Here is a 230,686-nt window from a genome sequence, read left to right on the forward strand (position 1 = left end):
GTTGATAGGCCAGATGTGGAAGCCCGGTAACGGGTGGAGCTGACTGGTACTAATAGGCCGAGGGCTTGTCCTCAGTTGCTCGCGTCCACTGTGTTAGTTCTGAAGTAACGAACTGTGCCATTACCGGTTCGATATCTTCATAGTGTTTCGGTGGTCATAGCGTTAGGGAAACGCCCGGTTACATTCCGAACCCGGAAGCTAAGCCTTTCAGCGCCGATGGTACTGCAGGGGGGACCCTGTGGGAGAGTAGGACGCCGCCGAACAATCATTCAACGCTGGTCCCTGAACTTCGGTTCGGGGACCAGCGTTTTTTTGTGCCCTGACACTTGGTGTTCACGTTGGAGGGCCAGCATCCCGAGGTATGGGGACGATCGGAATGCTGAAGTCCGTAGGGGTCGGCGTCGGAGACGAAGTCGTCGTGCCGGCCTACGGGAACGCCGAAGTGGCCGAGGCAGTGCTGGCCCTTGGGGCCGTGCCGGTGTTCGCCGACATCGACGGAGCCACGTACTGCCTCGACGCGGCCGCCGTGGACGCGGCTGTCACGACGCGTACGGCCGCCGTGGTCGTGGTGCCCCGCTTCGGGTACGTGGCCGGCGTCGAGCCGGTGCGCGAGCTCGGGCGACGGCGGGGCCTCGCGGTGGTCGAACACCCGGAAGCCGAGGCCTTCGAGCCCGGCGCGCTTGCTCAACGGCAGGTGCACGCCGCGTTCTTGACCAGGCGGCTCACCGGGGTGCGGACCCCGGAAGGGTGCGCGGGGCACTCGTACGCGCAGTACGTCGTGAGGGTGCCCGGCAACGGGCGGCCGGACCGGGACGCGTTCGCGCGCGCCGTGCGGCGCAAGGGGGTGGACTGCCAGGTGCCGGTGAAGACGCCCGTGCACCGGCTGCCGGCGTTCCAGCGGGCGGTCTGTCTGCCGGAGACCGAGCGTGCCGCCGACGAAACCCTCGCGCTGCCCGTCGGCGGTCCGCTGTCGCGCCGCGACCTGCAACGCGTGGTGGCTGCCTGCAACGCGCTCGGTGGATTGCTGCAACCCGCCTTTTAGGACGTGCGTTTGAGGTGTGGTGCGCAGGCGCCGCCGTGTCGGACCTGGTCGGGGCAGCAGCGGGTTCGGAGCACGGCTGATGTTCGGGTAGGATCTCTCTCGTTGCCGCAGGGCAGCACAGGCCCCAATAGCTCAGTCGGTAGAGCGTCTCCATGGTAAGGAGAAGGTCTACGGTTCGATTCCGTATTGGGGCTCCACACACGAAAGGCCCCCGCCGGTTGGCGGGGGCCTTTCGCGTACTCCCGTATGTCACACGGGCAGATGGGGCATCGGTACGCGCATGGCGAGGATGGCCATGTCGTCGGAGGCCGGTTCGGCTGCGAAGCGTTCCACGGCGCGCAGGATGCGGGCGGCGACCGCGCCGGCCGTCAGGCCGGTGCAGGTGGCCAGGACGTCGGCCAGGCCGTCGTCGCCGAGCATGCGGGAGCCCTCGCGGCGCTCGGTCACGCCGTCGGTGACGCACAGCAGTACGTCGCCGGGGTCGAGGGTGACGGTCTGTTCGTACAGCTCCAGGTCCTCCATGACGCCGAGCAGCGGCTGGGGCTCGGCCGCCGGTTCGACGGAGCCGTCCGGGCGCAGGCGCAGCGGGAGCGGGTGGCCGGCGCAGACGACCTTCAGGACGGCGCTGCCGTCCTCCTGGGGCCAGAGCTCGCCGTACAGCAGGGTCAGGAAGCGGCTGCGGGCGCCCTCGTCGAGGATCGCCGCGTTGAGGCGCTCCAGGACGGCGGGGCCGCCGAAGCCCTCGCGGGCGAGGAGGCGCAGGGCGTGGCGGGCGAGGCCGGTGACGGCGGCGGCCTCGGGGCCCGTGCCGCAGACGTCGCCGATGGCGAAGCCGTACGCGCCGTCGCGGATGGGGAACAGGTCGTAGAAGTCGCCGCCGACCTCGTTGCCCTCGCCCGCCGCCCGGTAGATGACCTCCACCTCGACGTTGGGGACGTGCGGGAGCTCCGGGGGGAGCAGGCTGCGCTGGAGGGACTGGCTGATGGCCATGCGCTCCGAGTACAGGCGCGAGTTGTCCAGGGCGAGCGCGGCGCGGCGGGAGAGGTCTTCGGCGAGTTCGAGGATCTCCTGGCGGAAGTGGTCGTCGGTCGGCTTGCCGAGGGTCAGCATGCCGATGACGCGGTTGCGGGCGACCAGGGGGAGGACGACGGTCTCGCCGCCGACCGCCGCGGCGGTGGCCAGGGTGGTGCCGATGCCCGAGCCGATGTGGGGCGTGGAGCCGAGGCCGAGGCTGCGCATGGAGGTGCGGAGCGCCGCCTGGTGCGCGGCTTCGGTGGGGGCGTTCCAGACGCGCGCGCCGGGGGCCGGGACGGGCTCCGGGGGGTCGATCTTGGAGAGGAGCGCCTTGAGGCCGTCGATGCGCTCCTCGTCCTCGTGGAGGACGAAGGAGAGGTACGGCTCCGAGGACTGGTCGGCGATGGTGTAGACGGCGCACCAGGTGGCCAGGGTGGGGACCGTCATCTGTGCCATCAGGGCCAGGGTCTGGTCGCGGTCGAGCGTACCGGCGAGGAGGTCGGAGGCCTCGACGAGGAAGGACAGCGAGCCGCGGCGCAGGCGTTCCAGTTCGCCGAGGCGGGCGGATTCGACGGCGAGCGCGATGCGGTCGGCGGCGAACTGGAGACGCAGGGCCTCCTCGTTCGAGTAGCGCCCGGGGGCTTCGGCGGCCACTCCGAGGGAGCCGGTGAGGCGGCCCTCGACCTTGAGGGGGACGGTGACGACGGAGCGCATGCCGGTGCCGTTGAGGAGCGGTACGGCTCCCGGGACGGCGGTGAGGTCGTCGTGGACGGCGGGCATGCGGGCGGAGCCGTAGCGGCCGGTGCCGGCCTCCACGGGGACGCGGGCGAAGCGCTGGCGGGCGGAGGGGAGGCCGGTGGTGGCCCGTACCTCCAGCTCGGTCTCGTCGTCGGTGGCGAGGAGGAGGAAGGCGGAGTCGGCGTCCAGCATGTCGCGGGAGCGTTCGACGGTCCGCTGGAGGAGTCCGTCGAGGTCGTCGGGGGCGGGGGAGCCGATGAAGACCTCGAAGGGGTCCGTGGTGCGGCCCTCGGAGAGCGAGCCCTTGGCGGTGTCGCTGGGGGTGCGCTGCGGGGACTGGAGGACCGCGCGCTCGAAGTCGCGCACCAGCAGGCAGATGGTCGAGGGCTCGCCCGCGGTGTCCCGTACGCGCAGGTGGGAGGCGTAGACGGGGACGGTACGGCCGTCGGCGGCGCGGACGCCGTAGCTGCCTTCCCAGCGGGAGAGCCGGAGGGCGTCCGCGATGCCGGTGGCGATGCCGGGGGTGTGCGGCCAGGCGGCGAAGTCGGTGAGCTGCTTGCCGGTGACCTGGTCGGCGGCGTATCCGAAGAGGTCCTCGGCGTCCTCGTTCCAGGCGCTGATGGCGCCGGAGCGGTCGATCTGGACGACGGCGACGCGGATGCGGCCGTCGGCGACGGGGAGGTGCTCGACGGGCAGGACCGGGCCGGCCGAGCGGATGCCGACCGGGCGCTCGGGGAGGTCGAGCTGGAACCAGACGTGTTTGCGGGTGGGGGCGTAGTCGACGCCCCAGCGGGAGGCCAGGGCGGCGCACAGCAGCAGACCGCGGCCGCCTTCGCGCTCCGGGCTGCCGAAGGACTGGGCCGTGCCCTGGAGCGGAACATCCCGTTCGGGGTAGCGGTCGCCGACCTCGACGCGGACGCCGTCGTCCGTACGCAGGCACAGCACGTCGGCGGTGGTGCCGGCGTGCACGACCGCGTTGGTGACGAGCTCGCTGGTGAGGACGACGGCGTCGTCCACGATGTCGGTGTAGCCCCAGCCCTGGAGTGTGTCCCTGACAAAGGCGCGGGCGGTCGCGACGGACCGTCCCACGGGGTCGAAGCTGGCAGCCGCCCGCGCGGTGATCACAGAACTCCTCGTACGCGTCTCGACGCCCGGCTCTGCCATGATCGGCCCGCCCCTCCGGTGCCCGGTGGTGGATCTCGCGTCACCGCCCCCGCCGGGCGGACCGGGGCGGCTGGACAGCCGGAAGCCAGGTTACTTACCTTCCATGTCCGAGCGGATGCCGGTCACCAGTGTTTCCGCCCCCGGAGTCCGGGGAGGGGTGTGCGAAGCTGCCGAACTGTTATGGCCTGGTTCGGCCATGGTGAAACACTGGGAAGGCTTCGGGCGACGCCCGATGAGTACGGTCGACCCCTGCGGGAGGGACACGGTGGAGTCTGGCGCAGCCGCGCGGAGCACCAGCACGCGCGCAAAAGGCGGACGGTCCCGGAACAATGGGACAACCGAAGTGGATACAGCGGCCCTGAACAGGCTGCTGCAGGCCCTGGTGACGATGCGGGACGGCAACTTCCGTAAACGCCTGACGGTGTCGGGCGACGGGGTGATGGCCGAGATCGCCGCTGTCTTCAACGAGGTGGCCGACCGGAATCTGCACCTGACCGGTGAGATCGCCCGGGTTCGCCGCATGGTCGGACGTGAGGGGAAGCTGGCCGAGCGGCTGGAGACCGGGGCCTGCGAGGGCTCCTGGGCCACCGCGATCGACGCCTCCAACGCCCTCGTCGACGACCTGGTACGGCCGGTCTCCGAGGTCGGGCGGGTGCTGTCCGCGGTGGCGGACGGTGACCTGGACCAGCGGATGGAGCTGCGGTCGCAGGGTGCCGAGGGCACCGAGGCCGGGCATCCGCTGCGGGGCGAGTTCCTGAAGGTCGGCCGTACGGTCAACAACCTGGTCGACCAGTTGTCGGCGTTCACGGACGAGGTGACGCGGGTCGCCCTCGAAGTGGGCACCGAAGGAAAACTGGGTGGTCAGGCGCAGGTCCGCGGCATGTCGGGTTCGTGGAAGGACCTGACGGATTCCGTGAACACCATGGCGTACCGGCTGACCGCCCAGGTGCGTGACATCGCTCTCGTCACGACGGCGGTCGCCAAGGGCGACCTGTCGCGCAAGGTCACCGTCCACGTGGCCGGCGAGATGCTCCAGCTGAAGAACACCGTCAACACGATGGTCGACCAGCTGTCGTCCTTCTCCTCCGAGGTGACCCGCGTCGCGCGCGAGGTCGGTACGGAGGGCGAGCTGGGCGGGCAGGCGCAGGTGCCCGGGGTGGCCGGCGTGTGGAAGGACCTGACGGACTCCGTCAACCTGATGGCGGGGAACCTGACCGCCCAGGTCCGCGGCATCGCGGAGGTCACCACGGCGGTCGCCAACGGTGACCTGTCGCGGAAGGTCACGGTGAGCGCGCGCGGCGAGGTGGCGCAGCTCGCCGAGACGATCAACCAGATGACCGAGACGCTGCGTACGTTCGCCGACGAGGTGACCCGCGTGGCGAGCGAGGTCGGCGGTGAGGGCCTGCTGGGCGGGCAGGCGCAGGTGCCGGGCGCGGCGGGCACGTGGAAGGACCTGACGGACTCCGTCAACACGGTCTTCCGCAACCTCACGACGCAGGTGCGCGACATCGCCCAGGTCACGACGGCGGTGGCCAACGGTGACATGACGCAGAAGGTCACCGTCGACGTCGCCGGCGAGATGCTGGAGCTGAAGAACACCGTCAACACGATGGTGGACCAGCTCCAGTCCTTCGGTTCCGAAGTGACGCGAGTGGCGCGCGAGGTCGGCGTAGAGGGTCTGCTCGGCGGACAGGCGCAGGTGCCGGGCGCGGCGGGCACGTGGAAGGACCTGACAGACTCCGTCAACACGGCGTTCCGGAACCTGACCGGGCAGGTCCGCAACATCGCGCAGGTCACCACGGCGGTCGCCAACGGCGATCTGTCGCAGAAGGTCACGGTGGACGTCTCCGGCGAGATGCTGGAGCTCAAGAACACCGTGAACACGATGGTGGACCAGCTGTCGTCGTTCGCCGACCAGGTCACGCGGATGGCGCGTGACGTGGGTACGGAGGGCCGGCTCGGCGGTCAGGCGCGGGTGGACGGCGTCAGCGGCACGTGGAAGGAACTGACGGACTCCGTCAACTTCATGGCGGGCAATCTGACGTCGCAGGTGCGCCAGATCGCCCAGGTGACGACGGCGGTGGCCCGCGGTGACCTGTCGCAGAAGATCGACGTGGACGCGCGCGGCGAGATCCTGGAGCTGAAGAACACCATCAACACGATGGTCGACCAGCTCTCGTCCTTCGCCGACCAGGTCACCCGGGTCGCCCGCGAGGTGGGTACGGACGGACGGCTCGGCGGCCAGGCGCAGGTGCCCGGTGTGGCCGGTGTGTGGCGCGACCTGACCGACTCGGTGAACGGCATGGCCGGCAACCTCACCGCGCAGGTGCGCAACATCGCGCAGGTCGCGACGGCGGTGGCGCGCGGTGACCTGTCGCAGAAGATCGACGTGGACGCGCGCGGCGAGATCCTGGAGCTGAAGAACACCCTCAACACGATGGTGGACCAGCTGTCGAACTTCGCCGAGCAGGTGACCCGGGTGGCCCGCGAGGTGGGCACCGAGGGCATGCTGGGCGGCCAGGCCGAGGTGCAGGGTGTCAGCGGCACGTGGAAGGACCTCACCCAGTCCGTCAACTCCATGGCCAACAACCTGACCTCGCAGGTGCGCAACATCGCCGAGGTCACGACGGCGGTCGCCGAGGGCGACCTCTCGAAGAAGATCACCGTCGATGCCAAGGGCGAGATCCTGGCGCTGGTGACCACCGTGAACACGATGGTGGACCAGCTGTCGTCGTTCGCCGACGAGGTGACCCGGGTGGCCCGTGAGGTGGGTACGGAGGGCATCCTCGGCGGCCAGGCGCGCGTGCGCGGTGTGACCGGCATCTGGAAGGACCTCAGCGACAACGTCAACCTGATGGCCAACAACCTGACGTCCCAGGTGCGGAACATCTCGCAGGTCTCCGCGGCCGTCGCCAACGGCGACCTGACGAAGAAGGTGACGGTCGAGGCGCGCGGCGAGGTCGCGCAGCTCGCCGACACCGTCAACACCATGGTGACGACGCTGTCGTCGTTCGCCGACGAGGTCACGCGTGTGGCCCGTGAGGTGGGTACGGAGGGCGAGCTGGGCGGCCAGGCGCGCGTCCCCGGGGTCTCCGGCACGTGGAAGGACCTCACCGAGTCGGTGAACTCGATGGCGTCCAACCTGACCGGCCAGGTCCGTCAGATCGCGATGGTGACCACGGCGATCGCCAAGGGCGACCTGACCAAGAAGATCGACATCGACGCCCGGGGCGAGATCCTGGAGCTAAAGACGACCATCAACACGATGGTCGACCAGCTCTCGTCGTTCGCGGACCAGGTGACCCGGGTGGCCCGTGAGGTGGGTACGGAGGGCATCCTCGGCGGCCAGGCGCGCGTACGGGACGTGGACGGCACCTGGCGCGACCTCACGGAGTCCGTGAACGAGATGGCCGGGAACCTGACCCGGCAGGTGCGCGCGATCGCGGCCGTGGCCACCGCGGTGACCCGCGGCGACCTCAACCTCAAGATCGACGTGGATGCCGCGGGCGAGATCCAGGACTTGCAGGACAACATCAACACGATGATCGCGAACCTGCGCGACACCACCCTGGCCAACAAGGAGCAGGACTGGCTCAAGGGCAACCTGGCCCGTATCTCGGGCCTGATGCAGGGCCGCCGCGATCTGGACGACGTGGCCTCCCTGATCATGAGCGAGCTGACGCCGGTCGTCTCCGCGCAGCACGGCGCCTTCTTCCTGGCCCTGACGACGCGCGGCACGGCCGAGGTCGGCGCGGACGAGGACAGCCCGTACGAGCTGCGCATGCGCGGCAGTTACGGCTACTCGGCCGGCTCCATGCCGACGTCCTTCAAGCCGGGCGAGACGCTCATCGGCACCGCGGCCGAGGAGAAGCGCACGATCCTGGTGGACAACGTGCCGCCGGGCTACCTCAAGATCTCCTCCGGCCTCGGTGAGGCTCCGCCCGCGCACGTGATCGTGCTGCCGGTGCTCTTCGAGGGGAAGGTCCTCGGGGTGATCGAGCTGGCGTCCTTCCAGCCCTTCACCCAGATCCAGAAGGACTTCCTCAACCAGATCGCCGAGATGATCGCGACGAGCGTCAACACCATCAGCGTCAACACCAAGACCGAGGTGCTGCTGGAGCAGTCGCAGGAGCTGACCGAGCAGCTGCGGGTGCGGTCGGCGGAGCTGGAGAACCGGCAGAAGGCGCTCCAGGAGTCGAACGCCGAGCTGGAGGAGAAGGCCGAACTGCTGGCCCAGCAGAACCGCGACATCGAGGTGAAGAACACCGAGATCGAGGAGGCCCGGCAGGTTCTGGAGGAGCGCGCCGAGCAGCTCGCGGTCTCGATGCGCTACAAGTCCGAGTTCCTGGCGAACATGTCGCACGAGCTGCGCACGCCCCTCAACTCGCTGCTGATCCTGGCGAAGCTGCTCGCCGACAACGCGGAGGGCAATCTCTCCCCGAAGCAGGTGGAGTTCGCGGAGACGATCCACGGGGCCGGTTCCGACCTGCTCCAGCTCATCAACGACATCCTCGACCTGTCGAAGGTCGAGGCGGGCAAGATGGACGTCAGTCCGACGCGGATCGCGCTGGTGCAGCTCGTCGACTACGTGGAGGCGACCTTCCGGCCGCTCACCGCCGAGAAGGGCCTGGACTTCTCCGTACGGGTCTCCCCGGAGCTGCCCGCGACCCTGCACACCGACGAGCAGCGGCTGCTCCAGGTCCTGCGCAACCTGCTGTCGAACGCGGTCAAGTTCACCGACAGCGGGGCGGTCGAGCTGGTCATCCGGCCGGCCAAGGCCGACGTGCCCAACGCCATCCGTGAGCAGCTGCTGGAGGCCGGTTCACTGCGGGACGTGGACGCCGACCTGATCGCCTTCTCGGTGACCGACACCGGCATCGGGATCGCGGCCAGCAAGATGCGGGTGATCTTCGAGGCGTTCAAGCAGGCGGACGGGACGACCAGCAGGAAGTACGGAGGCACCGGCCTCGGCCTGTCCATCAGCCGGGAGATCGCGCGGCTGCTGGGCGGCGAGATCCACGCGGCGAGCGAGCCGGGCCGCGGGTCTACGTTCACGCTCTACCTGCCGCTGCACCCGAGCGAACTGCCGCCGCAGGGCTACCCGCAGCTCACCCCGGGGGCCATGGACCCGCTGCGCGGAGGCGGCGGCGCCGCGGACGGCGAGCGGGCGGCGGACGGCGCGCAGCATGCCGACCCGGACCGGCTGCCGTCCGACCCGCAGAGCGGTCCGTCGGGGCTGTTCCGGCGGCGTCGCCGGGCGGTGGGCGGCGGTGAGCGGCGGACGGCGCTGCCGGGGCAGGCGGCCGGTCAGCCGGGCGTGCCCGACGAGGCCGGCCGGTCGTCGGACGCCGCGGAGCCGCAGGAAGCCGCACCGTCGTGGGGCTCGGGAGGACACGAGGCGCCGGCGCCCCAGCCGCGTCGCGGGATCATGTTCTCCCAGGAGAAGGTGCTGATCGTCGACGACGACATCCGCAACGTCTTCGCGCTCACCAGCGTGCTGGAGCAGCACGGCCTGTCCGTGCTGTACGCGGAGAACGGCCGGGAGGGCATCGAAGTGCTGGAGCAGCACGACGATGTGACGGTGGTGCTGATGGACATCATGATGCCGGAGATGGACGGCTACGCGACGACGACGGCGATCCGCAGGATGCCGCAGTTCGCGGGGCTTCCGATCATCGCGCTGACCGCGAAGGCGATGAAGGGCGACCGGGAGAAGGCCATCGAGTCCGGAGCGTCCGACTACGTCACGAAGCCGGTCGATCCCGACCACCTGCTCTCCGTCATGGATCAGTGGATGCGGGGAGAGGGATCGTAGGCTGTACGAAAGCGACAGGTCGCTGACTGACTGTGGCCGAAGGCGTGTGAGCGCGGGAGATCCGGGGAACCTTCTGGTCTCCCGCCGCGTTTCCGCTACGTGCACAGTGACATCGCGGTGACAGGGTGTGGCGACAGGCGGGGTGCGGCTACCATGACCGGCACAAGGACGGGCGACGCAAGAGAGTCGTCCCCTGGGGCGGCGCCCGGTGCACTGCCGGGGCGAGGAGGGCGGGCCATGGTGCAGAAGGCCAAGATCCTCCTGGTCGATGACCGGCCGGAGAATCTGTTGGCGCTGGAGGCCATCCTCTCTGCGCTGGATCAGACACTGGTACGGGCATCGTCAGGGGAGGAAGCGCTCAAAGCGCTGCTGACGGACGATTTCGCAGTCATCCTGCTGGACGTTCAAATGCCGGGAATGGACGGTTTCGAAACCGCCGCGCACATCAAGCGGCGGGAGCGGACCCGGGACATTCCGATCATCTTCCTCACCGCGATCAACCACGGCCCGCACCACACCTTCCGGGGGTACGCGGCCGGCGCGGTGGACTACATCTCGAAGCCGTTCGATCCGTGGGTGCTGCGGGCGAAGGTCTCGGTCTTCGTCGAGCTGTACATGAAGAACTGCCAACTGCGGGAGCAGGCGGCGCTGCTGCGCCTCCAGCTCGAAGGCGGCGGCCAGACGGGCGGTGCGGGCGAGACGAAGGAGCCCGCCGGGCTGCTCGCCGAACTCTCCGCGCGGCTCGCCGCCGTTGAGGAGCAGGCCGAGGCGCTGTCGAAGCAGCTGGACGACGAGTCCGCGGACGCCGCGGCCGTGGCCACGGCCGCTCACCTGGAGCGCAAGCTCACGGGTCTGCGCCGGGCGCTCGACGCGCTCGAACCGGGGACCAGCGGCGCGGCGCCCCCTTTCCCGTCGCAGCACTGAGCGTCGCAGCGCCTGAGCTTCGTCGTACTGAGCCGTCCGGCTGGATGACGCGGCTGCGAACGACGTCGGACTGAGCGCGCGCTGCTTCAATACCGTGCCGCACAGGCCGCGCCGCGCCGAGTTCTGTGCCGTAGTGCGCTGAACGTCGGGGCGACCGGGCACGGCGGGGCCGGATGTGGACACCCGGCGGGCGCACCGGCCGCACCGCGGCGGCCCGGTGAGGCCGCGTCAGTTTTCCGCCGCGCTGGTCACGACACGAACGGGTGAAGCGGTGGGCACACGTGTCCGTCGCGTCCCGCACCGGTAACCTCACCACCATGGCCTCACGTACGTCCGGCAAGGGTTCCCAGGGCACGGCGGGCGCCGCGAAGCCGCGCGCCGGGCGTACCGCCGGCGCCGCGAAGAAAGCGGCGCCCGCCAAGAAGTCCGCCGTCGCGGCGAGGAAGGCCGCGCCGGCGAAAAGGGCGCCGGTGAAGAAGGCGCCCGCCAAGAAGGCCGCGGCCAGGCCCGCAGCCAAGGCGGCGCCGTCGCCCACCGGCGGCGTGTACCGGCTCGTGTGCGCCCTCTGGCTGGGCCTCGCGCACGGCGTCGGCGCGATGTTCCGCGGCATAGGGCGCGGCGCGAAGGGGCTCGACCCGGCCCACCGCAAGGACGGCGTCGCGCTGCTGCTGCTCGGTCTCGCGCTGATCGTCGCCGCCGGTACGTGGGCGCAGCTGCGCGGGCCGGTCGGCGACCTCGTCGAGATGCTGGTGACCGGCGCCTTCGGACGGCTGGACCTGCTGGTGCCGATACTGCTGGGCGTCGTCGCCGTACGGCTCATCCTGCACCCCGAGAGGCCCGAGGCCAACGGCCGGATCGTCATCGGGCTCTCCGCCCTGGTCGTCGGCATTCTCGGGCAGGTCCACGTCGCCTGCGGAGCGCCCGCCCGCGGCGACGGCATCGAGGGCCTACAGGACGCCGGCGGACTGATCGGCTGGGCGGCCGCCACGCCGATGATCTTCACCATGGGCAGCGTTCTCGCCGTACCGCTTCTGCTGCTGCTCACCGTCTTCGGCCTGCTCGTCGTCACCGCCACCCCGGTCAACGCCGTCCCCGAGCGCCTGCGCCAGCTCGGCATCATGCTCGGCATCCTCGCCGCGCCGCCCGGGTACTACGACGAGTCCGAGGACGACGAACGGTACGACGAGCAGTGGCGCGAGGCGCTGCCCGCCGGCGCGCGCCGCGCGCCCGCACGCCGAGCCCCGGCGTCCTCCGAGTACGACGCGGAGCTCGCGGAGGAAGAGGCGCTCACCCGGCGCCGCCGCCCCCGCAGGGCCGCCCCCCAGCCGGCGTCCGCGTCGCGCGCGATGGACGCCGTCGACGTGGCCGCGGCCGCCGCCGCCGCGCTGGACGGCGCCGTACTGAACGGGCTGCCGCCGTCGGCGCTCGTGGCCGATCTGACGCAGGGCGTCTCCACCGAGCGTCCGGCGGGTGTGCCGTCGGCGCGCGAGAGCGCCGGGAAGGTGGAACGCACACCTGTGCCCGCGCCGGCGTCCGGGTCGAGGTCCGGGTCCGGGCAGGGGGCGGGGGCCGGCTCGGGAGCGGGGTCCGGGGCGAAGGTGGCGGACCTGACCAAGGCGCAGCCCGAGGTGTCCCAGCCGCTGCCGCCCCGCGCCGAGCAGCTCCAGCTCGCCGGGGACATCACGTACTCCCTGCCCTCGCTCGACCTGCTGGAGCGCGGCGGTCCCGGCAAGACGCGCAGCGCCGCCAACGACGCCGTGGTCGCCTCACTGACCACCGTGTTCACGGAGTTCAAGGTCGACGCGGCCGTCACCGGTTTCACCCGGGGGCCGACGGTCACGCGGTACGAGGTGGAACTGGGACCGGCCGTCAAGGTCGAGCGGATCACCGCGCTCGCCAAGAACATCGCGTACGCCGTCGCCAGCCCCGACGTACGCATCATCAGCCCCATCCCCGGCAAGTCCGCCGTCGGCATCGAGATTCCCAACACCGACCGCGAGATGGTCAACCTCGGCGACGTGCTGCGCCTCGCGGACGCGGCCGAGGACGACCATCCGATGCTCGTCGCGCTCGGCAAGGACGTCGAGGGCGGCTACGTGATGGCCAACCTCGCGAAGATGCCGCACGTCCTGGTCGCGGGCGCCACGGGATCGGGCAAGTCGTCCTGCATCAACTGCCTCATCACCTCGGTCATGGTCCGGGCGACCCCCGAGGACGTACGGATGGTGCTGGTCGACCCCAAGCGGGTCGAGCTCACGGCGTACGAGGGCATCCCGCACCTGATCACGCCGATCATCACCAACCCCAAGCGGGCCGCCGAGGCGCTCCAGTGGGTCGTGCGCGAGATGGACCTGCGGTACGACGACCTGGCCGCGTACGGCTACCGGCACATCGACGACTTCAACCAGGCGGTGCGCACCGGCAAGGTGAAGCCGCCGGAGGGCAGCGAGCGGGAGCTCTCTCCGTACCCGTACCTGCTGGTCATCGTCGACGAGCTGGCGGACCTCATGATGGTCGCGCCGCGCGACGTGGAGGACTCCATCGTCCGCATCACCCAGTTGGCCCGCGCCGCCGGCATTCATCTGGTGCTCGCCACCCAGCGGCCTTCCGTGGACGTCGTCACCGGTCTGATCAAGGCGAATGTGCCCTCGCGGCTCGCGTTCGCCACCTCCTCGCTCGCGGACAGCCGGGTCATCCTCGACCAGCCGGGCGCGGAGAAGCTGATCGGCAAGGGCGACGGCCTGTTCCTGCCGATGGGGGCGAACAAGCCGACCCGTATGCAGGGCGCGTTCGTCACCGAGGACGAGGTCACGGCGATCGTCCAGCACTGCAAGGACCAGATGGCGCCGGTCTTCCGCGAGGACGTCGTGGCGGGGACGGCGAAGAAGAAGGAGATCGACGAGGACATCGGTGACGACCTGGACCTGCTGTGCCAGGCGGCCGAACTCGTCGTGTCCACCCAGTTCGGCTCCACCTCGATGCTCCAGCGCAAACTGCGTGTCGGCTTCGCCAAGGCGGGCAGGCTGATGGATCTGATGGAGTCGCGGAACATCGTGGGGCCGAGTGAGGGATCCAAGGCGCGCGATGTACTCGTCAAACCAGACGAATTGGATGAAATGCTCGCTATGATCCGAGGAGATTCTCACCCGTAAGAAGTCGGTGAGCAACCGTTTCCCCGGTTCGTACGTCCAGTTGAGGGGAGGGGGAGGCAGATGGTGTCACCATCGGGCTGTCAGGCGATTCTGATGGCGTACAAACTCCACCCTCCCGGTTGCCCCATGCTTTCGTACCCCCCCTAGACTGAACATCCAGCAGGTGGCTCACGCTCGAAAGGCGCCCCCGTGTCCATCGGCAACTCTCCCGAAGACGACCGGCCTTCCCTCGAAGACGACCGGCCCTCGATCGGACGCGCTCTCCAGCAGGCCCGTGTGGACGCGGGTCTGACGGTCGACGAGGTCAGTGGCTCGACCCGGGTGCGCATCCCCATCGTGCACGCGATCGAGCAGGACGACTACAGCCGTTGTGGCGGCGACGTGTACGCGCGCGGCCACATCCGAACCCTCGCCCGCGCCGTCGGCCTCGATCCGGACGTCCTGGTCGCCCAGTACGACGACGAGCACGGCGGACGCCCCGCGCCCACGCCCGCGGCGCCGCTCTTCGAGGCGGAACGTATCCGTCCGGAGGCCCGCCGCCCCAACTGGACCGCGGCCATGGTCGCCGCGATCGTCGCCGTGGTCGGCTTCGTCGGCTTCACGGCGTTCAACGGGAGCGACGGCAGCGGCGGCTCCCGGGACGTCGCGGGCTCCACGCCCGCCACGACCAAGCCGGCCAAGCCCGCACCGACCAAGCCCGCCGACCCCAAGCCCGACCCGTCGGACAGCGCCATCGCGGCCGTCCCGCAGGACCAGGTCACGGTCGCCCTGACCGCCAAGGACCGCAAGAGCTGGATCTCGGCGAAGGACCACAACGGCCGGCTGCTCTTCGACGGCCTGCTGCTCAAGGGCGAGTCCAAGACCTTCACCGACAAGGAGAAGATCGAGCTCGTGCTGGGCGACGCCGGCGCGATGCAGCTGTTCGTGAACGGCAAGGAGGTCGGTGACGAGTTCCAGGCCGGACAGGTCCAGCGGCTGACGTACACGAAGGGCGACCCCGAGGTCGGCTGACCTCGTGACTTCCGGCCCCGGGGCAGGGCCGGAAGGCCCCGGAGCCGGGGCGCCGGGCGCCGGGCAACCCTGGCGGCGGGGGCGCGCGCCGGGACAAAGTAGTCTTGAGTCCATGCCCGAACGCCGCACCGTCGCCCTTGTCACTCTTGGCTGCGCCCGTAACGAGGTGGACTCGGAGGAGCTGGCAGGCCGCTTGGCAGCGGACGGCTGGCAGCTCGTCGAGGACGCCTCGGACGCGGACGTCGCCGTCGTCAACACCTGCGGATTCGTCGAAGCCGCCAAGAAGGACTCCGTCGACGCCCTGCTCGAAGCCAACGATCTCAAGGATCACGGCAAGACCCAGGCGGTCGTCGCCGTGGGCTGTATGGCCGAGCGGTACGGCAAGGAACTCCAGGAAGCGCTGCCCGAGGCCGACGGCGTACTCGGATTCGACGACTACGCCGACATCTCCGACCGCCTCCAGACCATCCTCAACGGCGGCATCCACGCCTCCCACACCCCGCGCGACCGGCGCAAGCTGCTGCCCATCAGCCCCGCCGAGCGGCAGGACGCCGACGTGGCGCTCCCCGGACACGCCCAGGACACGCCCCCCGAGGACCTGCCCGAGGGCCTCGCGCCGGCCTCCGGTCCGCGCGCGCCGCTGCGGCAGCGCCTGGGGACCAGCCCCGTCGCCTCCGTGAAGCTGGCGTCCGGGTGCGACCGCAGGTGCTCCTTCTGCGCCATCCCGTCGTTCCGCGGTTCGTTCATCTCGCGGCGCCCGTCCGACGTACTGGGTGAGACGCGCTGGCTGGCCGAGCAGGGCGTCAAGGAGATCATGCTGGTCTCCGAGAACAACACGTCGTACGGCAAGGACCTCGGCGACATCCGGCTCCTGGAGACGCTGCTGCCCGAGCTGGCCGAGGTCGACGGCATCGAGCGCGTCCGGGTCAGCTACCTGCAGCCCGCGGAGATGCGGCCGGGGCTGATCGACGTCCTGACGTCCACGCCGAAGATCGCGCCCTACTTCGACCTGTCCTTCCAGCACTCGTCGGCCGGCGTGCTGCGCTCGATGCGGCGTTTCGGGGACACCGACCGCTTCCTGGAGCTGCTGGACACGATCCGCACCAAGGCCCCGCAGGCCGGTGTGCGGTCCAACTTCATCGTCGGCTTCCCCGGCGAGAGCGAGGCGGACCTCGGCGAGCTGGAGCGTTTCCTCACCGGTGCCCGACTGGACGCGATCGGCGTCTTCGGGTACTCCGACGAGGAGGGCACCGAGGCCGTCACGTACGACAACAAGCTGGACGCCGACGTCATCGCCGAGCGTCTTGAGCACATCTCGCGCCTCGCGGACGAGCTGACCACCCAGCGGGCCGAGGAGCGTCTCGGCGAGACGGTCGAGGTGCTGGTCGAGTCGGTGGACGGCGACGAGGGCGCGGTGGGCCGTGCGGCGCACCAGGCGCCCGAGACGGACGGCCAGGTGCTGTTCACGTCGGCCGAGGGACTGTCCGTGGGGCGTATGGTCGCCGCGAAGGTGATCGCGACCGAGGGCGTGGACCTGGTGGCCGAGTACAGCGAGCTGCTGGGAGGCGGCCCCCAGACCCCCGACGAGGAGGCAGGCAGATGACCGGAGTCCCGGCATCCGCTGCCGGTGGAACCGGCGCGAAGCCGGCGCCCGGCGGCAAGCTGGGCGCTGCGGCCGTCAACCAGGCCAGCCTGTGGAACATCGCCAACATCCTGACCATGATGCGGCTGGTCCTGGTGCCCGGCTTCGTCATGCTGATGCTCCAGGACGGCGGGTACGACCCCGCCTGGCGCGCCTGGGCGTGGGCCGCCTTCGCCGTCGCGATGATCACCGACATCTTCGACGGACATCTGGCGCGCACGTACAACCTGGTCACCGACTTCGGCAAGATCGCCGACCCGATCGCCGACAAGGCGATCATGGGTGCCGCGCTGATCTGCCTCTCGGCGCTCGGGGACCTGCCGTGGTGGGTGACGGGCGTCATCCTCTTCCGGGAGCTGGGCATCACGGTGCTGCGCTTCTGGGTGATCAGGCACGGAGTCATTCCGGCCAGTCGCGGCGGCAAGATGAAGACGCTGATGCAGGGCGTGGCGGTCGGGATGTACGTGCTCGCGCTGACCGGGCCCCTGGCGACGCTGCGGTTCTGGGTCATGGCGGCCGCGGTCGTGCTGACGGTCGCGACCGGGCTCGACTACGTGCGGCAGGCGGTCGTGCTGCGGCGGGCCGGGATCGCGGCGGAGTCGTCACGGTGACGGGCGGGGCCGTGGAAGGCGCGAGGGGCGCCGCTGAGGCCCTGGGGCCGGCGGGGGGCCTGAGAGGTGCCGGTGGTTCCGGCGAGGTGCTCGAGACGCCGCAGGGCGTCGCTGGTACGGCCGAGGTGGCGTCGCGGGGTGTGAGCGGTGTGGCCGAGGTGGCGTCGGGTGCGAGTGGTGCCGCCGAGATGGCTTCGCGTACGAGTGCTGCCGCCGAGGTGCTGGCGTTGCTGGCGGAGCGGGGAGAGACCCTCGCCGTCGCCGAATCGCTCACCGGTGGACTCGTGGCCGCGGAGCTGACCTCCGTACCCGGTGCGTCCCGGGTCTTCCGCGGAGGCGTCACGGCGTACGCGACGGAGCTGAAGCGGGACGTCCTCGGGGTCGACGCGGCACTGCTGGAGCAGCGCGGGGCCGTGGATCCGGAGGTCGCGCGGCAGATGGCGGCCGGGGTGCGACGGGCGCTCGGAGCGGGCTGGGGCATCGCGACCACCGGCGTCGCGGGGCCGGACGCCCAGGACGGCCAACCCGTCGGGACGGTTTTCGTGGCGGTCTGCGGGCCGGACGGAACCGGGAAAGTGGCCCGGTTGAGGTTGAACGGGGGCCGGGCGGTAATCCGTATGGAGAGTGTGCGGAGCGTACTGACCCTGCTCTCCGGCGAACTGATCGAGAATGCGCGGGCACAGGATACGGAACAGAACGGGGGGAATTGATGTTTGCAGCCCTGAGTGAACACGACATCGCTCCCCGCACGGCCGCAGCGCGAGGCGGTACGGTGGGGCGTGAAGGATGCGGCTACGCGGTCCGAGGAGGGAGCCACCGATGATTCTGCTCCGTCGCCTGCTTGGTGACGTGCTGCGTCGGCAGCGCCAGCGCCAGGGCCGTACTCTGCGCGAAGTCTCCTCGTCCGCCCGAGTCTCACTCGGCTATCTTTCCGAGGTGGAGCGGGGGCAGAAGGAGGCTTCCTCCGAACTGCTCTCCGCTATCTGCGACGCGCTCGATGTACGGATGTCCGAGCTCATGCGCGAAGTGAGTGATGAGTTGTCGCTGGCTGAGCTGGCGGAGTCGGCTGCGAGCGAGCCGGTGCGTCCACCGGTGCGCCCGATGCTCAATTCCGTTTCGGTGACGTCGGTGGCAGGTGTGCCACCGGAGCGGGTGACGATCAAGGCACCCGCGGAAGCGGTGGACGTGGTCGCCGCCTGACCGTGGTGACCACTGCGGCCGCGGTGTACGCGGTCTGAGGCTTTGCGAGAGCCCCGGTGGGTCCTGAGGGACCGCCGGGGCTCGTTCACGTTCCCATGTGACCGTTTTGGGGCGTTTGTGCCATGGTGGTGAGACTGTGCCGGGTCGGGTCGGCGAGGCGCACGGGGTTGCTTGCGTCTGCTTGCGCTCCGGTCTCGCGATCGTCCCGGTTCCCCGGTTCTCTGAGGAGGAAAACGGATGTCTGTCGTGAAGAGCACCCTGCCCGAGGCGGACCTCAAGGTGGTGGGCGAGGCCCTGCAAGGCGCACTCGTGGACCTTGTGGACCTGTCGCTGGTCGCCAAGCAGGTGCACTGGAACGTGGTCGGGCCGCGCTTCCGGTCCGTGCACCTTCAGCTCGACGAGGTGGTCGGCACGGCGAGGCTGCACTCCGACTCCGTCGCGGAGCGGGCGTCCGCGCTGGGCGTCAATCCGGACGGGCGGTCGGCGAGCGTGGCGCGGGCGACGGCGATCCGGGAGGTGCCGTCGGGGTGGATCAAGGACGTGGACGCCGTCCGGATCCTGGTCGACGCCCTCGGGGTCGTCGTCGGGCGGATGCGGGAGCGGATCGAGGCCACGGCCGATCCGGATCCGGTGAGCCAGGACATCATCATCGGGCTGACGGCGGACCTCGAGAAGCATGCGTGGATGTTCCAGGCCGAGAGCGAGTAGGCGCGGACGGCGGGGGCGCGAGGCGCGGGCGCGTGCGGTGGCCGGTGCGGGCGGGTGCGCCGGGGCGTGCTTCCGGTGCGCCCTCCCGCCCTGTGCGGGGGCCCGTCTAGCGTCGGTCGGAGGAGGCAGCCATGGCGTGGCGTGACTTCCGGGGACGCCGGGCGGTCCTGGTGGCCGCGCTGGTGCTCGGCGCGGTGTGGTGGTGCGCCGTGCTGCGCCTGATGCTGGTGCCGGAGCGGACGGGGGTGGTGGAGGGCGCGGTGGCGGCGGGCGGCTGGGGGCTGAGCCTGCTGCCGGTCCACGCGGTGTCGCCGGCCGCGGCCGGCGTGGACGCGCGGCGTCGGCGTGGGAACCGGCGGACGCCGGGGTTGGGGGCGCACACCGCCTCCGGGCTCGCGCGGGCGCTTGGACGTGGGGGCGTCCGGGCGCTACGACGGGGGGTCGCGGGGGCGCGGCGGCGGTGTGGCCGGGGGAGGAGGCGCGGCGGGTAGGGGGCCGGGTCGCGTCTCTGCCGGGGGTGGGGCCTTGCTCTGTGGGGACGGAGCCGGCTCTGGGCCATGCCTCTTGTCCCGGGGGTGTGTGGGTTCACGGGGGCTGGTTCGCCGCGGGGGGAATGTGGGCGGGCTGGGTTCCGGAGTGCGCCGGCGCTCGGGGGCGAAGCCGCGCCTGAAGGAGGTCGGTGCGCCGACGGTGGGGGGGTGAAGGGGCCTACCAGGGCATCAGTACGCCGCCGTTCGGGCGTAGGATCTGGCCGGTCGTGAAGGCTGAGGCGTCGGATGCCAGGTGGAGCACGGTGTGTGCGATGTCCTCGGGCTCGCCCACGCGGCCCAGCGGTGACGCGCCGGCCATGGCGGCCTCGGTCCGGTGCTGGAGCGTCGCGTCGTGGCGGTCGGTCATGGGTGTCCGGATCCAGCCGGGCGCCACGGCGTTCACACGGATGGAGTGCGGGCCCAGCTCGGTGGCGAGCGTCCTCGTGAGCTGCACGACGGCCGCCTTGGCGGCGCTGTAGCAGAGCAGGCCGGCGTGGGCCGCGTCCACCGCGCCCGACGCCATGGTGATGATGCTGCCGGGGCGCCCGGCCGCGACCATGGCGCGGGCCACTTCCTGGCAGGCGTGGAGAACGCCCTTGAAGTTGATCGCCAGGACGCGGTCGAGGTCCTCGTCGAGGGTCTCCAGGACGGTGCTGTGGTGCATGACTCCGGCCACGGCCGCGAGGATGTCGACGCGGCCGGCCGTCGCGACGGCCTCCGCGAGGCGGACCCGGTCGGTGACGTCGAGGACGTGCGGGTGGGCCGCGCCGCCCGCCTCGGCGATCCGGGCGGTGGTCTCGTCAAGGCCGCTCCGGTCACGGTCCGCGCAGTGGACGGTGGCGCCGGCTTCGGCCAGCAGGAGCGCGCTCGCCCGGCCGATGCCGCTCGCGGCGCCGGTGACGAGTGCGGTGCGGCCGGTGAGGTCGTACGCCGTGAGGGGCATGCGGGGACCGTACGACCGAATCTGACGGTCCGTCAACTGGTGTGGGCGGGGTGACCTCGGTCAGGGCGTCGGGCCCGACTGGCAGCGAGGACACCAGTAGGTGGGGCGGAGGCGGCCGGCCTCGCCCTGTTCGGCGTGTCGGATCGTGGCGCCGCAGCGCAGGCAGGGGCGGCCGGCGCGGCCGTACACGTACATGAGGGGGGAGGGGGCGCGTTCGCGCAGTGTGGTGCGGCGGCGGGGGCGGTCGCGGTTGGCCTCCAGGAGGCGCTTGGCGGCGGCGACCAGGCGCTCGGGGGCGGGGAGTTCGCCGACGGGCAGCCAGGGGGTGACGCGGGCGAAGAAGCACAGCTCGCACTTGTAGACGTTTCCGATGCCCGCGAGATTGCGCTGGTCGAGGAGTGCTTCGCCGAGGGGACGGTCCGGGGCGGCCAGGAGCCGGCGGAGGGCTTCGTCGAGGTCCCAGTCCGGACCGAGGAGGTCCGGACCGAGGTGGCCCACGGCCTCGGCCTCGTCCTGGGTGCGCAGGAGTTCGAGCACCGGGAGGCGGTAGCCCACGGCGGTGCGCTCGTCGGTGCCGAGGATGGCGCGGATCTGGTGGTCGGGGCCGCCGCGCCACCGCTCCCCGGCGGCGTAGACCTTCCACGCGCCCTCCATGCCGAGGTGGGAGTGGAGCGTGAGGCCGCCCTCGACGCGGGTGAGGAGGTGCTTGCCGCGGGGGGTGACGTCCACAACGGTGCGGTCGGTCAGGTCGGACGTGGCGAAACGGGGCACGCGGAGGTCGGACCGGGTGAGCCGGTGCCCGGCCAGGGCGGTGTGCAGGCGCCGGGCGGCCTGCCAGACGGTGTCTCCTTCGGGCATGGGTCCATGATGCGGTGGACGGGCGCGGGGTGCGTTGTCACGGGCGCCGCCCGCGTCGGGGGAGTGGGGTGGGGCGGCGTCAGGGGCGCAGGCGGAGCCCTCGTGGCGTCGGGTGGAAACCTGCCGCTTCCAGGGTCTTGCCCAGGGGCGAGGTCAGGGCGGGAACGCCGTTGGTGCGCTCCACCGTGACCGTGCCCAGCGCACCCTGCCGCGCCGCCGCGGCCAGGGCTTCGGCCGCCGCGGTGAGGCGGGGGTCCGACGCCGACGGGTCGTCCGGGCTGGTGGGCCACCCCAGCAGCGTCTTGCCGCCGCGCTCCATGTAGAGCGCCAGCTCTCCGTCGACGAGGACGACCAGGGCTCCGGCCTTGCGTCCCGGTTTGTGGCCGGCGTCGGACGGGGGATCCGGCCAGGGCAGGGCCGCGCCGTACGCGTTGGCCGGGTCGGCGGCCGCCAGGACCACCGCCCGGTGCGGGGAGTCGCCCTCCGCACGCTCGCGCGCGGTGGCCGCGGCGCGCAGACGGTCGACCGCGCCGTCCATCGCGAACTGGGCGGCTCCCAGCCCTTCCACGACGTAACCCCGCCGTGCCTGGCCGCTGTCCTCGAACGCGGCGAGGATGCGGTACGTCGCCGAGAAGCCGCCCTCGACCCCTTCGGCGGCGACCGCGCCGCGTGTCACCACGCCGTGCCGGTCGAGCAGGGTACGGGCGAGCGCGTGGGCGCGGTGGGTGGGATCCGGTTCGTGGGCGGGGAGCAGGGACCAGCGGCCGGAGACCGTGGGCGGGCCGGTGCGGGAGGCGGTCCGGGACGCCGCGCCGAGGGTGCCGTAACGGCCGCGCGGGACCGTGCGTTTCGCGCGGTGGGCGGTGGACCCCGCCGTACGGCCCGAACCCAGGAGCGAGCGCAGCGGTGCGAGGGTGTCGTTGGTCAGGCGGCCGGACCAGGCGAGGTCCCACAGGGTGTCGGCCAGTTGGGGATCGGTGCAGTCGGGGTGGGTCGTGGCGCGGACCTGGTCGGCGATCTGGCGGAAGAACAGGCCGTACCCCCCGGAGAGCGTGGTGAGGACCGACTCGTGCAGCGCGGTGAGTTCGAGCGGGTGCGGCTGCGGGAGCAGCAGGGGCGCGGCGTCGGCGAGGTAGAGGGACACCCAGCCGTCCTTGCCCGGCAGGGCGCCCGAGCCCGCCCAAACGATCTCCCCGGTGGTGGTGAGCTCGTCGAGCATCGCGGGCGAGTACCCCGCGACGCGGGACGGGAGAACCAGCTTCTCCAGCGCGGACGCGGGAACAGACGCGCCCTGCAACTGCTCGACGGCGCGCACCAGTCCGTCGATGCCCCGCAGGCTGCTGCCGCCCAGGTGCTGCCACTGGGGGAGGAACGTGGCGAGCGCGGCGGGCGGGACAGGTTCCAGTTCCTGGCGCAGGGCCGCGAGGGACCGGCGCCGCAGCCGGCGCAGCACCGTCGCGTCGCACCACTCCTGACCGATGCCGGCGGGGTGGAACTCGCCTTGGACGACCCGGCCGCTCGCGGTGAGGCGTTGCAGGGCGCCGTCCGTGACGGCCGCCCCCAGGCCGAACCGGGCGGCGGCCGCGGCCGACGTGAACGGCCCGTGCGTACGGGCGAAACGGGCGAGGATGTCGCCGAGCGGGTCCTTGACGGGCTCCGTGAACGCTTCCGGCACGCCGACGGGCAGCGCGGTGCCCAGCGCGTCGCGCAGCCGGCCCGCGTCCTCGACCGCCGCCCAGTGGTCGGCGCCCCCGATGCGGACCCGGATGGCCCGGCGGGCGGTCGACAGCGCCTCGGCCCACCCCGGTTCGGCGCCCCGCGCCGCCAGCTCCGCGTCCGTGAGCGGGCCCAGCACTCGCAGGAGATCGGCGACCCCCTCGCTGTCCTTGACCCTGCGGTCCTCGGTCAGCCACTGCAGTTCCCGCTCCAGCTCGCTCAGGACCTCCGCGTCGAGCAGCTCGCGCAGCTCCGCCTGACCGAGCAGCTCCGCCAGCAGCCGGGAGTCGAGGGAGAGCGCGGCGGCGCGCCGTTCGGCGAGGGGCGAGTCGCCCTCGTACAGGAACTGGGCGACGTACCCGAACAGGAGCGAGCGGGCGAACGGGGACGGCTCCGGCGTGGTGACCTCGACGAGCCGGACGCGGCGGGACTCGATGTCCCCCATCAGCTCGGTGAGGCCCGGTACGTCGAAGACGTCCTGGAGGCACTCCCGCACGGCTTCCAGCACGATCGGGAAGGAGCCGAACTCGGAAGCCACCTGGAGCAGCTGGGACGCGCGCTGGCGCTGCTGCCACAGCGGGGTGCGCTTGCCGGGGCTGCGGCGCGGCAGCAGGAGAGCGCGGGCGGCGCACTCGCGGAACCGGGCGGCGAACAGCGCGGAACCGCCGACCTGGTCGGTGACGATCTGATTGATCTCGCCCTTGTCGAACGCGACGTCGGCGGCGCCCAGCGGTGCCTGGTCGCTGTCGAACTCGGTGCTCTGCCGGGCCGGCTCCTCGTCGAGGAGGTCCAGGCCCATCAGGTCGGCGTCGGGCAGGCGCAGCACGATGCCGTCGTCGGCGTGCATGACCTGGGCGTCCATGCCGTACCGCTCCGTCAGGCGGGTGCCGAGCGCCAGCGCCCAGGGGGCGTGGACCTGGGCGCCGAACGGGGAATGGACGACGACGCGCCAGTCGCCCAGCTCGTCGCGGAACCGCTCCACGACGATGGTGCGGTCGTCCGGCACGTGACCGGCGGCGCGGCGCTGCTCGTCGAGGTACGACAGCACGTTCTCGGCGGCCCAGGCGTCCAGACCGGCCGCGGTCAGCCGCAGCCGGGCGTCGTCGGGGGCGAGGGAGCCCACCTCGCGGACGAACGCGCCCAGGGCCCGGCCCAGTTCCAGGGGCCGGCCCAGCTGGTCGCCCTTCCAGAACGGCAGCCGTCCCGGCACGCCGGGGGCGGGAGAGACCAGCACGCGGTCGCGTGTGATGTCCTCGATGCGCCACGAGGTGGTGCCCAGGGTGAAGACATCGCCCACCCGGGACTCGTAGACCATCTCCTCGTCCAGCTCGCCCACCCGGCCGCCGCCCCGCTTCGGGTCGGCGCCGGCCAGGAAGACGCCGAAGAGCCCCCGGTCGGGAATGGTGCCGCCGGAGGTCACCGCGAGGCGCTGCGCCCCCGGGCGGCCCGTGACCGTACCGGCGATACGGTCCCAGACGACGCGCGGACGCAGCTCGGCGAAGGCGTCGGACGGGTAGCGGCCCGCGAGCATGTCGAGCACCGCGGTGAAGGCGGATTCGGGGAGCGAGGCGAACGGGGCCGCCCGGCGGACCACGGCCAGCAGGTCGTCCGCCTGCCAGGTGTCGAGCGCCACCATGGCGACGAGCTGCTGCGCCAGTACGTCGAGCGGGTTGGCGGGTACGCGCAGCGCCTCGATGGAGCCGCTGCGCATGCGCTCGGTGACGACGGCCGACTGGACCAGGTCGCCCCGGTACTTCGGGAAGACCACACCGGTCGAGACCGCGCCGACCTGGTGCCCCGCCCGGCCGACCCGCTGGAGGCCGGAGGCGACGGACGGCGGCGACTCGACCTGGACGACGAGGTCCACCGCTCCCATGTCGATGCCCAGCTCCAGGCTTGAGGTGGCGACGACGGCGGGCAGCCGGCCCGCCTTGAGGTCCTCCTCGACCTGTGCGCGCTGCTCCTTGGAGACCGAACCGTGGTGCGCCCGGGCCAGCAGCGGCGGGGCTCCCTTGGCCGCGCCCGCCTCGGCCATGATCTCGGCGGGGGAGTGGTCCTCCGGGAGGGGTTCGCCGGTGGCCCGCTCGTACGCGATCTCGTTGAGCCGGTTGCACAGGCGCTCGGCGAGCCGGCGGGAGTTCACGAAGACGATCGTCGAGCGGTGGGCCTGCACGAGGTCGGCGATGCGCTCCTCGACGTGCGGCCAGATCGACGGCTTGTCGCCCGCGTCGTCACCCTTGGCGGGGGCGCCGCCCAGTTCGCCCAGATCCTCCACGGGGACGACCACCGACAGGTCGAACTCCTTGCCCGACGGCGGCTGGACGATCACGGCCTGCCGCTGCGGGGACAGGAAGCGGGCGACCTCGTCCACCGGCCGGACCGTCGCCGAGAGACCGATACGGCGGGCGGGCCGCGGCAGCAGCTCGTCGAGCCTCTCCAGGGAAACGGCGAGGTGCGCGCCGCGCTTGGTCCCGGCGACGGCGTGCACCTCGTCCAGGATCACCGTCTCGATCCCCGCCAGGGCGTCCCGGGCGGCCGACGTGAGCATCAGGAACAGCGACTCGGGTGTGGTGATGAGGATGTCCGGCGGCTTCGTCGCCAGCGACCGCCGCTCGGCGGCGGGAGTGTCGCCCGAGCGGATGCCGACGCGCACGTCCGGCTCGGACAGGCCCAAGCGTACGGCCTCCTGGCGGATGCCGGTGAGCGGGCTGCGGAGGTTGCGCTCGACGTCGACCGCGAGGGCTTTGAGCGGCGACACGTACAGCACGCGGCACCGCTTCTTCGGGTCCGCGGGCGGCGGCTCGGACGCCAGACCGTCGAGGGCGGCGAGGAAAGCGGCCAGCGTCTTGCCCGACCCGGTCGGGGCCACGACCAGCACGTCCGAACCCTCGGAGATGGCCTGCCAGGCGCCTTCCTGCGCGGCGGTGGGCGCGCTGAAGGCCCCGGCGAACCAGCCGCGGGTCGCGGGCGAGAACGAGTCGAGCGCAGTCCTGGACATGTCCCCCATCGTGCACCCGACCACTGACAACGGGTGTCCAGGACATGGACGCGCAGGTCAGCGGCGCGCGGACGGGCGCAGAATGGCTGTATGGCCACGACGGAGCCACGCGATGCCGACGAGTGGGCGCGCCACTGGCAGTACCCGGGCGTCCCCGGACTCGACCTGCTGCGGGCTCGCTACGTACGCCACTCCTTCGCCCGGCACAGCCACGAGGGCTTCGTCCTCGGCGCGGTCTTCCGGGGCATCGAGGACGTCGTGATGCCGGAGGGGACGATCAGGGCCCGCCCCGGCACCGTCGTCATGATCAACCCGGAGGTGCCGCACTCCGCGCACGCCGGCGTGCCCGAGGGATGGTCGTACGCCACCCTCTACCCCTCCGCGGAAGTGGTCGCCGGCATCGCCGACGAGACGACGAACCTGCGCGGGACGCCCGGCTTCGCCGAGACCATCGTCGAGGACGCCCGCACCGCCCGGCTCATCCGCGCCGTGCACAGGGCGGCCGAGGAGGGCAACGCCCTCGCCGCCGACAGCCTGCTCCGCATCGCCGTCGCCGGACTGCTGCGCCGGCACGGCCGCACGCTGCCCTCCCGTACGCCGACCGCGGCCGGCGCCCGCACGGCGGCCCTCGCCAGGAGCCTCCTGGAGGAGCGCATGGCACAGCCGCCTTCCCTGGAACAGCTCGCGCACGAACTCGGGACCGGCCCGTTCGCCCTCCTGCGCGCCTTCAAGGCGGCGTACGGCATGCCGCCCCACACCTGGCTCACCAACGCCCGCGTGCGCAGCGCCCGGCGGCTCCTGGAGGACGGCACCGCCCCCGCCGTCGCGGCCGTCACCGTCGGCTTCAGCGACCAGCCGCATCTGAACCGGCACTTCACCCGCATCGTCGGGGTGCCGCCCGGCGCCTACCAGCGGGAACGCGCAAGAACGTACAAGACCGGCCGCCGCGGTCCGTCGTAGTGTCCCGGCGTGACAGAGCAGACGACACCCCCAGCGATACGCACAGCACCCCCGGCACCACCCGAGGACAGGCCGGACAGCGCCGTCGTCCGCGACGCCCTCGGGGTGGGCGTCGCCGTCGGGCTCTCCGGCTTCGCGTTCGGCGTCACCTCGGCGGGATCCGGCCTCAGCCTGCTCCAGACCTGCGCGCTCAGCCTCCTCGTGTTCACCGGGGCCTCGCAGTTCGCCCTCGTGGGAGCACTCGCGGCCGGCGGCAATCCGTTCACCGCCGCGGCGGGCGCCTTCTTCCTCGGGGTACGCAACGCCTTCTACGGGCTGCGGCTCTCCCAGCTGCTGGCACTGCCCCGCTTCGTACGCCCCTTCGCCGCCCACTGGGTGATCGACGAGACCACGGCCGTCACGCTCGCCCAGCCCTCGCGCCACAGCGCCCGGCTCGGCTTCACCGTCACGGGGCTGTCCCTGTACGTGCTGTGGAACCTCACCACCCTCGTCGGCGCACTGGGCGCCGAGGCCATCGGTGACACCGACGCGTGGGGCCTCGACGCGGCGAGCCCCGCCGTCTTCCTCGCCCTGCTCGCCCCCATGCTCCGTACCGGAACGGAACGCGCCGTCGCGGGCGTCGCGGTGCTGCTGGCCCTCGGATTCCTGCCCGTACTCCCCGCGGGCGTGCCGGTGCTCGTCGCCGCACTCGCCGCACCGGCGCTGCTCTGCGTACAGGGCCTGCGGGCCCGCCGCACCACGAAGGAGGACGCCCGATGAGCGTCTGGATCGCGATCGGCGCCACCGCCGCCGGCTGCTACCTGGTCAAACTGCTCGGGCTGCTCGTCCCGGCGGGCGCCCTGGAACGCCCGATCGTGAAGCGCCTGGCCGCCCTGCTTCCGGTGGCCCTGCTGGCCGCTCTCACCGCCCAGCAGACCTTCAGCACCGGTCAGGAACTCGTACTGGACGCCCGGGGCGCGGGACTCGCGGCGGCGGCGCTCGCACTCGTCCTGCGCGCCCCCTTCCTCGTCGTGGTCGGTGCCGCCGTGGCCGTCACGGCCGGCGTACGAGCCCTCGGCGGCTGACGGCCACGGAGCGCGCGGGGAGAACGTGCGCCCCCGGTGTGCCACCTCCGGCACCGGGCGGCGCCCCGCAGGCGTCAGCCGATAGCGCGCCCGTACGCCCGCAGCGTCAGGAGCGCGTCGATCGTCACGCCCGGACGCGCCTCCAGGGCCGTCCCCGGCGCCCACTCACGCCACCGGATCGGCCAGCCCCCGTCCTCCCGCTGCGCGGCGGCGAGGAAGTCCAGCGAGCGGGCCATCTCCTCGTCGGTGAACCAGCCACGGGCGAGAGACCCCGGCGTACGGGCGTAGTCGTACGCGAAGTGGTGCTCGCCCGGCGCGTACCCGTCGGCGACCGGCTGCTCCCCGGACCGCTCCGGATCCAGCACCACGAGCCCCTGGTCGCGCACCAGCCGGCCGAGCCGGTCCGCGGCCGCCCGCGCCCGCGCCCGGTCGGGCACGCCGTCCAGGAAGGCGAGCGCCGCCTGGATCTCGTACGGATGCGACTTCTCCAGCGCCTCGACCGCGGACCAGCAGAAGTCGGTGGCCCTGAACAGCCACGCGTGCCACACCTCGTTGCGGTGCAGCACCCCCACCACCGGGCCCGTCGCCAGGAGATCGCTCGGAGGGTCGTCGACGACCGGAACGAACGGCGCGGCCGGATAACCGCGCAGCGAAGGGTGCACCGCGGGCAGCGCCCCCTCCTTCGTCGACACCTCGGACAGATAGCGGCACAACCGCTCCACCCGCGGCCCCTCGCAGCGGCCGATCGAATCGAGGACGCGCAGCGCGTGCGCGACGTGCAGCGGCTGGCTCACGGGACCGCGCAGATCGGGTTCCAGGGCGTAGCCGTAACCACCGTCCTCTCCCTGATAGGGGGCGAGGGCCGCTTCGACCGCGGCACCCTCGCCGTCCATGAAGTGGTAGGCGAACCGCCGCTGTTCGAGGACACGGGCGGTCAGCCAGACGAAGTACTCGGCGCGTGCAAGGGGGGATGCCCCAAATCCAGCCATGGAACGACCGTAGGGCGGAAAGCGCTGTCGGCAAGCTCTGCGGGCCGGGCTGCACTCTCAGGGGCGCGATACTGGGGTCATGCGGTTGACGATTTTCTGGGAGCGGATGGCGGACCACTTCGGCGAGGCGTACGCCGACTCCTTCGCCCGCGACCACGTGATGGCCGAACTCGGCGGCCGTACGGTCCATCAGGCGCTCGACGCCGGCTGGGAGGCCAAGGACGTCTGGCGAGCAGTCTGCGCCGCGATGGACGTCCCCGCGGACAAGCGCTGACGTGCGGGGCGCACAGGGGGAGCGGCCGGAGGGCGCGCGCATGGGACACACTGGCTCCGTGGCACCCACCGACCAGCCCGCCGGGCACGAGAACCCGCCGACCGCACCACCGCCCGCGCCCCCGGGGACGGCGGGACCCAACAACGGCGGTCCGGCCCGCATGCCCCGGTGGCTGCCGCGCGCCATGGTGCTCGCGCTGGCGCTCTACGCGTGCTTCCAACTGGGCAACTGGGCGTTCCACCAGCTCGTCGGCCTGCTGCTCAACATCCTGATCGCGTTCTTCCTCGCCCTCGCCATCGAACCCGCCGTCGGCCGGATGGCGGCCCGCGGCATGCGGCGCGGCCTCGCCACCTTCCTCGTCTTCATCGCGGTGCTGGCCTTCGGCGTCGGCTTCGTCGTCCTGCTCGGCTCGATGCTGGCCGGTCAGATCATCGAGATGGTCGAGGACTTCCCCAAGTACCTCGACCAAGTGATCAACTGGAGCAACCGGACGTTCCACACGGAGCTCTCCCGCGTCGAGGTCCAGGACAGCGTCCTCAACTCCGACTGGCTGCGCAGGTACGTGCAGAACAGCGCGACCGGTGTCCTCGACGTGTCGGCGACCGTCCTCGGCGGCCTGTTCAAGCTGCTGACGATCTTCCTGTTCTCGTTCTACTTCGCCGCCGACGGGCCCCGGCTGCGGCGCGCCCTGTGCTCCGTACTGCCGCCCGCCCGGCAGGCGGAGGTGCTGCGTGCCTGGGAGATCGCCGTCGACAAGACCGGCGGCTACATCTACTCGCGCGGCCTGATGGCACTCATCTCGGGCGTCGCGCACTACATCCTGCTGCTGATCCTCGACGTCCCGTACGCGCCCGCCCTCGCGGTGTGGGTGGGCCTCATCTCGCAGTTCATCCCGACGATCGGCACCTACCTGGCGGGCGCGCTGCCGATGCTGATCGCCTTCACCGTCAACCCCTGGTACGCGCTGTGGGTGCTCGGGTTCGTCGTCGTCTACCAGCAGTTCGAGAACTACGTGCTGCAACCCAAGCTGACCTCGAAGACCGTCGACATCCACCCGGCGGTCGCGTTCGGCTCGGTCGTCGCGGGCACCGCGCTCATGGGAGCCATCGGCGCACTGATCGCGATCCCGGCCGTCGCGACGCTTCAGGCCTTCCTCGGGGCGTACGTGAAGCGGTACGCCGTGACGGACGACCCGCGCGTGCACGGACGGCGCCCGCGGCGGCGCGGAGTCTCGGCCCTGGTGCGCCTGCGGCGCGCGCTGCGCGACGGTCGCCGGCAGGGGGCGGGCACGGACGGGGCGCCGGACCGGGCGCCGGGCCGGTCTCCGTCCTCGGACGACGACGACGCCTGACCGGTCCCACCACGCCCGCCACCATGGGCGTGGTGCGCTTGACAGCAAAATCGAACATCCATTCTGATGGGGTTCTGGCCGTGGTGCTGCGGAGGGTTATCCACAGGTCAGGACGACGCCGGGGCGCATTGTCAGTGGCACGAGATAGCGTCTTTGACGTGAAGCGATCGACTCAAGCAAATCGGGTGGAACCCATGGCAGCAGGCACCGACCGCGAGAAGGCGCTCGACGCCGCGCTCGCGCAGATTGAACGGCAATTCGGCAAGGGCGCGGTCATGCGCCTCGGCGACCGGCCGAACGACCCCATCGAGGTCATCTCCACCGGGTCGACCGCCTTGGACATCGCCCTCGGCGTCGGCGGGCTGCCGCGTGGCCGCGTGGTGGAGGTGTACGGACCGGAGTCCTCCGGCAAGACGACGCTGACGCTGCACGCCGTGGCCAACGCGCAGAAGGCCGGCGGCACCGTCGCGTTCGTGGACGCGGAGCACGCCCTCGACCCCGAGTACGCCAAGGCGCTCGGCGTGGACACGGACAACCTGATCCTCTCCCAGCCGGACACCGGCGAGCAGGCGCTCGAAATCGTGGACATGCTGGTCCGCTCCGGCGCCATCGACCTGATCGTCATCGACTCCGTGGCGGCGCTCGTGCCGCGGGCGGAGATCGAGGGTGAGATGGGCGACTCGCACGTCGGTCTCCAGGCCCGGCTGATGAGCCAGGCGCTGCGCAAGATCACTGGTGCGCTGCACCAGTCCGGTACCACGGCGATCTTCATCAACCAGCTCCGCGAGAAGATCGGTGTGATGTTCGGCTCGCCGGAGACCACGACCGGTGGCCGGGCGCTGAAGTTCTACGCCTCGGTGCGACTGGACATCCGGCGCATCGAAACCCTGAAGGACGGCACCGACGCGGTCGGCAACCGCACCCGCGTGAAGATCGTCAAGAACAAGGTCGCGCCGCCCTTCAAGCAGGCCGAGTTCGACATCCTCTACGGCCAGGGCATCAGCCGCGAGGGCGGTCTGATCGACATGGGCGTGGAGCACGGCTTCGTCCGCAAGGCGGGCGCCTGGTACACGTACGAGGGCGATCAGCTCGGCCAGGGCAAGGAGAACGCCCGCAACTTCCTGAAGGACAACCCCGATCTCGCCGACGAGATCGAGAAGAAGATCAAGGAGAAGCTGGGCGTCGGCGTCAGGCCGGCGGCTCCGGGCGCCGAGCCCGGCGCGGACGCGGCGGGCGGCACCCCCGCGGCCGCCGACGCGAAGGCGGTTCCGGCTCCGGCGACCAAGGCGGCCAAGACGGCCAAGCCCGCGGCAGCCAAGAGCTAGACCGTGACCCGGAGGACGGACTGGCCGGGAGACGCGAGCGACGGCATGGAGCCCGAGGACCGTGCAGGCTCCGACCCGTCGAGGGCCGGGAAGGGGCTGCCGCCTCAGGATCCGGCTGAGCAGGCGCGGGCGATCTGCCTGCGCCTGCTCACCGGGACCGCCCGCACCCGCAAGCAGCTCGCGGACGCGCTCCGGAAGCGGGGCATCCCCGACGAGGTGTCGGACGAGGTGCTGTCCCGCTTCGAGGAGGTCGGGCTCATCGACGACGCGGCCTTCGCGGACGCATGGGTGGAGTCCCGCCATCACGGGCGGGGCCTCGCCCGGCGGGCACTCGCCCGCGAGCTGCGCAACAAGGGCGTCGCACCCACGCTCATCGACGACGCCATGGGGCAGCTCGACTCCGACCAGGAGGAGGAGCGGGCCCGCGAGCTGGTGGCCCGCAAGCTCCGCTCCACCCGCGGCCTGGAGCGCGACCGCCGGCTGCGCCGCCTCGCCGGCATGCTGGCCCGCAAGGGCTACCCCGAGGGCATGGCCCTGCGGGTGGTCAGGCGCGCGATCGAAGAAGAGGGCGAAGACACCGACGGCCTGGACTACGATCCCCTCTGAGCCGCAACGGCGGACCGCCCCCGTCCCGCGCCGACGCCGTGCGCTCGCAGCGCGGACGTACACGGTGAGACGCGTACGGCGGCGAGGCGCGCGGCGGTGTGTGTCCGGGCGTCGGCGGCGGGTGCCGGCGCTGGGGCTCAGGGAACTCAGGGCCCGGCGGCCGGGACACGCCCACTCGCCCCGCACCACGGGCGGGGTCCCGTATGCCGAGGTCGGCACCCCGCGCAGCCCCGCACCACACGGCGGCCCAGCCTCCCCCGCGGCCCGCACCACACCTGGGTCCCGCACTCGGTGCCCGTGCTGGTGGTGGTCGATGCCCGGGGCCCGGGATTTGCGCGGCGGGCCCCCGCCACAGCCCCGCTCCTACAACTCCACTGGCAGTCCCGCCGCGCGCCATGCCTGGAAACCGCCGTCCAGGTCTGTCGCCCGGTGCAGGCCCAACTGGCGCAGCGAAGCGGCGGCGAGACTCGACGCGTACCCCTCGTTGCAGATCACCACGACCCGCAGATCATGACCGGTGGCCTCCGCGGCCCGGTGGCTGCCCTGCGGATCGAGCCGCCACTCCAGCTCGTTGCGCTCCACCACGAGCGCCCCCGGGATCAACCCGTCCCGCTCGCGCAGCGCGGCGTACCGGATGTCCACCAGCAGCGCCCCGGAGGCGGCGGCGTCGTACGCCTCCCGCGGCCCGACCCGGTCGAGCCCTTCGCGTACCCGCTCCAGCAGTTCGTCGATGCCGATGTGTTCGCTGCTCACACCCACTCCTCGGGACGCTCGACGTGCTCCAGACGCAGCACCGCGCCGGTGCGGCTGTAGCGCCGCATCATCGGCAGCGGAGGGTAGTACGCGTGCACCGAGACGGCGTGCTCGTGCGGCGACTCGTTCAGCACCTGGTGCACGTGGTGTGCCCCGAAGGCGCGGCCCCGACCGGGCGTCAGCTCCCGTTCCCGGTCGACCCCGTCGGCCAGTTCGAGGGTCTTCCAGCCCTCGGTGGGGAGGCGTGCCGCCAGCGACTCCTCGCGCAGGGCGCCCGCAGCGGCGGCGAAGGCGCCGTGCGAGCCGCCGTGGTCGTGCCAGCCGGTGCCGGTGCCCGGCGGCCAGCCGATCAGCCACGCCTCGCTGCCGCCGGGCCCGTCCAGCCGTACCCAGGTACGGCCTTCGGGATCGAGCGGGAGGGACGCCACCAGGGAAGCGTCGGCGGCGGTACGGCGCACGAACGCGAGCAGTTCCGCGGCAGAGGGCGCGGCAGGGCGCGCGGCGTCGCGGGGAACGCTTTCGGGCACGCCGGAGGAACGTACGGAAAGAGACACAGAGGACCGTCCTGAGAAGTTCGCGAAAACGCGCGGCGGCCGGAAACACGGCACGGCACAGCGCGTGAGAGGGAAGAGCGAATCAGCAGGACGGGCGACACACGCAGCCCGCATAGCGGACGAGGTCCATATGGACCCTCCGCCACAGGCGCACATCGGTGTCGGTCACGCTCCGGAGTACACCACGCACGCCCGCAGTGGTCAATTGATGTCCGCCGTACGGTCGCTGAGGCCGGCCCGAGCGGTCCCCTCCTCGCCGTCGGGTCCTTCGGAGGAGGCGGACTCCACCGCGTCGTCCGCTGCACCGGAGCGCTGCGGACCCGGCCCGGCCTGCGCCGACGCGGGCGGACCGCCGCGCGCCGCGTCGGCCGCCGCGTAGAGATCGGCCGGCCGTACGCCCTGGAACGCCGCCACCAGATGCCCGTCGGGCCGCACCAGCAGAACGGTGTGCGCCGACGCCCCCGGGTAGCCCTCCGTGACCAGCAGCTCGGCCCGCACCGGCAGCGCCGTCACCGCCGCGGCCAGCCGCGGCATCACACCCGCCGTCATCCAGTGCCGCCGGTCCCACACGCCGGTCCCCGGCGCGACCAGGACCACCAGCTGCCGCCCCCGCCCCAGCCGCTCCCGCAGCCGTACCACCGAACCGTCGGGCGCCGTCACCCGTACGTCGGCGACCGGCCCGCCCAGGGGCGTGCCGACCAGCGTCTGCGCCTCGCTCTCGGGGGGCGCGAGCGGGGAGTGCGTGTACGCGGGCGGCGCTCCCAGCGCCCCGCGCCCCAGGTGCGCGTCCGCGAGCAGGGTGTCGTGCCCCCGGGCCGTACCGGGCAGGTACGTCCGCAGCCCGTTGCCGCGCAGAATCGGCAGAGCCTGGTCGGCGGCGCGCAGACGCGCGGCGACGGCCGTGCGCCGCTCGGCCTGGTAGCTGTCCAGCAACGTCTGCGACGCCCCCAGATGCCATGCCTGCGCCAGTTTCCAGGCCAGGTTGTCGACGTCCCGCAGCCCCTCGTCCAGCCCCTGCGTCCCCAGCGCCCCGAGCAGGTGGGCGGCGTCCCCGGCGAGGAACGCCCGTCCCACCCGCCACTTGCGCGCCAGCCGGTGGTGCAGGGTGTAGACGCCGGTGTCGATCAGCTCGTACGGCGGCGTCCCGCCGCACCACCCGGCCAGCGTGTCCCGCACCCGCCCGAGCAGCGCCTCCGGCGTGACCAGTTCACCGCGCGGCGGCAGCAGCCAGTCGAGCCGCCACACCCCGTCCCGCAGCGGACGGGCGGTCACTTCCTGCCCGCCCGTGCGCCAGGGCGGCATGCGGTGCAGCAGTGCCTCCCCGTCCCAGGGCAGTTCCGTGCGCAGCGCGGCGACGGCGTGCCTCTCGACCGCCGTACGCCCGGGAAAGCGGATGTCGAGGAGCTTGCGCACCGTAGACCTCGCCCCGTCGCACCCGACCAGGAAGCTGCCCCGCCACCAGGTGGCCCCGGGCTCCCGGGTGTGCGCGGTGACGCCGTCGTCGTCCAGCTCCACGGTGTCCAGGCGCCCGTGCGGCACCACGTGCACGAGCTCGTGCGCGGTGACGGCGTCGCGCAGCCCGCGCGTCAGGTCGTGCTGCGGCAGGTGTGTGGGAGACGGCAGGTCGCCCTCGTCACCGAAACGAATCTCCCGTACGTCCTGGTTGCGCCGCATCGACCGCCACCCGGTCCAGCGCGTGCCCTCGTCACGGACCGTCGTACATCCGAGCCGCTCGACGAGCTCCGCCGTGTCGGCCCGCAGGAGGGCCGTCCGCGCCGTACGCGGCTCGTCCTTGCCCGGCCCCTCGTCGAGCACGACGGAGGGCACGCCGTGGCCGGCGAGCGCCAGCGAGAGGGCCAGCCCGACAGGACCGGCCCCAACGACGATCACCGGGTCCACGGCGCGTCCCCTCCGGTCCGTACGGACATGCGGGAAGTGGCAGGTGGAACCCGGTGCACGATCACAGAACGTATGCAACCCACTGCGGGTGCCTGCGTCAAGTGACAGAGGCGGCGGCGCGGTGGCCGCCGCCTCACATTTCGTCAGTTCTGCGCTTGACCTCAGCCTTTCGGCCCTGCGGGCTCCCCAGGAGTGGAGAGTGCGTCGCCCGCGTCCGCGCCGACTGTGGCGCCGGTGGACTTCTTGCCACGCCGCAGGCGTGCTTCCAGCCAGCCGGCGAAAGTGGTCAGCGCGTAGTTGATGGCGATGTAGATCAGCGCGACGACGATGAAGGACGCGAAGATGTTGCCGTTGTAACCGCTCATCGTGCTGATGGTCGACATCAGTTCGGCGTAGGTCAGCACCGCGCCGCCCAGTGCGGTGTCCTTCACGATCACGACGAGCTGGCTGACGATCGCCGGCAGCATCGCGGTGACCGACTGCGGCAGCAGCACGGACCGCATGGTCTGGCCCTTGCGCAGACCGATGGCCATGGCTGCCTCGGACTGTCCCTTGGGAAGCGACAGGATGCCGGCGCGGACGATCTCGGCGAGAACCGAGGCGTTGTAGAGGACCAGGCCCGTGACCACGGCGTAGAGCGGCCGGTTCTCGGAGCTGATGCCACTGAATCCGGCGTACACCGCATTGGCGAACAGCATCAGGATCAGCACGGGAATCGCGCGGAAGAACTCCACGATCGTGCTTGCCACACCCCTGACCAGCTTGTGGTCGGAGAGGCGCGCGATGCCCAGGATCGCGCCGAGGGGCAGCGCGATGACCATGGCAAGCGCCGCGGCGAGGAGCGTGTTCTCGAGGCCCGGCCAGATGTACGTCGTCCACGTACGTCCGTCGGTGAAGGGCTGCCACTTCTCCCAGTCGAGCTGGTCCTTCTCGGCCAGGCTGCCGATCACCCACCACAGCACCAGAGCGGCGAGGGCGAGGAACAGGGCCGAGTACAGGACGTTCCGCCGCTTGGCGCGCGGTCCCTGGGCGTCGTACAGAAGGGAGCTCATCGCTTCACCGCCACCTTCTTGCTCACCCAGCCGAGGAGCAGGCCGGTCGGGAGGGTGAGGCAGACGAATCCGAACGCGAAGACAGCGCCGATCAGAAGGGTCTGTGCCTCGTTCTCGATCATGCCCTTCATCAGGAAGGCCGCCTCCGCGACACCGATGGCCGCGGCCACGGTCGTGTTCTTCGTCAACGCGATCAGTACGTTGGCGAGTGGCGCCACCACCGCGCGGAAGGCCTGCGGCAGGATGATGAGTGTCAGTACCTGGCTGAAGCGCAGTCCCAGCGCGCGTGCCGCCTCGGCCTGGCCGACGGGCACCGTGTTGATGCCGGACCGCAGCGCCTCGCAGACGAAGGCGGACGTGTAGGCCACCAGCCCCAGCACGGCGAGGCGGAAGTTGATGCTGTCGAACGCTTCGGCGCCGAGGGTGACGCCCATCGTCTGGTTGAGGCCCAGCGAGGTGAAGACGATGATGATGGTCAGGGGAATGTTCCGCACGAAGTTCACGTACGCGGAGCCGAAACCACGCATCAGGGGGATCGGGCCGACTCGCATGCCTGCGAGCACGGTTCCCCATATGAGGGAGCCGAGGGCCGAGAGGACGGTGAGTTGCACCGTCGCCCAGAAGGCCCCCAAGAGGTCATAACCTTCAAGAAAGTCGAACACGATCTCCCGCGCTTCCGCGTGTGTGGAGGGCGCGGCGCGCCGCCCCCCGGGGCGGCGCGCCGATCAGTCCCTGCTTCACTTGACGATGTTGCCGATCTTCGGGGCGGGCTCGTTCTGGTAGCCGGCGGGGCCGAAGTTGGCCTTGACGGCCTTGTCCCAGGACTTGTCCTCGACCATCTTGGTCAGGGCGTCGTTGATCTTCTTCTTGAGGTCGGCGTCGCCCTTCTTGAGGCCGATGCCGTAGTTCTCGTTGGTCATCTTCAGACCGGCGAGCTTGAACTTGCCCTGGAAGTTCTTCTGCGCGGCGTAACCGGCGAGGATCGAGTCGTCGGTCGTCAGCGCGTCGATCGCCTTGCTCTGCAGGCCGTTGAGGCACTGCGAGTACGTGGTGTACTGCTGCAGCTGGGCCTTCGGAGCGAGCTTGTCCTTGACGTTCTGCGCCGACGTGGAGCCGGTCACCGAGCACAGCTTCTTCTTGTTCAGGTCAGCGGCGGACTTGATGGAGTCGTCGTCGGACCGGACGAGGATGTCCTGGTGGGCGAGCAGGTACGGGCCGGCGAAGTCGACCTTCTCGGCGCGCTCGTCGTTGATCGAGTAGGAGGCCGCGATGAACTTCACGTCGCCGCGGGAGATCATGAGCTCGCGGTCGGCGCTCTTCGCTTCCTTCCACTCGATGTCTTCCGGCTTGTAGCCGAGTTCCTTCGCGATGTAGGTGGCGACGTCGACGTCGAAGCCGACGTACTTGCCGTCCGGCGTCTTCTGGCCGATGCCCGGCTGGTCGAACTTGATGCCGATGGTGATCTTCTTGTCACCGGCGCCCTTGTCGTCCTTCTCGCCGGAGCCACAGGCGGTCGCGGTGAGGGAGAGCGCGAGTACGACGGCGGCCGCCGCAGAGACCTTACGAACCTGCATGGTGAACATCCTTTGTGTCAGCAGAAGAGAGATGGACGCGTGGGTACTACCCCGCGTCAGTGGTGAAGGATCTTCGACAGGAAGTCCTTGGCCCGGTCGCTGCGCGGATTGCTGAAGAACTGGTCGGGCGTGGCCTCTTCGACGATCTTGCCGTCCGCCATGAAGACGACGCGGTTGGCGGCCGAGCGGGCGAAGCCCATCTCGTGGGTGACGACCACCATCGTCATCCCGTCCCGCGCCAGCTGCTGCATGGCCTCCAGCACCTCGTTGATCATCTCCGGGTCGAGCGCCGAAGTGGGCTCGTCGAACAGCATGACCTTGGGGTCCATCGCCAACGCCCGCGCGATCGCGACGCGTTGCTGCTGACCGCCGGAGAGCTGCGCCGGGTACTTGTCCGCCTGCGAGCCGACGCCCACCCGGTCCAGCAGCTCGCGCGCCTTCTTCTCGGCCGCGGCCTTGCCGGTCTTGCGGACCTTGATCTGGCCCAGCGTGACGTTCTCCAGCACCGTCTTGTGCGCGAAGAGGTTGAACGACTGGAAGACCATGCCGACGTCGGCACGCAGCCGTGCGAGCTCCTTGCCCTCCTGGGGCAGCGGCTTGCCGTCGATCGTGATCGCACCGGAGTCGATCGTCTCCAGGCGGTTGATGGTGCGGCACAGCGTGGACTTTCCGGACCCGGAGGGCCCGATGACGACCACGACCTCGCCACGGGCGATGGTCAGGTCGATGTCCTGGAGCACATGCAGCGCGCCGAAGTGCTTGTTGACGTTGCTCAGAACGACCAGGTCGTCGGCTGCGGGGGCAGCGTCATCGGCGGCCTTGGTCACTGAAACTCCGCTCATCGGCTTCTTGCTCCGTCCTCCTCGGTTGGGGAGGACCCTAGCCAGGCGTTACGACCAGCGTCATCACATCTGAGCGGAAATTGAGCATAACGATCCGGCTTCAACCGGACACTCCGCGTGAACAGGACCACGGGCGGGGATACCGGCTCCATAACGGAACAAGCCCGTGACGGGAAGGCCCTTGACTGGAACGTGACGCATCGGCGTTTATGCCCTGAGGACAATTGCGCGCGAGACCTGTTCGCAGAGCGTTCACCGGAGGACCGGAGGGGGAGGTGCCATGAGACTGCTGCTCGTCGAGGACGACGACCACGTCGCGGCGGCGCTTTCCGCCGTCCTCCTGCGCCACGGCTTCCAGGTCGTCCACGCCCGCAACGGCGAAGAGGCGATCCAGGCGCTCCTGCCGGCCGAGAAGGAGCCCTTCGGCGTCGTGCTGCTCGACCTCGGGCTGCCCGACCAGGACGGCTACGAGGTGTGCGGCAAGATCCGCAAGCGGAGCGACACCCCGGTCATCATGGTGACCGCCCGCGCCGACGTGCGCTCGCGCATCCACGGCCTGAACCTCGGGGCCGACGACTACGTCGTGAAGCCGTACGACACCGGTGAGCTGCTCGCCCGGATCCACGCGGTGGCCCGGCGCAAGGCCACCGGCGACCCGTCGCCGGCGCCCGGGGACGACATCGCGCTGCGGCTCGGCGGCGTACGCATCGAACTGCCCACCCGCCGCGTGAGCGTCGGCGGCAGCGAAGTCCAGCTCACCCGCAAGGAGTTCGACCTGCTCGCGCTCCTCGCGCAGCGGCCCGGCGTGGTCTTCCGCCGGGAGCAGATCATCAGCGAGGTCTGGCGCACGAGCTGGGAGGGCACCGGCCGCACCCTCGAGGTGCACGTGGCCTCCCTGCGCTCGAAGCTGCGCATGCCCGCGCTCATCGAGACCGTGCGCGGAGTCGGCTACCGGCTCGTCGCACCGGCCGCGTCCGTACAGGGCCCGTAGTCCCACGTGCGCACCCGTCTCCTCCCGCTCCTCATCGTCCTGCTCGCGGGCATCCTCCTCGCGCTGGGCTTCCCCCTCGCGATGAGCGTCGCCGCCGCGCAGCAGCAGCGGGTGGTCGTCGACCGCATCGACGACACGGCCCGCTTCGCGGCGCTCGCCCAGTTCGTCACCGAACGCACCGAGAGCGGTCAGGACGAACGCCGCAGGACCCTGGAGACCGAACTCGCCAGCTACCAGGCCGTGTACGGGATCAAGGCCGGCGTCTTCTACCGCGACAAGTGGGCGATGGCGAGCGCACCCGAGGGCTGGGCCGTTCCCGAGAGCGGTGAGGGACTCGAAGCCTTCGAGGAAGCGCTCTACAAGCGCCGCAGCCACGATCCGCCGCAGGTCTGGCCCTGGCAGGAGGGCCGGATCGTCGTCGCCTCTCCCGTCGTACGGGACGGTGACGTCGTCGCCGTCGTGGTGACCGATTCACCGACCGGACAGATGCGTTCGCGGATCCTGCGGGGCTGGCTGCTGATCGCGGCGGGCGAGTCCGCGGCGATGCTGGTGGCGGTGGGCGCCGCCTTCCGTCTGACCGGCTGGGTGCTGAGGCCCGTACGCATCCTGGACGCGGCCACCCACGACATCGCGACGGGGCTCATGAACTCACGGGTCGCCGTCGCCGGGGGGCCGCCCGAACTCCGGCGTCTCGCGCGCTCGTTCAACGAGATGGCGGACAACGTCGAGGAAGTGCTCGAACAGCAGCGCGCCTTCGTCGCCGACGCCTCGCACCAGCTGCGCAACCCCCTGGCCGCCCTCCTCCTGCGCATCGAACTCCTCTCCCTCGAACTCCCCGAGGGCAACGAGGAGATCGCCTCCGTACGGACCGAGGGCAAGCGCCTCGCCCAGGTCCTCGACAGCCTGCTGGGGCTGGCGCTGGCCGAGCAGGCCACCACGCACCTCCAGCTCATCGACATCGGAGAGCTGGTCACCGAGCGGGTCGCCGCCTGGCGCCCGCTGGCGGACGACCGGGGCGTGCACCTCACCCGGGAGGGCCCCGAGGCCGTGACCGCCTGGGGCGACGCCGTGGCGATCTCCAGCGCCCTTGACGCGGTGATCGACAACGCCCTGAAGTTCACTCCGGGCGGCGAGGACGTCACCGTCACGGTCGTGCCGGACGGCGAGTCCTGCACGATCACGGTCGCCGACGGCGGCCCCGGTCTGACCGACGACGAACTGGACCGCGTCGGGGACCGCTTCTGGCGCAGCACACGCCACCAGAACGTCACCGGTTCGGGTCTCGGCCTGTCCATCTCGCGGGCCCTGCTCCTCGCGGGCGGCGGCGCGATGTCGTACGCCCGCAACGAGCCCCACGGGCTGTGCGTGACCCTCAGGGTCCCGCGCAGCGGGCCTACGGCTTGACCGACTGGTAGTACCGGCGCGCGCCCTCATGCAGCTCCAGCGGAGCCGTGTAGATGGCGGTCCGCAGATCCACGAGCTGCGCCGCGTGCACCGTCCTGCCGATGCGGTCCCGGCTCCCTATGACCGTACGGGTGAGCCCCTCGGTCAGCCGGGTGTCCGCCGCGTCGGTCGTCACCAGCAGGTTGGCGACCGCCACCGTCGGCACGGCCTCCCCGTCCTGCGCGTCCTTGTACGCGTCGGCGGGCATCACGGCGGACCGGTAGTGGCGCGACGGGCCGGGCTCCGCGTGCAGCTCGTCCACCAGGTCGCCCAGCGGCACGAGGCGGATGTCGAAACGCTGCGAGAGGTTCCTGACCGCGGCGGTCGGCAGGCCGCCGGACCAGAAGAAGGCGTCGATCGTGCCCTTCTCCAGCCGCTCGGGCATGGTGTCGATGCCGATGGACACCGGAGTGATGTCCTCCTCGGGATCGAGCCCCGCGGCCTCCAGGAGCTTGTTCGCGACCAGCCGTACGCCGGAGCCCTCCTGCCCGACGGCCACCCGCTTGTTCCGCAGACCGGCCGCCGAGCGCACCGGGGAACGCTTCGGCACGACGAGCTGCACGTAGTCGTCGTACAGCCGCGCGCACCCGCGCAGCCGGTACCCGCCGGGCAGACCGTCCCGGTAGTACTGGGCCACGGCGTCGGCGGTGGCGATGGCGAAGTCGGCCTCGCCGTTCACCAGGCGCGCCAGGTTCTGCCGCGAGCCCTCGCTGGCCCGCAGGTCCATGGCGACGCCGGGCAGGTCGCGGGCGACCGCCTCGTCCAGAAGCTCGCCGTAGCGCTGGTACACGCCCGTCGTCACGCCCGTACTGAACGTGACCCTCCCGCGCGGCGAGGACTCCCCGAGGGGCAGGAGCCACCACAGCAGCAGTCCGGTCACCACGAGTGCGGCGAGGGACCCCTGGAGGGCGCGGCGGCGGCTGAAGCGGGGGAGGGCCTGGAGCATGCGCGCGATCCTGCCAGTTCACTCCCCTCGGAGACCAGTGGGTGCCCGGGCCCGTACCCTGGTGTACGAGATGAGCGAGAAGACATACGAGGTGCGCACTTACGGGTGCCAGATGAACGTCCACGACTCCGAGCGGCTCTCGGGCCTCCTGGAGGGCGCGGGATACGTGCGTGCGCCGGAGGGCGCCGACGGTGACGCCGACGTCGTCGTGTTCAACACCTGCGCGGTGCGGGAGAACGCCGACAACAAGCTGTACGGCAACCTCGGCAGGCTCGCCCCCATGAAGACGAAGCGGCCGGGCATGCAGATCGCCGTGGGCGGCTGCCTGGCGCAGAAGGACCGCGACACCATCGTCAAGAAGGCCCCCTGGGTCGACGTGGTCTTCGGCACGCACAACATCGGCAAGCTGCCGGTGCTGCTGGAGCGCGCCCGCGTCCAGGAAGAGGCGCAGGTCGAGATCGCGGAGTCGCTGGAGGCGTTCCCCTCCACGCTGCCGACGCGGCGCGAGAGCGCGTACGCCGCGTGGGTGTCCATCTCCGTCGGATGCAACAACACCTGCACCTTCTGCATCGTCCCGGCGCTGCGCGGCAAGGAGAAGGACCGCAGGACCGGCGACATCCTCGCCGAGATCGAGGCGCTGGTCGCCGAGGGCGTCTCCGAGATCACCCTGCTCGGTCAGAACGTCAACGCGTACGGCTCCGACATCGGCGACCGCGAGGCGTTCTCCAAGCTGCTGCGGGCCTGCGGGAAGATCGAGGGCCTGGAGCGCGTGCGGTTCACCTCGCCGCACCCGCGCGACTTCACGGACGACGTGATCGCCGCCATGGCCGAGACGCCGAACGTCATGCCGCAGCTCCACATGCCGCTCCAGTCCGGCTCGGACACGGTGCTCAAGGCGATGCGCCGCTCGTACCGCCAGGAGCGCTTCCTCGGCATCATCGAGAAGGTGCGCGCCGCGATGCCGCACGCCGCCATCTCCACCGACATCATCGTGGGCTTCCCCGGCGAGACCGAGGAGGACTTCGAGCAGACCATGCACACGGTCCGCGAGGCGCGCTTCGCCCAGGCCTTCACCTTCCAGTACTCCAAGCGCCCGGGAACGCCGGCCGCCACCATGGAGGACCAGATCCCCAAGGAGGTCGTCCAGGAGCGCTACATGCGCCTGGTCGCCCTCCAGGAGGAGATCTCCTGGGAGGAGAACAAGAAGCAGGTCGGCCGGACCGTGGACGTCATGGTCGCCGAGGGCGAGGGCCGCAAGGACGGCGCCACCCACCGCCTCTCCGGCCGCGCCCCCGACAACCGTCTCGTCCACTTCACCAAGCCGGACGAGGACGTCCGTCCCGGTGACGTGGTGACGGTCGAGATCACCTACGCGGCGCCGCACCACCTGCTGGCCGAGGGCCCCTCCAAGGCCGTACGCCGCACCCGCTCGGGCGACGCCTGGGAGAAGCGCAACGCGGAGCCGAAGCAGGGCGCCGGCGTCCTCCTGGGGCTGCCGAAGATCGGCGTACCGGAGCCGCTGCCGGCGGCCACGGGCGGCTGCTCCGTCCAGTGACCGGCGGGCCGCCGCCCAGCGGTGCGGCGCGGGCGGCGTACTAGGCTTCCGCGCATGCTTGTCGCCGCCGCCGTGTGCCCCTGTCCGCCGCTCCTGGTCCCCGAGGTCGCCTCGGGGGCCGCACCGGAACTCGACGCCGCCCGGGACGCGTGCGCGGACGCCGTGGGCGTGCTCGCGGCCTCCCGGCCCGACCTGCTGGTCGTGGTCGGCGCGGCCGGGCAGGACGGCACCGGAACGCACCACCAGGGCGCCACGGGCAGCTTCCGGGGGTTCGGGGTGGACTTCGAGACGTACCTCGGAGCGGACGCCCCGCCGCGCCCGGGTGTCCCCGTGAGCGCTCTTCCCCCGTCCCTCGCGGTGGGCGCCTGGCTGCTCTCCCGTGCGCGCTGGGCGGACGCCCGCGTGGAGGGGCTGCACGTAGGCGAAGAGCTGCCCGCCGAACTGTGCGCGCAGGAGGGCCGCGGACTCGCCGCCCGGGCGGACCGTGTCGCCCTCCTCGTGCTCGGCGACGGCAGCGCCTGCCGGACGCTCAAGGCGCCCGGCTATCTGGACGAGCGGGCCGAGGGCTTCGACGCGGCGGCGGCCCGCGCGCTGGGCGCGGCCGACACGGCCGCGCTGTCGGCCCTGGACGCCCGTCTGGCGTCCGAACTCAAGGCGGCCGGGCGAGCGCCCTGGCAGGTCCTCGCGGGCGCGGCGGAAGGCGCCGGACTCGGCGGGCAGCTGCTGTACGAGGACGCGCCCTACGGCGTCGGCTACTTCGTCGCCGTCTGGTCCTGACCACGACAGCCGTCCCGGGCCCGATCAAGACGTTCGAACGGACGCGCGCCGCCTGCCTCGACACCGGGAACGGACAGCGCGGGCACGGGGACGGCCGTGGAGCGAGGAGCGCTCCACGGCCGTCCACCGTTACTGCTGCCGATCACAAGGCCGACCGTCACACCGCCGGAGGGGGAGGCGGCGGCGCAGTGCCGGTGCCTCTCGTTCCACCGGGCCCCTCGTCCTTGTGCGCGAGGCGGTCCAGGGCGTGCTTGGCCTTGCCCGTGCCCGACTCGATCCGGTTGCTGTACTTGCCCTTGGTCTTGCTGTCGACCGCCTTGGCGGCCTTGTCCAGACCGTGCTCGATCTTGCCCTCGTGCTGTTGCGCGTAGTGCGAGACGCCGTCCTTCGCATGAGCAAGCTTCGCCTTCAACGAATCCAGGAAGCCCATGGATCACCTTCGCTCGTCGGGAACTACTGGCGGGCGCTTTCTCCGGCCCCGTTGTCCGCCGCCTCGTCCGCGGACTGCTGCTTCGGGATCTCCACGTTGTCCGCCGCGGTGGTGCCGGAAGCCTCGGCGGCCTCCTCGGCCCCGCCCTCCGACTCCTCCGCCGCTGTCTCCTCCGGGGTGTCGGCCGTCGGAGTGGCGGCCTTCGCCTCCTCGGTTGACGCCTCAGCGGCCCCCTTGGACTTGCGGCTAAACCGTGCAAAAACGCCCATATCTGCTCCATACCTTACTCGTGTGGGCGAAATCCCGCGCCCGTCCGGAGCGTCTCGTCGCACCGCCCGGGGGCGCCGGTCCGTAAACCGGCGGCCGGAACCTCGCAACAGGCAACGACCCCGGACGCGTGCCGTCACGTAACTCGTTCGGGGAGGGGGTGCGGAGTTTGCGAGACTGTGCGAGTGAGAACAGCAGCCCCCGCACCGCGGGTCATCGCCGTTGTCGGCCCCACGGCAGCCGGAAAGTCCGATCTGGGCGTCGCCCTCGCCCGGCATTTCGGCGGGGAGGTCGTCAACGCCGACTCCATGCAGCTCTACCGGGGGATGGACATCGGCACCGCCAAGCTGACGCCCGAGGAGCGCGGCGGCGTCCCGCACCACCTCCTCGACATCTGGGACGTGACCGAGGCGGCGAGCGTCGCCGAGTACCAGCGGCTCGCCCGGGCCGAGATCGACCGGCTGCTCGCCGAGGGGCGTACGCCCGTCCTCGTCGGCGGCTCCGGCCTCTACGTGCGGGGCGCCGTCGACGCCCTGGAGTTCCCCGGCACCGACCCGGCCGTACGGGCCCGCCTCGAAGAGGAACTGGAGCTGCGGGGCCCCGGCGCCCTGCACGCGCGGCTCGCCGCCGCCGACCCCGACGCGGGGCGCGCGATCCTGCCCAGCAACGGCCGGCGCATCGTCCGCGCCCTCGAAGTGATCGAAATCACCGGCAAGCCGTTCACGGCCAATCTGCCGGGCCACGACTCCGTGTACGACACCGTCCAGATCGGGGTCGACGTGGCCCGTCCCGAACTCGACGAGCGCATCGCCGTACGGGTCGACCGGATGTGGGAGGCGGGACTCGTGGACGAGGTGCGGGCCCTGGAGGCGCGCGGGCTCAGGGAGGGCCGTACGGCGGCCCGCGCACTGGGGTACCAGCAGGTGCTGGCCGCGCTGGCGGGGGAGTGCACCGAGGAGGAGGCGCGCGCCGAGACCGTGCGCGCCACCAAGCGCTTCGCGCGCCGCCAGGACTCGTGGTTCCGCCGCGACCCCCGCGTGCACTGGCTGAGCGGCGCGGCCGGGGACCGGGCGGAACTCCCGCATCGGGCTCTGGCGTTGGTCGAACGAGCGGTTACAGCCTGATCACGTGATGGCATCGGGACGCTCCGCCCGTCATTCCCGTGCCCGGGCCCGTGCCATCATCAAGCTTCGATCGACCAGTGAGTCCAAGTTGGGAGGGCGCGTGGCGATGGAAGCCGGCCCTCGTGACTCGACGCAGGACGAACCGGACCGGTTGAGCCCCGACGGGCCCGACCAGCAGGACGGGACCTCCGCGGCCGCCACGGGCCCCGAGGTCGAGGTCGAGCTGCGCCCGCAGCCGCGCCTGCGGATCTGGCAGCTCGCGCCGATCGTGGGACTCGCCGCGATGGGGTCCCTGATGTTCGCCTTCCCCCTGGCCTTCGAGTTCGGCGACGGCGGTGCGGTCGTCGCCATGCTGGGACTGCTGATCAGCTGCTGCGCCGCGGGTTGGGGCATGATGGCCGCCCGCCGCGTGGGCCACACCTGGCCGGGCCTGCCGTCCAGGGAGTCCGGCAGACGCCCCGACTGGCGGATGATCGCGCTGTACGTCGTCGTGGGCGCCGGAATCGTCGCGCTGGCCGTCTGGCGCGTGGCCCGCCTCCGCTGACCCGCTGTCGTACCCGGCCCGTACGATGGACGCCGTGAGCACCTCGCAGATCGCCTTCCTCAAGGGCCACGGGACCGAGAACGACTTCGTGATCGTCCCCGACCCGGACAACGCCGTGGACCTGCCCCCCTCCCTCGTCGCGCGACTGTGCGACCGCAGGGCCGGCATCGGCGGCGACGGCGTACTGCACGTCGTACGGTCCGCCGCGCATCCCGAGGCGCGTCCGATGGCCGGCGAGGCCGAGTGGTTCATGGACTACCGCAACGGCGACGGCTCCGTCGCGGAGATGTGCGGCAACGGTGTCCGCGTCTTCGCCCGCTACCTCCAGCACGCCGGCCTCGTGGGCGAGGGCGACCTGGCCGTCGCCACCCGCGGCGGCGTCAAGCACGTGCACATCGCCAAGCCGGGGGCCGACGGCGACCTCGGCGACATCACCGTCTCCATGGGCCGGGCCGTCCTCCCCGAGGGCGACGTGACGGTCTCCGTGGGCGCCCGCGCGTGGCCCGCCCGCAACGTGAACATGGGCAACCCGCACGCCGTCGCCTTCGTCGACGACCTGGACCACGCCGGCGATCTCTACACGGCCCCGCCGTTCAGCCCCGCCGCCGCCTACCCCGAAGGCGTCAACGTCGAGTTCGTCGTCGACCGCGGTCCGCGCCACGTCGCGATGCGCGTGCACGAGCGCGGCTCGGGTGAGACCCGTTCCTGCGGCACGGGCGCGTGCGCCGTGGCCGTGGCCGCGGCCCGCAGGGACGGCGCCGACCCCGCGGTCACCGGTGAGCCCGTGTCGTACGCCGTGGACCTTCCCGGGGGGCGTCTGGTGATCACCGAGCGCCCCGACGGCGCCGTCGAGATGACCGGACCCGCCGTGATCGTCGCCGAGGGCGTCGTCGACCCGGACCGGCTCGCCGGGGCCCGTTAGCACCACGGCCGCACGGCCGTGCGGCCGGCAGGAAACGGGCATCGCGCACAGCTTCGCTCGAATGGGTGATCTGGTTCACGCTGAGCGAGAGCGGGACTGCGGGGCGTGGTGGGCTCGGTAGCATCAAGCACCGGCCCGGACGAGGGTCCACCCGTCCACCGCCGGTCGAGCTGCCGGAGGTGCCCATGAGTGCAGAGGCCGCCAACCCAGGCGCCACCAGTCGCAGGCGCGGGCGCCCCAGGCTCGATCTCCGCAGGATCGGCAGGGTCGCCGTCCTCGGTCCCACGTCGCGCGACCGGCTGCCCGACGCGATCGGCCACGTCGCGGACGCCCACCGGGCCCACCACCCCGACGCCGACCTGAGCATCCTCCACCGGGCGTACGTACTGGCCGAGTCGTCGCACCGCGGGCAGACGCGCAAGAGCGGCGAGCCGTACATCACGCACCCCCTCGCCGTGACGCTCATCCTTGCCGAACTCGGCGCCGAGACCACCACGTTGACCGCGGCGCTTCTGCACGACACCGTCGAGGACACCGACCTGACGCTCGAACAGGTGCGGACGGGGTTCGGCGAAGAGGTGTGCTTCCTCGTCGACGGCGTGACGAAACTGGAGAAGGTCGACTACGGCGCGGCCGCCGAACCCGAGACGTTCCGCAAGATGCTCGTCGCCACCGGCAACGACGTGCGGGTCATGTCGATCAAACTCGCCGACCGGCTGCACAACATGCGCACCCTCACCGTGATGCGCCCCGAGAAGCAGGCCCGCATCGCCCGCGTCACCCGTGACGTGCTGATCCCCCTCGCCGAACGGCTCGGCGTACAGGCCCTCAAGACCGAACTGGAGGACCTCGTCTTCGCCATCCTCCACCCGGAGGAGTACGAGCGCACGCGCGCCCTCATCGCGGCGGAGGCCGGTGCGGGCGATCCCCTGCGCGTCATCGCGGAGGACGTGCGGAAGGTGCTGCGGGAAGCGGGCCTGACCGCCGAAGTCCTCGTCCGGCCACGCCACTTCGTCTCCGTCCACCGGGTCAGGCTGAAACGCGGCGAGCTGCGCGGCACGGACTTCGGACGGCTCCTGGTGCTCGTCGCGGAGGACGCCGACTGCTACGGAGTACTGGGGGAGCTGCACACGTGTTTCACCCCGGTCGTCTCCGAGTTCAAGGACTTCATCGCGGCGCCCAAGTTCAACCTCTACCAGTCGCTGCACACGGCCGTCGCGGGACCGGACGGCGAAGTGGCCGAAATCCTCATCCGTACGCACCAGATGCACAAAGTGGCCGAGGCGGGGGTGGTGGCCCTGGGCAACCCGTACGCGCCGACCGACGACGCCGAGACGGCCGACGACGGTGAGCGCGCCGACCCCACCAGGCCCGGCTGGCTCTCCCGGCTGCTGGCCTGGCAGGAGTCCACACCGGACCCCGATACGTTCTGGACGTCGCTGCGGGCCGACCTCGCCGAGGACCGCGAGATCACCGTGTTCCGCTCGGACGGCGGCACGCTGGGCCTGCCTGCCGGGGCGAGCTGTGTGGACGCCGCGTACGCGCAGCACGGCGAGGCGGCGCACCGGTGCATCGGCGCACGCGTGAACGGCCGCCTGGCGACGCTCAGCACGGTGCTGAACGACGGCGACACCGTGCAGCCGCTCCTCGCCCACGACATCGGCTCGGGCCCCCTGCCCGAGTGGCTCGACCACGCCCGCACCCCCGCCGCGCGGATCGCCATCACCGGCTGGCTCTCCACCCATCCGCAGACCGAGGCGCCCACCGCGCCCGGGACCGCCGGCAGGCCGCCGGAGCCCCGGCCCGCGGGGGGCCCGGCAGACCCCGGCGCCCCGGCGGGCCGCGTCCCCGGCAACGCCGTCGTGGACCTGCCGGACGCGGTCGTGCGGCTCGCCGGCTGCTGTACGCCCGTACCGCCCGACGCCGTCACCGGCTTCGCCGTGCGCGGTGGCGTCGTCACCGTGCACCGCGAGGTGTGCCCCGCCGTGGGGCGGATGCGGGCGCGCGGCAGGGAACCGGTGGGCGTGCGCTGGCTGGCGACGGGCGGCTGCCGGGTCACCCTGGTCGCCGAGTCGTTCGGCCGCCCGCGGCTCCTGGCCGACCTCACGGAGGCCATCGCCACCGCGGGCGCGGCGGTCGTCTCGGCCACCGTCGAGCCGCCGAGCGAACAGCGCGTACGCCACACGTACACCCTGGAGCTCCCCGACGCCGCGGGCCTGCCCGCGCTGATGCGCGCCATGCGGCAGGTGCCCGGCGTGTACGACGTGAGCCGCGCCCAGCGCCCGGCCACGGCCTGAGCGGCCCGCGCAGCGGCCGGACACCGGACACGGGGCACCGGGCGCCCGGACTGCGACCGCCCGGACGCTCGCCGCGCCGACACAGGGCGCCTCGGCCCGCCGCCTGATCGAACGCGCCGCTCTTTCGAGTGGGAACGTCGCGTGCCGTCGCGGCGGCCGTGCCGGGCGCTGATAGCGGTAGGCCATGCTGATCACCTCCCGGCGCCTGCGTGCCGCCCTGCTGGCCGCCGCCTCGGCCACCCTCGTCGCCGCGACCGTGCCCGCCCCTGCACCACCGGTGGCACTCGGCATCGGCGATCCGCTCTTCCCGCACCTGGGCAACCCCGGCTACGACGTGCGCGCGTACGACATCTCCTTCACGTACGCGGGCAGCAACACCAAGCCACTGGACGCCGTCACGAAGATCGACGCGGTCGCCACGGAGCGGCTGGACCGCGTCAACCTCGACTTCTCGCGCGGCACGGTCGCCTCGGTCGAGGTGAACGGTGAGCGGGCGGCGTACGAGACGGTGGGCGAGGACCTGATCGTCACGCCGGACACCCCCGTGCACGAAGGGTGGCCGCTGCGCGTCACCGTGCGGCACACCAGCGACCCCGCCCCCGAGGAGGGCGCCGACGGCGGCTGGGTCCGCACCCGCGACGGCCTCGCCATGGCGAACCAGGCCGACGCGGCCCACCGGGTGTTCCCGTGCAACGACCACCCCGCCGACAAGGCCCTCTTCACGTTCCGCGTCACCGCGCCGGAGGGCCTGACGGCGGTCGCCAACGGACTGCCCGTCGGAGCGACCGAGAAGGCGGCGGGCGGCACCACCTGGACGTACCGGACCAGCCACCCCATGGCGACCGAACTCGCCCAGGTCTCGGTCGGCCGGTCGACCGTCGTGCGCAGGAACGGGCCGAACGGCCTTCCCGTGCGCGACGTCGTGCCCACCGCCGACCGGACGCGGCTCGAACCGTGGCTCAAGAAGACGCCCGGGCAGATCGAGTGGATGGAGCGGCAGATCGGCCGCTACCCGCTGGAGGCGTACGGGCTGCTGATCGCCGACGTGGAGACGGGCTTCGAGCTGGAGACCCAGACGCTCTCGCTGTTCGAGCGGTCGCTGTTCACCCGTACCGACCTGCCCGCCTGGTACGTCGACTCGATCATGGTCCATGAGCTGGCCCACCAGTGGTTCGGCAACAGCGTCTCGCCGCGCTCCTGGTCCGACCTGTGGCTCAACGAGGGCCACGCCACCTGGTACGAGGCTCGGTACGCGGAGGATCACGCCAAGCGTCCGCTGGAGGCGCGGATGCGGGCGGCCTACGTCCAGTCCGACGCGTGGCGCGCCCAGGGCGGCCCGCCCGCCGCGCCGCACAGCCCCGCGCCCGGGAAGAAGATCAGCCTCTTCCGGCCGGTCGTCTACGACGGCAGCGCCCTGGTCCTGTACGCGCTGCGGCAGGAGATCGGCAAGGAGGCCTTCGGGGAGCTTCAGCGCCGCTGGGTCGCCGACCACCGCGACACCAGCGCGACGACCGGCGACTTCACCCGCCTCGCGTCGGAGATCGCCGGCCGGGACCTGACCGGGTTCTTCAAGGAGTGGCTGTACGGGAAGAAGACGCCGGCGATGCCGGGGCACCCGGACTGGCGCACCGAGGCCGCGAAGGCGCCGGCCAAGGCGGCGGGCAGGGCACCGGCCAAGGAGGCGGGGGCCGGTACCGCCGGGCGCTAGCGCCCGGCGGCGCGGCGGAAGGGTACGAGGAGGCGGAAAGCGGGCACAAAACCGAGTGACGGCCCGGTGCTCGGCGTGCCACTATCAACCGGGCCGGCGGCGCGGCCGGGACCTCCGCACAGCCCGGGGAATCTTCCGGCCACGTCACGCGTTGTCACCGGCGTAACCTGATTTCTTTCGACGTAAGGATCCAATGACCTCCTCTTCTTCCGCTTCCAAGGACGCACAGAGCTTCACGGAGAACGTGACCGAGAGCCTTCGGGCCGATGCCCTGATGGAAGAGGACGTCGCCTGGAGCTACGAAGTCGACGGGGAGCGGGACGGCGACCAGTTCGAGCGCTCCGACCGTGCCGCGCTGCGACGCGTGGCCGGCCTCTCCACCGAGCTCGAAGACGTAACCGAGGTCGAGTACCGGCAGCTGCGCCTGGAGCGCGTGGTGCTGGTCGGTGTCTGGACCTCCGGCACCGTGCGCGACGCCGAGAACTCGCTGGCGGAGCTGGCTGCACTCGCGGAGACCGCGGGCGCGCTGGTGCTCGACGGCGTGGTGCAGCGCCGTGACAAGCCCGACCCGGCCACGTACATCGGCTCGGGCAAGGCGATCGAGCTGCGGGACATCGTGATCGAGACCGGGGCCGACACCGTCGTCTGCGACGGTGAGCTCAGCCCGGGCCAGCTCATCCACCTCGAGGACGTCGTCAAGGTGAAGGTGGTCGACCGGACCGCCCTGATCCTCGACATCTTCGCCCAGCACGCCAAGTCCCGCGAGGGCAAGGCGCAGGTCGCGCTCGCGCAGATGCAGTACATGCTGCCGCGGCTGCGCGGCTGGGGTCAGTCGCTGTCCCGGCAGATGGGCGGCGCCGGCGCCGGCGGTGGCGGCGGTATGGCCACCCGCGGTCCCGGTGAGACCAAGATCGAGACCGACCGGCGTCGGATCCGCGAGAAGATGGCGAAGATGCGCCGGGAGATCGCGGAGATGAAGACCGGCCGCGACATCAAGCGCCAGGAGCGCAAGCGCAACAAGGTGCCCTCGGTCGCCATCGCGGGATACACCAACGCCGGAAAGTCCTCGCTGCTCAACCGCCTCACGGGCGCGGGCGTGCTGGTGGAGAACGCGCTGTTCGCCACCCTCGACCCGACCGTGCGCCGGGCCGAGACGCCGACCGGCCGCGTCTACACGCTCGCCGACACCGTCGGGTTCGTACGGCACCTGCCGCACCACCTCGTCGAGGCGTTCCGCTCCACGATGGAGGAGGTCGGCGACTCCGACCTGATCCTGCACGTGGTGGACGGTTCGCACCCGGCGCCGGAGGAGCAGCTGGCAGCCGTACGGGAAGTCATCCGCGACGTCGGCGCGGTGGACGTGCCCGAGATCGTAGTGATCAACAAGGCGGACGCCGCGGACCCGGTCGTGCTCCAGCGGCTCCTGCGCATCGAGCGTCACGCGATCGCGGTGTCGGCCCGTACGGGCGCGGGCATGGCGGAGCTGCTGGCGCTGATCGACTCCGAGCTGCCCAGGCCCGAGGTCGAGATCGAGGCCCTCGTGCCGTACACGCACGGCGGTCTGATCTCGCGGGCGCACGCCGAGGGCGAGGTCATCTCCGAAGAGCACACCGGGGACGGCACGCTGATCAAGGTGCGGGTGCACGAGGAGCTGGCGTCCGACCTGGCGCCGTACGTGCCGGTCGCGCGCTGACGCGCCACTGCCGAGCCGCACCACGAACACAGCAGGACCGAAGGCCGTCCCCCGTACAGCGGGGGGCGGCCTTCGGGCTTCCGGAGGCCGGGCGGCGGAACGGCGAAGGGCCCCCGGCGCGTACGCCGGGGGCCCCGAGCGGCAGTCGCCTGCCGGACGGCTTCGTTACTTGTCGGCGAACTTCCCGCTGACCGCGTCGAAGATGTCCTTGGCCTCCTCGCCCAGGCGCGGACCGGCCAGCCACCCGGCCGTCACCGGACCGATCGAGGTGTTGGAGACCAGCGCGGGCTTGCCGTCGCGGCCGGTGGCCGCCCAGCCGCCGCCGGACGAACCGCCGGTCATGGTGCAGCCGATGCGGTACATCGTCGGGTCACCGACCTTGATGGACAGGCGCCCCGGCTTGTCCGCGCACTGGAACTGCTTCTGGCCGTCGAACGGCGGAGCGGCCGGGTAGCCGGTCGCCGTCATGCTCGCGATGTCCGGCGTGGCAGGCGCGTCGAACTCCACCGGGAGCGCCGAACCGACCGTCTCCTCCAGCGACTTGCCGCTGCCCTTCTCCGGAGTGACGTGCAGGACCGCGAAGTCGTACGGAGCGCCCTCGCCACCGGTCGGGCCGCCCTCGGCGATCCACTGCGAGGACGTCTGCGCCCAGTCGCCCCACCACACGCCGTGCGGGGTGACCTCGTTCTTCGGAGCGCTGCCCAGTTCCGCGGTCGACCTGCCGGTGTCGTTGTACGACGGGACGAAGGCGATGTTGCGGTACCAGCCGCCCTTCTTGCCGGCGTGCACGCAGTGGCCGGCCGTCCACACCATGTTCGACTTGCCGGGGTGCGCCGGGTCCTTGACGACGGTCGCGGAGCAGACCATCGAACCCTCGGGCCCGTCGAAGAAGAGCTTCCCGGACGCGGGCGTGCTCGCGGAGTACGGCGTCTTCACCGGCTGGGCCTGGACGGGCGCGGGCGTCGGGTCCGTGACGCCCTCGTCGCCGGAGATGTCGTTGTCCACCGGCCGGTCGGGCTCCTCGGCGTCCCGCATGCGGTCCGCGTCCCAGAGGTCCTCGATGATCGGGTTGATGTAGTCCTCGGCCTCGCGGAGCCAGTCGTCCCTGCTCCAGTCCTTCCAGGCGCCGCCCTTCCACTTGTCCAGGTCGACGCCGTGCTCCTTGAGACGGTCCTTCAGGTCCTCCGGAATGACGATCTTGCCGTCCCCGCCGCCGGTGACCTGGCCGGCGGGGGCGCTCGGCTCACCGCCCGCGTTGTCCTCGGTCGGCCCGCAGGCCGTGGCGGTCAGGGCGAGGGCGGCGGCGAGGCCGACAGCCGCGAGCACGGGGGAGGTTCGGCGACGCGCGCTCCTCCCGCCACGTGCTGCGCTGGTCGGGCGAATGGGTCGCATGTATGGATCCCCCTGGGACTTCGACATCTTCTTCAACGAACTCTGTGAACTCTGCGCGCATCGCGCATCCCGGCGAGCGGAGCACCGGGCCGGAGCGCGGGCACCACTATGCCGGTGCCGATGGGGACGGCACGCGGCAGGGGCACGGTTCCCCCGACGTAAGGATCTTCTTATTGCCCGTGATCCCCGGGCGCCACCGTCGTTGGTACGTACGGGGGACGCAGGGTCGGTGCCGGGTCCGGACGGGCACGGACATACAGACCAGTGCGTGCGAAGGCAGGCTTCACCGCGGGAGGACCAACAGACGTGGCCGTGACCGAACCAGCCGCTGCGGTGCTGACCGCCGCTCAGGACGGAATCCTGCGGCGCCAGTCGCTGCGTGAGTCCTCCGCCCGTACGTACGCGCGGTCGCTGCCGATCGTGCCCGTACGCGCGCGCGGACTGACGATCGAAGGGGCGGACGGGCGGCGCTATCTCGACTGCCTCTCGGGCGCCGGGACGCTGGCCCTGGGTCACAACCATCCCGTGGTCCTCGAAGCGGTCAGGAAGGTCCTCGACTCGGGTGCGCCGCTCCACGTGCTGGACCTCGCGACGCCCGTCAAGGACGCGTTCATCACGGAGCTGTTCGAGACGCTGCCGCGCGGGCTCGCCGACAACGCGCGGGTGCAGTTCTGCGGTCCGGCGGGCACGGACGCGGTCGAGGCCGCGCTCAAACTGGTGCGCACCGCCACCGGCCGCAGCGGGCTGCTGTCCTTCACCGGGGCGTACCACGGCATGACGTCGGGCGCGCTCGAAGCCTCCGGCGGCGCCCAGGACGTACGGGTGACGCGCCTGCCCTACCCGTACGACTACCGGTGCCCCTTCGGCGTGGGCGGGGAACGGGGCGCCGAACTCTCCGCCCGCTGGACCGAGAACCTCCTGGACGACCCCAAGAGCGGAGTGACCGCCCCGGCCGGGATGATCCTGGAACCCGTCCAGGGCGAGGGCGGCGTCATCCCCGCGCCGGACGAGTGGATGCGCCGGATGCGCCAGGTCACGGCCGACCGCTCCATTCCGCTGATCGCCGACGAGGTGCAGACCGGCGTCGGCAGGACCGGCGCCTTCTGGGCCGTCGAGCACAGCGGCATCGTGCCCGACGTGATGGTCATGTCCAAGGCGATCGGCGGCAGCCTCCCGCTGGCCGTGGTGGTCTACCGGGCGGACCTCGACGCCTGGGAGCCGGGCGCGCACGCCGGTACGTTCCGCGGCAACCAGCTCGCCATGGCGGCGGGCGCCGCCACCCTGGCGTACGTACGGGAGAACCGCCTCGCGGAGCGGGCCGCCGTGCTCGGCGCCCGTATGACGGGCCGGCTGCAAGGGCTGGCCGCCGACCATCCCTGCATCGGGAACGTACGGGGCCGGGGACTGATGATCGGCGTCGAACTCGTGGACCCCGAGGCCGGCCCCGACGAGGGCCCTACGTCCTCGGGCGTCCCCCCGGCGGCGCCCGCTCTGGCCGCCGCCGTCCAGCGGGAATGCCTGGAGCGCGGGCTCATCGTCGAGCTCGGCGGACGCCACTCCTCCGTCGTCCGACTGCTGCCTCCCCTCACCCTCACCGACGAACAGGCCACGGCGGTCCTCGACCGCTTGGCCGACGCCCTCTCGGCCGCCGAGCGCTCCCCGTACCACCGGCAACAGACCGGGCTTTCGAACTGACCCCGGACCTCGTCCCAAGGAAGACCCCCGTGAACCCCACCCCCGCACCCGATGCGTCCGAGGCCGACGACCGTCCCACCCCGCACGACCGGACACAGGGCTCCGCGCACGGCCGCCTCGTGATCGACGAGGCGAAGGTGCCCCGGCAGAAGGGCAGCCCCCACGGGGAGCAGCTCGGGCCCGTCCCGGGCGGACGCCCGCAGACGGCGGGCACGGCCCCGGCCGCCGCCGAGGACCTGCTCGACCACCCCGACCCGCACACGGCCGCGGAGGCGGCGGCCGTGGAGAACCTGCTGCGGTGCTGGATCAGGGAGAACGACCTCGTCCGGCCCCACGGCCCGACCCTCCGCATCCCGCTCGACGCCAGCGGGACCGCGCTGCTCGTCCCCGTCCGCTACTGGTCGGCCACCGGCTGGCACCGCTTCGGCATGCCGGCCCTGGAAGGCGGCCCGCAGGGAGCGCCGCCCGCCGACGCCGTCACGGTCGCGGCACTCCTCGGCCGCGAGGCGGGGCAGCGCGAAGGAGCGGACCTGGTGGGCAGGGTGGCCGACTCCGTGCGGCGCACCGCCCGCTTCATCGCCGAGCGGCGCGCGCACCCCGGTCCGGCCCCGGCCGCGGACCTGTTCCTCAGCGCGGAACAGTCGCTCCTCCTCGGGCACCCCCTGCACCCCACGCCCAAGAGCCGCGAGGGGCTCTCCGAGGCGGAAGCGCTGCGGTACTCGCCGGAGCTGCACGGCTCCTTCCCGCTCCACTGGATGGCGGTCGACCGGTCCGTACTGGCCGGGGACTCCGCGTGGACCGAACGCGGCCGCGCCGTGCCCGTCGAACAGCTCGTCGCCCGCCTCGCCGGGACGCTCCGACTCCCGGACCGTACGGTCCCGCTGCCGCTGCACCCGTGGCAGGCCCGTGAGCTCACGCACCGGCCCGCCGTCGCGGCGCTCCTGGAGCGGGGACTGCTCCACGACCTCGGCCCGCACGGCGAGCCGTGGCACCCCACCTCCTCCGTCCGTACGGTGCACCGCCCCGGTGCGCCCGTCATGCTCAAGCTCTCGCTCGGCGTACGCATCACCAACTCCCGCCGGGAGAACCTCCGCAAGGAACTCCACCGCGGTGTCGAGGTCCACCGGCTGCTGCGCGCCGGGCTCGCCGAGGAATGGCAGGCCGCCCACCCCGGCTTCGACATCGTGCGCGACCCGGCCTGGCTCGCCGTGGACACGCTGGACGGCGAACCGGTGCCCGGCCTCGACGCCCTCCTGCGGCACAACCCGTTCGGCCCCGGCGACGACGCCGTCTGCCTGGCCGGCCTCACCGCCCCGCGCCCCTTGCCGGGCCGTAGCGGCATGCACTCCCGCCTGGCGGACGTCGTCGCCCGCCTCGCCGCCCGGACCGGCCGCCCCACCGGAGCCGTCGCCGCCGAGTGGTTCCTGCGCTACCTCGACCACGTCGTACGCCCGGTGCTCTGGCTCGACGGCACGGCCGGGGTCGCGCTCGAAGCCCACCAGCAGAACACCCTGGTACTCCTCGACCCCGACGGCTGGCCCGTCGGCGGCCGGTACCGCGACAACCAGGGCTACTACTTCCGTGCGTCCCACCGCGCCGCACTCGAACGCCGCCTCCCCGGCATCGGCGCCACCAGCGACACCTTCGTCCCCGACGCCGTCACGGACGAACGCTTCGCGTACTACCTCGGCATCAACAACGTCTTCGGCCTCATCGGCGCGTTCGGCGCCCAGCGCCTCGCCGACGAGCGCGTCCTGATCGCCGCGTTCCGCCAGTTCCTGGGCAAGAGCGCCGCGCTCGGCTCCCCTCTGCCCGCACAGCTCCTGGAGAATCCCAGCCTCCGCTGCAAGGCCAATCTGCTCACCCGGCTGCACGGCCTCGACGAGCTCGAAGGACCCGTCGACACGCAGTCCGTCTACGTCACCATCGCCAACCCCCTTCGCACCTGAAGGAACACGCCCACCCGAACTGCTGAGAGGAGCGTCGCCGTGCCTCCCACCGATGCGAGCACCGATGCAGGAACCCACTCCGGTCCCCGCGCCGGATCGAGCACCGAGGACACCCTCGACCTGCGTCTGACCGACGAGCTGGTCGCGCTGTTCGGTGACGACGTGCCGGCGGCCGCACCCGGGCCCGCCGCCGGCGGCCTCCTCGACGCCCCCGCCGAATGGGGACCCGTCACCACCGGCGCCGGTCCGTTCCAGCTCGTTCCCGTACGCCTGGAACGGGACCTGGCGCTCATCAGCCGGTGGATGAACGATCCGGCCGTCGCCGCCTTCTGGGAGCTGGCGGGGCCCGAAGAGGTCACCGCGGCCCACCTGCGCCCCCAGCTCGAAGGCGACGGCCGCAGCGCACCCTGCCTCGGCGTCCTGGCCGGCGTCCCCATGAGCTACTGGGAGATCTACCGCGCCGACCTCGACCCGCTGGCCCGCCACTATCCGGCCCGCCCGCACGACACCGGTGTCCACCTCCTCGTCGGCGGCGTGGCCGACCGCGGCCGCGGCCTCGGCACTACGCTCCTGAGGGCCGTCGCCGACCTCGTGTTCGACCACCGCCCCTCCTGCGCCCGGGTCGTCGCCGAACCCGACCTGCGCAACACCCCTTCCGTCTCCGCCTTCCTCGCGGCCGGGTTCCGCTTCTCCGCCGAACTCGACCTCCCCGACAAGCGAGCCGCGCTCATGGTCCGCGACCGCGCCCTGCGCAACCAGCTGTGAACCACCCGCTCCTTCTCATACACCGCTCGCCCGAATGGGTTCCACCCCGAGGAGTCCCCGTGCCGAAGCCCGCCGTCGCCCATGACTTCGAGGGCTCGCGCCCGCTGCTCGCCCCGCCCGAACTGAGGCCGGGCGCCTGGGAGCCGGCAGCCCGCCGCCTCCTCGCCAAGATGCTCGGCGAGTTCGCGTACGAGGAGATCGTCGCGCCGGTCCGGCAGCCCGGGAGCGACCGTCACACCCTCCTTCTCGACGACGGCGCGGTACTCACCTTCCGGGCGGCACGCGGCGCCTACGACAGCTGGCGGGTGGACCCGGACTCCATTGAGATCCGCGAGTCCGACGCCGACACCCCGGCCGGGACGGGCGGCGCGGACACCGGAGGCCGCACCTTCGGCGACCCCCTGGCCTTCCTGCTCCGCGCCCGCTGGCTCCTCGCGCTCGACGGCGCCACCCTCGGCCACCTCATCCGCGAGCTGACCGCCACCCTGGCCGCCGACGCGCGCCTCGACCACACCGCCGTGCCCGCCGCGCGCCTCGCCGACCTCGGGTACGCGGAGCTCGAAGGCCACCAGACCGGCCACCCCTGGCTCGTGCTCAACAAGGGCCGCCTCGGCTTCTCCGCCACGGACACCGCCCGCTGGGCGCCCGAAGCCCGTACGCCCGCCACGCTGCCCTGGATCGCCGTCAGCACGGAGCTGGCCGGCTACCGCGGAGTGCCGTTACTCGCCACCCCCGAGCGCCTCTACGCACGCGAACTCGACGCCGCGACGCGTGAGGCGTTCGCCACCGCCCTCCGTGCCCGTGGACTCGACCCCGACCGGTACCTCTACCTGCCCGTCCACCCGTGGCAGTGGGACGAAGTGGTCCTGCCGCTCTTCGCGCCCGCCGTCGCCCAGGGCGCCATCGTGCCGCTGCCGACCGACGGCGACGTACGGCTGCCCCAGCAGTCCATCCGCACGTTCCTGAATCTGAGCCGCCCCGACCGGCACACGGTCAAGCTGCCGCTCGCCGTCCTGAACACGCTCGTCTGGCGCGGCCTGCCCACCGAGCGCACGCTGGCGGCGCCGGCCGTCACCGCCTGGGTGCAAGGACTCCAGGCCGCCGACCCCTTCCTGCGGGACGACTGCGGAGTGATCCTCCTCGGGGAGGTCGCCTCCGTCACCGTCGAACACCCCCTGTACGACGGCCTTCCCGAAGTCCCGTACCAGTACAAGGAGCTGCTCGGCGCGATCTGGCGCGAGCCGCTCACCGGCCGGCTGGCCCCGGGCGAGCGCGCCCGTACGCTCGCGTCCCTGCTCCACACGGACCCTGCGGGACGCGCCTTCACCGCGGAGCTCGTCGCCCGCTCGGGCCTCCCGCCCACCGTCTGGCTCACGCGTCTGTTCAGCGCGATGCTGCCCCCGCTGCTGCACTTCCTGTACCGCTACGGCACGGTCTTCTCCCCGCACGGCGAGAACGCCATCGTCGTCTTCGACGAGCACGATGTGCCGGTGCGCCTGGCGATCAAGGACTTCGTCGACGACGTGAACGTCAGCGCGCAGCCGCTGCCCGAGCACGACTCCATGCCCGACGACGTGCGCGAGGTGCTGCTGACCGAGCCACCCGCGTTCCTCACGCAATTCATCCACTCCGGTCTGTTCATCGGCGTATTCCGCTATCTGGCGCCCCTGTGCGAAGAACAACTGGGCGTTCCCGAGAACGACTTCTGGTCACTCGTACGAGCAGAAATCCTGCGGCACCAGGCCCGCTTTCCCGAGCTCAAGGAGCGCTTCGAAATCTTCGACCTGCTCACTCCGCGGATCGAGCGGCTGTGTCTCAACCGCAATCGGCTGCACCTCGACGGCTACCGCGACCGGCCCGACCGCCCGCACGCCGCCGTGCACGGGACGGTGCCGAACCCGCTGCACCCGGCCTGACGCGGTGGCCGGTGCGACCCGGGTTGTCAGTGGTGCCCCGTAGGCTGGACGGGCTATGACGAAGCCCTCACTCCCCGAGCTCCTCCACGCCGCCGTCACCGCCGTCGGCGGCACGGAGCGGCCCGGCCAGGTCGCCATGACCGAGGCCGTGGCCGGAGCCATCGACGACAATGCCCACCTGCTCGTCCAGGCCGGCACCGGCACCGGAAAGTCGCTGGGCTACCTGGTGCCGGCCCTGGCCCACGGCGAGCGTGTCGTCGTGGCGACGGCGACCCTGGCTCTCCAGCGCCAGCTCGTGGAGCGTGATCTTCCGCGTACGGTCGAGGCGCTGCATCCGCTGCTGCGCCGGCGCCCCGAGTTCGCCATGCTCAAGGGGCGGTCGAACTACCTCTGCCTGCACCGGCTCCACGAGGGCGTGCCGCAGGAGGAGGAGGACGGCCTCTTCGACCAGTTCGAAGCCGCCGCCCCGACCAGCAAGCTCGGTCAGGACCTCCTGCGCATGCGGGACTGGGCCGACGAGACCGAGACGGGCGACCGCGACGACCTCACCCCCGGGGTGTCCGACCGGGCCTGGGGCCAGGTCTCCGTCTCCTCCCGCGAGTGCCTCGGAGCGTCGAAGTGCGCGTACGGGGCGGAATGCTTCGCCGAGGCGGCCCGGGAGCGCGCCAAGCTGGCCGACGTCGTGGTGACCAACCACGCCCTGCTCGCCATCGACGCCATCGAGGGCGCGCCGGTGCTCCCGCAGCACGAGGTGCTGATCGTCGACGAGGCGCACGAGCTCGTGTCCCGGGTGACCGGGGTGGCGACCGGCGAACTCAGCCCCGGTCAGGTCAACCGGGCGGTGCGCCGCGCGGCCAAGCTGGTGAACGAGAAGGCCGCCGACGCCCTCCAGACGGCCGCGGAGTCCTTCGAGCGGCTCATGGAGCTGGCGCTGCCCGGGCGCCTGGAGGAGATCCCCGAGGATCTCGGGTACGCCCTGATGTCGCTGCGGGACGCCGCCCGCACCGTCATCTCCGCCATCGGGTCGACCCGCGACAAGTCCGTCCAGGACGAGGACGCGGTGCGCAAGCAGGCGCTCGCGGCCGTCGAGAGCGTCCACGCCGTCGCGGAGCGCATCGCTAACGGTTCCGAGTACGACGTCGTCTGGTTCGAGCGGCACGAGCGCTACGGCGCCTCCCTGCGCGTCGCCCCGCTCTCGGTGTCGGGGCTCCTGCGGGAGAAGCTCTTCAGCGAGCGGTCGGTCGTCCTGACCTCCGCCACGCTCAAGCTCGGCGGCGACTTCAACGGGGTCGGGGCGTCGCTCGGCCTGTCGCCGGAGGGCACCGAGGGGGAGGACGTCCCGGTCTGGAAGGGGCTGGACGTCGGCTCGCCCTTCGACTACCCCAAGCAGGGCATCCTCTACGTCGCCCGCCACCTGGCCACCCCCGGCCGCGAGGGCTCGCGGGGCGACATGATGGACGAGCTGGCCGAATTGGTCGAGGCGGCGGGGGGCCGCACGCTCGGGCTCTTCTCGTCCATGCGGGCGGCGAAGGCGGCGGCGGAGGAGCTGCGCGGCAGGCTCGACACGCCGATCCTGCTCCAGGGCGAGGAGACGCTCGGAGAGCTGATCAAGTCGTTCGCCGCGGACCCGAAGACGTGCCTGTTCGGGACGCTGTCGCTGTGGCAGGGCGTGGACGTGCCGGGGCCGAGCTGCCAGCTCGTCGTCATGGACCGCATTCCGTTCCCCCGGCCGGACGATCCGCTGATGAGCGCCCGGCAGAAGGCCGTCGAGGAGGCCGGCGGCAACGGCTTCATGGCCGTGGCGGCCACCCATGCGGCCCTGCTGATGGCTCAGGGCGCGGGACGGCTCGTACGGGCCTCGGGGGACCGCGGCGTCGTCGCCGTACTGGATCCGAGGCTGGCGAACGCCCGGTACGGGAGCTACCTGCGGGCGTCGCTGCCGGACTTCTGGTACACCACGGACCGTAACCAGGTCCGCCGCTCCCTCTCCGCGATCGACGCGGCGGCCGCAGCCGCCGGGAAGTAGCCGCAGGCGCAGCAGTCGGCACAGCGGGCAACCGGCACGGGAAGCAGTCGGCACGGCGGGCCGTTCGGGGCGCCGCCGTGCACGGGCTCGTCCGGTGCCGTACGCACACGAACAAACGGGCCCCCGGAACCGGCGCAGTGGGTTCCGGGGGCCCGGTCCTTGACCGGCGGGGTGTCACACCCGTCGCAGCACTGCCACGACCTTGCCGAGAATCGTCGCCTCGTCGCCGGGGATCGGCTGGTAGGCGGCGTTGTGCGGGAGCAGCCACACGTGCCCGTCCTCGCGCTTGAACCGCTTCACCGTGGCCTCGCCGTCCAGCATCGCGGCCACGATGTCGCCGTTCTCGGCGACCGGCTGGCGGCGTACCGTCACCCAGTCGCCGTCACAGATCGCCGCTTCGATCATCGAGTCGCCGACGACCTTGAGGACGAAGAGCTCACCGTCGCCCACGAGCTGCCGGGGGAGCGGGAAGACGTCCTCCACCGACTCCTCGGCGAGGATGGGGCCACCGGCCGCGATCCGGCCGACCAGGGGGACGTACGACGCGGCGGGCTTGCCGGCCGTGTCGGTGGGCTGGGTGCTCGGCTGGTCCGTACCCCGCACCTCGTACGCCCGGGGGCGATGCGGGTCGCGGCGCAGGAAGCCCTTGCGCTCCAGGGCCATCAGCTGGTGGGCCACGGAAGAGGTGCTGGAGAGGCCCACCGCCTGACCGATCTCGCGCATGGACGGCGGGTATCCTCGCCGTTGCACCGAGTCCCTGATGACCTCGATGACCCGCCGTTGCCGATCAGTGAGGCCGGAACTGTCCGCCCGGATTCCTGGAGGTCGGCCGGGCAGCGAGCGTGAGGGCTTGGGGCCCTCCGGATGTGTGGCTGCTTCGTTCATGGCATGCACCGGCTCGAGTCGGCTCTGGGATCGGTCCTGGGCAGTGATGGTGGCACTGTCGGCGGTGGTGGTCACGTCGGCCCCTCTCGCGATGGTCTCTCTCCCTGGTTTGCACAACGGTAGTTGCTTTCGAAAGGTTGCGCCAAACACACGTTCGAGTGAAAAAGCGCAGAATGCCTTTCTCGAACGCGCGACGGGGTGTATGAGAGGGCCTTTCGGCCGAATGGCAATTCGGGCCATTACGGTAACCTTCGCGGCCGGGCCGAAGGCGGGTGGGGGGCTGTCAGCGTGTCGGCCGGGCGGTGGGTGCACGGCGTGAGCGGCCGTGGACGTCGCGACACGCGCGAAGTGCGAAAAAAGCACCAGACCCTAGATCTAGTAGTCGCATGGCTACAGCTGCCCACAAGTTGTGGTCCAAGTGGGTCCCCCGGTCCGCCGGACCCCTCCCATCACCTATGCTGGTGACCGCTTCGAAGGGCCCCCGGTGGGGCTGCCGAGGCTATTCAGTCGTGCTGTGAGGGAGGGTTCGGATCATGCACTGCCCCTTCTGCAGGCACCCCGACAGTCGCGTCGTCGACAGTCGCACCACGGACGACGGAACGTCGATTCGCAGGCGCCGTCAGTGCCCCGACTGCTCCCGTCGTTTCACGACGGTCGAGACCGCCTCGCTGATGGTGATCAAGCGCAGCGGTGTGACCGAACCGTTCAGCCGTACCAAGGTCATCTCCGGCGTGCGCAAGGCGTGCCAGGGGCGGCCGGTCACCGAGGACGCCCTCGCCAAGCTCGGCCAGCGGGTCGAGGAGGCGGTGCGCGCCACCGGGAGCGCCGAGCTGACCACCCATGACGTGGGGCTGGCCATACTCGGCCCACTGCGGGAACTCGACCTCGTCGCGTACCTGCGCTTCGCGTCCGTGTACCGGGCGTTCGACTCGCTAGAGGACTTCGAGGCCGCCATCGCGGAGCTCCGCGAGGAGCGGCCACCTGTGAACGATTGCGATTGCGGGCCCGGCGCGACCCCCGAGGTCCCCGTGCCCGCCGCTGCCGCCGACTGACCGACGGCGGCTGACCAGACCCGTCCCGGCGCCTCTTCGCGGCGTCCGGGACAGCAGACACACAACGTGCCCTGGGAAGAACTGGGCGCGTAAGAGCGTTTTTGTACGTATATGGGAGGCGGCATGACAGAGACGGCGAGCGGCGCGGCACGAGGTTCCCGTACCAAGGGAGCGAAGTCCGGCAAGGGCCTGCGCATCGAGCGCATCCACACCACGCCCGGCGTGCATCCGTACGACGAGGTCGTCTGGGAGCGTCGTGACGTCGTCATGACCAACTGGCGCGACGGCTCGGTCAACTTCGAGCAGCGTGGCGTCGAGTTCCCCGACTTCTGGTCGGTGAACGCGGTCAACATCGTCACCAGCAAGTACTTCCGCGGGGCTGTCGGTACGCCTCAGCGCGAGACCGGTCTGCGCCAGCTGATCGACCGGATCGTGAAGACGTACCGGAAGGCCGGTGAGGACTACAACTACTTCGCCTCTCCCGCCGACGCCGAGATCTTCGAGCACGAGCTCGCCTACGCCCTCCTGCACCAGATCTTCAGCTTCAACTCGCCGGTCTGGTTCAACGTCGGCACGCCCCAGCCGCAGCAGGTCTCCGCCTGCTTCATCCTGGCCGTCGACGACTCCATGGAGTCGATCCTCGACTGGTACAAGGAAGAGGGCATGATCTTCAAGGGCGGCTCCGGCGCCGGCCTGAACCTCTCCCGGATCCGCTCCTCCAAGGAGCTGCTCTCCTCCGGCGGCAACGCCTCCGGCCCGGTCTCCTTCATGCGGGGCGCCGACGCCTCCGCAGGAACGATCAAGTCGGGCGGCGCCACGCGGCGCGCGGCCAAGATGGTCGTCCTCGACGTCGACCACCCCGACATCGAGGACTTCATCGAGACCAAGGTCAAGGAGGAGGAGAAGATCCGCGCCCTGCGTGACGCGGGCTTCGACATGGACCTGGGCGGCGACGACATCACGTCCGTCCAGTACCAGAACGCCAACAACTCGGTGCGCGTGAACGACGAGTTCATGAACGCGGTCGAGACGGGCGGCAAGTTCGGCCTGCGCGCCCGCATGACGGGCGAGGTCATCGAGGAGGTCGACGCCAAGTCGCTCTTCCGCAAGATGGCCGAGGCCGCCTGGGCCTGCGCCGACCCCGGCATCCAGTACGACGACACCATCAACAACTGGCACACCTGCCCCGAGTCCGGCCGGATCACCGCGTCGAACCCGTGCAGCGAGTACATGCACCTGGACAACACCTCGTGCAACCTGGCCTCGCTGAACCTGATGAAGTTCCTCAAGGACGACGGCAAGGGCAACCAGTCCTTCGAGTCCGAGCGGTTCGCCAAGGTCGTCGAGCTGGTCATCACCGCGATGGACATCTCCATCTGCTTCGCGGACTTCCCGACGCAGAAGATCGGCGAGAACACCCGCGCCTTCCGTCAGCTGGGCATCGGCTACGCCAACCTGGGCGCCCTGCTCATGGCGACCGGTCACGCGTACGACAGCGACGGCGGCCGTTCGCTCGCCGGCGCCATCACCTCGCTGATGACGGGCACGTCGTACCGGCGCTCCGCCGAGCTGGCCGCGGTCGTCGGCCCGTACGACGGCTACGCCCGCAACGCCGAGCCCCACAAGCGCGTCATGAAGCAGCACTCCGACGCCAACGCCGTCGCCCCGCGCGTCGACGACCTCGACTCGCCGATCTGGGCCGCCGCCACGGAGGCCTGGCAGGACGTCCTGCGCCTCGGCGAGAAGAACGGCTTCCGCAACGCGCAGGCCTCGGTCATCGCGCCCACCGGCACCATCGGTCTCGCGATGTCCTGCGACACCACCGGCCTTGAGCCCGACCTCGCGCTGGTCAAGTTCAAGAAGCTGGTCGGCGGCGGCTCGATGCAGATCGTCAACGGCACCGTGCCGCAGGCGCTGCGTCGGATGGGCTACCAGGAGGAGCAGATCGAGGCGATCGTCGCCCACATCGCCGAGCACGGCAATGTGATCGACGCGCCCGGCCTGAAGACCGAGCACTACGAGGTCTTCGACTGCGCGATGGGCGAGCGTTCCATCTCCGCGATGGGCCACGTCCGCATGATGGCGGCCATCCAGCCGTGGATCTCCGGCGCGCTCTCCAAGACGGTGAACCTGCCGGAGACGGCCACCGTGGAGGACGTCGAAGAGGTCTACTTCGAGGCGTGGAAGATGGGCGTCAAGGCGCTCGCGATCTACCGTGACAACTGCAAGGTCGGCCAGCCCCTCTCCGCCAAGACCAAGGACGTCAAGGCCGAGGTCACGGAGAAGACCGAGGAGACGATCCGCGCCGCGGTCGAGAAGGTCGTCGAGTACCGCCCGGTGCGCAAGCGCCTCCCCAAGGGCCGCCCGGGGATCACCACCTCCTTCACCGTGGGTGGCGCCGAGGGCTACATGACCGCCAACTCCTACCCGGACGACGGTCTCGGTGAGGTCTTCCTGAAGATGTCCAAGCAGGGTTCGACCCTCGCGGGCATGATGGACGCCTTCTCGATCGCCGTCTCGGTCGGTCTGCAGTACGGCGTGCCGCTGGAGACGTACGTCTCGAAGTTCACGAACATGCGCTTCGAGCCGGCCGGCATGACGGACGACCCGGACGTGCGGATGGCGCAGTCGATCGTCGACTACATCTTCCGCCGTCTGGCGCTGGACTTCCTGCCCTTCGAGACCCGCTCGGCGCTCGGCATCCACTCCGCCGAGGAGCGTCAGCGTCACCTGGAGACCGGTTCGTACGAGCCGTCCATGGACGACGACGACGTCGACGTCGAGGGTCTGGCCCAGTCCGCGCCGCGCCAGACGGAGGCGCCGAAGCCGGTGGCCGCCGCCCCCAAGGCGGAGGCCGTGCCGGAGCAGAAGCAGGCGCCGCACACCTCGGCGGAACTCGTCGAGATGCAGCTCGGCATCAGCGCGGACGCGCCGCTGTGCTTCTCCTGCGGTACGAAGATGCAGCGCGCGGGCAGCTGCTACATCTGCGAGGGCTGCGGCTCGACCAGCGGTTGCAGCTGATCCGAGGCAGCATCCTGATGTGAACGCACGGCTGTGAACGCACGGCTCAGGGCGGTGGCGGCGGGTTTCCCGGCGCCACCGCCCTCGGCGTCCGTGGGGCCCGGTCGGCCGGCCGGTCCTCGGTGTTCGGCCGGCCGGTCCGCGCGCCCGGCCGTCGGTCAGGCTGCTCCCATGGTGGCGACGAAGGTGTTCGGATCGGTGTCGAAACCACGCACCGACCGGCGGAAGTCCCAGCCTCCCGAGGTGTTCCTCGTGAATTCCGCGATGGTGGCGGCGGTCGAGGCGGACACGTCGGCGAAACCGTCCTCCGCGAGCACGGTGTACCCCTCGCGGATGCGAAACCCCGCATTCCCTATGGCGCCGAACGCCGTCCTGCCGCCGCCCTGTTGGATCGCGACGCCCACCACCACCCGGGCGTACGCCGGTGCCAGCCGGCCCAGCTCCAGCGTCATGGCCTCGTCGAAGCCGAAGCCCTGGCCGTCCCGGCTGTCCCTGTTGAGGGTGATGGTGCCGTCCGGCGAACGGCTGTCGAAGTGCACGATGTAAGCGGGGCTGCCGTGCGGGTCCTCGACGGTGTACGTCGCAGCGATGAGGTCGAGGTCGTGCGCCGGTTCCCCCATGGGACTGGGGTCCCACCTCAGCGTCACTTCGACCTTGCCGACCCCTTTGTTGAGACTGCCCACCGGTCTTCCCCTCCCTCGGGGCCCCGCCGGATCCCACCGGCGATGGCCACGCGACTGTGCACCTGGCACCAGGCTAGCCCCGAGCACCGACAACTGGCCTCGCGCCGAGGCCCGTTCGGCGCGGCTCCGCCGGGGGCAAGTGCCGCGCGGACGTGACGGGGCGCGCGTTCCTGGCCGTACGATGGCGCGGTGCTGGTCAAGTGGATTCGCTGCACAGTGATCGACCGTCGGGGCTTTGAGCGGGGGCAGCGGAAGTGGGCGGGGCTGCTGGGGGAACCGGGATTCCGGGGGCAGGGCGGCGGCTGGAGCCGTGAGCGGCCGGGGGTGGCGCACATCTTCTCCTTCTGGGAGAGCCGTGCGTTCTACGACTCGTTCATGGCCCGCTCGCACGACCGGCTCGCCGCCGCCCAGTCGGGTACGTACAAGAACGTCCAGGTCGGACTCTTCGACTACCGCTTCGACATCAAGACGGGCTTCGAACCGCGCTTCACGGACGCCGACGTCGTGCGGGTCGCGCACTGCACGGTGCGCGAGGGCCGGGTGGAGCACTTCGCGCTGATGCAGGAGAAGGTCTGGAATCCCGCGATGGCGGGGTCGCCCGGCATGCTGCGGGGGCTGTTCGGCGAGGCGCCCGGCAACGAGTTCCTGGTGCTGTCGATGTGGCAGTCCGCCGCCGAGCACGGGAAGTACCGCGCCGAGCGGGTGGAGCGCCTGTCGCTGCGGGCGCAGACCGACGCCGACGTGGCGGGACTCTCGGGCGCCGTCGTACAACTGGATCCGGCCTGGACGGTGTGAGCGTGGATCCGGCCTGGACGGTGTGAGCGCACGCGCGGGCGGGGCGGGCGCCGGTCGCTTGCTGCGCCGGCGTCCCGACGGGCGGATACGCTGGAGGAAGGTGGGGCGGCTGCCCGGCTGAGCCGCATCCGATCTCACGCTTTAGGGTTTCGGCATGGCACGACCGCGGCGCATCGTCCTCGTCCGGCACGGGGAGTCGGAGGGCAACGCCGACGACTCGGTGTACGAGCGTGAGCCCGACCACGCGCTGAGACTCACCGCGACCGGGCTGCGCCAGGCACAGGAGACCGGCGAACGGCTGCGCGAGCTCTTCGGCGACGAGCGGATCAGCGCCTACGTCTCGCCGTACCGCCGCACGCACGAGACCTTCGCCGCCTTCGGACTCGACCCGGAGCGGGTGCGGGTCCGGGAGGAGCCGCGGCTGCGCGAGCAGGACTGGGGGAACTGGCAGGACCGCGACGACGTACGGCTGCAGAAGGCGTACCGGGACGCGTACGGGCACTTCTTCTACCGCTTCGCGCAGGGCGAGTCCGGCGCCGACGTGTACGACCGCGTCGGGGCCTTCCTGGAAAGTCTCTTCCGCAGCTTCGAGGCGCCCGACCACCCGCCCAACGTGCTGATCGTCACCCACGGCCTCACCATGCGGCTGTTCTGCATGCGCTGGTTCCACTGGACGGTGGCGGATTTCGAGTCTCTGCGCAATCCGCGCAACGGCGAAACGCGGTCGCTGGTGCTGGGGGAGGACGGCCGATACGCCCTCGACCGGCCGTTCGAGCGCTGGCGGGCTCCCGAGCCGTACGGCTGTCCGGATAGAGTGGCCGAGCGATGACCGCTGACTCCTTCACCGTCCGGCGCTTCGAACGCGCCGTGGCCAGCCTGCGTGGGCTGTGCCTGGGAGACGCCCTGGGCTCCCAGTTCTTCGTTCCCGTGAACTATCCGCTGCTCAAGAGCCGCGAGCTGCCGCCCGCTCCGTGGCAGTGGACCGACGACACCGAGATGGCGTGCTCGGTCCTGGCCGTGCTCGCCGAACACGGCCGTATCGACCAGGACGCGCTCGCCCGCTCCTTCGCGGAGCACCACGACTTCGACCGGGGCTACGGTCCCGCCGTCAACCGGATGCTCCGGCTGATCAGGGAGGGCGCCGACTGGCGCGAACTCGCGGCGGCGCTGTTCAAGGGGCAGGGCTCCTGGGGCAACGGCGCGGCGATGCGCATCGCGCCGCTCGGGGCCTGGTACGCGGACGACCCCGAGCAGGCCACTCATCAGGCCGAGATCTCGGCGTACGTCACACATCAGCACCGTGAGGCGGTCGTGGGCGCGATGGCCGTCGCCGCCGCCGCCGCGCTGGCCGCCGCTCCCGGCGGGCCGCCGACGCCGACCGAACTGCTCGACGGGGTGATCGCGCTCGTTCCCCGCAGCGCCGTGGGGGCCGGCCTCCGCCGCGCCCGGGACATGCTCGACTACGGCGACGCGGGGACGGTGGCCGCGGTGCTGGGTTGCGGACGGCGTACGAGCGCCCACGACACCGTGCCGTTCGCCCTGTGGTCGGCCGCCCGGTCGCTGGGCGACTACGAGCAGGGTTTCTGGGTCACCGCGCAGGTGGGCGGCGACGTGGACACGACCTGCGCCATCTTCGGCGGTGTCGTCGGCGCGGGGAAGGCCGGAGCGCCGCCGGCCGCCTGGCTGGAGCGGACCGAGGAGCTGCCGGAATGGGTTCCGGCCCAGGCGCTCTGACGCGGCGGTCCTTCCGGTGCCTTCGCCGGATTCGCCGGTTCCGTGACTGTCACGGTCCTGCCACAGCCCCCTTCTCCCACCGCCGTAACCGGCCTCCGGAGCTAGTCTGACGGGCCACGCCGCCCTGTTGATCATGTCGGGCGTGCGCTCACACGACACCGGGCTCCGGCCGCGGCACCCTGCCGTCCTTCCCCGCCCGGTCGGGAGGGGGTCCCGTGTCCGATACGCCGTCCGATACGCCAGCAACGCCATCCGCCTCGTCGACGCCGCCGTCCACGCTGCCCGAGCAGTTCGACCCGTCGACCTCGACCGAGCCGTCCGAGCCGTCTGAACCGTCCGGGCAGGCCGACGTCGGCAGCGCTGCGCAACCCGCACCGCAGGGCCCGGCCCCCGCTGCTCCCGCCGCCATGTCGTACCGGGAGCAGCACAGCAGGGCGACGCAGCCCCAGCGGTACCAGCCCTGGCCGCCGCCCCCGCCCGCCCCGCGACAGCCGCCGGGCCCGCCGAAGTGGGTGACCGACGTACGGCCCGAGGCTCCGGCCGCGATCCGCCCCGCCACGTTCGTGGCCGCCCTGGTCACCGCCCTGCTGAGCACACTGCTGCTCGGCGAGGGCCTGGGGCCGAACCTGCTGGTCGTAGCCGTGCCGGCCGCGGTCGCCGCGTACTTCGCCGCCCGTGCGGCGGGCCGCCGCCTCCGGCCCTGGACGCTCGTCTGGGCGCTCGGCGGTCTGGCTCTGCTGGTGATTCCGGCGCTGCGCGACGCGGGGTGGCCGACGTTCCTCGCGGTCAGCTCGGCGCTGGCGCTCGGATCGCTCGCGCTGCACGGCAGCCGGACCTGGGCCGGCGTCCTGGCCGGCTCGCTGGGCATCTTCGGTTCGCTCGGCTCCGGTCCGGCGTGGGCCTGGCGCGGGCTGCGGGAGCGGGCGGAGGCGTCCCGGGGCCGCTGGGCGCCCGTGGTGCGTACGACGCTGGTCGCCGTCGTACTGCTCGTCGTCTTCGGCACGCTCTTCGCCTCCGCGGACGCCGCGTTCGCGGATCTGCTCGGCGGTCTGACGCCCGACGTCTCCGTGGCCGACGGCCCCTGGCGCGCGTTCCTCTTCGCGCTCGGCCTCCTGGGGGCCCTCGCCGCCGCCCGCACCGCCGCCGCGCCGAAGCGGTGGGACCGGCTCGAGATACGCCCGGGGCGTGCGCGAGGCCGTACGGAATGGGCTCTTCCGCTGGTCGTGCTCAATCTCCTGTTCGCCGCCTTCATCGCGGTCCAGCTCGCCGTGCTGTTCGGCGGCTACGACAAGGTGCTCAGCGAGACCGGGCTGACGTACGCCGAGTACGCGCGTCAGGGTTTCTGGCAGTTGCTCTGGGCCACCCTGCTGGTCCTCCTGGTCATCGCCCTCGCTCTGCGCTGGGCTCCGCGCGGCGAGGCACGCGACCGCACCCTGGTGCGGTCGGTGCTCGGCACGCTGTGCGTACTGACGCTGGTCGTCGTCGCCTCCGCACTGCGCCGGATGGACCTGTACGTCGACGCGTACGGCCTGACCAGGCTGCGCGTCTCGGTGGCCGCGGTCGAACTGTGGCTGGGCCTGGTGATCGTACTGATCATGGCGGCAGGGGTGCTGGGAGCCCGCTGGCTGCCGCGCGCGGTCGCCGCGAGCGCGGCGGCGGCCGTGCTCGCCTTCGGCCTGCTCTCGCCGGACGGGCTGGTCGCCGAGCAGAACGTGGCGCGCTCCCGTACCAGCGAAAAGCTCGACGTGCACTACTTCCAGGACCTGTCCGCGGACGCCGTACCGGCCCTGGACACGTTGCCGGAGCCGCAGCGTTCCTGTGCGCTGGTGGGCATCGCGGAGCGGCTGGACGGGGAGGACGAGCCCTGGTTCGCGACGAGCCTCGGTGTGGCGCGGGCGCGTGACATTCTCGCGGCGCGCCCGCTGGAGGTCGACGAGGCCGAGTGCCGCAGGCTCGGCACGTACGGCAGCGAGCGCTGGCTGTACGACGAGTACTGACCGGGACGGGCGGACGGCGGAGCCGCGTGTCCGCCGCCCCCGCCGGGACCGGCTCGGCGGACAGGCGGGCCGCAGCCGGACCTGTCCGCAGGCGGGGCGGAGCCGGAACGCGGCTCCGCCCCTCTGCTGATCCGTACGCGCCGGCTGCCTCAGACCGCTCCGGGGCCCGCCGCGCCCGCCGTCCCGTTCAGTGCCTCCAGGTCGCTCTTGCGCACCCGGATGACGAACAGCGAGACGACCACGGCGAGCGCCACCAGGCCGACGCCCGCCCAGAAGGCCGTCGCGATGCCCTCGGCCAGGACCTGGTGGCCCCAGGGGGCCGGCAGTTCGTGCGTCCTGGCGAAAGCTTCCTGCTGGGCCGGGGCCGCCTCGGCGAGGAACGACGGCATCTGCCGCTCGGCCTCGTCACGGCCGGCGGTGCCGAAGACCGTCATGAGAATCGACAGCCCCAGGGAACCACCCACCATCTGCGTGGCGTTGAGCAGACTGGAAGCCGCTCCCGAATCCTGCTGGGCCACACCCGACACCGCTGTGAGGGTCGCCGTGACGAAGACCAGACCCATGCCGAAACCGAACAGCAGCATCGGACCGAGCACGCCGCCCAGGTACGAACTCGCCGGATCGATGGCGGTCAGCCAGGCCATGCCCGATCCGCTGAGCACCGCGCCCGCGACCAGGAACGGCTTGGGGCCGAGCACCGGGAGCAGCTTCGAGGAGAGACCCGCACCGATCACGATCATGACGGTCACCGGCAGGAACGCCAGGCCTGCGGAGATCGGGCTGTACCCCAGTACGTTCTGCACGAACAGGACGATGAAGAAGAACATGCCGAACATCGCCGCGCCGAGGCTCATCATGATCGCGTACGTGCCCGAGCGGTTGCGGTCGGCGAACATCCGCAGCGGGGTGATCGGTTCGGGCACCCGCCGTTCGTTGAACACGAACGCGATCAGCAGGACGACGGCCACGCCGAACGAGCCCAGCGTGAGTCCGTCCCGCCATCCGTCGTCCGCCGCGCGGATGAACCCGTACACGAGCGCCGCCATGCCCACGGTCGAGGTGAGCGCGCCCATGAGGTCGAAGCGGCCGGAATGCCGCTCCGACTCGTTGATGAACACCGGGGACAGAACCGCGATGAGCACGCCGATCGGCAGATTGACGTAGAACACCCAGCGCCAGTCGAGCCATTCGGTGAGCATGCCGCCGGCCAGCAGCCCGATCGCGGCGCCGCTGGCCGAGACGGCGGCGAAGATGCCGAACGCCCGGTTGCGCTCGGGGCCTTCGCGGAACGTCGTGGTGATCAGGGCGAGCGCGGTCGGCGAGGCGATGGCGCCGCCCACGCCCTGGAGCGCCCGAGCGGCGAGCATCTGCCACGGTTCCTGCGCGATGCCGCACACCAGAGAGGCGAAGGTGAAGAGCAGGACGCCGAGGACGAACACGCGCCTGCGGCCGAGGATGTCCCCCGCCCGGCCGCCGAGCAGCAGCAGCCCGCCGAACGTCAGGGTGTAGGCGTTGACCACCCAGGACAGGTCGGTCGTGCTGAACGAGAGGGCGGTCTGGATGTCCGGAAGCGCGATGTTCACAATCGTGCTGTCGAGTACCACCATGAGCTGGAGAGCCGCTATGACGGTGAGCGCGATCCCTGGACGGCCCTGACGGCGGGCGGCACCCGGCCGGTGCGCTGTCGCCAACGGAGAGGTGGTCACTGTGTCCCCCCACAAGTGAATTAGTGAACGGGTGCGTTCACTGTCATGCAAACGGTAGGGATTCCCCCTCAGTGAACGCAAGCGTTCACTGAGCCCTTGTCCTCAACGGAGAGTAAAAGATGGCCACTTCGCGCTGGACCGCCGCCGCTGCCGAGGTGCAGCCGGTCTCACTGCGCCGCCGCGGACTCGTACTGGAGCGGGCGATCCTCGACTCCGCCCTGGAGCAGTTGAGTACGGTCGGCTGGAACGCGCTCACCATGGAGGGCGTCGCGGCGGGCGCGCAGACCGGCAAGGCCGCGATCTACCGGCGCTGGCCGTCGAAGGAGGACCTCGTCGCGGACGCCCTGCGGTCCGCGCTGCCGGTACTCGACCAGGTTCCGGACGGGGGCAGCATCCGTGAAGATCTCTACGAGCTCTGCCGGCAGGTCCGCGGAGCGATGTTCTCCACGTCGGGCTCCGCGCTGCGCTCGGTCATTCACGAATGCGACAGCGAGCTCGCCGAGCGGTTCCACGGAGTGATCGTCCGACAAGTGATCGAACCCTCGAACCGGCTCTTCCGTGAGGCCGTACGCCGGGGTGTCGAGCGGGGTGACGTCCGCCCCGACGCGACGAGCGACCTGCTCTTCGATGTCGTCCCGGGACTCTTGATGTACCGCTCGAAGGTGTGCGGCAGCGAATGGCCGGACGAGGAGATCGCCGAGATGGTCGACCGGATCATGGTGCCGCTGCTGCGCCCGACGGGCGGCTGAGCGCGGGGAGCGGGCCCGGGGTGTCGCGGGCGTCCCCCGGCGGCGTAACCTGGCAGGCGCCATGCCGTACGAACCACCCACTCACACCGTCGAGCGCTCACTGCGCGCCACCACCGGGGCCAAGATCATCGCTGGTGTCGACGAAGTCGGGCGCGGAGCATGGGCCGGACCCGTCACCGTGTGCGCGGCCGTCACCGGCCTGCGCCGCCCACCCGACGGCCTCACCGACTCCAAGCTGATCAGCCCGAAGCGCCGTACCGAGCTCGCCGCGGTCCTGGAGAAGTGGGTCACCGCGCACGCCGTCGGCCATTCCTCTCCCGAGGAGATCGACGCGCTCGGCATGACCGCCGCGCTGCGGCTCGCCGCCGTACGGGCCCTGGAGGCGTTGCCGGTGCGGCCGGACGCCGTGATCCTCGACGGCAAGCACGACTACCTCGGGCAGCCGTGGAAGGTCCGTACGGTGATCAAGGGCGACCAGTCCTGCATCGCGGTGGCGGCCGCCTCAGTGATCGCCAAGGTGCGGCGGGACGCGATGATGGCCGAACTGGAGCACGGGTCCGAGGAGTTGGCCCCCTATGCTTTCTCGGCCAACGCGGGATATCCCTCGCCCGTGCACAAGGCGGCACTGGCGGAGCGCGGGCCCTCCCCGTACCACCGGCTCTCCTGGATCTACCTCGACGCGCTGCCCCAGTGGGCGCATCTCAAGAAGACCCGGATCTCGGCGGAGGCCGCCGCTCTGGAAAGCGGGGGCCAACTCGGCTTCGATTTCTGATCGCACGCATGTACCCACCCGCTGCTGCGTTCAGCGGTGACATTTGATAGACATCCACTCATGCCTCTCTCCCCCGAGGAGCCTCAGATTCACGAGAGCGCCCAGGGTCCCCGCGTCACTCCGGCCACCGGCCGTCCCGCGACGACCCCCCGTCCCGTACCCGGTCCGCGCACCGCGGCCACGCCGCGTCCCGGACGTCCCGTACCCGGTCCCGGCCCGGTCCGTCCCGCGCCCGCCGCTCAGCGGTCGCACACGCCCGGTGGCCGGTCCCCGTCCCCGCGGCCGGAGAGCCGTCCCGGGCCGCAGATCCAGCTGATCCCCGCCCCGGCGGGCGGTGCGCTCGACGCCGCCGACGAGGCGGTCGACGTGCTGCTCGACGCGGGCCGCGCGCCGGGCGACATCCTGGTGCTCACCACGGGCGAGCAGCACCCGTGGGCGGCCCACGAGCTGTCCTTCGGCGAAGCGTCCTACTGGGCGCAGCAGGACGCCCGTGACGACGTCTTCTACGCGAACGCCGCCGCCGTGGAGCGGGCCGTCGCCCGGCCCGTGGTCGTCGTCGCGGTCAACGGCGAGGCGGGCGACGGCGACGACGCCGTGAACCGTGCGCTGCCGGTGGCCAAGGCGCGCGCGGGCACGCTGCTGATCGTGTGCGGCGACCCGCAGCGGGTCAACTCCGCGCTGGGCGCGGGCGTCTGAGCCGCACCGGCTGAGCGCGACGTCGCGTGACGTCGTGCGACCGCGTACCGGGCGTACGTTCCGTGCGCCCGCCCTCGCGTGCCGCGCCGGACGCGAGGAGCGTGCGGTACGGACGGGAAGTGCGTGGCTGCGCGGCGCTCGTCAGCGGGCCGCCACCCGCCGCAGTGCTTCCGCCGCCCCGCCGCCCGAGCGCGGTGGGGGCGGCTCGGCCTCGGCGGCGGCTTCCGCCAGGCCGGACGGACGTGAATCGGTGCTCGGGCGACGGCCGCCACGGCCTTCGCCCAGCACCTGCCATCCGCCGCGTGTCAGCGTGATGTACGCGCCGCAGCGCAGCCCGTGTAGTGTGCAAGCGTCCCGCAGCCCCCACATCCAGGCCCCGTCCTCCTCCGTCCACCGCTCGTCCCCGTCGCGGCAGTAGAGCAGCACCGCGGTCCGTACGGGCGTGCGGCGGCGCAGGTCGTGCGGGACGACCCGGCGCAGGTGCGCGAGCAGGGCGTTGCGGAACTCCCAACCGTCGGCAGGCACCGAGCGCCGCGCGAACGAGGCGCTGGCGGTGAGCCGCTCCTCGGAGTCGAGGACGGCGACGACCGCCGTGCCCGGCTGCGGGTGATGCCGTGCGTGCAGTCCGCTGACGACTTCGCGCGGATTGCGCAGCAGCGGGATGCCGGCGGCTGCCCACTCGGACGGTTCGAGCATCCGGCCGAGACGGCTGGCCGCGTCGGCCGACGCCGGGTGCAACGAGCCGGTGGACGGAGCGAATCCGAAGGTCACGGTCCTCCCTTCGCATACGCGCCCACAATGCGGGCAGGGTTGTCGGGCGCACCGCGGCACAGCCCATCCGGTCCGCGGGCGCGCCGTGCGGGGAGCGTTCCAATTCTCGCTGCCCCGCGGGGTGTGCGGCAACGAGCAATTGGCGCCGCCGACTGAAATCCACTGGTATGACGTGGATATCCCTGCCCAGTCCGGCCCCTCGCGATGCCTCCCGTCCCGTCCGAACGGCGCGGACCAGGGGAAACACTGCTCTTCACCGCTCTGTACCCGGTTCTGTTCTCGGCCCCCGTGCACCTGCTTCGGCACGTCCACGGATCGAGTTGTCGGCTCCTCGGTCTGCCGCCGTCCTCACAGCCCGGCCGCCCGCAGGAAAGCTGCCGACCCGGCCGCCAGGCCCGCAGCGGATCAGCTCTGCACAGCCAGCACGAGCGGCAGCACCTCCTGCGCGCCCGCGCGGCGCAGCAGGCGCGCCGCCACCGCCAACGTCCAGCCCGTTTCGGTGAAGTCGTCCACCACGAGCACCGGGCCACCGCTTTCCGCCAGTGCCGAAGCCAGGTGCGGCGGCACGGTGAAGGCGCCCTCCAGCGCGCGCAGGCGCTGCGCGCTGTTGCTGCGGTGCGGGGAGACGGCATCGGCCTCCGGCGTGTACTCCAGCGAGCCCAGCAGCGGCATCCTGCCGACTTCGGCGATCCTGGCGCCGAGTGTGCCGATCAGCTCCGGTCTGGTCCGCGAGGCCACGGTGACCACGCCCACCGGTCGGGCGGGAGCCTCCGGATCACCCGAGGCCCAACCGCCCGGCCCCCTGGCCCAGTCGGCCAGCACGCCCACGACCGCCTGTGCCACGGCGTCCGGCACCGGCCCGTCAGAGGCGCCGGGAGACAGCATGGGACGCAGCCGGTTGCCCCAGCCGATGTCCGACAGTCTGCCCAGCGCACGTCCGGGCAGGGCCTGTTCGCCGGCGGGGATGCGGCCCTTGCGGTCGATGCCGACCGCCGCGAGCCCGGTCGGCCACATCCGGCGCGGCTCCACCTCGACGCCCGCGCGGCTCAGTTCGCCGCGTGCGGTGTCGAGCGCCTGCGGGGACAGGTCGGCGGTGAAACGGGGCTTGGTGCAGTTGTCGCAGCGGCCGCACGGGGCGGCGCCCTCGTCGTCCAACTGGCGTTGCAGGAACTCCATCCGGCAGCCGGCCGTCGTGGCGTAGTCCCGCATGGCCTGCTGCTCGGCCTCCCGCTGCCGCGCCACCCAGGCGTACCGCTCGGCGTCGTACGTCCAGGGGCGGCCCGTGGCGGTCCAGCCGCCCTTGACCCGCTTGACCGCGCCGTCGACGTCGAGGACCTTGAGCATCATCTCCAGACGGGAGCGGCGCAGCTCCACCAGAGGTTCCAGCGCGGGCAGCGACAGCGGCTTCTCGGCGCGGGCCAGCACGTCCAGGGTGCGCCGGACCAGTTCCTCGGGCGGGAAGGCGACGGAGGCGAAGTACTGCCAGATCGCCTCGTCCTCCTTGCCCGGCAGCAGCAGCACCTCGGCGTGGTCGACGGCGCGGCCGGCGCGGCCCACCTGCTGGTAGTAGGCGATGGGGGAGGAGGGGGAGCCGAGGTGGACGACGAAGCCGAGGTCGGGTTTGTCGAAGCCCATACCGAGGGCGGAGGTGGCGACGAGGGCCTTGACCCGGTTGGCGAGCAGATCCTCCTCGGCCTGCTGCCGTTCGGCGTTCTCGGTCTTGCCCGTGTACGAGGCGACGGTGTGCCCGCGCTGGCGCAGGAAAGCGGTGACCTCCTCGGCCGCGGCCACGGTCAGGGTGTAGATGATCCCGGACCCCGGAAGGTCGCCGAGGTGGTCGGCGAGCCAGGCCAGCCGGTGAGCGGCGTCGGGCAGGCGCAGCACACCGAGGCTGAGGCTGTCCCGGTTGAGCGGCCCGCGCAGCACCAGGGCGTCCGAGCCGCCGCCCGTGCCCAGTTGCTCCGCCACATCGGCGGTGACGCGCGCGTTCGCCGTGGCCGTGGTGGCGAGGACCGGCACGTCGGGCGGCAGGTCGGCCAGCATGGTGCGCAGCCGGCGGTAGTCGGGACGGAAGTCGTGCCCCCAGTCGGAGATGCAGTGCGCCTCGTCCACCACCAGGAGCCCGGTGGCGGCGGACAGTTTGGGCAACACCTCGTCGCGGAAGTCAGGGTTGTTGAGCCGCTCGGGGCTCACCAGCAGCACATCCACCTCACCAGCGGCGACCTCGGCCTGGACCGTCTCCCACTCCTCGGTGTTGGAGGAGTTGATGGTCCGGGCGCGGATGCCGGCGCGGGCCGCGGCCTCGACCTGGTTGCGCATCAGGGCGAGAAGAGGCGAGACGATCACGGTGGGCCCCGCTCCACGCTGCCGCAGCAGCGCGGTCGCCACGAAGTAGACCGCGGACTTGCCCCAGCCCGTCCGCTGGACGACCAGCGCTCTGCGCTTGTCCGCGACGAGGGCTTCGATGGCCAGCCATTGGTCCTCGCGCAGCCGGGCGCCGCCGGTGGGGTCGCCGACGAGGCGGGCGAGTACGGAATCGGCCGAGGACCTGAGGTCTGCGTTGGTCATGCCCCCATGCAACCTGATGCCTCGGACATTGTGCGAATGCGGCTTCCGGCCTGTGGATAAAGTTATCCACAGGGTTGGCGGAGTCGGCGGTGTCTGCGGGACCGTCGAGCCATGAACAAGCACCACGAACCCACAGGCCCCTCGGACGGCGACCAGATCACCCTCCGCGGCCCCGCGGAACTCGCAGACGCCCTCCCGTACCTCATGGGCTTCCATCCGACCGACAGCGTCGTGATGGTCGCGCTGCACGGAAACCGGGGCCGCTTCGGCGGGCGGCTCAGGCTCGGCATCCCCCGATCCCCGAGGGAATGGCCGTTCGTCTCGGACCAGCTCGCCGACTGCCTGGTCACCGGCAGCGAGCGGCGCAGCGGCCGCCCCGACGGCATCGTCGTCTTCCTCTGCCAGGACCCCACCGGCGAGGAGTCCGGACGCCAGGTCATGGAGCGGCTGCGCCCCTTGGCGCAGCGGCTGCGCACCGCGTGCGGCGCTCTCGACGTGCCCGTGTTCGAGGCGCTGTGCATCTCGGACGGCCGGTACTGGTCCTACTGCTGCCCCGACGAGCGCTGCTGCCCGCCGGAGGGCAACGTACTGGCCATGCCCGGCACCTCGGTCATGGCAGCGGCCGCCGCCTACGCGGGGATCCAGGTTCGCGGATCGCTGCGGGAGATGGAGGCGAGGCTCACGCCGCGCCGGCCCGCCGACCGCGAGCAGGTACGGGCGCTGGACGCCGCAGGGCTCGCACTGGTGCCCCGCATCCTCGGCGGGGTCGAGCGTGAGGAGGTCGGCGCCGAAACCCTGGCGCTGGCCAGGCGGCTCATGAAGCGCCTCGGTGAGAACCGCCCGGGGCCGGTGAACCGGCCCGACGCGGATGCCGGGGACGACGCGCTCATCTCCGACGACGAGGCCGCGGCCGTCATTCTCGGACTGCAGGACCGGGAGATCAGGGACCGGGCCGCGGAATGGATGGAAGGTCCCGACGCCGAGCCCGCGCTGCGGCTCTGGCGGGCGCTCGCCCGGCGGTGCGCCGGGGCGTACGAGACGCACGCCGCCGCCCCGCTGACGCTCGCGGGATGGGTGGCCTGGTCGAGCGGTGACGAACCAGAGGCCAGGGTCGCCCTCGGCCGCGCGCTGCGGTCCGACCCCGAGTACACCTTCGCTCAGCTCCTCCACCAGGCGTGCAACGAGGGCATGGACCCCGAAGCTCTGCGGCGCTGCCTGCGCGCCGAGCGCGCCGAGCGCGAACAACCCCGCTCGCGCGTCGTGCGGACGCGGCCGACGACGCGTTCCCTGCGGCCCCGCGCGGCCGCCAAGCAGAGCACACCGCCCGCCAGGACGCGCCCCGGGACGGCTGCGGCGCGGGGGCGCACGCGCCGGCGGGACGAACAGCGGGGGAGGAGCGAGCGATGACGGCCGTGACCCGCATGCCGACGCGAACGTTCACACGTGTGGCGGTACCGCGAACGCCCCGCGCCCCTTCCGGGGCGACTGTCACGAGCGCAGAGGAGGCACCGTATGACCCTCACCGCACCGTCCCCGGCCGCAGGGGCGCGAACGCTCCCGGGAGGCGGCCTGCCCCCCGCCGAGCTGCCCTCGGTCCACGCCCTGCTGATCTGCGCGGACCTGCCGGGGCTCGTGCTGTCCGCCGAGAGCGGGCAGCTGACCGGCGGCGGACTGGAGGGTTTCTACCAGTCGGGGCGCCGGCTGCTCTCCCGTTGCCACCTGCGGGTCGCCGGGCGTGAACCGGTCCCCGTCCAGGGGAGGCTGCTCTCGGCAGGCCGCGCCCGTTTCGTCGGCGTCGTACGGACGCCCGGCGGCGGCGGACCGGACCCCGAGGTCGTCGTGGAGCGGCTGCGGGACGCCGGGGGCACGGAGCGGATCGTCCTGCGCAGCTCGGCGGCCCGTCCCCTGCGGGTGGGGGTCGAGATCAGACTGGGCACCGATCTGGCCGACCTCGGCGCCGTCGCGGCCGGCCGTCCCGGGCGCGAGCTGCCCGCCGGCGTCCACGCCTCGGGTCTGCGCTGGGCGGCGGCGGGAGCCGAGTCGGTCGTCACCGCGGACCCGCCGCCGCAGGACGCGATCGCCTCCGCCGGCCTGTTGCGCTGGGACATCGAGCTGCTGCCCGGTGCCTCGCGCGCGGTCGTCCTGCGGATCCGTACGGACCGGCGTGTCCGGCCGCCGGCGCGGACCGGGACGGACCCGTTCTCCGAGGCGACGGCGGAAGGAGACGATCCGCGCGTGCGGGAGCTGTTGCGGACCAGCCTCGACGATCTGCGCGCCCTGCTCGTGCGCGACTCCCGCGACCCGGCGGACACCTACCTGGCGGCGGGGGTGCCCTGGCGCTGCGGGCTGGCGCCGGCCGAGGCGCTGTGGGCAGCGCGCATGGCGCTGCCCCTCGGCACCCGGCTCGCCGCGTCCACGCTGCGTACTCTCGCCCGGACACAGATGACGGGCGCCGGGCCCGAACACGGCAGGCTTCCCGGGCCCCTCAGGGACGCCGGACCGCATCTGCCGCCCGGTTGCACGGGCGTGGAGGCGACGCTGGCCTTCCCCGTCGTCCTCGCGGAGGCACGGCGGTGGGGGCTGGCGGAGCAGGACCTGGAAGAGCTGCTGCCGGCCGCCGAGCGCTGTCTGCTCTGGCTGCGCAGAGCCGCAGACGACGACGGCTGCCTGCCGGAACCGTGGCCCGGTGGGCCACGGCGCGGCGAGACCCAGGCCCACGCCCATCGCGCGGCCGTACTCGGCGCCGACCTGCTGGCCGAGTGCGGCAGGCCGGGCGCCGAAGGGTGGCGCGAGTGGGCGGCCATGCTGCGTCGTACGTTCCGGGGAAGTTTCTGGATCGACGACCGGGCGGGCGGCCGGCCGGCGGCGGCCCGCACCGCCGACGGACGGCTCCTCCCGCACCTCGGCGGCGGGACCGCCCACCTCCTGGACACGGGCCTGCTCGGCGGGGGCGGACAGGCACCTGGCCTGCTGGACAAGGTGCAGACCGAGCAGGTGGCCAGGCTGCTGGGCGGGCCGGCCATGGACTCGGGCTGGGGACTGCGCAGTCTCGGCTCCAGGGAGCCCGGCCACAACCCCTTCGGCCATCGCGGCGGAGCGGTGCGCGTCCATGAGACGGCCGTCGCGGTCGCGGGCCTGGCAGCGGCCGGGTACGAGCACGAGGCGACCGCCCTGTTGCGCGGGGCGCTCGACGCGGCCGGAGCGTTCGGCAGCCGGCTGCCGGAGATGTACGCCGGAGAGCAGCGCACCGCCGGCAGCCTGCCCGTGCCGCACCCGGCCGCCTGTCGGCCGGCGGCCGTGGCCGCCGCGGCCGGCGTCCACCTGCTCACCGCCCTCGCGGGCATCCGTCCCGACGTCCCGGCGGGCACGGTGGCGCTGTTCCCGATGCGCGGCGCACCGGTGGGGGCCGTGCAATTCTCGGGCCTGCGCGTGGCGGGGGAGCCCTTCGGCGTTCGGATCAGCAGGCTCGGACTCGGCATGATCGAGGAAGCCGCCGACGCACTCCAGTTGGGAGGCTGAGGCGTGGACGGCGACGGGAGCCGCACGGCGGCCGCTTCAGGGAGCGGCTCCACGAAGAGGACTGTTTATCGTCAGGAAGACGACTATGATCACGGCATGTCGCCCTACGACCCATCGGCTTTCCCTCCCTTCGCAGTCACCGTGGATCTGGTCGTACTCACCGTGCGCCGGCACGCGCTCTGCGCGTTGGTCGTACGCCGTGGCGAGCAGCCCTACCAGGGCCGCTGGGCGCTGCCCGGAGGCTTCGTACGGTCGGAGGAGGACCTCGGGGCGGCGGCGGCACGCGAACTCGCCGAGGAGACGGGTCTGTGCGCGCACGACCCCGGTGCCCCGTCGATCGGGAACGGGGCCCACCTCGAACAGCTCGCCACGTACGGAGACCCGAAACGCGATCCGCGCATGCGCGTGGTGAGCGTGGCCTACCTGGTGCTCGCGCCGGACCTGCCCGCCCCGCGGGCGGGCGGCGACGCGCACAGCGCGCGCTGGGCGCCGGTCGAGGCCCTGCTCGGCCAGGAGGGCGAGTACAACCGTGACGAGGAGCCTCCGGCGCCGCTCGCGTTCGACCACGCCCAGATCCTCGCGGACGGCGTGGAGCGCGCCCGCTCCAAGATCGAGTACTCGTCGCTGGCGACCGCCTTCTGCCCGCCGGAGTTCACGGTCGGTGAGCTGCGACGGGTGTACGAGGCCGTCTGGGGCGTCGCCCTGGACCCCCGCAACTTCCACCGCAAGGTCACCGGCACCCCGGGATTCCTCGTCCCTTCGGGCGGGACCACGACCCGGCAGGGCGGCAGGCCCGCGCAGTTGTTCCGGGCGGGCGGGGCGACGCTGCTCAACCCGCCGATGCTGCGCCCCGAGGTCTGAAGCCGCAGGGCCGAACGGGGGATCGCGAGGGGTCGAAACGGCCCGGCATCAGACCTGTCGCGCCAACGCGCCCCGCGTTGCATAAAAAGTCCGATATGTCGAGTTATCTTGCTGCGGTACCGCCCAGCCGCCGAGCGGTCTCCCCATTCCGCGAGAGAAGCGATGCTCCAGGCCATCGGACTCACCAGCGCCCCCCGCCGAGAACTCCCGCCCGCAGTCGACGACCTCACCTTCGAGGCGCGGCCGGGGCACGTCACGGCCCTCCTCGGCGCCCCCGGGTCCGGCAAGACCACGGCGCTCAGGCTGATGCTCGACCTGGCCCCCGGGCGCGGCGTCACGTACTTCAGGGGCCGCCCCCTCCACCGGATCGCCCACCCCGCACGTGAGGTCGGGGCACTCCTCGGCGACGTCCCGGGCCACCCGGCGCGTACCGTCCGCGGCCAGCTCCGCATGCTCTGCGCCGCGGCGGGCGTGCCCGCCTCCCGCGCCGACGACATGCTCGACCTCGTCGGTCTGGCCGCCCTCGCCGACGAGCGCCTGAGCATGCTCTCGCTCGGCATGGACCGCCGGCTCGGCCTGGCCTCCGCCCTGTTGGGAGACCCGCACACACTCCTCCTCGACCAGCCCGCCGCGGGTCTTTCGCCGCGCGAGCACAGCTGGCTGTTCGGGCTGCTGCGCGGCCACGCCGCCCAGGGCGGGACGGTGCTCTGCACGACGAGCGACCCCAGGGAGGCCGCCCGTACCGCCGACCGGGTCGTCACCATCGACGGCGGCCGGCTCGTCGCGGACCAGGAGGCCGCCGAGTTCGCCAGAACGCGGCTTCGCCCGCGCGTCGTGGTCAGCACGCCGCACGCCGCCCGTCTCGGCGCCCTCGTCACCCGCGAGGCCCGCGCCGCGAGGCGTTCCGTCGAAGTCGTCACCGAGGGCGGCACCCGCCTGTCCGTGTACGGCAGCGACTGCGCCCGGATCGGGGAGACCGCCTTCCGGCACGGCATCCCGGTACACAGGCTGGCCGACGAGACCCGCGACACCGGGCCGCCGCCCACCGGGGAGCGGGAGCCCGCTCCCGCCGGTGCCCGGAGTGCGGAAGGCGCCGGGACCCGGGCGCGCGCGACGCTCCCGCCGCCTCTGCCCCTGCGCCCGGCCCGCAGTCCGCTGCGCCCGCTGCGCTACGAACTGCACCGCCTCCTCGGCACCCGCACGAGCCTCCGGGTCGTCGCCGCCGCCGTGGCCGCCTCCGTGACGATCTCCGTACTGCTGGCCCGTGTCGGCAGCACCCCGCTGTCTGCCCTGCTCGCCGCCTGGCCGGACATCCTGCCCCTGCCGCCCGCCGCGCTCGCCGCGGGACTGCTCGGCGCCATGGCCTTCGGCGAGGAGTTCCGGTATCCCGCCCTGGCCGCCGCGCGGGGCACCGTTCCCCGCCGCGTCGGGCTGCTCCTCGCCAAGCTGGCCGTGTCCGCCGCCATGGCGCTGCTCCTCGCCCTGCTCGTCGTGGTGGTCGACGCGCAGGCCCTGCGGCTGGTGTACGGCGAGGACTTGCTGCGCGTACCGGACAAATGGGCTGCCATGGCCGTCAGTTGGTCCGGTCTGACCGTCGGCTGTGCGTGGGCCGGGCTGCTGGGCGCGGCCGTCTTCCGTGCCACGGCCGCCGGAGTGGCCGCGGTGCTGGCCGTACCGGTGCTGGTGGCGCCGGTCGCACAGCGGGTGGTGGTGGGGCCGTCCTTGCATTCGGTGGCCGGACTCCCGGGCCGGCTGCGCGAGGTGGCGTGGCTGCGATGGCCGCACGAGGTCGACGGGTGGGTCGTGACCGCGATGAAGGTCGCGGCCCAACCGGTGGGAGCGGCCCTTGCGTTGTCGCTGTGCGCCCTGCTTTGCGCATATCTGATCACCGGCTTTCGCCGCAGGGCACATTGGTGACGACTCGCTCGGCGAAAGCTGACACCCGCTCACAACTTCCCTGGGTACGCCCGTTTCTTTCCGATAAGTCGTCAATTGCGGGGCGGGCGGCGATCACCCTTTCGTGTGCTTTTCACCAAAGACCTCAAGGGTCGTGGAAGTCCCGCCGACAAAGGATCCGTGAGTACCCTTGCGCACACCATGATGACCGCCTCCCGCCCCGCCGATTCCGGCCTCGCCGGGCCGGGTGAACTCGATCGCTACCCCTACGCGGAGGTGCCGGGCGCCGACCGCGTCGGCGTCCCCTCCTGGGAAGGGGCCGACACGGACCTGGGCCGGATGGGCCGCCGCTCGGCGGGCAGCCGGGGCCGCGGGCTCCACGGCCAACTCGTCCAGCAGCTCGGGCAGATGATCGTCTCCGGCGATCTCGGCGCCGACCGTCCGCTCGTCCCCGAGGAGATCGGCCAGCGCTTCGAGGTCTCCCGCACCGTCGTCCGCGAATCCCTGCGCGTGCTCGAGGCCAAGGGCCTCGTCAGCGCCCGCCCCAACGTCGGCACCCGGGTCCGCCCGGTCAGCGACTGGAACCTGCTGGACCCCGACATCATCGAGTGGCGGGCGTTCGGTCCGCAGCGCGACGACCAGCGCCGCGAACTGGGCGAGCTGCGGTGGATGATCGAGCCGCTCGCCGCCCGTCTCGCGGCCGGCCACGGACGCGAGGACCTCCAGCAGCGGCTCGGCGACATGGTCGAGATCATGGGCCACGCCCTCACGCAGGGCGACTCCCTGACGTTCTCCCGCGCCGACGCCGAGTTCCACTCCCTGCTCATCCAGCTCGCCGGCAACCGCATGCTGGAGCACCTCTCCGGCATCGTGTCCGCCGCCCTCCAGGTGTCCGGCGGCCCGATCACGGGCTGTGACCGCCCGACCGAGGCGGCGCTCGTCCACCACTCCCGCACCGTCGACGCGCTCGCCGCGGGCGACGCTCCGGCGGCCGAGGCCGCCATGCGCCAACTGCTCACCGTCCACCCGGAAGTGGAGCGTGTGGTGCCGGCGCCGCGCGAGCACTGACCGCGGACCACGGCCAGGGTGTGCGCCATGCGGCCCGGCTGCGCTGACGAACCTCGTGTCGCCGGATCCCCTGGGGGTCCGGCGACACGATTGTGGGCCCATGTCCCTTCTGTTCTTCCGATTTCACACGGGGTGTGACTCGGGCCACGAAGATTGGGCGTAACACTGTGCGGAACTGTGCGATGACCTAAGAGGTGACAGCCGAAGAGGGAATACAGCCGTCGAAACCGGCGCTGTAGCCAGTCCGAGGTTCAACCTGCGCCGTCGGTACATCCCCAGCCGATGTCGTCGGCCGTGGCCCGCACTCAGGGCGAGGCGGTCGGAAGCCGTTCCCATCGTTCCGAGAGGTTGTTCGTGTCGGCCAGCACATCCCGTACGCTCCCGCCGGAGATCGCCGAGTCCGAGTCTGTGATGGCGCTCATCGAGCGGGGAAAGGCTGATGGGCAGATCGCGGGCGATGACGTGCGCCAGGCATTCTTGGCCGACCAGATCCCGGCGGCCCAGTGGAAGAACGTACTGCGCAGCCTGAACCAGATCCTCGAGGAAGAGGGTGTGACGCTGATGGTCACCGCCGCGGAGTCGCCCAAGCGCCCCCGCAAGAGCGTCGCGGCGAAGAGCCCGGCCAAGCGCACCGCCACGAAGTCCGTCGCGGCGACCGCGGCGCAGCCGGCCACCGCCACGACCGTCGCGGCGACCTCCGCTCCTGCGGCGGAGACCGTGGACGCGGTGGCCGACGACGAGGTGAGCGCCCCGGAGCCGGTGAAGAAGGCCGCGGCGAAGAAGACGGCGGCCAAGAAGACCGTCGCGAAGAAGACCGCGGCGAAGAAGACGGCGGCCAAGAAGACCTCCGCCAAGAAGGACGCCGGCGAGGCCGACGGAGAGGACTCCGCCGAGGAGACCCCCCTCAAGGCGGGCGCCGACGAGGAGGAAGAGGGCGGGGAGAAGGGGTTCGTGCTCTCCGACGAGGACGAGGACGACGCGCCCGCGCAGCAGGTCGCCGTCGCCGGCGCCACCGCCGACCCCGTCAAGGACTACCTCAAGCAGATCGGCAAGGTTCCCCTCCTCAACGCCGAGCAGGAGGTGGAGCTCGCCAAGCGCATCGAGGCGGGCCTGTTCGCCGAGGACAAACTGGCCAACAGCGACAAGCTCGCGCCGAAGCTCAAGCGCGAGCTGGAGATCATCGCCGAGGACGGCCGCCGCGCCAAGAACCACCTGCTGGAGGCCAACCTCCGCCTCGTCGTCTCGCTGGCCAAGCGCTACACCGGCCGCGGCATGCTGTTCCTGGACCTGATCCAGGAGGGCAACCTGGGTCTGATCCGCGCGGTCGAGAAGTTCGACTACACCAAGGGCTACAAGTTCTCCACGTACGCCACCTGGTGGATCCGCCAGGCGATCACCCGCGCGATGGCCGACCAGGCCCGCACCATCCGCATCCCGGTGCACATGGTCGAGGTCATCAACAAGCTGGCCCGCGTCCAGCGCCAGATGCTCCAGGACCTGGGCCGCGAGCCCACCCCGGAGGAGCTGGCCAAGGAACTCGACATGACCCCCGAGAAGGTCATCGAGGTCCAGAAGTACGGCCGCGAGCCCATCTCGCTGCACACCCCGCTCGGCGAGGACGGCGACAGCGAGTTCGGTGACCTCATCGAGGACTCCGAGGCGGTCGTCCCGGCCGACGCCGTCTCCTTCACGCTGCTCCAGGAGCAGCTGCACTCGGTGCTCGACACCCTGTCCGAGCGCGAGGCCGGTGTCGTGTCCATGCGCTTCGGGCTCACCGACGGTCAGCCGAAGACGCTGGACGAGATCGGCAAGGTCTACGGCGTGACGCGTGAGCGCATCCGCCAGATCGAGTCGAAGACGATGTCCAAGCTCCGCCACCCGTCGCGCTCGCAGGTGCTGCGCGACTACCTCGACTAGTCCGCTTCCCGGCCAGGGCACTCTGGTCGTCACCGCTCGGGCCGTGGCCCGGGGTCCCTCGTACGGGGCCCCGGGCCGCGGCCTTTCGCGGGTGCGGCGCGCAGGCGTCCGGCCGAGGCTGGTGCTGCCATAGCTCCACCGAGCCAGGAGGCCGTATGCGTCGCTCTTTCGCCGGATCACTGACAGGGGCGCTGGCCCTGACGGCCATGGCCGTCGCGGCGCCACAGGCATCGGGAGGCGCCGCCGCCCCGGACGGTGTGGTGATCGGGGGCCAGCCGGTGCAGATCTCGCAGTCGCCGTGGGTGGTGGCCCTCTCCAGCCGTGACCGGTTCGGAGGTACGCGAGCGGGTCAATTCTGCGGGGGAGTGCTGGTGGCGCCCGCCAAAGTGCTGACGGCGGCACACTGCGTGAGTTCGGACGTGCTGGGCGTACCGCTCGGCCAGGTGCGGGATCTGCGGGTCATCGCGGGCCGCAACACGCTCAAGGGCGCGGGCGGCAAGGAGATCGCCGTGAGCGGCGTCCAGGTGAACCCGTCCTACGACGCCAAGACGAACGCCGGTGACTTCGCCCTGCTGACGCTTCTGGACCCGCTGCCCGCCGCGGACGTCATCAAGGCCGCGGGGCCGGGCAGCGCGGCGTACACGGCCGGCACCCGAGCCGTGGTCTACGGCTGGGGCGACACGTCGGGCACCGGGTCGTACACCGACGAGCTGCGGGCCGCCCCGGTCAAGGTGATGGACGACAGCGCCTGCGAGCGGGCCTACCCGGGCCGCGCGGAAGGCACCTACCGCCCGGACACCATGCTGTGCGCCGGGGACGAGAACGGGGGGCACGACGCCTGCCAGGGGGACAGTGGCGGGCCCCTGGTGGCCGACGGCCGGCTGATCGGCCTGGTCTCCTGGGGGAGCGGCTGCGGCAGGGCGGAGAGCCCCGGCGTGTACGCGCGCCTGTCGGCGGCCCCTGAAACCTGGGCGGCAAGGGACTGATTACGCTTGCAGCGTACAAGTACGGGCGGCCTTCCCTGATCTCTCAGGGGAGGCCGCCCGTCGGCCGGTCCGGGGACCGGCCCTCGGCTCGTCGTGGTTGCGAGGTGTCAGCGTTCCTCGTCTTCCGGGGACGGCGGCACGGGGGTCAGCCGGTCGGTCTCGTCCTGTATTTCAGCGGCGATCTTCTTGAGTTCCGGCTCGAACTTGCGACCGTGGTGGGCGCAGAAGAGCAGTTCGCCGCCGCTGGCCAGGACGACGCGCAGGTAAGCCTGGGCGCCGCATCGGTCGCATCGGTCAGCGGCCGTCAGGGGGCTCGCGGGGGTCAGAACAGTAGTCACGTCGCCTCTTCTCTAGCTCGACGAGCTGTCGTACCAGGGTCAACATCCAACCAGGCCGAAAACGTTCCCGCTCGTGGCTTTTCCTTGAAAATTCTTCCGAGGTGGCTGTCTGTTGCCGGTTAGCGGCGAAGGAGCCGTATTGCGTCGCTCTACGGTTTCGCGTCGATTAATGGGTGTCTGCCCTCCCGGCTGGCTTGCCGGGTTGTTCATGAGGACGTGCCCGGAGCCTAAATGGTTCATGCCTCGAAGGGAACGTGATGTCCACGTCACTCCAACGAGGGATCGAACGTGCATGCGACTCTGGACTAGCATGAGTTTTCCCCCGGGTGGTGTTACATCGGCTCTACCAGGCCTCGGTACCCTCTGACCGGCGACCCACGCCGGGCCCGTACCCCATCGGGACACATTTGAAATTCAGCGAGGAGCGAACCGCGTGACCGCCGAAACGTCCGTGCCGTCCACTGCGCTTCTGACCGGTGCAGAGCGTGATGGCAGCAACTACACCGCGCGGCACCTTCTCGTCCTGGAGGGCCTGGAGGCCGTCCGCAAGCGACCTGGCATGTACATCGGGTCCACGGACAGCCGCGGCCTCATGCACTGCCTGTGGGAGATCATCGACAACTCCGTCGACGAGGCCCTCGGCGGCTACTGCGACCACATCGAGGTCGTCCTCCACGAGGACGGCTCCGTCGAGGTCCGGGACAACGGCCGGGGCATCCCGGTCGACGTCGAGCCCAAGACGGGCCTGTCCGGCGTCGAGGTCGTGATGACCAAGCTGCACGCCGGCGGAAAGTTCGGCGGCGGCTCGTACGCGGCCTCCGGCGGCCTGCACGGCGTCGGCGCGTCCGTCGTGAACGCCCTGTCCGCCCGCCTGGACGTCGAGGTCGACCGCAACAGCGCGACGCACGCCATCAGCTTCCGGCGCGGTGTCCCCGGCATGTTCACCGAGTCCGGCCCCGACGCCCCCTTCGACCCGGCCAACGGGCTGCGCAAGGGCAAGCGGGTCCCCAAGACGCGCACCGGCACGCGCGTGCGCTACTGGGCCGACCACCAGATCTTCCTCAAGGACGCCAAGCTCAGCCTGGAGACGCTGTACCAGCGCGCCCGCCAGACGGCCTTCCTCGTCCCCGGCCTGACCATCGTCGTCCGTGACGAGCGCGCCACGGACGGTGAGGGCAAGACCGAGGAGGTCTTCCGCTTCGACGGCGGCATCAGCGAGTTCTGCGAGTACCTCGCGCAGGACAAGCCCATCTGCGACGTGCTGCGGCTCAGCGGGCAGGGCACCTTCAAGGAGACCGTGCCCGTTCTCGACGACCGCGGTCACATGACGGCGACCGAGGTCACCCGTGAGCTGGGCGTGGACATCGCGCTGCGCTGGGGGACGGGCTACGACACCACCGTCCGGTCCTTCGTCAACATCATCGCCACCCCCAAGGGCGGCACCCACATCTCCGGTTTCGAGCGCTCCCTCACCAAAACGGTCAACGAGGCCCTGCGGTCGGCCAAGCTGCTGCGCGTCGCCGAGGACGACGTCGTCAAGGACGACGCGATGGAGGGCCTCACGGCGGTCGTCACGGTCCGTCTCGCGGAGCCGCAGTTCGAGGGCCAGACGAAGGAGGTGCTCGGCACGTCGGCGGCCGCGCGCATCGTCGGCAACGTCGTCGCCAAGGAGCTGAAGACGTTCCTGACCTCCACCCGGCGCGACGCGAAGCAGCAGGCGCGCTCGGTGATGGAGAAGGTCGTCGCCGCCGCCCGGACGCGTATCGCGGCCCGCCAGCACAAGGAGGCGCAGCGCCGCAAGACCGCGCTGGAGTCCTCCTCGCTGCCGGCGAAGCTCGCCGACTGCCGCAGCGACGACGTGGAGCGCAGCGAGCTCTTCATCGTCGAGGGAGACTCCGCGCTGGGTACGGCGAAGCTCGCCCGGAACTCCGAGTTCCAGGCGCTGCTGCCCATTCGCGGCAAGATCCTCAACGTGCAGAAGTCGTCCGTCTCGGACATGCTCAAGAACGCCGAGTGCGGCGCCATCATCCAGGTCATAGGAGCGGGGTCCGGGCGGACCTTCGACATCGACGCCGCCCGCTACGGAAAGATCGTCCTCCTCGTCGACGCCGATGTCGACGGCGCGCACATCCGCTGTCTGCTGCTGACGCTCTTCCAGCGCTACATGCGGCCGATGGTGGAGGCGGGACGCGTCTTCGCGGCCGTGCCGCCGCTGCACCGCATCGAGCTGATCCAGCCCAAGAAGGGCCAGGACAAGTACGTCTACACGTACTCGGACAACGAGCTGCGCCAGACGCTGCTGGAGTACCAGCGCAAGAACGTGCGCTACAAGGACTCCATCCAGCGCTACAAGGGCCTCGGCGAGATGGACGCCGATCAGCTGGCGGAGACCACGATGGACCCCCGGCACCGCACGCTCCGCCGTATCAACATCGGTGACCTGGAGTCCTCCGAGCAGGTCTTCGACCTCCTGATGGGCAACGAGGTCGCGCCCCGCAAGGAGTTCATCACCAGCTCGGCCGCCACCCTGGACCGCTCGCGCATCGACGCCTGAGCCCGGCCGCCCCACCGCACCCCACTCCGCGCGGTCCACCCCTACGGGTGGGCCGCGCGGTGTTTCATCTCCCCACATCCACACCCGCCTTCACTTCCCTTCACCTGAAGGGGTGAAGTGCGCGGATGAAGAGTCCGGGATCTTCCTGATCTGTCCATCCTTGGGCACGCGGACGACGCGTCCGCGGACGAAGGAGAGCTGATCGGTGGAGAAGCAGGAAGGGCGCGAGGCCGCAGCCGTGCGGTTCGACGATCCCTGGTACGACGCGCTCGCCTCCGGCTGGGGCGAGCTCGACGGTACGGGCGCACCCGCGCCGGCCACGCCGCCCGCGGGCCCCGGGCCCGGCCCCAGCGCCGCGCAGATCTACCTGGAGGTGCAGCGCAGCGCCGCTTTCCGGGAAGTACGCGGCCGCTACCGGCGGTTCGTCGTCCCCGCCACCCTCGCCTTCTTCTCCTGGTACGTCCTGTACGTCGTCGCGGCGACCACCGCCCACGACCTGATGGCCCGCCCCGTCGCCGGCGCGGTGAACGTCGCGATGGTCGCGGGACTCGGGCAGTTCCTCACCACCTTCCTGCTGACCTGGGCGTACGCGCGTCACGCCCGGCTGCGCAGGGACCGGGCGGCCCTCGACCTCCGCTGGGACACGCAGGAACTGACCCGGGGGATCAGGGGGGCCGAGCGGTGACCGGCGACCACCAGACACTCGCGCTGCTGCTGTTCTGCGCCTTCGTCGCGGCGACGCTGGCGATCACGACGTGGGTCAGCCGCAACCGGCGTGGTTCCGCCGAGGAGTTCTACGCGGGCGGAAGGCTGTTCTCACCCATGGAGAACGGTTTCGCCATCGCCGGCGACTACATGTCCGCCGCCTCCTTCCTCGGCATCTCCGGCCTGATCGCCCTCTTCGGGTACGACGGGATGCTGTACTCCGTCGGGTTCCTCGTCGCCTGGCTCGTCGTGCTGCTCCTCGTCGCCGAACTCGTGCGCAACTGCGGACGGTTCACCCTCGCCGACGTCGTCGCCGCGCGGATGCGCGAGCGGCCCGTGCGCATCGCGGCGGGAACTTCCTCGGTCACCGTGTCCGTTCTCTATCTGGTGGCGCAGATGGTGGGGGCGGGCAGCCTGGTCGCGCTGCTGCTGGGCGGGAGCAGCGAGGCGGCGCGCTCCTGGACGGTCATCGGCGTGGGCGCGCTGATGGTGATCTACGTGTCGTTGGGAGGGATGAGGGCCACCACCTGGATCCAGATCGTCAAGGCGGTGCTGCTGATGGCGGGTACGGTCGCGCTCACCGTGCTCGTACTGGTGCGCTTCCACGGCGACTTCAACCAGTTGCTGCTCTCCGCCGCCGAGCGCAGCGGTCATGGCAAGGACTTCCTGTCGCCCGGTCTGCGGTACGGCGGGGACTGGACCGCGCGCTTCGACTTCATCAGCCTCGGGCTGGCGCTCGTCCTCGGCACGGCCGGTCTGCCGCACATCCTGTCCCGCTTCTACACCGTGCCGACCGCCCGCGCCGCCCGCCGCTCGGTCGTCTGGTCGATCGGCCTCATCGGCAGCTTCTACCTGATGACGATCGTGCTCGGCTTCGGCGCGGCGGCGGTGGTCGGCACCGACGAGGTGCGCGCGTCCAACGCGGCGGGCAACACGGCGGTTCCACTGCTCGCGCTCGACCTGGGCGGCGGCGCGGGCTCCACCGGAGGAACGGTTCTCTTCGCTGTCGTCGCGGCCATCGCGTTCGCCACCATCCTCGCGGTCGTCGCCGGCATCACCCTGGCGTCCTCCGCCTCCGTCGCCCACGACCTGTACGCCTCGCTCAGGCGGCGCCACGCCAAGCAGTACAGCGAGGTCGCGGTGGCCCGCCTCGCGGCGGCCGGGATCGGGGCGGTGGCCATCGCCCTGGGGCTCCTCGCCCGCGACCTGAACGTCGCGTTCCTGGTCGGCCTGGCGTTCGCGGTCGCCGCGTCCGCCAATCTTCCGGTGCTGCTGTACTCGCTGTTCTGGCGGAACTTCACCACGCGCGGCGCGGTCTGGTCGGTGTACGGCGGCCTGATCCCGGCCGTCCTGCTCGTCCTGCTCTCGCCTGTCGTCTCGGGCAGCCCCGAAGCGCTGTTCCCCGGCGCCGACTTCCAGGTCTTCCCGTTGCAGAACCCGGGACTCGTCTCCATCCCGCTGGGCTTCCTCGCCGGCTGGGCGGGCACTGTGCTGTCGGCCGAACCGCCGGACGAGGCCAGGCACGCCGAGACGGAGGTGCGCGCGCTCACCGGCGCTGGCGCGGTCTGACCGCTGCGGGCGCGGTCCGACCGGCGGGATCTGTCCGGCGCGGGCGGGCCGCGGCCGGGGCAGGGGATCCGGCCGGCACGGGCCGACGGCGGTCCAACGGCCGGTCCAGCGGCGAACGGCGGCCCGGTACAACGGCCCACGGCGCGGGGCCTTATTACGGGCCCACGCCCGGCCGCGGCCCAACGGCGACCGGCGGCCGGTCCAACGGCCCATAGCGCGGGGTTTCTCACCGGCCCGCGCCTATGGAACGCCCGGCCGGACCCCGCCGCTTCCCCGGAGCCCTCTCAGCCGCCGCTCGCCGTCCACGCGTAGCGGTGCTCCGGGCGGCCCGTCTCGCCGTACTTGAGGCTGAGGCGTACCCGCCCCGACCGCTCCAGCAGCTTCAGGTAGCGCTGCGCGGTCTGCCGGCTGATGCCCGCGCGTTCCGCGATCTCCTGGGCGGACAGCGGTCCTCCGGCGGCCAGCAGCACCTGCCGGACCAGCTCGGCGGTGGTCGGTGAATGCCCTTTCGGCAGGTCGGGCGAACCGGGCACGGAGAGCGCGCCGAAGATGCGGTCCACCTCGGCCTGTTCGGCCTCGCCGCCCCCGTCGAGGGTCCTGCGCAGCGCGGCGTACGCGTCGAGCTTCGTGCGCAGCCCCGCGAAGTTGAAGGGTTTGACCAGGTACTGGAGGGCTCCCTGCCGCATCGCGGCCTGCACGGTCCCGATGTCGCGCGCCGCCGTCACCATGATCACGTCGGTCTGGAGACCGAGCGTCCGCAGCTCCTGGACGAGCGCCAGCCCGTTCTTGTCCGGCAGGTAGTGGTCCAGGAGCACCAGGTCGACGTGGTGCGCGCGCAGCTGCTCCAGGGCTTCGCCGGCACTGTGCGCGCGGCCGACGACCCGGAAGCCCTCGACCTTGGCGACGTACGCGGCGTTGATCTCCGCCACGCGCACGTCGTCGTCCACCACGAGTACGTCGATCATCTCGCCTCTCCCGCCCCGTCCGGCCCCGCCGCCACCCGTTCACCGCCGCCGCCCGTACCGCCGTCAGCGCCGTCACCGCCGACGGCCCCGTCCGGCCCGGCCTCCGTCAGCGCGTCCGTCAGCGCCTCCGGGAGTACGACGGTGAACTCGGCGCCGCCCCGCGAGCCCGCGCCGACGCGGGCGCTGCCGCCCTGCCGCTCCGCGAGCCGGCGCACCATCGCCAGGCCGAGACCGCGCTTGCCGTGGGCCGGCAGCTCCTTGGTCGACCACCCCTCCGTGAAGATCAGCTCGTGCTGCTCCGCCGGAACACCGGGCCCGCTGTCGGTCACCCGCAGGACGACCGTGCGCCCCCGGGCCCGCAGCTCGACCTCGACGACGGCGTCCTGGGAGCCGGCCGACGCGTCCAGGGCGTTGTCCACCAGGTTGCCCACGACGGTGACCAGCCCGCGCGGGTCCACCAGCCGGTCGGGCAGCAGCGTCGCCCCGGAGAGCCGCAGCGCGACCCCCCGCTCGGCGGCGACCGTGGCCTTGCCGACCAGCAGCGCCGCGAGCATCGGGTCGTGGATCTTCTCGGTGATCTGCTCGGCGGTGGCGCGGTGCACCCCGGCGACCTCGGTCACGAACCGCACCGCCTCCTCGTGCATGCCCAGCTCCAGCAGCCCCAGGAGCGTGTGCATCCGGTTGGCGTGCTCGTGGTCCTGGGCGCGCAGGGCGTCGATCAGACCGCGCGTCGAGTCGAGCTCGCGGCCGAGCCGCTCCAGCTCGGTGCGGTCGCGCAGGGTGGCCACCGCGCCGCCGTCGTCCGTGGGCATCCGGTTGGTGACGAGGACGCGGTGCCCGCGTACGGTCAGCAGGTCGTCGCCGGTCACCCGGCCCGCCAGCACGTCCGCCGTACGCCCCTGGCCCAGCACCTCGTCGAGCGGCCGTCCGGTGGCCTCCGTCCCCAGTCCGAGCAGGCGCTGGGCCTCGTCGTTCATCAGCCGGATCCGGCCCCGGGCGTCCAGGGCGACCACGCCCTCCCGGATGCCGTGCAGCATCGCCTCGCGTTCCGCGAGCAGCGCGGAGATGTCGGAGAACGCCAGGTCGTGGGTCTGCCGCTGAAGTCTCCGGGAGATGAGGTACGCCGCGACCGCGCCCACGGCGAGCGCCCCGCCCGCGTACGCCAGCAGTCCCGGGATGGCCGCGAGCAGCCGGGCGCGGACGCTGTCATACTCGATGCCGACCGACACCGCGCCGACGATCTCGCCGTCCGCGTCGCGCAGCGGGACCTTGCCCCGGGCGGACCGGCCGAGTGTCCCCTCGTCGATCTCCATCACCTCACGGCCCGCGAGGGCCTCGCTCGGGTCGGTGGAGACGATCCTGCCGATCTGACGGGGGTCGGTGTGGGACCAGCGGACGCCTCGATCGTCCATGATCACGACGTACTCGGCGCCCGTGGAGCGCCGGATGCGCTCCGCCTCGGTCTGCGCGGGGCCCGCGGCGGCGGGACGCGACCCGGTCACGGCGTCGGCGAGCTGCGGCCGGGCGGCGGTGGTCTGAGCGATGGCGAGGGCGCGCCGCATCGCCTCCTGGTCGAGCTGAGCGCTGAGCGGGGCCAGGAAGAGGCCGGTGGCGAGCACGGTGACCCCGGTGGCGATCGCCAGCTGCATCAGGAGGACCTGCGAGAACACGCGCTGGGGCCAGCCCAGACGCAGGCGTCTGCCGGAGGTGGTCGGTGCGGCGCTCATGTCTACGAACGGTAGAGCGCCGGGCGGGGCTTTCCGAAATCCCACGCTGCGCCCGGTGGGCCCCGGGGCCGCCCCTATCCTGGGCAGCCCGTCGCCGCACCACGAGAAAGGCCCCCGGTGAGCAAGAAGCAGATCCCGGTCATCGTCCTCGCGGGCTTCCTGGGTTCCGGCAAGACCACCTTGCTCAACCACCTGCTCGCCCGCAGCCGGGGCACCAGGATCGGCGCGATCGTCAACGACTTCGGGGCCATCGAGATCGACGCCATGGCGGTCGCCGGGCAGCTCGGGGACTCCACCGTCTCCCTCGGGAACGGGTGCCTGTGCTGCGCCGTCGACGCCGGCGAGCTGGACGAGTACCTGGACCGGCTGACCCGGCCGGCCGCCCGGCTCGACGTCATCGTCATCGAGGCGAGCGGGCTCGCCGAGCCGCAGGAACTGGTGCGGATGATCCTCGCCAGCGAGAACGAGCGGATCGTGTACGGAGGGCTCGCGGAGGTCGTCGACGCCTTCGAGTTCGACGCGACGCGCGAGCGCCACCCCGAGCTGGACCGGCATCTCGCCGTCGCCGACCTCGTCGTGCTCAACAAGACGGACCGGGTCGGAGAGGAACGGCTCGAAGCCGTCCTCGACACCGTACGGAGTCTCAGCGGCGGCACGGCCGTCGTCAGGGCGTCGTACGGGCGGATCGACCCGCGGCTCCTCTTCGACCCGGCGGCGCGGCCGGACGCCGAGGAGAAGGCGCGGCAGCTCTCCTTCGACGACCTGCGAGGCGACGAGGACGCGCACGACCGCCACGACGACCACCTCCACGCGGCGTACGAGACCGTGTCCTTCACCTCCGGCGTGCCCATGGACCCGCGCCGGCTGATGGGGTTCCTCGACGCCAGGCCGGAGGGGCTGTACCGGATCAAGGGGTACGTCGACTTCGGCGCGGCCGACCCGCGCAACCGGTACGGCGTGCACGCGGTCGGCCGGTTCCTGCGCTTCTACCCCGAGCCGTGGGGGAGGGACGAACCGAGGGCGACGCAGCTCGTGCTCATCGGGTCCGGGACCGGCACCGAGGCGCTCGGCAAGGAACTCGCGGCCTGCCGCGCGGACGGGACGCCGGAGGGGCCGGGCCCCGAGGAGGCACTGGACGTACCGCAGGACGCCTCCTCCGCCGCCTACGAGCGGAGCATGTGGGGCGTCCTGCGGTACGTGCGCGGCGAGGGCTAGACCGGGCCCGCCAGGGCCGCCACCGGCGTCGCCAGCGGCGTGCCGGAGCCGTCGCGGCGCGGGTCGGGCTCCGGCAGCTCCACCGGAGCCCCGTTCTTCGCCGCCGCCCGCGCCGGGGCCGTGCCCGCCCAGGCGAGGAGCAGCGCGTCCTCGCCCTTGAGGAACCGCTGGCAGCGCACGCCGCCCGTGGCCCGGCCCTTGCGCGGGTACTGGTCGAACGGCGTCAGCTTCGCGGACGTCTCCGTGTCGCCGAGCAGCGTGCCCGCCGTACCGGCCACCGTGAAGACCACGGCGTCCGCCGCCGGGTCGACCGCGGTGAAGGAGATCACCTTGGCGCCCTCCGCCAGCTTGATGCCCGCCATGCCGCCCGCGGCCCGGCCCTGCGGCCGGACCTGCCCCGCCGGGTAGCGCAGCAGCTGGGCGTCGTCGGTGATGAAGACCAGGTCCTCCTCGCCGGTGCGCAGCTCGGCCCCGCCGACGATCCGGTCCCCCTCCTTGAGGGAGATGACCTCCAGCTCGTCCTTGTTGCCGGGGTAGTCGGGGACCACCCGCTTGACGACGCCCTGCTCCGTGCCCAGCGCCAGCCCGGGCGAGGACTCGTCGAGCGTGGTGAGGCAGATCAGCGTCTCGTCCGGCCCCAGGGTCAGGAACTCCGTGACCGGCGCCCCGCCCGAGAGGTTGGGCGCGGAGGCCGTGTCGGGGAGCTGGGGCAGGTCGATCACCGAGATGCGCAGCAGGCGGCCGAACGAGGTCACCGCCCCCACGTCGCCGCGCGCCGTCGCGGGCACCGCCGAGACGATCACGTCGTGCTTGGTGCGCCGGGCGTCGTCCAGGGCGAGCGGCTCGCCGTTGGCCGTACGGGCCAGCAGGCCGGTCGAGGACAGGAGCACCCGGCACGGGTCGTCCGCGACCTCCAGCGGCACCGCGGCGACCGGCGAACTCCCGGACTCCAGCAGCACGGTGCGCCGGTCGGTGCCGAACTTCTTCGCCACCGCGGCCAGTTCCGCCGAGACGAGCTTGCGCAGCTCGGTGTCGGACTCCAGGATCGCGGTCAGCTCGTCGATCTCGGCGGTCAGCCGGTCGCGCTCGGCCTCCAGCTCGATCTTGTCGAACCTGGTGAGCCGGCGCAGCGGCGTGTCCAGGATGTACTGGGTCTGGATGTCGCTCAGCGAGAACCGCTCGATCAGCCGCTCCTTGGCCTGCGCCGAATTGTCGCTGGAGCGGATGAGGCGGATGACCTCGTCGATGTCGAGCAGCGCGACGAGCAGGCCGAGGACCAGGTGCAGCCGGTCCCGCCGCTTGGTGCGGCGGAACTCGCTGCGGCGGCGTACGACCTCGAAGCGGTGGTCGAGGTAGACCTCGAGCAGCTCCTTGAGGCCGAGGGTCAGGGGCTGCCCGTCGACCAGCGCCACGTTGTTGATGCCGAAGGTCTCCTCCATCGGCGTCAGCTTGTAGAGCTGCTCCAGCACGGCCTCCGGCACGAAGCCGTTCTTGATCTCGATGACCAGGCGCAGCCCGTGCGAACGGTCCGTGAGGTCCTTGACGTCGGCGATGCCCTGGAGCTTCTTCGCCGAGACCAGGTCCTTGATCTTGGCGATCACCTTCTCCGGACCGACGGTGAAGGGCAGTTCGGTGACGACCAGGCCCTTGCGGCGCGCCGTCACGTTCTCCACGGTGGCCGTCGAACGGATCTTGAAGGTGCCGCGCCCGTTCTCGTACGCGTCCTTGATCCCGCCGAGGCCGACGATACGGCCGCCGGTCGGCAGGTCGGGCCCGGGCACGAAGCGCATCAGCGTCTCGAGATCGGCGCCCGGGTGCTTGATCAGGTGACGGGCCGCGGCGACGACCTCGCCCAGGTTGTGCGGCGGCATGTTCGTCGCCATGCCGACGGCGATGCCGGAGGCGCCGTTGACCAGCAGGTTCGGGTACGCCGCGGGCAGCGCGACGGGCTCGCGCTCCTGACCGTCGTAGTTCGGGTTGAAGTCGACCGTGTCCTCGTCGATCGACTCGGTCATCAGCGACGTGGCGTCGGCCATCCGGCATTCCGTGTACCGCATGGCGGCCGGCGGGTCGTCGTTGCCGAGGGAACCGAAGTTGCCGTGCCCGTCGACGAGCGGCAGGCGCATCGAGAAGGGCTGCGCCATCCGTACGAGCGCGTCGTAGATCGAGGCGTCGCCGTGGGGGTGCAGCTTGCCCATCACCTCCCCGACGACGCGGGCGCACTTCACATAGCCGCGATCGGGTCGCAGCCCCATCTCGTTCATCTGGTAGACGATGCGTCGGTGCACCGGCTTCATGCCGTCGCGGGCGTCGGGCAGCGCTCGCGAGTAGATCACCGAGTACGCGTACTCGAGGAAGGAGCCCTGCATCTCGTCGACGACGTCGACATCGAGGATCTTCTCCTCGAACGCATCGTCCGGCGGCGGGGTCTTCGTGCTGCGGCGGGCCATCGCGGCTGCGGCTCCTTCGCGGTTCTGTGGGGCGAGTTCTTGCGTGTGATGCCGACCATTGTGGACCGGCGCACTGACAACGCCGACCTCGACCCGTCCGTAGCGCCTCCCCGGGCGTTCCCTGAGGGCGTACACCGGCCGGGAACTTCGCCAGGTGTCCGCGAGCTTGCATACAGTGGCAGGACTTCTCCATATCGCGATCGAAGGGACGTACATGCCCATGGGTCACACGGCCACAGCGCAGGCCGGTTCCGGCGGCCTGACAGCGACTGAGCACCGGCTGGCCAACGGTCTGCGCGTGGTGCTCTCCGAGGACCACCTGACCCCGGTCGCCGCGGTCTGCCTCTGGTACGACGTCGGTTCGCGCCACGAGGTCAAGGGCCGTACCGGCCTTGCTCACCTTTTCGAGCACCTGATGTTCCAGGGCTCGGCGCAGGTCAAGGGCAACGGCCACTTCGAGCTGGTGCAGGGTGCGGGCGGTTCGCTCAACGGCACGACCAGCTTCGAGCGCACGAACTACTTCGAGACGATGCCCGCCCACCAGCTGGAACTGGCCCTGTGGCTCGAAGCCGACCGGATGGGCTCGCTGCTCACCGCGCTCGACGAGGAGTCGATGGAGAACCAGCGCGACGTCGTCAAGAACGAGCGCCGCCAGCGGTACGACAACGTGCCGTACGGCACCGCGTTCGAGCGGCTGACCGCGCTGTCGTACCCCGAGGGCCACCCGTACCACCACACGCCGATCGGCTCGATGGCCGACCTGGACGCGGCGACCCTGGAGGACGCGCGCGCCTTCTTCCGTACGTACTACGCGCCCAACAACGCGGTGATCTCGGTCGTCGGTGACATCGACCCGGAGCGGACGCTCGCCTGGATCGAGAAGTACTTCGGCTCCATCCCGTCCCACGACGGCAAGCAGCCGCCGCGCGACGGATCGCTGCCCGACATCATCGGCGAGGAGCTGCGCGAGGAGATCCACGAGGAGGTCCCGGCGCGCGCCCTGATGGCCGCCTACCGGCTGCCGCACGACGGCACCCGCGAGGCCGACGCCGCCGACCTGGCGCTCACCGTCCTCGGCGGCGGCGAGTCCTCCCGGCTGCACAACCGCCTGGTGCGCCGCGACCGTACGGCCGTCGCGGCCGGCTTCGGGCTGCTGCGCCTGTCCGGCGCGCCCTCGCTCGGCTGGCTCGACGTCAAGACGTCGGCCGGCGTCGAGGTGCCCGACATCGAGCGCGCCGTCGACGAGGAGCTGGCCCGCTTCGCCGCCGAGGGCCCCACGCCGGAGGAGATGGAGCGCGCGCAGGCCCAGTTGGAGCGCGAGTGGCTGGACCGGCTGGGCACGGTCGCCGGCCGCGCGGACGAACTGTGCCGGTACGCCGTCCTGTTCGGCGACCCGCAGCTCGCCCTGACCGCCGTCCAGCGCGTCCTGGACATCACGGCCGAGGAGGTCCGGGCCGCCGCCGGGGCCCGCCTGCGCCCGGACAACCGCGCCGTCCTGGTGTACGAGCCGACGCACGCAGGGGACACGGCGGACGCCGAAGCCGACGACACCGCAGACGCCGCCGGTGCGACCGGTGCGCAGGAAGGGGCGGACAAGTGACCGACGCCGCAGCCGTGAGCATGGAGTTCCACCCGCAGCCGCAGGCCGGCACCCCCACGCCGTGGGCCTTCCCCGCCCCCGAGCGCGGCAGCCTCCCCAACGGCCTGACCGTGCTGCGCTGCCACCGCCCCGGGCAGCAGGTCGTGGCCGTCGAGATCTTCCTCGCCGCCCCGCTGGAGGCCGAGCCGGAGGGCCTGGACGGCGTCGCGACGATCATGGCGCGCGCCCTGTCGGAGGGCACCGACAGGCACTCCGCCGAGGAGTTCGCCGCCGAGCTGGAGCGCTGCGGCGCCACGCTCGACGCGTTCGCCGACCATCCGGGCGTACGGGTCTCCCTGGAGGTCCCCGTCTCCCGGCTGCCGAAGGCGCTCGGCCTGCTCGCCGACGCGCTGCGCGCCCCCGCCTTCGCGGACGGAGAGGTCGAGCGCCTGGTCGCCAACCGGCTCGACGAGATCCCGCACGAGACGGCCAACCCGTCGCGCCGCGCCGCCAAGCAGCTCTCCAAGGAGCTCTTCCCGGCCACCTCGCGCATGTCGCGGCCGCGCCAGGGCACCGAGGAGACGGTGGGGCGCATCGACGCCGCCGCCGTGAAGGGCTTCTACGCCGCGCACGTGCGCCCCGCGACCGCCACCGCCGTGATCGTCGGCGACCTGGAGGGCACCGACCTGGACGCGATCCTGGCGGACACCCTGGGCGCGTGGAAGGGCGACCACGCCGAGCCCCGTCCCGTGCCGCCGGTGGTCGCCGACGACACCGGCCGGGTGGTCATCGTGGACCGCCCCGGCGCGGTCCAGACGCAGCTGCTGATCGGCCGCATCGGCCCCGACCGGCACGACCGTGTCTGGCCGGCGCAGGTACTCGGCACGTACTGCCTGGGCGGCACGCTCACCTCCCGCCTGGACCGCGTCCTGCGCGAGGAGAAGGGCTACACGTACGGCGTCCGCGCCTTCGGGCAGGTGCTGCGCTCCGCCCCGGACGGGTCGGGCGCCTCGATGCTGGCGATCAGCGGCTCGGTGGACACGGAGTCCACAGGACCGGCGCTCGAAGACCTCTGGAAGGTGCTGCGGACCCTCGCGGCCGAGGGCCTCACCGACGCCGAGCGGGACGTCGCGGTACAGAACCTCGTGGGGGTCGCGCCGCTCAAGTACGAGACGGCGGCGGCCGTCGCGGGCACGCTCGCCGACCAGGTCGAGCAGCACCTGCCCGACGACTTCCAGGCGCAGCTCTACACCCGTCTCGCGGAGACGGGCACCGTGGAGGCGACCGCCGCGGTCGTCAGCGCCTTCCCGGAGGACCACCTGGTCACGGTCCTCGTCGGCGACGCCTCGCGGATCGAGGAGCCCGTCAGGGCGCTCGGCATCGGCGAGGTGAAGGTCGTCAGCGGCTGACCGGCCCGGACCGAGGAGGTCAGCGGCTGAACCCGGGCACGGTGGTCAGCGGCTGACCGGCTCGAACGGTCTGCTCAACCCGCCCTGAAACGGGACAAAGAAGGACCCCGGCATCCGAGAGGCCGCCGGGGGTCCTTCTGTTATGTCCGGTTTGTTGCGGAGGTTGCCTGTCTGGCCTGTGGGGTGCGTTACAAAACGCCGTGTCTGTTTGGTGATTAAAAGATGTCCCGTTTAGCGTCTGTCCGGCTGTCCGTCAGCAGTGAGCCGCATCCGCGGCACCGGGCAGCCATCGCCGAGTCCCCGTCAGGCGCGAGCCTGGGGAGCCGGGGACCCACGCAGTCCCTGGGGTGAATCGGACGTCCTCCGCGATCGCGGAGGGGTCCGTAGGAGACCTTCCTGCTCCGAACCCGTCAGCTAACCCGGTAGGCGAGAAGGAAGGAAAGGACCAGCCACTCCATGGCGTTCACCCGTGCCACCGGGAAGCACCGTCGTCCGAGCCGCCTGACGCGCAAGAGCGCGAGCATGGCCGGCGTCGCCGCCCTCGCGACCACCGGCGTCATCGGAGGTCTGGCCTCTCCGGCCCTCGCCGCCGACGGCGACGCGGCCCAGGCCGTCCAGGACACCGGCCTGACCCAGGCCATCGTCATCGGCGACTCCCTCGCCGACCAGATCGCCGCCCAGGCCGACCAGCAGAAGCGTGCCGCCGTCAAGGCGGAGGCCGCGCGCAAGGCCGAGGCCGAGCGGAAGGCCGAGGCGAAGCGCAAGGCCGAGGCGAGAGCCAAGGCCGAGGCCGAGGCGCGGGCCAAGAAGGAGCGCGAGGAGCGCGCGGCCAAGGAGCGCGCCGCCCGCGAGGCCGAGCGCAAGCGCCTGAACGCCTACACCCTCCCGATCGCCGGCTCCGTCGTGACCACCGGCTACAAGTCCGGCGGCAACCTCTGGTCCTCCGGCAGCCACTCCGGCGTCGACTTCCGCGCCGCGTCCGGCAGTTCCGTCGTCGCCGTCGGCGCGGGCACCGTCGTCGAGGCCGGCTGGGGCGGCGCGTACGGCAACAACATCGTGATCCGGATGAACGACGGCACGTACACGCAGTACGGCCACCTCTCGTCCCTCGGCGTCTCCGTCGGCCAGGCCGTCACCTCCGGCCAGCAGATCGGCCTCTCGGGCTCGACCGGCAACTCGACGGGACCCCACCTGCACTTCGAGGCCCGTACGTCCCCCGAGTACGGCTCCGACATGGACCCGGTCGCGTACCTGCGCGCCCACGGCGTGAGCGTCTGACGCCCCGGTCCACCCCGTTCGTACGCAAGGCCCCGGCTTCCCCGCCGGGGCCTTGTCGCGTGTCCAAAAGCCGTCCCTTTGTTCCGGCGCCCGTCGGAAAACGCGGAATGCTGCAATAGAGTCACCGAAAAGGCGTCGGTCGACCGCGTTTCGCGGGGATCAAAGGCGGAGGTTCGGTCATGCGCATTCCCGCGCAATCGGTATGCACGGCAATTCGTGACGACATCGTTTCCGGCGTGTTCCCGCGCGGCGCCAGGCTCACCGAAGAGCTCCTCGCCCGCCGATACGGCGTCTCGCGCGTCCCGGTGCGCGAGGCGCTGCGCACGCTGGAGTCGGAGGGGTTCGTCACCACCCGCCGGCACGCCGGCGCCTGCGTGGCCGAGCCCACCGAGCAGGAGGCCGCCGACCTCCTGGAGGTACGGACGCTCCTCGAACCGCTGGGCGCCGCCCGCGCCGCCCAGCGGCGCACCGAGGCCCATCTCAAGGTGCTCCGCGGCCTCGTCAGACTCGGCCAGGAGCGGGCCCGCAGGGGCGAGGGCGAGGATCTGCGCGCGCTGGGCGGCTGGTTCCACGAGACGCTCGCCCAGGCGTCGGGCAGCCCCGGCCTGACGGCCCTGCTGACCCAGCTCAGACACAAGATCGCCTGGATGTACGCCGTCGAGCAGCCCGCCCGCCCCGCGGAGTCGTGGGCCGAACACGGGGCCATCGTCGACGCCGTGGCGCGCGGCGACGCGGAACGGGCCCGCGCGCTGACGGCGCTGCACGCCGAACGCGCGGTGGCCTCGCACCGGTTGCGGCGCAGCGGGCGAGGGCGCGAAGGCGTGAGGACTTCGCAACATCCCGTAAACACGGTGAGCGGCCGCCTTTAACAGTGGCGCCGTATACAAAAAGAAGCGCGAATTCAGGGGTGTATTTCTGCTGCCCGAATTCGGCGGCGTACGGCCGCGCTCACCACGCGAAGAAGCCGCGGCCCCGAATTCGAGGTGCCGCGGCTTCTTGGCGGGAATGCGCCCGTCCGAGTGGTCAGACGGTCTCGGGCAGCTCGTCGAGGCCCTCGGAGACCAGCTTCGCCAGGCGGTCGAGAGCGGCGTCGGAGCCCTCGGCCTCGGACGTCAGCACGATCTCCTCGCCGCCCTGCGCGCCGAGGCCGAGCACCGCGAGCATGGAGGCGGCGTTGACCGGGTTGCCGTCGGCCTTGGCGATCGTCACGGGGACACCCGAGGCGGTCGCCGCGCGGACGAAGATGGAGGCGGGCCGGGCGTGCAGGCCCTCGGCCCAGCCGACGGTGACACGGCGCTCAACCATGGTGTTGCCCTTCATGTTCTAACGGTTGTCTAGACCAGTCTCTCACGGGTGGCGGAGCGGCCGTGCCCCCGCCCCCGGCCGGCCCGCGTCGCGGCCTCAGCCTGCCTTGCCCCGCGCCGCCCCGCGACCCGTAGGCTTTCGCCATGCAGCCCTCGCCGGAGCAGGCCTCGCAGGACCACACGGGACACCACGCGTACCCGGCCCACTGGGAAGCCGACGTGGTGCTGCGCGACGGGGGCACGGCGCGGGTCCGCCCCATCGCCCCGGACGACGCGGAGCGCCTGGTCAGCTTCTACGAGCAGGTGTCGGACGAATCGAAGTACTACCGCTTCTTCGCCCCGTACCCCCGCCTCTCCGCCAAGGACGTCCACCGTTTCACCCACCACGACTACGTGGACCGGGTGGGACTGGCGGCCACGGTCGGCGGCGAGTTCATCGCCACCGTCCGCTACGACCGGATCAACGCGCAGGGACGCCCCTCCTCCGGCCCCGACGCCGACCTCGCCGAGGTCGCCTTCCTCGTCCAGGACGCGCACCAGGGGCGCGGGGTCGCCTCCGCCCTGCTGGAGCACATCGGCGCGGTCGCGCGCGAACGCGGCATCCGGCGCTTCGTCGCGGAGGTGCTGCCCGCCAACACCAAGATGATCAAGGTCTTCACCGACGCGGGCTACACCCAGAAGCGCAGCTTCGAGGACGGCGTCGTCCACCTCGAATTCGACCTGGAGCCGACCGACCGCTCCGTCGCCGTGCAGCGCGCCCGCGAGCACCGCGCGGAGTCCCGCTCCGTGCAGCGCCTCCTCGGCCCCGGCTCGGTCGCCGTCGTCGGCGCGGGCCGCGCGCCGGGCGGAGTGGGGCGTACCGTCCTGCGCAATCTCCTCGCCGCCGGGTTCACCGGGCGGACGTACGCCGTGAACCGGGCCTTCCCCGAGGACCTCACCGCGCTCGACGGCGTGCCCGCGCACCGCTCCGTCGCCGCGATCGGCGAGGCCGTCGACCTCGCGATCGTCGCCGTACCGGCCGAACGGGTGCCGGAGGTCGTCGCCGACTGCGGCGAGAGCGGCGTGCAGGGCCTGGTCGTCCTCTCCGCCGGTTACGCCGAGAGCGGCGCCGGGGGACGGGAGCGCCAGCGGGAGCTCGTACGGCAGGCGCGCTCGTACGGCATGCGCATCATCGGCCCGAACGCCTTCGGGATCATCAACACGTCGGACGCCGTACGCCTCAACGCCTCCCTCGCGCCGGAGCCGCCCGCGCGCGGCCGCATCGGCCTGTTCACGCAGTCCGGCGCGATCGGCATCGCGCTGCTCTCGGGTCTGTACCGGCGCGGCGCCGGGCTGTCCTCGTTCATCTCGTCCGGCAACCGGGCGGACGTGTCGGGCAACGACTTCCTCCAGTACTGGTACGACGATCCCGACACCGACGTCGTCCTCCTCTACCTGGAGTCGATCGGCAACCCGCGCAAGTTCACCCGCCTCGCCCGGCGCACGGCGGCGGAGAAGCCGGTCGTCGTGGTGAAGGGCGCGCGCCACAGCGGCAGCACGCCGCCGGGGCACGCGGTGCCCGCCACACGCATCCCCGACGCGACGGTCTCCGCCCTGCTGCGGCAGGCGGGCGTCATCCGCGTCGACACGGTCACCGAGCTCGTCGACGCGGGGCTGCTGCTGGCCGGCCAGCCGCTGCCGGCGGGGCCGCGGGTCGCGATCCTCGGCAACTCGGAGTCCCTCGGCCTCCTGACGTACGACGCCTGCCTGGCCGAGGGCCTGCGCCCGCTGCCGCCGCTCGACCTGACGACGGCCGCGACACCGGCGGACTTCCGAGCGGCGCTTGCCGGGGCGCTGGCGGACGGGACGTCCGACGCGGTGGTGGTCACGGCGATCCCGTGGGTCGGCGAGAACGGAGCGACCGAGTCCGGTGACGGCGAGGTGCTCGCGGCGGCGCTGCGCGAGGCGGCGGCGACGGGGCCGGCGAAGCCGGTGGCGGTCGTGCACGTGGAGATGGGCGCTCTGGCCGACGCCCTCGCCGCGGCGGCCGGCACGGCCCGCCCCGCGCCCCCGGCGGGGAACCCCGGCCGGGGCCCCGGGGCGAAGGGCGCCGCCGGGACCCGCCCGTCCCCGGACCGGGACGCCGCTCCGCCGGAGCCGCCGCTTCCGTCCGGTGAGCGGGGCCGGGGCGCACCGGCGGCGCAGGAGCCGCCCGCCGGCCGGGACGCGGCCCGGGGGAGTGCCGCCACCGACCGGCCGTACCCGGGCCCTCCGGCGCCTGACGACGGAAGCCCCGATTCCACCGGAGGCGTCACCGCTGCCGGCGACGGGTACGGCGGCGAACCCATGGGGTCCCACCCGCCCCAGTCCTCGCAGCAGTCCCAGCCCCACCCGTCCCACCCGCCGCAGCCCTCCCACCCGTCGCCCCCCGACACCCGCCGCATCCCCGCCTACCCCGCCGCCGAGCGAGCCGTGCGCGCGCTGGCCGAGGCGGTCAAGTACGCCCAGTGGCGGCGCCACGCCGCCGAGCCCGGCCGGGTGCCCGAGTACGACGACATCGACGAGTCCGGGGCTGCCGCCCAGATCGGCGCGCTGCTGGGCCCGGGCGCCGACCCGCGTGGCATGCCGCTGGCCGGGGACGCCGCCGGCGAGCTCCTCGGGCGGTACGGCATCGACGTACGGCCGACCCTGCCCGCGCCGCACCCCGACGCCGCCGTGGCCGCCGCCGCCCGGCTCGGTTACCCCGTCGCCCTCAAGACCACCGCCCCGCACCTGCGCCACCGCCCCGACCTCGGCGCCGTACGCCTCGACCTGGCGGACGAGGCGGAACTGCGCCGGTCCTACCGCGAGTTGACGGACGCCCTGGGCAGGTCGGAGGAGCTACAGCTCGTCGTCCAGGCCATGGCCCCCCGCGGCGTCGACACCGTCGTCAGGGCGTCCATCGACGCCGCCGCGGGCGCGGTCCTCTCCTTCGGGCTCGCCGGAGCCGCCTCGGAGCTGCTCGGCGACGTCGCCCACCGGCTCGTCCCGGCCACCGACCGGGACGCCGCTGAACTCATCAGATCGGTGCGGACCGCTCCGCTCCTCTTCGGCTGGCGCGGCTCGGACCCGGTGGACACCGCGGCGCTCGAAGAGCTCCTGCTGCGCGTGTCACGCCTCGTCGACGATCACCCGGAAGTGGTCGGAATCGCCCTGGAACCCGTGGTCGTCGCCCCGCACGGCCTGTCCGTCCTCGGCGCGACCGTGCGTCTCGCGCCCCCGCCCGCCCGCGACGACCTCGGCCCCCGCCGCCTGCCCAGCTACTGACCCCGGCATCGCGGCCCCCGGCGCCCCGTAGGATGGAGGACATGGCGAAGACCGGTACGACGACCCAGGGGCTGCGCGCGGCGATCGAGCGCAGCGGCTACTACCCGGCCCTCGTGGCCGAAGCGGTGGAGGCCGCTGTAGGCGGCGAGCCGGTCGCCTCCTACCTGGTGCACCAGGAGACGACGTTCGACTCCAACGAGGTGCGCCGGCACGTCACGGTCCTCGTCCTCACCGGCAACCGCTTCATCGTCAGCCACACCGACGAGCAGGCCGCCGACACCACCTCGCCGGCGCCGTACGCCACCACCTCCACCGAGTCGGTCAAGCTCGACCGGATCTCCTCCGTCGTGGTCAGCCGCGTCGTCGCCAACCCGGAGAAGTACGTTCCGGGCACCCTGCCGCGCGAGGTCGTCCTGACCATCGGCTGGGGCGCCGTGTCCCGCATCGACCTGGAGCCGGCCGCCTGCGGCGACCCGAACTGCGAGGCCGACCACGGCTACACCGGCAACACCACCGCCGACGACCTGAGCCTGCGCGTCAGTGAGGCCGGCGACGGTCCGGACACCGTGCGCCAGACGCTGGCGTTCGCCCAGGCGCTCTCCGAAGCGACCGCCGCGGCCGCCCGCTGATGGCGCAGCCCGCCTGGTCCGACCCGGTTCCGCTCGACCTGGACACCGCCCCCGTCCCCGAGTACGGCGCCGGTTCGCTCGCCGACCTCCTGCCGACCCTGGCGGCGGGCATGGAGGTTCCCGGTACGACCGCCACGATCCCCGAGCTCACGCCCGCCGACCGGAACTGCGTGTTCCTGATCGACGGTCTCGGCTGGGAGCAGATCAAGGCGCACCCGGAGGAGGCCCCGTACCTCCACTCCCTGCTCGGCAGCTCGCGCGGCGGCACGGGCCGCCCGCTCACGGCGGGTTTCCCCGCCACCACCGCGACCTCCCTCGCCTCGGTCGGCACCGGCCTGCCGCCCGGCGCGCACGGCCTGCCCGGCTACACCGTCCGCGACCCCGCCACCGGCGCGCTGATGAACCAGCTGCGCTGGAAGCCGTGGACCGACCCGCACGTCTGGCAGCCGTACCCCACGGTCTTCCAGCTCGCCGACGCCGCGGGCGTGCACACCGCGCAGGTGTCCTCGCCCGATTTCCAGCACACCCCGCTGACGAAGATCGCCCTGAGCGGCGGCACCTTCCGCGGCAGGCTCACCGGCGAGGACCGGATGGACCTGGCCGCCGCCGAACTGGCCGCCGGTGACCGCTCGCTCGTCTACACGTACTACAGCGAGGTCGACGGCAAGGGCCACCGCTTCGGCATCGACTCGGACGCCTGGCGCGGCCAGCTGATGTACGTCGACCGGCTCGCCCAGCGCCTCGCGGAGCAGCTCCCGCCCCGCTCGGCGCTGTATGTCACCGCCGACCACGGCATGATCGACATCCCCTTCGACGAGGAGTCGCGCATCGACTTCGACGAGGACTGGGAGCTGGGCGCCGGTGTCGCCCTGCTGGGCGGCGAGGGCCGGGCCCGGCACGTGTACGCCGTCCCGGGAGCCGAGAACGACGTGCTCACCGTCTGGCGCGAGGTGCTCGGCGAGCAGTTCTGGGTGGCGGGCCGGGACGAGGCGATCGAGGCCGGCTGGTTCGGTCCGGCGGTCGACGAGCGGGTGTACGGACGCATCGGCGACGTCGTCGCGGCGGCTCACGACGACGTCGTGGTCGTCGCGTCACGCCGCGAGCCGCACGAGTCAGCGATGGTGGGCATGCACGGTTCCATGACGGCCGCCGAGCAGCTCGTCCCGCTCATCGAAGTCCGCTCGTAACCTCCGCATCCCCCGCGTCCCGCGCACAGACCCGAAAGGCCCGCAACCCCTCATGCCCGAGCTGGTGTTCTTCTCCGGAACGATGGACTGCGGAAAGAGCACCCTTGCTCTGCAGATCGGTCACAACCGGTCGGCAAGGGGGCTCCAGGGCCTGATCTTCACGCGGGACGACCGGGCGGGGAAGGGGAAGCTGTCCTCCCGGCTCGGCCTGGTGACGGAGGCGGTCGAGGCGGGGCCGGGCATGGACCTGTACGCCTACGTCGTGGCCGAGCTGGAGCAGGGCGGCAGGATCGACTACCTGATCGTCGACGAGGCGCAGTTCCTCGCGCCGGAGCAGATCGACCAACTGGCCCGCGTGGTCGACGACCTGGGCATGGACGTCTACGCCTTCGGCATCACCACCGACTTCCGCACCAGGCTGTTCCCCGGCTCCCAGCGCCTGATCGAACTGGCGGACCGGATAGAGGCGCTCCAGGTCGAGGCGATGTGCTGGTGCGGGGCGCGCGCCACGCACAACGCCCGCACCGTGGGCGGCGAGATGGTGGTCGAGGGCGAACAGGTCGTCGTCGGCGACGTGAACCGCCCGGCCGCGGAGGTCGGCTACGAAGTGCTGTGCCGACAGCACCACCGCAAGCGCATGACCGGTGCCACGGCCGGGGCAGCCGCGCTGTCCCCCGACGTACTGCCGGTCCCCTCCGCCTGACGCCGGCTGCGGCGAGGGGGGCGCCGGGCAGCGGCCACCGCGTCCGTCCGCCACCACCGGGGCCGTACCCGGACCCCGGGTACGGCCGTCGCGTGCCTCGGGTGCGAGGTGGCGGCCGCTCCCGTAGCGACGACGCGGCGCAGGGACACCCTGTCCTCCCGCACCGCCTCCGTCAGCCGGTCGCCGTCGTCACGAGCGTGAACACCGCGCCCTCCGGGTCCGACACGCACGCCGCCCGGCCCGTGGCGGCGTCGTGGGGCGGTCGCAGCACGTGCCCGCCCAGTTCCGTCAGCAGTTGGACGGACCCGTCGGTGTCCGTCACCTCGAAGTACGTCATCCAGTGCGCGCCGCGGTCGCGCGGCAGGGCCTGGCCCACGCCCCGTACGGAGGCGACGGGCCGGCCGTCGAGACGCAGCGTCAGCCGGTCGAACTCGGCCGAGGCCCCCGCCTCCACGTCGTGGCCGAACACCGCCGAGTAGAACTTGCCGACGGTCGCCGTCTCACGGGTCATCAGCTCGTTCCAGACCGGCGTGCCGTGGGCGCCGGCGATCGCCGTGCCGAGATGGGCCGCGGCCTGCCACACACCGAAGACCGCGCCCCCCGGATCGGACGCGATCGCCATCCGGCCGGCGTCCCCCGCGTCGAGCGGCCCGACCCCGACCGTGCCGCCGTGGCTCCGGATCGACTCGGCCGTGACACCGGCGTCCTCGCTGGCGAAGTACGGCGTCCAGGCGATGGGCAGATGCCGGTCGGGCGGCAGTTGTCCGATGCCCGCGATCTCCCGGCCGTCGATCAGCGCCCGCACGTACGGGCCGAGCTGCTGCGGTCCCGGCCGGAACTCCCAGCCGAACAGGGCTCCGTAGAATTCCTGCGTGGTGGCCAGGCCGTGCACCATCAGACTCACCCAGCAGGGCGCACCGGGCGTCCGCCGCCGGGTCGCTGCCTCGGTCATCGTCACTCTCTCCTCGGACCATCGTGGTGGTCGTGCGGGAACGGGCGCCCGGTGCCGAAGCCGTGAAGGGGCGCGCCCGTGCAGATGCTTGCACCACCTGTCGTGCCGCGCGTCCCGGCCGCGCCGCTTTCTCTGGGTTCCCGTGGGAGAATGCCCGTTTTGGCATCCCCCATCCCGTTTCGGCTCCTTGGCCGTACGGTGTCGGTCGCACTGGGGGCTGCGCAAGGATGGCACCTATGAATGCCATCATCACCGCAGCCGAACTCACCGGCGAGCTGGCCGGAGACCGTCCGCCGGTACTCCTCGACGTCCGCTACCAGTTGGGCGGACCGCACGGCCGCCCCGCGTACGAGGAGGGGCACATCCCCGGGGCCGTCTTCGTCGACCTCGAAGCGGAACTCGCCGATCCGCCCGGTGCGCGAGGCCGCCACCCGCTCCCCGGTGTCGAGGAGTTCGGTGCGGTCATGCGCCGCGCGGGCGTGCGCCACGACACCCCCGTCGTCGTGTACGACGGCGGCCAGGGCTGGGCCGCGGCGCGGGCCTGGTGGATGCTGCGCTGGACGGGCCACCCCGACGTACGGGTCCTGGACGGCGGCCTCGCCCTCTGGACCGGCCCGGTCGAGACGGAGGTCCCGGTTCCGGCGACCGGCGACTTCAAGCCAGTCCCCGGAGCCGTGCCGCTCCTGGACGCCGACGGCGCCGCCGAACTGGCCCGTACCGGTCTGCTGCTCGACGCCCGGGCGGGTGAACGGTACCGGGGCGAGGTGGAGCCGATCGACCGCGTGGCCGGCCACATCCCGGGCGCGGTCTCGGCCCCGACCACGGAGAACGTCGGCCCGGACGGCCGCCTGCTCCCGGCCTCCGAACTGGCCGCCCGCTTCACGTCTCTCGGCGCCGGGGGGGACCGCCCGGTCGGCGTCTACTGCGGGTCCGGCGTCTCGGCCGCCCAGGAGGTCCTGGCCTTGGAAGTCGCGGGAATCCCGGCGGCGCTGTACGTCGGCTCGTGGTCGGAGTGGTCCGCCGACGCGTCCCGCCCGGTGGCCACCGGAGCCGAGCCCCGGTAGAGCCGGCGGACCGGGAAAAGCCGGTAATCGGGGTAACTCCGCATGCCTGGGGGCCCGTACGCGATTCGTACGGGCCCCTTCGCTCAAGGCGTCTAGTCCTGCTTCTTGCGACGCGTGCCGAACACGATCTCGTCCCAGCTCGGTACGGCCGCCCGCCGTCCGGGACGCACCCCGTCGGCCTCCGCCTGCCGGTCCGTCGTACCGGTGAGCCGGTCGCGGTGCCCGGCGACGGCACGCGGCATGAGCACATCGGCGTACGCCGCGCCCGCTCCGGAGGCCGCGGACGCCGCGGGCTCCTCCGCCTCCGGCTCCTGTGCCGCGTCGGGCTCGGTCGGCGGCTCGGGCGGCGGGGCGGCGCGCTCCGGCACCACCATGTCGCCCCGGAAGCTCGGTACTGCCTCCAGCAGGCTGGTCAGCGAATCCCGTTCGCCCGGGCCGCCTTCGTCCGCGTCGGCGGAGGGCGCGGCGGGCCGTTCCTGCTGCCGGTCGAGCGAGCGGTCGAGGGGCCGGTCCCTGGGCAGCCGCGCGATCCTGGGCACGAACGGGAAGCTCGGCTCCGGCGCGGCGGCCGTGTCGTCCGTCTCGCCGATCAGCGCGCGCGCCTCGTCGTCCACGGCCTGCACGAGCCGCCGGGGCGGGTCGTACGTCCAGCTCGCGGAATGCGGCTCGCCCGCCACGCGGTAGACCAGCAGGACTTCCCAGGTGCCGTCGTCACGCCGCCAGGAGTCCCACAGGACCGTTTCCTTGTCGGCTCCGCGCAGCAACAGCCGCTCCTGCACCGCCTCGCCGAGCTGCGGCCCGGTCCCGGTGTTCTCCCCGGGGCGGCGTACCGGCGTCTTGCGCGCGCGCTCGGCCATGAAGGCGCGCTCGGCGAGCACCGGTCCCTCGAAGCGGCGTACGCGGTCCACGGGGATGCCGGCGTGCTGGGCGACCTCCTCCGCGGAGGCACCGGCTCGTATACGCGCCTGGATGTCGCGAGGCCGGAGGTGGCTCTCCACCTCGATCTCGATCTGGCCGAGGCGGGCGCGGTCGTTGCGCACCGCGGCACGCAGCCGCTCATCGATCGGAAGCGTGTACTCCGTGCTGTCAGCAGCCTTCAGCACCAGTCGTGTGCCGTCATTGGAGACGGCCACGACACGCAGTTCGGGCATGGGAACCTCCCGGGTGGTGCCTGCCGACGTCACGTGCGTCGCTGCTTCCGCTAGTCGAGTGTGGCCTGCCCGGGTGCAGCCTGCCACAACCTTGCCCCGTTGCCCGGCGTGTCGGGCATCAGCCCGGGATCGCCGTTATGGCACGGTTACCGTTTCGCCACTCATGGTGACCGCCTCGTCACCGTGAGCAGCGGGCGCCCGCGGTGGAGGCCGGACCCAGGGCTCGCCACAGTACTCCATTCGGGCCATCGGGGTGGACCGGCGCGCCACCGAAGTTCTCGTGCGGTACGGGAGTTGATGTTCCCTCCCTGCCGCCACAACCCCTCTCAAGTGGCCTCCTTCACAGAATTCCCCTAAACGGAACTATCTACTTCGCCCAAATGTCCCTTCCTGGTGCGGGGTGAAACAGATGGGCCAGATGGGTGAGATGGGTATTCAGAGGCTGAGCACGGACGGGACGCCCGGGGCCGAGAGGGAGGAGCCGAAGAATCCGCGACTCGACCTGAGTGTGGCTCAGGTCGCGGGCAGCGCGGTCGCCGCGGTCGTGGGGGCCGTACTGGCGTCCAAGCTCGGCGTGTACGGGACGATCGTCGGCGCCGGAGTGGTCAGCGTCGTCGCGACCAGCGGCGGCACGCTCTTCCAGCACCTCTTCCGGCGCACCGGGGAACAGCTCCGCGAGGTCACCGTCCACGCCAGGCCGAAGGGCCGTCAGGTCCCGGCGCGTGGGCCGGGAGGCGAGGGCGGGTGGACGAGGGTGCCGCCCACCGTCGCAGTCCCGGCCGTCCCGACCGACGGACGGTTCAACGACCCCACCACGCACGGCACGCGGGTCCGGGGCTGGAAGCGGTCCCTGGTCGCGGCCCTGGTCGTCTTCGTCGTGGCGATGGGGGGCATCACGGCGTACGAGCTGGTGTCGGGCGGTGACCTCAGCGGCGGCCGGGGGAGCACGGTGGGCAACGTCCTGCGCGGCGGCGAACAGCACCGCGGGAAGACCCCGCCGTCGCCGTCGCCGTCCGAGCGGTCTCCCGGCGTTCCGCCGGCCTCCGGCACCGAGGCCCCCGGCCGGGACTCCGGCGCCACCGGTACGGAGGGGGGAGGCGCCGGCGCCTCGCCGGACACCGCTTTCCCGGCGCCCCCGGATCCCGCGACGACGCCGCCCGCGACGCCGGACGGCGGGGCGAGCCGTTCCCCGGCCTCGCCCCCCACGCCCACGCCTTCGGCCGGTGCCGGTGACGACACGGCCGGTGACGCGGACGGGGGCGCCACGGACGACGGCACGGCAGACGGCGACGCCCCGGACGGTGACCCGTCCCCGTAGAAGACGGCGCCACGTTCTGTAGACGACGGCGCCCCGTTCTGTAGACGACGGCGCTCCGTTCCGCGGCAGGGGGCGCCCCGTTCCCGTGAATGGGCCGGGCGGCCGTCCCGGCCCGCTAGTCGCCCAGGACCCGGCGCAGGTAGTCGTTGGCGAAGAGGCGCTGCGGGTCGAGGCGGTCGCGCAGCGCCGTGAACTCGGCGAAACGCGGGTACGCCCCGGCCAGGTACTCCGCGTCGCGCGTGTGCACCTTCCCCCAGTGCGGCCGTCCGCCGTGCGCCGTCATGATGCGCTCGACCGCGGTGAAGTACGCCTGGTACGGCGTCCCCCGGTAGAGGTGCACCGCGATGTACGCCGTGTCCCGGCCGGACGCCGTGGAGAGCGTGATGTCGTCCGCCGGGGCCGTGCGTACCTCCACCGGGAAGCTGACGCGCAGGGGCGAGCGTTCGATGAGCGCCTTCACCTCGCGCAGCGCCGCGACGGCCGCCTCGCGCGGAACGGCGTACTCCATCTCCATGAAGCGCACCCGGCGCGGACTGGTGAACACCTTGTAGGGGATGTCCGTGTACGTACGGGCGGAGAGCGCGCGGCTGGAGACCTTGGCGATCGCGGGAACGGCCGCGGGGAAGACGCGCCCCACCGAACAGGCCACCTGGAAGACGCCGTTGGACAGCAGCTCGTCCTCCACCCAGGCGCTGACGCGGCCGGGCGGGGCGGCGGGGCCCGCGCTGCGGTTGTTGCGCTTGGTGTTGCAGTTGCCCGTGTGCGGGAACCAGTAGAACTCGAAGTGCTCGTTCTCGGCGTACAGCTCGTCGAACTCGGCCGTGACCCGGTCGAACGGCATCGGCTCCTCGCGCGCCGTCAGCAGGAAGATCGGCTCCACGGCGAAGGTGATGGCCGTGACGACGCCCAGCGCGCCGAGCCCCACCCGGGCCGCGGCGAAGATCTCCCGCTCTTCGGCGGTCCCCTCGTCCGAGCAGGTGAGCAGTGAACCGTCCGCCAGGACGAGTTCCATGGCGCGGATCTGCGCGGCCGTCGCGGCCGAGTCGCGCCCCGTGCCGTGCGTTCCGGTGCTGGTCGCGCCGGCGACCGTCTGCTCCATGATGTCGCCCATGTTGGTGAGCGACAGGCCCTCCCTGGCGAGCGCCACGTTCAGACGCCGGAGCGGAGTGCCCGCCTCCACGGTCACGGTCCCGGCCTGGCGGTCGATCGCGCGAATGCCGGTCAGCAGATCGGGGCGTATCAGCACGCCGTCGGTCGCGGCGACCGCGGTGAAGGAGTGGCCGGTGCCGGCCGGCTTGACCTTGAGGCCGTCCTCGGCCGCCCTCCGCACGGCCTCGGCCAGCTCCTCGGCCGAGGCGGGGGTCACCTCCCGCGCCGGGCGGGCGGTGACGTTCCCCGCCCAGTTACGCCACGTGCTCGCTGTCCTGGACGCCGTCCTCGATGTGCCGGCCATCAGTCCCGTGCCCTCCCCGCGTCGGTGCCGGCGTGCGCAGCCGGCGATACCCAAGGAACGCCACGAGGGCCGCGAGAACTCCCGACGCGACGGGCACCGCGTACCCCGCGTCCGCTCCCGCCGCGTCGACCACCCAGCCTGCGGCCGAGGAACCGAGAGCGACGCCGACGGCGAGCCCGGTCCCTGTCCAGGTCATGCCCTCGGTCAGTTTGGTGCGCGGTACGTGCTGCTCGATGAGAGCCATGGTGGTCACCATCGTGGGTGCGATGGAAAGGCCCGCGACAAAGAGCGCCACGGCCAGCAACGGCAAGTTCCCGGCCAGTAGGAGGGGGATCATACTCACGGCCATCGCGCAGACGCCCACCAGCCACCGCGTGGACGCCCGCCCCTTGAGATGGAGCAGGCCGAAGACCGCTCCCGCGAGGCACGAGCCGAGCGCGTACACGGCGAGCACCAGGCTGGCCGCCGCCTTGTGGCCCTGCTCCTCGGCGAACGCGACCGTCACCACGTCGATCGACCCGAAGATCGCGCCGACGGCCACGAAGGTGGCCACCAGCACCTGGAGGCCGCGCGAGGCCAGCGCGGAGCCCCCGGTGTGCTCGTCGCGCGGATGCGGGACGGGCTCGGTGGCGCGCTGGGCGGTCAGCCAGAAGACGCCCACCGTGAGGAAGACGGCGGCCAGCAGCGGACCGGCTTCCGGGAACCACGCGGTCGACAGTCCGATGGAGATGATCGGGCCGAAGATGAAGCAGACCTCGTCGGCGATGGACTCCCAGGAGTACGCCGTGTGGAGCTCGCGCGGGGAGCCCCGGTAGATCTCGGCCCAGCGCGCGCGGACCATCGAGCCGACGCTCGGGACGCACCCGGCGCCCGCCGCGAAGACGAACAGCGTCCAGTCGGGCGCGCCCTGCTGGGCGCAGAGGAGCAGCCCCGTGACGGCGGCCACCGCCACCAGCGTGGCCGGACGCAGGACGCGGCGCTGCCCGTACCGGTCGACGTAACGCGATATCTGCGGCCCCATGACCGCGGCCGCCATGGCGAGCGTGGCCGAGAGGGCTCCCGCCAGCCCGTACCGGCCGGTGAGCTCGGAGATCATGGTGACGATGCCGATGCCCATCATGGAGATCGGTATCCGGCCGAAGAAACCGGCAACGGAGAACGCCTTGGTGCCTGGGGTGGCGAAGATCGCGCGGTACGGACTGGGCAAGGGACGCTCCGGTAAGGCGTATAGGTGGAACTTGCATCTTACGGTCGCTCCGACGCGCGCCGCACGGCGGTTTCACCGCCGCCGCGCGCGAGTGGCAGGATCGTTCCCATGCCCGATCAGCGCGATCCAGCCCCTTACGACGCCCTGCTGCTTCTCTCCTTCGGCGGCCCCGAAGGCCCGGACGACGTGGTCCCGTTCCTGGAGAACGTCACCCGTGGCCGCGGCATCCCCAAGGAGCGCCTCAAGGAGGTGGGGCAGCACTACTTCCTCTTCGGCGGCGTCAGCCCGATCAACGAGCAGAACCGCGCGCTCCTCGACGCCCTGCGCAAGGACTTCGCCGAGCACGGTCTGGACGGACTGCCGGTCTACTGGGGCAACCGCAACTGGGCTCCGTACCTCGTCGACACCCTGCGCGAGATGGCCGCGGACGGCCGCCGCCGTATCGCCGTGCTCGCCACGAGCGCGTACGCCTCGTACTCCGGCTGCCGCCAGTACCGCGAGAACCTCGCCGAGGCCCTCGCCACGCTGGAGGCCCAGGGGATCGAGCCGCCGCGCATCGACAAGCTGCGGCACTACTTCAACCACCCGGGTTTCGTACGCCCCATGGTCGACGGGGTCCTCAAGTCCCTGGGCGAGCTGGACGAGGGCGTACGGGCCGGGGCGCACCTCGCCTTCACGACCCACTCCATCCCCACGGCCGCAGCGGACGCCTCCGGGCCGGTGGAGGAGCACGGCGACGGCGGCGCATACGTCGCCGAGCACCTGGACGTCGCCCGGCTGGTCGCGGAGGCGGTACGGGAGGAGACCGGCGTCGCGCACCCCTGGCAGCTCGTCTACCAGTCGCGCAGCGGGGCCCCGCACACCCCGTGGCTGGAACCGGACATCTGCGACCACCTGGAGGAGCGGCACGCCGCGGGCGTGCCCGCCGTCGTGATGGTGCCGATCGGCTTCGTGTCGGACCACATGGAGGTCCTGTACGACCTGGACACCGAGGCCACCGCGAAGGCCGCTGAACTCGGCCTGCCGGTCCGCCGCTCCGCGACCGTGGGCGCCGACCCGCGCTTCGCCGCCGCCGTGCGCGAGCTGCTCCTCGAGCGGGCCGCCGCCGAGCGGGGGTTCGTCGTGGAGCGGTGCGCGCTGGGGGCGCTGGGCGCGAGCCACGACGTGTGCCCGGTCGGGTGCTGCCCGGCCAGGTCGCCCAAGCCCGCGGCCGCGGGCGCCGACAGCCCGTACGCCTGAACCGAGGAGAGCCGTGACCGACCCCCTTGCGACCGAACTGCTCGACATCGCCCTTCGGGCCGCGCGGCGGGCCGGAGCGCTGCTGCGGGACGGGCGGCCGGCCGATCTCGGCGTGGCCGCCACCAAGTCCAGCCCCATCGACGTCGTCACCGAGATGGACCTCGCGGCCGAGAAGCTGATCACCGGCTTCCTCGCCGACCACCGGCCCGACGACGGGGTCCTCGGCGAGGAGGGCGCGAGCACTGAGGGCACCAGCGGTGTCCGGTGGGTGGTCGACCCGCTCGACGGCACGGTGAACTACCTGTACGGACTCCCGACTTGGGCCGTGTCCATCGCGGCCGAGGTGGACGGCGAGACGGTGGTGGGGGTCGTGGCGGCGCCGATGCGCGGCGAGACGTACCACGCGGTACGGGGCGGCGGCGCGTACGCCGGCGCCACGGCGCTCAAGGCGCGGCCCGCGCCGCCGCTCGACCAGGCACTGGTCTCCACCGGCTTCAACTACGTCACGACGGTGCGCCGCCACCAGGCGGACGTGGCGCAGCGGCTGATCCCGCTGCTGCGGGACATCCGGCGCGGCGGGTCGGCGGCGATCGACCTGTGCGACGTGGCCGCCGGCCGTCTTGACGGGTACTACGAGCGCGGGCTCAGCCCCTGGGACTACGCCGCGGGGGCCCTGATCGCCCGGGAGGCGGGCGCGCTGACCGGTGGGCGGCCCGGTGAGCGCCCCTCGGGCGAACTCACGGTCGCGGCATCACCCGGCGTCTTCGAGCCGCTCCAGGCCCTTCTGGAGGACTTCGGCGCCTGGCACGACTGAACTGCTCCGACGCGGCCCGCCGCACGGCAGCGAGGGCCCCGGCGCCTGCCCGGCGCCGGGGCCCTCGTGACGTGCTTCAACGTGCTCCGAACGGACGGGCGGGGCAGGTCACGCGCTCGCGGCGGTCACCTGTACGCCGTGTTCCGCGGCGAGGCGGTGCAGGTCCTCGAGCTCCGCCTGCTCCACCTCCGCCAGGAAGTCGTCGCCCGTCTCACGAGCCGTCGTGAGGTCGGATTCCGTGGCCTTTATGCGCTGCAGCAGGCCTGCGGTGAAAGCGTCCATGGGTTGCGCCCCCTCGTCATGGGTCGGCGGCACGGGGGTGTGCCGGGGGTGGGGTGGGGTCGATCACGTGGCGTGCCGAATACGGGGCGTGATCGCGGGTGTGCAGTCGTCCTCCCCGCAGCCCGCCTCAGGAAAACCTCAACTCGCCCGGGAATCATGGAAATCCCCCCTCACGGCCGTCCGCCGGGTCTTTCCGGCCCTACCGCCTTACCGCCGGTTTATGGCCGAAAGGGGCAGGATGGCAGCACACATCGATCGGACACACCTGCCCGCGTGGGCAGTCGGCGGAAGGATTTACGACGTGCGCGTACTCGTCGTCGAGGACGAGCAGCTGCTCGCCGATGCGGTGGCCACCGGACTGCGCCGGGAGGCCATGGCCGTCGACGTCGTGTACGACGGAGCGGCCGCCCTGGAACGCATCGGGGTGAACGACTACGACGTCGTCGTGCTCGACCGGGACCTCCCGCTGGTGCACGGGGACGACGTCTGCCGCAAGATCGTCGAGCTGGGCATGCCCACCCGCGTCCTGATGCTCACCGCCTCCGGCGACGTCAGCGACCGCGTGGAGGGCCTGGAGATCGGCGCCGACGACTACCTGCCGAAGCCGTTCGCCTTCAGCGAGCTGACCGCGCGGGTACGGGCCCTCGGGCGCCGTACCACGGTCGCGCTGCCCCCCGTCCTGGAGCGCTCCGGCATCAAGCTCGACCCGAACCGCCGCGAGGTCTTCCGTGACGGCCAGGAGATCCAGCTCGCCCCGAAGGAGTTCGCGGTGCTGGAGGTGCTGATGCGCAGCGAGGGAGCCGTCGTGTCGGCCGAGCAGCTGCTGGAGAAGGCCTGGGACGAGAACACCGACCCGTTCACCAACGTCGTGCGGGTCACCGTCATGACGCTGCGCCGCAAGCTCGGGGAGCCGCCGGTCATCGTCACCGTGCCCGGCTCCGGCTACCGGATCTGACGCGCCGTGGCCGCCACCCCGGCGCCCCCCGCGGCGCCGCCGAAACCCACCTGGGACCCGAGGGAGCAGGAACCCTCGTTCCCCTGGCTCCGCCCGACCATCCGGATACGGCTCACGCTGCTGTACGGCGGGATGTTCCTGATCGCCGGCATCCTGCTGCTCTCGATCATCTACCTGCTCGCCGCCCAGGCGCTCGCCGTCGGCAGCGACCTGCCGTTCAAGATCGTGAGCGGCCGGGTCGAGAGCACCGTGTGCGATCTCCAGGACCTGCCGAACCAGCCCTCGCCCGAGCAGTTCAACGCGGCGATGAACGCCTGCGTCAACCACCAGCGGCAGCAGGCGCTCGACGAGCTGCTCAGCCGCTCGCTGCTCGCCCTGCTCGGGCTCAGCGTCATCGCCTTCGCCTTCGGATACGCGATGGCGGGACGCGTCCTCTCGCCGCTCGGCAGGATCACGCGTACGGCCCGCCGGGTGGCCGGCACCGACCTGACCCGGCGGATCGAGCTGGACGGCCCGGACGACGAGCTGAAGGAGCTCGCCGACACCTTCGACGAGATGCTCGACCGGCTGGAGCGGGCGTTCACCGCCCAGCAGCGGTTCGTCGGAAACGCGTCGCACGAGCTGCGCACGCCGCTGGCGATCAACCGGACGCTGCTCGAGGTCCACCTGTCGGACCCGGGGGCGCCGCCCGAGCTCCAGCAGCTCGGCAAGACGCTGCTGGCCACCAACGAGCGCAGCGAGCAGCTCGTGGAGGGTCTGCTGCTGCTCGCCAGCAGCGAGAACCAGATCGTCGAGCGCAAGCCGGTGGACCTGGCCGAGGTCGCCTCGCGCGCCCTCGACCAGGCGCACGGCGAGGCGTCGGCCAAGGGCGTGGAGATCAGGGGCGAGCGCGCGCCCGCCGTCGTGCAGGGCAACGGCGTACTGCTGGAGCGGATCGCTCTCAACCTGGTGCAGAACGCCGTGCGCTACAACGTGGCCGAGGACGGCTGGGTCGAGGTCACCACCGAGGTCGCCCACGGACAGGCGCTCCTGGTCGTGTCGAACACGGGTCCCGTGGTTCCCGCGTACGAGGTGGACAACCTCTTCGAGCCGTTCAGGCGGTTGCGGACCGAGCGCACCGGCAGTGACAAGGGCGTGGGTCTCGGCCTCTCGATCGCGCGCAGCGTCGCGAGGGCCCACGGAGGCCGTATCATCGCGGAGCCCCGCGAGGGCGGTGGCCTCGTCATGCGCGTAACGCTTCCGGTCTGAGGTGTTTCGTGCAGCCACGCGGCTGTTCGCTTTAAGCGGAATTTTCGGGACCCCGCCAAGGTCTGCCTGTGTGTGTTCGATCACAGGCTCCGATATCCCGCCGTCCACGCTCCGTGATCGCGAACTTCCCCGGAAAACCGGGAAAAGTCCGGGTTTCCGGGGGGTTGAACTACGGGAAGTACACGAGGTGGCGCTCGCGAAGTACGGCATGAGGACCGTGTACGGTCCCGATCGCCATCCAAACCGGCCGCCACTACGGGGATCGGTTGGGTGTCGATTGAGTAACAGACCTTGATGTGAGGCAAAATCTCCGCCTCAGGTCGGGCACAAGTCCGGCCTCTCACGCGTTACGTGCGCTGAGACACCGCAACTACCCAGAGGGGGAGAGCGACAGTGGCAACGGATTACGACACCCCACGCAAGACCGATGACGACGTCGATTCGGACAGCCTTGAAGAGCTCAAGGCCCGTCGGAGCGACAAGACGGCATCGGCCGTTGACGTGGACGAATTCGAGGCGGCGGAAGGGCTCGAACTGCCCGGCGCCGACCTGTCCAACGAAGAGCTCGCCGTACGCGTCCTGCCCAAGCAGGCCGACGAGTTCACCTGCATGAGCTGCTTCCTGGTGCACCACCGCAGCCAGCTGGCCAGGGAGAAGAACGGTCAGCCGATCTGCCGCGACTGCGACTAGGGACGGCCGGCCGTGGCAGGCGCGACACCGTCCTGGAAGAAGCGCTTCCGGCGCAAGGATTCGCCGGAGGCGCCGCACGACGTGAGCGCGGCCGTCGGCGCACGTGACGACGAGCGGGGCCTGCCGGCCTCGCTCGAAACGGCGGAAGGGCCCAGCACGCGGGCCCGGCGCCTGGCGGCTGTCCGGCAGGGCGTACGGAAGGGCGGCGAGGGCGCGAAGGCCGGCATCGGCCATCTCGCCGACCGGGTCATCGAGATCGCGCCGCGCGTTCCCGTACGCGACCTGCCGACCCTGCGCAGGCACTTCCCGGGCCTCGGCCCGGAACAGATCGCGGACAAGCTGGTGGCGGGCGCGGCCAACGCGACCTCCACCGTGGGGGCGGGCATCGGCGCCGCGGCCATGCTGCCCGTACCCCCCGCCATGCCGGCCGAGCTGGCCGCCGAGATCACCGGCGTCGCCGCGATCGAGCTGAAGCTCATCGCGGAACTGCACGAGGTCTACGGCCTGCGGCCGTCCGGCGGGCTGGCCCAGCGCAGCACCGCCTACCTCACCTCCTGGACCCAGGAGCGGGGCATCGACGTGTCCAAACCGGCCACGTACAACACGGCGCTCGGCACCCAGATGAAGCGCCAGCTCCGGCAGCAGATCATGAAGCGCATGGTCCGAAACCTGCCGAACCTCATGCCGTTCATGGTCGGCGCCGCCGTCGGCGCCGTGATGAACCGCCGCGACACCAGGAACCTCGCCGAGCGCATCCGCAAAGACCTGCGCGCCGCGCAGATTCCGTGGGACGCGCTGCCCGACCTGCCTCCCCTGGAGAAGCCGCGGCAACCCCAGATCGAGCTGGGGCCCGGTCGCGGGGAACCGGAGAGCTAGCCGGCCCGTACGGCCGCCAGGGCCGCTGCCAGGCCCTCGGGGTCGCGCGTCGAGAGGTACAGGTACGGCGTCGGATCGGCCGGGTCGGTGACCTCGACGCGCAGCGCCCGCGGGATGTAGCTGCGCAGCAGCATGTGGGCGCGCGTGTCCGCCTTGTGCGACCGCCAGGCCCGGGCCTCCTCGGCGTCCAGCACCTCGGCCCCGCCCAGCGCGGAGACCGGGATGCGGGCGTCACCGGCGATCAGCGCGTCCCCGACCACCCGGATCTGCTGCGAGCCGTACGTGCTGACGCCCGCCGCGGCCAGCGCTCCGGCGCCCACCAGCCCGCCCAGCATCGGCAGCAGGCCGAGCGGCAGCAGCATCAGTCCGCCCGCGACGCCGATGAGGCCGGCGATGATCCACCAGGAGCGGGGGGCGGTCAGGCGTTCTGCGTACTGCGGGGCGGAAGGCTGCATGAAACCAAGCTTGGCACGGCGCGACCCGCGCCTACCCGCGCGGGTAAGGTCTGCGCCTGTGAGTACTGAGAACGCCCGGGAGGCGGCCCCCGGGCCCGCGTCCCTCAAGCCCCCGGCCGACGCCGCGGCCCCGGTCCGGCACCCCGACGCACCGCCGCCCGGAGAGCTGCTCGGAGCGCACTACGAGCACTGCTTCGGATGTGGCGGAGGCCAGCCCCACGGGCTGCACCTCCAGGCCCGGGCCGGCGAGGGCGTGCGCGTCTCGGCCGAGTTCACGGTCAGGACGGCCCACCAGGGGGCTCCCGGCCTCGCGCACGGCGGCGTACTGGCCACGGCGCTCGACGAGACGCTCGGCTCGCTGAACTGGCTTCTGCGGGTGATCGCGGTGACCGGCCGGCTGGAGACCGACTTCGTGCGTCCCGTGCCGGTGGACACCGTGCTGCACCTCGACGCCGAGGTGACCGCGGTCCACGGCCGCAAGATCTACTCCACGGCGACCGGACGCATCGGAGGCCCCGACGGGCCCGTGGCGGTCCGCGCCGAAGCCCTTTTCATCGAAGTCAAGGTCGACCACTTCATCGAGAACGGACGCCCGGAGGAGATCCGGGCGGCCATGGCCGACCCCGATCAGGCCAGGCGCGCCCGCGCCTTCGAGGTGAACCCGTGACCCGTGAGCCCGTAGACGTGCTGATCCGCCGGGTCGACCCGGACGTACCCCTGCCTTCGTACGGGCATCCGGGTGACGCGGGAGCCGATCTGGTGACGACCGAGGCCGCCGAACTGGCCCCCGGCGAGCGCGCCGTACTGCCCACCGGGGTGTCTGTCGCGCTGCCCGACGGGTACGCGGCCTTCGTGCACCCGCGATCAGGTCTCGCCGCCCGCTGCGGAGTCGCCCTCGTGAATGCCCCGGGGACGGTGGATGCCGGGTACCGTGGGGAAATCAAGGTGATCGTGGTCAATCTCGACCCGCGCGAAAACGTGCGGTTCGAGCGCTTCGACCGGATTGCCCAACTGGTCGTCCAGCAGGTCGAGAAGGTGCGCTTCCACGAGGTCGCGGAGCTTCCCGGCTCGGCGCGGGCCGAGGGGGGCTTCGGTTCCACCGGCGGTCATGCCGCCGTGGGCGGCCGGGCGGGTGGGAATCGATACGCATCGGTCGTATCCGACCGGGAAGGACAGTGACGTGTTCGGACGTCGCAAGAAGAGCGAATCCGCGAGGGACACAGCGGATGTGGCGGGCGAGGCCGAGCAGGTCGTCGACGACGTCGAGCCTGACGAGGCCGCGGACGGCGACGGGTCGGTACGCAGGGTGAACCTGCCGCCGGCACCCCGCCCGGACGGTCCGTGGGACGTGTCCGAGGTGATGGAGCCCGGCGAGGGCCGGGTCGACCTGGGCGGACTGTTCGTGCCCGGGGTCGAGGGCATGGAACTGCGGGTCGAGGTCGCGGGCGACGCGATCGTGGCGGCGACGGTCGTACTGCGCGACAGCGCCGTACAGCTCCAGGCTTTCGCCGCCCCCAAGAAGGAAGGCATCTGGGGAGAGGTCCGCGAGGAGATCGCCTCCGGCATCACCCAGCAGGGCGGCATCATCGACGAGGTCGAGGGCCCGCTGGGCTGGGAGCTGCGCGCGCAGGTCCCCGTACAGCTGCCGGACGGCACGGGCGGCGTCCAGATGGTCCGCTTCGTGGGCGTCGACGGGCCGCGCTGGTTCCTGCGCGGAGTGATCTCCGGCCAGGGCGCGGTGCAGCCGCAGGCCGCCGGCGTACTGGAGCACGTCTTCAAGGACACCGTGGTCGTCCGGGGCGAGGGGCCGATGGCGCCGCGCGACCCGATCGTCCTCAAGCTCCCGAACGACGCCCAGATGGTGCCCGAGGGCGTGCAGCAGGAGGAGCAGGAGGGCTCGCGCTTCTCCGGTGGCATGGGGCAGCTCCAGCGCGGTCCCGAGATCACCGAGGTGCGCTGACCCGTATCCGGCGCGACCGGTGGGCCGTACTCCCCGCGGCGGGGGTGCGGCCCACCGGCGTTCCCGGCCCCCGCCGGCGTACGCGGGCGCGTAAGAGTCTCGCCAATATGCGGCCGCACACCCGTTTCGCCGGTTTCGGGGCTGTAGCGTCACCAGGGCCGCCCCGTCGGGCCGCGGCACGCTTCTGGAGACAATGGGGCCATGGGACGCGGCAAGCTGAGGATGTACGTGGGTGCGGCGCCCGGTGTCGGCAAGACGTACGCCATGCTCAGCGAGGCCCACCGGCGGGTCGAGCGCGGCACCGACTGCGTCGTCGCCGTCGTCGAGCACCACGACCGCCCCCGCACCGAGGCCCGGCTGCGTGGGCTCGAACAGATACCCCGCCGCGAGATCGAGCACCGCTCCGCCGTCTTCACCGAGATGGACGTCGACGCGGTCCTCGAACGCCGCCCCGCCGTCGCCCTCGTCGACGAACTCGCCCACACCAACGCCCCCGGCACCCGCAACGCCAAGCGCTGGCAGGACGTCGAAGAACTGCTCCGGGCCGGCATCGACGTCATCTCCACCGTCAACATCCAGCACCTGGAGTCCCTCGGCGACGTCGTCGAGTCGATAACCGGCGTACGGCAGCGGGAGACGGTGCCCGACGAGGTCGTGCGCCGCGCCGACCAGATCGAGCTGGTCGACATGTCGCCCCAGGCCCTGCGCCGCCGCATGGCCCACGGCAACATATACAAGCCGGACAGACTCGACGCGGCGCTGTCCCACTACTTCCGTCCCGGGAACCTCACCGCGCTGCGCGAGCTGGCGCTCCTGTGGGTCGCCGACCGGGTCGACGAGTACCTCCAGCAGTACCGGGGTGAGCACAACATCCGCTCCACCTGGCAGGCGCGCGAGCGCATCGTCGTCGGCCTCACCGGCGGACCCGAGGGCCGTACGCTCATCCGCCGCGCCTCGCGCATGGCGGCCAAGGGCTCCGGCAGCGAGATCCTCGCCGTCTACATCGCCCGCAGCGACGGCCTCACCTCGGCGTCGCCCAAGGAACTCGCCGTACAGCGCACCCTCGTCGAGGATCTCGGCGGCACCTTCCACCACGTCATAGGCGACGACGTGCCCTCCGCGCTGCTGGAGTTCGCGCGCGGCGTGAACGCCACCCAGATCGTCCTGGGATCCAGCCGGCGCAAAGCCTGGCAGTACGTCTTCGGGCCGGGCGTCGGCGCCACCGTGGCCCGCGACTCCGGGCCCGACCTCGACGTCCACATCGTCACCCACGACCACGTCGCCAGGGGCCGCGGCCTGCCCGTCGCCCGCGGGGCCCGCCTCGGCCGCAGCCGGCTCCTGTCGGGAGGACTGTTCGGCGTCGCCGCGCCGGCCCTGCTCTCGCTGCTGCTCACCAGCGTGGAGAACGGCCCGGGGCTCGCCAACGACATCCTGCTCTTCCTCTTCCTGACCGTGATCGCCGCCCTGATCGGGGGGCTGCTGCCCGCCCTCGCCTCGGCCGCCGTCGGCTCACTGCTGCTGAACTACTACTTCACGCCGCCCACCCGCACCCTGACGATCGACGATCCCGAGAACCTCGTCGCCATCGTGATCTTCTTCGCGGTGGCCGTGTCCGTCGCCTCCGTGGTGGACCTGGCGGCCCGCCGCACCCACCAGGCGGCCCGCCTGCGCGCGGAGTCGGAGATCCTCTCCTTCCTCGCCGGCAGTGTGCTGCGCGGCGAGACGACGCTCGACGCCCTGCTGGAACGGGTCCGGGAGACGTTCGCCATGGAGTCCGTGGCGCTGCTCGAACGCCGGAGCGACGTCGACCCGTGGACCTGCGCCGGCAGCGTCGGCCCCCGGCCGGTGGCCCGCCCCGAGGACGCCGACGTGGACATGCCCGTCGGTGACCACATGGCGCTGGCGCTCACCGGCCGCGTCCTGCCCGCCGAGGACCGCAGGGTGCTCGGCGCGTTCGCCGCGCAGGCCGCCGTCGTACTCGACCGGCAGCGCCTGGTGGGGGAGGCGGAGGTGGCCCGCAAGCTCGCCGAGGGCAACCGCATCCGCACCGCCCTGCTCGCCGCCGTCAGCCACGACCTGCGGACACCGCTGGCCGCCATCAAGGCCGCCGTGTCGTCCCTGCGCTCCGACGACGTGGCCTGGTCGGACGCCGACGAGGCCGAACTGCTCGCCGGCATCGAGGACGGCGCCGACCGCCTCGACCACCTCGTCGGCAACCTGCTCGACATGTCCAGGCTCCAGACCGGCACGGTCACCCCGCTGATCCGCGAGACCGACCTCGACGAGGTCGTCCCGATGGCGCTGGTCGGCGTACCCGCCGAAAGCGTCGGTCTGGACATCCCCGAGACCCTGCCCATGGTGGCGGTCGATCGCGGCCTCCTGGAGCGCGCCGTCGCCAACCTCGTCGAGAACGCCGTCAAGTACAGCCCCGGCGGCGCCCCCGTCCAGGTCGCCGCCAGCGCCCTCGGCGACCGCGTCGAGCTGCGCGTCGCGGACCGCGGCCCCGGGGTCCCCGACGGCGAGAAGGACCGGATATTCGAACCGTTCCAGCGCTACGGCGACGCCCCGCGCGGCGCCGGAGTGGGCCTCGGCCTCGCCGTCGCCCGGGGCTTCGCCGAAGCCATGGGCGGCACGCTCACCGCCGAGGACACCCCCGGGGGCGGCATGACCATGATCCTGACCCTCAAGGCGGCCGCCGGGCCCGCACCGCCGCGCTCGCGCCTCCCCGCCCGGACCGCCCCGTGACCCGGTCCCGCACCCAACCCCCGGACCCCCCGTGACCCGGTCCCGCACGCACTCCCGCACTTCCCGCAGAAAGGCAGGCACTCCATGACCCGGGTGCTCGTGGTCGACGACGAGCCGCAGATCGTGCGCGCCCTCGTGATCAACCTGAAGGCGCGCCACTACGAGGTGGACTCCGCCGCCGACGGCGCCACCGCGCTCCGGCTCGCCGCCGCCCGCCACCCCGACGTGGTCGTCCTCGACCTCGGCCTGCCCGACATGGACGGCGTGGAGGTCATCAAGGGGCTGCGGGGCCGGACCCGGGTGCCGATCCTGGTGCTCTCCGCCCGCCACACCTCCGACGAGAAGGTGGAGGCACTGGACGCCGGGGCCGACGACTACGTCACCAAGCCCTTCGGCATGGACGAACTCCTCGCCAGGCTCCGCGCCGCCGTCCGCAGGGCCGAGCCGGCCGCCGCCGCCGAGGACGACGTGGTCGTCGACGCGGGCGACTTCACCGTCGACCTGGCCGCCAAGAAGGTCCACCGCGACGGCAGGGACGTACGGCTGACCCCCACCGAGTGGCACCTGCTGGAAGTGCTCGTACGCAACACCGGCCGCCTCGTCGGCCAGAAGCAGCTCCTCCAGGAGGTCTGGGGCCCGTCGTACGGCACCGAGACGAACTACCTGCGGGTCTACATGGCGCAGCTGCGCCGCAAGCTGGAGGCCGACCCCTCGCACCCCCGGCACTTCGTCACCGAGCCCGGCATGGGGTACCGCTTCGAACGGGGGTGACGGGAGGCGGTACGACGCGGGGTGATCCGCGCGGGGCCGCTCCCCGGTACGCTTCGTGTATGAGTGCCGTACCTCGTTCGGATAAGCCCGGCCGGTTCCGCCGGATGCTCGACCGGCTGTCCACCTCGCAGGAGGACCTGCACTCCGCGGAGCTCCAGGAGGACTCCCAGGCCGCGGGGTGCTCACGCATCTGCGACTGCGACGACCGCCAGGTGGTGAAGGTGACTGGTACCTTGCGGACGGTCACCCTGCGTCCGCGGGCCGGCGTCCCCGCCCTGGAGGCGGAGCTGTTCGACGGCACCGCGCCCCTGGACGTCGTGTGGCTGGGCCGCCGTTCCATCGTGGGCATAGAACCGGGCCGCAGGCTCATCGCCTCGGGCCGTATCTCCATGAGCCACGGCCGCCGGGTGCTGTTCAATCCCAAATACGAGCTCCGACCGCTCGGACAGGAGTAGCCGGTGACGTCTCTCGACAAGCCGACCGCGACGGATCACGACAACGCGCGCGACCGGGCCGCCGACGCACACGGCGCGCCGGCGCGGGCCGCTGAGGCCCAGGACTCCAAGGCCGTGACGGAGGCCGCGCTGTTCGAGGCGTTCGGCGGCCTGCGCGGCATGGTGGAGACAGTGCTCCCCGGCCTGCTGTTCGTGACGATCTTCACGGTCAACAAGAACCTGCACGTCTCCGCCGTCGCCGCTCTCGCGGTGTCGCTGGTGCTCGTCGCCGTACGGCTGATCCGGCGGGACACGGTCAAGCACGCTTTCAGCGGTGTCTTCGGGGTCGCCTTCGGCGTCGTCTTCGCGATGATGACGGGCAACGCCAAGGACTTCTACCTGCCGGGCATGATCTACACCCTCGGCCTCGCCCTCGCGTACATCGTCACCACGCTCGCGGGCGTCCCGCTGATCGGCCTGATCCTGGGCCCGGTCTTCAAGGAGAACCTCTCCTGGCGGACCCGCAACCCGGGACGCAAGAAGGCGTACGCCAAGGCCAGCTGGGCCTGGGGCCTGATCCTGCTCGCCAAGTGCGCGATCCTCTTCCCGCTGTACTGGTGGGCCGACACCACCCAGCTCGGCTGGGTGCTGGTCGCGCTCAAGATCCCGCCGTTCCTGCTCGCGGTCTACCTGACGTGGGTCTTCCTGGCGAAGGCCCCGCCGCCCATCGACGTGTTCGCGGAGATGGAGGCCGAGGAGAAGGCCGAGAAGGAGCGCAGGGCGGCCGCCGCCGCCTCGGCGCAGCGCGAGGCCTGACTGCCCGTACGCACGTGAGCGGGGCCCGGAACCGTCGTGGTTCCGGGCCCCGCCCCTGTCGTGCGTACGGACGCGGTCAGCTCGCCGCGTCCTCCTTGCGGACCGACAGCAGGTCCTCCAGCTGCTCCTCGCGGGCCTGCGCGGCGACGAACAGCAGCTCGTCACCCGCCTCCAGGGTCTCCTCCTGGCTCGGCGTGAGCACCCGCGTACCGCGGATGATCGTGACCAGCGAGGTGTCCTCGGGCCAGTCGACGTCCCCGACCTGCGTGCCCGCCAGCGCGGACTCGGGCGGCAGCGTCAGCTCCACGAGGTTGGCGTCGCCGTGGCTGAAGCGCAGCAGCCGTACGAGGTCGCCCACGCTCACCGCCTCCTCGACCAGCGCCGACATCAGGCGCGGTGTCGAGACCGCCACGTCGACGCCCCACGCCTCGGTGAACAGCCACTCGTTCTTCGGGTTGTTCACGCGGGCCACCACGCGCGGCACGCCGTACTCGGTCTTCGCGAGCAGCGAGACGACCAGGTTGACCTTGTCGTCGCCCGTGGCCGCGATCACTACGTTGCAGCGCTGGAGCGCCGCCTCGTCGAGCGAGGTGATCTCGCAGGCGTCGGCCAGCAGCCACTCGGCCAGCGGCACGCGCTCCACCGAGATGGCGGTCGGCGCCTTGTCGATGAGCAGGACCTCGTGCCCGTTCTCCAGCAGCTCGCCCGCGATGGAACGTCCCACCGCGCCGGCCCCGGCAATGGCGACCCTCATGCCTGACCGCCTTCCTCGGGGCCGTGCGAACAGGCCGCCTCGACCTTCGCGATCTCGTCCGTACGCATCATCACGTGCACGAGGTCGCCCTCCTGGAGCACCGTCTGGGACGTCGGCAGCACCGCTTCGCCCAGGCGGGTGAGGAAGGCGACGCGCACGCCCGTCTCCTCCTGGAGCCGGCTGATCTTGTGGCCGATCCAGGCGGACGAGGTGTGGACCTCGGCGAGCTGCACGCCGCCGCTCGGGTCGCGCCACAGCGGCTCGGCCCCCGAGGGCAGCAGCCGGCGCATCATCTGGTCGGCGGTCCAGCGGACCGTGGCGACCGTCGGAATGCCCAGGCGCTGGTAGACCTCGGCGCGGCGCGGGTCGTAGATACGGGCCGCGACGTTCTCGATGGCGAACATCTCGCGGGCCACCCGGGCCGCGATGATGTTGGAGTTGTCACCGCTGCTGACCGCCGCGAACGCGCCCGCGTCCTCGATGCCCGCCTCGCGGAGGGTGTCCTGGTCGAAGCCGACCCCGGTGACCCTGCGGCCGCCGAAACCGGAACCCAGGCGGCGGAAGGCCGTGGGGTCCCGGTCGATGACGGCGACCGTGTGCCCCTGCTGTTCAAGGTTCTGCGCGAGAGCGGCTCCCACTCGCCCGCAGCCCATGATGACGACGTGCATCGTCCCGTTACCCCGCACTCCTGGTCGCCCCGCTGACCTGCACAAACACCCTGCTCACATCGTCCTTCCCATCTCACCGGGGGAAGCATGGGCACTGGTGCCCGGTGCTGCCTCGCCCCTGTCTTCGTCCACCGTAGCGGCAACGCCGAACGCGTCATCGATCACGTAGGACGTCCGGGGAGTGCTTCCGGGTTGCTCCGGGGCGCCGGAGTGCGGCGAAGACAGGGACCCGGCGGCCTCCGGCGGAGATTCCGTGGCGGTGGGGGGTGGTGGGTGGGCGATGCCCTTTTCGAACGCTTACGATCCTCTGCGTGTCCAAACTGACCGACGTGCCCAAACGGATCCTGATCGGCCGGGCCCTGCGCAGCGACAGGCTGGGAGAGACCCTTCTCCCCAAGCGCATCGCACTCCCCGTCTTCGCTTCCGACCCGCTCTCCTCCGTGGCGTACGCACCGGGCGAAGTCCTCCTGGTGCTCTCCATCGCGGGTGTGTCGGCGTACCACTTCAGCCCGTGGATCGCGGTCGCCGTCGTGGTGCTGATGTTCACCGTGGTGGCCTCGTACCGCCAGAACGTGCACGCGTACCCGAGCGGCGGCGGCGACTACGAGGTCGCCAACACCAACCTCGGCCCCAAGGCGGGTCTCACCGTCGCCAGCGCCCTGCTCGTCGACTACGTCCTCACGGTCGCCGTGTCGATCTCCTCGGGCGTGGAGAACCTCGGCTCGGCCGTCCACTTCGTCGTCGAGCACAAGGTGCTCTGCGCCATCGGCATCATCGTGCTGCTGACGCTGATGAACCTGCGCGGGGTCAAGGAGTCCGGCAAGCTCTTCGCGATCCCCACGTACGTCTTCGTCGGGGGTGTCTTCCTCATGATCGCCTGGGGCGCCTACCGCTCCCTCGTCATGGGCGACACCATGCACGCCCCCACCTCCGACTTCGAGATCAAGGCCGAACACCAGGGCCTGGCCGGCTTCGCCCTCGTCTTCCTGCTGCTGCGCGCCTTCTCCTCCGGCTGTGCGGCGCTCACCGGCGTCGAGGCCATCAGCAACGGCGTGCCGGCCTTCCGCAAGCCCAAGAGCCGCAACGCCGCCACGACGCTGGCGCTGATGGGCGGCCTGGCCGTCACGATGTTCTGCGGCATCATCGGCCTCGCCATGGCCACCGACGTCAAGATGGCCGAGAACCCGGCGAAGGACCTGATCCACGACGGCGCCGCCGTCGGGCCGGACTACGTACAGGACCCGGTGATCTCCCAGGTCGCGGCGGCCGTGTTCGGCGACGGCACGTTCTTCTTCGTGCTGCTCGCTGCGGCCACCGCGCTGGTGCTCTTCCTGGCCGCCAACACCGCGTACAACGGCTTCCCGCTGCTCGGCTCGATCCTCGCCCAGGACCGCTACCTGCCGCGTCAGCTGCACACCCGGGGCGACCGCCTCGCCTTCTCGAACGGCATCGTGCTGCTCGCCGGGGCGGCGATCCTCCTCGTGTGGATCTACGACGCCGACTCGACGAAGCTGATCCAGCTCTACATCGTCGGCGTCTTCGTCTCCTTCACGCTCAGCCAGATCGGCATGGTCCGGCACTGGAACCGCCACCTGCGCACCGAGAAGGACCCGGCGGCCCGCCGCCGCATGGTCCGCTCGCGGGCGATCAACACCTTCGGCGCCTTCTTCACGGGCCTGGTGCTCATCGTCGTACTGGCCACCAAGTTCACGCACGGCGCGTGGGTCGCGCTGCTCGGCATGGTGATCTTCTACGGGACGATGAGCGCCATCCGTAAGCACTACGACCGGGTCGCCGACGAGATCGCCGCCGACGAGGGCCCCTCCGACGACAGCGTGCGCCCCTCGCGCGTCCACTCCATCGTCCTGGTGTCCAAGGTCCACAAGCCGACGCTGCGGGCCCTGGCCTTCGCCAAGCTGACGCGCTCCGACAAGCTGGAGGCGCTCAGCATCAGCGTCGACCCGGCCGAGACGAAGGCGCTGAAGGACGAGTGGGAGCGGCGCGGGATCAACGTGCCGCTGAAGATCCTGGACTCGCCGTACCGCGAGATCACCCGGCCGATCATCGACTACGTCAAGGGCCTGCGGCGGGAGAGCCCGCGGGACGCGATCAGCGTCTACATCCCGGAGTACGTGGTCGGCCACTGGTACGAGCACCTGCTGCACAACCAGAGCGCGCTGCGGCTGAAGGGCCGGCTGCTGTTCACCCCGGGCGTCATGGTGACGTCGGTGCCGTACCAGCTCCAGTCCTCGGAACTCGCGAAGGAGCGGGCCAAGAAGCGCCAGGAGTGGAACGCGCCCGGTGCGGTGCGGCGCGGTCCGGTGGACCGGCGCCCGAAGGAGAACAACGGCAGCAAGCGCTGACCTCCCTTACCGCTTCGCTGTGGTGAACGGCCGGACGACACCCACGTAGACTGGTGGGCTGAAGTCCGGCCGTACCCCTTTGATCCCTGGAGTCACCCCGTCATGCAGTCAGTACCCAAGGACTCGAAGGAAGCCGCGCAGCCGGCCGAGCCGGCCGACTCCCTCGTCGGGACCGAGTACGAGGTCGAGGTGGGCCCGGTCGCCCACGGCGGCCACTGCATCGCGCGCACGGACGAGGGCCGGGTGCTGTTCGTACGGCACGCGCTGCCCGGCGAGAAGGTCCGCGCCCGGGTGACGGACGGCGGCGAGTCCTCCCGCTACCTGCGCGCGGACGCGGTCGAGGTCCTGGAGGCGTCGAAGGACCGCATCGAGGCCCCGTGCCCGTACGCCGGACCGGGCAAGTGCGGCGGCTGCGACTGGCAGCACGCCAAGCCCGGCGCGCAGCGGCGGCTCAAGGGCGAGGTGATCGCGGAGCAGCTCATGCGCCTCGCGGGCCTGACGCCCGAGGAGGCGGGCTGGGACGGCACCGTCATGCCGGCGCCCGGCGACAAGCTCCCGCAGGGCGAGGTCCCCGCCTGGCGCACGCGCGTGCAGTACGCCGTGGACGCCGACGGCCGCGTGGGACTGCGCAAGCACCGCTCGCACGAGGTGCAGCCGATCGACCACTGCATGATCGCGGCGCCGGGCGTCAGCGAGCTGGGCATCGAGCAGCAGGACTGGCCGCAGATGGCGTCGGTCGAGGCGATCGCGGCCACCGGCTCGAACGACCGCCAGGTCGTGCTCACTCCGCGCCCGGGCGGCCGGCTGCCGCTCGTCGAACTCGACAAGCCGGTCTCGGTCCTGCGCGTGGAGGAGAAGGACGGCGGAGTGCACCGGGTGCACGGGCGCGCCTTCGTACGGGAGCGGGCGGACGGGCGTACGTACCGCGTCGGCATGGGCGGCTTCTGGCAGGTGCACCCGCAGGCCGCGGACACCCTGATGCGGGCCGTCATGCAGGGCCTGCTGCCCCGCAAGGGCGACTCCGCCCTCGACCTGTACTGCGGCGTCGGCCTCTTCGCGGGCGCGATCGCCGACCGGGTGGGCGACCAGGGCGCGGTGCTCGGCATCGAGACGAGCAAGCGCGCGGTGGAGGACGCCCGCCACAACCTCCAGAGCTTCGAACGCGTCCGCATCGAGCAGGGCAAGGTCGAACAGGTCCTGCCGCGCACCGGCATCACGAACGTCGACCTGATCGTCCTGGACCCGCCCCGCGCCGGCGCCGGCAAGCAGACGGTCAAGCACCTGACCACCCTCGGCGCCCGCCGCATCGCGTACGTGGCGTGCGACCCGGCGGCACTGGCCCGCGACCTGGCCTACTTCGCGGACAACGGCTACAAGGTCCGCACGCTGCGCGCGTTCGACCTGTTCCCGATGACGCACCATGTGGAGTGCGTGGCGATTCTGGAGCCGGTGAAGAAGGACGCCTGAGCTGGGGTTTTGCAAGGGTGCTTATGGGTGGTGTGGGCGTTACGGGCGCTAACTTGACGCTCTTACGTTCTGGTGGTCTCGGTCGAGGTCTCCCATGCTGTCACCGGTTCTCTAGTGGCATCAGTTCGGTCGTGAACGCTTCGAGGAAGGCGCGGCGGGATGCAACCGGGCCGGCCGGACGCACCACGAACTTCGACAGGCCGATGTCGGTGAACCGGCGCAGGCGTTCCCGGGCGTCGTCCCAGCCCCAGCAGAGCAGGGCGCGCGGGTCGTCCACGTCGGGACGGTCCTGGCGCAGACGTGTGAGCAGGGCGTCCACGGCGTGCTCCTCGGCGTCGTCCTGGACGATCGTCACGTAGGTGCCGTAGTGGTCCTCCTCGATCGTCCGGTCCGCGCGGTCGGCGGCGCGGACGATCGAGGCGCGGCAGTCCTCCGCCTCGGCCGGGGTGATGTCGCCGCCGAGCCAGCCGTCACCGAGCCGTCCGATCCGGTCCAGGGCAGCAGGCACCCGGCCGCTCAGCCACAGGTCCACGGGCTTGGCGGGCAGTGGGGCGACCGAGGCCTCGCTGAGGTGGAAGAACCGGCCGTGGTGGGTGACGACCGGCATGGTCAGCAGTGCCCGAACCACCCGCAGGGCCTCTTCGAACACCTCGGCGCGGTGCCCGTTCGGCACGGGGAACACCGCCCGGTCGGCGTGCCGGGCGGGGCGGACGCCGAAGACCGGCAGGACGCGGCCCGGGGCGAGCGCTGCCAGGCTCGCGAGCTGCGCCGCGACCACCGCCGGGTTGCGCCCGGGCAGGACGACCACGCTCATGCCCAGCTTCAGCCTCTCGGTGAGACCCGCCGCGTACGCGACACCGATCAGCGGATCGACCACGCCGGGCGCCGAGACCAGGTCCGAGAACCACACGGAGTCGACCCCATGTGTCTCCAGCTCCGTCACCAGACCGGCCGGATCGGGACCGCCGCCCGGCGCCCCGCGAACGGGCACGTTCCCCATACCGATGCGGATCTTCATACCGGTCCCTGACCTCCTTCACCGCCGGCCGCGATGGGCGGCGCCTCACCGTTCATGTCTTCACCTCGGTTTCGGCGCGCCGGAGCAGCCTCCCCAGAGTGGTGGCCCTCGACAGAAGGGCGTCGTCGGCGGTCCGGGTGGTCCCCCCGGCCAGCGCGATCCCCTCGGTGATGGTCGCTTCCGTGGTGAGGCGACGCCACGCGTGGATCGGGAGGTGCCGGGTCCAGCGGACTCCGAGATCCAGGGTGATCGGCTGGACGGTGCCGACTCCTTCACTGCGGAACACGCACTCCAGCAAGAAGGAGTCGAAGAGCAGCAGGTCGACAGCCGCCCCGTGGGTCGCCTCACCGATCAGGTCCGGGCGGCCCCTCACCCAGACCTCGCACCGGGGGACACCGTCCCCCAGCCCGGCCGGGGTGAGCGGGTAGTCGATCGCCCGGACCTCGAGGTTCCTGAAGAAGGCGACCTCGTCCTCCAGCCAGGTCACGAGAGGTGCTGATGCCGGCGGTTCCGCGCCGGCGACGGTCTGGTCGGCCGGTACCAGCCGGGTATCGACCATCCAGGCGTCGGCGGTGAAGACGAGTTCGTTCCCTTGGACCAAGTCGATGCGGAGCAACTCGGTGCTCCTGCCCTTCCTGATGACTTCGACGCGGCCTTCGATGGGGCCGGGCGATGCCGCTCGTGGATAGGAGCCCTGGATGCTGCCCAGCACGAGATGCGGAGAGGTGGCCCTGGCCACCTCGCTGGCGAACGCCGCTACGCAGCCGCCGAAGACGCGCCCCGCGAACATCCATTCCTCGCCGACCGTTCCGAGGAAGCCCGAACTCGAAGGCATGACGGCGAACGCGGTCTCAAATGACACTGGGTTCTCCCTTGATCCGGAGGACAGCGGCGGCCGCGATGCCCTGGGGTTCGGCCGAGGTGAGCAAGGCGAATCGTTCAGTGGCACCCGCGGCGGCGGCATGGCTCAGGACCGCCGCCAGCTGGAAGGCACCTGATGCGGAATGGACCTGCCCCAGAGTCTCCGTCAGTGGCGGAAGCAGCGTCGCCTCCGGGCACACCGTGACCAGAGCCTTGGACTCCGCGTCATCCGTCGTTCCCGAGCCGACAGCGGCCCAGACGCGGTCGGGTGACGTGCGGGTCAGCACCCTGTTCGCCGCTTTGACCACCGCGGAACCGATGTCGCCGTCCGTTGCCACCACTGACGTGACGGCGAGCACTTCGGCCAAGCCGTGGGGAGCACTCGGCTCCAAGCGGAGCATGGCGCAGCCTTCCGCCAGCGAGTCGGTGTCGTCACGAAGCCAGGAACGCGCTTCGGTGAGCTCCTCGACGGCACCGGTGAGGAGGGTGTCCGAGCGCCCCGTCATCAGCAGCCGTCTGCAGTACCCGAGGGCCAGCAGTCCGGTCGTCCTGCCTCCGGCGAGTGTGGCGTTCGGTCCCTTGAGACCGTGCCAGATGGCGATTTGCCCGGCGACGCTGTTCATGGCCGCGTTCTGGATGGCCGACGGCTGGATGTGGTACGGCTTCCCGCGGAGCAGCGAGGCCCGGTTGACGTCCAGGATGCTCTGCGCGCTGCCGTTCGTCGTGCCCAGCACCATTCCCGTCCGCGCGCGATCGTCGTCCTCGGCGAGCAGACGGGCGGCGGTCGCCACGGCGAGCGCCGTGGCGCGGCTCATGGTCCGGGTGCCCTCACGCCCGAGGAACTCCCGCGGTTCGAAGTCCGGCACCAGCCGGGGGCCGTCGGGAAGCGGACGGCCCGACACGATGTTCTGCGCGAATTCGCGGTCGTTCGTTCCGTGCGGAGACATGGCCGACCAAGCAGTAATGATCATTGAGGTTCCTCGTAGCGGCCCAGCAGGACGATGGCGTTGTTGCCGCCGAAGGCGAAGCCGTTGTTCTGCACGATGCTCAGGTCAGCGGGAACCGCCTGGTTCGGAACGCAGTCGATGTCGCACTCCGGGTCTGGCGTCCTGTGGTTGACCGTGGGGGGAATGAAGCCCTCGGTGATCGCGATCGTCGAGGCGATCGCGCCGATCGCGCTGGAAGCGCCCATGGTGTGACCGAGCATCGACTTCAGTGAGACGACAGGCGGTGGCCGGTCACCATAGACGGACTTGATCGCGCGCACTTCCGTCACGTCGTTCGATTTGGTGCCGGTCCCGTGCGCCGAGATCAGGTCCACATCGCCGGGCCGCACACCGGCGTCGCGCAGTGCCATCTCCATGCACGCCTGGATGCTCTTCTCCTCGGGCGCGAACGCGTGGTGGGCGTCGCAGTTCAACCCGTAGCCGAGCACCTCCGCGTAGATGTGGGCTCCCCGCGCCCGCGCCGCGCTCAGGCTCTCGAGGAGCAGGATCCCCGCTCCTTCGCCGCTGAGGATTCCCTGGCGGTCGGCGTCGAACGGGCGGCACCGGTCGGGGGACATGATGCCCAGCCGGTAGAACGAGGCGAACGACCGGCGGCAGATGGCGTCGGCGCCACCGACCAGGGCGTAGTCGGCGTCACCGAGCCGGATGGCGTCGAGCCCGTCCCCGATCGCGTAGTTGCCCGCCGAGCAGGCGGTGGCGAAGGTCATCGGGGCCGCGTCCTCGAGTGCGAACTCCCATGCGATGGAGGCGGACAGCCGATGAGTTCCGGCGCGCTCGACGAGCGCCGGGTCCACCGTGTCCGCTCCGTGCGCGACCGTTTCGGCGGCCAGCGCGTCGATGTCCCGCGATTCGCCGTCGGCGGTACCGACGGCGATGTAGCCCGGACGGTCCCGCAGGTCCGCGCCGGCCAGTCCGGCTTCGGCCAGGGCCATGCCGGCGGCGGCCACGGCGAAGGCACTTGCCCGGCCGAGCGTCGCCACCGGGGTCCTGGTGATCCAGTCGGCGGGATCGAACCCCGTGACCTCGGATCCGTTGGCGTAGGCGAATCCGGTGGTGTCGAACGAGGTGAGGGGGGCGACCTCGTTGCGACCGGCGCGCAGCCCCTCAGTGAACTCCGCCACGCCGATGCCGATGCTCGACACCAGGCCGCGGCCCGTGACGACGACCCGCTCCGGCCTACCGGTCATGCCTCGGCCAGGACTTCGTAGATGGCCGCCAGGCTCACCATCCGCTTGGCCTCGGCCTGGTCGACGGTGATGCCGAGACTGTCCTCGATGGCCGTCATGATCTCGATGATCGCCAGCGAGTCGATGCCGAATTCCTCGGAGAAGACGGTTGTTTCCGTCAGTTCTCCGGGCTCGACCTCCAGAATTTCACAGACGATCTTCTTCACGATTTCCCGAACGTCGCCGGTTATCTCCACCATGTCGATCTCCTTGTCCGTATAGCGTGACGACAATGTTGTGACGAGCGCTCAAGCGCCGATGATGTTGACCCCGCCGTCGACGTGAACGATCTCCCCGGTGGTTGCGGGGAACCAGTCCGACAGGAGTGCCACACATGCCTTGGCCGCCGGGACGTGGTTGCGGGTGTTCCAGCCCAGCGGGGCGCGTTCGGCCCAGACGCCGGCCATGTCGTCGAACCCGGGGATTCCCTGGGCGGCCGGGGTGTCCAGTGGCCCTGTCGCCACCAGGTTGACGCGAACACCCTGAGGTCCGACGTACTTCGCCAGGTAGCGCGCGCACGATTCGAGTCCCGCCTTGGCGACGCCCATCCAGTCGTAGAGCGGCCATGCCTGGGACGCGTCGAAATCCAGGCCCACGATCGAGCCGCCGTCCTCCATCAGGGGGAGGCAGGCCACGGCCAGGGATTTCAGGGAGTACGTCGAGGCGTGTATCGCCGATCCCACGTCCTCCCAGGAGGTGTTGAGGAAGTTGCCGCCGAGCGCCGTCTGCGGAGCGGCTCCGATCGCGTGCACGACTCCGTCCAGTCCGGGTACGTGCTCGCGTATCCGGTCCGGCAGCTCCTCCAACTGCGCCGCGTTCGTCACGTCGAGTTCGATGACGGGTAACTTGGCGTCAGGGCCGGAGGGAAGACGCTTGGCGATGCGCTCGGTCAGCCTGCGGCGGGGATATGCGGTGAGGAGGACCTGCGCCCCCTCTTCCTGCGCGATTTTCGCGACGTGGAACGCTATTGAATCCTGGGTGAGCACTCCGGTGACCAGAATGCGCTTGCCCTCAAGGATTCCCATGAACGGTTTCCTTTCTCAGAGTCCCATGGCCAGACCGCCGTCGACCGGGATGATGGCTCCGGTGACGTAACCGGAGTCCGCGCCGGCCAGGAAACGCACGACCTTGGCGACTTCCTCCGGGGAGGCGGTGCGGCCGAGCGGTATGCGCTCCCTGGCGGCCGCCTTGATCTGGTCGCTGAGTCCCGCGGTCATGTCCGTGTCGACGAACCCGGGCGCGACCACGTTGGCGGTGATGTTCCGCGGGCCGAGTTCACGGGCGAGTGATCGGGCCAGTCCGACCAGTCCCGACTTCGACGCGGCGTAGTTCGCCTGGCCGGTCTGCCCGGAGAACGCGACGACCGAGGAGACGAAGATGAGCCTCCCGGCGCGTGCGCGGATCATGTCCTTCGTCGCGCGCTTCGCGACTCGGTACGCGCCCGTCAGGTTGGTGTCGAGCACCGCCTCGAAGTCCTCTTCACGCATCATCGCGAAGAGCTTGTCCCGTGTGATCCCGGCGTTGGACACCAGTACTTCGACGGGTCCCTGCTCGGCTTCGACCTTGGTGAAAGCGTTGTCCACGTCCTCGGTCCGTGTCACGTCGCACTTCACGCCGAACAGTCCGTCCGGTGCCTCGCCCGACCGACAGGTCACTGCCACGGCGTCGCCGGCGGCGGCCAGTTCTCGGGCGATGGCCAGGCCGATCCCCCGGTTTCCGCCGGACACCAATACCGATCTCGTCATCATTCCCCCTGTAATGCGCTGTCTAATGGGCCGGACTACGGGGTCCGCAGGAGCGAGACCTCGCCGAGTGCCTCGATCAGACGCGGTGGCAGGAGAGTGCTGCCCGATCCATCGACTGCCACCGCGACATAGACGATGCAGCCGGTCGCGGTGATCTCGTCCTCGCGGCGGAAGGCGAAGTCCAGGGTGAAGCTCTTCTTCCCGATCCGTGCGGTGCTGACCAGCACCTCCGGTCGATCGGTGTGCCCGATGGCCGCCTTCCAGTCGATTTCGACATGGGCGACGTGCACATCGACACCCAGTTCGGACCAGGTGGGGTAAGGCAGGTCACGCGCGAGGAAGAAGCCGTCCACGGCCTCGTCGACGTGCGCCAGGTACCACATGTTGAACATGACGCCTTGGCGGTCGATCTCGTAGAAGCGAGGCACGATGGGGTGCGCGAACACCGCGTCGTCCTGTGTCATGAGGTCTCTCCGTTCGTCGGTTTCACCAGGAGAACGATCTGCCGTCGAGGAGATCGACACCCAGGGCGGCTTTGCCGAGGTATTCCAGGCACTCCTCCGGCTTGGCGGGCATCACCGCTCCGTACTGGAGCTCGCGCAGCAGCCGCTCGATCGGCTTGGCGCGGCTGACGGCCGCCGCGCCGCACAGCGAGACGGCGATGCGGGTGAGCTCCGCGCCGAGGTCGCCCACGGCGTACTTGGCCGCGTGGACCAGGGTGTTGGCCCTGACACCACCACGTTCCAGATCGACGGCTTCACCTGCGCGTTCCACCAGTGCGCGGGCCGCGTGCAGGCGGGCGGCGAGCAGTCCGACGTTGCGCTGGACGACGGCCGATTCCGCCCGCTGGGGCGCGGCCGCCAGGTGGTTCACGACGGACTGCTGCACGGCTTCGGCGATCCCCAGGTACGCGCCGGTGTAACCGGCGACCATCCAGTGCGGTTCGCGGATCACCTTCGGCAGTGACAGGCCTTCGATGCCGAGGAACAGGCGGAACCGGGGCACGGTGACGGACTTCATGATCATATTGGTGGTGCTGGTGCCGTACATCGCTGTCAGATTGTGGATCTCCCCGAACGTGACCCCGGGGTCGTCCTTGCTCACCAGGAAGTGCGAGATCCGTCCCGGATCATCGGAGTCCTCGGGCCGGGCGGGTACGGCGTAGTAGTCCGCGATGCCGGCCAGCGAGACGAACGACTTCTCGCCGGTGATCACGAACCCTTCGCCGTCCTCGGTCCTCCGGTAGCGGGTCCGCAGGCCGCGCAGCTTCGCTCCGCCGACGGGTTCCGACGCCGCGGACGCCAGCATCTTCCGGCCGTTGACGACCTCGTCGAAGAGCCATGCGCGGAACTCCTCGGCCATCGGCGGCAAGGGCATGTCCGCCGTTTCGCACAAGGGTCCGATGACGGCGTTGTGCATGTTCAACCCGAGTGCCGCCGCACCGTTGTGGAACCCGACGGCGGACAGCACCCGCCAGTAGTCGGCGAACCCGAGCCCGGCGCCGCCCGCCCGGCGCGGTACCAGCAGCGACAGGAAGCCGGCCTCGGCGAGGATCCGGTAAGGCTCCCGCAGGTCGCCCGTCCGGGCGTCCACGGCGGCTGCCAGCGTCGCCAGCTTCTGTCCGGCCTCGTGGGCGGCCTCGAGGATCTTGTCCATGTCGTCGGGGAGCGTCATCGCTTCTCCTTCAGCAGCGAGGAGTCCGTGGTCGCCTCAGCCGCGAGAGTCAGGCGGTCGATCTTTCCGCGGGCGTTGAGAGGGAAGGCGGAGACCACGACCGCCCGGTCGGGGACCATGTACAACGGGAGCTGCGTCCGCAGCAGCGCCAGGATTTCCCGCTCGGACACCGTGCCCTGCGCGTACGCCCAGAGCTCGCCTTCGTGCTCGGCGGTCTTGGCGACGACGACGGCCGCCCGGATCCCGGGTGAGTCGAGCAGCACGTTCTCGATCTCTCCGATGTCGATGCGGTAGCCGTGCCGCTTGATCTGGGAATCCTTCCGGCCGAACAACACGATCTCTCCGTTGCTCGCGCGCCTGCCGAGGTCTCCGGTCGGATAGGCGCGGCGGACGATCCCGTCGCGGAAGCGGACCTGCCGGGTCGGATCCTGGAGTGCGCCGTCCACCAGGTAGCCCAGGAAGACGGTCGCGCCCGCGACGTGGATCTCGCCCCTCTCGGACGTGGGTTGCCCGGTCTCGTCGAAGACGTCCACGACGTCGCCGGGCACGGCCGAACCGATCGTGGGCTCCTGCGCCGCCGTCGATGTTGCCGGGAGACGCAGGAACGTACAGACGTTCGTCTCCGTCGGTCCGTAGAAGTTGTAGACCGGCCGGCCGGCGGCGAGCCGCAGACACGTCTCCAGCGCACGCGGCGGGAACGGTTCTCCCGCGTACAGGAGCGTCCGCAAGCCGGCCGGGAACGCGTCGCCGATGCCGCCCCGCTCAAGCATGTTGACGTACAGGGACGGCACCGCGTACAGGACGCTGATCCTCTGTGCGGTGAGCCAGTCGACGACGTCGGCGGGGAACGCCTTCAGCCGTTCCGGCATCAGTACCGTGCACGCGCCGGCGGCGCAGGCGGCGAACAGGTCGAAGGTGGTCAGGTCGAAGGTCAGAGCGGCCTGCGACCCGATGCGGTCAGCAGGACGCAGTCCCGTTTCCGCGGCGGCCCATACGGCGAAGTGCGCGACGTTGGAGTGCGACAGCAGCACGCCCTTCGGCACACCCGTGCTGCCCGAGGTGAACAGCACGTAGCCGCCTTCACCCGCGGCCTCGGGAAGCGGCTCCGTGGGCATCCGCTCCAGCCTGCGCAAGAGACTGATGCCGCCGTCGAGGGCATGGACCCCGGGAACCTCCTCGCCCTCCATTGCCTGCCGGGCGATGTTCTCGGACGAGGCAACGGTGAGCAACCCGGTCAGGGCGCCCTGACGCAGCATGCGCCGGGTGCGGACCGCTGGATTCCGAATGTCGAGCGGCGCCACGACCGCGCCGGCTCGCAGTCCCGCATGGATCGCGATGACGGCTTCGGCCGACTTGGGGATGAAGACACCCACCCGGTCGCCGGGCTTCACTCCTTGCTCGACGAGCCTTCCGGCCAGGCGAGTGACCTCGTCGTCGAGTTCCGCGTACGTCCAGGCACGGTCGCCGTCCTCGAGAGCGGGCCGGTCCGGGTAGGTCCGGGCCGCACGGGTGAGCAGCCCGTCCAGCCGCTCTTCTGCGTTCGTCGTCACTGATTCACCTGGTCCGTTCATCAGGACACTTCCAGAAGCAGGTGCAGGCGACGCTCACCGAGTGCGGAGCCCATGTCGACGGTGACCGTGCCCGAGGCCGGCACCGCGCGCTCCGCGCGGACGGTGAGGTAGAGCTGAACGAGACCGGCCAGGTTCCCGAAGGCCGACAGGTGCTCGTCGGTGATGGGGGCCACGGAGACCTCCGCCGACCGGGGCGGGGAGTCGGCGCGGCGTATGAGGAACGCGACGGCGGCATCGACCTGTGCCGCGCCGACGTGCCGCCCGTCCGTCAGTTGTGCGTGAGCGCTGAGCGACCTGCTCTCCATCGCCAGTTCGACGCCGACGAGCAGCACCTGGTCCATGCCGTCGTCAAGGATCGTGTCCACGAGGTCCAGGGCTTCGCCGCGCAGGTCGCCGCGGAGGGCTACGCAGGTCGTCGGTCCGGTGATGCCGTAGTCGCGGGCGACCACGCCGAGGATCGTTGTCGGCACCGACTGGAAGAACAGCAAGGGGTTGGCCACCCGCCCGGACGCCAGCAGCCTGCTCCCGAGATCGGCGGTGGCCGAGTCGCCCAGGAGGGTCGCCAGCACGAGACCCGTTCGCGCGCCGTCGTCGCCGAAACCTGCGCCTCCCGTGACATCGGCCAGGCAGCGGCCGATGACGGCATTGACCAGAGGGCTGAAGGCCGATTCCACGAAGCCGGGCACTCGGCGTGCCTCGGCGGGTTCGACCGTGGTTCCGCCGACCGTGACACCGGACGGCACGACGAGAGCCTCGGAGACCAGGAGTCGTTCGCTGCGTGTCTCGGTCATGCTCGCTCCAGCAGCAGCGCCGTGTTGACCCCGCCGAAGGCGGAGTTGGTCGTCATCGCACGCCGCAGGCTCCCGCGGCGGGCGCCGTCGGTCACGTAGTCCAGGTCGCACTCGGGATCGGGCGTGGTGAAGTTGGCCGTCGGCGGGATCAGTCCGTGGTTGAGGGCCAGCAGAGTGATCACGGCCTCCACGGCCCCGGCGCCTTCGAGGGTGTGTCCCGTCGTGCTTTTGGTCGAACTGGCGGGAAGGTGCGCGGCCCGGTCCCCGAACACCCGGCGCAGAGCGCCGGTCTCGGAGGTGTCGTTGGAGGCAGTGCCCGTGCCGTGGACGTTGACGTAGTCCACCGCGTCGGGGCCGAGCCCCGCGACCCGGAGTGCGGACTCCATCGCCTGCGCGGTTCCGCGGCCTTCGGGATGAGGCCGGCTGGCGTGGTAGGCGTCGGAGGAGATGCCCCAGCCGGCGACACGGGCGAGCACGTTCGCGCCCCGCGCGGCTGCGCTTTCCTCGGACTCCAGTACCAGACACGCCACTCCGTCGCCGAGCAGCAGGCCGCTCCGGTCCTTGGAGAACGGGCGGACGAAGCCGTCCTTGGCGAATGCGCGTGCCGAGTCGAACTTGGCGAACAGCTCTCTTTCGACCAGGTACGCCCCCCCGCACAGCAGCGCGTCGGCGCGTCCTCGGCTGATGAGGCGACTGGCGTGGAGGATGCTGTCGGCGGAGGCCACGCACGCGTTGAGGAAGGTCAGGCGCAGCGGTCCCAGCCCGAGAGCGTCCCCCAGACCGTGGGCGAGTTGGCCGGGCACGCTGTCCTTCAGGAACGTCGTGTCGGGCGTGTCCGCCCCGTCGGCCACCGAGCGCCAATAGCGGGTGATCGGCGTGTAGTCCCCCTGGCTGCCGACGAGCGCGCCGGCGATCTTCGGCGGAGCGATGCCCGCCATGTCGATCGCGGCGCGCGAGCAGGCCAGCAGGGCGTCATGCTGACGCGGTGGCGCGTCCCCCGAGAAGCTCACGCCGGGGATCTCCGGGCCGTCGCCGTCGTAGACCGCCGCGGACGAGCACCGGAAAGGCGAGGTGTCGAACCGTTCGACCTCACGGAAGGCCGGACGGCTCGAGAACACTCCGTCGAGCAGCGCCTTCTCGCCGAAACCGAAAGCGGTGAAGACTCCGAAGCCCGTGACCACGACGCGGTGGGATCCGGTCATTGGCCTTCTCCTGGCCTCGCAGCGCTCCCGCCGGCCAGCGCGTTGACGTAGTCCGCGATCCGGTTGATGCTGGAAAAGTTCTCGCTTCTGACGTCCCGAAAGTCGAGTTCGACACCGAAGTCGGTTCTCAGGCTGTGGTCCAGCCAGGCAAGCGAGAAGGAGTCGACAACGATTTCCCCGTCGTCCTCGACGTGTTCTACGCCGGCAAGCGTCCTGCCTTCGACGAGGACCTTTCTGATGTCATTCGCCGTGATCACCGCGAACCACTGTTCTCCGTGCTCGCGCCGGCGGCCACTGTCGTGCGCTGCTTGACGACCTCGTCGATGAATTCGCCGAGCGTTCCGCGGAGCAGAGCTTCCAGTGTCTCGTCGGAGAATTCGATGTCATATTCCCGTTCGAGGTGGACCGTCACCTCCAAGATGCCGATCGACTCGACCCCGATCCCCTCCGGCCCGATCGAGGTGTTCAGATCAACGTCGTCGCCCAGTTCGATGCCTAAGGTTTCGTCCATGATGCGCGTCATCAGGGCGAGGATTTCGCGCCTTTCCGCTTCCTGGCTTTCTGCGGGCATGGCTGTCTCTCCTCTTGGTCGATGGGTCTGGCGGGTTCTTTTCGGCAGTTCGGTCAGCAACGCCCCGGGAATGCGCTCGATCGTTCCCCGGAAGTCCTGCGGCGAAGCGGGCTGTTTTCCCGGGGAGGCCGAGAGGGGCCGACAGGCGCCGGGTGCAGCGGCGTGGTCGAGAGAACCGCGTCCCGCAGGGTCGCGGCGGAACCGTGCGCGGATGCGCGTGCCGAGGCGTCAGCGCGATGCGTGCCGTTGCGCCGTTGCCTGGTGGCGTCGACCTCGGTCGCCGCTTCTTCAAGGAGGGCCGGGCCGTCGCGCTCGATCGGAAGCGCCGTCCCAAGGGCGGGATGTGCGGCTCGGGGCCGAGCAGACGCACTGCGTGCGCGATATGTCCGCGGTCGGCGTGGGTGGAGTTCCGCGCGCCTCTGCGTGTCGCCGAACGGGATATTCTCGATGCCGTCACCGATGCGCGGAAGGCATGAGGACTTCGTCCATTTCTTGGCGCCCCGTAGGTGAACAACCTTCGTACTGGGACAGGCGAATTCGGCGGGGGGTAAGTTTCCCGCCGAAGTTACGGCACCAGATAGGGTGAAGATCATTTCCTGTTGATCCCTTAAGTGTGGCGCGTTTTGGTGTATTTGGAGGGTCGCTGGGTTCACCTGGAATCGTCCTCGCGTTTGAGAAGTCGATCACAGGCCCGTCTTTCCGGGCAAGTCCTGCATGTTGTGACCTGGATCACTGTGCAACGCTGGGTGTCGAGATTCTGTCAACGAAACTGCGGTGACCTTTCGGGGATCTGTCATCGGCAGTTTTGAGAAGCGGATCTTGGGTTGATAAACAACTGATCTTGAGGAGTGATGGTGAAGCCGAGAAATGGCCGGAAGTGTTCGACCGCGGCGGCGATATTGCCGCAGCCGGCCTGGCGCATCAGGCCGACGGCGCACGGGTCGGTGGCGCACCGCCGGCGGCCGGGCGCGGTCTCCGGCGCCGGCACGGAACCGGCACCGGCCGCGACGACACATGCTGCTACCACGCACGGAGCAGTCGTGAACGCATCCTCCCGACCGGCCCTCTCCCCGGCCGGCACCCCGCGGGGTGCGCCGTGATCAGGGGGATCCTGCCGACCCCGGTGGTCTCCGCGGAGGCGTTCCGCGACCTGCCGCACGCGGTCCTCCTTCCCGGTGAGGAGGCCGCGATCCGAGGTGCACCGAAGTCGCGGCGCGCCGAGTTCCGGACTGTCCGCCACTGTGCCCGCACGGCCCTTGGCGAGCTGGGTCTGCCTCCCGCGCCCATCCTGCCCGGGCCGCGCCGGGAACCGCGGTGGCCGGAAGGCATCGTCGGCAGCATGACGCACTGCGCGGGCTACCGGGCCGCCGCGGTGGCCCGCGCCGGCGACGTCGCCTCCCTGGGTATCGACGCCGAGCCGCACGTGGCACTGCCCGACGGCATGTTGCCGGCGGTTGCCCGGTCGGAGGAGATCGCCCGGCTCGCCCGGCTGTACGCCCGCCGCCCCGGAGTGCACTGGGACCGGCTGACGTTCAGCGCCAAGGAGTCGGTCTACAAGGCCTGGTTCCCGCTCGCCCGTCGCTGGCTCGGCTTCCATGACGCGAGCCTGACCATCCACCCCGACCGGCAGGCGTTCGACGTGTCCCTGCACGACGACGGTCTGCGCCTCGCCGGACGTTCCCTGACCGCGCTGAGCGGGCGGTGGATCGTCGAGAACGACCTGATCGCCACTTGCGTGGTGGTCGACGCGGCAGCCGCCGCGGCTTGACCACACCGGCCGCCGTGTGTCGCGGGTGCTGCCCCGCGCACCCTCCCGCGCGCGGCCGGTGCTCGAGCCGGCCCTCACCCGGCCGATGCCCCTTCGGCGGAGTCGCTGGAGCGGCTGGACCTGGCTTCGGCCGCCCCCGGCGCGGCGCTGACCCCCGTATGGACCGCCGGGCGGACCCACGCCGACCCGCTCGACTGCATCGAAGTGCTGCGCGACCCCCAAGGCGAACGCCGAACGGTGCGCGACCTTCCAGGAGCAGGTCCCCCGCGAACAAGATCCCGGCCACTCGTGCTGGATGGGGGGCGCAGCTTTACGCAGAGAGAGAGGGGTGCACCCTGCCCGCCGCCATCACGAGGCGTACGTCGCGTAGCGCCTGGAGGTCCCGCATGGGGTCGCCCCGGACGACGAGCAAGTCCGCGCGGTGTCCCGGGGTGAGGGTTCCGGTGTCGGTGAGGCCGAGGGCCTCGGCCGTGCGCCGGGTGGCCAGGTCCACGATCTCCGGTGGCGTGCAGCCCAGGTGGGTGAAGAACTCCAGGCTGGAGACGAAGTCGTCGAAGACCGCGCGGCTCACCCCGGCGTCCGTGCCCGTGATCAGGCTGACCCCCCGCTCCCGCATGCTGCGCAGCCCGCCGAACATCGTCTCGGCGCGTTCGGCGCCGAAGCGCTGGGCGAAGCCCCGCCAGTCCGGACTGGCGGCCGGGCAGACGTGGATGCCCTTGGCCTTGATCTCGTCGACCACGTCGTCGATCAGCCGGAAGCCGTCCTGGTCGATCCAGGTGCAGTGCTCGATCGTGGCCACCCCCGCCTCGACCGCGGCCCGTATGCCCTCGGTGCCGTGCGCGTGGGCCGCCACCGGGAGGCCGGCACGGGCCGCCTCGGCCACCACGACGTGCAGTTCCTCCGCCGTGAACTGCGCGGACCAGATCGGCGGACCGTCCTTGGTGATGCCCCCGCCCGTCGCCATCACCTTGATGACATCGACGCCCAGGGCCGCGTTCCGGCGCACGAGGTCGCGGATGGCCTCCGTTCCCGAGACCTCGCCGCCCAGGAACCAGCAGTGGCCGCCGGAGCCCGTGACGGGCGTGCCGGCGGCCAGGATCCGGGGGCCGGGCAGACGGCCGGCCGCGATGCTGTCGCGCAGCCGTACCGCAAGGCCGTTGCGGTCGCCCAGGTCGCGCACGGTGGTGACTCCGCAGTCCAGCAGGGCGCGCGCCCGGTCGGCCATTCCCTTGCTCACCGTGGCGTCGTCGGCCTCCCGCAGCGCGGTGACCGGGTCGGGGCCCGCGTCCAGCGCGAGGTGGACGTGCGCGTCGACGAGGCCGGGCAGCAGCGTGCCGTCCGGATGGTCGTGGCGTGTGACGCCGACGGGGGCGCGGGCCTCGACCTCTTCGCGCGGGCCGACGTCAATGATCACGCCGTCGCGGACCAGGACCGCTCCGTCGGACAGCCGGCGCTCGTGGGTCCCGATGACCACGAGCCCGGCCGAGATCAGCGCTTGCGTCTCCATCGGTGCTCCGTTCCTCACGCGCGCGAAGCCGCCAGGGCCTCGGACATCCGTGTCAATTGCCGTACGTCGTCTTCCAGTCCGCCGTCCCCGTCCCCGTCGGGCAGCGCCACCGGCACCGCCTGCGACGGCGCCTCCTCTCCCGCCGCGTACGCCCGCAGCGCCGTCCGCAGATGGATCGCCGCGACCTCGGGCTCCAGGGGCACCTCGGTGTCCGCCACCAGCGCCAGATGGGGACTGATCCGGACCAGGCCGTCCCGGCACTCGATGACGCGTCGGTAGTAGCGGCGGTGCACGCTGCGCGGGGTCAGCACGTCCCACCAGCGGCCGGGCCGGGTGCGTTCGAGCGCGTCCTCCGGGAAGGCGGCGTGCAACTCGGTCCACAGCGGGGCGAGTCCGCGGTACACGCGGCCGTGGTGCCACCACAGCCGGATGCTCGCCCACCGTGTCACAAGGCCGGGGAAGACCACGCCCGCCACGAACAGTGGGATCGCCAGGTCGAGGACGAGCTTCGCGCCGACGATCACGGGGTGCGGCACCTCCCCGCCGAGGAGGCGTACGAGCGTCGCGGCCTCGCGGACCGCCGAGGCGAGCACCATGCCGGTCAGCGCGGCCGTCAGCATCCACAGCCCGGTCACCAGCGGCCGGCCCGCCAGCCGGGCGTACCGCACGGTCCACACCAGCGCGGTGGCCAAGGCGTACGTCAGGTAGGCGCCTGCCATGAGGTAGAAGACGGCGACGCCCGGCTCCCGCATGTCGGCGGTGGCGTACGTGTGGCTCCGCTCGACCCCGGGCGTCAGCACCATCGCCAGCGTGATGACGGCCGCGGTCGCGGCAAGCGGCACCGTCTGTCGCCGCACCCGCGCGGTGGCGGTCGCGCGGTCCGACGCCGCGTGGATGAAGAAGCAGCCGAGGAAGTGGACCGTGCCCAGCAGACAGAGGTTCTGCGCCAGCTTCGCGGCGCCGTCCACGGTCAGGCCGTTCACGAGCCGGGCTCCGGCCGGGACCCCGAAGGGGAAGGAGAGGCCCGCGCACAGGAGACAGAGGAACACCGCGCGGAGCATGCGGTCGGACGGGTCGCGCAGGCACTGCCTCCCCGTCCAGAGCAGTGCACCGTACAGGACGACAGCGAGCACCAGGGAGAGCACGGTCAGAGCCATCCCTGCCGGTCGGCCAGCGCGGCGTGCACCCGGCGCGCCGAGGCGTCACCGGGGGCGCGGGGCGTGACCCGGTCGAGGACCGAGGCCCATTCGAGGATGATGGTGGCAACGAGCTCGGCCTCGCGCTCCCGCTCCTCGACGTACGAAGTGCGCCTCAGCGCCCGGTTGATCGCCTCGACCGACAGATCGGGCAGCAGCTCCTGCCACACGGCGTCGTCCGACTGGTCGCCCGCGTGGTCGGCGAGGATGTGACCGACCTCGTGCAGGACGATGTGGTCCTGGTGTGCCTGACTGGTTTCCTTCTGGAAGAAGATGTAGTCCGCGTGGGCGCCGGCGATCCACAGACCGTAGGGGCCGGGGACGGGCAGGGAGTACGGGATCAGCCGGATCGGCCGCCCGCGGTGCTCGCCGAGGAGCCGGCACAGGTCGGGTACGTACAGGGGCGGTGTGATGCCCAGCTCCCTGAGGACGGAGCGGCATCGCTTGCGTAACCGTCGTTCGTTCAAAGACCAACTCCGCTGGTGGATGTCCCGCGTCCTGGTCTGTCATCCAACGGGGTCACACTGTCAAGATCCAGGACGATTTCGGCCATCATCCCCGGCAGCGCCGCCGCGTTCGGCCTGCTCCAGGCGGTAGACGACGTCCAACAGGTCCATCACCTGCTTGCGGTGCTCCTGCGACAACTGGCCCGCCCGCATGGCCATCAGCTTCACGTCACTGCCCTGGGAGGCCTCGTGCAGCCGCGCCTGTTCGGAGGCGAGCGCCGAGAGCTGCGTCTCGATGCGTGCGCCCGCCTCGTCGTCCACGAAATAGGCCGTGGGCACACCGAAGAAGGCGGCCAGCGCCTGGAGATGCCGGAGCGTCGGATTGGTCTTGCGGCTCTTGCGCAACTGCCAGATGTAGGACTGCGAGATGGAGACGCCGGTGTCTCGGATGGCCGATGCCACCTGCTCGTTGCTGTACTCGTGAGCGACATCGGGTCGGACGGTCTCGAAGAGTCGGTTCAGCTTGTCGGCGAAGCTGTGATCGGCTTTCTCCGGCACGGCGTCCACCTCCCCTTCGGCTGGTACGGGGCTTCCGCGCGGACTCCGGTACGGGATCCGAGGCTGAAGCCGGTACGTGTGTCGATGCGCCTTCCACTGAGGTGAATGCACGCAACACCCACTCTGGCCGAGCCAGTTGAAGACCGTCAAGCGCCGGGCTACGGTACCGCTGCACCGCCTGTCGACCGACGTGAAAGATCCGGTAGTCGAGGCGTCGACGTGAGTCGATGCCTGACCAGGGGAACGCCGGCAGCTTGTGGCTCCCGCTGACCACGGGGGCCGCCCGTCGCGCTGCCTCGACGCCGGGCCACGTCCCCGCGCCGACGAGCCGACGGCAGGCGCGTGAGGCTGAGCACAACGTGAGCAGAAGGGGGATTCACGAATGTCACCAGTGCCGGGAACGGCCCACATCCGCGTCCATGCGAGCGTCGGGGCGGAGCCGCTCTACGCCCGGATCCGGGCGAGACTCAGGATGGACATCGCCGCCGGCCGGTACGCCCCGGGGGAGCACCTCCCTCCGGCGGACCAGCTCGGCCGGGAGTACGGAGCCAACAAGAACACCGTCCTGCGGTCGCTGCGGCTGCTGCGCAGTGAGGGCCTGATCGACTTCGGTCGGGGACGCGGCGCGGTCGTGCTCCACGGCAGGCAGCCGGTGGACCTCGACGACATCTCCGACCAGCTCCAGCGCGTTGTCAACCTCGCCGACGTCTCGGGCATCCCGCGCGCCGCCATCATCTCCGCCATCGAGCGGATGCCCAGGGTGGCCGCCCGCCATGGCCGTACGGTGCGGCGCGGACGGTCGGCTCCCGGGACCGCCGACCGGGCTGGTGCCAAGGAAGCTCATGCGGAGAGTGAGCAACAACCCAACAAGACCATGCTGATCCGCCGCGGGCGGCCCACCCGATCCGGTTGATCACAGCCCCTCTCCTCCCAGGTGAGGACCCTGCCGCAGGAGACCGGACCACCCTGACGAGGCGGTCCACGGAGCGTGTTGGGCGCCGGCCGCACCTTGAGCGGCCGCAGGCCCGCGGCCGAGGATCCTCGTAGGCGGTCACCGCTTCCCGGGAACGGGGCCGTCTCGCCAGAAACCCAGCGAGAGAAGGGATCAGAATCATGGCCAAGAAGGTCTACGAGGTGCCGGCGCTGTCCAAGGCCGGCGACTTCCGCAAGGACACCGGCTTCCTGAAGCGTGGGCCGCACGAGCCCCGGGTCCGCCTGCCTCTGGGCTGGTAGTCCGATGACAGGCCACGGCGAGGGTTGGTTCGCGCTGTTTCCGGACTGTGAGGCCGCCCTCGCTGTGGCCTCCCGCCTGGAGGCACGTTCGGCTCGAACCCTCACGCACCCGTCCGGAAACCCGTTCATCGTGGGCGACTGGGCAGGCTCCGTCCACGCCCGCAACAGCCACGGGCTCTTCGTGGCGCTCCTCGGGCACACCCCGGTCTGCGCCGCCGAACTCGAGGCGCACCTCGCCGGGGTGCGCGAGATCGACGCGGTCGACCGGCTGACCGCCCGGCTGCCCGGTGACTTCCACGTCGTCGTCGAGGCCCACGGCGAGATCCACGCCCATGGTACGGCCGCCGGGCTGCGCCGCCTCTTCTACGCCGCCTCCGACGGGCTCACCGTCGCCGCCAACCGCGCCGACGTCCTGGCCCGGATGCTCGACGCGCCCGTAGACGAGGACGTCCTCGCTCTGCGCCTGCTCGACTTCGTCCCTCACCCGCTGGGCGACGTCCCGCTCTGGCGCGGTGTCCACGCGGTCGTCCCCGGTGAACTCCTCCGGTTCGGCCGCACCCCCGCCCGGACGACCCGCTGGTGGGAGCCGCCCCGCACGCACGTACCGCTCGCCGAGGGCGCCGAGGCGCTCCGGCACGCGCTCGAAGAGGCGGTACGGATCCGGGTGGACGCGGCCGGCACCGTCAGCGCCGACCTGTCCGGCGGGCTGGACTCCACCACCGTCTGCGCGCTCGCCGCCCGGGTGAGCGACGGGCCGCTGCCCGCGCTCACCATGCCGAGCCGGGACCCGGGTGACGACGACGAGCGGTGGGCGCGGCTCGCCGCCGCCGAGATCGACGGCCTCGACCACGTCATGCTCGACATCGACGAGATCCCGCTCTTCTACAGCGGCCTGCTGGACGTCCGCGGTCCCGTCGACGAACCCCTGCCCACCATCCTCGACCAGCCGCGTCAACTCGTCGGCCACGACAGCCTCCTGGCCGGCGGCTCACGGCTGCACCTGACCGGCATGGGCGGCGACCACGTCCTGTGGGGCCACCCCGCCCACCACCGCGACCTGCTGACCAGCCACCCGCTCACCGCACTGCGCAGCATCCGCGGCTACCGCGCCCAGAACCGCTGGTCGCTGCGGGAGACGCTGTCGGTGCTCACCGACCGCCGCCCGTACGGGCAGTGGCTCGCCGACGCCGCCGACGCGATCACCGCCCCCCGGCCCGGCCCGCACAGCCCGGACGTGCTCGGCTGGGACATCCCGCCGCGCCTCCCGGGCTGGGCCACGCCCGACGCCGCCGCCTCCGTACGCCGGAGTCTGCGGGAGGCCGCCCGCACCGCCGAACCACGCGGCGCGACCCGGGCCCTGCACAACGAACTCCACACACTGCACCACGGCACGCGCGCCACCCGGATCCTGCACCAGGTCGCCGAGCACAGCGGTCTGCCGCTGGCCAGCCCCTTCCTCGACGACACGGTGGTCGGGGCGTGCTGGTCCGTGCGGTCCGAGGAGCGCGCCACCCCGTGGGAGTTCAAGCCGCTGCTCAAGACCGCGATGCGCGGCCGGGTCCCCGACGCCCTGCTGCGCCGGACGACCAAGGGCGAGGCGTCCGCGGACGCGGCCAACGGCCTCCGGGAGAACCGGGGCCGGCTCGCCGACCTGTGGCGGGACTCGTACCTCGCCAAGACCGGCCTGGTCGACGCCGAGCGGCTCGTCGACGTCACCCTGCGGCCCTCGTCGCCCGAACTGCGGCACGGCGGCCTCGACGCCACGCTCGCCTGCGAGATCTGGCTCCGCACCATCTGAAGGGGAAACACGATGCAACTGCGCGAGGACGTGTCCTTGGTCGACACGGACTACGGAAAGGTCCTGCTCGACGGCGGAACCGGCGAGTACTGGGAGCTCAATCCGACGGGCAGCCTGGTCCTGACCGCCCTGCTCGCCGGCACACCGGCCGATGAGATCGCCGCCACTCTCTGCTCCGAGTTCGACGTGGACGGCGACCGGGCGACGGCCGACGTCGGCGAGCTCCTGACCGCCCTGCGCGACGCCCGCCTGGTCCGGCCATGAGTTTCCACACCGTGCCGGAGACCCACACCGGGACGTCGTTGGCGCAGCGCACCGCCGCCCGCCTCGCCGTGGCGGCTGCCCGCCCCCTGCTCCACCTGCCGCCCGCCCGGCTCGGACGCCTCCTTCGCCTGGTGGCGCGCGGTGCGCGGCCGGCCGGACACGACCGTACGTACCGGGCGCGCCAGGCGGTCACCACGGTCAGCGCGGTGTGCGCGGGACGCGAGGGGTGCCTGCCCCGTTCGGTGGCCACCGCGCTGCTGTGCCGGGCCAGGGGGGAGTGGCCCACCTGGTGCGTCGGCGTTCGCGCCACGCCGCCCTTCGGCGCCCACGCCTGGGTGGAGGCGGAGGGCCGGCTGGTCGGCGAGGAACTGCCCGAGAGCTACTTCCGGGTGCTGATCAGCGTGGGCTCCCGGACCGAGGAGAGGAGCCGCCCATGACGGAGCCGCCCCTGACGGAGCCGTCCGTCACCAGGCCCACGACCGGGTCGCCGGGGCCCGGGACGGAGCCCGCGACCGAGCCGACGGCCAAGGGCGCCGCGGCGCCCGAGGGGCCCCGCCCCCGCGACCTGCTGCGGCTGCTGCGCGGGAGCGGCCGTACCGTCGGCGCCGCGCTCGCGCTCACCGTCGCCGGGACGGTACTCGGCCTGTTCCAACCGCTCCTGACGATGCGTCTGATCGACCGTGTCGCAGCCGACCGCGCCGTCTCTCTGATGGTCGTCGCACTGGCCGCCCTCTTCATCGCCCAGGCGGCCCTTGAGGCGTGCGGCCAGTACCTGCTGGACGTGACCGGCGAGAGCGTCATCCGGCGCCTGCGCCGACGGCTCGTCGAACGGCTGCTGTTCGTACAAGTCCGCGAGCTCGAGGGCCGACGGGTCGGCGATCTGCTGTCACGCGTCGGCACCGACACCACCGTGCTGCGCGACATGGTGGCGGGCAGCTTCGTACAGCTCGTCACCGTCTCCGTGACCGGTGTCGGTGCGGCCGGGCTGATGCTCTGGATCGACCCGGTGATGTTCCTCGTCGTCGCCGCGACGCTCCTGGTTGCCGCCGTCCTCGTCGCCGGGGTGATGGCGGGCATCCGTACCAGTACGGAACAGGCCCTCGCCGGCGTCGGCGCGATGACCGCCGACCTCGAGCGCGCCCTCGGCGGCATCCGCACCGTACGGGCGTCCCGCGCCGAACACCGGGAGGCCGAGCGGATCGGGGCGGACGTGGACGCGGCTTACGCCGCCGGGGTGCGCTCGGCCCGGCTCGGCTCCGTCGTCGGGCCGGCCATGGAGATCGCGGTCAACGGATCCTTCCTGCTCGTGCTGCTGATCGGCGCCGTCCGGGTCTCCAACGGCTCCATGTCCGTCAGCGAACTGGTGGCGTTCCTGCTCTTCGCCACCTATCTCGTGATGCCGCTCGCGGGGCTCTTCAACGCGCTCAGCCTCATCCAGCGCGGCCTCGGGTCGCTGCGTCGCATCGAGGACGTCCTGCGGCTCCCGGCGGAGGGGGCCGAGGAGGCCGGCGCGGCGGTGGAGGCCCCGCCCGCCGAGCCCTCCGCCCGGACCCCCTCGCCCCTGCTCGACCTGCGTGAAGTGACGTTCTCGTACGGTGAGCGGCCCGTGCTGCGCGGGGTCTCCCTGGCCGTGCCCCGGACCGGGCTCATCGCGCTCGTCGGCCGGTCCGGCGCGGGAAAGACCACCCTCGTCTCGCTCGTCGAGAAGTTCTACGAGCCCGACGGCGGACACGTCCTCTTCGACGGCGAGGACCTCAGCGGAACTGACCCGCGCGCCCACCGAGCCCGTATCGGACTGGTGGAGCAGCACGCGCCGCTGCTCTACGGAACGCTGCGCGACAATCTCACGTACGCGAACCCGGAAGCCGACGAGGAGAGAATTCGCGAAACGCTGCGGATGGTCAATCTCACCGAACTCGTCGAACGCCTTCCGGAGGGCCTGGAAACACCTGTCGGCGACCGCGGGTTCAACCTTTCCGGTGGCGAGCGTCAACGCGTCGCCATCGCCCGCGCGCTGCTTCCCCGGCCCGAACTCGTCCTGCTCGACGAACCGACCTCGCAACTGGACCCGATCAACGAACGCGACCTCACCGACATGCTCCGCGACATCTCCCGGGAGCGCGCGCTGCTCGTCGTGGCCCACCGCATGTCGACCGTACGCGCCGCCGACCGGATCGTCGTTCTGGACGACGGCCGGATCAGCGCCGTGGGCACCCATGAACAGCTGCTCAGCGAGGATCCGTTCTACCGCAGGCTGACCACCGACCACCTCATGCGGCCGCTGGACAGGGCCGCTGCAGACAGGAGCGTCGCAGCGCCGTGAGCGAGACCGGCACACCCCACTCCGCACCCGCCCGCGCGCCGGGCGGGCCGCACTGGAAACCCGCGCTCGCGCGCGTCGGCCGACTCACCCCGCGAGAGCAGGAGACCTTCCTGCTGCTCGCCGAGGGACTGTCGAACGAGTCGATGGCGCAGCGCCTGCACGTCACCGAGAGAACCGTGCGCGCGCATGTCGCCGCCGTCATGGAGAAACTGGAACTCGATTCCCGCCTTGCCGTGTGCCTCGCCTCCTATGCCTTCGCAACGGAAGGTATTCCCCGTCCGGCGTGAATATTGTCGCCACGGCCAATGGAAGCGATGACCGATATTCGGCAGGCTTTGTCCGGCGCCGGGAAAACACCGGCGTTCCCGGCGGATTCCGCCGCCGGGAAGGAAACTCCGAAAGGAAAAGTCGTGTCGGACGCATTCGACCTGGACGCCCGTATCTCCGCCCCCGTCGCCGGCCCCGCCGGTGAGCAGGCGCCCCCGCCGTCGATCTCGACGATAGCCACCCGCACCGTCTGCACGCGTGTCGGCTGCAGCGTCACCAAGACGTGTGCCTGCACCTCGATGTGCACGATCCTCTGCGTGGGCCCCAAGTAGGCACGGGCTGAACGTCTGACGGGTGCTGCCGTGGTGGAGACACGGCAGCACCCGTCGACGCAGCGCGAGCAGCACGCCGAACAGACAGGACTGGACTGACATGCACCTCGCCCACCACGGTAACGACACTTGGGCCGGCACGGCAGACCCCGCACTCGTGCGGCGCGCACGGACGGCGATCAGCCAGATCGTGGCCGCGACCACGACCCCCGCCCAGCTCGACGACCTCGCGCTGCGCGCCGCCGAACAGAGCGACACCTCCGGCGCCTGGTACCCGCCGAGTCTTACCCACGGTCTGGCCGGTTCGGCGCTTCTCCACCTGTACGCCGCTCGCGCCGGGCTCGGTGAGCCGGACACGGCGTACGCCCACATCCGCGAGGCGGTCCTGTCCACTCAGGTCGAACCCCTGGAGCACTACGGCCTGTTCGCCGGCACCAGCGGTCTCGCCCTCGCCCTCGCCGACGTCGCCCGGGACGAGCCCCGCTTCGTCCCCAGCCTCGACCGGCTGAACGAGCAGCTCGCCGAGCAGGTCCTCGCCGCGCCCCCGCACCGGGTCGAGCGGGCCGTCAGCGACCTCGACTACGATCTGGTCACCGGCGCTGCCGGTACCCTCGCCCACCTCTGCGCCGTCCCCGAGCCCTCCGCGCGCGTCGCCGAGGCCGTCGCCGTGCTCGTGGACCACCTCGTCTGGCTCGCCGGACCCGCCGAGACCGAGGCCACCCCGCACCGCTGGCTCATCACCCCGGCGCACTACCCGCCCGTCGGCGACTACCACGCCAAGTACCCGCACGGATACCTCAACCTGGGCCTCTCGCACGGCGCTCCGGGCGTGGCCGCCGCCCTCGCCGCCGCCTGGGAGGCGGGCCACCGCAGGCCCGGCCAGCGGGAGGCCGTCGCCCACCTCACCCGCTGGATCCGCGACCGGGCCGGCGCCGACGCGTACGGGCCGGTCTGGGGCGAGGGCGTTCCCGTCGACGAGCACGGCCGCGAGGCCGCCACCGGGTGCGGGCACGACCGGATCGCCTGGTGCTACGGCACCGTCGGCGTCGCCGGCGCCCTGCTGACCGTCGCCGAAGCCACCGCCGACGAGGAGCTCCGTACCGCCGCCGTCACCGCCTTCGAGGGCGCCCTCGCCCGCGCCGGGAACCTCCGCCCGCTGTCGCCCACGCTCTGCCACGGGCTCGCCGGACTCGTCATGCTCACCCTGGAGTTCGCGCCCCACAGCGCCGCCGCCCGGGACCGGCTCCCGGCCCTCGTCGGGGAGTTGCTCGACGATCACGAACCGGCCCGCCCGCTCGGCTTCGCCGACCTGGAGGACCCCGGCACCCCCGTCGACGACCCGGGGCTCCTCACCGGCGCCACCGGAGTCGCCCTCACCCTGCTCGCCGCCCTCGGCGACCAGCGGCCCGCCTGGTTCCGCGCCTTCCTCGCCCGGTGATGCCCATGCCGTCCTACGAGCCCGCCGGGTTCTTCCTGCTGCGCTCCCCGGTCCTGCCCGCCCGCGCCTTCCTCGACCTCACCGAGGACCCCGCCCGCACCCCACAGGCCCTCGTCGACCTCGCCCGCCGCCCCGACGTCGCCCGCGCGCTGCTCGTCGCCAGCGAGGACCTCGCCGGCAGCCTCGACCGCCTGGACGACCTCACCGAAAAGCGCCTCCGCCGCCTGCGCTCCGGGCTGCTGCGCTACCTGACCCGCATGGCGACCCGGCCCACCCCCTTCGGTGCCTTCTCCGGCGTCGCGATGGGTGAGTTCGGCGCTGCCACCACCGCCCGTCTCGGCCGGCCCGAGGACCACCGGCTGCGCGTCCGGGCCGACATGGGCTGGCTGCTGGCGCTCATCGAGAAGCTGGAGGAGGACGCGGACCTGCTGAGCCAGCTCCACCTCGTCCTCAACCCGACGGCCGCCCGCGCGGGCGACCGCGTCGTCCTGCCGCAGGCCGACAAGTACGGCCGCCACGACGAGCGGACCGTCCGCGTCCGCGCCACCCCCGCCGTCGACCTCGTCATGCGGACGGCCGGCGCGCCCGTCCCGTACCAGCGGATCACCGCCGAACTCGCCGCCGCCTTCCCCGACGTGCCGGCCGATACCGTCGCGGGACTGGTCCGGCAGCTCTGGGACCTGGGCTTCCTCATCGGTGACCTGCGGCCGCCGCAGACCGCCGGGCGCCCCGAACACCACGTCCTGAAGAAGCTGACCGGCGTTCCCGCGGCCGCACCCGCCGCCGAACGGCTCCGGGTCGTCGCCGACCTCGCCGACCGGGTCCACGACACCGCCTCGCTGCGCGCGCTCGCGGCGGCGCAGAGCGACCTCGTGCCGGGCCACACCGGACGGAGCTACCAGGCGGACACCCTTCTCGACCTGCGCGAGCCGGTCCTGGACGCCTCCGTCGGGCAGGTCGCCGCCGAAGCCGTCGGCGTCCTGATGCGGCTCAGCGCCGCCCACGGCAGGCGCGACCACCTGACGCGCTACCGCGAGGAGTTCACCGAGCGGTACGGCGCCGGGACCCGCGTCCCCGTCCTCAGTCTGCTCAGCCCCGACACCGGCCTCGACGCACCACCGACGTACACCAATCCGCCACGCTCGATCGAGCTGCCCACCGGCCCTCCCGACGACACCGCCCGCCTGGACGGCGCGCTCGTCGCGTTCGCCCAGCAGGCGTGGTGGGACCGCGCCGACGAGGTCGAGCTGACCGACGCATGGCTGGACCGGCTCGCCCCGCCCGGCCCCGTACCGGACCCGCCACCCGCGATGGAGGCGTACGTCCAGATCCATGCCGCCGACCGGCAGGCCCTGGACCGGGGGGAGTGGCGAGCGGTCCTGCGCCACGACAGCCTCACCTACGGCGGACGCACCTTCGGTCGTTTCGGCGACCTGCTCGGTGTGGACGCCGTGGAACGGCTCCGGGCGTACGCGCGGCGTGAAGAGGCCCTCTTCCCCGACGTTGCTTACGCGGAACTCGCCTTCCTGCCGCCCTACGGCCGCGCCGCCAACGTGACACTCCGCCCCGCCGTGCGGCCCTACGAGATCCCCGTCAACACCGCCCCGTCGGTGGGCCCGGACCGGATCGTGCCGCTGGACGACGTCCTGGTGGGCGTCACCGGGGACCGCTTCCACCTGTGGTCGCGCCGGCTCGACCGGGAGATCGTCGTGGCGCAGCACCACATGCTCAGCCCGACCCTCGCGCCGAACGTCGCCCGCTTCCTCATCGAGGCGTCCCAGGACGGCTACGTCCTGCCGACCGGCTTCTCCTGGGGACCGGCGGAGGCGGCCCCGTTCCTGCCCCGCGTCAGCCGGGGCAAGGCCGTCCTGCGGCCCGCCCAGTGGCGGCTCGCCGCCCACGCCGCCGGCGACCTCGACGGCTGGCGGGCCCGGTGGCGGGTACCCCGGCACGTCTACCTCGTCGAGGCCGACCAGCGGCTGCTCCTCGACCTCGACCACCCCGCGTGCCGCGAGGAGATCCGTACCGAACTGGCCAAACGGACCGACGTCGTCCTGCACGAGATGCTGCCCTCCTTCGACGGCATGTGGCTCCAGGACGAGGCGGGCGAGCGCTACGCCGCCGAGGTCGTCGTGCCCGTCGTCGCCCGCGACGCCGTGCGCGCCACCCGCGCGCCCGTGCCGCGTCACGGCCGGGAGATACCGGTGGAGCGCCACGCCCCCGGCAGCGCCTGGACCTTCCTCAAGGTCTACGCGGCGCCCGAGCGGCAGGACGAGATCATCGCGGGCCCGCTCCGCGACCTCGTCGCCGAACTGACCGCGGAGAACCTCCTGGACCGCTGGTTCTACATCCGGTACGCCGACCCCTTCCCGCACCTGCGCCTGCGGGTGCGCGGCACCGAACCGGCCCAGACCCTCACCCGGGTCACCGCGTGGGGCCGGAGCCTCGTCGGCCTCGGGCTCGCCCGTGACATCGAACTCGCCGCATACGCACCGGAGATCGCCCGTTACGGCGGCCAGGACGTCTTCGACGCGGTCGAGCGGCTCTTCCGCGCCAACAGTGAGGCCACCGCCCTGCTGCTGTCCCGGCGCCTCGACGTCAGGCCCGAGTTCCTCGCCGTCGCTGCCCTCGACATCCTCCACGTCCAGTGGGGCGCCGACCTGGCCCCGTACGCGGAACACGGCGCAGGCCCGGACGACGCCCATGTCCGCGACACCCGTGCGCTGTTTCGCGCCCATCGCGACTACCTGTGCGAACTCCTCAGCCCCTGGGACCGCGACCCGCACGAGGAGGGCCGGGCCCACCGCCTGCTGTTCCAGGAGACCTTCGCGGCACAGGCGCACGCCGTGGCGCAGACCGCGGAGGCGGTGTGGGCGGCCGCCCGGGAAGGGGTTCTGGTCGGCTCCGAGGACCAGGTCCTCGCCAGTCTCGCCCACATGCAGATCAACCGCCTGCTGCCCATCGACCTCGACCGGGAGGCCCGCAGCCACGCCCTGTGGGCCCACGTCCGGCGCGCGGTCCGCGGCCGCGAGGCGGCCGCCGGCGCCCCGCCGGGCGCGGGGGGACCGGCCGGGCCGGGAGAGGAGCGCCGATGATCTGGCTGCGCGTCAGCGGGCTGTTCTGGCGGCTCAGCCCGCTTCGGGTCACAGCCTTCACGATTGTCTCCGTCCTGCTCGCCCTGATCCCGGCCGCTCAGATCGGCCTCGTCGCCGCCGTCGTGCAGGGCGTCGCCGACGCCGTCACCGGCGACCCGGACGCCGGACGCACCGCCCTGCTCGCGGGCGTCGCGCTGCTGGGCGTGGGGCTGGCCAACCACGTCCTCGGCACGTTCCTCCAGTACCTCGACACCCTGCTGCGCCTGGAGCTCACCGCCCGCGTGGGCGAGTGGGTGATGCGCAAGGGCACCCGGCTCGACCTGGAGCAGTACGAGGACGCCGAGATCTACGACACGATGCAGCGCGCCTTCCAGGAGAGCAGCGGCGGCCGTGTCTACCAGGTGTTCACCCAGCTCCTGGAGGTGGCCCGGGAGTTGGTCACGCTGGCGACCGTCAGCGTCGTGCTCTTCTCCTGGAGCCCCTGGATCGCCCTGGTGATCCTGCTCTCGCCCGTCCCGTCGGTGATCTCGTACATGTTCTTCAGCCACAAGGCGTACGAGATCGAGTACGAACGGGCCCCCGACCGCCGCCGCCTGTACTACTACCAGCACCTCACGACCACCGATCACACGTACAAGGAGGTACGGCTCTTCCAGCTCGGGCCGCACCTCCTGGAGCGGTACACCCGGCTCGTGCGGACCTTCTTCGACGTGGACCGGCGGCTCGCACGCCGGCAGTCCGTCCTCGGCGGCGTCCTCGGCCTGGTCAGCGTCGCCGCCTCGTCCGGCGCCGTGCTCTGGGCCATCCACTCCACCACCGACGCGGGCCAGGTCGGCCAGCTCGCCGGCTACCTTCAGGCGGTCGGCTCGATCCAGGTCTCCGCGCACGGCATGCTGCTCGGCATCGCCGCCCTCTACAAGGACAGCCTCTTCCTCGGCAACCTCTTCGCCTTCTTCGCCCTGCCCGAACGCCGGCTCAAGGGCGGCACCCGGCCTTTCCCGGAGAAGCTCCGCAAGGGCATCGAGTTCCGGGACGTGCGTTTCGTCTACCCCGGCACCGGCCGCGTCGTCCTCGACGGCGTCAGCTTCACCCTCCCGGCAGGCGAGTGCGTCGCCCTCGTGGGGCAGAACGGCGCGGGCAAGACCACCCTCGTCAAGCTCCTCACCCGCCTCTACGAGCCGACGGGCGGACAGATCCTGATCGACGACGTGCCCATCGAGGAGTACGACCTCGACGATCTGCAACGCCACATGGGCGTCATCTTCCAGGACTTCATCCGCTACGAGCTGCCCGTCCGCGACAACATCGGCTTCGGCCGCGTCGAGGCCCGGGAGGACACCGCGCGCATCGCCGAGGCGGCCCGCGCGGGTGGCGCCTCGGCGATCGTGGAGTCGCTGCCACAGGGCCACGACACCGTCCTCGGCCGGCACTTCGAGGACGGACACCAGCTCTCCGGCGGCCAGTGGCAGAAGATCGCCCTCAGCCGTGCCTTCATGCGGCGCGCCCCTGTCGTCGTCCTCGACGAACCCACCGCGGCGATCGACGCCGAGGCCGAGGCCGAGATCTTCTCCCGGCTCAAGGACGTCGCCCGCGGCGCCACCTCCCTCGTCATAGCCCACCGCTTCTCCACGGTCCGGATGGCGGACCGGATCGTCGTCCTGGAGAACGGCAGGGTCAGCGAGGACGGCGTCCACCGGGACCTCCTGCGGGCCGACGGCGTCTATGCCCGTCTCTTCCGAATCCAGGCTTCGGGCTATCTGACCGAAGCCGCGTCCTCCTGAGGCCGAACGATGCGCGTATCCGTCCTGTACCCCCTCATGCCGACGGACCCCGAGTCCCTCGTCCCCTTCGCCGCGCTCGTCCGCGACGGCGGGGCCGCCCGCCTCTGGCAGGGCCAGTCGCTGAACGCGGACACCCAGCAGGTCTTCGCCTATCTGGCCGGCCGGGGATACCGCGTGCCGGTCGGCACCAGCGTCGTCCTGATGCCGCTGCGGCACCCCATGGAGGCCGCGATCCAGTCCCGCTCCCTCGCGCTGCTCACCGGCCACCCCACGGTCCTCGGACTCGGCCCGGCCACCCCGGACTTCGTCGCCGGCCTGCACGGCAAGCCGTACGACAGCCCCCGCGACACCTGCGTCGCCTACCTCCGGGAGGTGCGCAGACTCCTCGGACCCGACACCGACGACGGCGCCGTCCGGCTGCCCGCGCTGCCGCACCCCGGCGTCGAGACCGGGCTCGGCGTGCTGCGCCCGGCGCTCGCGCGCGCCGCCGGTCAGGTCGCGGACGCCGCCATCAGCTGGATGACCCCGCACGGCTACGTCCGGGACACCCTGCTGCCCGCCATGGCCAAGGGCGCCGCCGAGGCGGGCCGCCCCGTGCCCCGGGTGGTCACCGTCGTGCACGCCGCCGTCGGCCGCCCGCACCGCAACCCGTACCGGCTCGCCTACACGGCGGCCCGCGCCCACCTCGCCGGGCCCCACTACTGCGACATGCTTCGGCGCGCCGGGCTGCGCGTGCACCACAGTCGCCCGAACCTCGGCGCCCGCGCCATCGTCGACGCCGGCGTCTTCCTGCACGGCACGGCCCGGGAGATCGCGGCCGGACTGGCCGAATACGGCCGTGCGGGCGTGGACGAAGTTGTCGTCAACGTCGCGGGCGTGTATTCCGACCATGGCCGAGAGGACGCCGTACGAGACCTCCGGGAGATCCTGACGGCGTGCCGCGAGGCGGAGAACTGACACACGACCGGGTGTGGCGACACGGGCGGACCGCACGGGCCGCGCGCCGCCGCACGCAGGGAGGAGAGGCACCCCGGTGCCCGACGACATCGCCCGCTGGCTGACCGAGCACGCCCGCCCCCTGGACAGGCTGACCCCGGGTGCGCCCACCGACGACCTGGAACCGCTGGGGGCGAAGCTGGGCGGCGCCCGTATCGTCGGGCTCGGTGAATCCACCCACGGCACCGCCGAGTTCTTCCGGCTGAAGCACCGGATCGTGGAGTTCCTGGTACGCGAGAAGGGGTTCACCACCCTCGCCATGGAGGCCAGCGAGTCCGCCGCCCGGGCCGTGGACGCATACGTCCGGCACGGCGTCGGCGACCCCGCCCGGCTCGTCGCCCGGCTCGGCTTCTGGACCTGGCGGACCCAGGAGATGGTCGACCTCGTCCAGTGGCTCCGCGCGCACAACCGCGACCTCCCCGGGGAACGCCGAGTCCGCTTCGCCGGCATCGACCCGCAGCGCGGCGCCGACTCGGTCGAGGCCGTCACGGCCTTCCTGCGCGCATGCGCGCCCGAACGGGAGGAGGACGCCCGCGCCCTGGAGGTCCTGGTCCACGCCCGCCCCGGCTCGCGCCCCGACCCCGGCCAGGCGCTCCGGCACCGCGCCGAGGAGGTCGCCCGGCACCTCGCCGACCACGACGCCGCCGACGACGACGTCGTCGAGCACGCCCGGATCCTGGTCCGCGCCGCCGACCTCGTGACCCGCCCGCTCGACCAGTCCGCGGGTGAGGAGAGCGCCTTCGCCGTCCGCGACCGTGCCATGGCCGACGCCGTGGCCCGCCTCGTGGACGACGACCCGACGGCCCGGGTCATGGTCTGGGCGCACAACGGCCACCTCGCGAAGGGCACGTACGGGGACCGGGTCACCGCGCTCGGCAGCAGGCTCCGTGAGCGTTACGGTGACCGCTACTACGCCCTGGCCCTGCTCTTCGGCAAGGGCTCCTTCCTCGCCCGCAGGGGCGACGACCTCCAGGCCCCTCCCGCACGGCACCGCATCGGCACCGGAACCCGGTCCATCGAGGCACGGCTCGCCGACGCCCTGAAGGGCGACTACTACTTCGACGTGCGCTGCACCGCCCCCTGGCTGCACGCGCCGCAGGCACAGCGCAGCTTCGGCGCCAACGTGCCGCGGTTCTCCTACCGCTTCCACACCGCGCCGCTCGTACCGGCGCAGGACTACGACGGCATCGCCTTCGTCGCCCGCTCGACCTGCTCCCACCCGCTGCCGCGGGTCGAGGAATGACGGCGGACCCTGCTCACGGCCACATCTCCAGCAGGGCGTTCAGCGTCAGCTTCCACATCGGCTCGGCCCCCGTCCCGAAGGCGCCGGCGAGCGCGTATCCCACGGCGGCGTCGTGGGGCTCGATGCCCTCGCCGCTCGTCGGCTCCTCCCACTCGGCGCCGACCGTCCCGTCCCCGGTCGACGTGAAGACGCCGAGGAGACGGCCGTCGCGCAGCAGACGGCTGGTGCCCAGGGAGTCCGGCACCAGCAGATACCCGTGCCCCCGCGCCGCGGATCCTGCCTCCACCCGGTACGAACGCCGGGTGAGGAAGCCCTTCGCAGGGCGCAGGGACTCCTCGGCGCCGTCCACGCTCAGGGTGAGCCGCCCCCGGTCGCGCGTACCGATCGGCACATGGCTCTCCAGCGGTGTACCGGCGTTCCGCCGGATCTCGGTGCGTGGCAGCCCGTCGCCGCTCACCGTCAGCGTCCCGCCCTCGTGGTCGAGCGCGATGCGGACGACCCCGAAAAGCCGATCGGCGGCAGGCTCGTACGTGAACGCCTCCATCGGCACGCCCTCCTCTCCTCGTCGCCGTGTTGATCGTCGCCCGCCAGTCTCCGCCAGGGCGGCGAGGGCGGTTCCCTTTCCGGCCAGCCGGTGTGGGCACCCCGTCGGCATCGGTGAGCCGGACACGCTGCCGGTGTTTGTCGACGAGGTCCGCGGCCGTCCCGGGCGTGTGGAAGGGCAGGCCCAGTTTCTGCGCCAGGCCGGCGGTGAACTCGATCGTGCGGTCGCTGAAGGTGGCGATCCCGTCGACCCGGAGTTCGGCGAGCCGGGTGGCCGTCGCCGCGAGGACGTCCGCGTCCCCGCCGTCCAGCCAGCCGTACCACGCGGTCCACCTGCTCCGCGTCGGGGAGCGCGCGCAGCTGTGCCAGGTCCACGGCGGGCACCGGACTGCCCCGCAGGTGAGCCAGATCGTGGACGAAGGAGGCCAACTGCCCGGCCTGGTCGGGCCTGCCGGCCGAACGGTCCGGACCGGCGCCCGGAGTGGCCGTGTCGAACAGGACGAGCGCCGATCTCCCGCTCCGCCACACGCAGTTGGGCCGCCATCTCCGCCGCGACGGCTCCGCGGACCGGGCATCCGCCAGCTGGTAGGGCCCTCCAGCTGGACTGCTCGGACATCCGCAACGTAGTGGGTGGCAAAGTCCGCCAGCGACCGCGGGAGCGGCTCACCGCGCAGCCGGGAGCTTCGAAGACCGTAGAACGGGTGGTCCTCGCCCGGCTGCTCGGCGAGGAGAAGAACGCCGGCCGCGTCCCGTTCGGATCGAGCGGTACCAGGGCTGACACGCCGTCCGTGGACGGCTCGGTCGCCTGTACGGAGAGCTGTTCCGTGAGCATCGACGCGACGCCGCGCACGGCCGGCGCCAGGTAGAGCCGGCGCACCTCCGGCGCGACGCCGACTTCTGCCCGATCGCCGTAGTCGGCCGGATCAGGTGCAGCGAGTTGCCACCGAGGCTGCAGAAGCTGTCATGGACGCTGAGGCGACCGTCGGTGAGGTGAGCAGACCGGACCGCATACCGGCCGGCGTCAGCTCGGTGCCCGTCGACGGCGGGACGTGCCCCTGCTCGCCCCGGGCCTCGGGCTGCGGCCGGGCCTGTGCGGCCATGGGCAAGCCCCGCGCGCCTGCGGTGGCGCGCGGGGCTTTTCGGGGCCGGTCGGCGTCAGCCCCAGATCAGGGAGCGGCCCTCTGTCGCGCGGGGGTGGGAGGCGGTGGGGGCCGTGTGGACGGCTGTTGTCGCGAGGGCCAGGGCGGCGAGGAGGCCGGCGGTGAGCAGGAGTGCGGGGGTGCGGCGGTTCATGGGGAAGGGATGCCTTTCGAACAAGGTCAGCGGTCCGGTGCGGGGGCGGCCCCGCGAGGCTGGGCGCGGAACGTACGACGGCACTGCGCTGGGCCGGCGTCAGAAGGTCTAGTCCTTTGCGGCGCGGTAATCATGTCCGTACGGTGAGTGCCGTGGCTAGGGACGGTTTGTGTCCGATACCGGCTATGGCCACTCCCGGACAGGCGGCGCCCGGCCCGGCGTCCCCATGGCGGACACCCCTGCGCGACGGGCCCGGTGCGTGTTTGAATCGGCAGCTCACTGGCCTTGGTGGCCCACCGTGGGGGGTGCGTTGAGAGCGTCTGTTGTCCGTCAGGATGTCCGTCAGGAACACGCCGAAGTCCTTTACTCCCGGATCGTCAGAGACCCGCTGTGGCGTGTCGAGCAGGTCCGGGAGGAGCTGTCCTGGTCCGCCCAGGAGGTACGGGGGGCCGTCGAGCGGCTCGTGGAACTCAATCTGCTGGTCGAGTCCGGCACCGCGCCGAGCGGGTGGACGGTCCTGACCCCCGACTCGGCCGTGCACCGGCTCCTCGGCCGGGCGATGCGCAGTTCGGTCTCCGTGCTGAACGAGGTGGCCGACGCCCGCCGCGCCGTCGAAAGCCTCGTCGACACCTTCCGGCCCATCCACTGCCGCAACGTCTCCGAGGCGCAGATCGAGGTCCTCAGCGGTGAGGCGGAGGTGACCGCCGCGCTGGAGGACGCCTCCCATCACGCCCGTTACCGGGTCCTGTCCATGCATCCGGGCAAGCCGCTGCCTGCCGAGATGCTCCAGGAGGGCCTCGACCGCGACGCCGCCGTGCTGGAGCGGCGGATCGAAATCCGCACCATCCATCTGGCGTCCACCGCCGCCGTCCCCCATGTGGCCGCCTACCTTGGGAAGTTGGCGGGGCTCGGTGCTCAGGTCCGTATCGCGCAGCTGCTGCCGCTGCGGCTGATCGTCATCGACCACACCCTCGCGTTCCTCGCCTATCCCCAGTCGCTCACACCGCCCGGCGAGCCCGTCTCGGCCGTACGGGTGCGCGGGGAACTCCTCGTCGGCATCTTCGAGGACATCTTCGAGCACTGCTGGGGCAGCGGCACCCTGCTGGTGCCGCGTTCGGCCGGCAACGGCCGCGGCGCCGAGCCGGCCGGCTCGGCGGCCGAGGCGGTGCCCGCGCCGACGGCCCGCCAGCGCGAGGTGCTCCAGATGCTGGCCGCCGGGATGACCGACGAGGCGATCAGCCGCAAACTCGGGGTCTCCGAGCGCACCGTCGGCCGGCAGGTCGCTGAACTGATCACCAGACTCGGCAGCGAGAGCCGCTTCCAGGCCGGGTTCAACGCCGCCCGGATGGGCTGGCTGGAGAACTGAGCGAACCGGGTCGGGTGGCGGCCCCGCCGGCCGTCGCCCGGTCCGGCGCCGGCGTCGTGGCGTACCGGGGCCCCCGTCACTCGATGACGTGCGCCCGTACGTTGTCCAGGTGCCGTCGCAGGTAGCGCATGAAAGGGGTGCCGCCCGTGCCGACCTCGTTGGAGTTCGAGGCGTCGCGCTGCGCCTGCTGCTGCACATAGCGTGCGGCGTACCCCAGGTGCAGTTCGCGGAACGCGTACATGGCCTCCACGCACGCGTTGTACGCCGCCACGGCCTGGGCCGGCCGCCGCGTCAGCAGGAAGCCGCGCAGGTCCGCGCGGGGGCCGACCTCCTCGACGAACGCCCGGTGGGCGGGCGGCAGATAGTCGCGCAGCGACATCATGTAGTCCGCCAGCGGGTCCTGTTCGTCGCTGATGCCGAACACCGTGTCCAGGAAGGGCACGATCGCGCTCTGCGCGCCCGTCTCACCGCTGAACTGCTGCGGCCGTCCCCCGAACTCCGCCACCCCTTCGTACCGGATCCCCTCCGGGAAGGCGGGGTTGTTCTTCCAGCCGAACAGGAAGCGGCGTACGCGGTGGTAGTAGATGTACGGGTCGCAGCCCTCCGGCATCCGCGCCAGCACCTCCCGCATCGCCGCCAGGCTGCGCGCCACCTCGCCCAGCGACTCGGCCACCCCCTCGGCGTCCTCGGCCAGTACGGCGTCCTGGGCCCGGACCGCCGCGCGCAGACCGGGACCCGCCGCCGCCTCGATCGCGATGTGCACCAGGACGAACCAGTCCTCGTCCAGCCCGCCGAGGAAGTCCTGGAGCCGGATGATGTTGCCCAGCTCCACCGGCCGTGTGTCGTCCACACGACGCCAGTTGTGCAGCTGCTGCGTCGCGTACGACAGGATCGGCGGACGGCCGAGCCGGGCGGCCACCGCCGCCCACGGCACGGCGATGTTCGCCGGCACGGTGTCGGCCGGAGGCTCGCTGTCGTTGATCCACGCGTGGCCGAAGTAGGACAGCAGCAGCATGGCCCGCTCCAGCTCGGCCTGCCCGCGCAGCGCGTCCGTGTCGAGCCGCGGCACCTGCGCCAGCAGGGCCCGGCCGCGCCCGATCACCAGGTGCTTCGGCAGCCGGGCGGCGATGTCGTCCCACGCGGCGAAGGGTTCGGGCAGCCGGACCAGCGGGTCGCGGCCCGGCAGGAATCCGCGTACCGGGTCGACGTCGTACTTCTCCAGCGCGACGCCCGCCGGCGCGACGCTGCCCTGCGCGACGCCCTCCGGCGCGGCGCTCGCCGGTGGAACGCTCTCCGGCGCAACGCCCTCGTGCGCAATGCTCTCGCTCATCGCATGCCTTCCGTGCTGACCTTGCCGACCTTGCCGACCTTGCCGACCTTGCCGATCGAGCCGATCGAGCCGATCGAGCCGATCGAGCCGATCGAGCCGATCGTGCTGTCTGTGCCGGCCCCGCTCACCGTGCCGGCCGTTGCGAGCCCGGCCGCGGCCCTCCGGTCGAGTTCCGCGTAGCCGCGCTCCAGGGCGTACGTCGTACGTCCCTCCGGGATCGGCCAGGTGCCCACGGCCGGGGCCCGGTCCAGCGGTACGCCCGCGCCGTGCAGCGCGCGGATCTCCTCGGCGACCGAGGCGATCAGCTCGCGCTGCTCCCGGACGAAGGCGTGGTCGACGGGAGCGCCGTGCCCCGGGACCACCGTCGTGCCCGCGCCGATGAAACCGGTGGCGGCGGTGGCCGCGTCGAGCGTTCCGGGCCACTCGAACGGGAAGGAGTCCGGGCCCCAGATCGGCGCCCCGGCCTCCTCGATCAGGTCGCCGGCCACCACGACGTCCGTGTCCGGCACCACGACCCACAGGTCGCCCGCGGTGTGCGCCCGGCCGGTCCAGCGCAGTTCCATGGTCCGGCCGCCGAGGTCGATCACCGAGGCGCGGTCGACCAGCCGGGTGGGCCGCGCGATCCGCAACCCCTCCACCTTGGCCTGCCAGTCGGGGCCGTTGTCGGTGAACGTGTCCAGGAAGAACGCGACGGCGGGGTCGTCCGGGGTCAGCGCCGCGGGCACGGACGCGTGGGCCCAGATTTCCGCGGCCGGGTCGTGGTGGGGGGCCGCGAAGGCGACGTTCCCCCAGGTGTGGTCGAGGTGGGAGTGGGTGTTCACCACCCAGCGCACGGGCACCGGCGCGAACCCGGCGATGTCCCGCTTGATCTCCTCGGCCTCCTCCAGCGAGCAGCGGGTGTCGACCACCGCCACGCCCTCGGTGCCGACGATCGCCGTCACCGTCACGTCGCAGGGCTCGTAGCGGCGCTGGAACACACCGGCGCCGACCTCCTGCCACTTCGTTGTCATCGTGTCTCCTCTGTGCGTGGTGCGTGTTCGCGCTGCGAGTCGTGGGCACCCGTACGGTCCGCCCAGGTGGCGGCGGCGCTCGCCGTGACGACGCAGGCCAGACCGGCGAGTTGGGCCCAGCCGAGGGCCTGGCCCAGCAGGACGAGCCCCACCAGGGCGGCGACCGCCGGCTCCAGGCTGGTGAGAATGCCGAAGGTACGGACCGGCATCCGCCGCAGCGCCGTCATCTCCAGTGCGAACGCGGCCACCGGCGAAAGCAGCGCCACCCCGGCCACCGCGGCGAGCAGCAGCAGCGGATCGGCGGCGTCCAGCAGGCCCGTAATGCCTTCGTGGGCCCCGGCGGGGGTCACCACGAGCGCGGCGACGGCCATGGACACCGCGAGGCCCTGGTAGCCGGCGAAGACCTCGCCGACCGCCCGGGTGTAGAGGATGTACCCCGCCCAGCACGCCGCCGCCGCGAACGCCAGGCCGAGTCCCGCCGCGTCGAGGGCTTCCCCCGCGCCCGCCGAGCCGACGAAGCAGATCAGCGCCACCCCCGCGCCGGCCAGCAGCGCGCACAGCCCGTGCACGAGGCGGCGGGAGGCCACGATCGCCACGGACAGCGGGCCGAGGAACTCGATGGTCGCCGCGATGCCGAGCGGAATGCGGTCGACGGCCGCGGAGAACAGCAGGGTCATGCCGGCCGAGGCGACGCCCAGCAGGAGGACGGATCCCCACTGCCGCGGGGTCCTGCCCGTCAGGCAGGGCCGTACGAACACGGCGAGCACGAGCGCGGCGATCAGCAGCCTCAGCCAGGACGTGCCGGACACACCGAGCTGGGGGAAGAGCTTGGCGGAGCAGGCCACGCCGGTCTGCAGGACGACGATGCCGCCGACGGCGAAGAAGGCGCCGTACGGAGGGGCCGTCGCACCGGTGGCGGGAGTGGGGTTCGCGAGCTGGGTCATGGCACCTTTCCGGGGCGGGTCCCGTGGTGGAGCGGCCCGGGCGGGGCCCGGCGAGCGGCTCCACCGCGGGAACCGCGGACTGTCAGACCAGCGCCCGGCCGTGGTCGCCGTACCGGCGCCCGTCCGCGCGGCGGAGGTCCGCCATGACGTTGATCCGGCGTATCCAGCGGTCCGTGCCGTCGTACCGTGCCGTGAACGGCTTGCGGCCGTGCACCGCCCGCTTGTTGTCGACGATCAGCATCTCGCCGGGGGCCAGGGACACGTCCCGCAGACCGCGGTCGATGCCGGAGATGATCTCCTGGAGCGCCGCGGCGGCCTCCGGGTCCAGGTCGCGCGGCATGAACGCCGGGTCGATGCAGATGTGCGGTGCCGCGGGATCGCCCGAGAGGACCGCCGTACGGCGAGGCTCCTCGTTCATCCGCGCGATCTGCTCGAAGGCGCGCGCCACCCAGTCGGACCCCTCGACGCCTGTGGTCGAGGCGTTGAACTGCGCCGTGTGCGACTCGTCCGGGAGGATCACGAACCGCTCCTGGAAGAGGATCTCCCGTGCGTGGTCGGACAGTTCGATGTCCTGGACGGGCGCGAAGGTGGTGGGCACGTTGTCGTGGTTCCGCAGCCCGAGCAGCATGATCCAGTCGGCGCGCAGCGGGTGGAAGGCGTCCTCGTTGTGCCATTCCAGGTTGACGGTCGAGCTGGAGCCGAGCTGCTGGTGCTCGTGCCCCTTGATCGGGAACAGGTCGAGGACCATCCGGCCGCGCTGCTGGGTGAGGTAGGAGACCGGGTCGCCCATCAGCGAGCCCAGCAGCAGCAACAGCGCGCCGGCCCGGGCCGCTTCACGGCTCGCCGGCTCGTCGGTGTACGCCGTGGGCGTCGGCCCGGCGGCGGACTCGTCGACGGGCAGGTTGGCGACGATCAGGCCGCCGTACGGCCGTCCCGTCAGGCGGAAGCGGGTCAGGTTCGCGCGGATCGACGCCGGGACCTCGTGGGCCAGCAGGGCCAGCCGCTCCAGCTGCCGGTCGAGCGGGGTGTCCGGTGCGTAGTCGAGGATCTCCTCCGCCATGCCTTTCAGCTGGGAGCTCTCGTTGTCGGTCAGTTCCAGGTACGGAACTCCGTCGGCTGCCCGGACCGGAAGATCCGCGGCTACGGGCGTTTCAATGACGAGTGACACCGAACTCTTCCTTCTTGTCGGTCAAGTGTGTGTGAGGGACCGCCCGTCGCAGTCCCGTCCTGGAAATGCCCGGCAGTTCCTCAGCCCGGTGAAGTCTTTCCGGCGCGAGGTCGCGGCGTCCATCGATACGGGTGTCCAGAAAGCGTCAGGTCCGGAACCCGACACCGCTGGAAAGGCTCCGGGCCATGCGCCGTGTGCTCGAATGGGCGCACCGCCGAAACACGCTGCCGACACGGGGGCCGCAATGACCACGTCACGCCGACAACTGAGGGTTCTGCCCGGCTACTTCGCGGTGGAGAGAGCCGCGTCCCTGAAGACACTGACCGACGACGACGCCTGGCTGGCGCTGGTACGGGCCCCGGAGGGGCTCACCGCGATCCGGCGCGCCGGCCCGGACGAGGCCGGGGAGACCTGGTCGGCCCTGTACGGCGGGGACGACCCGCACGGCCTGGACGTGCCCGGGGTCCTCGCCGGCCTGCTCGGCCCGCTCGCGGCCGCCGGGGTCCCGGTGTTCGTCGCGTCCACGTACGACGCCGACGTCGTCCTCGTGCCGCGCCGCCGCCTCGACGACGCCGCCGAGGCGCTGCGCGGGCACTGCGACGTGGTGGGGGCACGGTGCTAGGCCGTACCGCCCGCGCCCCTGCCGCGCCCCGGCCCGGCGGCGGGGGCACTTCGACAAGGGAGGGAACCATGGAGAGCACCGCATCCGGCATCCGACTGTCGGCCGTGGTGATGAGTCACCCGCGACGGGCGGAGCAGGCCGCCGAACTGTGCCGCCGCCACCCCGAGCTGGGGCTGACCGTCGTCTCCGACCCCGAGCCCGGCGGCCCGCCGTCGGCGTGGCGCACCGCGCGCCTGGCGTGGCGTTCGATCGCGCCGGGCGCCACGCACCACCTCGTGCTCCAGGACGACCTCGTACTGGTCCCCGGCTTCGCCGCCAGGGTCCGCCAAGCCGTCGCGGCGCGGCCGCACGATCCCCTGTCGCTCTTCGCCGAGTGGGGGTCGCGGACCGCGAGCAGTGTGCGGATCGCCGCCGCGCACGGACTGTCGTGGGCTCCCGTCGTCGACGACTACATCCCGTGCGCGGCCCTGGTGATGCCCGTGGGGATCGCCCGGGGATTCGACGCGTTCGCCGCCGCCCGGAGCACGGAGTCGGATCCCGACGACGTCGTACTGCTGGAATACCTCGCGCACCTCGGCGTGAAAGCCTGGGCGACCGTCGACAATCTCGCACAGCACGACGCGGTGGAAAGCCTGGTGGGAAACACCACCATGGGAATACGGCAGTCCGTCAATTTCGACGGCACGCCCGCACGGCGGAAAATGACGGATTCTTCGCTCACCGGCCTGACCGCGATTCCCTATTACGACTGGTGGAGCCAGCAGGCCACCCTTTTCGTACCCGACGAGAACACGGTCGACGGCTGGGGGCAGATACGGTCGCGGCCCGCCCTGAACCGCTGGAGAATCGACCCGGCGGACGTCGAAGAGGAACTCGTCGCCCTGCTTCCCGGCCTCCCGGACACCGGCCCGTTGCTGGACCGCGTCAGCCGCATCGTCGTGTCCGAGATCTGGACGACGGCCTTCCTGACCGGACTCGTCGTGGGGGAGACGGGCGCCGAACCGTCGATCGCGCCCGGCACCCCGGCCGCGTCGGCCCTGGCCACACTGCCGGCCGGCGCGCTGCGGCGCGTGGTGCCCGTGCGGTGGCTGCCCCGGGTGGGCGAGCTGCTCGGCCCCGTCGTCCTCGCCGGGGTGGCAGCCGGGCTGCGCCGCACGCGCTCCCGGACCGGGGCGACCGCCGCGGCGTAACCGCCGCGCCACTCCAACACGTACGCGTACCAAGGGGGTTCCTTCGCCATGCCCGTTTCCAGCCCTTCCCCGCAGCAGGCGCGACCGCGGTCGCGGCACCGGGTCGTCTCCGCCGATCACCACGTGGTCACCGACTTCGACGACGTACGGAGCCGTACGTACGACTTCGTCGTGGTGGGCGGCGGCGGCACCGCGGCCGCCTTCCTCACCCGGCTGCTGAGCCGCAGACCCGGGGCCCGCGTCCTCGTCCTGGAGCAGGGCCCCTACCTGCTCCCCACCCACGTGCAGAACCTCGGTCTCGCCTTCCAGCCCCTGATGGCGTCGGCCGCCGCCACGCCGTGGCGCTCCGACGGCGACCTGGAGGTCGTCGCCCAGGTGCCGTACCTGGGCGGCAGAACGCTCGTGTGGAGCGGGTCGTGCCCGCAGCCGACCCGGCAGCAACTGGCCGCCTGGCCGCGCCCGGTGGCCGACGGACTCGACGCGTACTGGGAAGCCGCCCGGTCGCTCCTGGGCGTACGGCCCGCGAGCCGGCTCGGACCCGAGTACGGCACGCTCCAGGACCACATGGGCGCCTCCATGATGAAGGCCGCACGTGACTGCGACAGCCTGATCTACCCGGAGTCCGAGCGGGACCTCGACGCTCCGCTGGCGCAGGGACCGGTGGACAGCGGGGCCGTCGACAAGTTCAGCGCCATCACCCTGCTGCTGCGCGCGAAGGCCGGGCACCCCGCCACGGTCGACATCGTGACGGAGTGCCTCGTCGAACGCCTGGTCCACGAGGAGGGGCGGGTACGGGCGGTCGTCACCGCCGACGGCCCGCTCGACGTCGGGGACGCGCAGGTCGTACTCGCCCTGGGGACCCTGGAGTCGACGCGCCTGGTGCTCCGGTCGCTGCCGGCCGGACTGCACCACGGCGCCGGAACGAACCTCGGCGCCAACACGGCCAGCTTCTTCACCTGCCGGCTGCCGCGCGCCGCCTTCCCCGGCCTGAGCACGCAACGGGCCGAACTGGCCGCGCTGTACGTCGACGGCGCCACCCCGGAGCGCGAGTTCCACCTGCACGTGACGGCGTGCGCGACGACCGACCGGGCCCGCGACCTCGGCCGTGTCTACCGGCTGATGCCCGACATGTTCGGTGACGGCACGCCGGAGCGGGTCAGCGACCCCGAGCACGTCGTGCTGCTGGTGCACGGCCTCGCCCAGCTCGCCGGCGACCCGCTCTCGCCCACGGCCAGCAGCGTGACCCTCGGCGACGACGGCGCCACCGTCGGGACCTACCGGCTGGCCCCCGCCGACCTCGCGGTGTGGGACGCCATGGACGACGCGGCCGATCACCTGACCCGGCATCTGGCGGGCGACGCGGCCCTTGAGTACTGGTCGCCCGCCGAGGGGGCCTGGTCGGCCGAGCCGCCGGCCCGGCGCATGCCGTTCGCGTACCACGAGGCCGGGACCCTCAGGATGGGCGACACCCCGGACGACTCGGTGACCGACCACTACGGCCGGCTGCACGCCGCCGAGAACGTCCACGTCCTGGGCGGGGCCTCCTTCCCGACCCGGGGATCATGGAATCCGTTCCTGACCATGACGGCACTGGCACTGCGCCTGGCCGACCACCTCGCGGGCACCCCGTGAGCCCGCCCACGACGGCGGTGAGCGCGGACCCCGGGAGCCGCCGCCACGCACTCGTCACCAAGGTCTGGATCCTCTCGGGCCTGGTGGCCGTCGCGGACTTCGTCTTCGGCGCCGTGTTCGTGACCGTCATGGGCGGCAGCGGCCTCTCCGCGGCGGTGATCGGCGCCCTCCTGGCCGGTACGTCGGTGACCTCGCTCGTCCTGGAGGCGCCCAGCGGGGCCTGGGGCGACCGGTACGGGCACAAACGCCTCGTGGTGTGCGGTCTGGCGCTCTGGGGAACGGGCTTCCTGCTCTTCGCCCGCTCCACCACCCCCGTCGCCTTCGGCGCCGCGATCCTGCTGTGGGCGTCCGGGCTCGCCCTCTACTCGGGCGCCGCCCAGTCGCTGCTGATCAACACCCTCAACGCCGCCGGGGAGGAGCACCGGGGCAGCGGAGCCGTCCGGGGCGCCGAGACGGTGCGCTGGTCGGCGGCGGCCCTCGGTGCCTGCCTGGTGGCGGCCGGGGCGTGGGTCGTCGACACCCGTACGAGCATCGCCTTCGCGGGCGCGGTGCTGCTCTGCGCGGCCGGGTGGGTGGCCGCCGGATGGCCGGAGTCGCCGAAGGGCGGCGGTCTCACGCTGTGGCGGTCCCTGACCTCCGGCTACCGGCTCGTGCTGGGCCCGGAATGCCGGCCGCTGCTGTTCTTCAGCGTGCTGGCCAGCGTCGACCTGGGAGTCGTCATCCTCACCTGGCAGCCCGCGGCCCTCGCCGCCGGCGGACTCACGACGCGCTGGCTGGGGCTCGCGCTGCTGGTGCTGTCCGTCGCGGCGGCGGCCGGGGCCGCGGCGACCCGCTGGACGTCGCGCGTCGACCCCGCCCTGCTCCTTTGCGTACTTCTCCTCGGTCTGAACCTGTCGCTCCTCTGCGTGTACTGGGGCCCCTTCGGTACCGGCATCGCCTACCTCGGGGCGGAGTTCTTCGTCGGGGCGGCGCTCACGTCACTCGCCGTCTGGGGCCAGCAGGTCTTCCCCGACGCGTTGCGCGCCACCGCGACCTCCGTGCTCGGCACCGCCACCGGCACCGCCATCGCGCTCACCCACGGCGTCATGGGCTCGCTCTGGGACCGTCTCGGCCTCGCCCCCGCCGTCACCCTCGTCGCCGCGCTGCTCGGGGCCTGCGCCCTGGCCGCCGGGCTCGTCCGGCTGCGGCGGCGCCCCACCGCGCCGCCGTCCCCGTAGCCCGGCCCTGGCAGCCGGCCCAGTCACGCAGTCACCACTTGATCGGAGTCACCCGTGCACGTACTCGCCCTCGTCGTCCTCTTCGGTGTGCTGGCGGCCATGACCCTGCGCAACGGGGCCTTCTGGCTGAGGATGTGGAGACAGCCGGCGCTCCTCGCCAGGGAGCGTGCCGAGGTACGCGTCCTGGCCGCCGCCGTGGACCCGGCCACGCGCGCGGCCCGCGACGCGATCCGGCTGCACTACGTCATCCCCGCCTTCCAGGAGGTGGACTCCCTGGAGAAGACCTTCCGCGCCCTCCAGCGCTCCATAGAGGCGTCCACCTACCGCGCGACCATCACCGTCGTCACCTCGGTGCACGAACCCCACGGCCCCGGCATCGTGTCCACCCACACGCTGGCCGAGGAGCTGTGCGCCGGGTTCGCGGACGCCTCGTGCGTCATGGACCGCAGCGAAGTGCCCAGCATGGCGGCCGCGTTCAACACGGGCATGCGCACTGTCGCCGGGCTCGACGGCGACGGGCCGGGGGAGACGTACGTCGTCGTCTACAACGCCGACTCGACGGCGGCCCTCGACTCCGTGCAGGCCCTCGGCGACACCCTGGTGGCACGTTCGCTGCCGGCCGTGGCGCAGATCAACTTCCTGTCCCTGCGCAACGTGGACCGCATGACGGGCACCGGCCGGTGGTACGCCGTCGGAGCCGCCTACTACCAGACGCGCTGGGCGTTCGGTTTCGAGTACGACCTGCACCGGCGCAACAGCGCGGCCCGCCGGCGCGGCCCGCTCGGCCACTCGTACCACCTCAAGGGCCACGGTCTCGCGCTGCGGCTCGACACGGCGCTGGACGCCGGCGGATTCAGCACGGCGACGCCGTGCGAGGACCTCGAACTCGGCTTCCGTCTCGCGCTGCGCCGTGTTCCCGTCCACGTCGTCCCCGTCCTGGAGGACACCGAACACCCCACGACCGCCGCAGCGGTGACCGCGCAGAAGCGGTACTGGTACTCCGGCATGATCGACGTGCTCCAGTTCCACTGGCTCCTGCCCGAGGACCGCGCTGTCCAGCCGTGGCGCTTCGAGCTGAGCCGCCTGGCCTCCGTCTACCGCAGCGCGGGCTGCTTCCTCCTGGCGCCGGTCCCCTACTGGGTGCTGCTGGCGGGCGCCGTCGTTCTCGGGCAGCCCGTACTGGCGGTACTGCCGTTCCTCAACGCCGTGCTGTCCGCCTGGCTCGTCCGCCGGGCGGCGCGCAGGCTCGGCCGCCCGCTGCCGGCGCTGGGCCCGGCCGGGCTGGTGCTGCTTCCGGCCGGCATCCTCGTCTGGTCGCTCACGCGCAACATCGGCCCGGTGCAGTACCTGTGGAGCATGCTCCGGTCCCCGGACCGGCAGGGACGGCTGCGGGCGACCCACCTGCTGCACGTCGAGGACTCCGAGAAGCGGAGCGTGTGAGCCGTGGCGCCGCAGCCCTTCGACACCTTCTGGCACGCGCCCACCGCCCGGCTCCAGGCGTGGCGGGCCGGACTGAAGGAACCCCCGGCGACGACGATCGGCTTCCGGTCCCCCGTCCGGATCGGGCACGGGGAGCGGGGCGTGGTGTCCGTGGCCCTGCTCGCGTGCCCGGCCGCCGTCGCCTTCCTGCCGGACTGCCGCGACCGCCGTCTGCCGCTCGTCCTGAGCGACGAACCGGCCACCGCGCAGTGGACCGGCCACGCGTACGTACGCATGGGACTGCGGGGGAGCGAGGTGACGGAGATTCGGCTCGACGCGGAGGACCACGAGCCGACCGCGCCGGAGGTCTGAGCCGGTCCGCGTACTACCGGCCGCCCGTGCTCCGCTGCCCACCTACCGTGCCGCGCCCAGAAACCCGGACCGGTCCGCGAGCGCGCGGCGAGGAGGCGGGGGACACTTCCGCCCATCCCGTCCGTGTCGCTGTTGGGCCGAACGGGTGAGGCGCGGGAAGATGGTCCGATGCAGACACAGCAGGTGAGCGGAGTGGTCCGGTGAGCAGGTACGACGTCACCGATGAACAGTGGGCCGGGCTCGCTCAGGTCGTGCCGCTGCGCAGCAGGAACGAGTGGCCCTCCCGGGTCGACCACCGCACCGTGCCGCAGGAGGAGGCGGCCGCCGAGCAGCGGCGGATGATCGTGCTGCGCGTGCAGGTGTTCTCCGACGCCCGGGAGGTCGCGGAGTACCTGATCGCGCACGTACCGGTGCTCCTGGACCTGACGGCGGCGGACGCCGACGTGGCCAAGCGCATCCTCGACTTCAGCAGCGGCGTCGTCTTCGGTCTCGGCAGCGGCATGCACCGGGTCGACCGGAACGTCTTCCTGCTGTCGCCCGCCGGCATGGAGGTCGAGGGGGCCGAGGCCGCCGCCGTCCCCCAAACGTAGGAAGGTGCGTCAGGCGTAACGGTTCGCCCGCCGAACCGCTGCGTACCGTCCGGGCCATGACTGCCGTTTCCCCGGGGCCGACCCCGGGACCTCCAGCGCCGCTCCTCGCACCTCCTCGCGGACCCTCGGCGTCCCCGGGGTCCCCGGAGCGCGGCGTCCCCACGGTCACCGAACTGCGGCTCTCCGCCTTCCGGTCGCACCGCGGCGCCGTCGTCCCGCTCGGCCCGGTGACGCTGCTGGCGGGCCCCGCCGGCAGCGGCAAGTCCAGCGTGCTGGAGGCCTACGACGCGCTGGCCCGCCTCGGCGGGGGCGCCGCACTGGCGGAGGTGTTCCGGGACCCGGCGGGCTGCGTCCCGGAGCGGGCGGGCCCGGACGCCCAGGGGCGGCGGGGATTCAGAATCGGCTGCACCGTGGACGGGCCGGCCGGTCCGGTGCGTCTGGATCTCGCCGTGCAGGCCGAACCGGAGCTGCGCGTCGTCGGTGAGCGGCTGACGTGCGACGGGCGGACCCTGCTGAGCACGGCGCTGCGCGACCCGGGGCGCAGTACGGTCCAGGCCGCCTGGTACACGGCCGGCAGCGCCCCGGTGACGAAGGCGCCACTGCCCGACGACGTGCTCGGTACGGCGCTGCTGCCGCTGCGCGTGGCCGGCAAGACGGCGGGTCAGCTGAGGGTGCTGGCGGCGGCGGAACAAGTGGTCCTCGGCCTGCGCTCGGTGTTCGCCTGCGATCCGCAGCCCGCGCGGATGCGGGAGCCGGCGGCGCGGGGCGACGCCCGGCTGCGGCGCGGGTGCGACAACCTGGCGGAGGTGCTGTGGCGCACCCACCACCAGTGCGCGAAGCGCCACGCGCGACTGGCGGCGACGGTCCGGTCGGGGTGCGCGGGCCCGGTGGAGGCGCTGACCGTGGAGGAGCTCGCGGACGGGCGGGTACGGGCGCTGGTGGGCCGGGGCGGGCCGCTGGCCACGCCCGTGGAGCGGCTGGGCGACGGGGAACTCCGTTACCTGGCGCTGGCGCTTGTCCTGCTGACCGGGCCCGGGGTGCTGGCCATGGACACCGTCGCCGAAGTGCCCGCCGCCCTGCGGACGCTGACGGTGCTCGCGGACGGCTTCGACCGGTGCCTGGACGGGCGCCAGACCCGGGAACTGGTGGCGCTGGCGGCGTCCGTCTGCGCCGACCGGCACATCAGACTGCTGGGGACCGTCACGGACACCTCCGCCGGATACGCGCGTGAGGTGGACGGGGTGACGGTGGTAGACCTGGGCCGTGACTGAACTCGATCTGGCGGGACTGCAACGGCGGCTGGCGGACTTCGCGGCGGCGCGGGGCTGGGAGCCGTACCACACGCCGAAGAACCTGGCCGTCGCGCTGAGCGTGGAGGCGTCCGAACTGGTCGAGATCTTCCAGTGGCTGACGCCCGAGCAGTCGGCGCGCGTGATGGAGGATCCGCGCACCGCGCACCGCGTGACGGACGAGGTCGCCGATGTCCTGGCGTACTTGCTGCAGTTCAGTGAGGTGCTCGGGATCGATGTGCTGGCGGCCCTCGCAGCCAAGATCGACCGGAATGAGGTGCGCTTTCCGGTGCCGGAAAACAAGGATGGTCACTCTCCGGAGTGATGAAATTATCCGAATTCGCTTTTCTGTCCACAGATTTCGCCATAGCCCTGGCTTTCCGGGCCCCATGCCCTCACTCTGGGTAGTGGACGGGTGAGCGGTGCGCGAAAGAAGCGGGCCATGGTGAGGACGGGGGGCGGCACATGGACGCGGTAAGGCTCATCGGGCAGAGCCGGCACGCACTCGCGCGGAGCCGCACGGCACGGGACATCCTGGCGGAGGCGTGGCAGGCACAGGCGTTGACCCAGGCGGTGGGCGGGCACCTGGCGCTGACCGGCCCCGCGGAGCTGAGAGGCGAGGCGCGCGGGCTCAGCGAGACGGGCGGGCGGGGCTGCGGGGCGCTCGACATCCCGGCGCTGTGGGCGGGGGCGGCGGCCGACGCCGGGGGTTCGCCTCCCGACGCCCGGCCGCGGGCGGCGCAGATGACCCAGGTGGGGGACGCGCGGGGGACGCTGATCGGCCTGAGCGCGCTGCTCGGCGAGGTGGGCATCGCGCTGGTCGGCGTCGCGTGCGCCACCGACGAGGAGGCGCTCTACTGGCAGTGCATCGAGGGCATCGACGCCGCCGACGAGTCGAGTGACCGGGTGCGCGGGATATTACGGCGCCTGGCGGTGCGGGAGCAGGACAGGCGGCGCAGCGCCGCCTGGGACTCGGCGGCGGAGCCGTCGTGAGGCCGTCAGCCGTCGGCGCCGCCGCTCGCGGGCGCCGGCGACCGGCCGGTCGCCATCCGGCGGCCGGCAGTGCGTGCACGGGCCGCCGGGCGGCGGAAGTTCACCCGGGAGGGCAGTCGGGGGCCGGTTGCGGGAGGTGGGGTTGACGACGGCGGCACGGTGCAGGATGGAGGCATGGATCTTCGAATCTTCACGGAGCCCCAGCAGGGGGCGAGCTACGACACCCTGCTCACCGTCGCCAAGGCCACCGAGGACCTCGGCTTCGACGCCTTCTACCGGTCCGACCACTATCTGCGCATGGGCTCGGGCGACGGCCTGCCCGGGCCGACCGACGCCTGGATCACCCTGGCCGGGCTCGCCCGCGAGACCAAGCGGATCAGGCTCGGCACGCTGATGACCGCCGGCACCTTCCGGCTGCCGGGCGTGCTGGCCATCCAGGTGGCGCAGGTCGACCAGATGTCGGGCGGCCGGGTCGAACTGGGACTGGGCGCCGGGTGGTTCGAGGAGGAGCACCGGGCGTACGGCATCCCGTTCCCCAAGGAGAAGTTCGGCCGGCTGGAGGAGCAGCTCGCCATCGTCACCGGACTGTGGGCCACGGAGCCGGGCAGCACCTTCAGCTACGACGGGACGTACTACCGGCTGACGGACTCGCCCGCGCTGCCCAAGCCCGCCCAGGCGAAGGTGCCGGTGCTGATCGGCGGGCACGGCGCGGTCCGCACGCCGCGGCTCGCCGCGCAGTACGCCGACGAGTTCAACATCCCGTTCGCCTCGCTGGAGGACACCGAGCGGCAGTTCGGGCGGGTCAGGGAGGCGGCCGAGCGGGCCGGACGCGCGGCGGACGACCTGGTGTACTCCAACGCGCTGGTCGTGTGCGTCGGCAAGGACGACGCGGAGGTGGCGCGCCGGGCGGCGGCCATCGGGCGGGACGTGGCGGAGCTCAAGGCCAACGGACTCGCCGGCTCACCCGCCGAGGTCGTCGACAAGATCGGCCAGTTCGAGGCGGTCGGCGCGTCGCGGATCTACCTCCAGATGCTGGACCTGCACGACCTGGAACACCTGGAGCTGATCTCCTCGCAGGTCCAGTCGCAGCTGACCTGACGGCCGGCGCCCGAGGGCCGGCGCCCGAGGGCCGGCGCCCGAGGGCCGGCGCCTGACGGCCGGCGCCTGAGGACCAGCGCTCGGCGCTCCCGCGCCGCGCGCGCGCCCGCCCGCCCGAGTGAAAGTGAAGGAGACCGTGGTGAAGCCCGTCCGCCCGCTGACCGCAGCGCTCGGCCCCGATGCGCCGGGGCCCGTCGTCCTCGACGGGGGCCTGTCCAACCAGTTGGCGGCCCAGGGGTGCGATCTGTCCGACGCGCTGTGGTCGGCGCGGCTGCTCGCCGACGGACCGCAGCAGATCGCGGCTGCGCACGCGGCCTATGTGCGGGCGGGTGCGCAAGTGCTGATCACCGCCAGTTACCAGGCGACGTTCGAGGGCTTCGCGCGCCGGGGCATCGGCCGGAGCGAGGCGGTGGAACTGCTGGGGCGCAGCGTCGAACTGGCACGTGCGGCGGCACAGTCCGCGGACCGGGAGGTGTGGGTGGCGGCCTCGGTGGGGCCGTACGGGGCGATGCTCGCCGACGGCAGCGAGTACCGGGGGAGGTACGGCCTGTCGGTGAGGGAGCTCGAACGGTTCCACCGGCCGCGCGTCGAGGCGCTGGTCGCGGCGGCGCCCGACGTGCTGGCCCTGGAGACCGTGCCGGACGTCGACGAGGCGCAGGCGCTGCTGGCGGCGGTGGAGGGGACCGGGGCCCCGGTCTGGCTCTCCTACAGCGTCGCGGGCGGGCGGACCCGGGCCGGGCAGCCGCTGGACGCGGCCTTCGCCCTCGCGGCGGGCAACGACCAGGTGATCGCGGTGGGGGTCAACTGCTGCGAGCCGGGGGACGCGGACGCCGCCGTGGAGGTGGCGGCCTCGGTGACCGGGAAACCGGTGGTGGTCTATCCGAACAGCGGCGAACGGTGGGACGCGGAGGCGAGGCGGTGGCGCGGCGGGAGCACGTACGACCCGGGGCGGCTGCGCGAGTGGCGGGCCTCCGGGGCCCGGCTGGTGGGCGGCTGCTGCCGGGTCGGGCCGGCCGAGATCGCTGAGCTGGCCCGGCTGGCCGGACCGCTCGCTTAAACCCCTGGTCCGGCGCGGGGTGGGCCGACGATACTCGGACGTGTGTTCCTGACGATCAGTACTACCGGCAATCAGGAGCGTCCCGCGACCGACCTCGGCTTCCTGCTGCACAAGCACCCCGACAAGGCGCAGACGTTCTCCACTTCCCACGGCACGGCGCACGTCCTCTACCCCGAGGCGTCCGCCGAGCGGTGCACGGCCGCGCTCCTGCTGGAGGTGGATCCCGTGGCGCTCGTGCGGCGCGGCAAGGGCAAGGGGCGCGGCGGCTCGCCCGACTCCGCGCTCGCCCAGTACGTCAACGACCGGCCGTACGCCGCGTCGTCGCTGCTGGCCGTCGCCCTGAGCACGGTCTTCAAGTCCGCGCTCCAGGGCGTGTGCGCCGCCCGTCCCGAGCGCGCCGCGGCCCCGCTGCCGCTGCGCGTCGAGGTGCCCGCGCTGCCCGCCCGCGGCGGCGCCGAGCTGGTGACGAAGCTGTTCGCGCCGCTGGGCTGGACCACGGTGTCCGCGGAGCCGGTGGCGCTGGACGAGCAGTTCCCGGAGTGGGGCGACTCGCGGTACGTACAGCTCGTACTGGAGGGGGAGCTGCGGCTGGCCGACGCGCTGCGGCAGCTGTACGTCCTGCTGCCGGTCCTGGACGACGCGAAGCACTACTGGGTCGCGCCCGACGAGGTCGACAAACTGCTGCGGGCCGGTGAGGGCTGGCTGGCCGACCACCCCGAGCAGAAGCTCATCACCAGCCGTTATCTCTCCCGCCGCTGGAGCCTGACGCGGCAGGCCATGGAGCGTCTCGAACTGGTGCGTCTGGCCGAGGCCGACGACCTGGAGGTCGAGGAGATCGACAACGCCGTCGACGAGACCACGGACACCGACGAGCGCCCCGTGCCGCTCGCCGAGCGGCGCCGCGAAGCGATCCTCCAGGCCCTGGAGGCGACCGGCGCGACCCGGGTGCTGGACCTCGGCTGCGGGCAGGGCCAGCTGGTGCAGGCGCTGCTCAAGAACACCAAGTACACCGAGATCGTCGGCGTGGACGTGTCCGTGCGCGCCCTCACCGTCGCCTCCCGGCGCCTCAGGCTCGACCGGCTGGGCGAGCGGCAGGCCGAGCGCGTGAAGCTGATGCAGGGCTCGCTCACCTACACCGACAAGCGGCTCAAGGGGTACGACGCCGCCGTGCTCAGCGAGGTGGTCGAACACCTCGACCTGCCGCGGCTTCCCGCCCTGGAGTACGCCGTGTTCGGCTCGGCCCGGCCGCGTACCGTCCTGGTGACGACGCCGAACGTCGAGTACAACGTGCGCTGGGAGAGCCTGCCCGCCGGGCACGTGCGGCACGGCGACCACCGCTTCGAGTGGACGCGCGCGGAGTTCCGTGCGTGGGCCGAGCGGGTGGCGGAACGGCACGGCTACACCGCGGAGTTCGTGCCCGTCGGTCCCGAGGACCCCGAGGTCGGCCCGCCGACGCAGATGGCCGTGTTCACCCGGACCGCCCAGGGCGAGCAGGACAGGCACCCCACGCAGGACAGGCAGCCCACGGGCACGCGGGACACCGGCACACACGACAAGCCCGCGCAGGACGCCCAGGACACGAAGGCCGCGCAGGACGAGAAGGAGGCGAAAGCCGCATGAGCACCACCACCCGCACGCTTCCCGTCACCGACCTGTCCCTCGTGGTCCTCGTCGGCGCCACCGGATCGGGCAAGTCCACCTTCGCCCGGAAGCACTTCAAGCCGACCGAGGTCGTCTCCTCCGACTTCTGCCGCGGCCTCGTCGCCGACGACGAGAACGACCAGAGCGCGAGCCGCGACGCCTTCGACGTACTGCACTACATCGCGGGCAAGCGCCTGGAGGCCGGGCGGCTGACCGTCGTCGACGCCACCAACGTGCAGCAGGAGAGCAGGAAGCAGCTCGTCCAGCTCGCCCGGAAGTACGACGTGCTGCCGATCGCCATCGTCCTCGACCTGCCCGAGGAGGTCTGCGCCGCGCGCAACGCCGTACGGCCCGACCGGGCGGGGATGCCGCGCCACGTCATCCAGCGGCACCGGCGCGAGCTGCGCCGTTCGCTGCGGAGCCTGGAGCGCGAGGGCTTCCGCAAGGTGCACGTCCTGCGCAGCGTGGAGGAGGTCGACGCGGCCGAGGTCGTACTGGAGCGCCGCTACAACGACCTCACCCACCTCACCGGTCCCTTCGACATCATCGGCGACATCCACGGCTGCCGCTCCGAGCTGGAGACCCTGCTGGGCAAGCTCGGTTACGTCGACGGTTCGCACCCCGAGGGGCGTACGGCGGTGTTCGTCGGCGACCTCGTGGACCGCGGCCCGGACAGCCCCGGGGTGCTGCGCCGGGTGATGGACATGGTCGCCTCCGGTGACGCGCTGTGCGTGCCCGGGAACCACGAGAACAAGCTGGGCCGTTACCTCAAGGGCAGGAACGTCCAGCACACGCACGGACTGGCCGAGACCGTCGAGCAGTTGGAGAAGGAGGACGACGCCTTCAAGGAGCGGGTGAGAGAGTTCATCGACGGCCTCGTCAGCCACTACGTCCTCGACGGCGGCAACCTCGTGGTGTGCCACGCGGGCCTGCCGGAGAAGTACCACGGCCGCACCTCCGGCCGCGTCCGGTCGCACGCCCTGTACGGCGACACGACCGGCGAGACCGACGAGTTCGGCCTGCCCGTGCGCTACCCGTGGGCGGAGGAGTACCGGGGCCGCGCCGCCGTCGTCTACGGCCACACCCCGGTGCCCAACACCTCCTGGATCAACAACACCATCTGCCTGGACACCGGCGCCGTCTTCGGCGGGAAGATGACGGCGCTGCGCTGGCCCGAGCGCGAGCTCGTCGACGTACCGGCCGAGCGGGTCTGGTACGAGCCGGCCAAGCCGCTCACCACCGAGGCGCCGGGCGGCCACGACGGCCGCCCGCTGGACCTCGCCGACGTGCACGGCCGCCGGGTCGTCGAGACGCGGCACATGGGGCGGGTCGCCGTGCGCGAGGAGAACGCGGCGGCGGCGCTCGAAGTGATGAGCCGCTTCGCCGTCGACCCGCGCCTGCTCGCCTACCTGCCGCCGACGATGTCCCCGACCGCCACCTCGCACGTCGAGGGCTACCTGGAGCACCCGGCCGAAGCCTTCGCGACGTACAAGGCCGACGGTGTCGGCAGGGTCGTGTGCGAGGAGAAGCACATGGGCTCGCGCGCGGTGGTGCTGGTCTGCCGGAACGCGGACGTGGCGCGCGAGCGCTTCGGTGTGGACGGTCCCACGGGCGCCGTCCACACCCGCACCGGCCGCCCCTTCTTCGACGACGAGGCGGTCACCGAACTGATCCTCGCCCGGCTGCGCACCGCCGTGACCGAGGCCGGTCTCTGGGAGGAGTTCGCAACCGACTGGCTGCTGCTCGACGCGGAGCTGATGCCCTGGTCGCTCAAGGCGTCGGGGCTGCTGCGCCACCAGTACGCCGCCGTCGGAGCCGCCGCGCGCGCCGTCTTCCCCGGCACGGTGGCGGCCCTCGAAGGAGCGGCCGCACGCGGGGTCGACGTCAACGGGCTGCTCGCGACGCAGCGCCGGCGGGCCGGCGACGCCGCCGCGTTCACGGACGCGTACCGGCGCTACTGCTGGCCGACGGAAGGGCTGGAGGGCGTGCGCCTCGCGCCGTTCCAGCTGCTCGCCGTCCAAGGGCGCTCGCTCGCGGGCGTACCCCACGACGAGCAGCTCGCGTGGCTGGACCGGCTGGTCGAGCACGACCCGACGGCGCTCCTCCAGACCACCCGCAGGCTGATCGTCGACACCGGCGACCCGGAGTCCGTGCGGTCAGGCGTCGACTGGTGGCTGGAGATGACCAGCCGCGGCGGCGAGGGCATGGTCGTCAAGCCGGTCGAGGCGCTCGTACGGGACGGCAGGAACCGGCTCGTGCAGCCCGGGATCAAGGTGCGCGGCCGCGAGTACCTGCGGATCATCTACGGTCCCGAGTACACGCGCCCCGACCACCTCGACAAGCTGCGCGAGCGCTTCCTCGGCCACAAGCGCTCGCTCGCCCTGCGCGAGTACGCGCTCGGTCTCGAGGCGCTGGACCGGCTGGCCGAGGGGGAGCCGCTGTGGCGGATCCACGAGGCCGTGTTCGCGGTGCTGGCACTGGAGTCGGAGCCGGTCGACCCCCGGCTCTGATCCCCGTCGCCGTGCGGCGCCCCCGGTGAGAAAATGTGATCGCCTTCGAACCGGGGGCGCCATACACCCGCGCCCGCGGCCGTGCTCGGTCAGGATGGAGCCATGGGATTCCACGTCGATTCCGAGACCGGGCGCCTGCGCCGCGTCATCCTCCACCGACCGGACCTGGAGCTGAAGCGCCTCACCCCCGGCAACAAGGACGCGCTGCTCTTCGACGACGTGCTGTGGGTGCGCCGCGCGCGCCAGGAGCACGACGGATTCGCCGACGTCCTGCGCGACCGGGGCGTCGAGGTGCACCTCTTCGGTGATCTGCTGCGCGAGTCGCTGGAGATCCCGGAGGCCAGAGAGCTCGTCATGGACCGGGTCTTCGACGAGAAGGAGTACGGTCCGCTCGCCACCGGGCACCTGCGCGAGACGTTCGACGCCCTGCCCGTGGCCGAGCTGGTCGAGGCGCTCGTCGGCGGCATGACCAAGCGCGAGTACCTGGAGCGGCATCCCGAGCCCACCTCGGTCCGCTTCCACGTCATGGACCTCGACGACTTCCTGCTCGGGCCGCTGCCGAACCACCTGTTCACCCGGGACACCTCGGCGTGGATCTACGACGGCGTGGCCATCAACGCGATGCGCTGGCCGGCCCGGCAGCGCGAGACCGTGCACTTCGAGGCCATCTACAAGCACCATCCGCTGTTCAGGAGCCCGCAGGCGGGTGCGTTCCACCACTGGTCGGAGGGGCAGAGCGACTACCCGTCCACCATCGAGGGCGGCGACGTCCTGGTCCTCGGGAACGGCGCCGTCCTGATCGGGATGAGCGAGCGCACCACCCCGCAGGCCGTCGAGATGCTCGCCCGGGGCATGTTCGCGGCGGGCTCCGCGACCACGATCGTGGCGCTCGACATGCCCAAGCACCGGGCGTTCATGCACCTCGACACGGTGATGACCATGGTCGACGGCGACACCTTCACGCAGTACGCCGGGCTCGGCATGCTCCGCTCGTACACGATCGAACCGGGCGTGGGGGAGAAGGAGCTCAAGGTCACCGACCACCCGCCGGAGCACATGCACAAGGCCATCGCGGCCGCCCTCGGCCTCGGCGGCATCCGCGTGCTGACCCCCACCCAGGACGTGCACGCGGCGCAGCGAGAGCAGTGGGACGACGGCTGCAACGTACTGGCGGTCGAGCCCGGTGTCGTCGTGGCGTACGAGCGCAACGTCACCACCAACACCCACCTGCGCAAGGTGGGCATCGAGGTCATCGAGATCCGGGGCAACGAGCTGGGCAGGGGGCGCGGCGGCCCCCGGTGCATGAGCTGCCCGGTCGAACGGGACGCTGTATAGTGATGCGCTCTTCTGTATATAGTTACATCACTTCGCTTTCGTGACCGACTCAGGAGCAGCCACCATGGCGACAGACCTCGCAGGCCGCCACTTCCTCAAGGAGCTGGACTTCACCGCCGGGGAGTTCCGGAGCCTGCTCGACCTCGCCGCCGAGCTCAAGGCGGCGAAGAAGGCCGGCGCCGAGGTGCCGCGGCTGCGCGGCCGGAACATCGCGCTGATCTTCGAGAAGACGTCGACCCGCACCCGCTGCGCGTTCGAGGTCGCCGCCGCCGACCAGGGCGCCACGACGACGTACCTGGACCCCTCGGGCTCGCAGATGGGGCACAAGGAGTCGGTGAAGGACACGGCGCGGGTGCTGGGCCGGATGTTCGACGCGATCGAGTACCGCGGGGACAGCCAGGCCGCCGTCGAGGAGCTGGCGGCGTACGCCGGCGTACCGGTCTTCAACGGGCTCACCGACGACTGGCACCCCACCCAGATGCTCGCCGACGTGCTCACCATGACCGAGCACTGCGCCAAGCCGCTGGAGCGGATCGCGTTCGCCTACCTCGGGGACGCGCGGTTCAACATGGGCAACAGCTACCTGATCACCGGCGCCCTGCTCGGCATGGACGTACGCATCGTCGCGCCGCAGGCGTACTGGCCGGCCGAGGAGGTCGTCGCGCGGGCCAGGAAGGCCGCCGAGGAGAGCGGCGCGCGCATCACCCTCACCGAGGACGTCACCGAGGGCGTCCAGGGCGCCGACTTCGTCGCCACCGACGTCTGGGTGTCGATGGGGGAGCCCAAGGAGGTCTGGGGCGAGCGCATCGAGGCGCTCGGCCCGTACGCCGTCACCATGGACGTCCTGCGGGCCACCGGGAACGCGGACGTGAAGTTCCTGCACTGCCTGCCCGCCTTCCACGACCTCGGCACGAAGGTCGCCCGCGAAGTCCACGAGCGGTACGGCCTCGCCGAGCTGGAGGTCACGGACGAGGTGTTCGAATCGGCCCACTCGGTGGTCTTCGACGAGGCCGAGAACCGGATGCACACGATCAAGGCGGTGCTGGTCGCCACCATGGCGGCCAGCGGCGGCGCGGCCTGAAAGCGCCGCTCGGTGTCCGCCGCGCCGCCGGGGGCTTCTGCCTCTATCGCGCCGTCCTGACGACAGTCACGCAGGAGTGATACCTTCGGGAGGCAGGCACCAGCCGCACGGCTGAAGGAGGCCCCGCCCCGATGAGCCCCTTTCCCAGTTCCGCATCGCGCACCGAGCACTGGCGCCACCTGCGGGTGACCGTCGAGGACGGCGTCGCCACCGTCACCCTCGCCCGGCCCGAGAAGCTCAACGCGCTCACCTTCGGCGCGTACGCGGACCTGCGCGACCTCCTGGCCGAGCTGGCCCGCGAGCGCTCGGTACGCGCGCTGGTCCTCGGCGGTGAGGGGCGCGGCTTCTGTTCCGGCGGCGACGTCGACGAGATCATCGGCGCCACGCTCTCCATGGACACCGCCCAGCTCCTGGACTTCAACCGGATGACCGGGCAGGTCGTACGGGCGCTGCGCGAGTGCCCCTTCCCGGTCGTCGCCGCCGTGCACGGGGTGGCCGCCGGCGCGGGCGCGGTGCTGGCCCTGGCCGCCGACTTCCGGGTCGCGGACCCCTCCGCCCGCTTCGCGTTCCTCTTCACGAAGGTCGGCCTTTCGGGCGGTGACATGGGCGCCGCCTACCTGCTGCCGCGCGTCGTGGGGCTCGGGCACGCCACCCGGCTGCTGATGCTCGGGGAGCCGGTGCGCGCGCCGGAGGCAGAGCGGATCGGCCTGATCAGCGAGCTGACGGACGAGGGGCGGGCCGACGCCCGCGCGGCCGAACTGGCCCGGCGCCTCGCGGACGGACCGGCCCTGGCCTACGCGCAGACGAAGGCGCTGCTCACCGCCGAGCTGGACATGCCGCTCGCCGCCGCCGTCGAGATGGACGCCGCCACCCAGGCGCTGCTGATGAACGGCGACGACTACGCCGAGTTCCACGCGGCCTTCACCGAGAAGCGCCCGCCCAAGTGGCGGGGGCGCTGACGATGCCCCGCCCCCGGCAGGACGACCGCGGTGGCCCCCGGGGGCCGGCCGGGCGCGCGCTGCGGATCGCCGTCGTGGGCGGCGGGCCCGGCGGGCTCTACGCCGCCGCACTGCTCAAGCGCCTCGACCCGGCGCGGGAGGTCACCGTCTGGGAGCGCGGCGCGCCCGACGACACCTTCGGCTTCGGAGTCGTGCTCTCGGACGAGACCCTGGGCGGCATCGAGCACGCCGACCCCGTCGTCCACCGGGCCCTCCAGGACGAGTTCGTACGGTGGGACGACATCGACATCGTCCACCGCGGCCGGACCCTGACCTCCGGCGGCCACGGCTTCGCCGCCCTCGGCCGCCGCCGGCTCCTGGAGATCCTGCACGAGCGCTGCCGCTCCCTGGGCGTCGGCCTGCGCGTCCGCGAGGAGGCGCCGCCCGCCGCCGACCTCTCCGCGGCGTACGACCTGGTCGTCGCGGCGGACGGGGTGCACAGCCTCACCCGTTCGGCGTACGCCGATGCCTTCGGCCCCCGCGTCACCACCCACCGCTGCCGCTACATCTGGCTCGCCGCCGACTTCCCCTTCGACGCCTTCCGCTTCGAGATCGCCGAGACCGAACACGGCGTCATGCAGCTCCACGGCTACCCGTACGCCAAGAACGCGTCGACCGTCATCGTCGAGATGCGCGAGGAGGTCTGGCGGGCCGCCGGTCTCGACCGCTGCGACGAGGCGACGTCGGCCGAGCACTGCGCCAAGGTCTTCGCCGACGCGCTCGGCGGGCGCGCGCTGCGCGGCAACAACTCGTCGTGGACCGCGTTCCGCACGGTCGTCAACGACCGCTGGAGCCACGGCAACACGGTCCTGCTCGGCGACGCCGCCCACACGGCCCACTTCTCCATCGGGTCGGGAACCAAGCTGGCCGTCGAGGACGCCCTGGCGCTGGCGGCGTGCGTCGACGAGCAGCCCGACCTGCCGGCCGCGCTGGCGGCGTACGAGGCCGAGCGGCGTCCCGTCGTCGCGTCCACGCAGCGCGCGGCCGCCGCCAGCCTGCGCTGGTTCGAGGACCTCGCGACGTACCTCGACCAGCCGCCCCGCCAGTTCGCCTTCAACCTGCTCACCCGCAGCCGCCGCGTCACCCACGACAACCTGCGGCTGCGCGACCCCGGCTTCACCGGCGCGGTGGAGGAGGACTTCGGCTGCCCGCCGGGAACGCCGCCGATGTTCACCCCCTTCCGGCTGCGGGGCCTGACGCTCCGCAACCGGGTGGTCGTCTCGCCGATGGACATGTACTCGGCGGTCGACGGCGTCCCCGGCGACTTCCACCTCGTCCACCTGGGCGCGCGGGCGCTCGGCGGAGCCGGCCTCGTCATGACCGAGATGGTGTGCGTCAGCCCCCGGGGCCGCATCACGCCGGGCTGCGCCGGCCTCTACACAGCCGAACAGGCCGCCGCCTGGCGCCGGATCACCGACTTCGTCCACGAGCAGTCACCGGGCACGGCCGTCGGGGTCCAGCTCGGCCACTCGGGCCGCAAGGGCTCGACGCGCCTGATGTGGGAGGGCATCGACCAGCCGCTCGACGACGGGAACTGGCCCGTCGCGGCGGCGTCCGCGCTGCCGTACCGCGAGGGCGTCAACCAGGTCCCGCGCGAGCTCGACGCGAACGGACTCGCCCGCGTGCGCGAGCAGTTCGTGTCGGCGGCGAAGCGCGCGGCCGACTGCGGATTCGACCTCCTCGAACTGCACTGCGCCCACGGCTACCTGCTGTCCGGCTTCCTCTCACCGCTCACCAACCGGCGTACGGACGCGTACGGCGGTTCCCTCGCCGGACGGCTGCGCTTCCCGCTGGAGGTCTTCGACGCGGTACGCGCGGTCTGGCCGGACGACCGGCCGATGACGGTCCGCATCTCCGCCACGGACTGGGCGGACGGCGGCACGACGGCCGAGGACGCGGTCGCGATCGCGCGGGCGTTCGCCGGGCACGGGGCCGACGCGATCGACGTGTCGACCGGGCAGGTCGTCGCGGACGAGGCCCCCGAGTACGGGCGTTCGTACCAGGCGCCCTACGCCGACCGCATCCGCAACGCGCTCGGGGTGCCGGTGGTGGCGGTCGGTGCGATCTCGTCCTGGGACGACGTGAACTCACTGCTGCTCGCCGGGCGCGCGGACCTGTGCGCGCTGGCCCGGCCGCACCTGTACGACCCGCACTGGACGCTGCACGCGGCGGCGGAACAGGGCTACTCCGGGCCGGGTGCGCCGTGGCCCCTGCCGTACCGGGCGGGCAGCCGCACACCGCCGACGGGCCGGACCGACGCGCCGAAGCCGCGGCTGAGCCTGCGGTAGGGCGGGCACGGCCGCAGGGCCTGCCCGTCCCGCCCGCAGCGGTGTCAGCCCCTCGGTGCGATCTCCACGCGGTCGGCCACCGGGCGGTAGCCGATGCGCTGGTACACCGCGTTGCTCGTGGGGTTCGCGAGGTCGGTGAACAGCAGCACCTCGGCCGCTCCCGCCGCCAACGCCGCCCCGCTCACCACCGCCGTGACGGCCGCCGCGTACCCCCGCCCCCGCCACCGAGGCGGGGTGTAGACCGGCGCCACGCGCACCGTGCCCGCAGCCGGGCGCAGGGCGCCCGCCATCGACACCGGGACACCGTCGTGCTCCCACAGGGTCAGGCCCCCGTACGCGATGCGGTCGTCCACCGCCCGCCCCGCCCCCGGGCCGGGGTGGCCGGTCTCCCGCCGGAAGGCGTTCACCCACTCCGCCAGCAGGGCCCGGTCGGCCGCCGTGGCCACCCGGGCGCGGCCGGCGGGGGCGGGGTCCGGCGACGTCAGCCGGCCCAGCCGGTACAGGCGCTGCTCGACGACCGTCGTGACCTCCGCGCCGTCGCGCCGCCACAGCGCCGCCAGCGCCTGCGCCGTGCCGCGCTCCGCGCCGACCGCCGGGCCGCCCCACCGCGCGCACACCTCCGCCAGCGGTCCCACCGCCTCCGCCGGCACCGTCCCCACCACGACCGCGTGCGGCGGCGTCCACAGCAGCGCGCCCGTCACGCGGCCGTCCGCGCCGCGCCACCAGCCGTAGCGCGGGGTGCCTTCGCCGTACGCGTCGCTCCCGCGCCGCCGCAGTGTGTCGGCGACCGTCAGCAGCAGGGTGTTCTCCGCGGGCCGCGCGGCGACGGCGGCACCCGCCACGGCCAGGTACGTGTCGAGGTCTTCGGTGAGTGTCCAGGGCATGCCACATGCTGCCCGGCAGCCTCCGGCCCTGTCACACCTTTTTGCGTTCAGCCGCCGTCGCCGGCGCTCTCGCCCCCGCGCACGAACCGTTCCCCCGCGTCCCGCAGCCGCGCGTGCAACTGCGCGAAGACCGCCGCCGAACGCGCCCCCGGCCAGTCCGCAGGCAGCAGCTCGGCCGGCAGGCCGGGGTCCGCGTACGGCAGCCGGCGCCAGGAGTCGAGCGCGAGGAGGTAGTCCCGGTAGGCGCGCTCGGGGTCCGGCGCCGCCGGCCCGCCGAGTCCCGGGCCGCCCCCGGAACCCGCCCTCTCCCGGGCCGTCCAGGACCGCAGCACCGGCTCGTGCAGGTCGAGGAACTCCTCGTGCTGCTTGGCGATCGACGTCAGGTCCCACCAGCGCGCCACCGCTTCCTCCGTCGCCGCGAAGCCGAGGTGCTCCCCGCGGAACAGGTCGACGTACGAGGACAGCTGGAGGCGTTCCATGGTGTGGCGGGTCTCCTCGTACAGCCGCGCCGGGGCGATCCACACGCCCGGCGCGGCCGACCCGAAGCCGAGGCGGGCGAGGCGGGAGCGGAGCACGTGCCGCTTGGCGCGCTCGGCCTCGGGCACGGAGAAGACCGCCAGCACCCAGCCGTCGGACAGCCGGGGCGCGGGGTGGTCGTAGATGCGCCGGTCGCCGTCGTCCAGGAGCTGGTGGGCGTCGTCGGACAGCGCGTATCCGGCCGCGCCCCGGGGCGTACGGGCGGCCACCAGCAGGCCGCGGCGCTTGAGCCGCGAGACCGACGAGCGCACCGACGGGGCGTCGACCCCGACCGCCGCCAGCAACCGGATCAGCTCGGCGACCGGCATGGGTTCCCCGCCTCCGCCGGGAACGCGTCCGTACGCGCCGTAGAGGGAGACGATCAGGGAACGAGGGGTGTGCTGCTCGGCCACGTGATCACTCTACGGCCGCCCGCAGCCGGAAGCGCTGGAGCTTGCCGGTCGGCGTACGGGGGAGGGCGTCCAGGAAGACGATCTCCCGCGGGCACTTGTACGGAGCCAGCTCGGCCTTGACGAAGTCGCGCAGCAGCGCCGCGGTCGCCCCGTCGCGCGCCACCCCGTCGCGCAGGACGGCGTACGCCACCACGACCTGCCCGCGCCGCTCGTCGGCCCGCCCCACCACCGCCGCCTCGACCACGTCCCGATGGCGCAGCAGGGCGTCCTCGACCTCGGGGCCCGCGATGTTGTAGCCGGCGGAGATGATCATGTCGTCCGCGCGGGCCACGTACCGGAAGTAGCCGTCGGGCTCCCGGACGTACGTGTCACCGGTGACGTTCCAGCCGTCGCGCGCGTACTCCGTCTGCCGTGCGTCGCCCAGGTAGCGGCAGCCCACCGGCCCGCGCACCGCGAGGAGCCCCGGTTCGCCGTCGGGGACCGGCAGGCCGCCCGCGTCCACCACCCGGGCCTCCCAGCCCGGCACGGGCACGCCCGTGGTCCCCGGTCTGGCCGCCCCGTCCGCCGCCGAGATGAAGATGTGCAGCAGCTCGGTCGCGCCGATGCCGTTGATGAGGCGCACGCCGGTGCGCTCGTGCCAGGCCCGCCAGGTCGCGGCGGGCAGGTTCTCGCCGGCCGACACGCAGCGGCGCAGGGCGCTCAGGTCGTGGCCGTCGAGGTGGTCGAGCATGGCCCGGTACGCCGTCGGAGCCGTGAACAGCACCGACACCCGGTGTTCGGCCAGGGCGGGCAGCAACTGCTTCGGGCCCGCCTGTTCGAGCAGCAGCGCCGACGCCCCCGCCCGCAGCGGGAAGATCACCAGGCCGCCGAGCCCGAAGGTGAAACCCAGGGGCGGACTGCCGGCGAAGACGTCGTCGGGCCCGGGCGCGAGCACATGGCGCGAGAAGGTGTCGGCGACGGCCAGCACGTCCCGGTGGAAGTGCATGCAGCCCTTGGGCCGCCCCGTCGTCCCCGAGGTGAAGGCGATGAGCGCGACGTCGTCGGCGGACGTCTCCACGGCGGCGTACCGCGACGGCTTGCCGGCCGCCGCCCGCAGCAGGTCGTCGGGCGCGTCACCGCCGAACGTCGTGACGCGCAGGCCGGGCACCTCGGCCTTCACCAGGTCGTCGACGGCCCGTACGTCGCACAGCGCGTGGCCGACCCGGGCGATCTCGCACATGGTCGCCAGCTCGGACGCCCGCTGCTGCGCGAGCACCGTCACCGCCACCGCGCCCGCCTTCATCACCGCGAGCCAGCAGGCCGCGAGGTACGGCGTGGTGGGCCCGCGCAGCAGCACGCGGTTGCCGGGCACCACGCCCAGGTCGGTGGTGAGGACGTGCGCGATCCGGTCGACGCGGGTGAGCAGTTCGCCGTACGTCCACACCTCGCCGGCGGCGGTGCGGAAGGCGGGCCGGTCCGCGCCGAAACGTTCGATCGTACGGTCCAGGAGCTCCGCGCCGCAGTTGAGGCGGTCGGGATAGCGCAGCTCCGGACGGTCGAAGAGCAGCTGCGGCCACTGATGTGCGGGCGGAAGCTGGTCGCGGGGAAAGGTATCGATGTGCGCTGAGGTCTTCAGCTCCATGACGGGATCGCCCCCTTGTCGCCTCTTGAGCGTATCGTTCGGGTGACGACAGTCAACGGTTCGCGATAAGAGTGAGGCGAGGACATGCCGCAATTCGCGCTGGAACCCCGGCAGCAGGAATGGTGCGAGCGGCTGCGCGCCCTGGCTGCGAACCATCTGCGCCCTCTCGCCGAGAAGGGGGAACCGGGGCGGGTGAACCGTCCGTTGATCGCCGCACTCGGCGAACACGGCCTGCTGGCGCGGCTGTTCGACTCGGGGGCGCTCGACCTCTGCCTGATGCGGGAATCCCTCGCCCGGGCCTGCACCGAGGCCGAGACGGCCCTCGCCCTGCAAGGGCTCGGCGCCAGTCCCGTGGCCAGGGCGGGCACGGCCGAACAGCGGGCGCGCTGGCTGCCCGAAGTGACCGCGGGGCGGGCGGTCGCCGCCTTCGCGCTCAGCGAGCCGGGCGCGGGATCGGACGCCGCGGCGCTCTCGCTCAAGACCGTACCGGAGGGTGACGGATGGCGCCTGTCCGGTGAGAAGCTCTGGATCTCCAACGCGCCGGAGGCCGACTTCTACACCGTGTTCGCCCTCACCACCGAGGGGGCGGGCGCCCGAGGCGTCACCGCGTTCCTGGTCCCCGCCGGACGCCCCGGGCTGACCGGCACGGCGCTCGACATGCTCTCGCCGCACCCCATCGGCGCCCTCGCCTTCGACGGCGTACCGGTCACCCGCGCCGACGTCGTCGGTCAGGTGGACCGCGGCTTCCGCGTCGCGATGGACACCCTCAACCTCTTCCGCCCCAGCGTCGGAGCCTTCGCCGTCGGCATGGCCCAGGCCGCCCTCGACGCGGCCCTCGCGCACACCGCGGGCCGCACCGCCTTCGGCGGCCTGCTCAAGGACCTCCAGTCGGTGGCCCACCAGGTCGCGGAGATGGCGACCCGCACGGAGGCCGCGCGCCTGCTCGTGTACGCCGCCGCCTGCGCGTACGACGCCGGCGAGCCCGGCGTACCCCGCCGCGCCGCGATGGCCAAGCTCTTCGCCACCGAGACCGCCCAGTACGTCGTCGACGCCGCGGTGCAGTTGCACGGGGCCCGCGCCCTCCAGCGCGGCCATCTGCTCGAACACCTCTACCGGGAGGTGCGGGCACCCCGTATCTACGAAGGCGCGACCGAGGTCCAGCGCACGATCATCGCGAAGGAGCTGTACCGATGACCACGCACCACCCACCTCACCCGCCGCGCCCGCACCGACTCAGCCGCGTCAACCCGGCCGAGCTCTCGCCGCCCTCCGGCTTCTCGCACGCCGTCACCGCCACCGGCTCCCATCTGGTCTTCCTGGCGGGGCAGACGGCGCTCGACACGGACGGCAAGGTCGTCGGGGACACGCTTCCCGCCCAGTTCGAGAAGGCGCTCGGCAACCTCCTCGCGGCGCTGCACGCCGCCGGGGGTGCCCCCGCCGACCTGGCCCGCGTCACCGTCTACGCCACCGATGTCGCCGACTACCGCGCGCACGCCGCCGAACTGGGCCGCATCTGGGGCAGGCTGGCGGGCCGCGACTACCCGGCGATGGCGGTGATCGGCGTGGTCCGCCTGTGGGACGAACAGGCCCTGGTCGAGCTGGACGGGGTCGCCGTACTGCCGTGAACGCGCCGGGCGTCCCTCCACCGGGCGGGGCGCACACGCGCCGGTGGAGGGAGCGCGGTCACCGCCCGCCGCGCGCCGCCTCGCCGAAGGTCAGGCCGGTACCGGCCAGGTCGGCCCGGACCCCCTCACGCTCCACGGTGATGCCGCGCAGCCGGAGCCCGGCCGGCTCGTCGGGCAGCCGGAAGTCCAGCGCCAGCCGCTCGGACACCTCCGGCGGGCGCAGACTGAGCAGCGCGCCGACCAGCCGGGGATCGATGCCGGCCTTCTCCAGCAGCCAGGGACGGTCCCTGACCACGTCCACGAGGTTGAGCCGCATGAGCTGCCGCAGGAAGCGGGGCGAGCCGGTGAGCTCGCTCAGCGCCTTCTCGCTGCGCAGCGCCCGCTCGACCCACTCCTTCCGTACGCCGAGCCGGTCGACCACCGCCGGAACGGCCAGCAGGGCCTTGACGTGGGCCGCTTCCCGGCCGATCCGGGCGGCGGCCTCGGGGTGCAACCGCAGGCCGGAGTGCTCGCGGTCCTTGCCCGGCCGGTAGGTGACGAGGCCCGGGATGTCGAGCCGCATCCGGTCGACGGTGGTGGACACCGCCCGGTCGCCGTCGCGGCGGATGTGCGCCTCGGCGGCCACGCGCACTTCGTGTCCGGCCACGGGCAGAGAGCCCGCCACTCGCACCCGGTCGTCGCCGTCCCTGGTGAACCTCGCCTGGGAGGCGCCCAGTTCGCGGTTCAGGTCGTCGAAGGACAGCAGGACGTCGCCGGCCACGCTGCCGACGACCGCGCCCCTGATCGACGTGGGGAGGTCGCCGACGACGCGGATGTTTCTGGCGGTGGCCCGCACCCGGGCGAGGGAGACCCGGTCGGCGGCCACGTCGGGAACGGAGACCGCGACCTCGTCGAGCCGCCGGTTCGCGACCTGGGTGAGGAAGGGGAAGCCGCGGATCTCGACCTCGGGCGCGGCGCCCGTCCCCAGCGACTGCTGGAGCTTCTCCTCGGCCTTGTCCTGTGCGTACAGCACGGCGAAGCGGTCGCAGGCCAGCAGGACGGCGGTGAGGACGAGGCCGGTGGCCGCCAGTTTCAGTACGAAGGGCACGGCGGCGAGCCTGCTCCTGCCGCGGTGGTTGGGCGGTTTCCACTCCTCTTCGGCACGGCCGTCGCCGAGGGGCCGGTCGTCGGGCGCGAGTCCGAGCCCGAGCGGGTCGTCCTCGCCGCCGGTCAGCGGGGGATCGGCCCAGTCCGGCTCCGGCGAGGCGAGCAGGGCCAGTTCGTCGTAGGGATTGGGGGGATGTGAGGCTATGCGTGTGGGGGGTCGCATCGGCTCATCCCACCATGTGAACCGCCCTCGAACGCAAGCGCGATGGGCGGTACCTCCTTATTCAGCCATCTTTGTGGCAGGGAAAGAGAGACCCCCGTGAGCGCCGCCTGGTTCGAACGCCCCACCCTGACCGGCCGTTTCGTACGCCTGGAGCCCTTGACCCCGGCCCACGCGGACGGCCTCTTCGAGGCACTGAAGGACCCGTCGGTCTGGCCGTGGCTGTCCAAGAAGCAGCCCGCGGATCCGGCCGGAATGCGCCGGATCGTCGAGGGGCTCCTGGCGCGCCAGGAGGAGGGCGACAGCATCGCGCTCGCGCAGATCGACGTCGCGACGGGCGAGGTCGCCGGTTCCACGTCGTACTACGAGATCGAGCCGGCCCATCGCGGCATCGCCATCGGCTCGACCTGGCTCGGCAGTCGCTTCCAGCGCACCGGCATCAACACCGAGGCCAAGCTGCTGCTCCTCGGAAGGGCCTTCGACATCCTCGGCGCGCGGCGCGTCACCTGGCACACCGACCACCGCAACGAGCGCTCGCAGCGAGCCGTCGAGCGCCTCGGCGCCCGGCGCGAAGGGGTACTGCGCAGCCACCGGATCCGGCCGGACGGCACCGTGCGCGACACGGTCGTCTACTCGATGCTGGCCGACGAGTGGCCCGCGGCCCGCGAGGCCCTGACCGCCCGCCTCGCGCGTTCCTGACCCCCCGCCCCACGCCGCCTCGTACACCGCCTCGTACGCCGCCGGAGGCATACCGCTGATCGAGTGGTGACGCCCGAAGGCGGGGTTTACGGTCGAATGGTGGGCGAAACCGCCCACGGTCCCTGCCGTGAGGGCGTATGCCATGACGACCCCACAACCGACACCGGCCACAGCGGGAGCCGCTCCGGGCACGGAAGGCAAGAACGGCCTCGCGCTGCTGGTCATCGCTTCGTGCCAGTTGATGGTGGTCCTCGACATCACCATCGTGAACATCGCTCTGCCGCAGATCCAGAGCGACCTGGAGTTCTCGACGACGAGCCTGTCGTGGGTGGTCAACGCCTACACGCTGACGTTCGGCGGGCTGCTGCTCCTCGGCGGCCGGGCCGGCGACATCCTCGGCCGCCGCCGGGTGTTCGTCTTCGGCGTCCTGCTGTTCGTCCTGGCGTCCCTGCTCGGCGGCCTCGCCCAGAACGCCGGACAACTCCTCGCCGCACGCGCCCTCCAGGGCGTCGGCGGCGCCATCGCCTCACCCACGTCGCTCGCGCTGATCGCCACCACCTTCACCGAAGGCCCGGCGCGCAACCGCGCCTTCGGCGTCTTCGCCGCGGTCTCGGCCGGCGGTGGCGCCATCGGCCTGCTGGCCGGCGGCATGCTCGTCGAATGGCTGGACTGGCGCTGGGTGTTCTTCGTCAACGTGCCGATCGGCGTGCTCATCGCCGTCGCCACCCCCCGCGTCATCAAGGAGTCGGAGCGCCATCCCGGCCACTTCGACATCACCGGCGCGCTGACCTCCACCCTCGGCATGGTGTGCCTGGTCTACGGATTCATCCGCGCCGCGCAGGAGGGCTGGAGCGACGCGCTGACGCTGGCGTCGTTCGGCGCGGCCGTGGTGCTGCTCGCGCTGTTCGTCCTGGTCGAGCGGCGGTCGAGGCAGCCGATCACCCCGCTGCACATGTTCGCCGACCGCAACCGGGCGGGCACGTACGGCATCATGCTCGCTCTCGCCGCCGCCATCTTCGGCATGTTCTTCTTCCTCACGCTGTTCGTCCAGGGCGTCCTGGACTTCAGCCCGCTCGAAGCCGGGCTCGCCTTCCTGCCGGTCAGCGCCGTCATCGCGGTCGGCGCGGGCATCACCTCCCATTACCTGCCGAAGTACGGACCCAAGCCCTTCATGGTCACGGGGGCGGTGCTGGCGGCGGTGGGACTGTCCTGGCTGACGCTGACGGACGTCGACTCGACGTACCTGGGCAGCATCCTGGGACCGATGCTGGTCTTCAGCCTCGGCATGGGCATGAACTTCGTCGCCCTGACACTGATGGCGGTCTCCAACGTGCCCACGCACGAGACGGGCGCGGCGTCCGGACTGCTCAACGTCACCCAGCAGGTCGGCGGTTCGCTGGGCCTGTCCATCCTGGTGACGATGTACGGCACGGCGAGCCGCAACGAGGCGAAGGACCAGGTCCCGGCGTTCATGGCGCAGGCCACACCGGGCGAACGGCTGGCCTTCGAGCGTACGGGCCAACTCCCGCCGCCCTGGGGCGACCAGGTGCTCACCTCGGGCGTCTCCGCCGCGTTCATCGTGGCCGCCGCCTTCACGATCGTCGCGGCGGTCATCGCGTTCTTCGCCATCCAGGTCCGCCCGTCCGACCTGGAACGCCTCAAGGGCGGGGGGCTGCCCGTCCCCTGAGGCCGGCGCGCCGCCTGTTTGCCGACGGGAGGACCGGCAAGATGGCAGGGGACAGGCGGCGGCAGGACATTGAGGAGCAGCAGTGATCACCCAGGAGCAGCTCGGCACGCTGACCGGCCGCCCCGTGCACGACGCGGACGGCCGCCCCATCGGCCACGTGGAACGCCTCCTGCTCGACGACACCACCGGCCGTCCCGAGTGGGCGCTGGTGCGCGGCGGCCCGTCCGGCCCCGGCGACGCCTTCGTCCCCCTGCGGGAGGCCGTGCTGGCAGGAGACCACGTGGACGTCGCCTTCACGACCGCCGCGATTCGGTCGGCCCCTACCCCGGGGGGCGACGATGTCCTGTCCGTGGCCGACGAGCGGACGCTGTTCGCGCACTACGGGATCCGGGACGTGCGGGAGCAGATCAACGCCGACGAGGGCACGGGCTGGTCCGCGATGGACCGCGCCCAGCACATCCGGGACGGCGCGACCGACCCGGAGGGCGCCCGCACCCGCCTGCGCGCGTACGACCCGGCCTGACGCCTGCGGAGGGCGGCCGGCCCACCGGCCGCCCTCCCCCCGCGTGACCGTCGGAGGGGCATGCGCCCGCCTGCCCGCTCAGCCGTGACCGAGCCACTCGTTGAGCCTGATCCTCACCTGGTGGTTGTGATCGGTGTGCCAGACGACCTCGCCACCGACCTGCGCTCCCAGCGACGGAAGGCTCGCACCGGACGGCATCGAGCCGATGTCCGCCAGCCCGATCGCGCTGGGCGCACCGTCGATACGGATGAAGACCCCGAAGGGCCGGCACTCGAAGACCTGACCGGTGATGCGGGTGCCCACGGGGAGCGCGGACACGGTTGCCGACCACTCGCGGCGGACTTGCTCGGCGGACGGTTCGTCGGGCCAGACGTCTTCGGTCATGAGCTGATCCTGCCGGCGAACGATGTGCGGGAGCTCGTGGAACGGCTGTGCCCGCGGGGGAGACGTCGAGGACCCGTCGGACGGGCCGAGCGAGGATGGCCGTCGCCGGCGTCCTCCGCGGGGGCGGAGACACCGACGACGGCCTCTGCGGACGGCCCAGGAGCAATGAACGAAGTCCTGACCCGCGGCTGGATTAAATGTCCCGGAAGATCTCGATCTGCGCGCCGACCGAGTTGAGGCGTTCGGCCAGGTCCTCGTACCCCCGGTTGATGACGTAGACGTTGCGCAGGACGGACGTGCCCTCCGCCGCCATCATCGCCAGCAGGACGACCACCGCGGGCCGCAGCGCCGGCGGGCACATCATCTCGGCGGCGCGCCACCGGGTCGGGCCCTCGACGAGCACGCGGTGCGGGTCGAGGAGTTGCAGGCGCCCGCCGAGGCGGTTGAGGTCCGTCAGGTAGATCGCGCGGTTGTCGTACACCCAGTCGTGGATCAGGGTCTGGCCCTGGGCGACCGCCGCGATCGCCGCGAAGAACGGCACGTTGTCGATGTTGAGCCCGGGGAACGGCATCGGGTGGATCTTGTCGATGGGAGCCTCCAGCTTGGAGGGCCGCACCGTCAGGTCCACCAGCCGCGTCCGCCCGTTGTCCGCCTCGTACTCACCGCTGCGGTCGTGGTCCAGGCCCATCTCCTCCAGCACCGCGAGTTCGATCTCCAGGAACTCGATCGGCACCCGGCGGATCGTCAGCTCCGAGCCCGTCACCACGGCCGCCGCGAGCAGACTCATCGCCTCGACCGGGTCCTCGGACGGCGAGTAGTCGACGTCCACGTCGATGTTCGGTACGCCGTGCACGGTCAGCGTGGTGGTCCCGACGCCGTCGACGCGTACGCCGAGCGCCTCCAGGAAGAAGCACAGGTCCTGGACCATGTAGTTGGACGACGCGTTGCGGATGACGCTGACGCCGTCGTGGCGGGCCGCCGCCAGCAGCGCGTTCTCGGTCACCGTGTCGCCGCGCTCGGTCAGCACGATCGGACGGGCGGGGCCGGCCGAGGGCTCCACCACAGCGTGGTAGATGCCCTCGGTCGCGGTGATGTCGAGACCGAAGCGCCGCAGCGCGATCATGTGCGGCTCGATGGTGCGGGTGCCGAGGTCGCAGCCGCCCGCGTAGGGGAGTTTGAAGTGGTCCATGCGGTGCAGCAGCGGGCCGAGGAACATGATGATGCTCCGCGTCCGCCGGGCCGCCTCCGCGTCCATGGACTCCATGTCGAGCTGGGCGGGCGGGACGATCTCCAGGTCCTTGCCGTCGTTGATCCAACGGGTGCGCACGCCGATGGAGTTCAGCACCTCCAGCAGGCGGTAGACCTCCTCGATGCGCGCGACGCGCCGCAGTACGGTGCGGCCCTTGTTGAGCAGCGAGGCGCAAAGCAGCGCCACGCACGCGTTCTTGCTCGTCTTCACGTCGATCGAGCCGGAGAGGCGGCGCCCGCCGACGACACGGAGATGCATCGGTCCCGCGTACCCCAGCGAGACGATTTCACTGTCGAGGGCCTCGCCGATGCGCGCGATCATCTCAAGACTGATGTTCTGGTTGCCGCGCTCGATGCGGTTGACGGCACTCTGGCTGGTGCCCAGCGCTTCGGCGAGCTGTGTCTGCGTCCAGCCGCGGTGCTGCCGGGCGTCACGGATGAGCTTGCCGATGCGTACGAGGTAGTCGTCTGCCATGGCGGCAGGTTATCTCAGATATGAGATGCCGCATCGCGAGGGGCCCGTGGGGCGGCCGTGTCGTGCGGGCGCGCGGGCGCCGACGCCGGGAGGGTGCGGGGAAAGGGGCGAGGTGGCGGCGGTCCGGGCATGACCGATTGGCGGTCATGTACTAGAGTTATCTCGACATCGAGATATCTGCCGAAGGCGTACCGCAGCCGCCGACCGGTAAGGGTGACCTAACTAAGTCTTACCTTAGCGGATGGCCAGGGGGTCGTGGCGGCAGGATGCGGTAAGAAACGCGCACATTGAAGAAGGAGACTGTCGTGTCGGCGAACAGCTTCGACGCCCGCAGCACGCTGCGCGTGGGCGACGAGTCGTACGAGATCTTCAAGCTGGACAAGGTCGAGGGCTCCGCGCGCCTCCCTTACAGCCTGAAGGTGCTGCTGGAGAACCTGCTCCGCACCGAGGACGGCGCGAACATCACCGCCGACCACATCCGGGCGATCGGCGGCTGGGACTCGCAGGCCCAGCCCAGCCAGGAGATCCAGTTCACGCCCGCCCGCGTGATCATGCAGGACTTCACCGGCGTGCCCTGTGTCGTCGACCTCGCCACCATGCGTGAGGCCGTCAAGGAGCTCGGCGGCGACCCGGCGAAGATCAACCCGCTGGCCCCGGCCGAGCTGGTCATCGACCACTCCGTCATCGCCGACAAGTTCGGCACCGCCGGCGCCTTCCAGCAGAACGTCGAGCTGGAGTACGGCCGCAACAAGGAGCGCTACCAGTTCCTGCGCTGGGGCCAGACCGCCTTCGACGAGTTCAAGGTCGTCCCCCCGGGCACCGGCATCGTCCACCAGGTCAACATCGAGCACCTGGCCCGCACGGTCATGGTCCGTAACGGCCAGGCGTACCCCGACACCCTCGTCGGCACCGACTCGCACACCACCATGGTCAACGGCCTCGGTGTGCTCGGCTGGGGCGTCGGCGGCATCGAGGCCGAGGCCGCGATGCTCGGCCAGCCGGTCTCCATGCTCATCCCGCGCGTCGTCGGCTTCAAGCTGACCGGCGAGCTGCCGGCCGGCACCACCGCCACCGACCTCGTCCTCACGATCACCGAGATGCTGCGCAAGCACGGCGTCGTCGGCAAGTTCGTGGAGTTCTACGGCGAGGGCGTCGCCGCCACCTCCCTCGCGAACCGCGCCACCATCGGCAACATGTCGCCGGAGTTCGGCTCCACCGCCGCGATCTTCCCGATCGACGACGAGACGCTGAAGTACCTGCGCCTGACCGGCCGCGACGCCCAGCAGGTCGCCCTCGTCGAGGCGTACGCCAAGGAGCAGGGCCTGTGGCTCGACCCGGCCGCCGAGCCGGACTTCTCCGAGAAGCTGGAGCTGGACCTGTCGACGGTCGTCCCGTCGATCGCCGGCCCCAAGCGCCCGCAGGACCGTATCGTCCTCGCCAACGCCGCCCAGCAGTTCGCGCAGGACGTGCGCAACTACGTCAGCGACGACGAGGAGGCGGGCAAGGAGTCCTTCCCGGCTTCCGACTCCCCGGCCGAGCACAACGGCGTACCGACCCGCCCGACCCTGGTCACCGCCGCCGACGGTTCGACGTACGAGATCGACCACGGCGCCGTCACCGTCGCCGCGATCACCTCGTGCACCAACACCTCGAACCCGTACGTCATGGTCGCCGCCGCGCTGGTGGCCAAGAAGGCGGTCGAGAAGGGCCTGACCCGCAAGCCGTGGGTCAAGACCACCCTCGCCCCGGGCTCGAAGGTCGTCACCGACTACTTCGACAAGGCGGGCCTGACCCCGTACCTCGACAAGGTCGGCTTCAACCTCGTCGGCTACGGCTGCACGACCTGCATCGGCAACTCGGGCCCGCTGCCCGAGGAGGTCTCGAAGGCCGTCAACGACAACGACCTCGCGGTCACGTCGGTCCTCTCGGGCAACCGCAACTTCGAGGGCCGCATCAACCCCGACGTCAAGATGAACTACCTGGCCTCCCCGCCGCTGGTCGTCGCGTACGCCATCGCGGGCTCCATGAAGGTGGACATCACCAAGGACGCCCTGGGCATCGACCAGGACGGCAAGCCGGTCTACCTCCAGGACATCTGGCCCACCGAGGCCGAGGTCAACGACGTCGTCGCCAACTCCATCGGCGAGGACATGTTCAACAAGTCCTACCAGGACGTCTTCGCGGGCGACGCCCAGTGGCAGGCCCTGGAGATCCCCACCGGCAACACCTTCGAGTGGGACAACGAGTCGACGTACGTCAGGAAGCCCCCGTACTTCGAGGGCATGACGATGGAGACGACCCCGGTCGAGGACATCACCGGCGCCCGCGTGCTGGCCAAGCTGGGCGACTCGGTCACCACCGACCACATCTCCCCGGCCGGCGCCATCAAGGCCGACACCCCGGCCGGCAAGTACCTCACGGAGCACGGCGTCGAGCGCCGCGACTTCAACTCCTACGGCTCCCGCCGTGGCAACCACGAGGTCATGATCCGCGGCACCTTCGCCAACATCCGTCTGCGCAACCAGATCGCGCCGGGCACCGAGGGCGGGTTCACCCGCGACTTCACCCAGGACGGCGGTCCGGTGTCGTACATCTACGACGCCTCGCAGAACTACCAGGCCGCCGGCGTCCCGCTGGTCATCCTGGCCGGCAAGGAGTACGGCTCGGGCTCGTCGCGCGACTGGGCGGCCAAGGGCACCGCGCTGCTCGGCGTCAAGGCCGTCATCGCCGAGTCGTACGAGCGCATCCACCGCTCGAACCTGATCGGCATGGGCGTCCTCCCGCTCCAGTACCCCGAGGGCGCCTCGGCCCCCACGCTGGGTCTGACCGGCGAGGAGACCTTCGAGATCACCGGCGTCACCGGCCTCAACGACGGCGGCATCCCGGACACGCTGAAGGTCAAGGCCGTCAGCCCGGCCGGCGAGACCGTCGAGTTCGACGCGAAGCTGCGCATCGACACGCCCGGCGAGGCGGACTACTACCGCAACGGCGGCATCCTCCAGTACGTGCTGCGGTCGCTGATCCGCAACTAGTCGTCACCGCCTGACGCCGAAGGGCCGCATCCCGATCACGGGGTGCGGCCCTTCGGCGACTCCCGTGCGGTCAGAGCACGCCGTCCCTCACGGCGGTGACGAAGGGCGCCCAGCCCGCGGCCCGGAACACGAGCGCGGGGCCCCCGGGTGCGGTCTTGCTGTCGCGGACGGGTATGAAGCCGCCGGGGCAGTCGTCGGCGACCTCGACGCAGTCGCCCCCGTCGCCATTGCTGTACGAGGACTTGCGCCACGCGGCTGAGCTCAGGTCATGTGTGGTGATCATGTGTCGTGTAGTCCTTCGCCGCCGACTCGATCAGGGCCAGGGACGCCTCCGGCGACAGCGCGGCGGCCCTGGCCAGATCGTAGGCCGATCGAAACTGGGCGACCAGGGCCGGTTCTTCGACGAGCTGGCCGGTATAGGAGCCTTCGGTGTAGACGACGGCCGGCTCGTCGGTGAAGTCCATCAGCGACACGTTGGTGTTGAGGAACGGATGTGGTCCGGCGCTGAAGGGCATGACCTGGAGCACGACATGGGGCCGGGTGCGCGCAGCCTTCAGGAGGTGCATGAGCTGGCCGTGCATGACAGCGGGACCGCCGACCGGCACGCGGAGCATGGCCTCGTGTGTGATCACCCAGAACACCGGCGCTGTGGGCGAGTCGAGCAGGCCCGCCCGTTCCATCCTGGTGCTGACATGCCCCTCGATCACCGACTGCGCGGCGAACGGGTGGGCTCCACGGGTCAGTGCCCGCGCGTAGCCCTCCGTCTGCAACAGCCCAGGAACCAGCATGGATCCGAACTGGCTGATCGCCGTCGCCCGCTGCTGAAGGTCCGCCGCGTCGGCGAAGTACTCAGCGACCTTCGACTTGCGTGCGAGGCGGCACAGGCGCTGAAGGTGCTCACCACTGCCCAGCACACCGTCGAGCATCTTCGAAAGATCGAATTGAGGCCGCCGGGTCGCGCCCTCCAACTGGCCGATGTACGCGCCGGAGCAGAAGACCTGCTCCCCGAGCTGCTCCTGCGAGTGGCCACCGGCTTCACGCAGGCGGCGCAGTTCCGAACCGTAGAACGACCTGGGGTCGGTGTACGGATCGAGGTCCTTGGGCTGAGGCATGGGCAACGCTCCTTCCGCGCACACAGAGCGTAGCCGCCGACAGTGACACTGCGCACACGAACGGTTACAACTCCCGCGCGTGGCAGGGAGGACCGGCCGCCGGACCGGTCCTCCCCCCGCCCGGGTCACCCCAGGAGTTCCACCTCGGCGAGCGTCGCCGGTCCGTCCGGCACCAGCCGGTACTTCTCGTACCCCTGCGGGCGGGCGACGGTGAACACGCGGGTCTGGTGGTCCCAGGCGAAGGACTCGCCCGTACGCCGGTCGAGCTCCGTCCACTTCTCACCGTCCCGCGAACCCTGGAGCACCCAGCCCAGGGGGGCCTGGGCGCGCTCAGAGGAGGTGAGGGTGTACTGGAGGGCGCGGGTGTCCGGCTTCACCGGCAGGTCGAGGCTCTCGAACCGCGCGTGCGTGGCCGACGAGTTGTCGAACAGCGGACCGGAGCCCGTGATCGCGTCCCGGCGCGGCGACGGCACCTTGTCGTCCCGGGTGATGGACACGGGCGCGTCCTTCTCACCCGTGCCCCACGACGAAGGCTCGGGGCCCATGTCGAACTCCAGCGTCCCGCCGCGCGCCAGCACGCCGTGCGGGAGCGCCGTGGAGTTCCACGGCCTGCCGTTGACCTCCAGCCCCTGCACGTAGACGTTCTCCGCGCTGTTCTCCGGGGCCTTGACCACGAGATCGCGGCCGTTCTCCAGGTGGACGGTGGCCTTCGTGAAGAGCGGCGAGCCGATCGCGTACTCGCCGCTGCCCATGACCAGCGGGTAGAAGCCGAGCGCGGAGAAGAGGTACCAGGCCGACTGCTCGCCGTTGTCCTCGTCGCCGTGGTAGCCCTGGCCGATCTCGCTGCCGGTGTAGAGGCGGGAGAGCACCTCGCGGACCTTCTCCTGCGTCTTCCACGGCTGCGAGGCGGCGTTGTACATGTACGTCGCGTGGTGGGCGACCTGGTTGCTGTGCCCGTACATGCCCATCCGTACGTCCCGCGCCTCCGTCATCTCGTGGATGACGCCGCCGTACGAGCCCGCGAACTCGGGGGCTGCCGTCTCCGGTGTGGAGAAGTACCGGTCGAGCTTGTCACCGAGACCGGCCCGGCCGCCGTAGAGGTTGGCGAGGCCGCGGGAGTCCTGGGGCGCGGTGAAGGCGTAGCCCCAGCCGTTGGTCTCGGTGTAGTCGTAACCCCAGATTCGCGGGTCGAACCTGTCCGACGGCACCCGCCAGTCGCCCTTGAGGTCGCGGCCCTGGAAGAAGCCGGCCTTGTCGTCGAAGAGCCTGACGTAGTTGCGGGCCCGGTCGAGGAAGTACGCCGCCTCCTCCTTGTAGCGCGCCTTCTTCGTCTTCTTGTGCAGCGCCTCGCCCATCTTCGCGAGGCCGTAGTCGTTGAGGTAGCCCTCCAGGGACCAGGAGAGTCCCTCGTGCGTCTCGGTGGAGGCGTACCCGAGGAAGGGGGACGTCTTCATGCCCTTGCGGCCCACGCCGGAGAAGGGCGGCACGACGGTGGCGTTCTTGAGCGCCGCCTCGTACGCCGCCTCGGCGTCGAAGTCCACGCCCTTGACGTACGCGTCCGCGAACGCCACGTCGGAGCTGGTGCCCGTCATCAGGTCGGCGTATCCGGGCGAGGACCAGCGGGAGATCCAGCCGCCGTCCTTGTACTGCTGGACGAAGCCGTCGACGAGCCTGCCGGCCTTCTTCGGGGTGAGGAAGGAGTACGCAGGCCAGGTGGTCCGGTAGGTGTCCCAGAAGCCGTTGTTGACGTACACCTCGCCGTCGACGATCTTCGCGCCGGTGTGGGTGGGCGTGTCGGGGCCCGGCTGCTTCGAGAAGGGGCTCGCGTACTGCTGCCTGGGACGGGCCCGCGTGCCGGTGTTCTCGAAGCCGGAGTTCGGATACAGGTACAGCCGGTAGAGGCTGGAGTAGAGGGTCGTCAGCTGGTCGCGGCTCGCGCCCTCGACCTCGACGCGGCCGAGGAGGTCGTCCCAGGCGGCCCGCGCCCGGTTCTTCACGCGCTCGAAGGAGGCGTCCGCCGGGATCTCGTCGGCGAGGTTCTTCTTCGCCTGGTCCACGCTGATGAGTGAAGTCGCCAGGCGCAGCGTCACGCGGCGGTCCTCACCGGGATCGAAACGCAGGTAACCGGTGACGTCGTCGCCCCCGCCGCCGCCGAGCTTGCCGCTCGCGGTGACCGGTGTGTCGAAGACGCCGTACACGAACATCCTGGTGGCGCCCGTGGACAGGCCGCTCTTGACGTCGGAGAAGCCGGTGAAGGAGCGGGTGGCGGGATCGAGGCTGAGGCCGCCGTCGTTCGACACGTTGTCGAATATGACGCTCGCGTCCTCGCCCGGATAGGTGAACCGCATCATCGCCGCGTGGTCGGTCGGGGCCATCTCGGCCTTGAGGCCGTTCTCGAAGGTGACCGCGTACTCGTGCGGTTTCGCCGTCTCCTTCTCGTGCCGGAAGGGCAGGGCGCGCGCCCTGCGGCCGGCGTCCGGGGTGCCCGCCGCCACGGACGGCATGAGCTGGAACGTCTGCCGGTCGCCCATCCAGGGGCTCGGCTCGTGGCTCGCGCTGAACGCCTGGAGGGTCGGCAGGTTGTCGGCGTTGTTGCCCCGGGCGTAGTCGTAGAGCCAACTGGTGGAGGCGGCGTTGGTCACCGGCGTCCAGAAGTTGAAGCCGTGCGGGACGGCGGTGGCGGGGATGTTGTTGCCCCGCGAGAACGCGCCGCTGGAATGGGTGCCGCGCGTGGTGGAGACGTAGTCCGCGAAGTGCGCGAGGCGCTTGTCGGGGGCCTTGGGGGCGAGTGCGATGTCGTCGACCCAGCCGCTGAACTTCGCCGGGCCCTTCGGCGAGTCGTACGCCACCAGCACCCGGTCGACGGTCCTGCCCGCCGCGACCGCGCCGATCCGCGACGCCTTGTGGTTCCACTGGTTGGCGTACAGCGTCTTCGAGGCGCCCTGGCCCTGCGGCGACAGGACGGCGCCGTGCTGGTCGAGGGCGCGCAGATCGCTCAGATAGGTGCCGTCCGTGAAGGCCAGGTCGACCGACACGTGGGTGGCGGGGTAGTCGAGGTCGGTCTCGGGGAGGGACGGGAAGACCCGGTAGGACAGCTCGGTGTTCCGCGTGACGCGCGTGTCGACGTCGAAGACCTTGTTGTACGAGTACGCCCGGCCGTCCGCCCGGTGCGTGCCGGCGTACCGCAGCGCGCGCCTGCCCGTGAAGCCCGCGCCCGACTTGGCGGTGGGGGAGCCGGAGGGCCCCCGGTCGACCTGGCTGCGCATGTCCTGGGGGGCGGGGGCGGAGGTGTCACCGTTCGAGAACTGAACGTCCGCCAGTTGGGTGGCGTCGGACGCGCCGTTGTTGCGGGTGATCTCCAGCCGGTAGTGCGCGTACGGTGTCGCGTTCTCGAAGCCGTAGCTCTTCGTCTCGAACCGTTTGGCGAAGGTCTCTCCCTCGCGCGAGTCGAGGACCGTCCACCGCTCGCCGTCCGCCGACCCCTTGAGCGTCCAGTCCTTCGGGTCGCGCTCGGCGTGGTCATTGGCCGAAGTGAGAGCGTATGTCACCACCTTGACCGGTTCGTCCAGATCGAACTCGATCCAGCCGGCGGGCCTGAAGGTCAGCCACTTGGTGGCGGGCTGGACGTCGACGAGGTTCTCCTTGGTCTCGCCGCCGCCGGTGTTCTCGCCGTCGGCGCGCAGCTCGACGACCCGGTCGGTCACATTGCCGGGGATGCCGGAGCTGTATCCGCCGTCGACGCCCGAAGCGCGCTTCTCGCCGCCGGGGGCGGTCTCCACCGTGTTGCGCCAGTCGGGCTGGGGTTCGTCCGCCTCGAACGAGGAACTGAAGGTCCGCTCCGGCGGCGCCGGCCGGTGCGGCTGGGCGACGGCCGCCGACGGCGCCGTCACGACCAGCAGGAGAGCGGTCGCCGCGACGGCGACGGCGGTGGGGCCCTGTGCGTGCCGAGGTCTGTACAGCATCCCGGACATTTCCTCCCCTGGACAACGTTGTCATGAGCGGTGCAACGGGGTCCAGTAGGGAGCCAAGTCACCGATGGTGTCAAGGGTGTTGTACGCGTCGGGGGAGGCGTGGGGGGCGCGCCGCGCTTACGGAGCCGAATGGACTAGCGCGCGCACGATCCGGGTGTCCCGAGGTCTCAACTCGGGAAAGCTTGCCGTCCAACCTTGCTTTCGATCTTGCTCAGTTGACCGGAAGTGGACTATACCTGTCGGCGTCCGCAACGCAGCTTTGCGGAAGCGGACCAGGGGGACGGGGAACAGTGGGGGAGGCCGCGTGACGGTTGCCGGCCCCCATGTCCGTATCTTCTGCAACTCAGCACGACCCAGCGTCATTTGACTGCGGTGGCGGGGCCCTTCGCCTAGGCGACGAGTACGGGCGACCGGTACACCGCCTGAGTCCTGGAGAAGGCGAGGACTTGAGCATGGGATCCACCTCCGCCCACAACAATGAGGGCCTTGGCCGTCGCGATCTGATCAAGCGGTCGGCCGCACTCGGCCTGATCGCTGTTCCGACGATGAGCTTCCTGTCGGCCTGCGCGAGCGGCGACAGCGGCGGCGAGGACAAGGTCGACAAGGGCAAGAAGACCGAGAAGAACCCGCTGGGCGTCAACGAGAAGGCGGGCATGGAAGCCGTCATCTTCGACGGCGGTTTCGGCACCAAGTACGTCCAGGACGCCATCAAGGACTACGAGGCCAGCTACGGCAAGGTCAAGTTCAAGGCGACCCAGGACATCCAGCCGCTGCTCCAGCCCCGCATGGTCGGCGGCAACCCGCCGGACCTGGTCGACAACTCGGGCGCCAAGCAGATGGACGCCGCGACCCTCATCGCCAAGGACCAGCTCGCGGAGCTCACCCCGCTGCTCGACGCCGCTTCCTTCGACGACCCCACCAAGAAGGTCCGGGACATCCTCGTCCCCGGCACCGTCGAGATGGGCCAGTACGGCGACGAGAAGGTCTGGCGCCTCAACTACGCCTTCACCACGTTCGGCGTCTGGTACTCCAAGAAGCTGCTCGCCGACAACGAGTGGGAGTACCCGAAGACCTGGGACGAGATGCTCGCCCTGTGCAAGAAGGCCAAGGCCAAGGGCATCGCCGGCTGGACCTACGCGGGCAAGCACCCGTACTACATCCCCTTCACGCTCTACCCCTTCATCGCCAAGATCGGCGGCTGGGACGTGATGAAGGCGATCGACAACCTCGAACCGAACGCGTGGAAGCACGACGCGGTCAAGAAGGCGTTCGAGGCGTACTACGAGCTGGCCGCCAAGGGCTACGTCCTCAAGGGCACGCCGGGTCTCGACCACATCCAGTCGCAGACCCAGTGGACCAAGGGCAAGGCGCTGTTCATCCCCAACGGCTCCTGGGTGGAGAACGAGGCCGCGCCGACCACGCCCAAGGACTTCGAGATGACGATGGCCCCGCCGTCCAGCCTCGACAGCTCCGACAAGATGCCGTTCGAGACCATCTGGGCGCAGGCCGGTGAGCCGTTCATCGTGCCGAAGCAGGGCAAGAACACCGAGGGCGGCATGGAGCTGCTCCGGATCATGCTCAGCAAGAAGCACGCGCAGAACTTCGCCTCGCTGGTGAAGTCCCTCACCTGCGTCGCGGGCGCCACCGAGGGCATGGACCTCCCGCCGGGCCTCGCCTCCTCCAGCGACGCGCTGGACGCGGCCGGCGAGAACGTGGTCAACCCGCGTCTGCCCGACTGGTACCAGACGCTGCACAAGGAGAGCGTCGGCGGCGCCCTCGCCGAGCTGATGGCCGGCCGCATGAAGCCGGACGAGGCCATCAAGAAGATCCAGGACGCGGCCGACAAGACGGCCAAGGACGACGCGATCAAGAAGTACAAGCACGCCTAGTGTTCACGTCTGCGACTGATCAGTAGGGGAACGAACATGGAGCGGGGCGAGCATGGCCAGTGACAGCCGCGCGGTGACCGACGACGTCCGCAAGGACGCCGGGGACACGGCGGGAACACCACCGCGAAGGCCGGCCGGAGGGGGATTCAAGTCCTCCCCCCGCTACCGGACCTTCGTCAAGTACCGGTTCATCTCGGGGTTCCTGGTGGTGCCCCTGGTGCTGTACGCGATTCTGGTCATCTCGCCCTTCCTCCAGACCTTCTACTACGCGCTGACGGACTGGACCGGCTACAGCAGCGACTTCTCCGTCATCGGTTTCGACAACTTCAGCAAGCTGTTCGAGGACGACCTCTTCTGGAAGTCGCTCCAGCACAACATCGTGCTGCTGATCGGGATGCCGCTCCTCGCGCTCGGCCTCGGTCTCTTCTTCGCCTTCATGCTCAATGTCGGCGGACGGCACAAGCGCGGTGAGGCGGCCTCCGGAGTCCGGGGCTCCAAGCTCTACAAGATCCTCTACTTCTTCCCGCAGGTCCTGTCGATCGCGATCGTCGCCGTGCTGTGGCAGAACATCTACAACCCGCAGGGCGGTCTGCTCAACGGCGTGCTGGACGGCGTCGGCCTGGGTTCCTGGGAGCAGAACTGGCTCGGCGACCCGGGGATCGCGCTGGCCTGCGTCCTGGTCGTGATGGTGTGGGCGAACGTCGGCTTCTACGTCGTCCTGTTCTCCGCCGCCATGGGGTCGATCCCCAAGGAGATCTACGAGGCGGCCCTGCTGGACGGCGCCAACCGGGTGACCACGTTCTTCCGCGTCACGCTTCCGCTGATCAGGGACAACATCCAGACGTCCTACGTGTACGCGGGGATCATGGCGCTGGAGACCTCGTTCGCCTACGTCATGATCATGACCGTCAACCAGGGCGGCCCCGACCACTCGACGCTCGTCCTGCCGGTGCACATGTACAACAAGGCGTTCCGGGACGGCCAGGCGGGTTACGCGACCGCCGTCGGTGTCGCGATGCTCGTCGTCACCATGATCTTCGCCGTACTGGCCCTCAGCATCGGCCGCCGCCGCGACCGGCTGGAGTTCTGAAATGAGCGGGGAGAACACAACGATGACCACCGCAGAGCCCACGGGTCTCGCGACCCCGGCCAAGACCGGCCCCGCCTCGCCGGCGGCAGCCGCCAGGAAGCCCGGGGACGGCGGCGGCGAGGGCAGGACCCTCAACGTCTTCTCGCACGCCTTCCTCGTCCTGTGGGCGGTGCTGGCGGCGGGCCCGCTCATCTGGGCCTTCCTGAGCGCCTTCAAGAGCTCCGGGCAGATCCTGGAAAGCCCCTGGTCGCTGCCGGACACCTTCACCCTCGACGCGTTCGTCCGCGCGTGGACCAAGGCGAACATCGGCAGGTTCACGATGAACTCGCTGATCGTGGTCGTGCCGTCGGTCCTGGGCACCATGCTGTTCGGCTCGATGGCCGCCTACGTGCTCGCCCGCTTCGAGTTCCCGGGCAACCGCTTCATCTACTACCTGTTCGTCGGCGGCATGACGTTCCCGGTGATCATGGCGATCGTGCCGCTGTTCTTCGTGCTGAAGAACCTCTCGCTGCTGAACACGCCCCAGGGTCTGATCCTGGTCTACATCGCGTACTCGCTGCCGTTCACGACCTTCTTCATGACCGCCTTCTTCCGGACCCTGCCGGGGTCGATCGCGGAGGCGGCCATGATCGACGGGGCCTCGCACTCCCGGGTCTTCTTCCAGGTCATGGTCCCGATGGCCAAACCGGGCCTGATCAGCATCGGCATCTTCAACTTTCTGGGGCAGTGGAACCAGTTCATCCTGCCGCTGTCCCTGAACACGGAGGACCCCGACAGCTACCTGCTCACCCAGGGCCTGGCGACCCTCGCCGTGAGCCAGGGGTACAAGGGTGACTGGTCGGGGCTCTTCGCCGGTCTGACCATCGCGACCCTGCCCGTGCTGGTCGTGTACACGGTCTTCCAGCGCCAGGTGCAGGCCGGTCTGACAGCAGGCGCGCTCAAGTAGTTCCTTACAGGAAACGAACGCCCGTCGGCACCGAGCCGGCGGGCCGTTCGGCGTTCCCCGACCCCTCCCGCCAGGCTCGAGGTCTTGACGGGGAGCAACCCGAAAGGCTCATCTTAGAGTTCACATGTTGGAGAAAGAGGAGAGTCAATGGAGACTCCGGGGTCGCAGACGTCACTGCACCGGGCCAATCTTGAGCGAGTGGTACGGGCCGTCCGGATGGCGGGCTCGCTCACCCAGGCAGAGATCGCCAGGGCCACAGGCCTCTCGGCAGCCACGGTCTCCAATATCGTCCGCGAGCTGAAGGACGGCGGGACCGTCGAGGTCACCCCGACCTCGGCCGGCGGACGCCGGGCTCGCAGCGTCTCGCTGAGCGGCGACGCGGGCATCGTCATCGGGGTCGATTTCGGGCATACCCACCTGCGGGTCGCCGTCGGGAACCTCGCCCACCAGGTGCTCGCGGAAGAGGCCGAGCCGCTGGACGTGGACGGCTCCGCCGCCGAGGGCTTCGACCGGGCGGAACAGCTGGTCAAGCGCCTGGTCGCGGCGAGCGGCATCAGCCAGGACAAGGTGATCGGCGTCGGGCTCGGCGTGCCGGGACCGATCGACGTCGAGTCCGGGACGCTCGGCTCGACGTCCATCCTGCCGGGCTGGAAGGGCATCAACCCGAGCGACGAGCTGTCCGGGCGCCTCGGCGTGCCCGTGTACGTCGACAACGACGCCAACCTCGGCGCCCTCGGTGAACTCGTATGGGGCAGCGGACGCGGGGTGAAGGACCTGGCGTACATCAAGGTGGCCAGCGGCGTCGGCGCCGGCCTCGTGATCAGTGGCCAGATCTACCGGGGGCCGGGCGGCACGGCGGGCGAGATCGGCCACATCACGCTCGACGAGTCCGGCCCGGTCTGCCGCTGCGGCAACCGCGGCTGCCTGGAGACCTTCACCGCCGCCCGGTACGTCCTGCCCCTGCTCCAGCCCAGTCACGGCGCCGATCTGACCATGGAGCGCGTGGTGCGGCTCGCGCGCGAGGGCGATCCGGGCTGCCGGCGGGTGGTGGGCGACGTGGGGCGGCACATCGGCAGCGGCGTGGCGAGCCTGTGCAACCTGCTCAACCCCAGTCGGGTGGTGCTGGGCGGCGACTTGGCGGAGGCTGGAGAACTAGTACTGGGGCCCATCCGGGAGTCCGTCTCCCGGTATGCCATCCCCAGTGCCGCCAGACAGCTCTCGGTGGCTCCCGGCGCGCTCGGCGGAAGGGCCGAAGTGCTGGGTGCTCTCGCCCTCGCGCTGAGCGAAATGGGAGATTCGACCCTTCTCGACAGCGCGGTCCCGGAGACCGCGCCGTCTTCAATTAGATAACGAATGGCACCGTTGTCATCTCGTTAAGGATTTACTCCTTGACGCTGGCAGCGGGGCCGAGTTGACTTCCAGCCACCTCGGCCGCAATGTCGCGGCCTCGTCAGGGAGGTTTCAGGGAATGAACACGCGTATGCGTCGTGCCGCCGTGGCCGTGGCGGCCACCGCAATGGCCGTCTCGCTCGCCGCCTGTGGCAGTGCCGAAGAGGCGGACACCGCCAAGGAGACCGGCGCCAAGAAGGGCGACGACCTCAAGATCGGCCTGCTCCTTCCGGAGAACCAGACCGCGCGCTACGAGAAGTTCGACAAGCCGCTGATCGAGAAGAAGATCAGCGAGCTGACCGACGGCAAGGCGGAGCTCGTCTACGCCAACGCCAAGCAGGACGCCACCACCCAGACGCAGCAGATCGACACGATGATCACCAACAAGGTGGACGCGCTCATCGTGGACGCGGTGGACTCCAAGGCCATCGCGGGCGGCGTGAAGAAGGCCAAGGACCAGGGCATCCCGGTCGTCGCCTTCGACCGTCTCGCCGAAGGCCCGATCGACGCCTACACCTCCTTCGACAACGAAGAGGTCGGCCACGTCCAGGGCAAGGCGCTCGTGGAGGCCCTCGGCGACAAGGCCAAGGACGGCCAGATCGTCATGATGAACGGCGCGATCACGGACCCGAACGCCGCGCTGTTCAAGAAGGGCGCGCTCGCCGAGCTCAAGGGCAAGGTGAACATCGGCAAGTCCTACGACACCAAGGAGTGGAAGCCGGAGAACGCCAACGCCAACATGGAGGCCGCGATCTCGGCCCTCGGCAAGGACAAGATCATCGGCGTCTACTCCGCCAACGACGGCATGGCGGGCGGCATCATCACCGCCCTCAAGTCCGGCGGCTTCAGCAAGCTCCCGCCGGTCACCGGCCAGGACGCCGAGCTCGCCGGCGTGCAGCGCATCGTCGCGGGTGAGCAGTTCATGAGCGTCTACAAGCCGTACGCGCCGGAGGCCGCGGCCGCCGCCGAGATGGCCGTGGCGCTCGCCCGGGGCGAGAAGCTCGACTCCATCGCCAAGGAGAAGACGGACAGCCCGACCAACAAGGGCATCCCGTCCGTGCTGGTCCCGGTCATCTCGCTGACCAAGGACAACATCAAGGACACCGTCGTCAAGGACGGCGTCTACACGGTCGCCGAGATCTGCACCCCGAAGTACAAGGCCGCCTGCGACAAGATCGGCCTGAAGTAGGCACGTAGGGCCCCGGGACCCATGCCCCGCGCCTTACCCCCGAAGCCTGTCCGGCGCCCCGCCCGCTCTCTGCCCCCGCTGTCGGGCGGAGCGCCGGACAGAAACGCTTCTTCACCCCAGTTCGCTTCTGCTCAACCGTCGCGCCCTCCTCCCGGCGCGGCATCCCGCCGGTCAGGCGGCGAAGGAGATGGTTCACGTGTCCGCTACGCCCGTGCTGGCGTTGCGCGGGGTCTCCAAGCGATTCGGTGCCGTTCAGGCGCTCACCGACGTAGAGCTTGAGGTCCACGCCGGTGAAGTGGTCGCCCTGGTGGGCGACAACGGCGCCGGAAAGTCCACGCTGGTCAAGACGATCGCCGGCGTGCACCCCATCGATGACGGCGTCATCGAGTGGGAAGGAAACACCGTACGGATCAACCGGCCGCACGACGCCCAGAACCTGGGCATCGCGACCGTCTATCAGGACCTCGCGCTGTGCGACAACATCGATGTCGTCGGCAACCTCTACCTCGGCCGGGAGATCCGCAGGCGCGGAGTCCTCAACGAGGTCGAGATGGAGCGCCGCGCGCTCGAACTGCTCACCACGCTGTCGATCCGCATACCCAGCGTGCGCATCCCGATCGCCTCGCTCTCCGGCGGTCAGCGCCAGACCGTGGCCATCGCCCGCTCGATGCTCGGTGAGCCGAAGCTCGTCATCCTCGACGAGCCGACGGCGGCCCTCGGCGTCGAGCAGACCGCGCAGGTCCTCGACCTCGTCGAGCGGCTGCGCGAGCGCGGTCACGCGGTGATCCTCATCAGCCACAACATGGCGGACGTCAAGGCCGTCGCCGACAAGGTGGCAGTGCTCCGGCTCGGCCGGAACAACGGCGTCTTCGACGTGAAGACCACCTCGCAGGAAGAGATCATCTCCGCCATCACCGGCGCCACGGACAACGCCGTGACCCGCCGGGCGGCGCGCAACGGGGAGGCTCAGAAGTGAGCACCGACAAGACCTCCACCCCCGGCGGCGGCCCCGTCGTCGAGAACCCCGAAGCGGCCCACGACGCGGTCACCGTCGTCGACCCCCGGCTGCTCGTCCGCGAGCGCGGCTTCGCCGGCTACGTGTCCGAGTTCAAGCGCAAGTTGCACGCCGGCGACCTCGGCTCGATCCCCGTGGTCATCGGCCTGATCCTCATCTGCGCGATCTTCCAAGGTCTGAACTCGAACTTCCTGTCCGCGCAGAACCTCAGCAACATCGCCGTCACGATGGTCGCCACCGGCATGATGGCCGTCGGCATCATCTTCGTGCTGCTGCTCGGCGAGATCGACCTGTCGGTCGGTTCCGTCAGCGGTGTGTCCGGCGCGATCGTCGCCGTGCTGAGCGTCACCCACGGCATGAACGAGTGGCTCGCGGTGCTCGTCGCGATCGTCAGCGGCGCCGCCATGGGCGCCCTGCACGGTTTCTTCTTCGCCCGCGTCGGCGCGCCCGCGTTCGCCGTCACCCTGGCCGGCCTGCTGTTCTGGCTCGGCTTCATGCTCCAGCTCCTCGGCGACCAGGGCACCATCAACCTGGACGGCGACGGCGTGGTCGGTCAGCTGACCACGTACTACTTCTCCGACGTGGCCGCCGCCTACGGCCTGGCCGCGCTCGCCGTGGTGGGCTTCTTCCTCTCGTCCTTCCTGGACAACCGCCGCCGCGAGGCCGCGGGCATCCCGTCCCGGCCGCTCGTCGACACGGTGCTGCGCACGGTGCTGCTCGCCGTCGTGGCCTTCGCCGCCGCCACCATGTTCAACCAGTACAAGGGCCTGCCGCTGGCACTCGTCCTCTTCCTGGTCGTGCTGGTCGTGACGGACTTCGTGCTCCGCCGCACGGCGTACGGCCGCAAGATCTTCGCCCTCGGCGGCAGCGTCGAGGCGTCCCGCCGGGCCGGCATCAACGTGACCGCGATCCGCATCTCGGTCTTCGCGATCGCCGGTACGTTCGCCGCGATCGGCGGTCTGTTCTGGGCCTCGAAGATCGCCGCCGCCAACCAGAGCGCCGGCGCCGGCGACCTGCTGATGAACGTCATCGCGGCGGCCGTCATCGGCGGCACCAGCCTCTTCGGCGGCCGCGGCCGCACCTGGAACGCGCTGCTCGGCGTCATGGTGATCGTCTCGATCCAGTACGGCCTGGCTCTCGAAGGCATCGCCACCCCGATCCAGTACATGATCACCGGTGGTGTCCTGCTGGCGACCGTGGTGATCGACTCCGTCACCCGGAAGACGCAGAAGACCGCCGGTCGCGCCTGACCGCGCATCCCCCGCCGTGCCCGGCCCCGGATCCCGGTGCCGGGCACGGCTGTGCGCGCGCCCGGCCCCGTCCGGCGCGCCCCGGCCGTAACCGACGCGTGACGCAGAACGCACCGCCCGATGACCAACGCCGTGGGCGGAACATTAGACTCGACAGACCGGCAAGCAGACAGTTCAACTGCAAGGAGGCACGGGTGGCGCTGCTGACCCGCATTACGGGACCGCGCGATCTGGACGGGCTCACCCCGGAGCAGCTGGACCGGCTGGCCGCCGAGATCCGGACATTCCTGGTGGACGAGGTCTCCAAGACCGGCGGCCACCTGGGACCCAACCTCGGTGTGGTCGAGCTGACGATCGCCCTCCACCGTGTCTTCGAGTCGCCGAAGGACAAGGTCCTCTTCGACACCGGACACCAGAGCTACGTGCACAAGCTGCTCACCGGCCGCCAGGACTTCTCGAAGCTGAAGATGAAGGGCGGCCTCTCCGGCTACCCCTCGCGCGCCGAGTCCGAGCACGACGTCATCGAGAACTCGCACGCCTCGACCGTCCTGGGCTGGGCCGACGGCCTCGCCAAGGCCAACGAGGTCCTCAAGAAGGAGGACCACCACGTCGTCGCGGTCATCGGTGACGGGGCCCTCACCGGCGGCATGGCCTGGGAGGCGCTGAACAACATCGCCGTGGCCAAGGACCGCCCGCTCGTCATCGTCGTCAACGACAACGAGCGTTCGTACGCCCCCACCATCGGCGGCCTCGCGAACCACCTCGCCACCCTGCGCACCACGGACGGCTACGAGCGCTTCCTCGCCCGCGGCAAGGACCTGCTGGAGCGCACGCCCGTCGTCGGCAAGCCGCTCTACGGGACGCTGCACGGCGCGAAGAAGGGCCTCAAGGACTTCATCGCCCCGCAGGGCATGTTCGAAGACCTCGGCCTGAAGTACGTCGGCCCGATCGACGGCCACGACATCGAGGCCCTGGAGTCCGCGCTCCAGCGCGCCAAGCGCTTCGGCGGTCCGGTCATCGTGCACTGCCTCACCGAGAAGGGCCGCGGCTACCAGCCCGCCCTCGCCGACGAGGCGGACCGCTTCCACGCCGTCGGCAAGATCCACCCCGACACCGGCCTGCCGATCGCCACCTCGGGCGTCGACTGGACCTCGGTGTTCGGCGAGGAGATGGTCAAGCTCGGCAAGGAGCGCGAGGACATCGTCGCGATCACCGCCGCGATGCTCCAGCCGGTCGGCCTCGACAAGTTCGCGAAGACGTTCCCCGACCGGGTGTACGACGTGGGCATCGCCGAGCAGCACGGCGCGGTCTCCGCGGCGGGCCTGGCCACCGGCGGCCTGCACCCCGTGTTCGCCGTCTACGCGACCTTCCTCAACCGGGCCTTCGACCAGGTCCTGATGGACGTCGCCCTGCACGACTGCGGCGTCACCTTCGTCCTGGACCGCGCGGGCGTCACCGGCACCGACGGCGCGTCGCACAACGGCATGTGGGACATGTCGATCCTCCAGTGCGTCCCGAACC

194 protein-coding genes, 1 tRNA gene, 2 rRNA genes and 1 riboswitch (1 of these 198 cut by a window edge) are annotated in these 230,686 nt (G+C 71.7%); of the genes, 129 read left to right on the top strand and 68 right to left on the bottom strand.

What is annotated here, in order from left to right:
- From ACWGH0_RS01480 to ACWGH0_RS01495, 4 genes are all read left to right on the top strand, one after another.
- Positions 1–73 (top strand): 23S ribosomal RNA (locus ACWGH0_RS01480); the annotation flags it as partial.
- A gap of 73 nt (positions 74–146) precedes the next feature.
- Positions 147–263, top strand: a 5S ribosomal RNA gene (gene rrf, locus ACWGH0_RS01485).
- A 98-nt stretch (positions 264–361) separates the two neighbouring features.
- Positions 362–1,042 (top strand): DegT/DnrJ/EryC1/StrS family aminotransferase, encoded by a 681-nt coding sequence (locus ACWGH0_RS01490; RefSeq protein WP_453402068.1) that lies wholly within the window; start codon positions 362–364, stop codon positions 1,040–1,042.
- A gap of 121 nt (positions 1,043–1,163) precedes the next feature.
- Positions 1,164–1,239: transfer RNA gene (locus ACWGH0_RS01495), tRNA-Thr, on the top strand.
- A gap of 52 nt (positions 1,240–1,291) precedes the next feature.
- On the opposite strand, the gene ACWGH0_RS01500 is transcribed toward ACWGH0_RS01495, so the two are convergent.
- The gene (locus ACWGH0_RS01500; RefSeq protein ID WP_453402069.1) at positions 1,292–3,958 is read right to left on the bottom strand and encodes a SpoIIE family protein phosphatase; all 2,667 of its coding nucleotides are present in this window, start codon (positions 3,956–3,958) and stop codon (positions 1,292–1,294) included.
- Between the two features lie 265 nt (positions 3,959–4,223).
- Here ACWGH0_RS01500 and ACWGH0_RS01505 point away from each other — a divergent pair, with 265 nt between their 5' ends.
- The 10 genes from ACWGH0_RS01505 to ACWGH0_RS01550 all read left to right on the top strand — a co-directional run bounded on the left by ACWGH0_RS01505 (position 4,224) and on the right by ACWGH0_RS01550 (position 19,512).
- Positions 4,224–9,773: a HAMP domain-containing protein gene (locus ACWGH0_RS01505; protein WP_453402070.1), complete on the top strand. Its 5,550-nt coding sequence runs from the start codon at positions 4,224–4,226 to the stop codon at positions 9,771–9,773.
- A gap of 237 nt (positions 9,774–10,010) precedes the next feature.
- Complete coding sequence (locus ACWGH0_RS01510) at positions 10,011–10,697, top strand: response regulator (protein WP_453402071.1); 687 nt, start codon at positions 10,011–10,013, stop codon at positions 10,695–10,697.
- A 317-nt stretch (positions 10,698–11,014) separates the two neighbouring features.
- Positions 11,015–13,849 carry a DNA translocase FtsK gene (locus ACWGH0_RS01515; protein ID WP_453402072.1) on the top strand — a complete coding sequence of 945 codons (2,835 nt, stop codon included), beginning with the start codon at positions 11,015–11,017 and terminating at the stop codon, positions 13,847–13,849.
- Between the two features lie 189 nt (positions 13,850–14,038).
- Complete coding sequence (locus ACWGH0_RS01520; protein ID WP_453402073.1) at positions 14,039–14,860, top strand: helix-turn-helix domain-containing protein; 822 nt, start codon at positions 14,039–14,041, stop codon at positions 14,858–14,860.
- A gap of 112 nt (positions 14,861–14,972) precedes the next feature.
- Positions 14,973–16,463, top strand: coding sequence for a 30S ribosomal protein S12 methylthiotransferase RimO (gene rimO / locus ACWGH0_RS01525; protein ID WP_453402074.1), 1,491 nt, complete (start codon positions 14,973–14,975; stop codon positions 16,461–16,463).
- The gene (gene pgsA / locus ACWGH0_RS01530; protein ID WP_453402075.1) at positions 16,460–17,113 is read left to right on the top strand and encodes a CDP-diacylglycerol--glycerol-3-phosphate 3-phosphatidyltransferase; all 654 of its coding nucleotides are present in this window, start codon (positions 16,460–16,462) and stop codon (positions 17,111–17,113) included. The genes rimO and pgsA overlap by 4 nt, the downstream gene beginning before the upstream one ends.
- Positions 17,114–17,301: 188 nt before the next feature.
- Positions 17,302–17,823 (top strand): CinA family protein, encoded by a 522-nt coding sequence (locus tag ACWGH0_RS01535; RefSeq protein WP_453402249.1) that lies wholly within the window; start codon positions 17,302–17,304, stop codon positions 17,821–17,823.
- Between the two features lie 109 nt (positions 17,824–17,932).
- The gene (locus ACWGH0_RS01540) at positions 17,933–18,313 is read left to right on the top strand and encodes a helix-turn-helix domain-containing protein (RefSeq protein ID WP_028814221.1); all 381 of its coding nucleotides are present in this window, start codon (positions 17,933–17,935) and stop codon (positions 18,311–18,313) included.
- A gap of 237 nt (positions 18,314–18,550) precedes the next feature.
- On the top strand, positions 18,551–19,021 hold the full coding sequence (locus tag ACWGH0_RS01545) for a Dps family protein (RefSeq protein ID WP_453402076.1): 471 nt from the start codon (positions 18,551–18,553) through the stop codon (positions 19,019–19,021).
- Between the two features lie 131 nt (positions 19,022–19,152).
- Positions 19,153–19,512 carry a hypothetical protein gene (locus ACWGH0_RS01550; protein ID WP_453402077.1) on the top strand — a complete coding sequence of 120 codons (360 nt, stop codon included), beginning with the start codon at positions 19,153–19,155 and terminating at the stop codon, positions 19,510–19,512.
- Positions 19,513–19,729: 217 nt separating this feature from the next.
- Here the strand turns inward: ACWGH0_RS01550 and ACWGH0_RS01555 are convergent, their stop codons facing one another.
- The 3 genes from ACWGH0_RS01555 to ACWGH0_RS01565 all read right to left on the bottom strand — a co-directional run bounded on the left by ACWGH0_RS01555 (position 19,730) and on the right by ACWGH0_RS01565 (position 26,066).
- Positions 19,730–20,494: an SDR family NAD(P)-dependent oxidoreductase gene (locus ACWGH0_RS01555; RefSeq protein WP_453402078.1), complete on the bottom strand. Its 765-nt coding sequence runs from the start codon at positions 20,492–20,494 to the stop codon at positions 19,730–19,732.
- A gap of 60 nt (positions 20,495–20,554) precedes the next feature.
- The gene (locus ACWGH0_RS01560) at positions 20,555–21,352 is read right to left on the bottom strand and encodes an Fpg/Nei family DNA glycosylase (RefSeq protein ID WP_453402079.1); all 798 of its coding nucleotides are present in this window, start codon (positions 21,350–21,352) and stop codon (positions 20,555–20,557) included.
- A gap of 79 nt (positions 21,353–21,431) precedes the next feature.
- Positions 21,432–26,066 carry an ATP-dependent helicase gene (locus ACWGH0_RS01565; protein ID WP_453402080.1) on the bottom strand — a complete coding sequence of 1,545 codons (4,635 nt, stop codon included), beginning with the start codon at positions 26,064–26,066 and terminating at the stop codon, positions 21,432–21,434.
- 90 nt (positions 26,067–26,156) lie between these two features.
- Here ACWGH0_RS01565 and ACWGH0_RS01570 point away from each other — a divergent pair, with 90 nt between their 5' ends.
- Genes ACWGH0_RS01570 through ACWGH0_RS01580 form a run of 3 tightly spaced genes read left to right on the top strand, consistent with a single transcriptional unit; the run spans position 26,157 to position 28,090 of the window.
- Positions 26,157–27,026: an AraC family transcriptional regulator gene (locus ACWGH0_RS01570; protein ID WP_453402081.1), complete on the top strand. Its 870-nt coding sequence runs from the start codon at positions 26,157–26,159 to the stop codon at positions 27,024–27,026.
- A gap of 9 nt (positions 27,027–27,035) precedes the next feature.
- The gene (locus tag ACWGH0_RS01575) at positions 27,036–27,785 is read left to right on the top strand and encodes an AzlC family ABC transporter permease (RefSeq protein ID WP_453402082.1); all 750 of its coding nucleotides are present in this window, start codon (positions 27,036–27,038) and stop codon (positions 27,783–27,785) included.
- Positions 27,782–28,090, top strand: a complete 309-nt coding sequence (locus ACWGH0_RS01580) for an AzlD domain-containing protein (RefSeq protein ID WP_453402083.1) — start codon at positions 27,782–27,784, stop codon at positions 28,088–28,090. Before ACWGH0_RS01575 ends, ACWGH0_RS01580 begins: the two co-directional genes overlap by 4 nt.
- A 74-nt stretch (positions 28,091–28,164) precedes the next feature.
- Here the strand turns inward: ACWGH0_RS01580 and ACWGH0_RS01585 are convergent, their stop codons facing one another.
- Entirely contained in the window at positions 28,165–29,079 is a 915-nt protein-coding gene (locus ACWGH0_RS01585) for a hypothetical protein (RefSeq protein WP_453402084.1), read from the bottom strand.
- A 79-nt stretch (positions 29,080–29,158) separates the two neighbouring features.
- Here ACWGH0_RS01585 and ACWGH0_RS01590 point away from each other — a divergent pair, with 79 nt between their 5' ends.
- The 4 genes from ACWGH0_RS01590 to recX all read left to right on the top strand — a co-directional run bounded on the left by ACWGH0_RS01590 (position 29,159) and on the right by recX (position 32,635).
- Positions 29,159–29,353: a DUF3046 domain-containing protein gene (locus ACWGH0_RS01590; protein WP_453402085.1), complete on the top strand. Its 195-nt coding sequence runs from the start codon at positions 29,159–29,161 to the stop codon at positions 29,351–29,353.
- A gap of 160 nt (positions 29,354–29,513) precedes the next feature.
- Positions 29,514–30,704, top strand: coding sequence for an AI-2E family transporter (locus tag ACWGH0_RS01595; RefSeq protein ID WP_453402250.1), 1,191 nt, complete (start codon positions 29,514–29,516; stop codon positions 30,702–30,704).
- A gap of 194 nt (positions 30,705–30,898) precedes the next feature.
- Positions 30,899–32,029: a recombinase RecA gene (gene recA, locus ACWGH0_RS01600; RefSeq protein ID WP_453402086.1), complete on the top strand. Its 1,131-nt coding sequence runs from the start codon at positions 30,899–30,901 to the stop codon at positions 32,027–32,029.
- 3 nt (positions 32,030–32,032) lie between these two features.
- Complete coding sequence (gene recX / locus ACWGH0_RS01605; RefSeq protein ID WP_453402087.1) at positions 32,033–32,635, top strand: recombination regulator RecX; 603 nt, start codon at positions 32,033–32,035, stop codon at positions 32,633–32,635.
- Positions 32,636–32,998: 363 nt separating this feature from the next.
- Here recX and ACWGH0_RS01610 read toward each other — a convergent pair whose 3' ends face one another.
- From ACWGH0_RS01610 to ACWGH0_RS01645, 8 genes are all read right to left on the bottom strand, one after another.
- Entirely contained in the window at positions 32,999–33,388 is a 390-nt protein-coding gene (locus ACWGH0_RS01610) for a rhodanese-like domain-containing protein (RefSeq protein WP_453402088.1), read from the bottom strand.
- The gene (locus ACWGH0_RS01615) at positions 33,385–33,915 is read right to left on the bottom strand and encodes a cysteine dioxygenase (protein WP_453402089.1); all 531 of its coding nucleotides are present in this window, start codon (positions 33,913–33,915) and stop codon (positions 33,385–33,387) included. Before ACWGH0_RS01615 ends, ACWGH0_RS01610 begins: the two co-directional genes overlap by 4 nt.
- A 109-nt stretch (positions 33,916–34,024) precedes the next feature.
- Positions 34,025–34,132, bottom strand: a complete 108-nt coding sequence (locus tag ACWGH0_RS01620; protein ID WP_369522850.1) for a putative leader peptide — start codon at positions 34,130–34,132, stop codon at positions 34,025–34,027.
- 11 nt (positions 34,133–34,143) lie between these two features.
- Entirely contained in the window at positions 34,144–35,841 is a 1,698-nt protein-coding gene (locus tag ACWGH0_RS01625; RefSeq protein ID WP_453402090.1) for an FAD-dependent monooxygenase, read from the bottom strand.
- Between the two features lie 161 nt (positions 35,842–36,002).
- Complete coding sequence (locus ACWGH0_RS01630; protein ID WP_453402091.1) at positions 36,003–36,893, bottom strand: amino acid ABC transporter permease; 891 nt, start codon at positions 36,891–36,893, stop codon at positions 36,003–36,005.
- Positions 36,890–37,555: an amino acid ABC transporter permease gene (locus tag ACWGH0_RS01635; protein ID WP_453402092.1), complete on the bottom strand. Its 666-nt coding sequence runs from the start codon at positions 37,553–37,555 to the stop codon at positions 36,890–36,892. The genes ACWGH0_RS01630 and ACWGH0_RS01635 overlap by 4 nt, the downstream gene beginning before the upstream one ends.
- Before the next feature lie 75 nt (positions 37,556–37,630).
- Complete coding sequence (locus tag ACWGH0_RS01640) at positions 37,631–38,467, bottom strand: glutamate ABC transporter substrate-binding protein (protein ID WP_453402093.1); 837 nt, start codon at positions 38,465–38,467, stop codon at positions 37,631–37,633.
- A gap of 56 nt (positions 38,468–38,523) precedes the next feature.
- Entirely contained in the window at positions 38,524–39,309 is a 786-nt protein-coding gene (locus ACWGH0_RS01645; RefSeq protein WP_453402094.1) for an amino acid ABC transporter ATP-binding protein, read from the bottom strand.
- 280 nt (positions 39,310–39,589) lie between these two features.
- On the opposite strand from ACWGH0_RS01645, the gene ACWGH0_RS01650 reads away from it, so the two are divergent.
- Together ACWGH0_RS01650 and ACWGH0_RS01655 are read left to right on the top strand one after the other, a co-directional pair.
- Positions 39,590–40,300, top strand: a complete 711-nt coding sequence (locus tag ACWGH0_RS01650) for a response regulator transcription factor (RefSeq protein WP_453402095.1) — start codon at positions 39,590–39,592, stop codon at positions 40,298–40,300.
- A 6-nt stretch (positions 40,301–40,306) separates the two neighbouring features.
- Positions 40,307–41,704 carry a sensor histidine kinase gene (locus tag ACWGH0_RS01655; protein ID WP_453402096.1) on the top strand — a complete coding sequence of 466 codons (1,398 nt, stop codon included), beginning with the start codon at positions 40,307–40,309 and terminating at the stop codon, positions 41,702–41,704.
- On the opposite strand, the gene ACWGH0_RS01660 is transcribed toward ACWGH0_RS01655, so the two are convergent.
- Positions 41,694–42,689 carry a TAXI family TRAP transporter solute-binding subunit gene (locus ACWGH0_RS01660; protein ID WP_453402097.1) on the bottom strand — a complete coding sequence of 332 codons (996 nt, stop codon included), beginning with the start codon at positions 42,687–42,689 and terminating at the stop codon, positions 41,694–41,696. The genes ACWGH0_RS01655 and ACWGH0_RS01660 overlap by 11 nt on opposite strands.
- A gap of 70 nt (positions 42,690–42,759) precedes the next feature.
- On the opposite strand from ACWGH0_RS01660, the gene miaB reads away from it, so the two are divergent.
- Together miaB and ACWGH0_RS01670 are read left to right on the top strand one after the other, a co-directional pair.
- Entirely contained in the window at positions 42,760–44,244 is a 1,485-nt protein-coding gene (gene miaB / locus ACWGH0_RS01665; protein ID WP_453402098.1) for a tRNA (N6-isopentenyl adenosine(37)-C2)-methylthiotransferase MiaB, read from the top strand.
- Positions 44,245–44,298: 54 nt separating this feature from the next.
- Positions 44,299–45,021 (top strand): class III extradiol dioxygenase subunit B-like domain-containing protein, encoded by a 723-nt coding sequence (locus ACWGH0_RS01670; RefSeq protein ID WP_453402099.1) that lies wholly within the window; start codon positions 44,299–44,301, stop codon positions 45,019–45,021.
- Between the two features lie 157 nt (positions 45,022–45,178).
- On the opposite strand, the gene ACWGH0_RS01675 is transcribed toward ACWGH0_RS01670, so the two are convergent.
- Together ACWGH0_RS01675 and ACWGH0_RS01680 are read right to left on the bottom strand one after the other, a co-directional pair.
- Entirely contained in the window at positions 45,179–45,451 is a 273-nt protein-coding gene (locus ACWGH0_RS01675) for an antitoxin (protein ID WP_453402100.1), read from the bottom strand.
- A gap of 23 nt (positions 45,452–45,474) precedes the next feature.
- A complete protein-coding gene (locus ACWGH0_RS01680; protein ID WP_453402101.1) occupies positions 45,475–45,720 on the bottom strand; it encodes a hypothetical protein in 246 nt (81 codons plus the stop codon).
- A gap of 183 nt (positions 45,721–45,903) precedes the next feature.
- On the opposite strand from ACWGH0_RS01680, the gene miaA reads away from it, so the two are divergent.
- The 6 genes from miaA (at position 45,904) to hflX (ending at position 54,006) form a co-directional block, all read left to right on the top strand.
- The gene (gene miaA / locus ACWGH0_RS01685) at positions 45,904–46,842 is read left to right on the top strand and encodes a tRNA (adenosine(37)-N6)-dimethylallyltransferase MiaA (RefSeq protein WP_453402102.1); all 939 of its coding nucleotides are present in this window, start codon (positions 45,904–45,906) and stop codon (positions 46,840–46,842) included.
- A gap of 106 nt (positions 46,843–46,948) precedes the next feature.
- A complete protein-coding gene (locus tag ACWGH0_RS01690; RefSeq protein ID WP_453402251.1) occupies positions 46,949–47,386 on the top strand; it encodes a hypothetical protein in 438 nt (145 codons plus the stop codon).
- 25 nt (positions 47,387–47,411) lie between these two features.
- Positions 47,412–48,308, top strand: a complete 897-nt coding sequence (gene dapF / locus ACWGH0_RS01695; protein WP_453402103.1) for a diaminopimelate epimerase — start codon at positions 47,412–47,414, stop codon at positions 48,306–48,308.
- A 185-nt stretch (positions 48,309–48,493) separates the two neighbouring features.
- Positions 48,494–50,605: a RelA/SpoT family protein gene (locus ACWGH0_RS01700; protein WP_453402104.1), complete on the top strand. Its 2,112-nt coding sequence runs from the start codon at positions 48,494–48,496 to the stop codon at positions 50,603–50,605.
- Between the two features lie 184 nt (positions 50,606–50,789).
- Complete coding sequence (locus ACWGH0_RS01705; RefSeq protein ID WP_453402105.1) at positions 50,790–52,313, top strand: M1 family metallopeptidase; 1,524 nt, start codon at positions 50,790–50,792, stop codon at positions 52,311–52,313.
- Positions 52,314–52,506: 193 nt separating this feature from the next.
- On the top strand, positions 52,507–54,006 hold the full coding sequence (gene hflX, locus ACWGH0_RS01710; RefSeq protein WP_453402106.1) for a GTPase HflX: 1,500 nt from the start codon (positions 52,507–52,509) through the stop codon (positions 54,004–54,006).
- 165 nt (positions 54,007–54,171) lie between these two features.
- On the opposite strand, the gene ACWGH0_RS01715 is transcribed toward hflX, so the two are convergent.
- Complete coding sequence (locus ACWGH0_RS01715; RefSeq protein WP_453402107.1) at positions 54,172–55,398, bottom strand: trypsin-like serine peptidase; 1,227 nt, start codon at positions 55,396–55,398, stop codon at positions 54,172–54,174.
- A gap of 306 nt (positions 55,399–55,704) precedes the next feature.
- Here ACWGH0_RS01715 and ACWGH0_RS01720 point away from each other — a divergent pair, with 306 nt between their 5' ends.
- Genes ACWGH0_RS01720 through ACWGH0_RS01740 form a run of 5 tightly spaced genes read left to right on the top strand, consistent with a single transcriptional unit; the run spans position 55,705 to position 63,749 of the window.
- On the top strand, positions 55,705–57,093 hold the full coding sequence (locus ACWGH0_RS01720) for a diaminobutyrate--2-oxoglutarate transaminase (RefSeq protein WP_453402108.1): 1,389 nt from the start codon (positions 55,705–55,707) through the stop codon (positions 57,091–57,093).
- A gap of 29 nt (positions 57,094–57,122) precedes the next feature.
- Positions 57,123–59,042 (top strand): IucA/IucC family protein, encoded by a 1,920-nt coding sequence (locus ACWGH0_RS01725; protein WP_453402109.1) that lies wholly within the window; start codon positions 57,123–57,125, stop codon positions 59,040–59,042.
- Positions 59,043–59,081: 39 nt separating this feature from the next.
- Positions 59,082–59,807: a GNAT family N-acetyltransferase gene (locus ACWGH0_RS01730; RefSeq protein WP_453402110.1), complete on the top strand. Its 726-nt coding sequence runs from the start codon at positions 59,082–59,084 to the stop codon at positions 59,805–59,807.
- Between the two features lie 59 nt (positions 59,808–59,866).
- Positions 59,867–61,723: an IucA/IucC family protein gene (locus ACWGH0_RS01735; RefSeq protein ID WP_453402111.1), complete on the top strand. Its 1,857-nt coding sequence runs from the start codon at positions 59,867–59,869 to the stop codon at positions 61,721–61,723.
- Between the two features lie 55 nt (positions 61,724–61,778).
- The gene (locus ACWGH0_RS01740; protein WP_453402112.1) at positions 61,779–63,749 is read left to right on the top strand and encodes an ATP-dependent DNA helicase; all 1,971 of its coding nucleotides are present in this window, start codon (positions 61,779–61,781) and stop codon (positions 63,747–63,749) included.
- Between the two features lie 174 nt (positions 63,750–63,923).
- Here ACWGH0_RS01740 and lexA read toward each other — a convergent pair whose 3' ends face one another.
- The gene (lexA, locus tag ACWGH0_RS01745; protein ID WP_453402113.1) at positions 63,924–64,709 is read right to left on the bottom strand and encodes a transcriptional repressor LexA; all 786 of its coding nucleotides are present in this window, start codon (positions 64,707–64,709) and stop codon (positions 63,924–63,926) included.
- A gap of 458 nt (positions 64,710–65,167) precedes the next feature.
- Between lexA and nrdR the strand changes: the two genes are divergently transcribed.
- Positions 65,168–65,686 (top strand): transcriptional regulator NrdR, encoded by a 519-nt coding sequence (gene nrdR / locus ACWGH0_RS01750; RefSeq protein WP_138904347.1) that lies wholly within the window; start codon positions 65,168–65,170, stop codon positions 65,684–65,686.
- Positions 65,687–65,809: 123 nt separating this feature from the next.
- Positions 65,810–68,707, top strand: coding sequence for a vitamin B12-dependent ribonucleotide reductase (locus ACWGH0_RS01755; protein ID WP_453402114.1), 2,898 nt, complete (start codon positions 65,810–65,812; stop codon positions 68,705–68,707).
- Between the two features lie 158 nt (positions 68,708–68,865).
- Here the strand turns inward: ACWGH0_RS01755 and ACWGH0_RS01760 are convergent, their stop codons facing one another.
- The gene (locus tag ACWGH0_RS01760) at positions 68,866–69,390 is read right to left on the bottom strand and encodes a TerD family protein (RefSeq protein ID WP_453402115.1); all 525 of its coding nucleotides are present in this window, start codon (positions 69,388–69,390) and stop codon (positions 68,866–68,868) included.
- A 189-nt stretch (positions 69,391–69,579) separates the two neighbouring features.
- Here ACWGH0_RS01760 and ACWGH0_RS01765 point away from each other — a divergent pair, with 189 nt between their 5' ends.
- The 4 genes from ACWGH0_RS01765 (at position 69,580) to ACWGH0_RS01780 (ending at position 73,916) form a co-directional block, all read left to right on the top strand.
- A complete protein-coding gene (locus tag ACWGH0_RS01765; RefSeq protein WP_453402116.1) occupies positions 69,580–70,185 on the top strand; it encodes a YdbC family protein in 606 nt (201 codons plus the stop codon).
- A 154-nt stretch (positions 70,186–70,339) separates the two neighbouring features.
- On the top strand, positions 70,340–71,014 hold the full coding sequence (locus ACWGH0_RS01770) for a histidine phosphatase family protein (RefSeq protein ID WP_453402117.1): 675 nt from the start codon (positions 70,340–70,342) through the stop codon (positions 71,012–71,014).
- Complete coding sequence (locus ACWGH0_RS01775; RefSeq protein ID WP_453402118.1) at positions 71,011–71,919, top strand: ADP-ribosylglycohydrolase family protein; 909 nt, start codon at positions 71,011–71,013, stop codon at positions 71,917–71,919. The genes ACWGH0_RS01770 and ACWGH0_RS01775 overlap by 4 nt, the downstream gene beginning before the upstream one ends.
- Positions 71,920–72,134: 215 nt before the next feature.
- Complete coding sequence (locus tag ACWGH0_RS01780) at positions 72,135–73,916, top strand: DUF4153 domain-containing protein (RefSeq protein WP_453402119.1); 1,782 nt, start codon at positions 72,135–72,137, stop codon at positions 73,914–73,916.
- Between the two features lie 149 nt (positions 73,917–74,065).
- Here the strand turns inward: ACWGH0_RS01780 and ACWGH0_RS01785 are convergent, their stop codons facing one another.
- On the bottom strand, positions 74,066–75,622 hold the full coding sequence (locus ACWGH0_RS01785; RefSeq protein ID WP_453402120.1) for an MFS transporter: 1,557 nt from the start codon (positions 75,620–75,622) through the stop codon (positions 74,066–74,068).
- Between the two features lie 119 nt (positions 75,623–75,741).
- Between ACWGH0_RS01785 and ACWGH0_RS01790 the strand changes: the two genes are divergently transcribed.
- From ACWGH0_RS01790 to ACWGH0_RS01800, 3 genes are all read left to right on the top strand, one after another.
- On the top strand, positions 75,742–76,371 hold the full coding sequence (locus tag ACWGH0_RS01790; protein ID WP_453402121.1) for a TetR/AcrR family transcriptional regulator: 630 nt from the start codon (positions 75,742–75,744) through the stop codon (positions 76,369–76,371).
- Between the two features lie 61 nt (positions 76,372–76,432).
- Positions 76,433–77,143 (top strand): ribonuclease HII, encoded by a 711-nt coding sequence (locus ACWGH0_RS01795; protein ID WP_453402122.1) that lies wholly within the window; start codon positions 76,433–76,435, stop codon positions 77,141–77,143.
- 60 nt (positions 77,144–77,203) lie between these two features.
- The gene (locus ACWGH0_RS01800; RefSeq protein ID WP_453402123.1) at positions 77,204–77,839 is read left to right on the top strand and encodes a hypothetical protein; all 636 of its coding nucleotides are present in this window, start codon (positions 77,204–77,206) and stop codon (positions 77,837–77,839) included.
- A 141-nt stretch (positions 77,840–77,980) separates the two neighbouring features.
- Here the strand turns inward: ACWGH0_RS01800 and ACWGH0_RS01805 are convergent, their stop codons facing one another.
- Positions 77,981–78,610 (bottom strand): hypothetical protein, encoded by a 630-nt coding sequence (locus ACWGH0_RS01805; RefSeq protein WP_453402124.1) that lies wholly within the window; start codon positions 78,608–78,610, stop codon positions 77,981–77,983.
- Positions 78,611–79,015: 405 nt separating this feature from the next.
- Positions 79,016–81,178, bottom strand: coding sequence for a RecQ family ATP-dependent DNA helicase (locus tag ACWGH0_RS01810; protein WP_453402125.1), 2,163 nt, complete (start codon positions 81,176–81,178; stop codon positions 79,016–79,018).
- A 111-nt stretch (positions 81,179–81,289) separates the two neighbouring features.
- Between ACWGH0_RS01810 and ACWGH0_RS01815 the strand changes: the two genes are divergently transcribed.
- The 7 genes from ACWGH0_RS01815 (at position 81,290) to ACWGH0_RS01845 (ending at position 91,425) form a co-directional block, all read left to right on the top strand.
- Positions 81,290–82,585 (top strand): DUF4192 domain-containing protein, encoded by a 1,296-nt coding sequence (locus ACWGH0_RS01815; RefSeq protein ID WP_453402126.1) that lies wholly within the window; start codon positions 81,290–81,292, stop codon positions 82,583–82,585.
- A 105-nt stretch (positions 82,586–82,690) separates the two neighbouring features.
- Entirely contained in the window at positions 82,691–84,697 is a 2,007-nt protein-coding gene (locus ACWGH0_RS01820; RefSeq protein WP_453402127.1) for a glycogen debranching N-terminal domain-containing protein, read from the top strand.
- Between the two features lie 96 nt (positions 84,698–84,793).
- Complete coding sequence (locus ACWGH0_RS01825) at positions 84,794–85,558, top strand: NUDIX hydrolase (protein WP_453402128.1); 765 nt, start codon at positions 84,794–84,796, stop codon at positions 85,556–85,558.
- Positions 85,559–85,720: 162 nt separating this feature from the next.
- Entirely contained in the window at positions 85,721–87,475 is a 1,755-nt protein-coding gene (locus ACWGH0_RS01830; protein WP_453402129.1) for an ATP-binding cassette domain-containing protein, read from the top strand.
- Positions 87,476–87,634: 159 nt separating this feature from the next.
- Positions 87,635–88,522, top strand: coding sequence for a FadR/GntR family transcriptional regulator (locus ACWGH0_RS01835; RefSeq protein WP_453402130.1), 888 nt, complete (start codon positions 87,635–87,637; stop codon positions 88,520–88,522).
- A 354-nt stretch (positions 88,523–88,876) separates the two neighbouring features.
- Positions 88,877–90,439, top strand: coding sequence for an RNA polymerase sigma factor (locus ACWGH0_RS01840; RefSeq protein WP_453402131.1), 1,563 nt, complete (start codon positions 88,877–88,879; stop codon positions 90,437–90,439).
- Positions 90,440–90,594: 155 nt separating this feature from the next.
- The gene (locus ACWGH0_RS01845) at positions 90,595–91,425 is read left to right on the top strand and encodes a serine protease (RefSeq protein ID WP_453402132.1); all 831 of its coding nucleotides are present in this window, start codon (positions 90,595–90,597) and stop codon (positions 91,423–91,425) included.
- A 107-nt stretch (positions 91,426–91,532) separates the two neighbouring features.
- Here ACWGH0_RS01845 and ACWGH0_RS01850 read toward each other — a convergent pair whose 3' ends face one another.
- On the bottom strand, positions 91,533–91,763 hold the full coding sequence (locus tag ACWGH0_RS01850) for a DUF7455 domain-containing protein (protein WP_028814168.1): 231 nt from the start codon (positions 91,761–91,763) through the stop codon (positions 91,533–91,535).
- A gap of 433 nt (positions 91,764–92,196) precedes the next feature.
- On the opposite strand from ACWGH0_RS01850, the gene ACWGH0_RS01855 reads away from it, so the two are divergent.
- From ACWGH0_RS01855 to ACWGH0_RS01865, 3 genes are all read left to right on the top strand, one after another.
- A complete protein-coding gene (locus tag ACWGH0_RS01855; RefSeq protein ID WP_453402133.1) occupies positions 92,197–94,317 on the top strand; it encodes a DNA gyrase/topoisomerase IV subunit B in 2,121 nt (706 codons plus the stop codon).
- Between the two features lie 205 nt (positions 94,318–94,522).
- Positions 94,523–95,002, top strand: coding sequence for a DUF485 domain-containing protein (locus tag ACWGH0_RS01860; RefSeq protein WP_453402134.1), 480 nt, complete (start codon positions 94,523–94,525; stop codon positions 95,000–95,002).
- Positions 94,999–96,591: a solute symporter family protein gene (locus ACWGH0_RS01865; protein ID WP_453402135.1), complete on the top strand. Its 1,593-nt coding sequence runs from the start codon at positions 94,999–95,001 to the stop codon at positions 96,589–96,591. Before ACWGH0_RS01860 ends, ACWGH0_RS01865 begins: the two co-directional genes overlap by 4 nt.
- A 284-nt stretch (positions 96,592–96,875) precedes the next feature.
- On the opposite strand, the gene ACWGH0_RS01870 is transcribed toward ACWGH0_RS01865, so the two are convergent.
- Entirely contained in the window at positions 96,876–97,556 is a 681-nt protein-coding gene (locus ACWGH0_RS01870) for a DUF7342 family protein (protein WP_453402136.1), read from the bottom strand.
- On the bottom strand, positions 97,553–99,283 hold the full coding sequence (locus ACWGH0_RS01875; RefSeq protein ID WP_453402137.1) for a sensor histidine kinase: 1,731 nt from the start codon (positions 99,281–99,283) through the stop codon (positions 97,553–97,555). Before ACWGH0_RS01875 ends, ACWGH0_RS01870 begins: the two co-directional genes overlap by 4 nt.
- Before the next feature lie 117 nt (positions 99,284–99,400).
- Here ACWGH0_RS01875 and ACWGH0_RS01880 point away from each other — a divergent pair, with 117 nt between their 5' ends.
- Positions 99,401–100,498 (top strand): CobW family GTP-binding protein, encoded by a 1,098-nt coding sequence (locus tag ACWGH0_RS01880; RefSeq protein WP_453402138.1) that lies wholly within the window; start codon positions 99,401–99,403, stop codon positions 100,496–100,498.
- Here the strand turns inward: ACWGH0_RS01880 and ACWGH0_RS01885 are convergent.
- A complete protein-coding gene (locus ACWGH0_RS01885; RefSeq protein WP_453402139.1) occupies positions 100,495–102,948 on the bottom strand; it encodes a DNA gyrase/topoisomerase IV subunit A in 2,454 nt (817 codons plus the stop codon). The two genes, ACWGH0_RS01880 and ACWGH0_RS01885, sit on opposite strands and share 4 nt — an antisense overlap.
- Before the next feature lie 214 nt (positions 102,949–103,162).
- On the opposite strand from ACWGH0_RS01885, the gene ACWGH0_RS01890 reads away from it, so the two are divergent.
- The 4 genes from ACWGH0_RS01890 to ACWGH0_RS01905 all read left to right on the top strand — a co-directional run bounded on the left by ACWGH0_RS01890 (position 103,163) and on the right by ACWGH0_RS01905 (position 108,083).
- Positions 103,163–104,548 (top strand): M16 family metallopeptidase, encoded by a 1,386-nt coding sequence (locus tag ACWGH0_RS01890; protein WP_453402252.1) that lies wholly within the window; start codon positions 103,163–103,165, stop codon positions 104,546–104,548.
- A 20-nt stretch (positions 104,549–104,568) separates the two neighbouring features.
- On the top strand, positions 104,569–105,936 hold the full coding sequence (locus ACWGH0_RS01895; RefSeq protein WP_453402253.1) for a M16 family metallopeptidase: 1,368 nt from the start codon (positions 104,569–104,571) through the stop codon (positions 105,934–105,936).
- A gap of 280 nt (positions 105,937–106,216) precedes the next feature.
- A riboswitch (cyclic di-AMP (ydaO/yuaA leader) is annotated at positions 106,217–106,379 on the top strand.
- A 13-nt stretch (positions 106,380–106,392) separates the two neighbouring features.
- Complete coding sequence (locus ACWGH0_RS01900) at positions 106,393–107,214, top strand: M23 family metallopeptidase (RefSeq protein WP_453402140.1); 822 nt, start codon at positions 106,393–106,395, stop codon at positions 107,212–107,214.
- Positions 107,215–107,393: 179 nt separating this feature from the next.
- Complete coding sequence (locus ACWGH0_RS01905) at positions 107,394–108,083, top strand: GntR family transcriptional regulator (RefSeq protein WP_453402141.1); 690 nt, start codon at positions 107,394–107,396, stop codon at positions 108,081–108,083.
- A 154-nt stretch (positions 108,084–108,237) separates the two neighbouring features.
- On the opposite strand, the gene ACWGH0_RS01910 is transcribed toward ACWGH0_RS01905, so the two are convergent.
- On the bottom strand, positions 108,238–108,519 hold the full coding sequence (locus ACWGH0_RS01910; protein ID WP_453402254.1) for an HPr family phosphocarrier protein: 282 nt from the start codon (positions 108,517–108,519) through the stop codon (positions 108,238–108,240).
- Positions 108,520–108,662: 143 nt separating this feature from the next.
- On the opposite strand from ACWGH0_RS01910, the gene ACWGH0_RS01915 reads away from it, so the two are divergent.
- From ACWGH0_RS01915 to ACWGH0_RS01930, 4 genes are read left to right on the top strand one after another with little or no spacing between them, the layout of a single operon-like run.
- Positions 108,663–111,803 carry a GNAT family N-acetyltransferase gene (locus ACWGH0_RS01915; protein ID WP_453402142.1) on the top strand — a complete coding sequence of 1,047 codons (3,141 nt, stop codon included), beginning with the start codon at positions 108,663–108,665 and terminating at the stop codon, positions 111,801–111,803.
- A 41-nt stretch (positions 111,804–111,844) separates the two neighbouring features.
- Positions 111,845–112,432: a DUF5998 family protein gene (locus ACWGH0_RS01920; protein WP_453402143.1), complete on the top strand. Its 588-nt coding sequence runs from the start codon at positions 111,845–111,847 to the stop codon at positions 112,430–112,432.
- Entirely contained in the window at positions 112,432–113,619 is a 1,188-nt protein-coding gene (locus ACWGH0_RS01925) for an alkaline phosphatase family protein (RefSeq protein ID WP_453402144.1), read from the top strand. The genes ACWGH0_RS01920 and ACWGH0_RS01925 overlap by 1 nt, the downstream gene beginning before the upstream one ends.
- Before the next feature lie 52 nt (positions 113,620–113,671).
- Complete coding sequence (locus ACWGH0_RS01930) at positions 113,672–114,322, top strand: thymidine kinase (protein ID WP_453402145.1); 651 nt, start codon at positions 113,672–113,674, stop codon at positions 114,320–114,322.
- A gap of 172 nt (positions 114,323–114,494) precedes the next feature.
- On the opposite strand, the gene ACWGH0_RS01935 is transcribed toward ACWGH0_RS01930, so the two are convergent.
- The gene (locus ACWGH0_RS01935) at positions 114,495–115,274 is read right to left on the bottom strand and encodes a VOC family protein (protein WP_453402146.1); all 780 of its coding nucleotides are present in this window, start codon (positions 115,272–115,274) and stop codon (positions 114,495–114,497) included.
- A 236-nt stretch (positions 115,275–115,510) separates the two neighbouring features.
- Between ACWGH0_RS01935 and ACWGH0_RS01940 the strand changes: the two genes are divergently transcribed.
- Entirely contained in the window at positions 115,511–116,338 is an 828-nt protein-coding gene (locus tag ACWGH0_RS01940; protein ID WP_453402147.1) for a sulfurtransferase, read from the top strand.
- Positions 116,339–116,430: 92 nt separating this feature from the next.
- Here ACWGH0_RS01940 and sepH read toward each other — a convergent pair whose 3' ends face one another.
- Positions 116,431–117,489, bottom strand: a complete 1,059-nt coding sequence (gene sepH / locus ACWGH0_RS01945; RefSeq protein WP_453402148.1) for a septation protein SepH — start codon at positions 117,487–117,489, stop codon at positions 116,431–116,433.
- A gap of 427 nt (positions 117,490–117,916) precedes the next feature.
- Here sepH and ACWGH0_RS01950 point away from each other — a divergent pair, with 427 nt between their 5' ends.
- Positions 117,917–118,807 carry a hypothetical protein gene (locus ACWGH0_RS01950; RefSeq protein WP_453402149.1) on the top strand — a complete coding sequence of 297 codons (891 nt, stop codon included), beginning with the start codon at positions 117,917–117,919 and terminating at the stop codon, positions 118,805–118,807.
- Positions 118,808–118,922: 115 nt separating this feature from the next.
- Here the strand turns inward: ACWGH0_RS01950 and ACWGH0_RS01955 are convergent, their stop codons facing one another.
- Both ACWGH0_RS01955 and ACWGH0_RS01960 read right to left on the bottom strand, forming a co-directional pair.
- Positions 118,923–120,260, bottom strand: coding sequence for a D-arabinono-1,4-lactone oxidase (locus ACWGH0_RS01955; protein WP_453402150.1), 1,338 nt, complete (start codon positions 120,258–120,260; stop codon positions 118,923–118,925).
- Positions 120,211–121,467, bottom strand: a complete 1,257-nt coding sequence (locus tag ACWGH0_RS01960) for an MFS transporter (RefSeq protein WP_453402151.1) — start codon at positions 121,465–121,467, stop codon at positions 120,211–120,213. The genes ACWGH0_RS01955 and ACWGH0_RS01960 overlap by 50 nt, the downstream gene beginning before the upstream one ends.
- A 108-nt stretch (positions 121,468–121,575) precedes the next feature.
- Between ACWGH0_RS01960 and ACWGH0_RS01965 the strand changes: the two genes are divergently transcribed.
- Together ACWGH0_RS01965 and ACWGH0_RS01970 are read left to right on the top strand one after the other, a co-directional pair.
- Positions 121,576–122,706, top strand: coding sequence for a ferrochelatase (locus tag ACWGH0_RS01965; protein ID WP_453402152.1), 1,131 nt, complete (start codon positions 121,576–121,578; stop codon positions 122,704–122,706).
- 13 nt (positions 122,707–122,719) lie between these two features.
- On the top strand, positions 122,720–123,520 hold the full coding sequence (locus ACWGH0_RS01970) for an inositol monophosphatase family protein (protein WP_453402153.1): 801 nt from the start codon (positions 122,720–122,722) through the stop codon (positions 123,518–123,520).
- Positions 123,521–123,628: 108 nt separating this feature from the next.
- Here the strand turns inward: ACWGH0_RS01970 and ACWGH0_RS01975 are convergent, their stop codons facing one another.
- On the bottom strand, positions 123,629–123,802 hold the full coding sequence (locus ACWGH0_RS01975; protein ID WP_453402154.1) for a hypothetical protein: 174 nt from the start codon (positions 123,800–123,802) through the stop codon (positions 123,629–123,631).
- 301 nt (positions 123,803–124,103) lie between these two features.
- Here ACWGH0_RS01975 and ACWGH0_RS01980 point away from each other — a divergent pair, with 301 nt between their 5' ends.
- The 4 genes from ACWGH0_RS01980 (at position 124,104) to ACWGH0_RS01995 (ending at position 127,571) form a co-directional block, all read left to right on the top strand.
- The gene (locus ACWGH0_RS01980; protein ID WP_028814147.1) at positions 124,104–124,757 is read left to right on the top strand and encodes a response regulator transcription factor; all 654 of its coding nucleotides are present in this window, start codon (positions 124,104–124,106) and stop codon (positions 124,755–124,757) included.
- A gap of 6 nt (positions 124,758–124,763) precedes the next feature.
- Positions 124,764–126,005 carry a sensor histidine kinase gene (locus tag ACWGH0_RS01985; RefSeq protein WP_453402155.1) on the top strand — a complete coding sequence of 414 codons (1,242 nt, stop codon included), beginning with the start codon at positions 124,764–124,766 and terminating at the stop codon, positions 126,003–126,005.
- 393 nt (positions 126,006–126,398) lie between these two features.
- A complete protein-coding gene (locus tag ACWGH0_RS01990) occupies positions 126,399–126,695 on the top strand; it encodes a DUF4193 domain-containing protein (protein WP_028814145.1) in 297 nt (98 codons plus the stop codon).
- A gap of 12 nt (positions 126,696–126,707) precedes the next feature.
- Positions 126,708–127,571 carry a hypothetical protein gene (locus ACWGH0_RS01995; RefSeq protein WP_453402156.1) on the top strand — a complete coding sequence of 288 codons (864 nt, stop codon included), beginning with the start codon at positions 126,708–126,710 and terminating at the stop codon, positions 127,569–127,571.
- Here ACWGH0_RS01995 and ACWGH0_RS02000 read toward each other — a convergent pair.
- Positions 127,568–128,026 carry a DUF3093 domain-containing protein gene (locus ACWGH0_RS02000; RefSeq protein ID WP_453402157.1) on the bottom strand — a complete coding sequence of 153 codons (459 nt, stop codon included), beginning with the start codon at positions 128,024–128,026 and terminating at the stop codon, positions 127,568–127,570. The genes ACWGH0_RS01995 and ACWGH0_RS02000 overlap by 4 nt on opposite strands.
- Before the next feature lie 58 nt (positions 128,027–128,084).
- Here ACWGH0_RS02000 and ACWGH0_RS02005 point away from each other — a divergent pair, with 58 nt between their 5' ends.
- From ACWGH0_RS02005 to ACWGH0_RS02035, 7 genes are all read left to right on the top strand, one after another.
- Positions 128,085–128,693 (top strand): PaaI family thioesterase, encoded by a 609-nt coding sequence (locus tag ACWGH0_RS02005; RefSeq protein ID WP_453402158.1) that lies wholly within the window; start codon positions 128,085–128,087, stop codon positions 128,691–128,693.
- On the top strand, positions 128,690–129,205 hold the full coding sequence (gene dut, locus ACWGH0_RS02010) for a dUTP diphosphatase (protein ID WP_453402159.1): 516 nt from the start codon (positions 128,690–128,692) through the stop codon (positions 129,203–129,205). Before ACWGH0_RS02005 ends, dut begins: the two co-directional genes overlap by 4 nt.
- A 1-nt stretch (position 129,206) precedes the next feature.
- The gene (locus tag ACWGH0_RS02015; RefSeq protein ID WP_453402160.1) at positions 129,207–129,986 is read left to right on the top strand and encodes a DUF3710 domain-containing protein; all 780 of its coding nucleotides are present in this window, start codon (positions 129,207–129,209) and stop codon (positions 129,984–129,986) included.
- A gap of 201 nt (positions 129,987–130,187) precedes the next feature.
- Positions 130,188–132,731 (top strand): ATP-binding protein, encoded by a 2,544-nt coding sequence (locus tag ACWGH0_RS02020; RefSeq protein ID WP_453402161.1) that lies wholly within the window; start codon positions 130,188–130,190, stop codon positions 132,729–132,731.
- Positions 132,732–132,815: 84 nt separating this feature from the next.
- Positions 132,816–133,502, top strand: coding sequence for a response regulator (locus ACWGH0_RS02025; protein WP_453402162.1), 687 nt, complete (start codon positions 132,816–132,818; stop codon positions 133,500–133,502).
- 59 nt (positions 133,503–133,561) lie between these two features.
- Positions 133,562–133,957 carry an OB-fold nucleic acid binding domain-containing protein gene (locus tag ACWGH0_RS02030; RefSeq protein WP_453402163.1) on the top strand — a complete coding sequence of 132 codons (396 nt, stop codon included), beginning with the start codon at positions 133,562–133,564 and terminating at the stop codon, positions 133,955–133,957.
- Between the two features lie 3 nt (positions 133,958–133,960).
- Positions 133,961–134,752: a DUF3159 domain-containing protein gene (locus ACWGH0_RS02035; RefSeq protein WP_453402164.1), complete on the top strand. Its 792-nt coding sequence runs from the start codon at positions 133,961–133,963 to the stop codon at positions 134,750–134,752.
- Between the two features lie 76 nt (positions 134,753–134,828).
- On the opposite strand, the gene ACWGH0_RS02040 is transcribed toward ACWGH0_RS02035, so the two are convergent.
- Complete coding sequence (locus ACWGH0_RS02040; protein ID WP_069926473.1) at positions 134,829–135,506, bottom strand: potassium channel family protein; 678 nt, start codon at positions 135,504–135,506, stop codon at positions 134,829–134,831.
- On the bottom strand, positions 135,503–136,174 hold the full coding sequence (locus ACWGH0_RS02045; RefSeq protein ID WP_453402165.1) for a potassium channel family protein: 672 nt from the start codon (positions 136,172–136,174) through the stop codon (positions 135,503–135,505). Before ACWGH0_RS02045 ends, ACWGH0_RS02040 begins: the two co-directional genes overlap by 4 nt.
- A 311-nt stretch (positions 136,175–136,485) precedes the next feature.
- On the opposite strand from ACWGH0_RS02045, the gene ACWGH0_RS02050 reads away from it, so the two are divergent.
- Together ACWGH0_RS02050 and ACWGH0_RS02055 are read left to right on the top strand one after the other, a co-directional pair.
- Entirely contained in the window at positions 136,486–138,537 is a 2,052-nt protein-coding gene (locus ACWGH0_RS02050) for an APC family permease (RefSeq protein ID WP_453402166.1), read from the top strand.
- A gap of 102 nt (positions 138,538–138,639) precedes the next feature.
- A complete protein-coding gene (locus tag ACWGH0_RS02055) occupies positions 138,640–140,004 on the top strand; it encodes a class I SAM-dependent RNA methyltransferase (protein WP_453402167.1) in 1,365 nt (454 codons plus the stop codon).
- Between the two features lie 100 nt (positions 140,005–140,104).
- Here the strand turns inward: ACWGH0_RS02055 and ACWGH0_RS02060 are convergent, their stop codons facing one another.
- The 14 genes from ACWGH0_RS02060 to ACWGH0_RS02125 are packed head-to-tail and all read right to left on the bottom strand — an operon-like array spanning position 140,105 to position 151,670.
- Complete coding sequence (locus tag ACWGH0_RS02060) at positions 140,105–141,022, bottom strand: TIGR03854 family LLM class F420-dependent oxidoreductase (protein WP_453402168.1); 918 nt, start codon at positions 141,020–141,022, stop codon at positions 140,105–140,107.
- Positions 141,023–141,074: 52 nt separating this feature from the next.
- Positions 141,075–141,884 (bottom strand): thioesterase family protein, encoded by an 810-nt coding sequence (locus ACWGH0_RS02065; protein WP_453402169.1) that lies wholly within the window; start codon positions 141,882–141,884, stop codon positions 141,075–141,077.
- Positions 141,874–142,854, bottom strand: a complete 981-nt coding sequence (locus ACWGH0_RS02070) for a beta-ketoacyl synthase N-terminal-like domain-containing protein (protein ID WP_453402170.1) — start codon at positions 142,852–142,854, stop codon at positions 141,874–141,876. Before ACWGH0_RS02070 ends, ACWGH0_RS02065 begins: the two co-directional genes overlap by 11 nt.
- Positions 142,851–144,077: a beta-ketoacyl-[acyl-carrier-protein] synthase family protein gene (locus tag ACWGH0_RS02075; RefSeq protein WP_453402171.1), complete on the bottom strand. Its 1,227-nt coding sequence runs from the start codon at positions 144,075–144,077 to the stop codon at positions 142,851–142,853. Before ACWGH0_RS02075 ends, ACWGH0_RS02070 begins: the two co-directional genes overlap by 4 nt.
- Positions 144,074–144,316: an acyl carrier protein gene (locus ACWGH0_RS02080; RefSeq protein ID WP_453402172.1), complete on the bottom strand. Its 243-nt coding sequence runs from the start codon at positions 144,314–144,316 to the stop codon at positions 144,074–144,076. Before ACWGH0_RS02080 ends, ACWGH0_RS02075 begins: the two co-directional genes overlap by 4 nt.
- A 48-nt stretch (positions 144,317–144,364) precedes the next feature.
- Positions 144,365–145,141, bottom strand: coding sequence for an enoyl-ACP reductase FabI (gene fabI, locus ACWGH0_RS02085; RefSeq protein WP_453402173.1), 777 nt, complete (start codon positions 145,139–145,141; stop codon positions 144,365–144,367).
- 15 nt (positions 145,142–145,156) lie between these two features.
- Positions 145,157–145,861 (bottom strand): 3-oxoacyl-ACP reductase FabG, encoded by a 705-nt coding sequence (fabG, locus tag ACWGH0_RS02090; RefSeq protein ID WP_453402174.1) that lies wholly within the window; start codon positions 145,859–145,861, stop codon positions 145,157–145,159.
- Positions 145,862–145,896: 35 nt separating this feature from the next.
- Positions 145,897–146,325, bottom strand: coding sequence for an acyl-CoA thioesterase (locus tag ACWGH0_RS02095; protein WP_453402175.1), 429 nt, complete (start codon positions 146,323–146,325; stop codon positions 145,897–145,899).
- A 22-nt stretch (positions 146,326–146,347) separates the two neighbouring features.
- On the bottom strand, positions 146,348–147,535 hold the full coding sequence (locus tag ACWGH0_RS02100; protein WP_453402176.1) for an acyl-CoA dehydrogenase family protein: 1,188 nt from the start codon (positions 147,533–147,535) through the stop codon (positions 146,348–146,350).
- Positions 147,532–149,085 carry an amino acid adenylation domain-containing protein gene (locus ACWGH0_RS02105; protein ID WP_453402177.1) on the bottom strand — a complete coding sequence of 518 codons (1,554 nt, stop codon included), beginning with the start codon at positions 149,083–149,085 and terminating at the stop codon, positions 147,532–147,534. Before ACWGH0_RS02105 ends, ACWGH0_RS02100 begins: the two co-directional genes overlap by 4 nt.
- 20 nt (positions 149,086–149,105) lie before the next feature.
- Entirely contained in the window at positions 149,106–149,897 is a 792-nt protein-coding gene (locus ACWGH0_RS02110) for a ketosynthase (protein ID WP_453402178.1), read from the bottom strand.
- Positions 149,894–151,099 (bottom strand): beta-ketoacyl-[acyl-carrier-protein] synthase family protein, encoded by a 1,206-nt coding sequence (locus tag ACWGH0_RS02115; RefSeq protein WP_453402179.1) that lies wholly within the window; start codon positions 151,097–151,099, stop codon positions 149,894–149,896. Before ACWGH0_RS02115 ends, ACWGH0_RS02110 begins: the two co-directional genes overlap by 4 nt.
- Positions 151,096–151,356 carry a hypothetical protein gene (locus ACWGH0_RS02120; RefSeq protein WP_453402180.1) on the bottom strand — a complete coding sequence of 87 codons (261 nt, stop codon included), beginning with the start codon at positions 151,354–151,356 and terminating at the stop codon, positions 151,096–151,098. The genes ACWGH0_RS02115 and ACWGH0_RS02120 overlap by 4 nt, the downstream gene beginning before the upstream one ends.
- On the bottom strand, positions 151,353–151,670 hold the full coding sequence (locus ACWGH0_RS02125; protein ID WP_453402181.1) for an acyl carrier protein: 318 nt from the start codon (positions 151,668–151,670) through the stop codon (positions 151,353–151,355). The genes ACWGH0_RS02120 and ACWGH0_RS02125 overlap by 4 nt, the downstream gene beginning before the upstream one ends.
- Before the next feature lie 1,096 nt (positions 151,671–152,766).
- On the opposite strand from ACWGH0_RS02125, the gene ACWGH0_RS02130 reads away from it, so the two are divergent.
- Positions 152,767–153,438, top strand: a complete 672-nt coding sequence (locus tag ACWGH0_RS02130) for a 4'-phosphopantetheinyl transferase family protein (protein ID WP_453402182.1) — start codon at positions 152,767–152,769, stop codon at positions 153,436–153,438.
- Positions 153,439–153,748: 310 nt separating this feature from the next.
- Here the strand turns inward: ACWGH0_RS02130 and ACWGH0_RS02135 are convergent, their stop codons facing one another.
- The 4 genes from ACWGH0_RS02135 to ACWGH0_RS02150 are packed head-to-tail and all read right to left on the bottom strand — an operon-like array spanning position 153,749 to position 157,145.
- A complete protein-coding gene (locus tag ACWGH0_RS02135; protein WP_453402183.1) occupies positions 153,749–154,945 on the bottom strand; it encodes an amidohydrolase family protein in 1,197 nt (398 codons plus the stop codon).
- Positions 154,946–154,959: 14 nt separating this feature from the next.
- On the bottom strand, positions 154,960–156,102 hold the full coding sequence (locus ACWGH0_RS02140) for an MAB_1171c family putative transporter (RefSeq protein ID WP_453402184.1): 1,143 nt from the start codon (positions 156,100–156,102) through the stop codon (positions 154,960–154,962).
- On the bottom strand, positions 156,093–156,608 hold the full coding sequence (locus ACWGH0_RS02145) for a hypothetical protein (RefSeq protein WP_453402185.1): 516 nt from the start codon (positions 156,606–156,608) through the stop codon (positions 156,093–156,095). The genes ACWGH0_RS02140 and ACWGH0_RS02145 overlap by 10 nt, the downstream gene beginning before the upstream one ends.
- Before the next feature lie 60 nt (positions 156,609–156,668).
- Positions 156,669–157,145, bottom strand: coding sequence for a helix-turn-helix domain-containing protein (locus tag ACWGH0_RS02150; protein WP_453402186.1), 477 nt, complete (start codon positions 157,143–157,145; stop codon positions 156,669–156,671).
- 382 nt (positions 157,146–157,527) lie between these two features.
- On the opposite strand from ACWGH0_RS02150, the gene ACWGH0_RS02155 reads away from it, so the two are divergent.
- The 13 genes from ACWGH0_RS02155 to ACWGH0_RS02215 all read left to right on the top strand — a co-directional run bounded on the left by ACWGH0_RS02155 (position 157,528) and on the right by ACWGH0_RS02215 (position 171,915).
- The gene (locus ACWGH0_RS02155; RefSeq protein ID WP_453402187.1) at positions 157,528–158,058 is read left to right on the top strand and encodes a GntR family transcriptional regulator; all 531 of its coding nucleotides are present in this window, start codon (positions 157,528–157,530) and stop codon (positions 158,056–158,058) included.
- 200 nt (positions 158,059–158,258) lie between these two features.
- Complete coding sequence (locus tag ACWGH0_RS02160; protein ID WP_453402188.1) at positions 158,259–158,378, top strand: keywimysin-related RiPP; 120 nt, start codon at positions 158,259–158,261, stop codon at positions 158,376–158,378.
- 130 nt (positions 158,379–158,508) lie between these two features.
- Positions 158,509–160,176, top strand: a complete 1,668-nt coding sequence (locus ACWGH0_RS02165; protein WP_453402189.1) for an asparagine synthase-related protein — start codon at positions 158,509–158,511, stop codon at positions 160,174–160,176.
- Between the two features lie 12 nt (positions 160,177–160,188).
- Positions 160,189–160,440 carry a lasso peptide biosynthesis PqqD family chaperone gene (locus ACWGH0_RS02170; RefSeq protein WP_453402190.1) on the top strand — a complete coding sequence of 84 codons (252 nt, stop codon included), beginning with the start codon at positions 160,189–160,191 and terminating at the stop codon, positions 160,438–160,440.
- Positions 160,437–160,877 (top strand): lasso peptide biosynthesis B2 protein, encoded by a 441-nt coding sequence (locus tag ACWGH0_RS02175; protein ID WP_453402191.1) that lies wholly within the window; start codon positions 160,437–160,439, stop codon positions 160,875–160,877. Before ACWGH0_RS02170 ends, ACWGH0_RS02175 begins: the two co-directional genes overlap by 4 nt.
- Positions 160,874–162,763: an ABC transporter ATP-binding protein gene (locus ACWGH0_RS02180; RefSeq protein ID WP_453402192.1), complete on the top strand. Its 1,890-nt coding sequence runs from the start codon at positions 160,874–160,876 to the stop codon at positions 162,761–162,763. Before ACWGH0_RS02175 ends, ACWGH0_RS02180 begins: the two co-directional genes overlap by 4 nt.
- Positions 162,760–163,050, top strand: a complete 291-nt coding sequence (locus ACWGH0_RS02185) for a response regulator transcription factor (RefSeq protein ID WP_453402193.1) — start codon at positions 162,760–162,762, stop codon at positions 163,048–163,050. Before ACWGH0_RS02180 ends, ACWGH0_RS02185 begins: the two co-directional genes overlap by 4 nt.
- Before the next feature lie 123 nt (positions 163,051–163,173).
- Positions 163,174–163,362: an FDLD family class I lanthipeptide gene (locus tag ACWGH0_RS02190; protein WP_453402194.1), complete on the top strand. Its 189-nt coding sequence runs from the start codon at positions 163,174–163,176 to the stop codon at positions 163,360–163,362.
- 157 nt (positions 163,363–163,519) lie between these two features.
- Entirely contained in the window at positions 163,520–164,800 is a 1,281-nt protein-coding gene (locus ACWGH0_RS02195) for a lanthionine synthetase C family protein (protein ID WP_453402195.1), read from the top strand.
- Between the two features lie 5 nt (positions 164,801–164,805).
- The gene (locus tag ACWGH0_RS02200) at positions 164,806–167,895 is read left to right on the top strand and encodes a lantibiotic dehydratase (protein ID WP_453402196.1); all 3,090 of its coding nucleotides are present in this window, start codon (positions 164,806–164,808) and stop codon (positions 167,893–167,895) included.
- On the top strand, positions 167,892–169,676 hold the full coding sequence (locus ACWGH0_RS02205) for an ABC transporter ATP-binding protein (protein WP_453402197.1): 1,785 nt from the start codon (positions 167,892–167,894) through the stop codon (positions 169,674–169,676). The genes ACWGH0_RS02200 and ACWGH0_RS02205 overlap by 4 nt, the downstream gene beginning before the upstream one ends.
- Before the next feature lie 9 nt (positions 169,677–169,685).
- On the top strand, positions 169,686–170,633 hold the full coding sequence (locus tag ACWGH0_RS02210) for an LLM class flavin-dependent oxidoreductase (RefSeq protein WP_453402198.1): 948 nt from the start codon (positions 169,686–169,688) through the stop codon (positions 170,631–170,633).
- A gap of 76 nt (positions 170,634–170,709) precedes the next feature.
- A complete protein-coding gene (locus ACWGH0_RS02215; protein WP_453402199.1) occupies positions 170,710–171,915 on the top strand; it encodes an erythromycin esterase family protein in 1,206 nt (401 codons plus the stop codon).
- Between the two features lie 13 nt (positions 171,916–171,928).
- Here the strand turns inward: ACWGH0_RS02215 and ACWGH0_RS02220 are convergent, their stop codons facing one another.
- Positions 171,929–172,459: a hypothetical protein gene (locus ACWGH0_RS02220; RefSeq protein WP_453402200.1), complete on the bottom strand. Its 531-nt coding sequence runs from the start codon at positions 172,457–172,459 to the stop codon at positions 171,929–171,931.
- A gap of 625 nt (positions 172,460–173,084) precedes the next feature.
- Here ACWGH0_RS02220 and ACWGH0_RS02225 point away from each other — a divergent pair.
- Positions 173,085–173,324, top strand: coding sequence for a hypothetical protein (locus ACWGH0_RS02225; protein ID WP_453402201.1), 240 nt, complete (start codon positions 173,085–173,087; stop codon positions 173,322–173,324).
- Positions 173,325–173,613: 289 nt separating this feature from the next.
- On the opposite strand, the gene ACWGH0_RS02230 is transcribed toward ACWGH0_RS02225, so the two are convergent.
- The gene (locus tag ACWGH0_RS02230) at positions 173,614–173,751 is read right to left on the bottom strand and encodes a hypothetical protein (RefSeq protein WP_453402202.1); all 138 of its coding nucleotides are present in this window, start codon (positions 173,749–173,751) and stop codon (positions 173,614–173,616) included.
- A gap of 310 nt (positions 173,752–174,061) precedes the next feature.
- On the opposite strand from ACWGH0_RS02230, the gene ACWGH0_RS02235 reads away from it, so the two are divergent.
- Positions 174,062–175,117 (top strand): LuxR C-terminal-related transcriptional regulator, encoded by a 1,056-nt coding sequence (locus ACWGH0_RS02235; RefSeq protein WP_453402203.1) that lies wholly within the window; start codon positions 174,062–174,064, stop codon positions 175,115–175,117.
- A gap of 76 nt (positions 175,118–175,193) precedes the next feature.
- Here the strand turns inward: ACWGH0_RS02235 and ACWGH0_RS02240 are convergent, their stop codons facing one another.
- The 4 genes from ACWGH0_RS02240 to gntD form a co-directional block, all read right to left on the bottom strand.
- Positions 175,194–176,447, bottom strand: a complete 1,254-nt coding sequence (locus ACWGH0_RS02240) for a hypothetical protein (RefSeq protein WP_453402204.1) — start codon at positions 176,445–176,447, stop codon at positions 175,194–175,196.
- Positions 176,444–177,457, bottom strand: coding sequence for an MBL fold metallo-hydrolase (locus ACWGH0_RS02245; RefSeq protein ID WP_453402205.1), 1,014 nt, complete (start codon positions 177,455–177,457; stop codon positions 176,444–176,446). The genes ACWGH0_RS02240 and ACWGH0_RS02245 overlap by 4 nt, the downstream gene beginning before the upstream one ends.
- On the bottom strand, positions 177,454–178,401 hold the full coding sequence (locus tag ACWGH0_RS02250) for an EamA family transporter (protein ID WP_453402206.1): 948 nt from the start codon (positions 178,399–178,401) through the stop codon (positions 177,454–177,456). The genes ACWGH0_RS02245 and ACWGH0_RS02250 overlap by 4 nt, the downstream gene beginning before the upstream one ends.
- An 82-nt stretch (positions 178,402–178,483) precedes the next feature.
- On the bottom strand, positions 178,484–179,569 hold the full coding sequence (gene gntD, locus ACWGH0_RS02255) for a guanitoxin biosynthesis L-enduracididine beta-hydroxylase GntD (protein WP_453402207.1): 1,086 nt from the start codon (positions 179,567–179,569) through the stop codon (positions 178,484–178,486).
- Between the two features lie 244 nt (positions 179,570–179,813).
- Here gntD and ACWGH0_RS02260 point away from each other — a divergent pair, with 244 nt between their 5' ends.
- The 18 genes from ACWGH0_RS02260 (at position 179,814) to ACWGH0_RS02345 (ending at position 200,901) form a co-directional block, all read left to right on the top strand.
- A complete protein-coding gene (locus ACWGH0_RS02260) occupies positions 179,814–180,191 on the top strand; it encodes an ACT domain-containing protein (RefSeq protein ID WP_453402208.1) in 378 nt (125 codons plus the stop codon).
- A 68-nt stretch (positions 180,192–180,259) separates the two neighbouring features.
- Entirely contained in the window at positions 180,260–181,381 is a 1,122-nt protein-coding gene (locus ACWGH0_RS02265; protein ID WP_453402209.1) for a hypothetical protein, read from the top strand.
- A 48-nt stretch (positions 181,382–181,429) separates the two neighbouring features.
- Entirely contained in the window at positions 181,430–183,013 is a 1,584-nt protein-coding gene (locus ACWGH0_RS02270) for a GMC oxidoreductase (protein WP_453402210.1), read from the top strand.
- Complete coding sequence (locus ACWGH0_RS02275; protein WP_453402211.1) at positions 183,010–184,230, top strand: MFS transporter; 1,221 nt, start codon at positions 183,010–183,012, stop codon at positions 184,228–184,230. Before ACWGH0_RS02270 ends, ACWGH0_RS02275 begins: the two co-directional genes overlap by 4 nt.
- Positions 184,231–184,284: 54 nt before the next feature.
- Positions 184,285–185,670, top strand: a complete 1,386-nt coding sequence (locus tag ACWGH0_RS02280; protein WP_453402212.1) for a glycosyltransferase family 2 protein — start codon at positions 184,285–184,287, stop codon at positions 185,668–185,670.
- A 3-nt stretch (positions 185,671–185,673) separates the two neighbouring features.
- On the top strand, positions 185,674–186,021 hold the full coding sequence (locus ACWGH0_RS02285; RefSeq protein WP_453402213.1) for a hypothetical protein: 348 nt from the start codon (positions 185,674–185,676) through the stop codon (positions 186,019–186,021).
- Between the two features lie 200 nt (positions 186,022–186,221).
- Entirely contained in the window at positions 186,222–186,611 is a 390-nt protein-coding gene (locus ACWGH0_RS02290; protein WP_453402214.1) for a cell division protein SepF, read from the top strand.
- Between the two features lie 56 nt (positions 186,612–186,667).
- A complete protein-coding gene (locus ACWGH0_RS02295; protein ID WP_453402215.1) occupies positions 186,668–187,882 on the top strand; it encodes an AAA family ATPase in 1,215 nt (404 codons plus the stop codon).
- Entirely contained in the window at positions 187,875–188,225 is a 351-nt protein-coding gene (locus ACWGH0_RS02300) for a nucleotide pyrophosphohydrolase (RefSeq protein ID WP_453402216.1), read from the top strand. Before ACWGH0_RS02295 ends, ACWGH0_RS02300 begins: the two co-directional genes overlap by 8 nt.
- Positions 188,226–188,365: 140 nt before the next feature.
- Positions 188,366–188,893, top strand: a complete 528-nt coding sequence (locus tag ACWGH0_RS02305) for a DUF6099 family protein (protein ID WP_453402217.1) — start codon at positions 188,366–188,368, stop codon at positions 188,891–188,893.
- 174 nt (positions 188,894–189,067) lie between these two features.
- The gene (locus ACWGH0_RS02310; protein ID WP_453402218.1) at positions 189,068–189,991 is read left to right on the top strand and encodes an LLM class F420-dependent oxidoreductase; all 924 of its coding nucleotides are present in this window, start codon (positions 189,068–189,070) and stop codon (positions 189,989–189,991) included.
- Between the two features lie 139 nt (positions 189,992–190,130).
- Positions 190,131–191,048: a homocysteine S-methyltransferase gene (gene mmuM / locus ACWGH0_RS02315; protein WP_453402219.1), complete on the top strand. Its 918-nt coding sequence runs from the start codon at positions 190,131–190,133 to the stop codon at positions 191,046–191,048.
- A gap of 42 nt (positions 191,049–191,090) precedes the next feature.
- Positions 191,091–192,668, top strand: a complete 1,578-nt coding sequence (locus tag ACWGH0_RS02320; protein WP_453402220.1) for a 3' terminal RNA ribose 2'-O-methyltransferase Hen1 — start codon at positions 191,091–191,093, stop codon at positions 192,666–192,668.
- Complete coding sequence (locus tag ACWGH0_RS02325) at positions 192,665–195,199, top strand: polynucleotide kinase-phosphatase (RefSeq protein WP_453402221.1); 2,535 nt, start codon at positions 192,665–192,667, stop codon at positions 195,197–195,199. Before ACWGH0_RS02320 ends, ACWGH0_RS02325 begins: the two co-directional genes overlap by 4 nt.
- A gap of 102 nt (positions 195,200–195,301) precedes the next feature.
- Positions 195,302–196,534, top strand: coding sequence for an arginine deiminase (locus ACWGH0_RS02330; RefSeq protein ID WP_453402222.1), 1,233 nt, complete (start codon positions 195,302–195,304; stop codon positions 196,532–196,534).
- A 64-nt stretch (positions 196,535–196,598) separates the two neighbouring features.
- The gene (gene argF, locus ACWGH0_RS02335) at positions 196,599–197,615 is read left to right on the top strand and encodes an ornithine carbamoyltransferase (protein WP_453402223.1); all 1,017 of its coding nucleotides are present in this window, start codon (positions 196,599–196,601) and stop codon (positions 197,613–197,615) included.
- Between the two features lie 131 nt (positions 197,616–197,746).
- Positions 197,747–198,574 (top strand): enoyl-CoA hydratase family protein, encoded by an 828-nt coding sequence (locus tag ACWGH0_RS02340; protein WP_453402224.1) that lies wholly within the window; start codon positions 197,747–197,749, stop codon positions 198,572–198,574.
- 2 nt (positions 198,575–198,576) lie between these two features.
- Positions 198,577–200,901, top strand: coding sequence for a bifunctional salicylyl-CoA 5-hydroxylase/oxidoreductase (locus ACWGH0_RS02345; RefSeq protein ID WP_453402225.1), 2,325 nt, complete (start codon positions 198,577–198,579; stop codon positions 200,899–200,901).
- A 44-nt stretch (positions 200,902–200,945) separates the two neighbouring features.
- Here ACWGH0_RS02345 and ACWGH0_RS02350 read toward each other — a convergent pair whose 3' ends face one another.
- The 3 genes from ACWGH0_RS02350 to ACWGH0_RS02360 are packed head-to-tail and all read right to left on the bottom strand — an operon-like array spanning position 200,946 to position 204,335.
- A complete protein-coding gene (locus tag ACWGH0_RS02350; protein WP_453402226.1) occupies positions 200,946–201,785 on the bottom strand; it encodes a GNAT family N-acetyltransferase in 840 nt (279 codons plus the stop codon).
- Positions 201,786–201,832: 47 nt separating this feature from the next.
- Positions 201,833–202,714, bottom strand: coding sequence for a PaaX family transcriptional regulator (locus tag ACWGH0_RS02355; RefSeq protein WP_453402227.1), 882 nt, complete (start codon positions 202,712–202,714; stop codon positions 201,833–201,835).
- Between the two features lie 4 nt (positions 202,715–202,718).
- Entirely contained in the window at positions 202,719–204,335 is a 1,617-nt protein-coding gene (locus ACWGH0_RS02360) for an AMP-binding protein (RefSeq protein ID WP_453402228.1), read from the bottom strand.
- Between the two features lie 84 nt (positions 204,336–204,419).
- Between ACWGH0_RS02360 and ACWGH0_RS02365 the strand changes: the two genes are divergently transcribed.
- Positions 204,420–205,529, top strand: coding sequence for an acyl-CoA dehydrogenase family protein (locus tag ACWGH0_RS02365; RefSeq protein WP_453402229.1), 1,110 nt, complete (start codon positions 204,420–204,422; stop codon positions 205,527–205,529).
- Complete coding sequence (locus tag ACWGH0_RS02370) at positions 205,526–205,960, top strand: RidA family protein (protein WP_453402230.1); 435 nt, start codon at positions 205,526–205,528, stop codon at positions 205,958–205,960. Before ACWGH0_RS02365 ends, ACWGH0_RS02370 begins: the two co-directional genes overlap by 4 nt.
- Positions 205,961–206,018: 58 nt before the next feature.
- Here the strand turns inward: ACWGH0_RS02370 and ACWGH0_RS02375 are convergent, their stop codons facing one another.
- Positions 206,019–207,269 carry an LmeA family phospholipid-binding protein gene (locus ACWGH0_RS02375; RefSeq protein ID WP_453402231.1) on the bottom strand — a complete coding sequence of 417 codons (1,251 nt, stop codon included), beginning with the start codon at positions 207,267–207,269 and terminating at the stop codon, positions 206,019–206,021.
- Positions 207,270–207,365: 96 nt separating this feature from the next.
- On the opposite strand from ACWGH0_RS02375, the gene ACWGH0_RS02380 reads away from it, so the two are divergent.
- The 3 genes from ACWGH0_RS02380 (at position 207,366) to ACWGH0_RS02390 (ending at position 210,175) form a co-directional block, all read left to right on the top strand.
- Entirely contained in the window at positions 207,366–207,965 is a 600-nt protein-coding gene (locus tag ACWGH0_RS02380) for a GNAT family N-acetyltransferase (RefSeq protein ID WP_453402232.1), read from the top strand.
- 142 nt (positions 207,966–208,107) lie between these two features.
- Positions 208,108–209,652, top strand: a complete 1,545-nt coding sequence (locus ACWGH0_RS02385; protein WP_453402233.1) for an MFS transporter — start codon at positions 208,108–208,110, stop codon at positions 209,650–209,652.
- A gap of 82 nt (positions 209,653–209,734) precedes the next feature.
- Positions 209,735–210,175, top strand: a complete 441-nt coding sequence (locus tag ACWGH0_RS02390; RefSeq protein WP_453402234.1) for a PRC-barrel domain-containing protein — start codon at positions 209,735–209,737, stop codon at positions 210,173–210,175.
- 78 nt (positions 210,176–210,253) lie between these two features.
- Here the strand turns inward: ACWGH0_RS02390 and ACWGH0_RS02395 are convergent, their stop codons facing one another.
- Positions 210,254–210,559 carry a hypothetical protein gene (locus tag ACWGH0_RS02395; RefSeq protein ID WP_453402235.1) on the bottom strand — a complete coding sequence of 102 codons (306 nt, stop codon included), beginning with the start codon at positions 210,557–210,559 and terminating at the stop codon, positions 210,254–210,256.
- Between the two features lie 193 nt (positions 210,560–210,752).
- The gene (locus ACWGH0_RS02400) at positions 210,753–212,282 is read right to left on the bottom strand and encodes a helix-turn-helix domain-containing protein (RefSeq protein WP_453402236.1); all 1,530 of its coding nucleotides are present in this window, start codon (positions 212,280–212,282) and stop codon (positions 210,753–210,755) included.
- A 305-nt stretch (positions 212,283–212,587) separates the two neighbouring features.
- Here ACWGH0_RS02400 and acnA point away from each other — a divergent pair, with 305 nt between their 5' ends.
- A complete protein-coding gene (acnA, locus tag ACWGH0_RS02405; protein ID WP_453402237.1) occupies positions 212,588–215,314 on the top strand; it encodes an aconitate hydratase AcnA in 2,727 nt (908 codons plus the stop codon).
- 70 nt (positions 215,315–215,384) lie between these two features.
- On the opposite strand, the gene ACWGH0_RS02410 is transcribed toward acnA, so the two are convergent.
- The 3 genes from ACWGH0_RS02410 to ACWGH0_RS02420 form a co-directional block, all read right to left on the bottom strand.
- Positions 215,385–215,597, bottom strand: a complete 213-nt coding sequence (locus tag ACWGH0_RS02410; protein WP_453402238.1) for a DUF397 domain-containing protein — start codon at positions 215,595–215,597, stop codon at positions 215,385–215,387.
- On the bottom strand, positions 215,581–216,426 hold the full coding sequence (locus tag ACWGH0_RS02415) for a helix-turn-helix domain-containing protein (RefSeq protein ID WP_453402239.1): 846 nt from the start codon (positions 216,424–216,426) through the stop codon (positions 215,581–215,583). Before ACWGH0_RS02415 ends, ACWGH0_RS02410 begins: the two co-directional genes overlap by 17 nt.
- Before the next feature lie 125 nt (positions 216,427–216,551).
- On the bottom strand, positions 216,552–220,388 hold the full coding sequence (locus tag ACWGH0_RS02420; RefSeq protein ID WP_453402240.1) for a GH92 family glycosyl hydrolase: 3,837 nt from the start codon (positions 220,386–220,388) through the stop codon (positions 216,552–216,554).
- 461 nt (positions 220,389–220,849) lie between these two features.
- Between ACWGH0_RS02420 and ngcE the strand changes: the two genes are divergently transcribed.
- The 8 genes from ngcE to dxs form a co-directional block, all read left to right on the top strand.
- Positions 220,850–222,286 carry an N-acetylglucosamine/diacetylchitobiose ABC transporter substrate-binding protein gene (ngcE, locus tag ACWGH0_RS02425; RefSeq protein WP_453402241.1) on the top strand — a complete coding sequence of 479 codons (1,437 nt, stop codon included), beginning with the start codon at positions 220,850–220,852 and terminating at the stop codon, positions 222,284–222,286.
- 52 nt (positions 222,287–222,338) lie between these two features.
- A complete protein-coding gene (locus ACWGH0_RS02430; RefSeq protein WP_453402242.1) occupies positions 222,339–223,376 on the top strand; it encodes a carbohydrate ABC transporter permease in 1,038 nt (345 codons plus the stop codon).
- Between the two features lie 22 nt (positions 223,377–223,398).
- Positions 223,399–224,322, top strand: coding sequence for a carbohydrate ABC transporter permease (locus ACWGH0_RS02435; RefSeq protein WP_453402243.1), 924 nt, complete (start codon positions 223,399–223,401; stop codon positions 224,320–224,322).
- A 147-nt stretch (positions 224,323–224,469) separates the two neighbouring features.
- Positions 224,470–225,672 (top strand): ROK family transcriptional regulator, encoded by a 1,203-nt coding sequence (locus ACWGH0_RS02440; protein ID WP_453402244.1) that lies wholly within the window; start codon positions 224,470–224,472, stop codon positions 225,670–225,672.
- Positions 225,673–225,790: 118 nt separating this feature from the next.
- Positions 225,791–226,900, top strand: coding sequence for a sugar ABC transporter substrate-binding protein (locus ACWGH0_RS02445; RefSeq protein WP_453402245.1), 1,110 nt, complete (start codon positions 225,791–225,793; stop codon positions 226,898–226,900).
- A gap of 187 nt (positions 226,901–227,087) precedes the next feature.
- The gene (locus tag ACWGH0_RS02450) at positions 227,088–227,876 is read left to right on the top strand and encodes an ATP-binding cassette domain-containing protein (RefSeq protein ID WP_453402246.1); all 789 of its coding nucleotides are present in this window, start codon (positions 227,088–227,090) and stop codon (positions 227,874–227,876) included.
- Positions 227,873–229,165, top strand: a complete 1,293-nt coding sequence (locus ACWGH0_RS02455) for a sugar ABC transporter permease (RefSeq protein WP_453402247.1) — start codon at positions 227,873–227,875, stop codon at positions 229,163–229,165. The genes ACWGH0_RS02450 and ACWGH0_RS02455 overlap by 4 nt, the downstream gene beginning before the upstream one ends.
- A 194-nt stretch (positions 229,166–229,359) precedes the next feature.
- A protein-coding gene (dxs, locus tag ACWGH0_RS02460) for a 1-deoxy-D-xylulose-5-phosphate synthase (protein ID WP_453402248.1) crosses the window boundary here: on the top strand, positions 229,360–230,686 show its 5' portion. 590 nt of this gene lie beyond the right edge of the window; 1,327 of the gene's 1,917 nt are visible here — the first part of the coding sequence; it begins with the start codon at positions 229,360–229,362; its stop codon lies off the right edge, out of view.

This window comes from Streptomyces sp. NPDC054887, from assembly GCF_053610585.1.

What these genes read in the sequence shown, in the direction of transcription:
- ACWGH0_RS01490 (WP_453402068.1), top strand. Translation starts at nt 362, where the DNA reads ATGGGGACGATCGGAATGCTGAAGTCCGTAGGGGTCGGCGTCGGAGAC.
- ACWGH0_RS01500 (WP_453402069.1), bottom strand. Translation starts at nt 3,958, where the DNA reads ATGGCAGAGCCGGGCGTCGAGACGCGTACGAGGAGTTCTGTGATCACC.
- ACWGH0_RS01510 (WP_453402071.1), top strand. Translation starts at nt 10,011, where the DNA reads ATGGTGCAGAAGGCCAAGATCCTCCTGGTCGATGACCGGCCGGAGAAT.
- ACWGH0_RS01515 (WP_453402072.1), top strand. Translation starts at nt 11,015, where the DNA reads ATGGCCTCACGTACGTCCGGCAAGGGTTCCCAGGGCACGGCGGGCGCC.
- rimO (WP_453402074.1), top strand. Translation starts at nt 14,973, where the DNA reads ATGCCCGAACGCCGCACCGTCGCCCTTGTCACTCTTGGCTGCGCCCGT.
- pgsA (WP_453402075.1), top strand. Translation starts at nt 16,460, where the DNA reads ATGACCGGAGTCCCGGCATCCGCTGCCGGTGGAACCGGCGCGAAGCCG.
- ACWGH0_RS01535 (WP_453402249.1), top strand. Translation starts at nt 17,302, where the DNA reads ATGGCTTCGCGTACGAGTGCTGCCGCCGAGGTGCTGGCGTTGCTGGCG.
- ACWGH0_RS01540 (WP_028814221.1), top strand. Translation starts at nt 17,933, where the DNA reads ATGATTCTGCTCCGTCGCCTGCTTGGTGACGTGCTGCGTCGGCAGCGC.
- ACWGH0_RS01545 (WP_453402076.1), top strand. Translation starts at nt 18,551, where the DNA reads ATGTCTGTCGTGAAGAGCACCCTGCCCGAGGCGGACCTCAAGGTGGTG.
- ACWGH0_RS01550 (WP_453402077.1), top strand. Translation starts at nt 19,153, where the DNA reads ATGGCGTGGCGTGACTTCCGGGGACGCCGGGCGGTCCTGGTGGCCGCG.
- ACWGH0_RS01555 (WP_453402078.1), bottom strand. Translation starts at nt 20,494, where the DNA reads ATGCCCCTCACGGCGTACGACCTCACCGGCCGCACCGCACTCGTCACC.
- ACWGH0_RS01560 (WP_453402079.1), bottom strand. Translation starts at nt 21,352, where the DNA reads ATGCCCGAAGGAGACACCGTCTGGCAGGCCGCCCGGCGCCTGCACACC.
- ACWGH0_RS01565 (WP_453402080.1), bottom strand. Translation starts at nt 26,066, where the DNA reads ATGTCCAGGACTGCGCTCGACTCGTTCTCGCCCGCGACCCGCGGCTGG.
- ACWGH0_RS01570 (WP_453402081.1), top strand. Translation starts at nt 26,157, where the DNA reads ATGGCCACGACGGAGCCACGCGATGCCGACGAGTGGGCGCGCCACTGG.
- ACWGH0_RS01580 (WP_453402083.1), top strand. Translation starts at nt 27,782, where the DNA reads ATGAGCGTCTGGATCGCGATCGGCGCCACCGCCGCCGGCTGCTACCTG.
- ACWGH0_RS01585 (WP_453402084.1), bottom strand. Translation starts at nt 29,079, where the DNA reads ATGGCTGGATTTGGGGCATCCCCCCTTGCACGCGCCGAGTACTTCGTC.
- ACWGH0_RS01590 (WP_453402085.1), top strand. Translation starts at nt 29,159, where the DNA reads ATGCGGTTGACGATTTTCTGGGAGCGGATGGCGGACCACTTCGGCGAG.
- ACWGH0_RS01595 (WP_453402250.1), top strand. Translation starts at nt 29,514, where the DNA reads ATGCCCCGGTGGCTGCCGCGCGCCATGGTGCTCGCGCTGGCGCTCTAC.
- recA (WP_453402086.1), top strand. Translation starts at nt 30,899, where the DNA reads ATGGCAGCAGGCACCGACCGCGAGAAGGCGCTCGACGCCGCGCTCGCG.
- ACWGH0_RS01630 (WP_453402091.1), bottom strand. Translation starts at nt 36,893, where the DNA reads ATGAGCTCCCTTCTGTACGACGCCCAGGGACCGCGCGCCAAGCGGCGG.
- ACWGH0_RS01640 (WP_453402093.1), bottom strand. Translation starts at nt 38,467, where the DNA reads ATGCAGGTTCGTAAGGTCTCTGCGGCGGCCGCCGTCGTACTCGCGCTC.
- ACWGH0_RS01645 (WP_453402094.1), bottom strand. Translation starts at nt 39,309, where the DNA reads ATGAGCGGAGTTTCAGTGACCAAGGCCGCCGATGACGCTGCCCCCGCA.
- ACWGH0_RS01650 (WP_453402095.1), top strand. Translation starts at nt 39,590, where the DNA reads ATGAGACTGCTGCTCGTCGAGGACGACGACCACGTCGCGGCGGCGCTT.
- ACWGH0_RS01660 (WP_453402097.1), bottom strand. Translation starts at nt 42,689, where the DNA reads ATGCTCCAGGCCCTCCCCCGCTTCAGCCGCCGCCGCGCCCTCCAGGGG.
- miaB (WP_453402098.1), top strand. Translation starts at nt 42,760, where the DNA reads ATGAGCGAGAAGACATACGAGGTGCGCACTTACGGGTGCCAGATGAAC.
- ACWGH0_RS01670 (WP_453402099.1), top strand. Translation starts at nt 44,299, where the DNA reads ATGCTTGTCGCCGCCGCCGTGTGCCCCTGTCCGCCGCTCCTGGTCCCC.
- ACWGH0_RS01675 (WP_453402100.1), bottom strand. Translation starts at nt 45,451, where the DNA reads ATGGGCTTCCTGGATTCGTTGAAGGCGAAGCTTGCTCATGCGAAGGAC.
- ACWGH0_RS01680 (WP_453402101.1), bottom strand. Translation starts at nt 45,720, where the DNA reads ATGGGCGTTTTTGCACGGTTTAGCCGCAAGTCCAAGGGGGCCGCTGAG.
- ACWGH0_RS01690 (WP_453402251.1), top strand. Translation starts at nt 46,949, where the DNA reads ATGGAAGCCGGCCCTCGTGACTCGACGCAGGACGAACCGGACCGGTTG.
- dapF (WP_453402103.1), top strand. Translation starts at nt 47,412, where the DNA reads ATGGACGCCGTGAGCACCTCGCAGATCGCCTTCCTCAAGGGCCACGGG.
- ACWGH0_RS01700 (WP_453402104.1), top strand. Translation starts at nt 48,494, where the DNA reads ATGAGTGCAGAGGCCGCCAACCCAGGCGCCACCAGTCGCAGGCGCGGG.
- ACWGH0_RS01705 (WP_453402105.1), top strand. Translation starts at nt 50,790, where the DNA reads ATGCTGATCACCTCCCGGCGCCTGCGTGCCGCCCTGCTGGCCGCCGCC.
- hflX (WP_453402106.1), top strand. Translation starts at nt 52,507, where the DNA reads ATGACCTCCTCTTCTTCCGCTTCCAAGGACGCACAGAGCTTCACGGAG.
- ACWGH0_RS01715 (WP_453402107.1), bottom strand. Translation starts at nt 55,398, where the DNA reads ATGCGACCCATTCGCCCGACCAGCGCAGCACGTGGCGGGAGGAGCGCG.
- ACWGH0_RS01740 (WP_453402112.1), top strand. Translation starts at nt 61,779, where the DNA reads ATGACGAAGCCCTCACTCCCCGAGCTCCTCCACGCCGCCGTCACCGCC.
- nrdR (WP_138904347.1), top strand. Translation starts at nt 65,168, where the DNA reads ATGCACTGCCCCTTCTGCAGGCACCCCGACAGTCGCGTCGTCGACAGT.
- ACWGH0_RS01755 (WP_453402114.1), top strand. Translation starts at nt 65,810, where the DNA reads ATGACAGAGACGGCGAGCGGCGCGGCACGAGGTTCCCGTACCAAGGGA.
- ACWGH0_RS01770 (WP_453402117.1), top strand. Translation starts at nt 70,340, where the DNA reads ATGGCACGACCGCGGCGCATCGTCCTCGTCCGGCACGGGGAGTCGGAG.
- ACWGH0_RS01775 (WP_453402118.1), top strand. Translation starts at nt 71,011, where the DNA reads ATGACCGCTGACTCCTTCACCGTCCGGCGCTTCGAACGCGCCGTGGCC.
- ACWGH0_RS01790 (WP_453402121.1), top strand. Translation starts at nt 75,742, where the DNA reads ATGGCCACTTCGCGCTGGACCGCCGCCGCTGCCGAGGTGCAGCCGGTC.
- ACWGH0_RS01795 (WP_453402122.1), top strand. Translation starts at nt 76,433, where the DNA reads ATGCCGTACGAACCACCCACTCACACCGTCGAGCGCTCACTGCGCGCC.
- ACWGH0_RS01800 (WP_453402123.1), top strand. Translation starts at nt 77,204, where the DNA reads ATGCCTCTCTCCCCCGAGGAGCCTCAGATTCACGAGAGCGCCCAGGGT.
- ACWGH0_RS01810 (WP_453402125.1), bottom strand. Translation starts at nt 81,178, where the DNA reads ATGACCAACGCAGACCTCAGGTCCTCGGCCGATTCCGTACTCGCCCGC.
- ACWGH0_RS01815 (WP_453402126.1), top strand. Translation starts at nt 81,290, where the DNA reads ATGAACAAGCACCACGAACCCACAGGCCCCTCGGACGGCGACCAGATC.
- ACWGH0_RS01820 (WP_453402127.1), top strand. Translation starts at nt 82,691, where the DNA reads ATGACCCTCACCGCACCGTCCCCGGCCGCAGGGGCGCGAACGCTCCCG.
- ACWGH0_RS01825 (WP_453402128.1), top strand. Translation starts at nt 84,794, where the DNA reads ATGTCGCCCTACGACCCATCGGCTTTCCCTCCCTTCGCAGTCACCGTG.
- ACWGH0_RS01830 (WP_453402129.1), top strand. Translation starts at nt 85,721, where the DNA reads ATGCTCCAGGCCATCGGACTCACCAGCGCCCCCCGCCGAGAACTCCCG.
- ACWGH0_RS01845 (WP_453402132.1), top strand. Translation starts at nt 90,595, where the DNA reads ATGCGTCGCTCTTTCGCCGGATCACTGACAGGGGCGCTGGCCCTGACG.
- ACWGH0_RS01870 (WP_453402136.1), bottom strand. Translation starts at nt 97,556, where the DNA reads ATGATCGACGTACTCGTGGTGGACGACGACGTGCGCGTGGCGGAGATC.
- ACWGH0_RS01875 (WP_453402137.1), bottom strand. Translation starts at nt 99,283, where the DNA reads ATGAGCGCCGCACCGACCACCTCCGGCAGACGCCTGCGTCTGGGCTGG.
- ACWGH0_RS01885 (WP_453402139.1), bottom strand. Translation starts at nt 102,948, where the DNA reads ATGGCCCGCCGCAGCACGAAGACCCCGCCGCCGGACGATGCGTTCGAG.
- ACWGH0_RS01890 (WP_453402252.1), top strand. Translation starts at nt 103,163, where the DNA reads ATGCCCATGGGTCACACGGCCACAGCGCAGGCCGGTTCCGGCGGCCTG.
- ACWGH0_RS01895 (WP_453402253.1), top strand. Translation starts at nt 104,569, where the DNA reads ATGGAGTTCCACCCGCAGCCGCAGGCCGGCACCCCCACGCCGTGGGCC.
- ACWGH0_RS01900 (WP_453402140.1), top strand. Translation starts at nt 106,393, where the DNA reads ATGGCGTTCACCCGTGCCACCGGGAAGCACCGTCGTCCGAGCCGCCTG.
- ACWGH0_RS01905 (WP_453402141.1), top strand. Translation starts at nt 107,394, where the DNA reads ATGCGCATTCCCGCGCAATCGGTATGCACGGCAATTCGTGACGACATC.
- ACWGH0_RS01910 (WP_453402254.1), bottom strand. Translation starts at nt 108,519, where the DNA reads ATGGTTGAGCGCCGTGTCACCGTCGGCTGGGCCGAGGGCCTGCACGCC.
- ACWGH0_RS01915 (WP_453402142.1), top strand. Translation starts at nt 108,663, where the DNA reads ATGCAGCCCTCGCCGGAGCAGGCCTCGCAGGACCACACGGGACACCAC.
- ACWGH0_RS01920 (WP_453402143.1), top strand. Translation starts at nt 111,845, where the DNA reads ATGGCGAAGACCGGTACGACGACCCAGGGGCTGCGCGCGGCGATCGAG.
- ACWGH0_RS01925 (WP_453402144.1), top strand. Translation starts at nt 112,432, where the DNA reads ATGGCGCAGCCCGCCTGGTCCGACCCGGTTCCGCTCGACCTGGACACC.
- ACWGH0_RS01930 (WP_453402145.1), top strand. Translation starts at nt 113,672, where the DNA reads ATGCCCGAGCTGGTGTTCTTCTCCGGAACGATGGACTGCGGAAAGAGC.
- ACWGH0_RS01935 (WP_453402146.1), bottom strand. Translation starts at nt 115,274, where the DNA reads ATGACCGAGGCAGCGACCCGGCGGCGGACGCCCGGTGCGCCCTGCTGG.
- ACWGH0_RS01940 (WP_453402147.1), top strand. Translation starts at nt 115,511, where the DNA reads ATGAATGCCATCATCACCGCAGCCGAACTCACCGGCGAGCTGGCCGGA.
- sepH (WP_453402148.1), bottom strand. Translation starts at nt 117,489, where the DNA reads ATGCCCGAACTGCGTGTCGTGGCCGTCTCCAATGACGGCACACGACTG.
- ACWGH0_RS01950 (WP_453402149.1), top strand. Translation starts at nt 117,917, where the DNA reads ATGGGTATTCAGAGGCTGAGCACGGACGGGACGCCCGGGGCCGAGAGG.
- ACWGH0_RS01955 (WP_453402150.1), bottom strand. Translation starts at nt 120,260, where the DNA reads ATGGCCGGCACATCGAGGACGGCGTCCAGGACAGCGAGCACGTGGCGT.
- ACWGH0_RS01965 (WP_453402152.1), top strand. Translation starts at nt 121,576, where the DNA reads ATGCCCGATCAGCGCGATCCAGCCCCTTACGACGCCCTGCTGCTTCTC.
- ACWGH0_RS01975 (WP_453402154.1), bottom strand. Translation starts at nt 123,802, where the DNA reads ATGGACGCTTTCACCGCAGGCCTGCTGCAGCGCATAAAGGCCACGGAA.
- ACWGH0_RS02000 (WP_453402157.1), bottom strand. Translation starts at nt 128,026, where the DNA reads ATGCAGCCTTCCGCCCCGCAGTACGCAGAACGCCTGACCGCCCCCCGC.
- ACWGH0_RS02020 (WP_453402161.1), top strand. Translation starts at nt 130,188, where the DNA reads ATGGGACGCGGCAAGCTGAGGATGTACGTGGGTGCGGCGCCCGGTGTC.
- ACWGH0_RS02025 (WP_453402162.1), top strand. Translation starts at nt 132,816, where the DNA reads ATGACCCGGGTGCTCGTGGTCGACGACGAGCCGCAGATCGTGCGCGCC.
- ACWGH0_RS02030 (WP_453402163.1), top strand. Translation starts at nt 133,562, where the DNA reads ATGAGTGCCGTACCTCGTTCGGATAAGCCCGGCCGGTTCCGCCGGATG.
- ACWGH0_RS02040 (WP_069926473.1), bottom strand. Translation starts at nt 135,506, where the DNA reads ATGAGGGTCGCCATTGCCGGGGCCGGCGCGGTGGGACGTTCCATCGCG.
- ACWGH0_RS02045 (WP_453402165.1), bottom strand. Translation starts at nt 136,174, where the DNA reads ATGCACGTCGTCATCATGGGCTGCGGGCGAGTGGGAGCCGCTCTCGCG.
- ACWGH0_RS02055 (WP_453402167.1), top strand. Translation starts at nt 138,640, where the DNA reads ATGCAGTCAGTACCCAAGGACTCGAAGGAAGCCGCGCAGCCGGCCGAG.
- ACWGH0_RS02060 (WP_453402168.1), bottom strand. Translation starts at nt 141,022, where the DNA reads ATGAAGATCCGCATCGGTATGGGGAACGTGCCCGTTCGCGGGGCGCCG.
- ACWGH0_RS02070 (WP_453402170.1), bottom strand. Translation starts at nt 142,854, where the DNA reads ATGATCATTACTGCTTGGTCGGCCATGTCTCCGCACGGAACGAACGAC.
- ACWGH0_RS02075 (WP_453402171.1), bottom strand. Translation starts at nt 144,077, where the DNA reads ATGACCGGTAGGCCGGAGCGGGTCGTCGTCACGGGCCGCGGCCTGGTG.
- ACWGH0_RS02080 (WP_453402172.1), bottom strand. Translation starts at nt 144,316, where the DNA reads ATGGTGGAGATAACCGGCGACGTTCGGGAAATCGTGAAGAAGATCGTC.
- fabI (WP_453402173.1), bottom strand. Translation starts at nt 145,141, where the DNA reads ATGGGAATCCTTGAGGGCAAGCGCATTCTGGTCACCGGAGTGCTCACC.
- fabG (WP_453402174.1), bottom strand. Translation starts at nt 145,861, where the DNA reads ATGACGAGATCGGTATTGGTGTCCGGCGGAAACCGGGGGATCGGCCTG.
- ACWGH0_RS02095 (WP_453402175.1), bottom strand. Translation starts at nt 146,325, where the DNA reads ATGACACAGGACGACGCGGTGTTCGCGCACCCCATCGTGCCTCGCTTC.
- ACWGH0_RS02100 (WP_453402176.1), bottom strand. Translation starts at nt 147,535, where the DNA reads ATGACGCTCCCCGACGACATGGACAAGATCCTCGAGGCCGCCCACGAG.
- ACWGH0_RS02110 (WP_453402178.1), bottom strand. Translation starts at nt 149,897, where the DNA reads ATGACCGAGACACGCAGCGAACGACTCCTGGTCTCCGAGGCTCTCGTC.
- ACWGH0_RS02115 (WP_453402179.1), bottom strand. Translation starts at nt 151,099, where the DNA reads ATGACCGGATCCCACCGCGTCGTGGTCACGGGCTTCGGAGTCTTCACC.
- ACWGH0_RS02125 (WP_453402181.1), bottom strand. Translation starts at nt 151,670, where the DNA reads ATGCCCGCAGAAAGCCAGGAAGCGGAAAGGCGCGAAATCCTCGCCCTG.
- ACWGH0_RS02135 (WP_453402183.1), bottom strand. Translation starts at nt 154,945, where the DNA reads ATGGAGACGCAAGCGCTGATCTCGGCCGGGCTCGTGGTCATCGGGACC.
- ACWGH0_RS02140 (WP_453402184.1), bottom strand. Translation starts at nt 156,102, where the DNA reads ATGGCTCTGACCGTGCTCTCCCTGGTGCTCGCTGTCGTCCTGTACGGT.
- ACWGH0_RS02155 (WP_453402187.1), top strand. Translation starts at nt 157,528, where the DNA reads ATGTCACCAGTGCCGGGAACGGCCCACATCCGCGTCCATGCGAGCGTC.
- ACWGH0_RS02160 (WP_453402188.1), top strand. Translation starts at nt 158,259, where the DNA reads ATGGCCAAGAAGGTCTACGAGGTGCCGGCGCTGTCCAAGGCCGGCGAC.
- ACWGH0_RS02170 (WP_453402190.1), top strand. Translation starts at nt 160,189, where the DNA reads ATGCAACTGCGCGAGGACGTGTCCTTGGTCGACACGGACTACGGAAAG.
- ACWGH0_RS02175 (WP_453402191.1), top strand. Translation starts at nt 160,437, where the DNA reads ATGAGTTTCCACACCGTGCCGGAGACCCACACCGGGACGTCGTTGGCG.
- ACWGH0_RS02180 (WP_453402192.1), top strand. Translation starts at nt 160,874, where the DNA reads ATGACGGAGCCGCCCCTGACGGAGCCGTCCGTCACCAGGCCCACGACC.
- ACWGH0_RS02200 (WP_453402196.1), top strand. Translation starts at nt 164,806, where the DNA reads ATGCCGTCCTACGAGCCCGCCGGGTTCTTCCTGCTGCGCTCCCCGGTC.
- ACWGH0_RS02205 (WP_453402197.1), top strand. Translation starts at nt 167,892, where the DNA reads ATGATCTGGCTGCGCGTCAGCGGGCTGTTCTGGCGGCTCAGCCCGCTT.
- ACWGH0_RS02210 (WP_453402198.1), top strand. Translation starts at nt 169,686, where the DNA reads ATGCGCGTATCCGTCCTGTACCCCCTCATGCCGACGGACCCCGAGTCC.
- ACWGH0_RS02220 (WP_453402200.1), bottom strand. Translation starts at nt 172,459, where the DNA reads ATGGAGGCGTTCACGTACGAGCCTGCCGCCGATCGGCTTTTCGGGGTC.
- ACWGH0_RS02230 (WP_453402202.1), bottom strand. Translation starts at nt 173,751, where the DNA reads ATGAACCGCCGCACCCCCGCACTCCTGCTCACCGCCGGCCTCCTCGCC.
- ACWGH0_RS02240 (WP_453402204.1), bottom strand. Translation starts at nt 176,447, where the DNA reads ATGAGCGAGAGCATTGCGCACGAGGGCGTTGCGCCGGAGAGCGTTCCA.
- ACWGH0_RS02245 (WP_453402205.1), bottom strand. Translation starts at nt 177,457, where the DNA reads ATGACAACGAAGTGGCAGGAGGTCGGCGCCGGTGTGTTCCAGCGCCGC.
- ACWGH0_RS02250 (WP_453402206.1), bottom strand. Translation starts at nt 178,401, where the DNA reads ATGACCCAGCTCGCGAACCCCACTCCCGCCACCGGTGCGACGGCCCCT.
- ACWGH0_RS02260 (WP_453402208.1), top strand. Translation starts at nt 179,814, where the DNA reads ATGACCACGTCACGCCGACAACTGAGGGTTCTGCCCGGCTACTTCGCG.
- ACWGH0_RS02265 (WP_453402209.1), top strand. Translation starts at nt 180,260, where the DNA reads ATGGAGAGCACCGCATCCGGCATCCGACTGTCGGCCGTGGTGATGAGT.
- ACWGH0_RS02270 (WP_453402210.1), top strand. Translation starts at nt 181,430, where the DNA reads ATGCCCGTTTCCAGCCCTTCCCCGCAGCAGGCGCGACCGCGGTCGCGG.
- ACWGH0_RS02295 (WP_453402215.1), top strand. Translation starts at nt 186,668, where the DNA reads ATGACTGCCGTTTCCCCGGGGCCGACCCCGGGACCTCCAGCGCCGCTC.
- ACWGH0_RS02305 (WP_453402217.1), top strand. Translation starts at nt 188,366, where the DNA reads ATGGACGCGGTAAGGCTCATCGGGCAGAGCCGGCACGCACTCGCGCGG.
- ACWGH0_RS02310 (WP_453402218.1), top strand. Translation starts at nt 189,068, where the DNA reads ATGGATCTTCGAATCTTCACGGAGCCCCAGCAGGGGGCGAGCTACGAC.
- ACWGH0_RS02325 (WP_453402221.1), top strand. Translation starts at nt 192,665, where the DNA reads ATGAGCACCACCACCCGCACGCTTCCCGTCACCGACCTGTCCCTCGTG.
- ACWGH0_RS02330 (WP_453402222.1), top strand. Translation starts at nt 195,302, where the DNA reads ATGGGATTCCACGTCGATTCCGAGACCGGGCGCCTGCGCCGCGTCATC.
- argF (WP_453402223.1), top strand. Translation starts at nt 196,599, where the DNA reads ATGGCGACAGACCTCGCAGGCCGCCACTTCCTCAAGGAGCTGGACTTC.
- ACWGH0_RS02340 (WP_453402224.1), top strand. Translation starts at nt 197,747, where the DNA reads ATGAGCCCCTTTCCCAGTTCCGCATCGCGCACCGAGCACTGGCGCCAC.
- ACWGH0_RS02345 (WP_453402225.1), top strand. Translation starts at nt 198,577, where the DNA reads ATGCCCCGCCCCCGGCAGGACGACCGCGGTGGCCCCCGGGGGCCGGCC.
- ACWGH0_RS02350 (WP_453402226.1), bottom strand. Translation starts at nt 201,785, where the DNA reads ATGCCCTGGACACTCACCGAAGACCTCGACACGTACCTGGCCGTGGCG.
- ACWGH0_RS02360 (WP_453402228.1), bottom strand. Translation starts at nt 204,335, where the DNA reads ATGGAGCTGAAGACCTCAGCGCACATCGATACCTTTCCCCGCGACCAG.
- ACWGH0_RS02365 (WP_453402229.1), top strand. Translation starts at nt 204,420, where the DNA reads ATGCCGCAATTCGCGCTGGAACCCCGGCAGCAGGAATGGTGCGAGCGG.
- ACWGH0_RS02370 (WP_453402230.1), top strand. Translation starts at nt 205,526, where the DNA reads ATGACCACGCACCACCCACCTCACCCGCCGCGCCCGCACCGACTCAGC.
- ACWGH0_RS02375 (WP_453402231.1), bottom strand. Translation starts at nt 207,269, where the DNA reads ATGCGACCCCCCACACGCATAGCCTCACATCCCCCCAATCCCTACGAC.
- ACWGH0_RS02385 (WP_453402233.1), top strand. Translation starts at nt 208,108, where the DNA reads ATGACGACCCCACAACCGACACCGGCCACAGCGGGAGCCGCTCCGGGC.
- ACWGH0_RS02395 (WP_453402235.1), bottom strand. Translation starts at nt 210,559, where the DNA reads ATGACCGAAGACGTCTGGCCCGACGAACCGTCCGCCGAGCAAGTCCGC.
- ACWGH0_RS02400 (WP_453402236.1), bottom strand. Translation starts at nt 212,282, where the DNA reads ATGGCAGACGACTACCTCGTACGCATCGGCAAGCTCATCCGTGACGCC.
- ACWGH0_RS02410 (WP_453402238.1), bottom strand. Translation starts at nt 215,597, where the DNA reads ATGATCACCACACATGACCTGAGCTCAGCCGCGTGGCGCAAGTCCTCG.
- ACWGH0_RS02415 (WP_453402239.1), bottom strand. Translation starts at nt 216,426, where the DNA reads ATGCCTCAGCCCAAGGACCTCGATCCGTACACCGACCCCAGGTCGTTC.
- ACWGH0_RS02420 (WP_453402240.1), bottom strand. Translation starts at nt 220,388, where the DNA reads ATGCTGTACAGACCTCGGCACGCACAGGGCCCCACCGCCGTCGCCGTC.
- ngcE (WP_453402241.1), top strand. Translation starts at nt 220,850, where the DNA reads ATGGGATCCACCTCCGCCCACAACAATGAGGGCCTTGGCCGTCGCGAT.
- ACWGH0_RS02430 (WP_453402242.1), top strand. Translation starts at nt 222,339, where the DNA reads ATGGCCAGTGACAGCCGCGCGGTGACCGACGACGTCCGCAAGGACGCC.
- ACWGH0_RS02435 (WP_453402243.1), top strand. Translation starts at nt 223,399, where the DNA reads ATGACCACCGCAGAGCCCACGGGTCTCGCGACCCCGGCCAAGACCGGC.
- ACWGH0_RS02440 (WP_453402244.1), top strand. Translation starts at nt 224,470, where the DNA reads ATGGAGACTCCGGGGTCGCAGACGTCACTGCACCGGGCCAATCTTGAG.
- ACWGH0_RS02445 (WP_453402245.1), top strand. Translation starts at nt 225,791, where the DNA reads ATGAACACGCGTATGCGTCGTGCCGCCGTGGCCGTGGCGGCCACCGCA.
- ACWGH0_RS02450 (WP_453402246.1), top strand. Translation starts at nt 227,088, where the DNA reads ATGGTTCACGTGTCCGCTACGCCCGTGCTGGCGTTGCGCGGGGTCTCC.